Here is a 230,686-nt window from a genome sequence, read left to right as displayed (position 1 = left end):
AGATGTAGTGCAGCGGGATTCGCCACAGTTCGATAATCGGTTGTAGTGGATGAAAAATCAGCTCTGTCCTCATGTGAGGTCTTTCGCAAAGACTTTTTCCACTGCTATACTCGGGCTTCCGAGTGAAGAAGTTAATCGGACGCGCTCTAAATGCGCGCCCCAGATGCCGACTCGCTCACCACGATCGGCCCAGAGTTTTGTAGCGAAGAAATCTTGAAGGCAACTTCCATACCTTTAAAGAGGAATGCCGAGGGAGCAGGAACCAACTCATGGCGCAAGTTTTTGACCGCAGTTCGAACGCGCTGGCTAGATTCAGTCTGGTTTTGACAGGAGTCATTGTCGTCGCGCTCGGAATTACGCTGAACGAGCTGCAGCGCTCACCATGGGTGACGCGGCAGGGACAGAGACCGGACCAGCCGATTCCGTTCAGCCACAAGCACCACGTCGAAGGACTCGGGCTCCAGTGTCAGTACTGTCACACCTCGGTCGAGGACTCAAGCTATGCAGGTATTCCTCCGACGAAGACTTGCATGAACTGCCATGCGCAGATCTGGACGAATGCCCAATTGTTGGAGCCTGTGCGGCAGAGCTGGGCAACGGGTGCTTCGATTCAGTGGATTCGCGTGCATGATCTTCCCGACTACGTCTACTTCAATCACGAGATTCACGTGAATAAGGGCATCGGCTGCGCTAGCTGTCACGGTCGCGTAGACGAGATGCCATTGATGTATGAAGAGAACACGCTGCAGATGGAGTGGTGTCTTAACTGCCATCGCAATCCGGCCAGCAATCTGCGGCCAACCTCTGAGATTTACAACATGGCGTGGGCCGGGCCCTCGACCGATCATCCGGTGTGGTGTACCAGCCTCGACCAAAGTGGGCCGACCTCACAGAACGTAAGCTGCACGACAGCAGATCCGACGGCCGGTGGACCCGAGGTGGCGCAGATGCAGTATCCAGAGCCGAGCGGCCAGGGTAAAACACAGTCGGGCTTCCCGATGTCGCCACATCCCGTGGAGGGTGGCGAAGGACAGTTGATGGCCAGTCCGCTACCGCTGCTCAAGATGCCTGCTAGCTATCAGAAGTTCACCAGCCAGATGGAGCTGGGCAAGTATCTGACTGCGGAATATCACATTCGTACGCCGGAACAACTTTCAAGCTGCGAGACGTGCCACCGATGAAGACCTCCGGCAACACAACGACTGGAACAGACGAGACGATGGCTGAGACAAAGACAGGGACGGGCGCCGAACCCGTCGTGATAACGGAGATTGCGCCGGCTAAACTGACGCTCGCCGAGGTGCGTGCCAAGCTCGACGGCAAGACCGGGCGGCGGTTCTGGAAGAACCTCGACGAGCTGGCCGAGACACCGGCGTTTCACGAGATGATGCGCGAGGAGTTTCCGCGGCAGTCGACCGAGTGGGTCGACGCCGTGAGCCGACGCGGCTTCCTGAAGGTGATGGGCGCTTCGATGGCGCTGGCTGGCCTGGCTGGTTGCACCAAGCAGCCCGACGAGCCGATCTACCCGTATGTGAAGCAGCCCGAGGACTTGGTTCTGGGTAAGCCGATGTACTTTGCTTCGGCGCATCCGTTCCCGACGGGCGCGATTCCGGTGCTGATCAAGTCGGATGCCTTCCGGCCCATCAAGGTGGATGGCAATCCTGAGCACCCGGTTTCGAAGGGCAGGTCGGATGCCTTCACCCAAGGAACGCTGCTTGATCTTTACGATCCGGACCGTTCGCAGCACATCCTCTATCGCGGCGAGGGCGCGATGTGGGGAGATTTCCAGCACGCGTTTGCGTCTGCCGCTCAGAAGTTACCGGGGGGGCAGGGGCTCTACTTCCTAAGCGAAGAAATCACTTCACCGACGTTGGCTGGGCAGTGGAAGCAAGTGCAGGCAGCCTTTCCGCAGGCGAAGCTGGTGCAGTGGGAACCGGTGAACCGCGATGCATCGCGCGCGGCAACTAAGGCAGCTTTCGGTGATTATCTCGATCCTCAGTACAAGCTTGAGGATGCCGATGTAATTCTTTCACTTGATGCCGACTTCCTCGGAGGCATTGCACAGCCAGGCTTCCTGCCGATGGCTGCGGCTTACGCCGAGCGGCACCGTTACGAAGAAGACAAGGAGATGAACCGGCTCTACGTCGTTGAAACAATGCCGACGGTGACTGGTTTCAAGGCGGAACACAGACTGGCGCTCAAACCGAGCGATTTGGCGGCCTTCGCGCAAGCGCTTGCCAGCGGTGCGGCCCCGCAAAACGCGACGCCAGATCAGCAGAAGTTCTTCAATGCAGTGCTTGCTGACCTCAAGAAAGCCGGCGGTCGCTGTGTGGTGATTCCTGGCGAGCAGTCGGTTCCTGAGATTCACGCTGCGGCATTTGCACTGAACGCTTCGCTGGGCGCAGTGGGCAAGACGGTCGTTTACACCGAGACAGTGAATCCATTGCCGAGTGAGCAGGTTGCTGATCTGAAGGCCTTGGTCGCCGACATGAACGCGGGCAAGGTTCAGTGGCTGGTCGTGCTGGGCGTCAATCCGGTTTATTCAGCGCCGTCCGATCTGCACTTTGCCGATGCGTACAAGAACATTCCCGTAACGGTGCATCTGGGCTCTCATGTCGACGAGACCGGCTCGGTTTCCACTTGGCACCTTAACAAGACGCACTATCTGGAAAGCTGGTCGGACGCGCGTGCTTACGATGGCACAATCTCGATCATCCAGCCGATGATTGCCCCACTTTATGGCGGCAAGAGCGCACACGATATCTTCCAGTCTTTGCTGGCCGATCAACAGGCCTCGGCGTTCAACGTCGTACAAGCCAATGCAAAGATCTACATTAAAGGTGACTTCGCAACCGCATGGCGCAAGGCGCTGCACGACGGCTGGGTTGCAGATACGGCCTTTACGCCGAAGACGGTCGGTGCGCCGAAGAGCGTAGCTTCCACACTACCTACCGCAGGCGGTCTCGAGATCTCGTTCCGCCCTGATCCATCGCTCTATGATGGGCGCTATGCCAACGTCGGCTGGCTGCAGGAGCTTCCCAAGCAGGTAACGAATCTGAGCTGGGACAATGCTGCGATCATGAGCATGGGGACGATGGCGCAGTTGGGTGTTGAGGAGTCTGATCCGATTCGCGTCGATTACGACGGCCGGTGGTTTATCGCTCCGGTGCTGATGGCTCCTGGTCATCCCGACGGCGTGATCACGGTGCATCTCGGCTTCGGTCGCGGACCAGAGGCGGGTCGTGTAGGGGCAGGTGTCGGATTCGATTCCTATCAAATTCGTACAGCAGATGGCCCGTATTGGATCTCGGGAGCAGTCGCCAAAAAAGCTCCCGGTACATACGACCTCTGCGTCACGAAGGTGCACAACATCGAGCACCGTGGCGGCTTTGCGCAGTGGGATCTCAACAAAAAAGAGTATGACGTCGACGGGACCTACTCGCTGGCCGGTCATGAGGCGATGGAGCGTGGCATCATTCGCTACGCCACGGTCGCTGAGGCGAAGCAGCAGCCCGACTTTGCGCACGAAGGCAGTGTGAGCGGAACGTCGACCTGGAAGGTTGGTTACGCACCCGAAGGCGAGCGCACCGAGCACGATCTCTCATTCTTTCCTGACAACTGGCGCTATGACAAGAAAGACCCGGCAACGCTTCAGGTGCAGAATGCCTGGGGTTTGGCTGTTGATCTCAATAGCTGCATCGGATGCAACGCTTGCATCGTGAGCTGCTATGCAGAGAACAACATCGCTGTGGTGGGCCGCGAGCAGGTCAAGGTCGGGCGCAACATGCAGTGGCTGCGCATCGACACCTACTTCGAGGGCGACTTGCACGCGCCGAAGGCGCACTTCCAGCCGATGATGTGCCAACACTGCGAGAACGCAGGCTGCGAGCAGGTCTGCCCGGTCGGGGCAACGATCCACACTCCGGAAGGCCTGAACACGATGGTCTACAACCGTTGCGTGGGGACGCGCTACTGCTCGAACAACTGCCCGTACAAGGTGCGCCGGTTCAACTTCCTGCTCTACTCGGACTACGAGACTGAGAGCCTGAAGTTCATGCGCAACCCTGATGTCACGGTGCGCTCGCGCGGCGTGATGGAGAAATGCAGCTACTGCGTGCAGCGCATCGAAGCGGCCAAGATTCAGGCTGATATCGAGAACCGTCCGATCCGCGATGGCGAGATCATTACGGCTTGCCAGCAGGCCTGCCCGACTGACGCTATTGTGTTCGGCAACATCAACGACAAGACAAGCAAGGTGGCGAAGAGGAAGGCCCAGGAGCGCGACTACCAGGTGCTGACCGACCTGAACTACCGTCCCCGCACCACCTATACGGCCGGTGTCATCAACCCGAATCCGGAGCTGGCATAATGTCGACCAAAGGACCCATTCACGACCCCGTCGTCGATCCGATGATCGACCCGCGCACTGGCGAGTACGCGGTCATCGCGCCGGGCCACAACTTCAAGTCGGTGACGCAGAAGATTGCGGGCATCGTGCTGACATCGAATACGCCGCTCGGTTGGTTCTTCGGGCTCATCGTCGGCGGCTTCGTTGCTACCGGCGTCGTCATCGCGCTGACATGGCTGTTCCTCAAAGGCGTCGGCATCTGGGGCGTCACCATTCCGGGCGCCTGGGGCTTTGCCATCATCAACTTCGTCTGGTGGATCGGTATCGGCCATGCCGGTACGTTGATTTCGGCGATTCTTCTGCTTTTCAAGCAACCATGGCGTAACTCGATCAACCGCTTCGCCGAAGCGATGACGATCTTTGCTGTCTGCTGCGCCGGTATCTTTCCGCTGATTCACGTAGGCCGGCCGTGGTTGGCGTACTGGCTGTTTCCTTACCCGAACACGATGAATGTCTGGCCGCAGTTCCGGTCGCCACTGGCGTGGGACGTCTTTGCGGTATCGACCTACGCGACGATCTCGGTGGTCTTCTGGTACGTCGGCATGGTGCCTGACCTGGGTACGCTCCGTGACCGCGCGACGATGCCGCTGGCCAAGTACTTCTATGGCATGATGGCCATGGGCTGGCGCGGTTCGACGCGGCACTGGATCCGCTATGAGTCGGCCTCGCTCCTCCTGGCCGGCCTCTCAACACCCTTGGTGCTCTCGGTCCACACGGTTATCAGCTTCGACTTCGCCGTGGCCGCCTTGGCGGGGTGGCACACGACGATCTTCCCGCCCTACTTTGTTGCGGGCGCCATCTACTCTGGTTTCGCAATGGTCATCACATTGGCCATTCCGATCCGCAAGTTCTATCACCTCGAAGATCTGGTGACACTGCGCCATCTCGACTGCATGGCGAAGGTCATGCTCGGCACGGGCTGCATCGTAGGCTATGGCTACGGCATGGAAATCTTCATGTCGTGGTACTCGGCCAGCCACTGGGAGTTCTTCATGATGTGGAACCGTATGTTCGGGCCGATGGGCTGGGCGTATTGGATTCTTATCCTGACGAACATTGCGATCCCGTTGACGACGCTGTGGTCACGCAAGCTGCGCATCAACGTGCTCTACCTGTTTGTCCTCTCGTTCATTATCAACACAGGCATGTGGTTTGAGCGGTTCGTTATCGTCGTCACGAGTCTTTACCGCGAGTATCTGCCCTCGAGCTGGGGCACCTACCGTGCCACTAAGTGGGACTATCTCACGTATGTGGGCACGCTCGGCCTGTTCACGTTCCTGTTCTTCCTGTTCGTCCGTTTCCTCCCGATGATTCCGATGTCGGAGATCCGGATGATGCTGCCGCAAACGAAGACCTCGCCCGGCGGGCCAATCGCCGAGGTGACCAGTGAGGAGACAGTCTAATGCCGCCGCGTGAAGGAATATACGGCCTGCTGGCCGAGTTTAATACTCCGGGTGAGTTGGTTGAGGCGACCGAGGCGGCCTACCAGGCTGGTTATCGCCGCATGGAGTGCTATACGCCTTATCCGGTCGAAGAGGCAGCCAGCGCACTGCGCTTTCACAAAACCCGGGTGCCGCTTGTGTGCCTGGTTGGCGGCCTTATGGGTTTGACGACGGCCTTTTCGATGGAAACGTGGATCAACGTCTGGGCGTATCCTCTCAACATTGGCGGTCGTCCGCTGTTTTCGTGGCCAGCGTTCATCATTCCTGCTTACGAGTGGACGATTCTCTTTTCAGGCCTCGCTGCAGCGTTTGGCATGTTCGCTCTGTGTGGTCTGCCGCAGCTTTATCACCCGGTCTTCAATGCACAGAACTTCCGGGTTGGTGCCACTACAGATAAGTTCTTCCTTTGCCTGGAAGCTGCTGATCCTCAGTTTTCGCCCACCGGCACGCGGGCATTTCTTGAACAGTTCACCGCGGTCTCTGTGGTGGAGGTGGACCATTAATATGCAAGTGAACAAGACAGTCCGGTCACTCGCGCTTGCCACGGCGACGCTTGCCACGCTCGTCGCTGCCGGCTGCCGCCAGGATATGCACGACGAACCAAAGTTCTTCCCGCAACGGGGTACGACCTTCTACGCTGACGGTCGCTCGGTGCGCCCTCAGGTGGCGAGCACCGTGGCGCGCAATCAGCTTCATGAGGACACCTACTTCTACACGGGCCTGATTGATGGCAAGGAAGGCAACGTGATGCCCTTCCCCGTGACGATGAAGGTGCTTGAGCGTGGTCAGGAGCGTTACAACGTATATTGCACGCCTTGCCACTCGCGTGTGGGCAATGGTGAAGGCATGATCGTGCAGCGCGGCTATGCTCACGCCGGCGACTTCCACACGGCGCGACTTGAAGCTGCCCCGCTCGGCCACTTCTTCTATGTCATTTCGAACGGCTACGGTGCGATGCCTGACTACTCCGCGCAGGTCGCTCCGGTAGATCGCTGGGCTATTGTCGCTTACATCAAGGCGCTCCAGTTGAGCCAGCATGCGACCGAAGCTGATATCCCGACCAACGAGCATACAGCTCCACTGGCGAGCATTGCAGAGAAGGAAGGCCTGCCCGCATCGTTTGCCAAGCCTTGGACGCTACCCGCGACAGCGACTTACGGCACGCCGAACGATCAAAGCTTTGTGCTTCCCGATCCCGGCAGTTCGGCTTCCGGCGCAGCAGCACCGGCAAAGACGCATTCTCCGGCAGCAGCCGGCACAACCGCACCGAAGCAGTAACCTCGGAAGCTTCCGAACGAAGGCTTGAAACGCATGTCTGGACACGAACATAACGGAGCAAACGGCCATCACGGGCCGCGGCCGCTCCCTGCCACGCTGACCGCGCCGGAGAACGTCGTCTCCCGCTGGCGGACGCGCATGTTGATCGTCGCCGCGTTGGGCGTTCTGCTGACGATCCCCTTCGGCTTTTCGCATGAGGGCAAGAACCACATCATCCGCGCTTACCTGATGGGCTGGATGACCTGCTTCGGCTTTGCCGGCGGTGGTCTCTGCATGTTGATGCTTCAGCATGTAACGGGTGGCAAGTGGGGCCTGTTGCTGCGCCGTCCGCTCGAGGCTATGAGCCGAACGCTGTGGGGACTTGTGCTGCTGTTCATCCCGATCGCTATTTGGATGAAGCACCTCTACCAGTGGGCCGCGTATCCGACCGCCGCGACGACCGCTGAGGCGCTGTCGAAGCATTGGATCACGCTCGAACAGGCGCTGACCGCAAATGACAAGCGTCCGATGCTCAGCCCGGTGAGCGCTCTGGTACAGTTCGCGATCGCCTTCGCCATCCTGCTGACCTTCACCTACTTCCTGAACAAGTGGTCGTTGCAGCGCGACGCCGACCCGCTGCGCGGAACGCAGGGCAGCTTCGACCGCTGGCGCATCAAGTTTGAAAATCTCAGCGGCATCGGCATCCTTATCTACGTCATTCTGCTGACCGATCTCTCGATCGTCTGGATCAAGTCGCTCGACGTGACCTGGTACTCGTCAATCTATGGCCTCCAGTTCCTTGTCGGCCAAGGTTATGCGGTGCTGGCGCTTGGCATTCTGATCGTCATTATGCTCTCGCGCTACGAGCCGATGAAGACGCTGTTGCGCGTGACTGAGCAGCATGACTTGGGCAAGCTTGCTCTTGCCTTCGTGATGCTTAATATTTATCTCTGCTTCGCCGAGTTCCTCATCATCTGGTCAGGCAATATTCCGGACGAGATTCCTTGGTATTTGAACCGCATTCACGGCGGCTGGTGGTATATCTGCTCACTGGACTTCATTGCCCACTGGCTGATTCCCTTCTGCTTGCTACTCTCGCGCGATCTCAAGCGCAACAAGAAGAAAATGATTTGGCTGGCAAGCTGGATGATCTTCGCGCGCTTTGTCGACATGTTCTGGCTGATCGAGCCGAACTTCCGGGACGCCGCTGGCAACCTGCACATTCACAACAACGCTGGCATTCTGGCCTACATTACAGTCCCGGTGGCAGTGGTTGGAATCTGGGCTGCCTACTTCCTTACTGAGTTGAAGGCGCGGCCGCTTGTCAACGTCAACGACCCGCACCTTGAAGAGATGCTGGAGCCCGAACATGTCCACTGAGCACAACAAGATCAACCAACCGCTGAACCCCGAGCATGGTGTGCGCGATGCTGATCATCCGGGGTATGAGACGACCGACGTCAACGTCAACGGCATTGCTGTATTTCTGGCCGGACTGTTTGGCTCTGTGTTGATCTTCTTTGTCTTCTGCTTCGTGTTGGGCAAGGTTATCAATGGCGCCATCAAGAAAGAAGACGGGCCGGTCAATAAATGGAGCCAGAACGTCGACTACTCTGGTGCCGCAGAAAATGCTCCGCGCCAAGACATGGCCAGTGCCGCTGAGATGGAGCAAAAGCAGCTCCAGCAGATTACTCAGACCTTTCCTGCGCCTCGTCTCGACATCGATGATGGCGAACAGTCTACGGCCGATCTGCACGCCCGGGAAGATCTGCTCTTGAACTACTACAGCGTTGACAACGGCACCATTCGGATTCCGATCACACATGCCATGGCGCTGATTGCTCAGCAGGGACTGCCCGTTGAGCAGGCGGGCCAGAAGACTGAAACGGCAATGTTTGGCGATGATAACCCAGTAATTCTGGCACCACTGACTACAGGTTTTGCGCGAACCGGATATGAGCTTGACGTCATCGCCGCTCGTGAGCAGAAGCTCGCCTATAACAGGGCAGAGAGTGCTGAAAACACAGATCCTGGCGCGGCAAAATAGCAGCCGCCAAAGCGTTGACTTACGATAGGAAGTAAGGGAAAGCATGACAGGCAGGTGGACAACTCGGGGGATCTGGAGGACCGCGGCAATCGGCTGTGCTCTTCTTGGCAGCTTGCTACCCGTATGTGCCTCGGCTCAGGTTTCCGGTTATGGCGACAAGCAGATGGGCGAGAACCACGGTGACCAGCTGCCCCAGATGCTCCAGAAGGTCACAGTAGAGCAGCATCTCAACCAAAAGTTGCCGCTAGACGCCACTTTTGAGGATGAAACGGGCAAGACGGTTAAGCTCGGGGATTATTTCGGAAAAACGCCCGTAATTCTTTCCCTGGTCTATTACGACTGCCCGATGCTTTGCTCGGAAGAGCTCGATGGCCTTACCAGTGCCCTGATGATGGTTCATCTCACGCCGGGCAAGGACTTCAATGTCGTCGTCATTAGCATTGATCCCAGTGAGACGTCCGAGCTAGCGGCAAAGAAGAAGGCCTTCTACCTCAAGCGTTATGGGCACCCTGAAACAGCCGCAGGTTGGCATTTTCTTACAGGCCAGCGCCCTGCAATTGATGCGGTTACGAACACCGTCGGCTTTGATTATGTGCGTGTTCCTGGGCCTGACGGCCGCATGACGCAGTTTGCACATGCAAGCTCCATTGAGATTGCAACGACTGACGGCAGGCTGGCGCAGTACTACCTTGGGGTTGAATACTCTCCCAAGGACATGTTGCTCGGCCTCGTTGAGGCTTCAGGGAACAAAATAGGATCACCGGTGGCAAATATCCTCACCTACTGTTACGAGTACGACCCAGAGAAGAACACTCATTCCTTGAGAGTGGTCAGGGTCGTCCAGTTGGGGGGAGTCATTACTGTCGCCGGACTGGCAGGCTTCATCTTCTTCAGCTTTGGGCAAGAGTTCAAGCTCGCGCGCGAGAACGACCTGACCAAGAAAGAAACGGATAAAGGGTAACGATGCATATTAGTCAAGTCCTGTGGCAATTTCTCATTAAGTGGCTGACCAATTCAGCGCTGTTCCCGCGCGAAGCGTCCACTATCGCGCCCTATGCAGACGCGCTCTACTTCTTCCTGCTCACGATTACGGTGATCGGACTTGTCCTGGTGGGCACGCTCATTTTCGGCTTCTCGATCCGTTACCGCAAGGAGAAGCACCCGGTTGCCGAGCAGATTGAAGGCTCTACGCTGCTTGAGGCTACCTGGACCATCATTCCGTTGTGTCTGTTTCTGATCACCTTCGTTTGGGGCGCCATTCTCTACTTCCGCATCTATACCCCTCCTGCCAACGCGATGAACATCTACGTCGTTGGCAAGCAGTGGATGTGGAAAGCCGAGCATCCAGGTGGTCAGCACGAGATCAACGCTCTCCACGTTCCCACGGGGCGTCCTATCCAGCTGACGATGATCTCACAGGACGTCTTCCACAGCTTTTCGATTCCGGATTTCCGTGTCAAACGCGAAGTGATTCCCGGTCGCTACTCAACGGTGTGGTTTCAGGCAACAACCCCAGGTACCTACCACATTTTCTGCACCCAATATTGCGGCACCAACCATTCGGCCATGATCGGTGAAGTCACGGTGATGAACCCGGAGGACTACCAGAAGTGGACGCAGGAGTCCACGAGTGGCATGTCACTGGCCCAGAACGGAGAACGTCTCTTCGCAAGCATGGGGTGTAATGCTTGTCATAATGGCAGCGCCACTGCCCGGGGTCCGAACCTTGCAGGCGTTTATGGCTCTAAGCTGACGCTCACCAATGGTTCGCAGGCTTTGGTCGATGACGCTTACCTGCGCGATGCCATTCTTAATCCATCCGAGCACATCACATCGGGCTATGCACCAATCATGCCCACTTATCAGGGACAGATCAGCGAGGACGGTCTGATTGATCTAGTTGAATTCATCAAAACCCTTCAAAGCAATTACCGTGTTCAGGAGACCCTGACTACGGCGGACTCGAACCAACAGGCGCCAACAACGCCAGGGGCGGTAAAGCCATGAGCGCAACCAGTAGTACCATCCTCAATCTTCCAGACCAACGGACGGCAACCCTGCCGAAGCGGCACTACCTCAATAACGAGGATGGTCTGCTCAGCTGGTTGTTCACTGGCGACCATAAGCGTATCGCGATCCTCTACTTGATCTCGATTACGATTTTCTTCTTTATTGGAGGAGCGTTTGCTGGCCTGATCCGCCTGGAGTTGCTGACTCCTCAGCCCGATCTGGTGGCTTCGGATACCTACAACAAGCTGTTTTCAATGCACGGCATTATCATGGTCTTTCTCTTCCTGGTGCCATCGGTACCAGCAACGCTGGGAAATTTCCTGATGCCCATCATGCTGGGAACCAAAGACCTGGCATTCCCAAAGATCAACCTACTGAGCTGGTATCTCTACTGGGTCGGTGGCCTTTTTATCATGGCAGCATTGGTACTTGGTGGCGTTGACACGGGTTGGACCTTCACCACGCCGCTCTCGACGCACTACCTGAACACGCACGTCGTTACGGCGGCGCTGGGTATCTTCATTGCGGGCTTCTCATCGATCTTCACAGGCTTGAACTTCATCGTTACGATCCACCGGATGCGTGCGCCCGGTATGACCTGGTTCCGGATGCCACTCTTTGTCTGGTCGCACTACGCCGCATCCATTTTGATGGTGCTCGGTACGCCTGTGCTGGCGATCACGCTCGTTCTAGTCGCACTCGAGCGCACGATCGGAATCGGAGTCTTTGACCCGACGAAGGGCGGAGACCCGCTCTTGTTCCAACATCTTTTCTGGTTCTACTCACATCCGGCCGTATATATCATGATCTTGCCAGGCATGGGTGTGATCTCCGAGGTAGTCAGCACCTTTGCTCGTAAGCGCGTCTTCGGCTACACGGCCGTAGCGTTCTCCTCGGTGGCCATTGCGCTATTTGGCTTCTTCGTCTGGGCGCACCATATGTTCATCATGGGGGTGTCGAATTATTCGGCGCTGGTCTTCTCGCTGCTGACGATGCTTGTCGCGGTTCCCTCGGCTATTAAGATTTTCAACTGGGCATTTACGCTTCAGAAGGGTTCTATCACTTTCGAGACTCCGATGCTCTATGCATTCGGATTCATGGGGCTGTTCACTATTGGTGGTATGACGGGCGTCTTCCTGGGCGCGCTTGGTATGGACATCCACCTGACCGAGACGTACTTCATCGTGGCTCACTTCCACTTCGTGATGGTGGGCGGTATGCTGATGGCGTTCCTCTCGGGGGTTCACTTCTGGTGGCCGAAGATGACGGGTCGTATGTATCCAGAGTCCCTCTCAAAGCTGGCTGCGGTTACTACATTCATCGGCTTCAACCTGACCTTCTTGCCTCAGTTTGTGCTCGGTTATCTTGGAATGCCGCGCCGCTATCATGCGTATCCGCCAGAGTTCCAGGTGCTCAACGTTCTCTCGACTGCAGGCGCAACCGTACTCGGCGTGGGATATGTGCTGCCTCTCCTCTATCTGGCGTGGTCGTTGAAGTACGGCCCGATCGCCGGTAACAATCCGTGGCAGGCTACCGGACTTGAGTGGCAGATTCAGTCACCACCCCTGACCGAAAACTTTATCGAAATTCCTGTCATGGATCATGAAGCCTATGACTATGAGTGGTTAGCTAAGAAGATGGAACAAGAGGTGACGACCGTTGGATAACACGATCGTAGCGACAAATACGAACACGTCCGAGGTGGCTCACGTGGAAGAGCACGTCCACGAGTATCTGCCGCAGCACCGTCACCATTTTGAGACGGAGGAGCAGCAGCGAGAGGCAGGCACCTTCGGGATGTGGCTATTCCTGCTGACCGAAATCATGTTCTTCGGTGGCATGTTCTTTGCCTATCTGCTCTATCGCAACTGGTACTATGACGCCTTTGTGGTTGGCTCTAACCAATTGAGCATTCCACTTGGAGGCACGAATACAGCAATCTTGATTACCTCAGGATTCTTCATGGCACTGGCTGTGTGGGCGGCTGAGGTGCGCAAAAAAGGCCTACTCCTACTCTTCCTTGTGCTGACGACCGTCTTTGGATTCGTCTTCCTCGGGATTAAGTATGACGAATATCACGAGAAGTGGGAACTTCACCACATTCCGGGCGCACACTTTGACGTTTCGCAATTTGTGAATCCTGAGGCCTATGGTCTCAAGGAAAAGCCTCTAGCGCCTGATATGGCGCAGAAGGTGCAGATCTATTTTTCGCTCTACTTCGCCATGACCGGCATGCACGCGCTGCATATGATTATCGGCGTAGGTATTCTGTTCTGGTTGATGTGGAGGGCCCAAAGGGGTGATTTTACCTCGGGGTATGTAGCCCCTATAGAAAACTTTGCCTTATATTGGCATTTCGTCGATATTGTGTGGCTATTTCTATACCCGCTGCTCTACCTCATTGATCGACATCCTCTCTAACGTGCGGCAACGCAACCCCTTTTACTGGCCTGAAGGAGAAGGCGCATGAGCCAATACCACGATCCGTCCAATGTGACTAACCCTGAACACGGTCAGCACCACATCGTCACACCCAAGATTTATGGAATCGTCTTCGTCACGCTACTGATCTTGACGTGGCTTACGACGAAGGCGGCCTTCGTCGATCTTGGAATCCTCAACCCTGTCGTCGCGCTCGCTATCGCCTGCACCAAGGCTGTGATTGTCATCCTCTTCTTTATGCACGTGAAGTATCAATCCAAGCTCATCAAGATGACGGTTGCTGCGGGTTTCTTCACCTTCCTTGTCCTCATCACGATGACTCTCAGTGATTACATGAGCCGCGCCTGGGGACGCTGGTAGTCCTTTGCGCTAGTCAATATTTATAGAAATGCGGCCTATGCGGTCGCATTTTCTATGTCATAAAGAATCCAACTGACACGAAGCAATCTCTAGGAGTTATTCGCGTGCGCCGCCTGGAATTCGAGGTTTGGCGTGGCTCGTGCTGCTATGCGAGACTGGAGAGGCAACAGCCTTTTTCTGAACCAATCGCAAAGTGCGATTGGTTCAATGGCTGAGATATTTGTGCCAACATGCGGGCCTGTAGCTCAACGGTTAGAGCAGGGGACTCATAATCCCTTGGTTGGGGGTTCAAATCCCTCCGGGCCCACCACCCCTAAACTGTGCATAAACACTGCCGATTCACCCTCGACCGGAGGAGTCCCATTAGTGTCCTGCACCGGGGTCAAGGTGTTCTGGTGGTCGAGGAATCAGGAAGAGCAGCGGCAACATGCAGGCACAGAAGACGGCCAGGTACTGGATAATGTCCAGGTAGGCGAGCATCGCGGCCTGACGGTGAAGCTGATTATAGATAAAGGCTTCCGCAGAATGGGTGGCCTGAAAGCCTTGGCCGAACATATGCTTCAATGCGTTCACTTGGTTTACGAACGCCGGATTTCCCGTACTCAGATTGCGCACCATATTGGTCTCGTGCGCGGCGGTGCGGCGTGTGAGCATGGTGGCCATGAAGGCCGTGCCAGCTGAGCCTCCGATGTTGCGAGCAAGGTTGGTCAGGCCGGAGACGTCGTTGTTCTCCGACTGCTTCACACCGATGTAGGCAATCGTGTTGATGGGGATAAACAGGAAGGCTAGTCCTGAGGCCTGGAAACAGCGCAGGAAGACCAGGTAGTTGTAACTCACGCCAAGATTCATCGTGTGCATGACAACTAGTGCTGAAGTCAGCATGATGAAACCGTAGGCTATGAGTTTACGCGGGTCTACTTTGCTTGAAAGAAAACCGACGACGGGCATCATGGCCATCATCATGAAGCCTGCGGGCGACAACACTAATCCCGCGAGTTCAGCTGTATAGCCCAGTAGTGTTTGGACAAGCTGTGGGATCAGAACCGTTGTTCCGTAGAGCGCGAAGCCAAGCACGAACATCAGAGTGAAGCTGATGGCAAAGTTGCGCTTGTAGAAGAGCGTGAGGTTCAGGATGGGCCGGTGCCCGGTGCGGAGTTGGCGCAGCTCCCACCAGATCATCAGCACAAACGCCGCCACGCATGCGATGGCGAAGAAGACGATAAGGTGCGAGGAGAACCAGTCGTCTTCCTGGCCTTTATCCATGAGGAACTCAAGCGAACCGAAGGTGGTGGCTAACAGGCCGAAGCCGAGGAAGTCGAGCTTGATACCGTGCTTCTGGGTTTCCTTTACCTGCTGGTGGACGTAGGGCGGGTCTTCGACGATGCGCGAGGTGAGGAACAGCGAGAGCAGGCAGATGGGGACGTTGAGGAAGAAGATCCAGCGCCAGTCAAAGTGGTCGGTGATATAGCCGCCCAGCGTTGGGCCGATGGCTGGCGCGACGACAACGGCGAGACCGTACATGGCGAATGCTTGGCCACGTTTCGCGGGCGGGAATGTGTCTGCCAGGATGGCTTGTTCTGAGGGTGCAAGGCCACCGCCGCCGATGCCCTGCAGTACGCGGAAGAAGACAAGCATGGGTAACGTTGGCGCCAGACCGCAGAGCGCGGAACTGACGCCGAACAGTGCAACACAGATCATGTAGAACTTCTTGCGCCCGATGAAGGTGGTCATGTACGCGCCAGCGGGCAGAATGATGGCGTTGGCTACGAGGTACGCGGTCAGGACCCAGGTGGCTTCGTCCTGTGTTGCGCCCAGCCCTCCTGCGATGTGCGGCAGGCTAACGTTGGCGATTGAGGAGTCGAGTACCTCCATGAAGGTGGCCAACGTAACCGTCATGGCGACAATCCATGGATTTACGCGAGGCCGCCACGGGCGCTCGGCGTGTGAGGTCGCGGACGGTCGTTGCGCCTCGGGGAGGTCTAGTACAGTAGTCGCCATTTTTAACTGGATAGTTAGATTGTAGCCAGTTGAAGCTGGATTCAGGATTTTCCCTTGATAAGAGAATTTCTTAATTTAACCGCTCGGTTAACTATTTATCTTTTATTTTGAATAATTTACAAGGGTGAAGGCAATTGGCAACTAGGCGGGATGAGACTTTTGTGTGATTCGCGGTAGGCTTGTTAGCGATGTTTCGAGACGTTCTTCGTAGCTATGTAGTCGTAGCCTTTCTATTGGGCGTTCTCCATGCACCAGTCTTTGGGCAAACCACTCCTTTTACCCCAAAGCATGCCGATATCCTGCGCGGTGGTTACGGCCCATATCGCGAGAACAATGACCTTCTCTACTACCACCTCGACATTCGCGTGGATCCGGAGCGGAAGTTCGTCACCGGAAAGAACACCATTCAGTTTCGGATGCTTGCTGAGGGTCAGCGCATCCAGCTCGAACTGTATCCAACGATGCACATCGACAGAATCGTCAAGGGGCACACGGCGCTCAAGTATACGCGTGACGGCGGCACCGTCTTTGTCGATTTCCCGACGATGCTGCGCAAGGGACGCAAGTACTCAATTGATTTTTATTATTCGGGTGAACCGAAGGAACAGGGGCGGTTTGGGTGCTTCACTTTCAAGAAGGACAAAGAAGGTAAGCCGTGGATTACGACTGCGTGCGAGAGCAATGGCGCGAGCGTCTGGTGGCCGAATAAGGACCAATGGCGCGATGAGGTCAAGAGCATGATGATCAGCGTTGCCGTGCCGAACGGGCTGATCGATGTTTCTAACGGACGCTTCGCCGGGAAGCGCGATCTGGGTGACGGCTACACGCAGTGGAACTGGCACGTGCACTATCCGATCAATAACTACGATGTTGCGCTGAATATAGGGAATTATCAGCACTTTTCCGACAAGTACAAGAAGCTCACGCTTGATTACTATGCGCTGCCCGAAGACCTCGCCAAAGCGAAGAAGCAGTTCACGCAAGTGAAGGGGATGCTGGAGGCCTTCGAGCACTACTTCGGGCAGTATCCGTTTGAGAAAGATGGTTACAAGTTGATTGAAGTTCCCTATGCCGGCATGGAGCACCAGAGTGCTGTGGCTTATGGAAACGGCTTCGAGAATGGTTATCTTGGACGCGACTGGACGGGCGTTGGTGTCAGTCCGCGGTTTGACTTCATCATCATTCACGAGAGCGGGCACGAGTGGTTCGGCAACAGCATCACGGCGGCGGATCGTTCGGACATGTGGATACATGAAGGCTGGACAACATATATGGAAGGCCTCTATGTCGAGTACTGGTGGGGCGAGGCCGATGCTATCAAGTATCTGAATGGGCTGAAGCCGAAGGTGAAAGGCAAACAGCCGATTGTCATGCCACGCGGCGTGAATGCGGAGCCGGATGAGGACCAGTACTTCAAAGGCGCGCTGTTCATCAATACTCTGCGTAGCATCGTGGATGACGACCAGAAGTGGTTCACGCTGATTCATGACTTCTATCAGCACTTTAAGTATCAAAACATCATGACGGAAGATGTGATTGCGTACTTCAATCAGCAGACGGGCATGGACCTGACACCGATCTTCAACCAATACTTGCGCCATACTGCGATACCTACACTCGAGCTCAAGTTCGACGAAAGCGCTGGAACGGTGGCGTATCGCTGGAAAGCGGATGAGACGAACTTCGCCATGCCGGTCCGGGTCGGTGATCTGAACCACTGGCAGGTGATTCGTGCGACTACCGACTGGCAGACAATGAAGACGCCACTCTCGAAGAAGAACTTCGGTGTGGCTACAGACTTGTATTACGTGAATGTGAGCAAGTCGTAGGAGTTTGGCGTAACAATAGTAAGAAGGCTTGTGAGGTTTCCCAGATGCATCCTGATCTTGAAAAGTTGATGGTGCTGCAGCGCCATGATGTTGAGTTGAAGCGGCTAAGCGACGAGATGGCTGCTCTGCCGAAGATGATTGCAGAGTATGAAGCGAAGGCCAAGGCCGCGGAGGCGCAGAAGGCTGGCGTGGTTGAGGCAATCGCAAAAGAAGAGATGGTGCGGCGGCGACAGGAGTCCGACATCAAGGACCAGCAGTCGAAGATTGCGAAGGTGAGGAAGCAGCTCGATATGGCCACGACCACTGCACAGGTAGCAGCGTTCGAGCATGAGATTGCCTTTGCGCAGGCTGAGATCGGAAAGCTGGAAGACGCTGAGCTGGAGAGCATGGAGCGGAGTGAGATGCTTGCGGCCAAAAATATGGCAGCAGATGAGGCCGCGGTCTTGGCTGAGAAGGTGCTGGAGCGTGAGCGTGCTCAGGCAGCGGAGATGATTGCCCGGGCTAAGTCTACGCTCGAACTCGTCCAGCATGAGCGCACCATTGTGCGGGCGGAGATTGGTGAAGATGCGCTCACGCTCTACGACCGGATCGCGAAAGCGAAGGGTACTGCCGTCTCGGAGGGTGTAGACCAAAAGTGCTCGGCCTGTCAGATGCTGCTGCGGCCGCAGCGTTGGAACGATCTTCGCGACCGCGACAATCATGAGACGATGATGACGTGCGAGAGCTGCGGAAGGTTGCTCTACTATGACCCGGCGCGCGATGCTCCGCAGAAGAAGGCGGTGCGTTCGGAGAGCATTGCAGCGTCGATTGTGCGGTCGTTATAAAGGCTAACCCCTGGAACCCAGGAGCATGTACGGCAGTGAAAAGGATCTGTGTAGACATGGATGAGGTGATGGCAGATGCTCTCAGCGAGCATCTGCGACGCTATAACACCCACTATGGCGAGCGCGTTACCCGTGACGATCTTGAGGGAAAGCTGCTATGGGACGTGGTCTCAAGCGATCGTCATCATGTGATCGAAAGCCAGATGCGCTCAGAAGACTTCTTCGAGGTGCTTGAGGTCATGCCGGAATCGCAGCGGGTTATGCAGCGGCTCCAGATGAATTACGAAGTGTACATTGCAACCGCGGCAATGGAGGTGCCAACTTCGTTCGAGCAGAAGTTTCGTTGGCTGGGGAAGTACTTTCCGTTCATTCCGCCTTCACACATCGTCTACTGCGGTGACAAGGGAATACTACGGGCGGACTACCTAATTGACGACAATCCACGCCAGTTACGGCGGTTTCACGGCGAAGGCATCCTCTTCAGCTCACCACATAACCTGCGGATGAAAGGCTTTCGCCGCGTGAAGGACTGGCTTGAGGTAGAAAAGCTCTTTCTCGGTTAGACGTAGAGCGCAGCCTCGAAGCGTTGCATCATTTCCTCGGACCATGTGTGAGTCGATTTCCGCCAGGTGTCGCCTTTTTCTTCTAGGAAGTTGGGGAAGTTCATGCGGCAATAACCAGCGCGGGCCTCGAAGTCGTAGAGGGCCTGCGGGGTGCCATCGAGATAGAGTACGGCTTTCAAGCCGTCGCGCGACCACTCAACGCTCGCGATGCGCTCCGATGTTGGCCTCTTGAGTTCAGCGTCGCTTTTGGCCAGTGCACCGACGTTGTAGATAAGCATCGCGTCCAGAATGGCGTGATCGTGTTTTTCCTGTGAACGATCGCAGGCGTAGAAGTAGCCAGCGACGCCTTCATCTTCGAAGACGACCGTCCACGGAACAGTGGTCGAATCGACCGAAAGAAAGGCGCGACCTGGCGTGAAGGAGAGCGACTGCATATCTCTCACGATACGATAAATAAAGAGAAGAAGCGACGACAACGATGCATGGTATTCAAATCGACGTAGACAGCGCGGGCAGCAGCACGGGTGCGCACCAGAAGAGCCTCTGGAAGATTCAGATTGGCCGTCCGCAGCAGGTGGCGCTGTTGTTGCTGCTGCTGTTTCTGGCCCAATGTATCTGGGTAGTCCATCGGCAGGAGCTTTCACCTGCCGATTATCGGTTCGCTATGTGCGGTCGGCAGATGTGGGAGCGACCCTCCCCGCTGGCTGGATACTTCACCACCTGCGGAAACATGGATGGTGATGGCACATTTGCATATCGTGTTGCGGGGCTCCCGCTTACCACTGAGCGGTTGGTGTTACTGGGTATCGACCAGTTCCGCAGCCCACAGAATAGGCTCTACGCGCATGGCACGCTGAACGGCACAACGTGGGAAGCGCGGCACGAGCTGATCAGCGTGAAGTATCTGCTGCACCTGCCATTTGTGTTTTTTGCCATATGGTTGGGAGCAGGATTGTGGTGGGTGGCTCGGCGACTATTTGGCAACGAGGGCGGAGCATTTGCCCTGGGGCTCTACTGTTTCTGTCCGGCGGTAGTGCGCTTTGCTGTCACGCCTAACAACGATGTGCTGGCGATGTGGGGACTGTATGGGCTTGTTTACACGGCCATCGGCGTGGCCCACGCAATGCAGGGACCTCGTAGGAAGTGGCGGCCGCGGATTGTGCTGCTCACGGTAGCAATGGGCCTGACGGCGACAGCTCATTTGCTCGCGGCGATGATCGGATGGCTGCTGGCGCTGGTGTTCATGCTGTATCTGGCCGAGCGACGACGCAGCTACGTAATGGAGGTGCTGATCTATTCGGGGGTTGGCTCGCTGGTGATTGTCTTTGCCTCATATGCCTTCCGACTTGCTCCGTTTAGCTACGTGTTTACAGGAGGTTCAGCGCGGTTTTTGCTTTCGCTGGATGGAGCGCGGCGTTTTTTTATAGACGCGGCGAATGGCCCAATCACCGTGGCTGCGCTAGTTGCTCTGGTGCTCTTCCTTACGGTGAAGCGCTGCCGCTACTTCGGCAATCTTGCTCCGTTGTTTGCTGTTGCACTCCTTTTTCCAGTAATGACGACCCAGACGGTTGCTCGGCCGTGGCTATGGGCGCTGCCGTTTCTGCTGACGTTTATTGGAGGAGTCTTTGCAGATGTATTGGAAACTCGACAGCGAAGATTGTTTCTCGGCTTGGCAGGAGCCGTGATGGTAACGCAAGTGCTAGTATGCGTGGCAATGTTGCCATCCATTGCACTGTAACTGGCAGAACGCCTAAGTTTGCCCGCAAATACTGACGAATCTCCTGCATAATAAAGCGGCGTGTACGTCGAACTACTGGAGATGGCGTACGTGCCTCAGAGGATCGGTAATCCGTGACGATGAAACCTTCGCTTTGTTCTGCCAGCGCTGTATGCATCCTCGCTGCTTTGTTGTCAGTTGTCGGATGCCGAAACCATCGTGAGACGCAGTACGCCAAGAACCTCCAACAATTGGTAGCGAAGAAGACACTGGCGCCGGAGAAGGTAAATACCAGCCAGGTGCCGAATCTCCGCTGGCCGAACTTCTCTGACTATGCTCCGGCGGTCCAGGCATTCTATGAGAACCGCGGCTACGCTGTGGCATGGACTCAGGATGGTGTACCAACTGCGGCAGCGAAGGGTTTTATCGACGCATTCCAACATGCCGATGCGAAGGGCCTGATTTCTGGGGACTATGATGCTTCGCGCTGGGTGTTACGTGAGAAGCAGCTTACGGGAAAGCCTGCCGATGCAATTTCGCTGTTCGATGTGGCGATGACAGTGAACGTGATGCGCTTCGTCTCGGATCTCCACATCGGCCGGGTGAATCCTTCGCACTTCAGCTTCGCTATTCCGGTCGAGGAGAAAAAATACAACCTGGCGAAGTGGGTCGAGGATAAAGCTGTGAACGCGACCGATGTGCCAGAGCTGATCGCATCGGTCGAGCCGGACTCGGACGAGTACCGCCAGACCGAGGCCGCACTGGTGCGCTACCAGGCGCTTGCAAAGCAGCAGGAGACCGATGACGCGAAGCCGCTGCCGATGGTGAAGGCCGGCGTCTCGAAAGGCGATCCGTATCCTGCGGCTAAGGAGCTGCTGGCGCGCCTGCAGCTTGAGGGTGACGTTGCTGCTGACTCGGATGATCAGCCCAGGCACTTCGACGCGACGCTCTCGGCTGGGGTGAAGCATTACCAGGAGCGGCATGGGATGGTTGCCGATGGGGAGCTTGGCCCGGCGACGATCCGGAGTCTGAATGTTCCGATATCGCGGCGAGTGGCGCAGCTTGAGGATTCGCTGGAGCGCTGGCGGTGGTTGCCGGAACCGTACCTGCATCCGCGCCTGATGGTGAACCTGCCGGAGTTCATGCTGCGCGGGTACGCGGCGGACGGGAAGCTGGACTTCACGATGCGGGTGGTTGATGGGCACGCGAAGACGAAGGACGACGATCACAGCACGCCGGTCTTCGTGCGGATGATGCGGTACCTGATCTTCCGGCCTTACTGGAATGTGCCGGTGGACATCGCCAAGAAGGAGCTGGTGCCGCACATCGAGCAGAACCCTGAGTACCTGGGGACGAAGGACTTCGAGGCGACCAACCACAAGGGGGTGGTGCAGACGGCGTACACGGCAAAGGATGTGGCGCAGGGGCGGGTGTACGTACGGCAGAGGCCGGGGCCGAAGAACTCGCTGGGGCTGGTGAAGTTCATGTTTCCGAACCAGTACGACGTGTACATGCACTCGACTCCGGAGACGTACCTGTTTCAGAGGATGAGGCGGGATTACAGCCACGGGTGCGTCCGGGTGCAGAAGGCGGATGACCTGGCGGCGTGGGTGTTGAATGGGCAGGGCGACTGGGACCTGGACAAGGTGCAGGACGCGATGAACGAGGGGCCGGACAACCACACGGTGGTGCTGAAGACTCCGCTGCCGGTGGTGATCTTCTACCTGACGGCGCGGGTGGATGAGAGTGGGGAGGTGGACTTCTTCGACGATGTCTACAAGTACGACGCGGACCTGGAGGGGGTGTTGGCGAAGGGACCGCCGTACCCGGTGAAGCCGGAGCCGATTGTTTCGAAGACCAAGGAGGGGGATACGTTGTAGGGGTACCCCCTCCCCTGTGTTTTTTGCGCAAAGTCTTCATTTGTTTTGGGTTAGGGGTGGACCTGGCGTGAGGCGAATTTGTAAGTTTTTGATTTGACATGGTTTGTTCGCCTTGGTTTGTGCAAAGTCTTCTTTCTTATGGGTTTAAACTGAAAAGCCCTCGGGTTGGCCGAGGGCTTTTTTGAGCTATTTCCAGTGTAGCTGGTTGGGTAAAACTAAACCGCCAAGTTGTCTTGGAAAATAAATCTTTTGGATGGTTGGGGTTGCGTGGTTTTTGGGTGTTTGTGGGGCTTGACATGAATTTGCGGCGCGGAGATTCTGGGTCGTTTCGCCCTGCGGGGCTTCACTCCGGCCCTTCGACTTTGCTCAGGGCAGAGCGGTGACGCCTTCGGCGTGGCGTTTGATTGGCACGCGTGAACGCGTGCCCTTAAGCAAAGCGGTTCGCGCGGAGTGCGAATGAACCCAGGTCTCAAAGGCGAGACCTGGGGCACCCGGCGATGAGGCGTTTTGAACCCGCGGCTTTTTCGAAAGCTATGAATCGGGCTTTCAGCCCTCCGTGGTTCTGTTTGTTCGCCAACCTGGGGTTTCACCCCAGGCTGGTATGAGTCGGGCCTTTGGCCCTCTCTGTGGCTGCGGCCTTGAAATCGGTTCGCGCGGAGCGCGATGAACCCAGGTTTCAAAAGCGAGACCCTTCGACAGGCTCAGGGCAGGCTCTGGGGCACCCGGCACCCTGCCTCCGCGGCGTGGGTTTGTGGGGGTAAGGCTTTTGGATTTTCGCTGGCGCGAAAATGGACCCACCTTAGGCGCTTCGCGCCGAAGATGGGGCCCCCGGCCTCGATTAGCCTCAATTCGATTGAAGTGAGAGTCCGCGAGCTTTGGCATGGTTCAGGCTAGACTGTTTGGCATGAGTGAGAGCGGGTTTGATCGTCGGGTGGATGACTACATTAAGAAGGCGGCGCCGTTTGCGCAGCCGGTGATGGAGCATCTGCGTGCGCTGGTGCACAAGGCTTGCCCTGAGGTTGAGGAGACGATGAAGTGGAGCATGCCGTTCTTCATCTATCACGGGCAGATTCTGGCGAACGTGGCGGCGTTTAAACAGCATTGCAGCTTTGGCATCTGGGGCAAGGACATTGCTGCCGCGATGCGCAAGGATGGCTTTGATGTGAAGGGCGGGATGGGAGTGCTGGGGAAGGTGGCCAGCGTGAAGGAGCTGCCGAAGGACAGTGCGATGCTGGGGTATCTGCGGCAATCGATGATGCTGGTGGATGGCGGGGGCAAGACGTTTCCGAAGCGCGGCGCGAAGAAGGAGAAGCCCGAGGCGGAGGTTCCGGCGGAGCTGGGTGCGGCTTTGAAGAAGAACAAGGAGGCGGCGAAGGTGTTTCGCGAAGCCAGCCCGGGTTTCAGGCGGGAGTATGCTGCGTGGATTGACGATGCGAAGCGCGAGGAGACGAAGGCCAAGCGGGTGGCGCAGGCGGTGGAGTGGATTGCCGAGGGTAAGGCGCGGAACTGGAAGTATGAGAAGAGTTGATGGTGTTTGTGGCGGTCATGCGGCATGGTGGGCTGGTGCCACGCGGCTCCACGCTTATAAACCAGGAAGGGCGCTCCGGCGTCCGTATCGAAATCATCGCTCTACAGCAAGCGACGTTGCATCGACGGCACGATTCACGAAGCGCCCCTGTGATTTACACGAGTGTTGCGTCGAGCGTGATCGTGGCAGCCTTCAGCACGCGCGAGACCGGGCAGCCGACTTCGGCATTGTGCGCCAGCTCATCAAACTTCGCCTTGTCGATGCCTGGCACCTTTGCCGTGGTGGTCAGATGAATCTTCGTGATGGTGGGCGTGCCGGTCTGATCGAGCGTCAGCACAGCCGTCGTCTCGATGGAGTCCGCTGTGAAGCCTGCCTGGGTGAACTGTGCGCTCAGCGCCATGGTGAAGCAGCCGGCGTGTGCGGCGGCAATCAGTTCCTCGGGGTTTGTGCCGACGCCATCGGCAAACCGCGCCTTGAAGCTGTACTGCGTATCCTTCAGCGTGCCGCTCTGGGTTGAGATCGTTCCATTGCCTTCTTTCAGGCTGCCCTTCCAAACTGCGCTGGCGCTACGGTCCATAGTGATTCTCCTTCTGGATTTCTGTTGCTTAATAACGGTATCTCGTTCGATGCGCCCACGCCACCTTGGGTAGTTGAAATTTCATCCACATGCGCTAATCTCGTTCCATGCAGCCAACACTCGCAGGAGAGAACATAGCCGAGCCCGAAACCCTGGCGTGCCCGCTCGAAGCCGAGCACCACTCGCGCTTCTGTCCCACGTGCTCTTCGCGGCTGGAAGACCATCGCTGCAAGCTGGTCTGTCGCACTTGCGGATACTTCCTGAGTTGCGCGGACTTCTACTAGCGCACTTGAATTCAAACGCTCTCAAGCCCGTTCCACTAAAATATCTGCATGGCGGTTAACCGCTCCGACGGCCCCGAGACTCCGCGTTCACTGCAACAGCACTGGGAAGATGTTTACGCCGCGAGAGACCCTGGCGAAGCGAGTTGGTATCAGACCACGCCGACTGCGTCGCTCTCGCTGATTCGCGCTTCCTCGGTATCTCCTTCAACAAAGATCATCGACATTGGCGGAGGAGCATCCACGCTCGCCGACCATCTGCTCGGCGAAGGCTTCAGCGACATCACCGTCCTCGATATCTCGGCCAACGCCATCGCAGGTGCGCAGCAACGGCTGGGACCTGCGGCCAGTCGTGTGCAATGGATCACCGCCGACATCACCACGTGGCAACCTGAGACACAGTACGGCATCTGGCACGACCGCGCTGTCTTTCACTTTCTTACCAATGCTGGCGATCGCGACGCCTATCGTGCTGCGCTGACACGCGCGCTGCTGCCTGGAGGCTCTGCCATCTTCAGCACCTTTTCGCTCGACGGTCCGGAGCGATGCAGCGGTCTGCCTGTCCAGCGTTACAGTCCGGAATCGTTGGCGGCTGAGCTTGGTTGCGGACTCACGCTGGTTGAGAGTGTCACCGAAGACCACCACACGCCGGCGGGCGCCATCCAGCGCTTTGTGTACTGCCGATTTACGCGCTGAATCCGGCACAATCAACTCACGTGTACACCTCACTTAACTACTGTGCTGTGCGAAGTTATTACGCAATCGAGAGCGCAAAAATTACGCGAATCTGCAGGCTCAACACAGTTGTTGCAGCCATCAAAACATAGCGCGTGGAAAGCTCTTTTGTGCGCCTTTTTGAGGCAATCTCATGGGTGCGAAGGCCATCCTAAAAGTAAATCCGGCAAGGAGGAAACACGATATGAACCGTACACAAAGCAGCGTAGCCAAGTTCACGATTCTGGCTCTTCTCTCTACCGGGGGAGCGATGTTCGCTCAGCAAACAACTACTCCTCCCCAGAACCCCTCGAACCCGTCCAGCGAAGCGCCTTCGCCAAAGCAGGTGCCACCCGCTGACTCAACCCCGCCCACTACGCCGACGACGCCTCCGGGAACAGACCAGTCCAGTCCCAGCGCAACGTCTCCATCCACTTCACCAGACAGCAGCGCGACTTCGCCGAATGACACCAGCAGCACGCATTCGAAGAAGCACCAAAAAGATTCAAACGGCAGCACTCCGGACGCGAGCGGAACATCCGCGCCTCCGATCCTGTAACTCCTCCTTGGCATTGATCACAGCTGAAGCGAAGAATACGGCGCCGCCGGACGCCGTGTTCTTTTTCAGCGAGTAGCGAAGTGTGGAGTGTGTCCTGATCCGAGGTCGATCAAGGCAGAAACACGACTCGTGTGCCTCGTTCAGGTGCAACCCATACCTGCTCCACATCGCGTAGCGGCGCGGTCTTGACGTCGATGGCAAAAGGACTTTTCGCGGCCTCTGCAAAAAACTCCTTCAGTGCGCTGTAGATCTGCTCCATCGATGCGCTGCCAAATCCGCTGCCCATCAACTCCAGTCCTGCGCTGCGCAACGTCGCTCCAGCCAGCGAGACCGTCTTGCCCGCGCTCTCGCCGATCTCGATATACCGTATGCGCGCCGTCTTGTGCTGCAATCCCTTTTGCGAGATGGCCGCCAGCAGGGCTTCTGCGGGCGCGCCCCACAGATAATCGAGCACTACATCCACGCCGCCTGCAAGCGCATCGCGAAACGCTGCCGTCAGAGCCGCGCGCTCCTGCTCAAGCGAGATGACAGCATCAGCCCCAAGTTTTTGAAGACTAGCCAATGCCGCGGGATTGCGGCCCGCGGCAACAATCCTCTTTGCGCCCAGCCGTCGCGCAATCTGTACAGAGAGCTGCCCCGCAACGCCTGTCGCGCCAAGAATCAGCACGCTCTCTCCCGCGACAAAACGCGCACGCGCCGTGAGCGCTACCCACGAAGACATTCCCGGATTCCCCAGCGCTGCGGCTGCTGCATCCTCCAAGCCATCGGGCAAAGCCGCGCACATCTCCGATCGAGCCACTGCCAGCTCCGCAAACGTGCCCGACAAAGGCCGCGCAGAGCCAAAGAAGACGCGCCTTCCGTCCGCCGTGTGACCTACACCGTCCACGCCCGGCACAAAAGGCAACACGCCTGTGCTGCCATAGTGCGTTCCATTTGCAAGCGCTCGAACAATCGGGTGCAATCCCGCCGCAGACACCTTCAGCAACGTTTCGCCTTCACCAGCTACCGGCGTCTCAAAGCTCCCGTAGCGTGGCGGAGCATCATACGCATGAACAACCGCTGCATTCATCGCATACCTCGCAGTAGCTAAATTCTATTCATCCTCTGGCATCCGCAGCGGAGCCACTTCCATCACATCCAGCCGCTGCAGGACCTTCCGCGTCAATCCTGTCAACGGCTGCTGCTGCAGACGATTCGTGCGTATCCAGAAGAGATCGTTCTTCGCCGCCGGAATCGCCCGTCGCAAGGCCTGGTCCTGGGGTCCGCGCGGGGCGAATACCTGCACATAGTAATTCGTATTGGTAATGGAGTGACGCAGCCGCAGCATCGGCTCGCGTCCCTCAACTCCATCCTGCGGCAGCGCGGGTAGCTCGTACATGCCCGGCATCAGACTTGCATCGTTCGCGCGCCGCTCCAGTAGCACCTCGGTCAGCGTGCCGCGCTTGCGCAGGCTCAACAGGTATGCCGCAGGCAGGCTGCGCTGGCTTTTTCGCTTCGGCGTAATGTGCTCGCCACGTGTCTGGCAGAGCGAATACAAGGGGCACTGCAAGCACAGTGGAGTGCGCGGCAGACACAGCGTCGCGCCAAGTTCCATCATCGCCTGATTGTGATCGCCTGCCGCATTGGACGTCTCCGTCATCTTCTTCTTCGGCACCAGCGCGGCGGCCTGCATCTGCACAAACGTCTTACCCGCGGCAGTGCCTTCTTCATCGCGTCCGGTTACACGCAAGAGCACTCGCTCCACATTGCCGTCCACCACTGCGATGCTTTCGCCAAACGCAATGCTCGCAATCGCCGCTGATGTGTAATCGCCCACGCCCGGCAGCGTTCGCAGCTCCGCTGAAGTCATCGGCAGGACGCCACCGCGCTCGCGCAGAATGAACTTTGCGGCTTTGTGCAGCATGCGCGCGCGCCTGTAGTATCCCAGCCCTGACCACGCCGCCAGCACGCTGGACTCCGGGGCCAGCGCAAGCGCCACCAGCGTCGGAAACTTTTTCAGAAACTGCTCGTAGTGATCAATCACCGCCACGACGCGCGTCTGCTGCAGCATCACCTCAGAGACCCACGTCCTGTACGGATCATCGACGCCGCGCCACGGCAGGTCGCGCGCGTGCTCCTTATACCAGCTCATCAGCCTGCGCCGCAGCAGCGTCGCCTCTGGACTGTCAGCTTCAAACGACAGCTCCGCTGCCTTTGCTTCTTTCAATCGCCGTCGTGCACACATAATTGAAGGTCAGTCTACAATCCTGACTCACGAGCTTCATACTCCGGGTCTAAACTAAATTCAGTCATGCATGAAAAGACTTTCTCCCCCATAAAACGCAGAGACTTCCTCAAGCTGGCCACGCTCGCCGCCGGCGCCACTCTGCTGCCTTCTTCTGCCGAAGCCGAAACCTCTGCTGCTTCCATCAAAACGCCAGCCTTCCCCGATAAAAACCCGCGCTGGCAGCGCACATGGGACGCGGCCATCACCGCGCTGGCAGGCAATATCCGCACACTGCCCTTCTACTCGAAGCCTGTCCTCATCGAAGGCGCGGTCTACCCAGGCATCTGGCAGGAGTGCGGTCCGCACGAGGGCCTCGTTTACGCCACGCTCGCCGAGTACATCCCTGAGCAACCCGGTCTGCCCACACCGTTCGAAGCCGCACGCAACAACCACATGGCCTTTTTCGCGCTGCAAAAGCCTGAAGGGGCCGACTCCGCAGGCCAGCTCCCCGATGCGGTCAAAATGTCCAGCGTGGGCTTCAGCCAGCTCCAGATGGTTGTGCCCATCGCCGCAACTGCATGGGAGCTTTCGCAGCTTACCGGCGACGACGAGCTGCTCGTCACCGCTTACCACGCCTGCTCGCGCTGGGATGCATGGCTCCGCCAGTATCGCGACACGCGCAAGACCGGCCTGGTCGAAGGCTTCTGCACGTACGACACCGGGCACGATCACAGCCCGCGCTGGGCTGGCATTCCCAACGCGTGCCCCGGCGGCGATGCGCGCAACTGCCCCGATATTCCGTCGATGCCGCGCCTCTGCCCCGATCTCTCTGCCACTGTCTACGGCGCGCGCGTTGCGCTCGCGCAGATGGCCATCGCGCTCGGCAAGCCCGACGAATCGGCACGCTGGCAGCAAGACGCAGAGACCATCCGCAACCTCATCATCGAGCGTCTGTACGACCCCAAGGACGCGGCCTTCTACGATCTCGACGCGCAGAATAAATTTGTGCGCATCCGCGGCGACGTCATCACGCGTGTGCTCGGCGAGCACGTCCTCAAGCTCGACAACGCGCGCGACAAGTCGATCTTCGAAGCTGTCTGGACGCGGCAGATCCACAATCCGAAGGCCTTCTGGGCTCCGTACCCGCTGCCGTCGATCGCGCTCGATGATCCTACTTTTGTCCGTCCCATTCCGCGCAACAGTTGGGGCGGAGCGACGCAGGCCCTCACTGCGCTGCGTGCTCCACGGTGGATGCCGCACTACGGCAAGCAGGAAGCGCTCGACCACATGATGCATCAGTGGTGCGAAGCCATCAGCCGCCACACCGAGTTTCGCCAGCAGATGGATCCGCTCACCGGCGACTTCACCCAGGCCGACCCGAGCGGCTACTCGCCCGCCGCGCTCGTCTACCTCGACTACACGCGGCGCCTCAGCAAATCCAGCGATGCAACAAAGCCCGCAGCAGCGGCAGACGCATCGAAGCCGACAGCGTAACATCTGTTAAGAGATGAAGGCCCGGGCCACGAACAAGAAGACCACACTCACCGACGAGCAGTTCGCGGCCATCAGCCGCGCGCTCGCCGACCCGCGTCGCTACGCTATCCTCCGCCAGATCGCCGCTGCAGATAGCATGCCCTGTTACTCTCTCGCCGAACACGAAGTTATCAGCCCAGCCACTATCTCGCACCATCTCAAAGAGCTAGCCGAAGCCGGGCTGATAGAAGTAGAGCGCGAAGGCCGCATCGCCAACCTCCACATGTGCCGCCCCACCTTCGACGCTTACCTGGCCCGTCTCGCTGCTCTCTAGTTGCGGAAAAACTTCTGAATCTCGTCTACCCTCTCTGCATCTATTTCGATGACTGTCGAAATGTTCGACATGCATCAAGGAGATAGAAGTCATGAGCAAACTCGCAGGAAAGGTCGCCGTCGTCACTGGAGCCTCCAAAGGCATCGGCGCAGGCATCGCTAAAGAGCTGGCCGCGCAAGGCGCATCGGTTGTCGTTAACTACGCCTCCAGCAAGCAAGACGCAGACAAAGTTGTCGCCGAGATCTCCAAAGCTGGCGGCAAAGCCATCGCGGTAGGCGGCAGCGTATCCAAGGCCGCCGAGATCGACCAGCTTTTCAGCGAGACGAAGAAAGCCTTCGGCAAAGTCGACATCCTCGTCAACAACGCAGGCGTCTACGCTTTCGCGCCGCTCGACCAGATCACCGAAGAAGAGATCGAACGTATCTTCGGTACGAACGTGACCGGCCTTCTGCTCGCCACCAAAGCAGGCACAGCGCTCTTCCCCGACGAAGGCGGCAGCATCATCAACATAGGCTCCGTCGTCGCGGAGAACACGCCTGCAGGTTCCGCGGTCTACACCGGCACCAAAGGCGCGGTCGACGCCATTACACGCGTGTTGGCAAAAGAGCTTGGCCCGAAAAAGATCCGCGTCAACGCCGTCAACCCTGGCCCGGTCGTCACCGAAGGCTTCAAAGCCTCAGGGTTCGAAGGTAGCGACTTCATCAATCAAGCGGTCAAGGACACGCCGCTCGGACGCATCGGGTATCCCGACGACATCGCCTCCGTCGTCGCCTTCCTTGCTTCCGACGACGCCCGCTGGGTCACCGGCTCGCTGCTGCAGGCTGCAGGCGGCCTGCGCTAAGCGAGCGAGCGGAGCGCACTCGAACCCGGCACCCCGAGCGAAAGCGCGCTCCGCTCCGTCTTGTCAAAATCCTCTTCCATCTCCTGAACACCCCTCGGAAATCCAGATCAAGCGCTTAGCTCTCGCAGCATACAAACTGCGTTGCCGCATAACCTCCGTGTGCGGGAGTGCGTCGTACAGGCAGGCAACATGCCTACCACTCCCGCTCGATTAGTGCGCAAAACCTTGCTGCATCGCGAATGCCTGCCGCTTTGAAATCTGCACGATGCAGATGGCCAGCGAAATGCTTTCACTGTTGCCGTCCAGGTTGCATCGACCCCCTCCCAGTCTCATTCGGCCCCATCCCGGCCCCCGTATTTATCTCGGCCCCCTCATTGCAGAAGTGGCTAGCCCACGCTCGAGTAGACCCTCATTCTGGACAGAAAGGATATGCCGTGAAGACTTCTTTACCAGTAGCTATTATTCGCTTCACTACCCTGGGCCTGGCTCTCTTCGGTTTAGCTGGAATATCCTTGGCCGACCCAATTCCCTCCGGCTGGACTTGCAGCGGTTCCTGCGGCAGTCTCGGCGCCAATGGCGTTGTGACGCTTTCGCCCACCGGCAACAGCTCCTACGAATACATCACGACCAACGGTTCTTCCTCAACCGCTGTTGTTCCAGGCGTTACAAAGACGAGTGAGACCAACGGATCGACGCTGGCGACTCCCGTCTTCTCTGCAACCAGCGGAACAGCTCTCAACTTCTATTTCAACTTTGTCACCTCCGATGGAGCCGGCGGCGGAACGACCTACGCCGATTATGGATGGGCCGAGCTCTTTAACTCTTCAAACGACCCGGTCGCTCTTCTCTTCACAGGACGGACCGAGCCAACGGGAAGCATCGTTCCCGGCTCGGGTCTACCGACCCCAGTTGCAACCCTGACACCATCCTCCGTTCCAATCATCGGGGGCGGGCCCGACTGGTCGCCCCTCGGCGGATACTCCGGGTCATGCTTCGGCCCCGGATGCGGCTACACCGGCTGGGTTCTCTCCAGCTACACAATCCCGACGGCAGGCAACTACTACCTGGAGTTCGGCGTCACCAACTGGATCGACCAGCTCTACGACACTGGCATGGCCATCGACGGAGTCACCGTCGGCGGAGTCCCGGTCACGCCGCCATCCACTCCTGAACCATCCACGCTTGCGCTCTTCGGTACCGGCCTCATTGCAATTGCCGGAGCAGCCAGAAAGAAGTTCGGCTCTCGCTGAAACACTGCTGTCTTCACATGCCCATTCGCGTCTCTTGCGTGAATGGGCATCATCGTTTCAGCAGCGCGATCGAGCCGTAGACGAGCTTGCCACGAAACCATGCGACTGTTTATCGGCATCGACCTCCGAAGGCGCGCAATACAACGTGCTCCACGCGTTTCCGTTCTTATGAGCACGATCGAAGGCGACCAGGCCCGGTTATACAATTACCCCGCACCTCTACCGACACGTAATCAGGAATCCAGCAAGAAAGGATCTCCATGAAGCGTCGCAGCTTCCTCAAGTCCGCAGCCACGGCCTTTCCTCTCGCACTTACGCCATCGTTCGCATTCGCCACGACACACTTATCCGACCCTGTCTCGAAAGAAGCCATGATTGTGCCCGCCGGACACGACCGCCTCGACGAAACTCACCCAGGCTTCGGTGGCCTCGAATTCAAAGTCCTGACCCGCGAGACGAACGGCAACCTGTTCGTCATCGAACATGCCAACGCAGTGCACGGAGGACCACCATTGCATCTTCATCTCGAACAGGAGGAATGGTTCTATGTCATCGAGGGCGAATTCCTCTTTCAGATTGGCGACAAGCAAGTAAAACTCGGCCCTGGCGAGTCTGCTCTCGGGCCGCGAAGAGTTCCGCACGCCTTTGCCGTGACCGGGCGCACACCCGGCAGAATGATCATCGCCTTTTCACCCGCAGGCAGTATGGAGGAGTTCTTCCGCGGCGCATCGTCTCCACAGCAAAGCGCAGCCTACTACCGCAAGCATGGCATGGAATTACTGGGGCCACCCCTCAATGGAACATAGGTAGACGCCCGTTTAAGCTTTACGAAGGAGATTGCACCCATCCGAACAAAGATCAAAGTTGTTTGTCTTTGCCTCTTCATCTGCGGCACTGTTGCTGCTCAGGAATCTTCACCACAAAAATCGGCGGGCATCTTGTCCTTCCCGGTAGCAACGATCAAGCCAAGCGCGCCGGACACCGCGACCCTCATGCAAATTCGCGGCAATCGATTCGTAACCGAGGGCACTACATTTCTGGACCTCTTCCAATATGCGTACAACATGCATTCGGATCAGTTGGCAGGAGGGCCAGCGTGGGTGAGGACACGGAAGTTTGACGTGATGGCCGATCCCGAGACGGAGAAGCGTCCGAGCTCTGATCAGATGAAGTCGATGGTGCAGCAGTTGTTAGTGCAACGCTTCGCCGTAAGGATGCACCACGAGCAAAGGGTGCTCCCTGTCTACGTGCTATTGAAGGCAGACAAGACGACCAAGCTCACGACAACAGTGTCGCCAGCCGAGGGCATTCCTGCGGTCGCTTACAACGGACACGGTGGACTGCACGTCGGCAATGCCACGATGACGAATCTTGCAACGTTCTTCCAGCGGTTTGTGTTGGATCGCCCAGTCGTCAATCAGACAAACATCGAAGGGCGGTATGACCTGGTGCTGCGTTGGACACCTGATCTCCCCAACCCAGGCGCAGTCACTACAGCCGATGGCGCTGCTCCCCCGGGCCTGTTTACGGCAATTCAAGAGCAACTAGGCCTGAAGCTGAAGGCGACGAGAGCCGCAGTCGATGTTGTTGTGATCGATCAAATCGCACAGCCAACACCAAACTAGCTTCGCTAAAGCGGCGTCATGTCGCCGGTGTATCTGACGCAAATGCACGCAGGTCCTTCGACTCCGCTCAGGATGACGGCTGTTGGGGGTGTGAGGGCTGACGTGGTGACAGGATGTCTGATGTTGTGGCTGAAAGGGTTGGAGGGTATGGGTGGGATTTGGCTGTGTCGGGGTCCTTCGACTACGCTCCCTGCGGTCGCTTCGCTCAGGATGACAATGATTGAGGGGAGAATGCCGGCAAAATTTTCTGCTAGACGATGTCTGGAGCCGTTCGCCTCCAGATGTAGCCGTGGCATCCGAAGCAAAACGCAGATTCCCTTCGGGAATGACAAACAAAGAGGTCTACACCTGAGAGAGAACGGCCCTAGTGGCTGTGGCTGTGGCCGTGGTGATGATGGTGGTCGTGGGCGCCGACGGCTTCGAGTTCAGGTGGGGAGCTGCAGCCGTGGGTGGTTTCGCAGCCGGTGGTTTCGAACTGGATGGTGGTGTGGGTGATGTGGAAGCGGTCGTGAAGTGTTTTGTTGAGGCCGTTGAGGATGTCGGCGCACTCGCTCATGGGGCGCTCGTCGATGGTGACGTGGCTGGCGAGGGCGTGGGAGTGTGAGCCGAGCGACCAGACGTGCAGGTCGTGGACGTCGATGACTCCACTGACCGATTGCATGGCTTCGCGCACAGCAATAAGCTGCACGCTCCTAGGCGTGCCTTCGAGCAGGATGTTGAGCGTCTCGCGGATGATGGAGATGGAGCTCCAGAGGATCATCAGGGCGATGATGATGGAGAGTACGGGGTCGATCCAGACCATGCCGGTGAAGAGGATGGCTGCGCCGCCGATGATGACGGCGGCGGTCGAGAGCGTGTCGCCGAGCATGTGGAGGAAGACGCTGCGGATGTTGACGTCGCCGGAGAAGCGCCAGAGTAGCAGCGCAATGGTGCCGTTCATCAGAACGCCGGCGGCGGCGACGTACATCATCAGACGCGGCTGCACCTGTACGGGCGCAGCGAGGCGGTGGATGGCTTCGATGGCGATCCAGGCGGAGAGCACGACGAGGGTGACGGCGTTGACGAAGGCGGCGAGTACGCCGGCGCGCTGGTAGCCGAAGGTCTTCTGGTCGGTTGCGGGGCGGGACTGGAAGTAGACCGCGACGAAGGAGAGCAGGATGGCGAAGAGGTCGGAGAGATTGTGGCCCGCTTCGGAGATCAGGGCCAGGGAGTGGGCGCGCAGGCCGAAGACGAACGTCGCGACGACGTAGGCAAACGTAAGCACCATGGAGGCCTGGAGGACGCGCTGCATTTTGCGGTTGGGGGTAGCGACCATGTGCATGGTTTAAGTGTAGTCCGGGGTGGAACGGGCTTCAAACGCAGCTTATGCGGCGGTGTCGGTGCGGTCGTGGGGGTGGTCGGCGGTGAGGCGGAGGCCGCTCCACGTGTCGGCCACGATGATGCTGTTGCCGGGGTTGTGTGGGGCGTAGCGCACTTGTACGGGCAGGTCGGAGCGGATGCCGCGGACCTGGTCGGCCAGGGTGGTGACGTCCTGGGCGCACTCGTAGGTGACGCCGGCGATGCGGTAGTTATAGACGATGATGCGCGGTGCGGGTGTGGTGTCTTCGGCTGATGGCGAGGTGTCTGGGTTGTTCACTTCGCCGACCATGGTGTCCATGATGGTGCCGTCGGTGATGCGGCCGACACGCGCCAGAAGCTCGCGGCGGTCACGCTCAAGCTCCTCTTCGGTGGGGCGTTTGCGGGTGAGGGCGTAGATGGCAAAACCGAGGGCCGCCGCGGCCCCTGCGCCGACGAGGGCAAGGGTCTGGGGCTCGCGTAGGGATGAAGGCAGTCCGGATGGAATCAACGACAACATTGGATTTCTCACCACGAGAATAGTCCAATCCAGGCGGAACGGGTAGGAGAGGTGTTGATGAAGTAACGGACTTTTGTGGGATAGTCACGGGGGCTATGGGTAAGGCGATGGCGAATTTTGCTGTTTCTTGTTGCGGTGGGACGATATAGACTTTCGCCGCAGTTTGAATTAATGCGCGGGATGAAGGGAAGCGGGATGGCCAATCGAGGGAATGTGACAGGGAACCGGCTGCTGGCTTTGCTGGGCGGCGCGGTGTTTGTGGGCATGGCGGGCCTGGGTGCGGCTCCTGTGCTGCTGGCGGCTTCGCCTGTGCAGGTGTCGCCTGCGACGATGCCGCGTGTGGGTACGGTGGATGAGCGGTTCCAGTCGTACAACATCGAGATGGTTGAGGTGACGGGTGGGCGGTTCTGGGCCCCCTATAAGAGTGGAGGCGCGGCTGCGCCTGCGGAGCAGCCAAAGCCGGGCGCTCCGGTGGGAATGGATCCCTCGATGTATCGGTATCGTCCGCCGGTGGATCTTTCGAATGCACGGCTGCGCAAGCTGGCTGCGGCGCTGGGGCCGGCGTATGTGCGGGTGAGCGGAACGTGGGCCAACTCGACTTATTTTGATGATACAGGTGGGCCGGCTCCGAAGACGCCTCCGGAGGGTTTTGGCGACATTCTGACGGGGCAACAGTGGAAGGGCGTTGTTGATTTTTCGAAGGCGGTGGACGCGGAGATTGTGACCTCGTTTGCTATCAGTCCTGGGGTGCGCGATGCGAGCGGCGTGTGGACGCCGGTGGAGGCGAAGAAACTCGTGGCCGCGACGAAGGCCGATGGCGGCAGTATTGCGGCGGCGGAGATGTTCAATGAGCCAAACTTTGCGTCGCTGGGCGGCGCGCCCAAGGGATACGACGCGGAGGCGTACGGGCGCGACTTCAAGGCGTTTCTTGCGTACGTGCGTGAGGCCGCGCCGGAGATGAAGGTTGCGGGGCCGAGCGCGGTAGGCGATATCGGCATGATGGACCACATGCCTGCGAGTATGCACGGGCTTCACGCGGAGGACCTGCTGCGCGCCGAAGAGCCGGGGCTCGATGTGTTCTCGTACCACTTCTATGGAGGCGTCTCGCAGCGTTGCGCGATGATGGCTGGTATTCCGCACTCGACGCCGGAGACGGCGCTTTCGAGTGAGTGGCTCTCGCTTACGGTGCGCGACGAAAAGTATTACGTGGCGCTGCGCGATAAGTATGCTCCGGGCAAGCCGATGTGGCTGACGGAGACGGGTGAGACGGCGTGCGGAGGCAATCCATGGGCATCGGACTTTATCGACAGCTTTCGCTACCTGAACCAGATGGGCGTGCTGGCGAAGCGCGGGGTGCAGGTCATCATGCACAACACGCTCGACGCGAGCGACTATGCGCTGATTGACGAGACTACGCTGGCACCGCGGCCGAATTACTGGGCGGCGTTGCTGTGGCGCAGGACGATGGGGACAACGGTGCTGGATGCGGGTGATTCGGGAGCGGAGAACCTGCATCTTTACGCGCAGTGTCTGCGGAATGTGCCGGGTGGTGTGGCGCTGCTGGCGATCAATGCTGACCGGACTGCCTCGGCTACGCTCGATGTGCCGGCGAAGTCGGAGCGGTATACGCTCTCGGGCGAGTTGATGTCGGACAAGGTGAGCCTGAATGGCAAGGAGCTGAATGTGACGGCGAGTGGCGATCTGCCGGAGATTCGCGGCAAGGCGCAGAAGGCCGGGCGCGTTGAACTGGCTCCGGCGACGATTACTTTTCTGGCGATCAAGGGGGCGAATAACGCGGCCTGCCGGTAGGCGCGCGTGGGCTGAAGCGGCGGGCTTCGAGCGAATATACTGAGAGATACACATGAAAGCGTCTGTCTCTCCTATCTCGAAGCTCGCTCGTTCAAAAAAATCCGCTCCCTCGAAACCGGCTGTGAAGGCGTCTGGCCATCCTTTGGATTTGGGTGAAGGGCGGCGGATTCGCTCGACGACGGTAATCTGCGTGCGACGTGGCGACTCGGTCGTGATGGCTGCCGATGGGCAGGTGTCGCTGGGCGCGACGGTGATGAAGGGTACGGCGAAGAAGATTCGCAAGCTTTATAACGACAAGGTGCTGGCTGGCTTTGCGGGTTCGACGGCTGATGCGTTCAGTTTGTTTGCGCGATTCGAGACGAAGCTGGAGCAGTATGCGGGCAACCTGGGTCGCGCGGCGGTGGAGCTGGCGAAGGATTGGCGCACGGACAAGATGCTGCGGCAGCTTGAGGCTTTGCTGATCGTGACGGATGCGAAGCAGATGTTTCTGCTTTCGGGCACGGGCGATGTGATCGATCCGGACGAGGGAATTGCGACGATTGGCTCCGGCGGCAGCTATGCGCTGGCCGCGGCACGCGCGCTGTTGCAGAACACGGACTTGAGCGCGCGGGAGATTGCGGAGAAGTCGCTGGCGATTGCGGGGCAGATCTGCATTTATACCAACGATCAGATGACGATTGAAGAGTTGAAGACGGTTTAGAAACAGCGGCTCACGACGATGAGCTGACGGGGAATTTTAGATGGCGATTTATTTACCTGGAACGGCGGACGATCAGGCGCTGGCGCTTGATGAGATGACTCCGCGTGAGATTGTGGCGGAGCTGGACAAGTATGTGGTGGGGCAGCATGCAGCCAAGCGTGCTGTGGCCATTGCGCTGCGCAATCGCATGCGGCGGCAGAAGCTTTCGCCGGAGCTGGCGGAAGAGATCATGCCGAAGAACATCATCATGATCGGGCCTACCGGCGTGGGCAAGACGGAGATTGCGCGGCGGCTGGCGAAGCTGACCAACTCGCCGTTCCTGAAGGTGGAGGCGTCGAAGTTTACCGAGGTTGGTTATGTGGGGCGCGATGTGGAGTCGATTGTGCGCGATCTGGTGGAGATCGCCATCGACATGGTGCGCGAAGAGAAGATGGAAGAGGTTGAGGACAAGGCAGAGCTTGCGGCCGAGGACCGACTGCTCGATCTGCTGCTGCCACCGACGCCTTCGACGGCTGCTGCAGGCGCCACGGGATTCAGTGGGAGCAATGTGATTCAATTGCCGGCTGCGACGCCGCACGAGGTCCACGATGGCGATGAGAAGCCCGGCGATCGTGAGCAGCGCACGCGGGAGAAGCTGCGGCAGCAGTTTCGCGAGGGCAAGCTGGATGAGCGCATCGTCGAGCTGGATGTGCGCGACAGGAATATGCCGAGCTTCGAGGTCATCACGAATCAGGGCGCGGAGGAGATGGACATCAACCTGAAGGACATGTTGCCTGGGTTGTTTGGCCAGCGCACGAAGAAGCGCAAGATGAAGGTGAACGAGGCGTTCGACTATCTGGTGCAGGAAGAAGAAGGCCGGCTTGTCGATATGGACCAGGTGACGAAGCTGGCGGTGGAGCGCGTTGAAGACTCGGGCATGGTGTTTCTGGACGAGATCGACAAGATTGCGGGGCGCGAGGGCGGGCATGGGCCGGATGTCTCGCGCGAGGGCGTGCAGAGGGACATTCTGCCGATTGTGGAAGGCACGACGGTGAATACGAAGTATGGAATGGTTTCGACCGACCACATTTTGTTTATTGCTGCGGGCGCGTTTCATGTGTCGAAGCCGAGCGATCTGATTCCGGAGCTGCAGGGGCGGTTTCCGATCCGCGTGGAGTTGCAGTCGCTGACGGTGGATGACTTTGTGCGGATTCTGACGGAGCCGAAGTCGTCACTGGTGAAGCAGTCGATGGCGCTGCTGGAGACGGAGGGGTTGAAGCTGGAGTTCACGAAGGAGGCGATTGCGGAGATGGCGCAGTTTGCTTTCCGGGTGAATGAGACGACGGAGAACATCGGTGCGCGGCGGCTGCATACGATTCTTGAGCGAGTGCTCGATGAGATCAGCTTCCAGGCGCCGGACCTGTTCAAGAGCCCGCGGACGGAGACGACTGAGGAGGGTGTGGTTGCGGCGGTTCACGCCTCGGCGCCACACGCCGGTGGGCAGGTTGCGCCGCCGCTGCCAGTGATTGAGCGGCAGACGGCTTCGGGGACTGAGAAGGTGATTGTGGTCGATCCGGAGTATGTGCGCCAGCAGGTGGCGACGATTGTGAAGGACCAGGACCTGAGCCGGTACATCCTGTAGGCCTCGTCCGAGAGGCTTAACACCGATTTGCACCGATGACACCGATTTAAAGGCAGGACGACCGCGGATTTCACGGATAAACGCGGATAAGACGGAAGATAGAATCCGTGCTTATCCGCGGAATCCGGTGGCTGGAATGTTTCGCGTGGAACATCTCGTGGTTCCTTGTGGGGTGTTGCGTGGATGCAACGCGCGGTAGCTCCGGGGACTCTAACCCGTGCATTACGGGTGTTTGCGAAATATTGCACATTTAGGGGCTGTTTTTTCACCCGAATTATTTCTTTTGACTAAATTTGCCCTCGGTGCTTATGATTTGGCTTCGCTTTATTCGCTAACGTGAACCATGCCCCGGGTTTTTCTTTCGAACTGTATTCGATCTTGAAGCACTTTTTTAGGAGGACTTTATGAATCGACAGGCGCAAGTTACCGGTAGTATCTGCAAATTCCTTCAGACGATATGGATTGGGATTGTTGCGGCGCTTGTCTGCGCTGGAATGTCCTGTCCTGCGCAGACCATCACTGGAAGCATTAATGGCACGGTGACCGATCCTTCGGGAGCGGTGGTGCCGAATGCGACGGTGACGGCAACTAATGTTGCGACTGGCGTCGCGACGACAACGACGACCAACAGTGATGGCATCTATAACATCCGCTTCCTGCAGATCGGCAGTTACAAGGTGACGGTGGAAGGTTCGGGTTTTGCCAAGGCCGAGATTGGGCCGTTTGTGCTGGAGACGGGGCAGAACGCGAAGATCGATTCGAAGCTGGTGCTGGCCAGCCAGGCGCAGAACGTGCAGGTTGAGGCCAACATCGCTCCACTGCTGAACACAGAAAATCCGACGCTGGCGACGACTCTGGATACGCGTGCAATTGAGAATGTGCCGCTGGTGAGCAGGAACATTATTGCGCTGACGATGTTTTTGCCGGGCGCTGTCAGCACCAACCCGAACGGGTTCGTGAATAACGCCTCGGTCTCGGGGCCGATCAGCACGAATCAAACTGTCTCGGTCAACGGCAACCGCCAGCAGACGAATCAGTATCTGCTCGACGGCATGAACATCAATGCGACGCTGGATGATCTTGCGGGCTACAATCCCAGCCTTGATGCGATTGGCCAGGTCCAGGTGATCTCGGCGAACGCGCCGGCTGAGTATGGCAACGTGCTGGGCGGCGACATTCTCTACCAGACCAAGAGCGGCACGAACGCGTTCCACGGCAGCGGCTTCTTCTTCCTGAACAACCAGAACCTCAATGCGAATACCTGGGCCAATAAACATGGCTCGACGATTGTTCCCAGGAACAGCTTCACCCGCGACATCTTCGGCGGCACACTGGGTGGCCCCATCTTCAAGGACAAGCTGTTCTTCTTTGGCGACTATCAGGGAGGACGCTACCACTCGGGGGGGACCGGGACCGCAACCGTCCTTACGTTGAAGGAGCGCACGGGCGACTTCTCCGAGCTTCTCAACCCGTCTTTGATGTGTTCCGGCGACCAGGGACTGACATCGGGCTACGTCACGATCAACGGCTTCAAATGCGCTTCGTACTCGCGGCTGATTCAGCTCTACGATGCGACGACGGCAGGAAACCCCGCATACGTCAACAACCAGATTCCCATTACGAACCCGGCGGCGCAGTACCTGCTGGCGCACCCGAATATCTACCCGCTGCCCAATCGCGCTCCTAACGCGACCAACACCCCGGCGAGCAGCAACTATACGGGGCCCACCAAGAGCCGCAACTACGGTAACCAGTTCGATGTGAAGATCGATTGGAGGGCCACTGACAAGGACAGCCTCTCGGTTCGCTACTCCTTTGCCAATCAGGGGTCAACCACTCAGAACGTGCTTCCTACCAGCTTCGCGGGCGCGCCTACCTACCCGGTACGCGGCGTGGCGATCAACGAAGTCCATACCTTCAACGCGGCCATGGTCAATGAATTTCGTGCAGGCTATACGCGCCTTCAGAGCAATGCAGCTTCGCTGCTCGATCCGACCGGGGTCTTCGGGCTGAACGGTGACAAGATTCTTGGCATCGGAGCCAACAATCCTGTTTCGCAGGCCTTTGCCGGATTCTCTGTACTCGCGTTTGGCAACTCTGCCAGCCCGCAGCAATTCTCGGCCACGAACGGCACGGAATACACGAACCTCGGCAACCAGAACACCGGTACGAACTACACGATCAACACCTTCCTCTATGGTGATAACTTCACCTGGCTGCGGGGTCGCCATACTTTCAAGGCTGGCGTGCAGTTCCTTCGCCAGCAGCAGAACAACTTCTATCCTGGCAATGATGGATCGCTTGGCGGCTTCTTCTACCTCGGTGCAGGCACTGCATCTCCGACGGCCAATCCGCTCGGCTATTCCAACACCGGATACGCCGCGGCGGACTACCTGCTGGACCGTGCAGGCTTCAAGAGCAAGGGCAGCGTCGTCGGACCGGTGGGGATGCGCTCGTGGCGCGATGCGTACTTCGTGCAGGACGACTGGAAGCTGCTCGACACCCTGACCCTCAACCTCGGCGTTCGGTATGAGTACGTCCAGCCGATCTACGAGGTGGGTAACAGGATGTCCACGATTGATCCGAACAATCCGTCGGTCATCATCGTGGACGGCAACAGCACGGCAGCATGCCAGGCGATTGGTCTGCCGTGCGTGACAGGCGCGAACGCAGGGTATGGCCGCGGACTCGTCGATCCTTACTATGGCAGCGTGATGCCGCGCATTGGTTTTGCGTGGTCGGCGACTCCGCGCTGGGTGCTGCGCGGGGGATACGGCCTGCAGAGCTTCATGGAAGGGACCGGCGCGAATCTGCGCATGACGACCAATCTGCCCTTCCAGGCAACCTTCGAGGCCAGCGGTGTTCAGGCCGTCTCGGGCAGCCCCGGAAGCTTCTTCAATGTGGCTGGAGGATTTGGCACATCGGCAGCTGCGTCCAACGTCTATAACGTCTGGAACAAAAACCTGAAGCCGGAAGCTATCGGCATCTATAACCTGACGGTGGAGTATCAGGTCAGCAACACCGCTTCGCTTCAGGTTGGTTATGTTGGCGAGGCCGGGCAGCACCTGGTTACGGCCAACTACCGCAACCAACTACACAACACGTGCATTGTCGGCGGCGTTGTGCAGAACGTCAACACAAAGACTCCGTCAGCGGCCTGTCTGGCACAGGCGCCGGCGCCGTTCTACACCACGCCTGGTGTGGGTTACAACGGCGTCATCCGCTACACGGACTCGAACGCGATGATGAACTATAACGCGATGCAGGCCACGCTTCGGCAGCGTGCGTGGCACGGTCTGCAATACACCGCCAACTACACCTGGAGCCACGCCATGACCAACAGCTCCGGCTTCTATGGTGTACCTAGTATTACGGCGGTCAGCGCCTATGCGGAGAATGTCTACAACCTGCACGCGGAGTATGGTCCAGCGGGTCAGGATGTGCGTCATGCAATCAACTGGAACCTGGTGTATGACCTTCCGGTTGGGCGCGGGCGGATGTATGGCGGCACGATGCCTTTCGTCGTCGATGAGATCGTTGGCGGATGGAGGGTTGGGATGAGCGGCGTTTTCTATACCGGCTTCCCGGTCAATATCAGCGCTACCAATAACTCCTCGGTCAACGGCAACGCGCAGCGCGCCAACCATTATCGGCCGTTGAAGATTGTTCACCGCAGCATCAACAACTGGTTCGGGACGGATCCTTCGGCTATTCCGTGCACAACGGCAGGCGTTGATAACGGCGTCTGTGCGTATGGTCAGCCTGCTATCGGAACCTTTGGCACGGCAAGTCCTACATCGGAACGGACGCCAGGCTTCCAGACCTACGGAGCAGAAGTTACCAAGGACTTCACCATCTGGCATGAACAACAGCTCAACTTCCGGGTTGATGCGGATAACCTCTTCAACAGTGCTTATCTGAGCAACCCCGCAGCCAATGCGAGCGCGAATACCTTCGGGCAGATCACGGCTGTGCGGTCTGGTCAGAGGCAGTTGCAGCTCTCGATGAAGTACCACTTCTAACCGAATGAGAAAGGCCCGGACTCGTTATAGAGTCCGGGCCTTTTTGCTTAGGTGATGAAGGGTGATTTAGCGGGCGACGGCGGGCTCGTTGAGCTCGGCAGCGCGCTTTTCGAGGCTGACTTCGAGATCTTCGAGCGCCTTCGAGAAGCCCTCGATGCCTTCCTTCAACTTGTCGTTCGCCATGCGGTCGGCGGCGTGCATCTTGTCGAAGGTGGCTTTGTCCATGGGGATCTTTTCGATCTTCTCGGCCTTGGCTTTGTCTGCGTCGAGCTTACGAACGAGCGTGCCCTGGGCGGCTTCGAGTTCGCCGAGCAGCTTAGGAGCGATGGTGAGCAGGTCGCAGCCAGCGAGCTCGATGATTTCGCCGGTGTTGCGGAAGCTCGCGCCCATGACGACGGTCTTGTAGCCAAAGTGCTTGTAGTAGTTGTAAATGCGTGTGACGGACTGGACGCCTGGGTCGTCGGCGCCGGTGAAGTCCTTGCCGGTGTCTTTCTTGTACCAATCCAGAATGCGGCCGACGAATGGGGAGATGAGCGTGACTTTGGCTTCGGCTGCGGCGACCGCCTGGTGGATGCCGAAGAGCAGGGTCATGTTGCAGTGGATGCCCTCTTTTTCGAGGACTTCGGCGGCGCGAATGCCTTCCCAGGTGGAGGCGAGCTTGATGAGGATGCGCTCGCGGGAGATGCCGGCCTTTTCGTATTGCGCGATGATGTCGCGGGCCATCTGGATGGAGCCTTGCTCGTCGTAGGAGAGGCGGGCGTCGACTTCGGTGGAGACGCGGCCGGGGATGATCTGGAGAATCTTGATGCCGAAGGCCACGGCGAGCGACTTGAAGGCGAGGTGCGCGACGTCTTTGTCGGTGGCGTTGGAACCGGCTTCCTTGCGGGCCTGCTTGAGGCAGTCGTCGACGATGGACTGGTACTCGGGCTTCTCGGCTGCCGCGGCGATGAGCGAGGGGTTGGTGGTCGAGTCCTGTGGGCGATACTGCTGGATCGAGTTGATGTCGCCGGTGTCGGAGACGACGGTGGTCATGCCACGAAGCTGTTCGAGTAGAGATGCCATGTTTTTTCTCCTTCGGTGTCCATCACCATTTTATCAAGCGGTGCCTTGTTTAGACGCATTTCGCGCGGGCAGCGGACGGCTTAACGCCGATTTTCACCGATGACACGATTTAAATGAGACTGCGGATCCCAAGGATGATCGCGGAAAAAAACAATCCGTGTTTTTTCCGTGATCATCCGTGGTCGTCTTCTTCATGTGAGATCGGGGTCGTCGGTGTAAATCTGTGTTGTGTCGCTACTTAGTCGGCGGCGAAGGTGTTTTCGAGTGTGCCGAGGCCGTCGATTTCGATTTGAACTGTGTCGAGGGGCTGGACTGGGCCTACTCCGGCGGGCGTGCCGGTGGGGATGAGGTCGCCGGGTTCGAGCGTCATGGTTGCCGTGATGTAGCGGAGCAGGTGTGCGATGGGGAAGATGAGGTCGCGGGTTGAGCCTTGCTGCTTGACCGTGCCGTTGAGCCGGGTGGTGACGGTGACGGGGGTTGCGGGCGTGGTTTCTGAGCCGCAGGGGTCGATGTCGCTGGAGACGATGGGGCCGGTGGGGCAGAAGGTGTCGAAGCCTTTGCCGCGCGTCCATTGGCCGTCGGACTTCTGGATGTCGCGGGCGGTGACGTCGTTGACGATGGTGTAGCCGCGAATGTAGGGGCGCGCGTCTTCGGTGGGGCCGAGGTTATGGCAGCGGCGGCCGATGACGATGGCCAGCTCGCCTTCGTAGTCGACGCGGCTGGAGATGAGGGGCATGCGCACGACGCCTCTTGGTGCGAGGAGCGACGAGGGCGGTTTAAGGAAGAGCAGCGGCTCTTTGGGGACTTCGTTGCCGAGCTCGGCGGCGTGGTCGCGGTAGTTGCGGCCGACGCAGATGATCTTTGAGGGATGCACGGGCGCGAGCAGGTGCAGGTCGGCGAGCGGTTTTGGATCGAAGTCTGTGGGTGGCGCGTTGCGGGCGGCGAGGTCTTCTTCTGGTGGGGCCATCAGCTCGGTGGCCCAGAGCGCGTTGTCGCGCTGCTCGACGAAGGCGTAGCGGGGGACGAGTGCTCCGTTTTCAAGCGAGAGGAATTTTGCGTAGCGCATGGTGATGGCTCCTGTGATGATGGCTACTGGCTCGAGGCTTTACTTTGGTGGTCACTGCTGCTGCTCCGGCAGGGTTTCCTGGGCGGTGGCGCTGGGTGAGCTTTCGTTGCCCGTGGTGTCGATGGCGGTAACGCGATAGATATAGCTGCGGCCGGGGGTGGCGGTCTGGTCGCTGAAGGCTGGGCCGACGATGGGCGTTTGGGTGATGCGTGTGAATGGGCCGGACGCGGAGCCGTCTGCTGCTGTCTGCTGGCGGTAGACGATGTAGCCTGCGAGGTCGGTGTCGGAGACGGGCTCCCATGAGAGATCGATGGAGCGATTGCCGGGGATGGCGGCGAGGCCGGTTGGCGTGGCGGGCGGGAAGATGTCGAGCAGCGTGATGGTGATGGGCGCGGAGATGGCGCTGCGGATTTCGAGTGAGTGGCCGCCGAGGATGACTTTGTTTACGCGCTGTGCGGTGTAGCGGTAGGTCTCTCCCTTTTGTGCGCTGCGGTCGAGTGTGCCGCCTCGGTCGGAGGGTTGATTGGCTGCTTGAAGACGGACTTCGACAGCCTGGTTTGCAACGAGATTGAATGAGTGTGTTGGCTTTGACTTAGGTGCGGCTGGTGAGGGCTTTGATTTTTTCTGCGGCGGGTTGAGTTGGGTGCGATCAAGTTCGATGGGGACGGGTGCGGTGCCGGGCTTCCATTCGAGCACGATGCCCGATCGTGATGAGGAAGCATGGAGTTGCTCGACTGGTGAGGGTGCTGCTCCGGCGGCGGTAAATGCGGGTGCTGATGGGCCTGCGGTGCGGTCGTTGGAGTTGAAGAGACGGACACGGTAGAGCAGTAGCGCGGGCTGGCCGGTTGCAAGTGCAGCAGGAAGCGCGTCTACTGCACTGGTGGCTCCGGGATGAACGAGTGTTCGTTTAATCGGGGTGCAATCGGAGTGCTTGCTGGGTTGTGCGGATGCGCTCAACGAGGCGCGGCAGATCTCTGCGGTGACAGCGCCTTTGATATCAAGGCCATCGGTGGTGTGCAGGGGAGTTGTCCAATGCAGCTCAACAGCGTCTCCGATGCGCCTGGCTGAAAGATCATTCACTACTTTGGGCAGGTGAAGCGATGGTGGCATGGGAGGACCGGGGCTGGCGCAGCCGATGGCGATTGTTATTCCCAGCGTGGCCAGTGCGGCAGGCCAGCGGCCTCGAGTGAATGCGTGCTTCATTGTTGACAGGCTAGCATTTTCGGATGCCAGACTACGTTCTGCGCTCAGGTTGCATCCAACGTTGCTAGAGAAACACAGATATCTTACCCACTGAAATTGCAGCATCTTTTTTCTGCGTGGTTGTTGGAAAAATTCTATTCCCCGGTGAAACGCAGATGAATAAAAATGATCCTTCTTCTATATCGGATTTGCCCATGTCTCGCACACCACAGCTAATGCGCGGCCCGTCGACGAGTGAAAGAAGCCCAGGCGTGGATGGCGAAGCGGCTGAGACGTTTATTGCAGAGAAGAAGATTGGCGAGCGTATCAAACAGTTGCGTCTGAAGAAATCGATGGGACTGGTAGAGTTGGGTCGCCATACGGGGCTTTCGGCGAGCTTTTTGTCGCAGCTAGAGACAGGCCGAGTGGTGCCTACGTTGAGGAACCTTGCACGCATTTCGATGGTCTTCTCGAAGGACCTGAGCTACTTTTTTGAACCGGAGCCACAGACGTTGTTCCGCGTTCACAGGCGTGATGAGCGGATGCGGCTGCCGCAGACGGGTGTGGATGATCCTTCGTATTTCTTTGAGAGCCTAGGGTACCTGGTGCCAGACCGTCAGCTTGATCCTTACTTTGCCGAGTTTCTACCGGTGAAGACGGGACGCGCACCAAAGCCGCATCAGCATGGCGGATGCGAGTTTCTGTATCTTCTTTCGGGCGAGTTGGAGGTACGTCATGGCGAGGCGACGCATCGCATTGAAGCAGGCGATGCGATCTACTTCGACGCTGGAACGACGCATAGTTACGTGTGCAGCGGAAACGGACCGGCGTGTGCGCTGATTGTGACGATGCAACTGCCACTGGCCGTGCAGCCTCTCGCACCGCAGAAGCTGGGCAACGGGACAAGCGGGCGGCCTGTGCGCAGCATCTCGACTGGGATGATGCCGCTGGCGGTGAAGAAGAATGTACAGCCGATGCAGTGACGTTCTGACTGCTATTTCTTTCGCGATTTTCGTTCGGGTGGATTGGAGTGCGTGCCGAAGGCTCGCCAGTAGGCATCGACAACGCGCTCGGGTAGATTGGCGGCGAGATCGGTGTCTGTGCGCTGAAAGATACGGCGGTACATCACGGGCCCGAGCAGCATGGCGAGCGAAAAACTTATGTCCTGCTGTGGGATGAGTTCGCCGTGGCGAATGCCCTGCTCGATCAGCCGGGTGAGTTCGCAGCGCGGCGGCTCCATGGCCTGATGACGCCAGGCTTCGCCGAATTTTTGATGCAACGCTGAGTAAGCGACGAGGTGTGGCATGATGCGCTCATGCAAAGCGGCGTGCGTGCGCGGCGGCTGGTGCGAGAGGACAGCGATCATGTCGGCGCGGGTGTCGCCGGTGTTGAAGGCTGGGCGCTCGTGGTGGCCGAGCAGGTGGGCCATGGCGTCGAGGATGAGCGCTTCCTTATCTTGCCAGTGGTTGTAGATGGTGGCCTTGCTGACGCCTGCGCGTTCGGCGATGGCGTCCATGCTGGTGGCGTCGATGCCGCGCTCCGCCATGAGGATGAGCGCGGCTTTTATGACTTCAGCGTGTGCGTGCGTGCTCTTCGGGCGTGCCATCTCAGATCTGAATTCTGGAAAAGAGACGCGCGCCAATGGTAATGAAGAGTACGGAGAGCCCGCAGAGCACGAGCGTGTCAACCGTGAGGCTGAAGTAGCCCATCGATGTAAGCACGCCACGCAGCGCGTCGACGCCATAGGTCAGCGGATCGAAGCGCGTAATCCACTTGAGGACAGTGCCGAGGCCGAACAAGGGAAACAGCGCTCCTGAGAGAAAGAAGATCGGCATGACGAGGAAGTTCATGACGAGCTGGAAGCCCTGCATGTCTTCGAGCACAGAGCCGATGGCCATGCCGAGTGCAGCGAAGACGAAGGCGATCAGGCCCATGAAGAAAAAGGCCAGTGGGATGTGGCTGATGTGATGCACGCGCAAACCTGCGATAAAGCAGATGACGGCGATGAGGATGCCTTGGATAACCGCGACGGTTGCGCCACCGAGCGTGCGGCCGAACATGACCTGGATGCGCGGTACGGGGGCGACGAGGGTCTCTTTGAGGAAGCCGAACTGGCGGTCCCAGAGCAGGCCGATGCCGGAGAAGACTGAGGTGAAGAGCACGGACATGGCGATGACGCCGGGCGCGACGAATTGCAGATAGCTGCCCTGGCCTGCTTTTTCAAAGATGGGCCCGAGGCCAAAGCCGAGCGCGAGCAGATAGAGCAGCGGTTGGCCCAGCGAGGCGACGATCTGTGCCCGGGAACGGGTGTAGCGGCGGAGTTCGCGCAGCCACATGATGTAGATGACGCTCATGATTTATCTCCTCCAGAGTTTTGCCATTTGGCGCATTTGTTCGGCGGAGCCTACGGTTTCGTCGCGGATGGTGGTGCCGGTGAGCGCGAGGAATGCGGCTTCGAGAGAATCGGTACTGGTCTGTTCTTTGAGCTGCTGCGGCGTGCCGAGTGCGACGATGTGGCCGTGGTCGATGACGGCGATGCGGTGCGCGACGCGGTCGGCCTCGTCCATGTAGTGAGTGGTGAGGAAGACGGTGGTGCGCTCGGTCTGGTTGAGATGCTTGACGTGCGTCCAGAGCTGGTTGCGCGTCTGCGGGTCGAGGCCGAGGGTGGGTTCGTCGAGGAAGATGATCTTTGGTGTGTGCAGCAGGCCGCGGGCGATTTCAAGGCGGCGCTTCATGCCTCCGGAGAAGGTTTTGACGCGGTCTTTGCGGCGGTCCCAGAGTTCGAACTGGCGAAGGAGCATCTCGGTGCGCTCGAGCCGTAGCTTCTTGGGCACGTGATAGAAGACACCGTGCAGCTCCATGTTTTCGGCGGCGGTGAGATCGCCGTCGAGGCTGGGGTCCTGGAAGACGACGCCGAAGAGTTTGCGTGCTTCGTTCTGTTTCAAAGTCGGGTCGATGCCGTTTACTTCGAGCTTGCCGCTGGTGGGACGGAGCAGCGTGGTGAGCATTTTGATGGTGGTGGTTTTGCCTGCGCCGTTTGGGCCGAGGAAGGCGAAGATTTCGCCCTCGGCCACGTCGAAGGAGATGCTGTCGACGGCGGTGAAGTCGCCGAACTTTTTGGTGAGGTCGCTGACGTGGATCATTCGTCCTCCGGGTTGAATATAAATACTAAACCGTATAGTTCAGTTATTGAATATGGCAACTTCTATTGATGAGGTTGTTTCTTGAAAGGATTCGGAAATATTCGTGGATTTGGTATGGTTATCGGCATGCCGATAAAACGTTTTCTGGTTGCCGCCATGCTTTTGTCTCTCGCCGCCATCGCTGCTGCACAAAAGAAGGTGCTTGCGCCGACTCCTCCGATGGGATGGAACAGTTGGGACTCGTATGGGCTGACGATTACAGAGCCGCAGTTTCGTGCGAATGTCGAGGTGCTCGACCAAAAGCTGAAGCCGTTTGGCTGGAATTACGCAGTGGTTGACGAAGGATGGTTCATGGAGAACCCGCAGGATCGTCCGCATCCTGAGCAGCTGCGTCTGGATGTCGATCGGTACGGCCGCTATATTCCTGCGCCTGGGCGGTTTCCTTCGTCGGCGAAGGATGAGGGCTTCAAGACGCTGAGTGACTACGTGCATTCGCTTGGGCTGAAGTTTGGGATCCATATTGTGCGCGGCATTCCGCGTCAGTCGGTTGCGCAGAACCTTCCGATTGAAGGCAGCGCGTTCAAGGCTGTCGATGCGGCGGACCAGAGCGATGCGTGTCCGTGGGACCCGACGAACTGGGGCGTGCGCGACAATGCGGCTGGGCAGGCGTGGTACGACTCGCTGATGCGGCAGTACGCGGGCTGGGGCGTGGACTTTCTGAAGGTGGATTGCATTTCTTCGCATCCGTACAAGGCCGATGAGATCAGGATGATTCATCGCGCGATTGAGAAGACGGGGCGGCCAATTGTGCTGAGCTTGTCGCCAGGGCCGACTGCGCTGGAGAACGCGGCTGCGGTGGGCGCGATGGCGCAGATGTGGCGCATCTCGGATGACTTCTGGGACTACTGGGCCAGTCCTTCAGGAAAGGACTTTCCGCAGAGCATGCTTGGACAGTTTGAGAAGACGGCTGCTTGGGCGAAGTATGCCAAACCGGGCAATTGGCCGGATGCGGACATGCTGCCGCTGGGGCATCTGGGGCCTGTACCGGGCTACGGAGAGGTGAGGGCCACGCGGCTGAATCCCGAGGAGCAGCGCACGCTGGTGACGCTGTGGTCGATGGCGCGGTCGCCCCTGATTCTGGGGGCGAACCTGACGGAGCTGGATGACGCTACGCTGAAGCTGCTGACGAACCGCGACGTGATTCGCGTGGACCAGGCTTCGACTGGAAGCCGCATGGTTGGGCGCGACGGCGATGTGATCGCGTGGACTTCGGATCTAGCTGATGGGTCGCATGCGCTTGCGTTGTTCAACGTGGGAGATGCTCCGGTGACAGTGAAGAAGTCGATTGCCTCCTATGGGCTTACGGGTAGAAATTTCAGCGCACGTGATGTGTGGGCGGGCAAGGATATGGGGCGCATCGAGAGCGTGTCGGCTACGCTTGCTCCGCATGGCTGCCTGCTGCTGGAGTTGCGTAGGTAGATTGGGTTTGCTTCGCGGCGATGTTCGCCTTACTATCGCCTGAGTGACCATAAATATGAACAATGCGAAGAGCGCGGATGCGGAGCGGCTGGTCTCGGCTGGACAGGTTGAAGATGATGCGGCGTTTGAGCTGAAGCTCAGGCCGCATCGGCTGGCTGAGTTCATCGGGCAGGAGAAGGCCAAGGAGCAGTTGGCGATTGCGCTGGAGGCAGCGAAGTCGCGTGGCGAGGCGCTGGATCATGTGCTGCTGTTTGGGCCTCCGGGGCTGGGCAAGACGACGCTGGCGACGATCATTTCGAATGAACTCGAGGTGGGATTTCAGCAGACTTCGGGGCCCGCGTTGCAGATTCAGGGTGACCTGACGGCGATTCTGACGAATCTGCGCGAGCGGCAGGTGCTGTTTCTGGATGAGATTCACCGGCTGCAGCCGGTGCTTGAAGAGAAGCTGTACACGGCGCTTGAGGATTACAAGCTCGACATCATCATAGGGCAGGGGCCGGCGGCGCGCACGCACGTGATGGAGATTCGTCCGTTCACGTTTGTGGCGGCGACGACGCGGCCTGGGCTGCTTTCGTCACCGTTGCGGTCGCGGTTTGGGATTCTGCTGCGGCTGGAGTTTTATACCGATGATGAGCTGCGGTTTATTGTGGAGCGCTCGGCTGAGGTGCTGGGTGTGCCGATCGACCGCGATGGCGCGGCGGAGATTGCGATGCGGTCGCGTGGGACTCCGCGTATTGCTAACCGGCTGCTGCGGCGGGTGCGCGACTATGCGCAGGTGCGGGCTAAGGGCGTGATCGACCGCCCGACAGCGGAGGCCGCGCTGGCGCTGCTGGAGGTGGATGCGCATGGGTTCGATGAGCTGGACCGGCGACTGCTACGCACGATTATTGAAAAGTACGATGGCGGCCCTGTCGGTTTGAATACGCTGGCTGCCGCGCTGGCGGAAGAACAGGACGCGCTGGAAGAGGTCTATGAGCCGTTCCTGATTCAGATTGGGTTTCTCGATCGCACTCCGCGCGGGCGTGTGGCTACGCGGCTGGCGTATGAGCATCTGGGGATCGAGATGCCGCGGAAGTTGGGGCTGTTTTAGCGAGCCATGATTTCCGACAAGCCGACATATCGGTACTAACCCGGTCAGTGAGTGCATCTGCGATTATGCAGATGCCGAGACGAAGGATCGGTGATTTCCGAGTTGCCGGCAACCCGCGCCGAACATTCTCTCTGCGATTTGCAATATCATTGCGGTGGAATTCGATAGCCAATGCAACGCATAATCTTTCAGCTAATTCTCATCAGCTTCTTCGGGTTGCCTCTTCAGTGCTTGGCGCAAAAGGATGATCCATGTCCGAACGGACCTACTTGGTCCAATGCATGGGCGTATGAGTGCTATATGAAAGCTCAAATAACCATGAATAAAAGGGCCGATGAGCTGGCTGCACGCACCGTTGCAGAACTGCGCGAAATGAGCCCCAAAGATAAGGCCCTTTATGGACCGGTCATTCTTCAATCGCTCGAAGATGCAGCAAAGAAGATGAGTGAGTCACAGGTCGCGTGGCGTGCCTACCGTGACCAATACTGCAATGCGGTCAGCAGCTACACAACTGGCTCTGGATCGGGTACCGCGATGGAAGAGTGCCTTTACAGGACTGCCTTATCTCGCGTGCGGCAACTTCGGCGCGATTTCCCCGATTCGGCGGGGCCGAAAGGCCATCCGCGTTAATGACGCCAGACCTTTCTCCGACGAAGGCCGATTGATCCTCCGAAACGCCGTTGTGGCCATAAAACTTCGGGCTCCGGAAATTCGGAGGCTAATCTGCGTCCGCTTAACTAAGGGGTTGGGATGTGTCAAGGCTGGCGCAGGCCTGGTGGGAGCAAGGCTGTGCTAAGTGATGCAGGGGATTCCGTCAGGTAGTAGGTGGGGATATTGGGGGACTGCTCTTCGACCAGTTGCAGGATGCGGAAGTCGAAGCTCAGGACTCTGCTGCGGTTTTGCATGTTGTTGCGCTGGATGACCTCGCCGAGTGTCGAGACGAAGGTCTGCGGGTCGTAGGTGTGGTTGGTGGTTGGCTCGGCTTTGAGATTTGGGATGGGCAGTTTGTCGGCCGGTACACCTTCAGGGTCGTTGGGCAGCGGGAGGATTTTGGTCTCGATGTTGAAGCAGACCTTCTCGGCGCTCGTCGCGCGGGCTTCGGCTTCGGGGTGGTTCTTGCCGGGGCCTTTGCGGTAGTAGTCGGCGTAGAAGCTGGTGAAGCGGAAGAGTTGTTCGAGGTGGGTGGGGACGTAGGGGCTGATGAGGCGCTCGTGCTCGGCGAAGGCTAATGATACAGGCGAGAGCGCGAGGTCGTTTGTCTGTTTGGGGAAGTTGACTCGCTGCAGCTTGTCGCAGATGAAGGTGCTCTGCGCCTCGGCGCTGGTGATGTCGCGCAGGTAGACGCGGTTCTTCATCGAGTATCTGGCATTGTCGGCGCGGCGGCAGGATTTGGGGCTGAAGAACTGATCGTGCCAGATGAGCGGTACGCGGTCGGCGCTGATGCCAATGTCGGTTTCCACTGACGTGACGAGATTGTCGAATCCTGCCTCAAAGGCGGGCAGCGTGTTTTCAGGACGAAGGCCGCGCGCGCCGCGGTGTCCGGCTACGTCGAATGCTGCGAAGTAGGCTGCTTCTGATGGGTTTGCTGCGGCTTCCTGCTTCACTATGGTCTGGAGGACGTCTGGGCGGTCGGAGATGATGCCGTCCACACGTCGCGCGATGAGGGCGCGCATGGTTGCGGGATTGTTTGTGGTCCAGGGGATGACGCGAAAGTGCGCTCCTTGTAACTCGGCCACCCTTACAGAAGGGTTCTTGCCAAGGAGGGTGCGGTCATACGGAGCCAGCACCGGAGTCTGTGCGCCGTGTGCCTTCGCATGAGCACGGGCGGCGATCATCAGGGCGAGATAGCGTTGGTCAGGCACGGCGGCTTAATGCGCTTTGCGCAGAAGGGCCGCGAGGCTGCCATTTGCGACGGCCAGCCGGGCTTCGGCGGAGGCGCGGTCGAGAGAGAGCTTCTGCATGGCGATGGCTGTCTTTACGCTGCCCGCCTGGTCGAGTAGATGGGCGGCAGTGGGTTTGTCCACTCCTGTGGCGGCCGCAATGATGCGCTGGGCACGGTCCACCAGTTTGGCATTGGTGGGTTGGACGTTGACCATCAGGTTGCCGTAGACGGCCCCGGTTTTGATCATGACGCCGGTGCTGATCATGTTCAGGACGAGCTTGGTTGCGGTGCCGGCCTTGAGGCGCGTGCTACCAGTCAGGACTTCAGGGCCGGTGACGGCGGCGATGGAGATGTCGGCGATGGCAGCCATCTCGGAGTTGGGTACGCAGGTGAGTGCGATGGTGAGCGCGCCGAGACTTTTCGCGTGGCGCATGGCTCCGATGACGTAGGGAGTGCGGCCACTGGCGGCGATGCCGACCAGAGTGTCGATCTTTTGGAAGCCGTGCGCGGCGAGGTCGGCTGCGCCCTGCTCGGGAGAATCCTCGCTGGATTCGCTCGAATTGCGAAGGGCGGAGTCGCCGCCGGCGATGATGCCCTGCACGAGCGTTGGGGGCACAGAGAATGTGGGCGGGCACTCGGATGCGTCGAGTACGCCGAGCCTTCCGCTGGTTCCTGCGCCGATGTAGAAGAGGCGGCCGCCCTGCTCGAAGCGTTGGGCTACGGCATCCACGGTCTGGGCAATCTGCGGGAGCGTAGTGGCTACGGCTGCAGCTACCTTGGCGTCTTCCTCATTGATAACGCGCAGCATGTCGAGCGTGGGAAGCTCGTCGAGGTGTTCGGTGGCGGGGTTGCGGGCTTCGGTGGGAAGCGTGGCGAGGTTTTGCATGTCCTGTCGATGATGACCCAGGTGGGGGGTGTGGTGCAATCGACGGAAACGGAAATGGCCGAAAGCCTGGTAAGGCTTTCGGCCATCGAAGTTCAATCTAAGAGTTGCTTAGACGTTGAACTTGCGGCGCGCAAGCCCGACGATGCCGAGCAGGCCAGAGCCGAACAGCGCAAGCGACGCTGGCTCGGGAACCGGAGACGTGGTCGCCGAGAAGGTCGTGTTGATACCTGAACCACCTTGGCTCGTCAGGATAAGAGTGCCATTCGTGTCCACGCCGTTAAGGTTGATCGTCGCATCACCATAGATGGTGAAGTTGTTGTCAGTGGCCGACCAGCTGGTAATGCTGTCCAAGGTTACAAAAAGATTATTGGAACCATTGGTGATAGCAAAAAGGCCAGTTGGAGAAGTAAACGCCCCGTAGTTGATCGGATACTTCTGCAATTCAACGCACTCGTTGCAGTAGGTGAATGCGCTGAATATGCCCGTCGATGAATCGAAACCTACATTTCCGAGCGGGTAGCCGATACTGTTGCTCGGCCCAATGAACGTCAGGGTTTGGGCTGTGGTGTCAACGACATCACTCCCGTTGATCGAGATTTGATCGGCCTTAGCCATCGTTGCCGTGGCTACGACCAGTGCAGTAAGAAGTGCAAGAGATTTAAACATGTAGTGTTCTCCTAGAGCAAAGCGCCAGCAAGTAATGAAACTTTCGAGGAGTCGTTCCTCGCACTGGATAAGAGCAGGTCGATTGCCATTTTGAAATGGCGGCAATAATCCAGTTTTTTATGCAAAACCAATAAGTTACGAAAACAGGGTTCTGCGCATTCCTCGCATATATGCAAAAAGTTGCATGCAAATAGAACCGAATTCACTCATTCTTGGGTGCTGTCGCGGCAGGGTGCGCACTAATTTAGGTGCAAACGTGAAATGGGGGAGATGCGTTTACTTAACTGGGTGGATTACCAAGTCGATAACAGCGAGGAAGATACCTGGCTTCATGGCTCAGCCACTATGTTCTGGTGGCAGCGTTCGACGATCCCAGTCTGGATACGAGGAGATGGGCTTACAAAGTCTCGCTAAGAGGGTTTGCGCTCAGCTGTCCTTACGGTAGAGCAGATTGCGGATGGCCGCTTTGCGGGCCGCGTTGGCCTCCCGGTCGGAGCTGAGGGCGTCGGTGTGCTTCCCGGCAGGAGGCTCGTCCGGTTCGACGCTGCATGAAGGGCAGCGATTGGCAAAGCCGGGCTTGTCGGGTCGCAACTCGAACTCCTCACCGCAGACGGCGCAGACTTTAATAGGGAATGGCATAACGATTTTTATTTTAATGGAAACAAATCCTCTGGTTCCACTGGCGCGTTTTCGCAAAGCGGAGTTAGTATTGCGGCCATGGTTGCGCAGCGGAATGTTGTAGCACCGCTCTTGTACGCAACGAAAGATGGCGCTGGACGAGATCCAGCGCCATCTTTCTGTCTGTGAGTAAAGGTTAGACGGGATAATTCCTGAGCCACTCACGGAACGCCGGGCCGAGGTCTTCGCGCTTGAGGGCGAACTCGACAGTGGCTTTCAGGAAGCCGAGTTTATCGCCAGCATCGTGGCGCTTGCCCTCGTAGTTGAAGCCGTAGACCTTTTCGTAGCTGAGTAGGGCTTTGATGGCGTCGGTGAGTTGCAGTTCGCCTCCCGCGCCGGGGGTGAGTCTTTCGAGCATGTCGAAGATACGCGGCGTGAGGATGTAGCGCCCGATGATGGCGTGGTTCGAGGGCGCTTCTTCGAAGCGCGGCTTTTCGACCATGTTGGTTATATCGAAGAGGCGCGGATTGCCGGGCACGGGTTCGCAGTCGAGCACACCGTAGGAGGAGATGGCGGGGCCTTCGATGACCTCGGAGCCGATGATGCTGCATTGCGTCTCTTCGTATGCCTGGACCATCTGCTTGAGGCATGGGACCTGTGCGTCGACGATGTCGTCGGGCAGGATGACCGCGAAGGGCTGGTCGTTGACGAGCTCTTTCGCCATCAGCACGGCGTGGCCGAGGCCGAGCGGCTCGGGCTGGCGTGTGTAGGTGACGCGGGCGAGATTGTTGACCGAATGGACGATCTCGAGGAGCGCTTTTTTGTTCTTGGCTTCGAGGTTGGCTTCGAGCTCGGGGCTCGCGTCGAAGTGGTCTTCCATGGTGGACTTGCCGCGGCCTGTGATGATGATGATCTCGGTGCAGCCGGCGGCGACGGCTTCTTCGACACCGTACTGAATCAGCGGCTTGTCGACGAGGCAGAGCATCTCCTTGGGCATGGCCTTGGTAGCAGGGAGGAAGCGCGTGCCTAGACCAGCAGCGGGAAACACAGCTTTGCGAACTTTTTGGGGGGTCATGAGTTCCTTGGATGCAATCTGACTGTGGGAAATAGTAGCAGGGGCAGGTTATAGCGGGATAGCGTGAGCGAATACCGAGCGGATATGCAAACGCAGCGGCCCTTCAGGTGAAGGGCCGCTTTGGATGAATTTGAGTTTTAGCCGTTGGTTATAGCACTGGGGAGTCGTTGTGGAGCATGGCGTGGCGGATGACTTTGATGGGTGCGAAGCCCTGGCGCATGAAGTCGTCGTGGAACTGTTCGAGGTTGAAGGCCGGGCCTTCTTTCTTCTGGAGGTCGGTGCGCAGCTTCATGATCTCGAGCTTGCCCAGCGTGTAGTAAAGATACGTCGGGTCGGAGGTTCCGCGCTTGGTTTCGACTTCGGCGACGGAGCGCGACTGGTAGCCCTCTTTGACGAAGAAGTCTTCGGCCTGCTGGATCGTCCACTTGCCGCCCGGCTCGCCTTCGCCGGTGTGCAGCTTGATGGAGTTGACGAAGCGAGCGTCACGCAGGAGCGCATCCTGAATCTGGCCGAGGCGGACGAGGCGCGACTCACGGACCTGCTCCGGTGTGGCGTTGGGCGGAGGCGCGTCGTAGCCTTCGTCGAGCATCATCTGCTCGCAGTAGTGCGCCCAGCCTTCGATGTTGGTGTTTGAGCCGAGCACCTTGCGGATTTTGCTGGGGAACTCGGGCATCCAGAGGAACTGGACGTAGTGGCCGGGGTAGGCTTCGTGCACGCTGGTCGAGATGATCGTTCCGACGTTGAAGCTGGCCATGTGCTCGGCGACGTGCTCGGGTGTCCAGTCCTTTTCCGGCAGCGTGACGTTGAAGTATGCCTTGGTGGAGTGGGTCTCGAAGGGGCCGGGAGGGTCCATCGAGGCGAAGGTGGTGGCACGCATGAAGGGAGGCGTCTCTTCGAGCGTCGGCTCGACCTTCGACGGGATGGTGATGATGTGGTGCGTGTCGATGAAGCCGACCAGCGAGTTGAAGGTGTTCTGGAACGAATTCAGAAGCTGATCGGGCGCGGGATGGATGGTGGCCAGTTCGGCGAGCACCTGCTGCGGCGTCTTGGTGGGGTCGACCTCTTTGGCGATGCGTGCGAATTCGGCCTGGTTCCTGTGCAGGTCGGTGAAGGCAATCTGGAGCAGGCGGTCGAGCGGGATATCGACCATCTCGTCGTAGGAGAGTTTTTTGCGGAAGGTGTCGGCTCCGAGGCGGAAGTCGCCGTTTGAGCGCGGCAGGAGGTCGGTCTTCATCCAGGCAGCGTAGGACTGGAGCGCGTCGATGACGGCGGCGTTCGATTTGGCGAAGGCGGCTTTGTCGTCGGGGTCGGTGGCGTCGGCGAAGGCTTCGGGGACGTCATGCTGGAAGAAGCTGATGTCGCCGTCGATCTGCTCGAGGGCGATTTCGGTGAAGATGCGGGGCGGGTTCTGGAGATTTTTGCGCGCCTCGGCGAGGGCCTGCGGGATTTGTTTTTCGCGCTCGATGGCGGCGCGGAAGCGGATGTTTATCGGGGCGTAGGGGCGCTCCATGATGACGAAGATGGAGTTGGTGACGCCTGATGAGTAGGTGTCAGGGTTCTTCTGCCACGGGCGAATGACTTCGAGCGTGAGCAGTTTGGACTTGATGCTGTTGAGCAGGATGTCACGGTCTGCCGCGACGGGCGCGTCGAGTGCACTGGAGTCGATGGCTTCGACCTTCTTCTCGTAGTCGTGCAGCGCGGCGACCTGCTTCTGGATGTTTGCGGCAGAGTAGTCCTCGAGCTGGGTGTCGTATTGGTGCAGTCCGTCGCTGGTGCCGCTGGTGGGCGAGAAGTGGTAGTAGACGTCGGAGAAGTACTGGTCTGTGAGGTAGCTGAAGGTCTGCGCCGCGCCATCGGCGGAGAGGTTCTGGGCTGGGGTGATTGCGGACATCAACAGGGCCGTTCCGAGTGCGAGAGAGACAGAGATTTTCCGGGTCATCGTTGCAAGGAGAGTTTACGGCAACTGGATAGCGAAGTGGAAATGCTGCTTATGCTTTGGCGGGCGTGACGCCGTAGCGGGCCATGACGGCGACGACGGCGGGAATGTCGGGGCGTCCATGTTCGTCAATTGCGGCGGCCAGTTCGCGGAAGTATTCGGGGCCGACCAGGCCGGGCGTGAGGATGCAGAGCATCCGCGCTGTGGTGCGATAGGTGTTGACGTAGGTGTGGACGACACCGCGAGGGATGTGAAGCTGCTTGCCGGGGCCGACCTGATGCTTTTTGCCGTCGAGAGTCCAGGTCGTCGTGCCGTTGATACCGATGATGGTCTCGTCGTAGTCCTTGTGGAGGTGGGGAATGTGGAGGTTGGTGTGTGGCGGGACGGTCATCTCGAAGATGTCGGCCTGACCCTGGGTCTCGTGTCGGCTCTTTAGAAATGTGACGCTCAGGTTGCCGATTTGAATGGGGTGGTGCATGAGAGACCCCCTTCCTGGATGAAAGCATAGTAGAACATTTTGTAGATGCCAACTGGATTCTGCTGGCGAATGGAGGCGATATGGGCCCGCCTAGCGGACTTCGGCGAGGCTGGGGTCGAGCAAGTCGAGCAGAGTGCGTGTTTCGGCGAGGACGTCTTCAGCTTTGGCAGAGGTGAGCGGCCAGCGCAGGGTGCCGTTGGGGCTGAACTGTGCGCCGCGTTTGGCGTTGCGGTTGACCAGCCGCATCAGCGTGCCAGGGGCGACAGTCTTGTTCGACTTATCGGCGAAGTAGGTCGGGTCTGCGTTGACGTCGGTAAATTTGATGTGGAGCATCTCGACGAAGGTTTTGGTCTTCTTCGCGCCGACGCCCTGCTCGACCTGTGTGCGCTTGCGGTCGATCTGCGCGATGCCGATCTCCTCGCAGCGCAGCCGCAACTCGCCGGCGGCGAGAAGATTCATGACGGATTCGGGTGGGGCGCCGTAGCGATCTTTTAGTTCTTCTCGAACCTCTGCGAGTTCGAGAAGCGACTGGGCGGAGGCGATGCGTTTGTACATGCGCAGGCGCTGGTTTTCTTCGGGGATGTAGGTCGAGTCGATACGGACGCTGATGCCGAGGTTGAGTGCGGTGTTCGGATGCGCGGGTTTCTCCTGCTCACCTTTGATCTTGCGGACGGCTTCTTCGAGCATTGTGGTGTACATCTCAAAGCCGATGGCTTCGATGTGGCCTGATTGTTCGCCGCCGAGCATGTTGCCTGCGCCGCGCAGTTCGAGGTCGAGTGCGGCGATCTTGAAGCCCGCGCCGAGGTCGGAGAATTCTTTCAGTGCGGCGAGACGACGGCGGGCGATCTCGGTCAGCTCGGTTTCGGGCGGAATTAATAGATAGGAATATGCGCGGCGGTTGGAGCGGCCTACGCGGCCGCGCAGCTGGTAGAGCTCGCTGAGGCCGTGGCGATCGGCGCGGTTGACGATGATGGTGTTTGCGAGCGGAATGTCGAGGCCGTTTTCGATGATGCTGGTCGCCACCAGCACGTCGTACTCGTGGTTCATGAAGCTGAGCATGACGCGCTCGAGCTCGGTTTCGGGGAGCTGGCCGTGGCCGATGACGATGCGCGCCTGCGGGACCAGCTCGCGGATCTTGCTCGCAAGGTCGTAAATGGTTTCGACGCGATTGTGGACGAAGTAGACCTGGCCGCCGCGCTCCAACTCCATCTCGACTGCCGTGCGGACGAGCTTTTCGTCGAACTTGGCGACGATGGTCTGGATGGCCATGCGGTCTTTGGGCGGCGTCTCGATGACGCTCATGTCGCGCAGGCCGATCAGCGACATGTGCAGCGTGCGCGGAATGGGTGTGGCCGACATGGAGAGTACATCGATGTGCGCGCGCATCTGCTTGAGGCGCTCTTTGTGGCGCACGCCGAAGCGCTGCTCTTCATCGACAACCAGAAGGCCGAGGTCCTGGAACTTCAGGTCCTTCGAGAGCACGCGGTGCGTGCCAATCAGGATGTCGATCTTGCCTGCTTCGGCCTGTTCAAGGATTGCCTTCTGCTCTTTGGGCGAGCGGAAGCGCGAGATCATCTCAATGGTGATGGGGAAGTTGGCGAAGCGGCGTTTGAAGGTCTCGAAGTGCTGGAAGCAGAGCACGGTGGTGGGCGTCAGGACGGCGACCTGCTTGCCATCCTGCACGGCCTTGAATGCGGCGCGCATGGCGACTTCGGTTTTGCCGTAGCCCACGTCGCCGCAGAGCAGGCGGTCCATGGGGCGCGGCGATTCCATGTCGGATTTGATGTCGGCGATGGCGGAGAGCTGGTCGTCGGTCTCGTTGAAGTCGAAGGCGTCTTCGAACTCGCGCTGCATGTTGGTGTCGGGCGAGAAGGCTGTTCCCAGTGCGGCCTGGCGCTGCGCGTAGAGCTTGACCAGCTCGTCCGTCATGTCGGCCATGGCCTTCTTGACGCGGGCCTTGGTCTTCTGCCAGCTCTGCGTGCCGAGCCGGTTCAGCTCTGGCGGCGGTCCGGTTTCGCTGGAGCGGTACTTCTGGATGAGGTCGAGGCGGGTGAGCGGGACGTAGAGTTTGGCCTCGTCGGCGAACTCGAGGATCATCAGCTCGAGCGGCGGCTGGCCGTTCTCTTCGATGACGCGCAGGCCACAGTAGCGGGAGATGCCGTGCTCGACGTGGACGACGTAGTCGCCGACGGCGAGGTCGCGGAAGTCGGAGATGAAGGCTGAGGTCTTCGATTTGCCGCGGCGCACGGGGCGCGGCGCTACGTCGGCGTCGTCGATTAAATCCTGCGCGCCGAAGATGATCATCTGGCGCGCGGTGGTGCGGTCGAGATCAAGAATCTGCACGCCTGAGGCTACAGAGGTTTTCACGATGACCGGCGTGCGGAGGTCGCCGATGAGATGGCTGGATTCGCTGTAGACGTTCTCAGCGTTGTGCTGCTCGGTGCGTGAGCCGAGACGGTAGGGGACGTGGTATTCGTGCAGCAGACCGGCGAGGCGCTCGACTTCGCCCTGATTAGGCGCAGTCAACAGAATGCGCGCATCCTGCGTCATCAGGTTATTGATGGCTTCGATCAGCGCTGGGATTGAGCCGTGGAAGCGCTGCGTGGGGCGTGTGGCGAAATCGATCTCGGAGAGCTCGCTGCGGTCGGCATCGAGGACGTCGACTGCGCCGAGCTGGTCGAGGTCGATGCCTGTGAAGCGGCGCAGACGGTCTTCGAGGTCCCAAGGGGAGATATAGATGTCTTCCGAGCGTACGAGATTACCGATGCCGGAGCGTTCGTGGCGCTGCTCGACCTTGTTCCACCAGCGTTCGCCCTGGTTTTTGACCATCGCTGGTTCGTCGATGAAGACGCGCGTGCTTTGTCCCAGCAGATCGAGCAAAGTGGAGTTGGCTCCGGCGACTGGAGCGAAGAACTCCCAGCCGGGAAAGACGGTGGCCTCGCCGGTGCGTGTGGCGACGTGCGTTTGCAGCTCGGCTGGTTCTTCTCCGCCTTCGAGCGCCGCGCCCGCTGTGCCTGCGCGAGTGAGGCGGGCGTTAATCGCGGTGAGGATTTTTTCAGTGACGGGAGTTTCGGTTAGCGGCAGCAGCAATGCATGTTCGAGGTGCGAGCTGGAGCGCTGCGTCTCGGGGTCGAAGCGGCGGATGGACTCGATCTCGTCGCCGAAGAAGTCGATGCGGACGGGAAGGGCCATCTCGGGTGAGTAGACATCGACGATGCCGCCGCGGACCGTTACCTGGCCGGGCATCTCGACGACATCGACGCGGGTGTAGCCGACCGAGAGCAGGTGCTCCAGCAGCATGTCGGGGATGTGCTCTTCGCCGACGCGCAGGTGCAGGGCGAGCGCGCGGTAGTAGTCGCGCGAGAAGAGCTTCATGCAGGCGGCTTCGATGGGCGCGATGACCAGGCGAGGCGCGGTTTTGTACGCGGTAATCTTCCAGAGTGTGGCTGCGCGCGTCTCCTGAATTTCGGGGTGTGGCGAGAGATTTTCAAACGGCAGCACGTCGTGTGCAGGCAGCCGCAACACGGCGTCTGCGTCCAGCGCACCGTTCAATTCGCAGGCGCTGGTGACGGCGGCGTGGAGCGCTTCGGCGGCCTTGTTGTCGGCAACGATGATGAGGCAGGGATTTGCGGCGGCGCGGACGAAGTAGGGAAGATAGAGCGCACGGGCCGTGAAGGTAAGTCCAGACACACGTCTGCGGGCCGTGCCTGCACTTAGATGGCGCCGTACACGCTCGAAGGATTCAGAGTGCTCAAGGTCCGCCAATAGCTCGCGGACGAAGGGTAAGACCATGCTGAGTAGATTTTAGTTGAACTTAGGTGCCAGAGTTGGCCGGTTAGGAGTACTATCTATCCCCCCACAGGCATCTAAGCCTGTGGCGCTGCCAGGTTTGGCGCGGGAAAGTGCAGGGTATCGAGGCAGCAGAGACAAAATTCCACTGGAGGATCTGGCTTATGGATGTCCCGAGGAAGTGGATTGCGGTCGCACTTGGAGCGGTTTTGCTTCCGCTGATGACTGGATGCATGCGGCATAGCAAAAAGGAACACTACTATTTGATTGCGACGAATACGGATGTGCCGTACTGGAAGACAGCCGCGGCTGGATTTGCGGCGGCTGGCGCAGAATATGGCGTCACGGTGGATACGCGCGGACCGGGAGGGCTTGATCCGCAGGCGGAAGTCAATGAGTTCAAGGCAATGGTGGCGCGCAAGCCTGCTGGCATCTTGGTCTCTGTCGCCAACGAAGATTTGCTGACGCCTGCGATCAACGATGCTATTGATGCGGGCATTCCTGTGATCACAATCGACTCGGATGCGCCTGCGAGCAAGCGGCTTTACTTTATCGGGACGAACAATCTGGAAGCGGGCAGACTGGGCGGCCAACGCATGGCGGCGCAGTTGCACGGCAAGGGTAATGTTGTCTTCTTCTCCAATCCGAATCAGCCGAATCTGATCGAACGACTGAAAGGTTACAAGGACGTCTTCGCAAGTTATCCAGGCATCAAGATTGTGGACGTCTTCGACATCAAATCGGACCCCGGCACGGCGCTGGACCAGGCGATGGTCTATTTGTCTAAGAAGGGAGCAGACAAGGTGGATGGCTTCGTCTGCCTCGACTCGCGTTCGGGCGTGAATGTGGCTGAGGCGTTCAAGCGAACCAATGCTACGGATCGCGTGCTGATTGCGATGGACGTGGACGCCGACACCTTGCAGCTAGTGAAGTCTGGAGTGATTGACTCGACGATCTCGCAGAAACCCTACACGATGGCGTTTTTGGGGTTGAAGGCGATCGATGACGTGCACCACTATCCGGTGAAGCCGCTGGCGCAGGACTATCGTCTCGATCCGTTCTCGCCGTTTCCAGCGTTTATCGACACGGGCGTCGCGCTGGTCGACAAGACGAATGTGGACTCGATCCTGAGCCATCAGAACCAGTCGCCGGTCCCGAATACGGAATAGGCCCGCAGTCAGGAGACGGCTTGCAACTGTGGCCGTCTCCCGGCAGTTTGGGTGTGCAGGATTTACACCGTGACGACGATCTTTCCAATCTGCTGGTTCGACTCCATATAGCTGTGAGCGTCGACGATCTCTGAGAGGTGGAAGCGTCGCTGGTCGATGCGTGGCTTGAAGTCGCCGTTCGCAAGATGGTCGAAGACATACTGCCGCGCCCGCGCAGTCCATTCAGGATTTGCAGCGATTTCAAACAGAGTGTAACCGCGGATTGTGAGTTGTTTGCTCAGTGCGGTGAAGAGCGGGTAGGGCGTTGGATCGCTGGCCAGCGCGCCGTATTCGATGATGAGACCACCCTGTGCCGTGGCGTCGGCAAGTGCTTCCAGGCCTTTGCCTGCGATTGGGTCGAATACGATGCGCGCACCCTTGCCGGTTGTGATTTCTTTAACGCGCGCGGCAAGGTCTTCTTCGTCGGTGACGATCACGTGGTCGGCTCCCAACGCAAGCAACTCGTCTTTTTTGGCGGAGGTGCGTGTTGTTGCAATGCTGATTCCGCCTTCGGCTTTCACCATCTCGATGGCTGCAATGCCTACGCTGCTGCTGGCTGCGGTAATCAGCACATAGTCGCCTTTGGCTACTTGTCCGATGCGGACCAATGCACCCCAGGCTGTGAGGTACTGCATCCAGATAGAGGTGCCTTCTTCGGGAGTGAGATTTGCTGGATATTCTGCGACGGCGTAGATGGGGACGATGGCTACCTCGCCGTAGACGCCGTATTTGTTGATGGGAAACGCGGGAATGGTGCTGGCGGTCTTTCCCAGCCATGCGCGGTCAACGCCTTCACCCACGGCTTCGACCGTTCCCGAGGCTTCATAGCCGTTGCCTGAAGGGAATGTTGGATCGACCAGGTATTGGCCTTTGCGGAACATCACTTCAGCGCGGTTGAGGCCGATGGCTCTTACGCGGAGGCGGACTTCGCCGGGACCCGGTTCGGGTAGAGGAAGCTCTTCAAGCTTGAGGACTTCAGGTCCTCCGGTCTGATGGAAGCGGACGATCTTTGCGGTTTGTTGTGACATAGGGAGACCTTTCAGTGACTGCGATGAAAGCAATTGAATTATGAGATGCTCGAATAGTTCGATAAGTACCGAACTATTTGTGTGCAGATGAGGGCGAGCGGGTTTGTCACTGTGCGCGTTTCGAGGGCAGTAGCGGGATTGCTTCTCCGTTCGCCTTTCGTGTGCGCTTGTTAGAATCAAACTGAATATGTCTACAGCTACAGCGCTTTCGCCGGAGATTTTTGCCAAGTACCAGCCTGTCATCGGGTTGGAGGTTCACGTTCAGCTTCTGACCGCTACCAAGGCCTTCTGTGGCTGCATCAATCAATACGGCGGCGAGCCGAACACGCATGTGTGCCCCGTCTGCCTGGGCCTGCCCGGTGCGCTGCCGGTGCTGAACCGTAAGGCTGTCGAATATGCTGTGCTGGCGGCGAAGGCGATCAACTGCCAGATCCGCGAGACGAGCATCTTCGCGCGTAAGAACTACTTCTATCCGGACTTGCCCAAGGGGTATCAGATCTCTCAGTTCGATAAACCTGTTGCTGAGCATGGTTGGATCGATGTTCCCGATGCCGAGGGCAAGAGAAAGCGCATCGGCGTGACGCGGTTGCACATGGAAGAGGACGCGGGCAAGAGCGTTCACGACGGCTTCGCCGATTCTGTCTCGAAGACCTACATCGACCTGAATCGCTGCGGCACGCCGCTGGTCGAGATCGTCAGCGAGCCGGACCTGCGCACGCCGGACGAGGCGTTCGAGTACCTCACGCGGCTTAAGGAGATTCTGCTCTATACCGGCGTGAGCGACTGCAACATGGAAGAGGGTTCGTTGCGCTGCGACGCTAACGTGAGCGTGATGCTGAAAGGCGCGGAGAGGTTTGGAACCAAGGCTGAGGTGAAGAACGTTAACAGCTTCCGCTATATCCGTTCAGCGCTTGAGTATGAGATTGAGCGACAAATCGGCATTCTCGAAGAGGGCGGCCGCGTTGTGCAGGAGTCGCGTCTGTGGAATAACGCTGAGGGGCGGACTTACTCGATGCGCTCGAAGGAGCAGGCGCACGACTATCGCTACTTTCCGGAGCCGGACCTGCCGCCACTGGTCGTCGGCGTCGAGTGGCAGGCTGAGATTTTGAAGGCGCTGCCTGAGCTGCCAGAGACGCGGCGCGCGCGCATGATTGCTGAGTATGACCTCTCCGCGCAGGATGCGGCTACGCTGACCGCGACACGCGAGTTTGCGGACCGCTTCGAGGTGGCAGCGAAGAAGGCGAAGAGCCCGAAGCGCGTTGCGGCGCTTTTGACGAGTGAGTTGACGATGCGCCTGCGCGCGGCGGAGCTTGAGCCGGAGCAGTCGCCGGTCTCGATGGATGGCGTTGTGATGGCCGCCGATCTCGCCGAGTCCGGCGAGCTTTCGAGCAAGATGCTCAAGCAACTACTCGATGCCTGCTTCGCCGAAGGCAAGGACTTCCCCGAGATCTACGAGCGCGACAAGCCGCAGCAGATATCTGATGCCGGCGCGATTGAGAAGATGATCGACGAGGTCATTGCTGCGAACCCGAAGCAGGTCGAACAGTATCGTGGCGGCAAGAAGACGGTTGCGGCGTTCTTCGTCGGTCAGGTGATGCGGCTATCGAAGGGACAGGCCAACCCCGCGCTGTTGAACGAACTAGTCGCGAAGAAACTGGATAGCTAAACTCAGAGGCTTAACACTGGTCGGCGCCGATACCACCGATTTAAGAACAAGGATCGGCCGCGGATGAGCGCGGATTGGCGCGAATAGAAGACAACTTTCATCTTTTATCCGCGTTCATTCCCGAAATCCGTGGTCGTTTTTTTCGGTGGTATCGGTGTAAATCGGTGTTAGGTTTTTCTGGTCGTGTTTAATGGAGCGATGCTGATGCGTCGTTCGTTGTCCAGGATGATCTGTCGCGGGGTGAGTGTGGGCGTTTTGCTGGGACTGATCGGCTGTCGAGGTGACGCGCCTTATGTTGTGCCTGAGTCGCCCATGCCTCCGAACACGGTGCTGCTGGCGCAGATGATGCGCGAGCTTTCTGCTACACCTGGATTCACCGATGCTTTGCTGAGCCAGTTGAACAACGGCGGCAAGCGCGGACCTACGCTCCTGACGCCTGCTTTGATGAAGCGGCTGCGTGAACTGATCCTTGGCAAAGACTGGCAAGGACTCGACCGTTTTCCCGGCTGGACGATGCGCGAGATCAATCCGACGGTCCGTGTAGTGGGACACGTCGCGGGCAAGAGCATTGCGCTGGAAAGTCTTGCAGCGCGCCATCCCGGTGCACCTGCGAGTGCCATGACACCAGAGCAGATGAAGAGCTACATCGATCTTGGCAGCTACTCGGCTGAGCATGCCGAGGCGATTAGCCTGGATGCGCCGTCGAAGCTTCCAGGGTTTACGACCGATGGCATTGTGACTGATCTTGGTGCTGGTGTCGTGCGTGGCGATGGGCCAAATCCAGAGCTTGCACCTGAGCATTCTGAAAGCCAGCGCTTAGCGTACGTTTTGAATCGTCTGAGTTTGAATGGTATGGAGGGATATGCTCCTGCTACGGTTACGATTTCGGGCAGCAGTGCAGGCTCTCCTGCGGACTTGATCTCTGCGCTGATGAAGACTGGTCACATGGTTACGGTGGTGGACGCGCGGTACTTCGCCAATTTCGGTCACTTCCACTACAAGGGGCAGGAAGTGATGATGCCCTTTTTTGTGAACTCGCAGATTGCCGTTCCGGGGACGAAGCGTCCGCTGCTGGTTCCGGTGAGCCATGCCGAATACGAGTGGAAGATTCGCGGGCCGAAGATCAATGCTGATGTGAGCTGGTATTTCGGTATCGATGGCAAAGCAGAGTTCCGTACGATGGACACGCTCGATCAGGCTTGGGTGCTTGGCCGCCATGCGCACACCTATGCCGGTGCGGATGCAGTTGAGGTGACGCGGCTGGCGGGATTGATGACAGTTGCGTATCTGCATCAGCACGCTGCGCGGCCTGAGCTCCCGTTCGGTGGCTACTATGCGTTGGGCGTTTGCCAGGACAGCGTGGCTGCGATTGAGAAGAAGATGACCGGGCAAGCGACGCTGTTTCCGAACACAGCGGATGATGCGCTCTTCAACGATCCGCGCGATGCCGAGGTCAATGCTTTGATGGCCGCAATACCAAAGGACCGCAATGGTGGCCATCCGGGGCCGGAACGTATCTTCGGGTCGCTGCCCACAACGGACCTTCACGCGATTACGATTCCGGGTCTTTCGGCTGATCTGATTGCCGTGCATAATGCGTGGCAGAACGACTCGCTCGAGCGGACGACTTCGTGGATAGAGAAGATCACCAAGCGCGCTCTGGGGGTGGCCGGGATCGTGCTTCTGGTAGGGCTTGCGCTTAGGAGAAGGCGCTCTCGTCGTTCGACGGAACAGTAATGTCTTGTGCGTGCGATGCAACTCGCTGATGCAGTCCGCCTCTCAAATGTGAGAGGTTATCTTCCATGGCAACCAAGAAGGCAGCTAAGAAATCATCGGCGAAGAAAAGTTCACCGAAGAAAAAATCGACACGGAAGTACAGTCCTGCAGCAGGCAAAAGCGTTGAGCGCGAGATGCATGAGATGAAAGAGGGCAAGCTGAGGAGCGGTCGCAGCGGCAAGAAAGTCACGAGTCGGAAGCAGGCGATCGCGATTGGCTTGTCTGAGGCGCGGAAGAAGGGCGCCAAAGTCCCCAAAAAGAAATCGTGAACATGAGAGTCCGGGCGTGACCTGTGGCATCCAAAGCTGCATGACCAGTGATGAAATTGTTCGACGGCCGCTTTTGAATGCAGTGATGAACGAACGCAGGGTTACGAGCGTCGATGTTCGAGAGATCGTGTTCCATAGAGGAATGCGGACTGGCAGACACTTTCATCCTTGCCCCGTACTCGGATACGTCGCTGAAGGTTCTGTCTTCTTTCAGAGAGAAGGTGGGCCTGTCGAGACCCTTCAAGCCGGAGATGCGTTTTACGAACCGGCTGGTACCGTGATCGAGCGCTTTGACAATGCATCCGATATCGAGCCCATGCGGTTTATTGCATACTATTTGCTCGATGGGAAACAGGATTTGATTCAGATGTTGTCCGAGAAGCAGTAACTACTTCTTGTCCGCGCTGGCAGTTGAGGTCGCTGCGGGAGCGGGCGACGCTGCGGTGGTACTGCTTGAGTCCGAGGCGGGCTTGGAAGATGAGTCTGCGGGCTTGCTTGCGCTCTCACTGGAGGATTTTGGTTTGGCATTGCCGTAGCCGTCGGCATACCAGCCTCCGCCCTTAAAGCTAACGGCGGGGGCGTGGAGCAGCTTTTCCAGCGTGCCGCCGCAGTGTGGGCAGACGGTGAGTGGGGCATCGGAGAACTTCTGGATCTTCTCCGTGCGGCGGTGACAGGCGGTGCATTCGTATTCGTAAAGCGGCATGGTTCTACTCTCTGGAGCGTGGATGAAGCGCGATGGTTTGCGCTTCATCCTTTGGGTTCAGGCTACAGTTTGCCGAGCTCGATCAGGCGGACGCTGGCGATGGCTTCCACCTTGCGCAGCGCTTCGAGAGCGGCGTTTGCCGTTGTCGTGGCTGGAGCGTCGATCTGCACGACGGCGAGCGCCTGTCCTTGCGGCACGCGCTGCTGGCGGTTGGCGACGGCGCGGCCCAGGGCGAAGTTGGCGATGTTCACCTGATGCTCGCCGAGGATCGTGCCGATGCGACCGATCACGCCGGGGACGTCGTGGTTGCGGATAGCGACCAGCGTGCCGTTGAGCGGGGCTTCGATGTCGATACCGTCGTGGGTGAGCAGGCGCGGTGAGGAGCCGTGCAATACCGTGCCCGATGCGCTGGTGTCGCCGTCGGAGGAGTGGAGGACGATCTTCAGCACCGAGCCTGCGCCGCCGGTGGTGAACTCCTTCTTGTCTTCCTGGATGCGGATACCGCGCTCGGCTGCGACTGCTGCAGCGTTGATGCGGTTGGCGTGGGTCGCGCCGTTCTCGTTGCCGTCGGAGCCTGAGAAGATGCCGGCGATGGCGGCGTTGCGGATAAGGTCGGTTTTGCCGGAGGCGATGCGTCCGCTGTAAGTGAGCTGGATGCTCTCGAGGTTGCCAGCCGTGGCGTGCGAGAGGAAGTGGCCGAGGCGCTCGGCCATCTCGATGTAGGGCGCGACCTCGACGTACTCCTCGTGCGTGAGGCTGGGCAGGTTGACGGCGTTCTGGACGACGCCGAGTTTGAGGTAGTCCGAGACCTGGCGGGCGAGCTGGATGCCGATGGCCTCCTGCGCCTCGTCGGTCGAACCGGCGATGTGCGGCGAGAGGATGACGTTGTCGAGCTCGAAGAAGGGCGAGTCCTTGAGCGGCTCCTTGTGGAAGACGTCGAGCGCAGCACCGCCGACGTGGCCGGACTTGATGGCCTCGGCCAGCGCCTCTTCAACGATCAGCTCGCCGCGGGCGCAGTTGATGATGCGGATGCCCTTCTTCATGATCTTGAGCGAGGTGGCGTTGATCATGCCCTCGGTCTGCGCGGTCAGGCCGACGTGGAGGGTGAGGTAGTCGGAGTCCTTGAAGATCTGGTCGATGGGGACGAGGGTGACGTTGTTCTCGCGCGCGACGACTGGGGCGATGAAGGGGTCGTAGCCGATGAGGTTCATGCCGAAGCTGGCGGCGCGGCGGGCGACCTCGAGGCCGATGCGGCCGAGGCCGACGATGCCGAGCGTCTTGCCGCGGAGCTCGCTGCCCTGGAGGGACTTCTTCTCCCACTTGCCGGCGTGCATGGTGGAGTTGGCGCGGGGGACGCTGCGGGCCATGGAGACCATGAGGCCGAGGGTGAGTTCGGCGACGGCGACGGCGTTGGCTCCGGGGGTGTTCATGACGACGATGCCGCGGTGGGTGGCTGCGGGGGTGTCGATGTTATCGACGCCGACGCCGGCGCGGCCGATGATGCGGAGCTTGGGGGCGGACTCGAGGAGCTGGGCGTCGACCTGGACGGCGGAGCGGACGACGAGGGCGTCGGCATCGGCGAGTTCGGTGGCGAGGCCGTTCTTGATCTGGTCGTGGGTGACGACCTGCCAGCCGGGTTCCTGCTGGAAGACGGCGAGAGTGGCGGGAGAGACTTTTTCGGCGAGGACGATCTTCATGGAGAGTTCGTTTTCCTGTTCCTGCTGCGGGTCCAGCATCGGGGCCGCACCGGGGCGGCGTTGGCGTCGGGAAGAACTGGAGATGTGCGAGTCTCCAGTTTAGCCGGTATCGCTGGCAAGGTGTTGGATGAGGTTGGACCCCCTCCCCCTGCTTTTTGCGCAAAGTCTTGATTTGGCGTGGGTTGGTTTTGGACTTCAGCTCCAGTTTCTCTTAAATGCTTTGATTTTTCGAGGCGCATGGCAGTAAAGTCTTCCGTTCATTTGGGTTATGAAATGGAAAAGCCCCGGGCCTGTGGCCTCGGGGCTTTTTATCTGTACTTCTTTATTTTAGCGGATGACGGAAAACTAAACCGCCAGGTTGGGCGGAAAAATCTTTGTGGTGGAAGTGGTTTGATTGGTTTCGGTTGGCGGTTTTGCGAGTGGATTTGTGTGATTTTGGGGGCTTGACAAGAATTTGTGGCGCGGGGGATTTGGGTCGTTTCGCCCTGTGGGCTTCACTCCGGCCCTTCGACTTTGCTCAGGGCAGAGCGGTAACGACTTTCGGCGTGGCGTTTATTGGCACACGTAAACGTGTGCCCTTCCGCTGTGGAGAATTTTTGCGGCGGTTGTAAGAGATGTGCGAACGCGTGCTCTTTCACCGATTGAGTTTTCGGCGCGACTGAAGTCGCGCCCCTTCAAAACAACTATTTTTCAGCACCCTCTGAAGCCCTTTTTTTGTGGCTGGTTTGTTGCCCGGACTGAAGTCCGGGCCTATCTCAGAAGCAACGACAACGACAAAAACAATGTTGGTTTTTCGAGCGGCTAAGGTAGTTCTGGGAACCTTTGTGATGACCGGGCGTAGAGTTCTCTGTGCTGCAATCACTCAATCTCTCTGGTGCGAGGCGAAGATATGCGAGCTGGATACATGCGGGCAAAGGTTCTTGCGGGATGTGTGTTGGTGATCTCTGCGCTTTCGGCGCAGGCGTGGGCTTACCAGGCAAATGATGCGGCGCGGGATTTGACGGGGAGGTGGTTCATTACGGCGGACTGGTATGGCACGCCGCGGTATATGAATCTGGATCTCGCGCAGAATGGCGACAAACTTACCGGCAAGTTCAACGGAAGCGCGCTTGAAGGTACGGTGAGCGGCAGTGCGGTGCACTATGTGGCGAAGGATGGTCAGGGCGCTTCGCAGGAGACACAGGCCGTGCTCGAGAACGGTGCGCTGACGGGCACGATGACGTGGACTGCGCCGGGCGATACGCCTGTTGTGGTGAAGTTCACGGCGATGATTGTTCCGAAGCGGCCTACAGGGCCTGCGCAGGTGCATGAGTTTACCCCGACGGTGTTTTACCGGCAGTTCTCGGCGCTGAACAAGCCAGTGCTGACGGTGGCTCCTGGAGACACGATTCATACGTGGACGGTGGATGCGGGCGGCACCGATGCGCAGGGTGTGAGGCGTGTGATGGGCGGGAATCCGGAGACGGGGCCGTTTTATGTGGAGTCGGCGATGCCGGGGGACACGCTGGTGGTCCACATTAAGCGGCTGCGGCTGAATCGTGACTGGGCGGTGAGCGACGACGATATTGTGGAGAGCGCGACGAACAGCAATCTGGCGGTGAAGGTGAAGGACAACGGGAAGTCCGTGCGCTGGCATCTGGACCGCGAGAAGGGCGTGGCGTATCTGGAGACTCCGGGGGAGCATACGGCGCACTACACGGTGCCGCTGCGGCCGATGCTGGGATGCATTGCGGTGGCTCCGCCGCCTGCGGCTGCACCGCCGCCGACGGGCGACTCGGGTTCTTTTGGCGGCAACATGGACTTCAACGGGATGGTGGAGGGTGCGACGTTGTATCTGCCGGTGATGAATCCGGGCGCGCTCTTGTATTTCGGCGATGGGCACGCGATGCAGGGCGATGGCGAGCTGAATGGCAATGCGCTGGAGACGTCGATGGACGTGGAGATCACGGTGGATGTGATTCCGGGCAAGCGGATTGGCGGCCCGCGGGTGGAGACGGCGGACGAGATTGTGGCGATGGGGCTGGAGGGGTCGGTGGATGAGGCGCTGAAGTCGGCCACGTCGAGCATGGCGGACTGGCTGAGCGAAGATTACAAGCTGACGTCAGCGGAGGTTGCGGAGGTGCTGGGAACTTCGGCGGAGTACCACGTGAGCGAGGTGGCGGACAGGAACTCGGGCGTGGTGCTGAAGATTAAGAAGGAACGGTTGCAGGGGCTGGTGGCTGAGGCGAAGTGAGTCTGGCGATGAGCCTCGGGTGCGAGAAGGTCTGGTCGAGTGAAGGTTGCTCAGATACTAAAGGTCGCGTGGGGTGAGGCCCGTCTTCTTCGCTAGGCGCGCAAGCATCTTGGGGCCTATCTCATCTGAATCGTGAAAGGCCCAGGTGAAATTTTCATAGCCGGGCCGCGTCAGCTGCACGTGCGAGCTGCCCTTGATGAGGTGATGTTCAGACCAGCCGATGCGTAACAGCGCTTTATAAACCCGTTTGGCTTTGGAGCTGGGCCATTGGCTCATGCGGCAGCGAAGCCGATGTGGGTCGTCGTGGCGCTGTCTCGCTCGAGAGCGTCGGCGATGACGCGCAGGGCCAGGGCCTCAACTTTCGATTCGGCCTCACGTTTGGAGGCGCCATAGGCCATGACTCCGGGCAGCGATGGAATTTCGGCGATCCAGCGGCCGTCGTCTTCCTGCTCGAACTCGATCTCGTAGTTCATGGTGTCTCCCATAAGAGGGCTGAGTGGATCTAGTTTATATGACGGGTCTTGGGTGTGCTGTGAACGGTGCGGTGCGGAGAACAAACAGATTCCTTCGCTACGCTGCGGAATGGAAATGCAAGGAAGGATGAGGTGTTTAGGAGAGCCACGCCCTTTGTGTTGAGCATGGCTCTCTGTGTTTGGAGCTACTTGACGCGGTCGGCGAAGACTTTTTGTGCGGCGATGAGGCCTTTGCCGAACTCGAAGTTGGGCAAGGGCAGCTTCGCGGATGCGATGACCTGCTCGAGTGCGCCGATGATGGCGATCGTGTCCAGGTAGTCGAAGAAGCCGATGTGCGCGATGCGGAAGAGATGGCCCTTCATCTCGCCCTGGCCGTCGGTGACGATGGCGGCGAACTTCGTCTTCAGACCTTTGACGAGGATGCCGGAGTCGGTGCCCTCGGGCGGCAGGATGGCCGTGGCTGCTGCGGCTTCGTAGCCTTTGGGCGCGAAGAGCTTCAGGCCCATCGCTTCGACGGCTGCACGAGTCATGGCGGCGCAGGTTTCGGCGTTGTCGACGAGCTTCTTGCGGCCTTCGGCGAGATTGCCCTCGGCCTGGCCGGCGATGTAGTCGAGCGATGCGCCGAGTGCGGCGATCAGCGAGACCGGCGGCGTGTAGGCGGATTCGCCCTTCGCGGCGTTCTTGCGCTCCTTGCGGAGGTCGAAGTAGTAGCGCGGGTTGTAGGTGGACTCCATGCGGTCCCAGGCGCGCTGCGAGATGGCGATGTAGCTGAGGCCGGGAGGCATCATGACGGCTTTCTGTGAGCCGCCGATGAGGACATCGACGCCCCAGGCGTCCATGTCGAGGTGCGTGGTGCCGAGGCCGGTGATGGCGTCGACTACGAGCAGCGCCTCGGATTTTTCGTCCCTGAGCAGCTTTGCAATGGCCTGCACGTCGTGGCGGACGGCGGTCGAGGACTCGGTGGCCTGGACGAAGACGGCGCGGGTTTCGAGCTTGAGCGCGGCTTTGACTTCGGCGAGGTCGAAGGTCTGGCCGTAGGGCTTCTCTATGACATCGACGTGGCAGCCGAAGGCCTTGGTGAGGGCGCTCCAGCGCTCGCCGAACTTGCCGGCGGTGAGGACGAGGACGCGGTCGCCGGGGCTGGTGAGGTTGGAGACGGCGGCCTCCATGGCTCCGGTGCCCGAACTGGAGAGGATGATGACGTCGTTCTTGGTGCCGACGAAGTCCTTGAGCTGGGAGAGAACGCGGGTGAAGAGCGCACGGAACTCCGGCGTGCGGTGGTGAATGTCGGCGGCTGCCATGGCGAACTGGGCGGCAGGGAGCAGTGGCGTCGGGCCAGGAGTAAAGAGGCGTGTTTTCCGGATCATGGTTCTATTGTAGCGATTTTGTCGAGATGGCCTCATCGCGAGACGAACTGCGCCGCCTCGCGATGAGTTGCTGTGACGATGTGCTGCTACCAGATGGCCGCGAATCCGGGCTGTTTGCCTGTGCGCGAGCGGACAGCCTGCCAGAGATCCCAGACAAGCTTGATAGAGGCGATGGCGATCGCAATCTTGAAGCCGAGCGCGATGCCATCGTTGATGACTACAAGGGACTGGATGGTTTCAGTGGAGTTGGTGGGGACGAAGAACGGCTTCATCTGAAGCGCAATCGCAGGGATGCCGATGCCGAGCGCCTGCACGGCAAGCTGTATCCATGATCTCTGCGAGCGCAGACCCGGCGACAGCATCAGCCCTTTCAGGGTAGCCATGGCGATCAGCAGCGCTATGATCTGCCAGTAGAAGACGTGCCACTCCGGCGAGAGGCTGAAGGGCATCTGGTGCGTGTAGCGCGCGCCGGGACCGAGGATCAGGTAGGGATGGTCAGGCACGGCCAGCAGCCAGAGGATGGCTGCGATGCTGACGATCACGTCGGCGATGTCATGAAACAGGGACGGCGCTCTCTCGTCGCGCTTGAGCTTGGGCAGGTCGCGGACGCTCCAGTGCGGCATGCCGAATTTGGTTTTCTGCGTTTGTTGCAGATACTCGAAGACCGCGAAGCCGAGCGTCACGATCGCCCAGAAGATCAGCGCCACGGTCCAGAAGTGAGCGAGCGCGCCGGGAAGCTCCGACAGTGGCTGCCCCTGAAGCACGATTCGCACGGCTTCGATTGCGGCGTAGGCGAGCACCACGAGCGGGAAGCTCTTCTTAAGCGTGTACCAGTAGATGGGGAACATCGCCGGACCGATGAGCGAGTGCTGCGGCTGGTAGCGTGCCGCAACCATGATGGGCATCCCGTGGGCTTCGAGGATCTTTGCTGCCTCGTCTTCGGTGAGGGCGCGACCGAGTTGCTCTTCGCGGGCTTCGATCTCGGCGAGCAGGTTGGCGCGCAGCTCGGCGATGGTGTCCTGTCGTGTCCTGGCGGGAAGATGCTCGGCGATGGCTTGCAGGTAACGCTCAAGGATATCCATACTTATTCTCCTTTTCGGTCTGCGCTGGTGGTCTGGTTTGGGTCCCGGGTGAGGATCTGCTCGATGGCGCGGTTGATGCCTCTCCACTCGCTCAGGAGGTGTTCGAGCACCACCTCGCCTTGAGCGTTGAGCCGGTAGAAGCGCTTGTTGCGCTTGTCCTCTTCGCGCCACTGGCTGGTGAGCAGACCCTGCGATTCGAGGCGGCGGAGGAGCGGGTAGAGCGTGCTCTCTTCGATCTCGAGGCCGGTTTCGACCAGCGACTTGCGCAGAGTGTAGCCGTAGTGCTCGTCGCGTAACTGTGTCAGTACGGCCAGAACCAGGCAGCCGCGACGAAGCTCCAGCCGGAGGGAGTCGAAGAGCTCGCCCTGGGGCTGAGAGGGTGCGGGTTGGGAGGTCGGTGTCATACTGTATTGAACATACTGTATGATAAACAGTGTGTGATGTCAAGTATTGTTTGCCGGGAACTTATAATCATGCGTGGGCAGGTACATACATGGCGATTGGCGAGAAGGTGCAGGCGGATATTGTTGTCGCGATGAAGGCGCGCGAGGAGCACAAGCTGACGACGCTTCGGATGGTGAAGTCGGCGCTTAGAAATAAGGAGATTGATAAGCGGGCGGCGCTGACTGAAGCCGAAGAGGCACAGATACTGACGACGTTGATTAAGCAGCGGAAGGATTCGGCGGAGCAGTTTGCGAAGGGTGGGCGCGCGGAGCTGGCGGAGAAGGAGCTGGCCGAGATCAAGATGATTGAGGAGTATCTGCCGAAGGCTGTTGGAGAAGATGAGATTCGCGGCGTGGTGGCGGGTGTGATTGCGGGGATCGCTGCGGGCGGCTCGAAGCCGGGGCCGAAGGAGATGGGGTCGGTGATGAAGGCTGTGCAGCAGAAGATTGCCGCCGAAGGTTTGCGCGCCGATGGCCGGATGGTGAGTGAGATTGTGAAGGCCGAGCTGGCGAAGTAACCGGATTTTTGTCAAGAGCGCTGTTGGGCAGAAAGTTCGCCAAGATGCTGAATTGGCTCAGGATATTTTTGCCGCGAAGTTGGCGGTTTAGTTTTGGGCCGGTTGGTATTCTGGAAGGGTAAGGATTTTTAGGTGCAAAACGCAGGGAGAGACGCCGATGGCGGTCTCTCCCTTTTCGTTTGTGCGATGGAGGCGGGATGACGGAGTTGGGTTACGGTGCGGCGGGGATGGCTTTGACGAGGAGCTTCGAGGGGCTGAATCTCACGGCCTATGTGGACCAGCGTGGGGTTTGGACGGTTGGGTATGGGCATACCGGGACGGGAGTTCATGGGGGGATGACGATTACTACGGATGAGGCCGAGGCTCTGCTGGCGAGCGATATTGCCGGTGCGGTGGCTGGGGTGAATCGGCTGGTGACGCGGGTGGTGTCTCAGAACCAGTTCGACGCGCTGGTGGACTTTGCGTTCAACCTGGGTTGCGCGAGTCTGGCGCGTTCGACTCTGCTGCGGTGTGTGAATGATGGAGATTTTGCGGCGGCGGCGAAGGAGTTTTTGCTGTGGGACCATGTGCAGGGCCGCGTGGTGCCGGGGCTTCTGCGGCGGAGGCAGGCGGAGATGGAGTTGTTTGAGCGGGTGAACTAAGTACGCAGATGAATTCGATTCGTAGCGGCGGCAGTGTCTTTGTTAAGGAGACGGGTTCGCTGAAAGCAGTTGCTGACGATGTCGTCGCAGAGCGGTGACCACTGACAGCCGACGCAGGCTTTGCGGATTTGTCCTGCGGCGAAGGCTTTGCGCATGGTGTCCAGCATCTGCTGATCCAATTTAATTTGTGTTTTCGGTTGGATGGGCAGATGCAATAGATCGCCGAGCGCATCTGTTGCGTGGCGATCGCGGTCGGCGACGCTGGCATTGTTGCAGTGACAATCCGGCGTGGTGAGCAGTGGGGCGCAGAGGTCGTCCGGGCCTTCGACGATTTCGATGGTTTCGTTCCCGGCTGCGATGCGGCTGATTGCCGACTCGAAGTTCTGGACGAAGGCTGGATTGTAGCCTTCGCCCACGAAGGTCAGCATGCAGAGCAGATGGTGAGGGCGCAGACGGATTGTCATTGAGGCTTGTTCTGAAACCAGCGGCGCTTTTGCAATGGCAGAACGGTGGCTGTGGCGAGACCGGCTTTGGCGACGCCTCCTATCCAGAAAGGAAGGAAGCCTGCAAGGAATGCGTGCCGCCAGCCGAGGGTGATCGCCAGCCACATGACGCCGAGAACGAGGTTGATTGCGTTGCCTCCGAGCATGGACAGCAGCGATGGGACAAGACCGCGGTCGAGCTTGCGATCTGACAGCCATCCGACGAATGCGGCCGCGACGGGGAAGCTGAAGAGGTAGCCAGCGGTAGGGCCGAGGAAGACAGCCGCTCCACCGGCTCCGTGCGCCAGAACAGGCAGGCCCAAGGCTGCTTCGATGAGCCAGGCGATGACCGTTGCCGAGCCGAGACGCGCACCGAAGAGCGCGCCGATCACGATGACCGCGTAGGTCTGCATCGTGATTGGTATTGGTTGGATCGGTACGGATATCCAGGACGATGCGGTTAGAAAGAGCGTTCCGGCTACGACGCGGATGAGCTTTCCGGAGAGAGAGTCGATGCTTAGCGGAGATGCGGAGAGAGCGGCGGTCGCGTTTTGCATGGTTGCCTTTGTGCTGGTGAGGTTACGGCTGTCAGGATGTTTTTATCAAGTGAAGATGATCAAGATGCCACGGCACTTGGTTAGTGTTTTGGTGACCAGGTGAATTCGGCTCCGGCCATGATGGTGCGGCCTTGCATGGGGACGGCGGGGATCTCTTCGTAGCCGGTGTTCGACAGGTTGAGCAGGCGGACGTAGGGGCGGATGCGGCCTTCGTTGTGCGAGAGCGAGAGGTTCCAGAGTGGGTAGGCGGTTTTGGTTGTCTTCTGGATGACTATGAGCTGGTTTGAGATGGTGACGAGGTGGTGGATCTCGCCTGTCCAGAGCGCTTGCGCGGACTGGGCGGCGTAGTTGAAGGCGTAGAGGGAGATGAGTCCGGCGGGCGGCTGGCCTGCGCGGGCGGCGGTGTAGCCGAACTGGAGTTGCTGGTTGTCGGAGAGGCGGATGCGCGCGGTGGCTTCGGCTCCGGTGAAGTTGAAGTTCTGGACGTTGTTGGCTTGCCATTTAGCGTCGAGCGAGTACTTCGAGTAGTCGATGGTGTCTTTTTCCTGGAGGCGGAAGACGGTCGCGGAGAGTTTGAGGCGGCCGTTGTTGGGGGTCCAGTCGGCTCCGGCTTCGTAGCTCCAGGAGGACTCGGGCTTGAGGTTTGGGTTGCCGATGGTGGTGGGGTCGGAGTAGTAGAGGTCGAGGAAGGTGGGGATGCGGAAGCCGTGGCCTGCGCTGGCGCGTAGACGCACGGTGCTGGTGAGCGTGTATGCTGCGGCGACGTTCGGCGAGAAGACGTTGTAGCCGCCGGAGATGATCTCTTCGCGTCCGCCGATGGAGAGGGCGAAGCGGCCGAGGGAGCGGAGGGAGAGATTGGCGTAGCCTGCGCCTGCGTTGCGGGCGTGGATGCCGAGGTTGGTGGAGTGGATGCTGTCTCCGGAGGCTTCGAGGCCGTAGGAGAGCGTGGTGTTGGCGCCGATGGGGTCGGCGCGGCGGATGGCGGATTGCCATGCGGTGGTGACGTGGTTGTTCTCGTAGATCTGCGGCTGGCCGAGGAAGAGGACGAAGAGGTCGGTGTGGCGGCGGTATGCGTAGCTTGCGGCGGTGCGTGGGCCAAGCTGCTGCTGGATGCCGCCGAACCAGCCTTTGGTGCGCTCCCATGAGTCGTAGGGGCCGTAGAACTGGTTGGCGCCGTAGGGACGGTCGCTGGTGCCGAGGAGGATGTCGGTTGTGCCGGGGCGGGTGGTGAGCCAGGTTTCGGAGGCGATGGCGTTCGAGGAGTAGTTGCGGTCGAACATGAAGCCGTCGGAGGTGTCGCGGCTGGCGGTGAGCTGCTCGGCGAAGGACTTTGTTGCGTAGCTGCCGCTCAGGTGCGATTCGACGGAGCCGAAGTTGCCTCCGCCGACGCGGCCGGTGATGGCGATGTTGCTGGGGCGTGCGGTGATGAGGTTGACCGCGCCGCCAATGGCGTCGGAGCCGTAGAAGGTGCTGCCGGAGCCGTGGAGGACGTCGATGCGGCTGACGGCGTCGAGCGGGACCGGGATGTCCAGATTGAGGTGCGCGGTCTCGGGGTCGTTGATGTGGAAGCCGTTGAGCAGGATGAGGGACTGCTCGAAGGTGGTGCCGCGGATGGAGAGGTCGGCCTGGACGCCGTTGCCGGCGCGGGCCTGGAGGTTGAGGGAGGGATCGGTGCGGAGGACGTCGACGACGCTGTTGCTGAGGAAGGGTTGCGATGCGGGCTTGAGGATGTCGACGGAGCGGTTGCTCTCGGAGAAGGGCATGGGCTCGACTGTGGTGGTGACGGTGATGGATTGGGCTGTGGACTGCGCGGCGGGAGTCTGCGGTTGCTGTTGGTTTTGTTGCGCGACTGCGTGGGCGCAGAGGAGTGCGATGGGGAGGGCTGCGAGCGTTTTGATTCTGAGGGTCACAGGAAGATGATCGCGCGGATTTTAGGTTGGGTGGGGGTAGTTTTGTTCTATTGTAAGTAGTTGAATGGTTCAACTAAAGTTTGATGCGGAATGCAGAGGGCAATGATGCGCATTGAGCCGTTTTTGCGGCAGAGTCCGGTGTTTCAGGTGTCGCGTGCGGCGCGGCGGATGGAGGCTGCGCTGAATGCGGTTCTGCGCGAGGAGGAGCTGACGTTTTTTGAGTCGCTGGTGCTGGCGGCGGTGTTTTTTGAGAAGAAGGGTGTGAAGCCTTCGGCGCTGGCGGAGACGTTTCAGACGACGCGCGGGAATGTGAGCCATTGCGTGTCTTCGCTTGAGGCCAAAGGGTTGGTGCGGCGGAGGATTGACGCGGACGATGCGCGGGCGTTGCAGATTGTGCTGCTGCCTGCCGGGCGCAGGCGGGCGGTGCGCGTGGCGGGGATTCTGGACCGGATGCAGCGGCAGTTCGAAGAGACGGTTGGTGCGGCGAAGCTGGAAGGGATGCTGCGGCAACTGGGTGAGGTTGAGGAGCTGTGCTCGCGGCTGGCTTCTCCATCGTAATGATGGACGCGGCCACGGATTCGCACGGAAGAACGCGGATTCGAAGCACAGATAAAGATCCGTAAAATCCGTGTGAATCCGTGGTTGGTTTTACTCGCGGATGATTTTTACGAAGATGCCGTCGGGGAGGGTGGTTCCGCCGAGGATGTGGATGACGCCGTTTTTGGTGAAGCCGCGCAGCATCTGGCCTGATTCGGCGGGTTTGGCGTAAGGGTTGGGTGGGGTCTCGGATTTGGTGGGGTAGGGCGTGGCTTTCTGTGGGGCGGAGGTGCGCTTCATGCCGCGGTCCATGGCTTCGTTGGCGAGGCGGTCGGCGTCTTTGTTTTTGTGGCGGAGGGCGTGTGAGATCTCGAAGGCTTCGAGACGGGCGATGCGGTTGCGGGCCTCCTGCCAGAGGGGTTTGAGGTCGGGTGAGTTGACTTTGTACTTGCCCTGAATCTGCTTGACCATCAGCTCGGAGTCGGAGACGACGCGGAGGCGGGGGTGGTTGTGGTCGAGCGCGTACTGGAGGCAGGCGAGCAGGCCGGAGTACTCGGCGTAGTTGTTGGTGCGGATGCCGAGGAACTCTGATAGCTCGGCGAGGGTGGCGCCGTTGGCGTCCTGAATGAGCGCGCCGAAGCCGGCGGGGCCGGGGTTGCCGCGGGCGCCGCCATCGCAGTGGGCGCTGATCCAGACCGGGTTGTGGGCAGGGTTGCCGGCAGAGTTGTTTTGAGGCTGGGCGTCGGGTGCAACTTTGGTGGAAGATTCGGCGGAAAACAGACACGGAGATGAGGGATAAGGCGGCATTGGCACGAGTTTACCGGAATTTCACGCTTACCTTTTTCCACTGCAGGGGTCTATTCAAGTGCAAGAAGTTTTGCTGACCTCCGGAGTCAGAGTATGAACGTGGATGCTGTTGGGATGGACCTGAACGGGGAGCTGCGGCCGCCGCTCCCTACTGGTGCACGCGGGGCAAGGCCTGGCCCGTTTGCGATGGGACTATTGAACCGGACAGGGGTAGAATCAGTGCCAGCGATGGCAAAGGCGGCTACCCAGTCCCGAACAAGGAACGGAAGGCTCACGCAGGCGCAGTTGGATGCGCGCGCCCAGCAACGCACCGAAGACGACGAGTTGATACGCGCGGCCCAGAAGGGCGAGCGCGCCGCGTTCGATGCGCTGGTGAGACGGTATGACCAGTCGGTGCTGCGGCTGGCGCTGCATATGCTCGGCAACGAGCAGGATGCGCAGGATGTTCACCAGGAGGCGTTTATCAAGGCGTATCGCCACCTGGGCAACTTCCGGTTTGAGTGCTCGTTTTATACGTGGCTCTATCGGATTGTGACGAACCTTTGTCTGGACCAGTTGCGGAGGCGGAAGAGCCGCCGCGAAGATCCGGCGACGGTGTTGGATTCGAGCGGCGAGGAGATGGACCTGATGGCCAATATCTCCGACGAGCGCGCGATGGCGAACCCGGGCCGGGAGCTGGACAGAAAGTTGATGAGCGAGCAGATTGGCGCCGCTCTGAACAAGTTGACGCCACGCGAGCGGACCGTATTTGAGCTGAAGCACTACCAGGGGCTGAAGCTGCGGACGATCGGTGAGATGTTAAGCACGACGGAAGAGACGGCAAAGAACACGTTGTTCCGCGCCACGCGCAAGCTGCGGGCGAGCCTTGCAGAGTTGCATACGTAAAGCAGCGGGACAGCAGGGCTAGGAATGAGCAAGGAAACGGAGCGCAAGACTCCGGCGAAGGCAGTGGGACAAGTTTTGAGGCTGGTTGAGGTTAGGACGATGAAGTGTGACAAGGCGCAAGAGAATCTGGTCCTGATGCACTACGGCGAATTGCCGGATGAGTATGCGGTAGGCCTGGAGCAGCACCTGATAGGCTGCGAAGCTTGCCGCCGCGAGTGGGACGCCTTGCAGGCAATGGAGCAGCAGTTCGCGCTCCTGCCCATGGTGGAACCCTCTCCCAATCTGCTGGCGCAGGCGCGTGTGAGACTCGATGAGACTCTCGATACGATTCCGCCGCGCGGCATGTTTTCCCGAATCGCGACGAATTTTTTTGTGTGGGTAGGCCACGTGCGCAGCGCGCCTGCGCTGGCTACGCTGTTGCTGGGCGTGGGTTTTCTGACGGGTAATTTTACCTATAGATACCAGGTGGCGCATGCGCCGAAGGCCAGGCCCACGATGACGATCAGCCATCCGACGGATGCTGTGATTGCTAACATTACCGGGATTACGCAGACGCCGAACTCTGAGCTGGTGCAGGTGAGCTACAACAAGGTTGTGCCGGAGACGGTGGAAGGCTCGCTGGATAGCCCGGACATTCGTGAGTTGCTGTTGAAGGGGACGCGGTCGGCGGCGACGGATGGGGTCCGCGTGGACTCGGTGGCGCTGCTGGCGGGCGAGTGCAAGGCCGGGCATAACTGCAAGGGCGGCACGGACACGAACGGGATTCGCAATGCGCTGCTGGTCTCGATGCTGTATGACCAGGACCCGGGCGTGCGGCTGAAGGCGCTGGAGGGATTGCAGCCTTATGTGGCGCAGGACCTGCGCGTGAGGGACGCGATTGCTGAGGCGCTGTCGCGCGATCCGAGCGCTCAGGTGCGCGAGGCGGCGATTGAGACACTGGGGCCGGTGAAGGCTGACTCGACCGTGCGCCAGGTGCTCAGGACAGTTTCGACGACGGACGAGAATCCGTATATCCGCACGGCGTCGTACAACGCGCTCGAAGATACGGGCGACCTTCAGTAGGATTTAGCTGGGAGATTGCGAGAGAGATGAGCAGGAAACACCATCTGGCGCTCGGTGTATTGGCCATCGCGGCGGTGGTGTGCCTGCCTGCGTGCGTGTTCGCCGCGGCGGGTGTGGGCAGCGGGCATGGGAGCTCGTCGAGCAAGGTGACGCCGGGGTATCTGGGCATCGATGTTCGCGATGTGACCGATGACCAGGTGAAGCCGCTGAAGCTGAAAGAGGCGCGTGGCGCGGAGATTATTGACGTGGACCACGATGGCCCGGCCAGTAAGGCTGGGATACAACTGCATGATGTGGTCGTCGAAATGAATGGCCAGATGATCGATACGCAGGCGCAGTTGCGGAAGATGCTGCGTGAGATTCCTGCGGGGCGCATGGTCAGCTTCGTCATCAACAGGAATGGGCAGCAGCAGACGATCTCGGTGCAGATGGCTAACCGCGAGGAGGTTGAGCGCGAGGCGTGGCAGCAGCGTTATCGTGTGCCTGCTCCGGATACTGCACTGGCCAGCGGGTTCCTTCGGTCTGACGCGGCGAGCGCAGCCAGCGTGCCCGCCCCTGATGGACCGAAAGGACACAGGGACTTTCTCGGCATGACGATGATTTTGAGCTCGTCGTTTACGGGCGCGAAGCTTGAGGTGATGGGGCCGCAACTGGCAGAGTACTTCGGCGCGCAGGGCGCAGGTTTACTGGTACGCAGCGTCGACGCGGACAGCCCGGCCGACCAGGCGGGGATGAAGGCCGGGGACGTGGTCGTGCGGGTGAACCAGGTACCGGTGGCGAGCGGAACCGACTGGTCGAAGACGATTCGGGAGAATCGAGGAAAGCCGGTGTCGATTGTGGTGCTCAGGGACAAGCGCGAGCACACGTTGTCGCTGACTCCGGACTCGAAGAAACGCTCGAGCCTGCGGATGGGGAGCGGGATTGAGCAGTATCTGAACGGCGTGGAGAACGGCGTTGAAAGTGGTGTGGGGCGGCTGGTGGCGGAGCTGTAATCCACGTTCGAACAAATGCAAAAGCGAAAAAAGCAGGTCCTCCCGCTTGCGCGGAAGGATGACAGCTACTTTCTATTTCAAGAAGGATGACAATTCTTTTCTATTTCAATTTGTGCGTCTGGAAGATGTTGCATCAAGCGCAGTGGGTTGGCGCTACGCTGTCTGGCATGATTGGGCTCTTCACTAAGTTTTGCGGGAACGGTGTGTGTGCCGTAGTCTCGACTTCATGTTAATTCTTGCCTCTGCCTCGCCCCGGCGGCGCGAACTGATGGAGTTGGTGGGTGTTCCGTTCAGTGTCGAGGCCGCCAATTTGAATGAAGAGCTGCTGCCGCATGAGAGCGCCGCGGTCTACGTGCAGCGGCTGGCGGAAGAGAAGGCCCATGCCGTGTGGGCGCTGCGCAAGGACGCTGACGCGGAAGATGATCCGCTGATGGTGCTGGGGGCAGATACCTCGGTTGTGTGCGATGGGACGATTCTGGGCAAGCCTGCGAATGCCGCCGATGCCAGGCGGATGCTGGCGATGCTGAGTGGGCGCACGCATGTAGTGTTGACCGGGCTTGCTGCCGTGACGCGCAAGGGTGTGGCGCGCGCGGTTGAAGTCACGCATGTGACGTTCAACGTGGTGACGGATGCGGAGATTGCGGCGTATGTCGCGGGTGGCGAGCCGTTGGACAAGGCCGGAGCGTATGCGATTCAGGGCGGCGCGGCGCGGTGGATTCCGCGGATTGAGGGTTGCTACTTCAATGTGGTGGGGTTGCCGGTTGCCAGGACTGTTGCGCTGCTGGCGGAAGCGCGGGCTGGGTTAGGGAGCAGGGATTAGGAAAAGCAACAGCAACGGTAACGGCAACGACGACAGCAACGACAACGACACCAGCAGATTCCTCCCCCTTCGACAAGCTCAGGGTGCGGAATGGGAATGCAAAAGGGTGGCACTGCTAATCGATGGTGGCGATCATGGCGGCGAGCAGGGCTGTGCGTGGGACGAGGTGTTCGATGAGGATGCTTTCGTGGGTGGCGTGTGCGCCTTCGCCTACGGCTCCCATGCCGTCGAGTGTGGGGATGCCGAGGGCGGCGGTGAAGTTGCCGTCGGAGCCGCCGCCGGTGGCGGCTTCGTCGAGATGGAAGCCGAGTTCGGCGGCTAGTTTGCGCGCTTGTTTGAAGAGTGCGACGGTGCCGGGTTTGCGTTCCATCGGCGGGCGATTGATGCCGCCGGTGATGGTGAGCTTGCAGTGCGGGTCGGAGGGCTTGAGCTTGCGGAAGAGGCGCTCGATGTGGGCTGCGTCGTCGGCGCGCGCGATGCGGACATCGACTTCGGTGCAGGCCCTGGCTGCGACGACGTTTGAGCGGGTGCCTCCGGCGATGACGCCGCAGTTGACGGTGAGGTTGCGCTTGAGGTCGGTGAAGTTTGAGATGGTTTGAATCTGCTTGGAGAGTTCGAGGATGGCGGAGTGGCCGCGCTCGAAGTCGACGCCGGAGTGGGATGCGACGCCTGTGACCTCGACGTTGTAAAAGCCGACACCTTTGCGCGCTGTCTTGTAGGCGAGGCCCTGCGCGGGTTCGAGCACGAAGACGGCGGCGGATTTTTTTGCGAGGCGTTCGGTGATGAGACGCGAGAATGTGCTGCCGATCTCTTCGTCGCTGTTCAGGAGCAGCGTGACGTTGCGTTCCTGCTTCAGCTTTTTGAGGGCGGTGATGGCGGCGAGCGCCATGGTGACGCCGGCCTTCATGTCGAGCACGCCCGGGCCCCAGTAACGGCCGTTCGCTTCGCGCCAGGGCATCGTTTTGAGCGTGCCGAGTGGCCAGACTGTGTCGAGGTGGCCGAGGAGCAGGATGGGCTTTTGGCGGGATTGGGGTGTGAGGTTCAGCTCCAGCACATCGCCGAAGGCTTTGTGCTGATGGCGCCTGGCCTTGAAGCCGAGTGGGCGGGCGACGTCTTCGACCAGTGTTACGGCAGCGTTAACTGATTGCCGATCTTCGCTTGGTGATTCCTGCTCGACCAGCGCGCGCAGAGTAGTGCGCATCCAGGTACGCTGGGCTTCGACGGCTCCGAGGATGGCCTGCGGATTCACCTTTGCATGTTATAGCAGAGAAACAGGTTATGCATAGAGTTGCAGTGGAGAAAAGTGGTCAGTCCATCGTCGAAGTGTGGCATATTTGCCACATCGACATTTTATGAACGGACAGTAACCTTAAGGGGTTTGCTGTACGGAGCGGGAGTTTGTGGGACAGGAAGCTCATTTAGAGCGGACGATTCGGTCGGAGATTGAGTTTGCGGGTGTGGGCCTGCATAGCGGCGCTCCTGTCTCGATGCGGCTGGTTCCTGCGCCTGCGGGTTCAGGGATTGTCTTCCGGCGGACCGATCTGGACAACTTCGAGATACCTGCCAACGGGCGCAATGTCGCCAAGGTGAGCTATGCGACGAGTCTGATGCGCCAGAGTGTGCTGATCTCGACGACGGAACATCTGCTGTCGGCGCTGATTGGCTATGGCGTCGATAACGTGATTGTCGAGATCGACAATCTGGAGGTGCCGATTCTGGACGGGAGCGCGCTGCCTTATGTGCGGGCGTTTGAGTCGGTGGGGCTGAAGCAGCAGCGGCGCAAGCGCGAGTACCTGAAGATCCTGAGAGAGGTCGAGGTGCGCGAGGGGTCGAAGTTCATCGGGGTGTATCCGGGCGATGGGTATGGGATTGAGTATGCGATCGATTTTCCGGAGCCGATTGGAAGCGAGACTTTTTCGGGCGACCTGGCGACGGGGGACTATGTGAAGTGGATTGCTCCGGCCAGGACGTTTGGCTTCAAGGAAGATGAGCCGATGCTCAGGAACATGGGGCTGATTCGCGGGGTGTCGGACGATTGCGCGATTATTCTTTCGCGCAAAGGCGTGGAGAATGGGCCGCTGCGGTTTGCGGATGAGTTTGTGCGGCACAAGGTGCTGGACCTGATCGGCGACCTGGCGCTGGCGGGGCGGAGGATTCTGGGACGCGTGGTTGCCGAGCGTGCGGGCCATGCGATGCATACGGCGCTGGTGCAGCGGTTGATGCGCGATCGCTCGGCGTGGGAGCTGGCGCATGGGTACGACTATGTGGCCGAGCCTGAGCCGGTGGCTGTCTAAACGCTTTACTCGCACCGGATGAAGCGTAGACACTTGGGAGCAAGGACGAAATACAGGGGTCTCTCCACTGCGCAGCGCGATGAGGCCGCGCTGCTTCGGTCGAGATGACGTATCGCTGCTTTGAGCAGAATTGAAGGTATCTTTGGGGTGGATGTGACGCTGGCGGCGATTGCTCTTGGATCAAATCTGGATTCTGCGCTGGGTGGGCGCGAGGTGAATCTGCGTGAAGCGGTGCGGCGCGTGGGGGCTTTGGGTGAGGTGCGAGCGGTCTCGTCTTTCTACGATACGGAGCCGGTGGGGTATCGGGAGCAGCCGCGGTTTTTGAATGGCGCGCTGTTGCTGGCTACGGAGCTTGCGCCGGAAGCGTTGATGCGTGAGCTGCTCCGCGTGGAGCATGCGATGGGACGCGACAGAACAAGCGCTGTGCCGAAGGGGCCGCGTGTGATCGATCTCGATCTGCTGCTGTATGGAGATGTGGTGATGCGGACGGATGAGCTGACGCTGCCGCATCCTGCAATGCACGAGCGCGAGTTTGTGCTGCGGCCGCTGGCGGAGATTGCGGCTGAGATGCGGCATCCGGTGTTGAGAATGACTGTGCGCGAGATGCTGGAGAAGTTGGAAGCCTAGCGGCTCCAGCAATGCCAATAACTCACGATGGCTTCTTGAAGGGAAGCAGCTGTGTAGAGCTAATCGACTTCGACTTGCTGGAAGCCGAGGCCGTAGAGCAGTGTGGTGATGGTGGCGCGGGCGTTCTTGCGGGCGGCGTCGAGGATGCCGTCGGAGAGCGCGGATTGTTGGAGCTGCTGTTGCGCGCGGGCGCGGGTTTCGGATTCGAGGTTCTGGTCGGCTGCGACTAAGAGGCCGGTTGAGCGGGCGTAGACGCGCGTGTGCTGGTTGTCGATGCTGGTGACGAAGATCTCCGATGCGGGGAGAGCGACGCGGATGGCGCGGATGCCGTTGTTCGCCGTGATGCGGACGTCTTCGGGTTTGAGTTTTGAGAGATCGATGCCTGCGATGGACTGGCCGTGCACGACAAGGAGGATGCGGTCACCGGCGAGCAGGTCGGGGAGCACGGTTGAGGGCCTGGAGCCTTCGACGACGGTGTCGATGGAGTAGACGACAGTTTCGAGGCGGTTGAGGCGCTGGATTTTGTTGACGACCACGGGCACGGACATATTGAACGCGACTGGCCGCGAGGCGATGGCGTTGGCGATGCGCGCGGAGAAGCCGGTGCTGGCGTGGCGCAGGAAGACCGCCATCGTGAATGCGCCGAGAATGAGCGCCAAGAGAAATCCTAAGACGGAGCCTGAGCTGTGTCGGCCGGAGCGGTATTGAATGGTCATCGTCCCTGTTGGTCCCTGTTGAATCTCTGCGTGATCCTAGCCTGATCTCGGCTGGTTCCCTGCCTGGTTTCTGCCGTGTTTGCCGTCCTGATGATGATGCCACGGCGAGGCGCGGAATGCGCTGATTCGAGACCGGATGACAGAGCGCCGGTTCCGAAATGAGAATGCCCTTTGTTTGACGCGGAACAGGGCTTTTGGGCGGTATAGCATAGCTGGTGTGTGAGGAGATATGGCGAGTTCAGCTTTGCCCGAGGGGCGTGCAGCGACCGAGGTGGTGGACAGGGCTGGAACGCGGGCCGGCGTTCCCTGGTATGTGTGGTGGGGCGTGGTGGCGGTGACGTCGTCGTCGATTGGCGGGGCGTGGGACGTGTCGTGGCACCGCTCGATTGGACGCGATACCTTCTGGACTCCGGCGCACATGGCGATCTATGCCTGCGGCGTGATTGCGGCGGTCATCTGCGGATACCTTATCTTTGCGACGACGTTTGGCTCTTCGGAGAAGATGCGTGCGGCGTCGGTGAATGTGTTTGGGCTGCGTGCGCCGCTGGGCGCGTTTATTGCGGCGTGGGGCGGCGTTGCGATGCTGACGTCGGCGCCGTTCGATAACTGGTGGCACGCGGCCTATGGGCTGGATGTGAAGATTGTGAGCCCGCCGCATACGCTGCTGATTCTGGGCATTCGCGCGGTGGCAGTGGGGATTCTGTTCCTGATTCTTGCCGGGATGAATCGCGCGGTGGCGGAGGGTACGGCGGAGGGCGATGAGAGCTTCCGCTCGCTGCGGCGGCTGTTTCTTTATCTCGGCGGGCTGATGGTCGGCGGGCAGATGTTCTTCCTGATGGAGTACACGTGGGACGTGAAGCTCCATACCGTCATTGCGTATATCGCGATGGCGATCGCGGTGCCGATTGTGCTGGCGGTGCTGTCGGAGGCGTCGCGCTACAGGTGGGCGGCGACCGCGGCGGCTGCGGTGTACATGCTGTTTGTGATGGGCGAGATTTTGATTCTGCCGCTGTTTCCTGCGCACCCGAAGCTGGGGCCGGTTTATTTTCCGGTCACGCATTTGGTGCCGGCGAAGTTTCCGATTCTGATGATTGTGCCTGCGCTGGCGCTGGATCTTTTGTGGCAGAGGACGCGGGAGTGGAAGCCGTGGATGATCGCGGTGGTCTCGGGCGTGGTGTTTACGGCTGTGCTGGTGGTGGTGGAGTGGCCGTTCGCTTCGTTTCTGCTGTCGAAGGCTTCGGAGAATCGCTTCTTCGGGACGATCTACTTCGACTACAACTCGCGGCCGAATGGGATTGACCGGCTGCGCGTGTTCTTTGAGCCGACGTATGGGCGGGAGCTGGCGATGGGGCTGCTGCGCGCGATGCTCTACGGCTCGATTGGCACGTGGGTTGGGTTGCGATTTGGCCGGTGGATGAGGAGCGTGCAGCGGTGAGGCGTGCTGGATTTCATGCTGGGTTGAGTTTGGTTGTTGCGGTTGCCATGCTGCTGGCGGCTCCGCGCGCGTGGGCGCATGTGGGCAGCAAGGATGTCTTTGAGCAGGTGGACGCGGGGCCGTACAAGCTGTTTGTGACGATTCGGCCGCCGACGGTGATTCCTGGTGTGGCGGCGATTGAGGTGCGGTCGAGCGGCGCGGCGGTGGACTCGATTGAGATTACGCCGATGCCGATGACGGGCGAGGCAGCGAAGCATCCGCCGACGCCGGATACGATGAAGCGCTCGGCGGATGATCGCGCCTTCTTCACCGGCAACCTTTGGATGATGGCTTCGGGGTCGTGGGAGGTGCGGTTTCGGATAGCGGGTGCGGAGGGTGAGCAGGTCGCTGCCGTGCCCGTGCCTGCGATCGCGCTTCAGACGCTGAAGATGAAGCGCGGGCTAGGGATGGTGTTGGGGCTGCTTGGATTGCTGCTGGTGTTCGGTATGGTGGGGATTGTTGGGGCCGCGGTGCGGGATGCCCGGCTGGAGCCGGGCGCGGGGCCTTCGGCTGACAGGAGATTGCGTGCGGGCTTTGCGATGGTCGCTGCGCTGGTGGTGATGGCGTTTGCGGTATGGGGTGGGGCGAAGTGGTGGAATGTTGAGGCGGCGAGCTACTCGCGCGATATCTATCACCCGCTGGTGATGACGCCGGTGCTGACGGGCAATCAGCTTCAGTTGCAGATTACGGCGTTCAAGCCGAAGGTGAAGGAGGTGTGGCGTGAGTCGCGTGGGCGCAGCAACAACGACTTCCTGCCCGATCATGGCCACCTGATGCACCTCTATGCGATTCGCTGGCCGGAGATGGATGTGGCGTTTCATCTGCATCCGGCGCTTACGGGAAAAGGGCTGTTTGAGGATGCGCTGCCGGCGATGCCTCCGGGTGAGTATCACCTATATGCAGACGTGGTTCATGCGAATGGCTTTCCGGAGACGCTTACGGCCACGCTGGATGTGCCTGCGGGAACGCAGGGCGGGGCGCTTGGGCCGGAAGATGCTGCGGGAAGGCCTGCGCCTGTGAGCAGCGGAATGCTGGGCGCGTCGTACACGCTGCCTGATGGCTATGTGATGGTGTGGGACAAGCCTGCGGTGATTCACGCGACGACGGGCTATGCCTTTCGCTTTCGCCTGATGGGGCCTGACGGCAAGCCTGCTGCGGACATGCAGCCGTATCTGGGGATGGCGGGCCATGCGGCGTTTGTGAAGACCGATGGGACGGTGTTTGCGCATACGCATCCGGAGGGCTCGGCTGCGATGGCTGCCGTGATGCTGGCGGATGCGAGCACGGGCGGTTCGACGAATACGGGTATGTCCGGCGACATGCCGGGCATGGCGATGGATATGCCGATGAATGCTACGCCGATGTCGAACGTGGTTGAGTTTCCTTATGGCTTTCCTACGCCGGGACGCTATCGCGTCTTTGTGCAGATGAAGCATGGCGGCACGGTGGAGACGGGCGTCTTCGATGTGATGGTGAATTGATTTTCTTTTGATTCACACATGCGCGCGGATACGCGACAATGAGCGGATGACTGGTTTCATGCGCCTGACGGGGCACGCTTGCTGCGTGCTGTTTCTCTTCGCATTTGCAGTAACGCATTATGCAGTGGCACAGGACCGCGCGCGCGCGGAGACGGTGCCTGCGCTGATGGTCAGCGATATTCACCTGGACCCGTTCTACGATCCGGCGAAGGCGAAGCAGTTGGTTGCTGCTCCTGCGAACGAGTGGGGCAGGATTTTGAACGGTCCGGATTCGCCTGGGCGCGCGGAGGCTTATGCGGCTTTGCAGAAGACGTGCAGCGCTAAAGGTGCGGACACGTCCAACCTGCTCTTTCAATCGAGCCTGCGGGCGATGCGGGCGCAGGGCGCGAACGCGCGGTTTGTGACGGTGAGCGGCGATCTGATCGCGCACCAGTTTCCTTGCAGGTTTCACGCGACCGTGCCGGACGGAACGCCGGATGAGTATGCGGCCTTCGTCGAGAAGACGATTGACTATGTGTTGACGGGGCTGCGGCGTGCGTTGCCGGGAGTGCCGGTCTATGCGGCGCTCGGCAATAACGACTCGGGCTGCGCCGACTACAGGATGGATACGGAAAGCAGCTTTCTGCGGGCGACGGCCCAGAGCGTGTTGCGTGGTTTGCCTGCGTCGGCGGAGAAACAGCGCGCTCTTGCTGACTTTGCCGAAGGCGGCTACTACAGCGTGACGATGGCCGCGCCGATGCGGCGGACGCGGCTGATTGTGTTGAACGATCTTTTTATGTCGCGCAACTATGCGACGTGCGAGGGTAAGGCTGATCCTGCGGCGGGTGAGGCGCAGCTTGCGTGGCTCGGGAAGCAGCTTGCGGATGCGCGGGCGCGGGGCCAGCGCGTCTGGGTGATGGGACATATTCCTCCTGGCGTGGATATTCACTCGGCCGCGCTGCACCTGCGGAAGGTTTGCAACGGTGCGTCGCCGCAGATGTTTCTTACGTCAGAGAAGCTTGCCGGTGTGCTGGAAGAGAATGCCGATGTGGTGCGGCTTGGCGTCTTTGCGCATACGCATATGGATGAGCTGCGGCTGCTTGCGCCTGAAGATGCGCCGAAGCAGATGGTTGCGATCAAGATGGTACCTTCGATTACCCCTGTGCACGGCAACAATCCGGCGTTTGTTGTTGCGCGTGTGAGTCCGGCATCGGCGGAGCTGAAGGATTACTCGGTGTTTGCAGCCTCGAATACTTCAGGCGTTCGGGCCACGTGGTCGAAGGAGTACACCTACTCTTCGGCGTACCACGAGAGCGCGTTTGCTCCGGCGCAGGTGGCGCACCTGGTGAAAGAGTTCGCTGCCGATCCGGAGGCGAAGTCGCCGGAGAGCAAAGCCTTTATTCAATACTTCTATGCAGGCGATACCTCCGGCCTGATTAAGCCGTTGTGGCCGGAGTATGTCTGCGCGCTTGCGCACACGGATGGGGCATCGTTTGCCAAGTGCGCCTGCACGGCGGAGAAGCGATCGAGCGGTGAATGAAGCGGCTACGCGGTGCGGCCGGCTGTGGCAGAGCCCTGATGAAGCTGCGCGAGCCGGTTCTGGTAGCTGGCTGCGACGAACTCGCGAAAGATCGGGTGCGGCTCGAGCGGCTTCGATTTGAACTCAGGGTGGAACTGGCAGCCGAGGAAGAACGGATGGCCCGGGATCTCGACGATCTCGACGTAGGTGGCGTCGGGTGTGGTGCCGGTGATGCGGAGGCCCGCGCCGGTGAGCACGGCTTCGTACTCGCGGTTGAACTCGTAGCGGTGGCGATGGCGCTCGGAGATCTGCGTGGTGCCGTAGGCGTGCGCGGCGATGGAGTCAGGCTCGAGCACGCAGTCCCACGCGCCGAGGCGCATGGTGCCGCCCATCTCTTCGACGCCGGTCAGCTCGCGTAGCTTGTAGATGATGCGGTAAGGTGTGGCGGGGTCGAACTCGCCTGAGTTTGCGTCTTTGAGGCCGCAGACGTTGCGGGCGTACTCGATGCAGGCCGTCTGCATACCCAGGCAGATGCCGAAGTATGGTGTGCCGGACTCTCGCGCGTAGCGGATGGCGTTCAACATGCCCTCGATGCCGCGCTTGCCGAAGCCGCCGGGAACGAGGATGCCGTCGAAGCCTTCGAGCTGGCGGGCACAGTCTTCGGTTTCGAGGCCCTCGGCTTCGAGCCAGGTCACGCGGAGTTTGAGGTTGTGCGCGAGCGCGCCGTGGACCAGCGCCTCTTTGAGTGATTTGTAACTGTCTTCGTACTCGACGTACTTGCCGACGATGGCGATGGAGACCTCGTCCTGCGGATGGTAGGCGCGATGAACAATGTCCTTCCACTTGGAGAGGTCTGGGGCCTTCGCTTCCATGCGGAGATATTTGAGCGCGAGCGTATCGACGCCCTCGGCGGCGAAGGCCGTCGGGACCTCGTAGATGCTGGCGACGTCGCGGGCGGCGATGACTGCGGGCTCTTCGACGTTGCAGAAGAGGGCGATCTTCTGGCGCATCTCGCGCGGGACGGCGCGGTCGGAGCGGCAGAGCAGGATGTCGGGCTGGATCCCGATAGAGAGCATCTCCTTGACGGAGTGCTGTGTTGGCTTGGTCTTCAGCTCCTGCGCGGCGGCGATCCACGGGATGAGCGTGACGTGAACGAAGCAGGTGTTGTCGCGGCCGAGGTCCTGGCGCATCTGGCGGATGGCTTCGAGGAAGGGGAGCGATTCGATGTCGCCTACGGTGCCGCCGATCTCGATGATGGCGACTTCGCAGTCGGCGGCGACCTTGCGCATGGCGGCCTTGATCTCGTTGGTGACGTGCGGGATGACCTGCACGGTCTTGCCGAGGTAGTCGCCGCGGCGCTCTTTGGTGATGATCTGCTCGTAGATGCGGCCGGTGGTGAGGTTGTTGTCGCGGGTGAGGCGGGCGTGGGTGAAGCGCTCGTAGTGGCCGAGGTCGAGGTCGGTCTCGGCGCCGTCGTCGGTGACGAAGACTTCGCCGTGTTGGAAGGGCGACATGGTGCCGGGGTCGACGTTGAGGTAGGGGTCAAACTTCATGAGGTTGACCTTGATGCCGCGGGCCTCCAGCAGGCAGCCGATGGAGGCTGCGGCAAGGCCCTTGCCCAGACTGGACACAACTCCACCCGTTACAAAGATGTACTTTGCAGACATGTCCGCGACCTCGTGCTAAGTTTTTGGAATTTGTGCGTGGTGGGCACGATTAAGTATGGCAGGGTTCGGGGACGGAATCAATGGGGTTGTTCGCGCCCGCGAATTTATTGAGTTGGTGTCGTGATTTCCGCAGAACTGAACTTCCTGCCGGACATACAGCGGGACAAAGGATAAGCTGGAGCACATGGTCGGGGTAGATATCCGGGTCGATTTAGAGGCATCGATTTTGCGCAGGCTGGATGGGTTGGGACGCGGACGACGCCAGACTGCCGCGCATCTGGCGGCAGGTGCGGCAGGCGAGCGGGAGGCGCTGTTTCATCTGCGCAGGCAGGGGTATACCATCGTGGCCCGGCGCTGGCGCACGCCGAAGCTTCCGGGTGACGTGGACCTGATCGGCTGGGATGGAGACTGGCTCTGCTTTGTCGAAGTGAAGACCCGCACGGTGCGCGATGTGGTCGATCCGGCGGAAGCCGCCGTGGATGACGACAAGCGCAGAGTGGTGCGCAGGATGGCGCGGGCTTATCTGCGCAGGTTTCCGCGAGAACTACGCGACGGTATCCCGGTGCGGTTTGATGTGGTCTCGGTATACTTGCAACCGTCAGGGAACGAGTTTGAGTTGTATCGGGGAGCGTTCGGATGGGAGTGACCTACACGACAGGAACGGATGTAGCGCTGCTCGATCCGGCGGAGTTGGCAGAGCGTCTGGGAGCGGTGCTGCGCGATGCGATGCCGTGGCTTGCGACGATATCGGAGCAACAGGCCAGCGTGCCCGAGGCCGAGGGGAAGTGGTCGGCGAAGCAGGTGATTGGACACCTCACCGATTCTGCGGTGAATAATCTGGCGCGTATCGTGCGGATGGAGATTGCTGCTGACGAGGATTTGGCGGGCTATCGTCAGGAGGAGTGGGTGCGATTGCAGCACTACGCCGAGCGTGGCTGGCCAGAGGTGCTGGGGTTGTGGTTTGCGCTGAACGAGCATGTCGAGTGGGTCATCGCGCATGTTAGTAAGAAGAGTCTGGCGAACACGGCTCGGGTTGCGGGCGCGACCATCACACTGGGCTTTCTGATTGAGGATTATGTTGCGCATATGCAGCATCACCTGCGGGCGATGCGTCGCTGGCTGGAATGAGGCGGCTTCTGTTTCTGCCTCGGCGGTGTCTAATTAATGGGAAGCGATTGAAATGCCTGTGAGTGTCTGCAAGAGACGGATGCTCGGGATACGAGGGAGAGTGAATCGATGACGCTGCTGAATGCACCGGAGTTTAACAGCCGCAGCGAGGCGCGCAAGACGAACCTGCTGATCGGCAGCGGAGTGATCATCGTATTGGCGGCTGTGATTGGTGTCGGCGGCTACATTATGGGCCACGGCTGGTTCTTCTCGTTGTTGCCGGTTGAGCACCACATCAATGTCTTCCTCGATGCGCTTCAGTCTAAGGATTACAACAAGGCCTATGGCATGTGGATGAACGATCCTGACTGGCAGCAGCATCCGCAGAAGTACGACTACACCATCCAGCGCTTTACGGAGGACTGGACGACGGCCAGCGACTGGGGGCCGATTACCTCGCATAAGGTGGATATTTCGAAGCGCACCGGCTCGGGCGTGATTATTGCGGTCAAGGTGAACCATAGCCCGAAGGAGCTGTTCCTCTGGTATGAGAAGTCGAACGGGACGATGACCTATTCGCCGTATGAGCTTGGGCATTGATGGATCGAACCCGTGGGCTGCTCGACCTTCTAACGGTTTCTTTCTCAGTAAAGATGCTCTCACGCTTGCGCAACCCCTGCCGATAGAGCCTATAGCGCGGTGGCACACGTGCTTCTGCGCGTAAGGTAAATACGGTTGGACGAAAGAGATGACCTATGGCGCAGGTGATCGAAGGGGTGCAGAGCGTGTCCGCAATGGTGGCGGATGTGGCTTATCTGGACCAGGCTGTTGAAGAAGTCTTCGGATTGATGCTTGGGGCCGCTGTGACGCACGTCAACGGCAAAGTGAATATTGAGCCGGAGTGCGAGACGCTGACCGCTGTGATCGGTCTGGCTGGCGCTCTCAGTGGAGCGTGCACCATACAGGCAAAGGCGGGGACCGCGATGCAGATGACCTCCCGGATGATCGGGACGGAGGTCCACACGATTGACGACGCTGTGCTCGATGGCCTGGGCGAAATTAGCAACATGCTTGCCGGCGCGTGGAAATCGAAGATGCCTCCACTGAACGCCGACTGTCTTCTTTCGGTGCCTACGATTGTGACCGGGACGCGGTACACCGTGCACAGACAGAAGCCGGACTTCTATGTGGAGCGGCATTACACGCTGGAGGACCACGCCTTTATCGTTCGCGTATACGGCGAGATTCAATAGGCTCTCAGGTTGTAGGCTGGTACCAAGCTGGGAGGAGCAGCCGGTATGCCAGTTCTGCGTACATGCACAAATTGTCAGAGGAAGAACCGCGTTGGCGCTTCGCATCTGGCGGACACTGGCCGCTGTGGAGCGTGCAAGGCGGCGCTGCCTCCCGTGAACGAGCCGCTGCAGGTGGATACGGCGCTCTTTGACGAGATTGTTCAGGGCGCGCGCGTTCCGGTGCTGGTGGATTTCTGGGCCGACTGGTGCGGTCCGTGTCACATGGCTGCTCCTGAAGTCGCGCGTACGGCCGCGGAGATGGCAGGACGGGCCATTGTCATGAAGGTGGATACCGAGCAGTACCCGGAGCTGTCGGCGCGGTATAACGTGCGCGGGATTCCTAACTTTGTTGTCTTCTCTGGCGGCAAGGTTGTGATGCAGCAGGCGGGAGTTGTCGGCCATGAGCAGATGAAGGCGTGGCTTAGCGCCGCCGCATCTTAATTGAATCCCTCTCAATTCACTGCAATCCAATTCAGCGTCATTTCTATTTTGAAATTTCATCGCTGAGTGGAGGAGTGTTCGTATGGCTTCTGTTTATCGGGAGATTGTGGTCGATGTTCCAGCCAGCCGTGCGTGGGCGGCGTTGCAGGATATGGGTCGCGCTGACCGGCTGTTTGCCGGCGTGCTGGTGTCTTGCAGTCTGGCTGAGGGGGTGCGCACGGTGGAGTTTGCCAATGGATTTGTGGCGAAGGAGCGCGTCATCACGGTCGACCATGAGCGCCGCAGGGTTGTGTATTCCGCGCTGAACGAGGCATTTGTGCATCACAGCGCTACGATGCAGATCGTTGCTGAAGGAGACGCGCGGTGTCGCTTCGTCTGGACGAGCGATGTGCTGCCGGAGCAGGCCGCGGATAGGATTACCCCGCTGATTGATGCCGGCTGCGCCGCGGTGAAGAAGAATCTGGAAGGCGGCGCGGCTTAGGACAGCGAGGGGTCTTCTGCGCGAGCCGCCTAGAAGAGAAAGCGGCTCGTGAAGATGAGGGCGTGGTTGTAGGTGTGGAATTTGCTGGTGGCAATCTGCTCGCCTGCGCCGATGCTGAGACCCATGCGGGTGTGCTGCTCTCTGCGGACTGGGATCTTCCCCAGCAGCAGCTCCGGCATCAGGAACTCCTGGCTTTTGCCATCGTTTGGGCCGCCGTGAAAGAAGGTTGCGTTTGATTCCATGGCTGGCCAGAAGTAGCGGCCGAGGTGGTACTGCGCGGAGGTGTTCCAGACGATGGGCCGTCCCAGTTTTACCGTGTTGCCTGTCGGCAGGGTTGCGCCGATCGTGTTCTGGAGGTTGAAGCGGCCGAATCCTTTGCCGGTCTCGAAGGTCGGCGAAAGGCTGGCATTGGTGCTGCCATTCTTGTAGCTGCCGGTGGGGATGCTGATAGGCAGGCACATGCTGATGGCGTAGTTGCCGTGCTCGGCGTTGCCGGTAGCGATGCGATACTTCACGGCGAAGGACATGTCTCCGGCGCCGTCGATGGTGGTGGGCGCGCTGTGCGTCAGGAAAGGCGGCAGGTTGATGTCAATCTCGGTGTTGGCCCACGGGATGAGGTTAACGCCTTTGCTGGTCCCGTAGTTCCAGGTCGTCGTGCGTGTGGGAGTGATCTGGCGGGTGAAGTCGGTGCGCGCTACCTGAATGAGCCCGTTGAAGATGGTGATGAGCGGAGGCGACCAGGCGGGCTGTTTGGCCTGCGTGGCGGAGGTGCGGGCTTCCCACTTCTCGAAGAAGTTGTCCTGTGCGCGGAGCACGGATGCGGATAGAAGGACACAGAGCAACAGAGCGATTCGTCTGGCCAAGGGGTGTGGTCTCCAAAATGGTACGGAACTGGGCTAGCGTCGCAGACACAGCCCGTTCCGCACAACCAACTTTAGGTGGAGATTTTTCTCACCCTTGTCGCAGACAGCCCTTGTTATTGAGCAACCGCTCCGGCCCAGCTCAAGGCTGGTTTGTCGAGTCCGCTGACGGAGCGGCCCGGCTCGCCCTGGAGATCAAACACCGTGATCTGGTTTGCGCCCTTCACGAGCCATGGTCCCGGAGTGTAGAGTGCGCGCTGTGGCCCGATGTTCCAGATGCGGCCGAGCGCGTGTCCGTTCAGCCAGAGGGCGCCTTTGGTGAACTGGCTGGTGTCGAGGAAGGTGTCTGCGGTTGCGTCGAGGTTGAAGCTGGCGCGATAGAAGCATGCGCCTGAGCATGGCTTGTCAGAGAACTTGAGCGTGTTGAGGTCGTTCATGGGCAGCGAGTAGATGTCCCATCCGGTGAGCGTCTTACCGTCGAGCGTTACATGGTTGGTGATGCCGGCGCGCTCGCCGGGCATAGCATGAGCGAAGTTTACGCGGGCTGTGTTTTCGACGAGGATGTCGAGCCGCTGGTGGTGCTTGTCTGCGGGCAGCGTGATCTGGTTTTGCTTCAGACGCCGATCGAGCGCGCCGACCAGCTTGCCGTTCAGGTAGATCTGCGCGTAGCTATGCAGTTGGTCGAGCACGAGCACGCCGCTGTGCTTAATTTTTCTGCGATAGAGGATGTAACCGTAGGACTGGCCGACGTCTTCCATGCTCAGGATCTGTTTTGAGTGAACGGGCTGCGGAAGGTTATCCCACAGCGATGCTGCTTCGGTCATCTGCACCGCAGGCACGGTGATTGCTGGCGCAACCTCTGGCACTGGCGGTGGTGTGATGCCTGTCGCCTCGGCAATTACTTTGCGGAAGGCGTAGTACTTCGGCGTGGTGCGGCCGCTTTCGTCGAGCGGCGAATCGTAGTCGTAGCTGGTCACGTCCGGCTCGTAGCTGCCTTTGCCATCGCTGTTCGCGCCGTTCATGAAGCCGAAGCTGGTGCCACCGTGGAACATATAGAGGCTGACCGAGTAGCCTTTGTCGAGCATCCACTTCAGGTTCGAGGCCTGGATGGCGGTGCTTGTGTGTGCGTGGTGGCCACCCCAGTGATCGAACCATCCGTCCCAGTACTCGCTATTGAAGCGTGGACCTGTGGGGCGGAACTTTTCGAGCACGGCAAAGTTCTTCTCGGCGTCGCCTTCGCGGTCGGCGCCAAAGTTGATGCCGACGGGAAGCTCGGCGAGCGAGCCTGCTGGAACTTCTTCGGGACCGTCGGCGGTGTAGAGCTGCGACTCGGTGAATCCGGCATCGACGAGAGCTTTGTGGACCTGCTCCATGTAGACATGGTCGCTGCCGTAGGAGCCGTACTCGTTCTCAACCTGCGTGAGGATGATGGGGCCGCCGTTGCCGATCTGGAGCGGGGCAACTTCCTGGCCGAGGCGCTTGATCCACGCGGTTGCGGGAACCATAAACTTCGGGTCTGTGGTGCGGACGGCGAGGCCTTGCCGCTGGTCCTTCAGCAGCCACGCGGGGAAGCCGCCCCACTCCCACTCGGCGCAGTCGTAGGGGCCGGGGCGCAGGATGACGTAGAGGCCCTCCTGCTGCGCCTCGCGGATGAACTCGGCCACGTCGTTGTTGCCGGTGAAGTCGAAGACGCCTGGCTCGGGCTCGTGTTTGTTCCAGAAGACGTAGGTGGTGATGGTGTTCAGGCCCATGGCTTTGGCCATTTCGAGGCGCGCGCGCCAGTACTCGCGTGGGATGCGCTGGTAGTGCATCTCGCCGGAGATGACCTGGAACGGCTTGCCGTCCAGAACGAAGTGGTTGCCTTCCACGCCGAAGCTGTGCTTCGCAGAGGGTTGAGCAAAGCCGCTTCCACAGATCACAAAACAGGCCAATAGCAGAACAAGCAGTCTGGAGCGCACGAGTCCCTCACCGTCACAAAAGAATGGGCGCGAGGCCGGCAGCGATGGCAAACCTCAAACCGTTGCCAATTCTACCGTTTTGTTTCGATGTGGTGCAATCGTTTTCATGAATGCGTCGCCGCGACTCCTGACCGGCGGCGGCTTACTCTACACAGGCTTCGGGTTGCGCTCTTCGAATTGCAACTGGTGCCAGTAGGGATAGGCGCGCGGCAGCTCGCTGGCGGCGTCGAGTTTGGCGATCTGCGCTGCGGTGAGCTTCCAGCCTGTCGAGCCGATGTTCTGCCGCAACTGCTCCTCGTTGCGCGCGCCGATGATGACGGTTGAGATGGATGGCCGACTGAGCACCCAGTTCAGCGCGATCTGCGGGACGGTCTTGCCGGTCTCGTTGGCGACTTCGTCGAGCGCATCGACAACCTTATAGAGATATTCCTGGTCGGGCTGGGGCCCCGAGTCTGCGGCGAGCTTCGATTGCAGGCGGCTGTCTTTGGGGAGCGGCTGGCCGCGGCGGATCTTTCCGGTGAGGCGTCCCCAGCCGAGCGGAGACCAGACGAGCGCGCCGACACCCTGATCGAGCGCAAGCGGCATCAACTCCCATTCGTAGTCGCGACCGACGAGCGAGTAGTAGACCTGATGGCCGACGTAGCGCGACCAGCCGTACCGTTCGCTCACGCTGAGCGACTTCATCAGGTGCCAGCCGGAGAAGTTGGAGCAGGCAATGTAGCGCAGCTTGCCCGCGGTGATGAGGTCGTCGAGCGCGCGCAGCGTCTCTTCGACCGGCGTGGTCGCGTCGAATGCGTGCAGGTGGTAGACGTCGATATAGTCGGTGCCGAGGCGCTTCAGGCTGCGTTCGGCGGATTGAATGAGGTGGTAGCGCGAAGAGCCGACGTCGTTCGCGCCCTTGCCGAAGCGGAAGGTCGCTTTGGTGGAGATCAGCAGGTCTTCACGGTTGAGGTGCACGATGGCCTTGCCCAGCACGGTTTCACTGCTGCCGTTTGAGTAGATGTCTGCTGTGTCGAAGAAATTGATACCAGCGTCCATGCAGATATCGACGATGCGCTTCGCCTCGGCCACGTCTGACGCGCCCCACGCTTTGAAGAACTCGTCGTTATGTCCGCCGAATGTTCCGCAGCCGAAGCAAAGCTCCGGCACCTTCAAACCTGACCTGCCAAGCTGTCTGTAGTTCATGCCCTTAGGATGCCACTAAATGCTGCCGAGGTTCTGCATGGATGTGTTAATTAGGGAGGATTACTCGACTGGCTTGTCTACCTGCGATTGATAGATCTCTTCGACGCGCTCGACTGTGTCGATTTCGCTGACTGGCTTGTCGTCCCGGATGCGCAGGATGCGCGGGAAGCGCAGGGCGAAGCCGCTGGCGTGTCGGTCGCTGCGCATGATGTTGTTGAAGGCGACTTCGAGGATGCGGAGCGGTTCGACGGTGCGGAAGAATCCTTCGTCCACGAGCGTATGGGCCATCATCCATGCGCTCATCTCGGCTATCTCGGCATCAGTCAGGCCAGAGTAGGCTTTGCCGACGTTCAGCAGCTCGCCGTTGGCGGCGCGCACGGCGAAGGTGTAGTCGCTGAGGATACCTGCGCGCTTGCCGTGACCGAACTCTGCTCCTGTGACGACTACATCTAACGTTGCCAGTTCGCGCTTCAGCTTCAGCCAGGCCAGTCCGCGGCGCCCGGGCTGATAGATGGAGTCGGCTGCTTTCAGCATGACGCCTTCGTTGGCGCGTGCGCGCGCATCGGTGTAGGCGCGCTCGATTTCGTCTGCGCTTTGGACGAGCCGTGAGGGTGCGAGGAGCAGGCGCGAGAGTGCGGCGCTTTCTTCTCCGGCGAAGAGCACGGCCTGAGCATTGCGGGCGCGTTCGTCCACGATGATGGACGCGGTTGCATGCCCGGTCAGCTTCTCGACTACTGATTCAAGACGGTTGCGACGTTCCTTGAGTGGGCGCTCCAGTAGCAATGCGCTCTCGGCAAACATCAGATCGAAGGCCATGAAGACGACGGGGACCTGTGCGCGCAGCTCATTCGAGACGCGCTTGCGTCTGAGCCGCGTTGCCAGCACAGCAAACGGCAGGGCGCGCGCTGTGTCGAAGTCCCAGCCGAGGATTTCGCCGTCGAAGATCAGCGCGCCCGCATGTTCGCTTACGCGCGAGAAGGCTTCCTGCAATTCGGGAAAGCTCTCGGTCACATCTTCGCGGTTGCGCGAGTAGATGGCGACGCGCCCGGGCTGGCTGGCGTCGCTACAGTGTATCTGCGCTCTCATGCCGTCGTACTTGTCTTCGAGAAATGCTGCGACGTGCTCTGGCTCGTCGCCCTCGTGCGGCTTCGCCGCGAAGCGCTCTACTGCTTCTTCCGGCGAATCCACCGGCGAGGCAAGCATGAAGCCGAGTGGATGGAAGAGGCGCATCCGTGCTTCGGCGAGCGTGCCTGCGAACGCTCGCTCTGTTGCTGCGCTCAGGTCGGCTTCGAGCATCACGGCGTTTCTGACGGCGGCGACGGCAACTTGCGCGGCAGCGGCGATTGCTTCTTCGATGAGGCTTTGCTTCACGCCAATGCGCATGTCGCCCACCATCAGCTTCAGCAGGTACTTTGCTTCGAGCGGGGAGGCGCGTTGCAACAGGCCTTCAACCAGACTCGCGCGTGCTGCTGTGGTTCGTGCTGCTGCCATGGCTGTAAAGGCTTCGGCTATATTTTGGAGGGTCGGTGGACGGGTTCGCTCTGTGGCTCGCGTAGACAATAGATCGAACCCAGCGGCTCCGAGATCGCCGTGCCGTTTGTACTCTCGCGACAACTCGGCTTGCGATGCGCCCGAGACAGCCAACAGCGCTTTCGAGAGCAACGATCCGCCTGCGTTTAGCTTGCGTGGGTCGGCTTCGGCAAACGGCATTCCTGCCAGGTAGAGCGCGAACAGGCCAGCATCTTCGCTTTCGGGCGCGGCTATATGCACGGCGGCAATGGCTTCTGCGATGGCCGCGCGCTTCTTCAGTCGGCTCGGCTCGTGAGCCAACTCATCCGCCAGCTTCGCCAAATCTGCGAACAGTGCCATCCGTTCCTCTCCGGTAAAGATGCGCGCAGAACCCTCCTCGATAGGAGTAACATCTAAATAGAGCCATGTGTGCCAATGCAAATCCGGTGAATACCTCCCGCGTGACCCCCTCGCGTCACGACTTTGCCTAGCTGCGCTCGCCTCTTAATCGCTTTCCAGAACAACTGCGTGACAAAAGATTTGCTATAAGGATTTTTCTGTATGTTCGACCGTCTCGATCAACTCGAAGCCCGTTATGAAGACCTTGGCCGTCAGCTTGCCGATCCTACGCTGGTTGCTGACCAGAAGAAGTTTGCCGCCACGGCGAAGGCCCACCGCGACCTTGAGCCTACGGTGGAGAAGTTCCGCGAGTACCGCGAGGTGAAGCAGGGGGTTGCCGACGCGAAGGCGATGCTGGCTGAGTCTGATCCGGATATTCGCGCCATGGCGCAGGAGGAGTTGCTCGCGCTTGAGCCGCGGCTGGTTGAGATCGAGGAGCAGCTCAAGGTGATGCTACTGCCCAAGGATCCCAACGACGACAAGAACATCATCATCGAGCTGCGCGCGGGCACGGGCGGCGACGAGGCGGCGATCTTTGTGTCGGAGATGTTCCGCATGTATCTGCGGTTTGCCGAGCAGCATAAGTGGCGCGTCGAAGTGCTCTCGACATCGGAGACCGGCATCGGCGGCGGCATGAAGGAAGTGACGGCCATCTTCGAAGGAGACAAGGTCTACTCGCAGATGAAGTATGAGTCCGGCACGCACCGGGTGCAGCGGGTGCCCGCGACGGAGACGCAGGGCCGCGTACACACCTCGGCCATTACGGTGGCTGTGCTGCCTGAGGCCGAAGAGGTCGATATCAAGATTGAGGCCAAGGACCTGCGCATTGACACGTTCTGCTCGTCGGGACCGGGCGGTCAGTCGGTGAATACGACGTATTCCGCTGTTCGCATTACGCACATTCCGACGAATACGGTGGTGAGCTGCCAGGACGAGAAGTCGCAGATCAAAAACCGCGAGAAGGCCATGCGTGTGCTGCGCGCTCGCTTGTACGAAGTGGAAGAAGAGCGGATTCACCAGCAGCAGGCGAAGGACCGCAAGCAGCAGGTAGGCACCGGCGACCGGTCGGAGAAGATTCGTACATACAACTTCCCGCAGAACCGCTTGACCGACCATCGCATCGGACTGACGAACCATCAGCTCAACATGGTGATGGAAGGGATGCTGCAGCCCACGATCGACGCGCTGATCGCGCACAACGTGGCGGAGAAGCTGAAGTCGGAGTCCGCGGCGGTCTGACGGCCTGCGCGCGCGATGGATTTGGCATCGTGCTCTCCCATGGGTGACAATCGGTACGACCACTTCAGGGAGTCACGCATGACCAGGCAGCATCTTCGCACTTCGGCCCGCATCGCAGCGCTTGCACTTGTTTCGCTGATTTTGACCAGCTTTGCTTCGGCTATTGGAGACCAGAGCGATCCACCGCCTCTGGCCGGCATCGCGCATGTTGCCATTCGCGTGCATGATCTGGATGCGTCGGCGAAGTTTTACCAGGAGCTTGGCTTTGATCAGCCATTCAACCTGTCGCGCAATGGCCAGCTCTACGAAGCGTTCGTCAAGATCAATGACACGCAGTTCATCGAGTTGTATCCCACGACGGCCAAGGCCCCTGCGCCCAGCTTTCTGCATCTGTGCTTCGAAGCTGTCGATCTGAATGCGGTTTATCAGGACTACACCACGCGCGGTCTCACTCCGCGGACGGCTGTGCGCAAGGCCGGAGCGGGCAATCTGCTGTTCACGATGGACGGGCCGGAGCAGCCTTTTGGACCGCAGAACATCGAGTACACGCAGTATCAGCCCGGTTCGAAGCACTATGAAGACCGCGGCAAGGACCTCGGCGCCGACCGCGTTGCCGATAAACTGATGCGCGTGACGCTGGCAGTTGAAGACACTGCGGCGGCGCGCGACTTTTACGTGAACCAGCTTGAGTTCAAGCCGATTGCGGGTTCGCTGACGCTCTACCATCTGCCAGGCGACTCGGGCGAGCAGGTTGAGATTGTGCCTGCGGCTACGCTTGGCAACCACGCTCGCATCACGCTCCAGACCAAGAGCCTCTCGCGCAGCGAACATCTGCTGCGCAAACAGCACATCGCCTTCACGAAGATCGACGGTGCGATCAATATGCTTGACCCGGATGGCAATGTTATCCGCATCGAGCAGAGATAACATCAGACTATGACGCTTCGCGAAGCCATTGCCGAAGCTGCAGAGCGCCTGGCTGGCGACGCGCATCTCTCTGCCTCTGCGCGCCGCGATGCCGAGTTTCTGATGATGCACACGCTTGGCATTAGCCGCGCTCAGTTGCTTGCTCATCCTGACCGTTTGCTTGTTGAGGCTGAACGAATCACCTATAAAGATGCTATTCAGCACCGCTTGCGGCACGAGCCAGTGCAATACATCATCGGGGAGCAGGAATTTTACGGGCTTGTCTTCCGCGTTACGTCGGACGTTTTGATTCCCCGGCCTGAGACTGAGCATCTGGTGGAGGCTGTGCTGGCGCACTTCCGAGGGCGTGCCATCGAACCATTGCGCATCGCTGATATTGGCACAGGCTCTGGAGCAATTGCGATTGCACTGGCTATGCATTTGCCCGGGGCGGAGATCGCGGCGACGGACGCCTCACGCGAGGCGCTTGCGATTGCCCAGATGAACGCTCGCGACCATGGTGTTGCAGATCGCATCTATTTCAGCGAAGCTGATTTGCTGGACATACCAATTAATGAGCCGGGTGGTCAACGTTCGGGCCATTTGTTCGATGCCATCGTCAGCAATCCGCCATATATTGCTCTGACTGAGGCTGGTGAGTTGCATCCGCAGGTTCGCGAGCATGAGCCTCATCTGGCTCTGTTTGCAGGGACCTCGGGGCTCGATGTCTACCGTAGGATGATTCCTCAAGCGGCTGACAACCTTAAGCCTGGCGGCTTGCTTGCGCTTGAGATTGGCCACGGCCAGCGCGGGGATATCGCAGATTTGCTCGAAACGTGGCAAGGCGTGAGGTTCATCGAAGACCTGCAAGCGATCCCACGCGTGGCCCTTGCACAGAAACCCGCCTAAATACTCAACAAGCCGTTAGGAAGCGTGAAAACGGGACGGCGTTTTCAATGTGGTTCAGATCGTGAACCATTTCTGTTGACATGCCTCAAAGTTGCGGCCTATAGTTTTGCGCACAAGCGGTACGACCAATTTGTGGCAGAGAAACGAAATCGAGATCGACCCTGAACCAACCCTGTTTGATTCAAGAGGAAAATACTATGCCAGCACGCTACCTTCGAGGCCTATTCCTGACGGGAGCATCCTGACGGCGCTGTTCGCCGTGGCTCTCTTCTGCTCGTCTCCATCTAATGCGAACGCCCAGGCGGCTGGTACGGCCAGCATCGCAGGCGCCGTAGCTGACCCGACCGGCGCGGTCATTCCCGGCGCGGCCGTCACACTGACTGCAACAGCTACGGGCGTCAAACGGGCCGCAGTGAGCGACTCAAACGGCCTGTACACCTTTCCGAATATCCCGGTCGGCACTTATTCGCTTTCGGTAAGCATGAGCGGCTTCCAGACCTACACCCAGACGCACATCGTTCTCGAGGTCGGCAGCAGCATCTCGGTCAACGTGAAGATGACGGTTGGCAGCGCAACACAACAGGTCGAGGTCCAAGCAAGCGGTCTCGCGCTGCAGACCGAGGACACAACCTTCAAACAGACCATCGACCACCAGGCCGTCACGGAGATGCCGCTCAATGGGCGTCAGATGACTGCCTTGATTACGCTCTCTGGCGGCTCGACTGCTGCTCCAGGTGGTGACTTTACGGGCAGCAAGTATTCCTACCAGACTGTTTCGGTCTCAGTCGCCGGAGGTATGGGCAATACAACGATGTGGAGGCTCGACGGCGGTGACAACAACGACTATATGGGCAATGGCAATCTTCCATTTCCCTTTCCGGATGCGGTGCGCGAGTTCAGCGTTGAGGCTGCGGGCCTTAGCGCACAGGACAGCATGCACACCGGCGGCATGGTCAACGTCATCACCCAGTCTGGAACCAATACCTTCCACGGTTCGGCGTTTGAGTTCATCCGCAATAACTACTTCGACGCAACCAACTTCTACTCGACTTGTACGCCAGTTGCTCCTAAAACAACTTGCTCGGCGAAAGATACGCTTCACCAGAACCAGTACGGCGGCACATTCGGCGGTCCTATCCGCAGGGACAAGCTCTTCGCCTTCGCGGCATATCAGCGCACGAAAGCCGACCAGTCTCAGGCAGCAACACAGGCCCACGTTCCCACTGCCGCAAATCTCGCTGGTGATTTCTCCGTTACGGATGGCTCCAACTGCGTAGCAAAGCCGGTGCAGCTGGTCGATCCGCTTACTGGAGTCGCGCTTGCAGGTAACAAGTATGCAAGCCAGCCAACATACAACGCGCAGGCCTTGAACCTGATGAAGTATCTCCCCCAACCCATTCCGTCCGTCGATACACAAGGTTGCGGGCTCGTGTCGTATGCAATTCCGTCGCAGACTGCGGACAATCAGTTTGTTACTCGAGTCGACTGGACTATCAACGCAAACAACAACTTCTATGCCCGCTACTTCATCGACGGTTATCAGGCGCCTGCCTTCTTCTCGCCAACCAACATCCTCATTACTACGCAATCGGGCAATTCGGAGCGCGTGCAGAGCTTTACCATGTCCGAGGCCTACACGATCAGCAGCCGCACCATCAACACAGCGCACGCAACTCTACTGCGGCGGCGAGACAACCGCGGATATGCGGCTAACGATATCAACGCTGCCACGCTTGGCGTCAATATCTATCAGTACGTACCGAACGGTCTGCAACTGACGACGACGAACAAATTCACCATTGGCGGTGGAACGAACTCGGTCTCTCACTTCAACGACAACACACTTGCGCTCGCGGACGATGTCACAATGCTGCGCGGCAAACATCAGTTCGTTATTGGCGGACAGTGGGTGCAGAATCAGCTCAATATCGGCAACGTCTATGAGGGCAATGGTCAATTCACCTTCCAGGGTGTTTATAGCTCGAACGGGCCTAATGGAGGCTCGTCGGTTGGCGATCCCAATCTGGACTTCCTGATGGGTGCTATGTACGCCTTCCAGCAGAGCAAGGAGCAGCAGAACGCTCTGCGTGGGCCCATTCCCAGCTTGTACGTTCAAGACACCTATCATGCTACGAGTCGGCTCACCATCAACGGTGGTCTGCGCTGGAGTCCCAACTTCATGCCGGTTGATGTATTCAATCGCGGAGTCGTCTTCAGTATGGCAAACTTCCTTTCAAATACGACCAGCTCGGTCTATTCCAACGCTCCTGCTGGTGTGCTTTTCTATGGCGACCACGGTGTTTCCCGTCAATTCACGAAGAACTCGCCATGGCAGTTCTCGCCTAATATCGGTGTCTCCTTTGATCCCACCGGCAGCGGCCAGACTGTACTGCGCGCAGGTTTCGTGATGGGCTACGACCAGGTCAACTTCTTTACCGCTCAGCGCAATCAGCAGAACCCTCCATTCGCCACGGCCATCGCCCAAACACAGACCAGCACCTCAGGTCCGATGAGCTTTACGAGTCCGTGGTCGGTTGGCCAGGTAACAACGAGCCCATTCCCCCAACCGGTCATTCCAACTCCTGCGAATGCTCAGTTCTTTGCTCAATCGCAGTACATCTTCATGCCTGCGCAGTTCAAGTCGTCTTACACCGAGCAGTGGACGGCGAGCATTCAGCATGATTTCAGCCGCGGATGGCAAGGTCAGGTCCAATACATTGGAAGCCACACGGTCCATGCACCTATGGGCACTCCTATGAGTGCAGCTACTTTCGTGCCCGGTGTCTGGGGTGCGAACGGCACTGGATGCACGGGCGTTGTTGTTACCGGGCCGGCTGGCAAGCCTGGCGCAGGTAAGTCCGGAACGCCCTGTTCTACGACTGCAAACGAGGCTCAGCGCTTCTATCTCACGCAGCAGAATACGAGTCAGGGAAACCAATACCTTGGTGGCGGCGGTGGCACAGTGCTCATCAATGACACTGGCATGGCCAACTACAATGGCCTCATCGTCTCTGCTCAGCATCGTCTCTCCTCTACATTCAGCCTGTTGGCGAACTATACCTGGTCCAAATGCCTGAATATCGAAGATGCTCAGGGCGACCTTGCTAGCACGACCGTTGAGAACCCCGCCAATCCCGGTATGGATTATGGTCCTTGCGGCTCTGACTATCGCAATGTTGAGAACGTCTCTCTTGTGACGAGGAGCGCGTTTCATCTGGCCAACCGCTTCGCCTCACTTGCGGCTAACGGTTGGGAATTTGCTCCGCTCATCCATATCGTCAGTGGGGCGCCATTCACTGTTACCTCAGGAGTCGATAATTCCTTCACTGACGTAGGCAACGATCGCCCCAATCTGGTTCCCGGGGTTCCTGTCTACCTTCATCAGAAGCTTCGCTCTGCCAGCGGAGCGGCCAATCGTGGCTATCTGAATCCGGCGGCATTCTCTCAGGTCTGCCCGTCTGGCTCGACACCATTGACCTGCTCGGGATATGGCACCTACGGCAACATTGGCAAAAACTCCTTCAGAGGACCGACGTCATTGCAGTTCGACGCTCAGGTCTCCCGCGTATTTCCTATCCACGAGCGGTTTAATGCAACGCTCCGGCTTGAAGCCTTCAATGTCCTTAACCATCCGATCTTTGGCAACCCAACCGCTGGCTTGAGCTCATCCACCTTCGGTCAGGTATCCGGACTAGCGTCTGGAACTAACGCAAGGCTTTTCCAAGGATCGATCAAACTCAGCTTCTAGTGCGATGTACCCACGCCCCTCGCCTGGTTAATTCCCGGCGAGGGGCTTTTTATGCAACGCGTCGCCAAAATGGATCGGTGTGGGACAACATTTCCTGTTACCAGCTCGGTGCCGGTTCGCATCGGCGTGTGAGATTCATGTCTCGTCCAGCAAGCGATGTGCGGAGATTGGGCTTTTATTTAGTTGTTATGGATGTGGACTGCGATGACCTTGGGCTGGGTGCTGCTGTTGCCGACCAGGCTTGTCTCCAGCAGTACCTCAAATCGCTTCAGCGATCCGTTAGGGTTGGTAGCGCGCGCAAGAATCTGCTCCATCGGGCCCGGATTCAGCAGCAGGTCCGATGCCGCACCCGTAGGCATGGTGGTCGTCGATTCGACGAGAAGCACCTTGCCGGTCCCATTCAAGTTGTTGGTCAAAGCGATGAGAGCGTAAGCGTGCTCGGGGTCATTCCATATCCATTTGTACGAAGACTTTTCGCCCGCGGCTGGATGATGATCAATGACAGTGATGCTGTTTTCGACACCGTCGTAGGACATGGTGAAGTCCTGGTCTTTGTCGAAGAGCTGCACCCATGGGTTGAACGCGGGCGACCCGATCAGGACGGCGTTTGCATCCATCAGGTCTTCCGGCCTGATCTCTCGCGCGTAGTGGATGAAGACGCGCTGGTCATTCCGCACCTCGGGCAGGCGCACGAGCGCTGTGGCCAGCTTCAGGTCCTGCACGCTGACGTAAGCACGCGTCGCCAGCGGCGCCCAGTGATAATCATCAGGAGTCTGCGCGAAAGGGCTGCTGAGATAGGCGCGCTCGGAGTATTCGTTGATATTCACCTGCTGCCGAGCCAGGTTGTCGAACATATCCACGCCCGCGTCGCCCGCAATGATGAGCGTTCTCTTGTCGCCTGGGAAGACCGTGCGCCACAGCACAGCGGCGGGGCTGGACGGATGATTGCGACTTCGCGTGAAGTGCTGGTAGGCGAGCAGCGCAGCGGCCCCGAGGGCGAACGCAGCCAGGAGTGAGACCGCTGTCCACAGGCGGCTAAACGTGTGCCGGGCCAGGGGAGCCTCACGCGGAGCATCTTCAAGGAGGGGGCTTCTCTCCGCGTCGGGTTGCTCCTGAACTTCCGTGGCCCTTTCGAAGAGTGGGACATACGTCCCGCGAGGCACCGTAATGCGCAGCTCGTCTGCGGCGCCTTCTTCCTGGTAATAGAGCTCGAGCCGCTGCCGCAGCAGGCGGGCCGTGCCGCGAACGATGTTGTCGTCGCCGGGATTGTAGTGCGCAGGGCGCCCGAAGACCCGCACGCCAATCTGCTGCTCGGTGATCTCGTCCGTATGTCCTTCAATGGCCCGCTCGCAGATGTAGAGCAGAAAAGCAGAGAGCCGCGACGCTCGGGAAAAGCTTTTGCTGTGGACCACGCGTTGGACTGCCTGCCACCGCGGATCAGATTTCAAGGAGATAGCTTCAGGCGGGCCGCTGTCAGGATCGGAATTGGAACCGTTTACATGTTGGTGGCGAAAATCGTCCGGCGCAAGTGAGGAATCCACGATGACATCTGTGGAGGAAGCTTCGTAATGTGCCATTTCGCGCTTCATGTCGTAGCCGGTTGAAAGCCGCACATCAATCTATCACAACGAATATATCCTTGTATCTTATTGAAACTAATTGATATTTCACGGTGTATTCACGGTGAAGTCCCCGTAAAAACACGTTTCGCACTTTCTGATCGCGGCGCATGATCGTCCGCATGATCAACAATCTTCAATTTGCGGAGCCTTGCTCTCCGCTGCGCCGTTCGTTGATGCGCCGGACCGTATGGATGTTTTTAGGATTGGCTGCGGCAGCATTTCTTCTTGCGGCCTTGCCGGCCATGGGCCAGGTTGCTTCACGACCTCCGATGGGCTGGAACAGTTGGAACCACTTCGGCCGCAATGTAAACGATGCCGATGTGCGTGCGGCTGCCGATGCGCTCGTCTCCAGCGGCATGCGCGATGCCGGTTACATCTATGTCAACATCGACGACACGTGGGAGGGGACCCGCGACGCCGAGGGCAACATTCAAAGCAACGAGAAGTTTCCCGACATGAAGGCGCTGGCCGACTATGTCCACTCCAAGGGGCTGAAGCTCGGCATCTACTCCTCACCTGGGCCGAAGACGTGTGCTGGCTTTGAAGGCAGCTATGGCCACGAGGAGCAGGATGCCCGCACCTATGCCGCATGGGGCATCGACTATCTGAAGTACGACCTTTGCAGTTACAGACTCATCCTGGCGCAGCAGGCCGACAATCTTTCTGCAGCGCAGAAGGATGTCTTGAAACAGGCGGTTGCCGATCCTCGCCAGCAGAGGATGGTCATGATGCGTATGTCTGACGCATATTCGCCAAAGCAGATCGAAACAATGAAGGCCGCGTACGAGAAGATGCATCAGGCGCTCGCGAAGACGGGACGCCCAATCGTCTTCAGCCTGTGCCAGTACGGACTGGGAGATGTGTGGAAGTGGGGAGCGTCAGTAGGCGGGAATGCATGGCGTACCACTGGCGATATTCGCGACAACTATGGTTCGATGTCTGCGATTGGATTCGGTCAGCTCGATATCGCGCAGTACGCGGGGCCCGGGCACTGGAATGATCCTGACATGCTGGAGGTCGGAAACGGCGGCATGACTGCCGACGAGTATCGCACGCACATGTCGTTGTGGGCGCTGCTGGCCGCGCCTCTGTTGGCGGGCAATGACTTGAGCAAGATGACTCCGGAGACGCTCAGCATCCTGACGAACCACGACATCATTGCTGTCGATCAGGACGCGCTGGGCAAGCAGGCAGACCGTGTGTGGGCCTCGGGCGCGAAAGAGATCTGGTCCAGGCCGCTCACCGGAGGCGCCGTTGCTGTGGGCCTGTTCAACCGAGGCGACGAGGCAACATCGGTTACGTTGAATTTTTCCAACGCAGGTGTACGCGGCCCGGCAAAGGTGCGCGACTTGTGGGCAGGCAAAGATCTCGGCCGCATGCGCGACACCTACACAGCGACAGTTCCGCGGCATGGCGTGGTCATGTTGCGGCTGGAACCGTAAGCGATTCGAGAGTTTCCCAGGCAGAGAACGAGAAGCCGGTCTTCAGGGCTCAAGACAAACAGCAACACAACATTTTTGAGGTGTGGTGATGCAGATGACAAAGCAGTTTACAAAGAGAAATCTCAGAATGCTGGTGGCGGTGCTTCTCTGGCCGCTGCTGGCGGTGTCTTTTGTGCATGCGCAGCAGGACCAGGGCACGATCACAGGAACAGTAACGGATCCTACGGGAGCTGTAGTGGAAGGAGCTTCGGTTACTGTTGCCGATATCAACACTGGGTTTACGCAGAAGAGGAGTAGCGACAGGAGCGGCGTCTTCACCATCTCGCCTCTCAAAATCGGCACCTACAGTCTGACGGTCTCTGCCACTGGGTTTCAGACGATGCAGCGTAAGGGGCTCCAGCTTCATGCTCAGGAGAGACTCAGCGTCAACGTGCAGCTTCCGGTCGGCAGTGAATCCCAGACCGTCGAGGTGACGAGCGACGCTCCGCAGATGCAGACGCAGGAGTCGTCCGTTGGGCAAACGATCTCAGCCGGCGCAATCAACAATACTGCGCTCAACGGCCGAAACTACGTTTACATCGCGCAGCTCACGATGGGCGTTGCACCGGGAACTCAGGGTTCGCGTGGCGAACAGAAGGGTGATTTCTCGGCCAACGGTCAGCGCGCCGAGCAAAATAACTTCATCCTCGATGGCGTCGACAACAACGTGAACCTCGCCGACTTTCTCAACGGAGCCAGTTTCGTCATCAAGCCACCACCTGACGCGCTGCAGGAGTTCAGCGTTCAGACCTCCGATTACAGCGCCGAGCTGGGTCATGCGGCCGGCGGCGTGGTGAACGCCTCCATCAAGTCCGGCACCAACACCGTTCACGGGTCTTTATGGGAGTACTTCCGCAACGATAAGCTGAACGCGATCGACTGGTTCTCGCTCGGCAAACCAATGTATAGGCAGAACCAGTTTGGTGGCACCTTGGGCGGGCCCATCATCAAGAACCACCTATTCCTCTTCGCTGATGCCGAAGCGAATCGCATCGTTTATCAGGAGACAAGCAATTTCTATAGTGTTCCAACAGCGCTCATGCGCTCCAGTGGTTTCACTAACTACACCGAGCTTCTCAGTGCCGACACCACGCTAAACACGACAGCAAAGAAGCTCTATACGCCCGGCGGGGGATCGCCGCTGGCTTGCAATGGAGTACAAAATACGCTCTGTGCGAGCCAGGTGAATCAGAACGCGGCCAAGCTGCTGAATGAGTATCCTCTGCCGAACTACGGGGCCGCCGGCAAAACCTATAACAACTATCTCTTTGCTGGAAAAGTCACCGACAACACCACGCAGTACGATGTGCGCTCCGACTGGAACATCAATCAAAAGGACCAGACATTTGCGCGCTACAGCTACTCGCAGAACCCGCAGTACTATCCAAGTCCGCTCGGTCCTGTGCTCGACGGCGGATCGTTTAGCGCGGATGGCAATATCCGCGTGGAAGGCCGCAATTTCACCTGGAGTGAGACGCACATCTTCTCACCGAAGGTCGTCAACGAAATTCGCTTTGGCTACAACTGGATCCACGCGTCTTTTCAGCAGCAGAATAGCAATACCAGCCTTGCAGCACAGTACGGGATGAATAACATTCCCTTCAGTCCCGGCAATGGCGGTCTTCCCGGTCTCACTATCTCAGGACTTACCACTGCGGGAACGCCGGCCTTCTATCCTTCGCAGGAGTATGAGAATGTTGCGCAACTGTTGGACAATGTGACCTTCTCTCTCGGCAATAATTCGTTGAAGGTTGGTGTGAATTTCCAGCGCATCCGCAACTCAACGCTTCAGCCGTCTCGTGGTCGCGGCAACTTCAACTTCACTGGCATGTATTCGGATATTCCAAGCGCCTCTTCCACAACCGGCTCTGGCATCGCCGACTTCGTCCAGGACTATGTCGCTTCTGCGTCGATCGGCAACCTTTACACCACCGAGGATGAGCGCTGGTACGATGCCGCCTACCTGCAAGACGACTGGCGCGTCATGCCGAAACTCACCCTCAATCTAGGCCTACGCTGGGAATATGTGCAGCCCTTCGTCGAACTGCACGATCATCAGGCCAACTTCGTCCCCGGAACCTTTACCGCTGCGGGTACGTCCACCGCGCCGAACTATGTGAAGGCCTCCGGCACATATCTTCTTCCCAAGAGCACGCAGAACGTCTCTCTACCGCCGATCTTCGCCAACAGTCTTGCGGCAAATAACATCAACGTGCAATACACAAACAACCGCTCGTTGACCCTGTCGCACTTCATGAACTTCTCCCCGCGCGTGGGATTCGCTTACACGGCAAATAACAAGTTCGTCGTGCGTGCGGGCTTCGGCATCTTCTACGGCGGTCTGGAAAATGTAGGTTATGGCCCGAACATCGGTCAGAGCCTGCCGTTCGCCATCTCCGACAGCATCTCGGCGCAGACCTGCTCTTCCGCCGCGAACTGTACCTTCTCCAACACGACGCTGGAGTCTGGCTTCGCCGGTTTGCTGAACTCCGATGGAACGCTGAGCGCCACCGCGCTCGTCAATCCGGGTGTGAAGAGCCTCAGCTATCAGAACCGTTCGCCGTATACGGAGAGCTGGAATCTCAGCCTTCAGTACGCCTTTACTCCTGCGCTCTCGGCCACGCTTGCTTATGTGGGCAATGTAGACCGTCATCTGCAGGCACAGAGCAGCACAAACACCTACGATGGCTTATTGCCTCCAGGCACCTCCTACAGTTCCTATCTTCCGCTGGGCGGCGGCATCGCCGGCAGCGGCAGCAACTACGGTAAGTACGGCCTGAGCGGCGGAGGCATCGTGGTCGACAGCGGCATGGGCAACTACAACGCCCTCCAGTCCAAGCTCGAAGGACGCGCCACCCGCAGTCTTACGTTCCTCGCTACCTACACCTGGTCACACGCGCTTGATGACGCGCGTCCTCCGCTGAATGGCTACGCTGGTCAGGCATCCTATCGGTTGCCGCAATGGCTTGGCCTTTCCTACGACTACGGCTCGGACCTGCAAGATGTTCGGCAGCGCGCTACTTTGAATGGCCACTACATTCTGCCCTTCGGATATGGACGTGCTCACCTGAACCGTGCAGGTTGGGAGAACGAAGTCGTCGGTGGATGGGAGACCTCGCTAACATTCCGGGTACAAACCGGTAACCCGGCAGAGTTGGTTGCCAACAATACCCTGGGTAATGGCACGTCCTATCCGCTGAAGGTCGCTGATCCGTTCAAGGCTGGAGGATCTCTGCCTTTGAACACACCTTCAACCAAGGCGTGCGCTACAAGCGTGAGGACCGTTCAGCATTGGTTCAATCCATGTGCCTTCCAGAATCCGATAAACGTTTCGGCGTCCAACTATGCTTCGTTACCGCTCTCCGCATTCTATGGAGCGCCTGGCTCGACGACTGTTGTTGGGCCCGGCTATAACCGCATCGATGCGACGCTGTTCAAGGACTTCGCGCTGCCGCGTGAATCCAGACTTCAGTTCCGCGCCGATGTCTTCAACCTCTTGAACACTCCTGCTCATGGTCAGCCGGCAACAAATGTTGGCGGTGGCGGCGGCGCAGAGACGAATCAGGTGCAAAATGGCGCATTCGGCCAGATCACCAGCGAGCGCTTTCATGGTGAGCAGCCGGACTCACGTGTCATTCAGCTCGCACTGAAGCTTCAGTTTTAGAAGTTTTTACTGATGGCCCCTTATTTATCCCGGACAGTTGGAGTTGCTGTCCGGGATTTTTTTTGTCGCAATCAAGATCACGCAAGGTCGAAGCGATCAAGGTTCATCACCTTGTTCCAAACCGCAACGAAGTCATGGACAAACTTCTCTTTGGCGTCGGAGCTGCCGTAGACCTCTGCGAGCGCTCGGAGCTGAGAGTTCGAACCGAAGACAAGATCGACACGCGTGCCGGTCCACTTCACCTCTCCCGTCTTGCGATCGCGCAGTTCAAATACGTCCTGCGCACCCGAAGCCGGCTTCCACTCCATACCCATATCGAGCAGGTTGATGAAGAAGTCGTTGGTCAACGTCCCCGGCTTTTTGGTGAAGACGCCATGCTTGCTTTGTCCGACGTTCGTGTCGAGCACGCGCAGGCCGCCGATCAGCACCGTCATCTCGGGCACGGTCAGCGTCAGCAGCTGCGCCTTATCGACCAGCAATGCCTCGGCCGGGACGCTGGACTTGTCCTTGAGAAAGTTGCGGAATCCATCCGCAACCGGCTCAAGCACTGCGAACGAGTCCACGTCAGTCTGCTCCTGCGAAGCGTCCGTGCGCCCAGGGGCGAAGGGAACAGTCACAGTGACGCCAGCATTTTTCGCGGCTTGTTCGACACCCGCGCAACCGGCTAGAACAATCAAGTCAGCGAGCGAAACCTTCTTGCCAGATTGCTTGTTGAACTCGCTCTGAATACCTTCGAGCGTCTTCAACACCTTCGCCAGCTGTTCCGGATGGTTCGCCGCCCAATCCTTCTGCGGAGAAAGACGAATGCGCGCGCCGTTTGCGCCACCGCGCTTGTCGGAGCCGCGGAAGGTCGAAGCCGATGCCCAGGCCGTCGAGATCAACTGCGAGGTGGTCAGGCCCGAGGCGAGAATCTTGCTCCTCAGCGCGGCGACATCCTGCGCATCAATCAGCTTGTGATCGACCGCGGGAACGGGGTCCTGCCAGATAAGCTCTTCAGTCGGAACCTCCGAACCCAGGTAGCGCGAGCGGGGACCCATGTCGCGGTGCGTCAGCTTGAACCACGCACGCGCGAACGCATCGGCGAACTCGTCGGGGTGTTCGTAGAAACGGCGCGAAATCTTTTCGTATGCCGGGTCGAAGCGCAGCGAAAGATCTGTGGTCAACATCGACGGCGCGAGACGCTTCGATGGATCGTGCGCATCAGGCACTGTGCCTGCGCCTGCGTCCCCCTTTGGCTTCCACTGGTGCGCACCTGCAGGACTCTTCGTCAACTCCCACTCATAGCCGAACAGGTTTTCGAAGAAGTAGTTGCTCCACTTCGTCGGCGTATTGCTCCAGACAACCTCAAGGCCACTGCCAATCGCGTCTGCACCTTTGCCTGTGTTGAAGGCGCATTTCCAGCCGAGGCCCTGATCTTCGATGCCGGCTCCTTCAGGCGGCGCACCCACATGCGATGCGGGCCCAGCGCCGTGCGTCTTGCCGAAGGTATGGCCGCCCGCAATCAGCGCCACAGTCTCTTCGTCATTCATCGCCATACGGGCAAACGTCTCGCGAATATCCTTGGCTGCTGCAATTGGATCCGGGTTGCCGTTCGGACCCTCAGGGTTTACGTAGATCAGGCCCATCTGCACAGCGGCCAGTGGCTTCTCGAGATCGCGATCGCCGGTGTAGCGCTTGTCCCCCAACCATGTCGTCTCAGAACCCCAGTAGACAGCCTCATCCGGCTCCCAGACGTCTTTACGTCCTCCGCCAAAGCCAAACGTCTTGAAGCCCATTGACTCAAGCGCGACGTTACCGGCGAGGACGATCAGGTCCGCCCAGGAAAGCTTCTTCCCATACTTCTGCTTCACAGGCCAGAGCAGCCGCCGTGCCTTATCGAGACCGACGTTGTCGGGCCAGCTGTTGAGTGGGGCAAAACGTTGCTGGCCTGCTCCTGCGCCGCCACGGCCATCGCCGATGCGGTACGTTCCCGCGCTGTGCCATGCCATCCGGATGAAAAGAGGGCCGTAGTTGCCGAAGTCAGCAGGCCACCAGTCCTGCGAGGTGGTCATCAGCGACTCAATGTCTTTCTTCACAGCAGCGAGATCGAGGCTCTTGAACTCTTTCGCATAGTCGAAATCCTTGTCCATGGGATCGGACAGGGACGAGTTCAGACGAAGGATGTCCAGGTTCAGCTGCTCCGGCCACCAGTCACGGTTCGACGGGCCGCTGCCTGCGGCGGCTTGATGGAACGGGCATTTTGCTTCGGTTGCCATAATACTTCTCCTCTTTTTGACGGTTTAAATCGGATTGGTGAGCCTCGGTTCGAAAGCGAGGCATTCATCGGTATATGTCCTGTTTATGGCGCGTGGTGAGCCGTCTGCGCTTCACCTGGCTGAAAATCTCAAGTGCCCCCCCATGCTTTCCAGCCACGTCGCCAATACATGCAATGTAGTTCTCATTTGTCTCAATTGGATGAATGTAGCACCATGCAAATAGATAGTTCCAATATATAATTCCCATGCTTAGTATAGTTATTGCCTATGGAGCTCCATCAGCTACGCTACATCTCTGCTATCGCCGAAACGGGCAGCTTCAGCCGTGCCGCTGAACGCTGCCAGGTCGCCCAACCCTCGCTCTCGCAACAGGTACTCAAGCTTGAAGAAGACCTTGGCGCGAAGCTCTTCGATCGCTTGGGTCGCAGCGTTCGTCTCACTGAGGCTGGCCGTGTCTTCTTGCCGCACGCGCGCTCCATTCTGAACCAGGTTGAAGCGGCGCGGTCCATCGTGGCTGATAAGTGGGCGGATGTTCGCGGCAGCGTGGCCGTTGGCGTTATCCCAACCATTGCGCCTTATCTGATGCCACGCTACACGGCAGCTTTTGCAAAGAAGTATCCGGAGGCAAAGCTGCGGATTGTCGAAGAGACGACGCCGGTGCTGGTTGAAAGCCTGCGAGACCTGTCGGTTGACCTCGCAATTCTTGCACTACCGTTGCGTCACAAAGACCTCGAGTTTTTCCCTCTCCGCACCGAACCGCTCTTCGCCGTGCTGCCCAAGGAGCATCCACGCGCCGAAGCAAAATCGCTCGCGCTCAAGGACCTTCGTGGCGAGTCTTTCGTCATGCTGCGTGACGGACATTGCTTCCGTGACCACAGCATCGCGGCCTGTGTTCACGCACGGGTTAAGCCTCGCATCGCGTTTGAGAGCGACCAATTCAGCAGCCTCTTTGGAATGGTCGCGGCTGGCGTAGGCGTCTCGCTTGCTCCTGAAATGGCCATTGACCGCAACGCTGACTGTCGTTACGTGCGCTTGAGCGATGCGCGCGCCACCCGCACGATCGTTGCCGCGGTGCTGCGCGGACGCAGCTTCAGCCGAGTCCAGCAGGCGCTTCTATCGGGGATCAGGCATAAGTAGCCAGATGCACGGGCTGCTTATTCAGCTTTGTAGTACGGACTTTGACCACTTCCAACGTACAATCGCGATGACGCAGAATCATGATGGATTCGGGATCTCTTAGCACCGAAGGCCGGAGTTTTACGAACGTCTCCGCGGCTGTCGCATCTGTGCTGCGGCGGCGCTGGTGGTATCTGCTGCCCGCAGTCTTCATCACGTACAGTCTCGCGTATGTAGACCGTGCGAACTATGGGTTGGGCGCGGCTGCTGGTCTTGCAGCGACGCTGCACATCACTGGTAAACAGAACTCGCTGCTAGGCGCGCTGTTCTTCCTCGGCTATTTCGCTTTTCAGCTTCCGGGCACGATCCTGGTGGGGAAGCGTAGTCCCGTGCGCCTCATCTTTGTATTGTTGGGCGTGTGGGGAGTGCTCGCCGCGCTGACCGGCGTCATCCGCATCTTCTGGGCGCTCGCGCTGGACAGGTTTTTCTTGGGTGTAGCCGAAAGCTGCATCTTCCCGGCCATGCTGCTGCTGCTGACCCGTTGGTTTACCCGCTCGGAGCGCTCTCGCGCCAACACCCTGCTGATCATCGCCAACCCGGTGACGGTGCTCTGGATGTCGGTGATGACCGGCTACCTGATCGAAGCCGTTGGCTGGCAGCGGGCATTTATCTATGAGGGCCTGCCTGCAGTGCTATGGGCTGTGGCGTGGATTGTGACAGTGCGCGACAGACCGGAGCAGGCGAAGTGGATGACTCCGGAGGCCATAGAATTTCTTGAAGGCCGCCTTGACGAAGAGCAGCTTGCGGTCGCGCCAGTAAAAGCAATCAGAACAGCATTGCTGCGTGGCGACGTCATTTTGTTGTCCATTGTTTATTTCTGCTGGAGCCTCGGTATCTACGGATTCGTACTTTGGCTGCCGACCATCGTGCGGCGCGGTGCAGATCTATCGATGGGCACCACAGGGTTGTTGTCTGCAATTCCCTACCTGGCGGGCATTCTGCTGATGCTGTTTGCAGCGCATCGGTCTGACAAGACGCTCCGTCGCAAAACGATGGTGTGGCCGTTTCTGCTGATCGCCGGCCTTGCGCTTTATGGATCATTTCTATCGGCGAGTTCTAGCTTTCCCATCGCGTTTGCAGGGCTCATCATCGCGGGTGCTTGCATGTATGCGCCGTATGGCCCGTTTTTTGCAATTATCCCTGAGCGTGTTCCTCGCTCTGCAACTGCAGAGGTGCTTGCCTTCGTCAACAGCGCAGGGGCGCTCGGCGCATTTGTCGGCAGCTACTTCGTGGGATGGCTCCAGGCGGCAACGGGCAATGCACGCGCGGGCTATCTGCTGATGGCCGGAGCGCTGGTCTGTTCTGCCATACTCATGCTTCTGTTGAACGAGAAGGGCCATCAGAGAAACGGTGCAGTGCGCGAGAATGAGTCATGACCAACGGAGGCAGTCGCATCGGCCAAATTGCAGCGGCGCAAGTGCTCGAAAGCGACGCCGCAATTTTTCGCGAGGTAAAGACTCACGCACCAGGCCCGAGTGGCGCGCTGCCACTGACGCCGGCAATGCTGCTGAACCAGCCTTCGGGCAACCTGTTCGGACTGAGCCAGGACGCCGGAATGGGTTGGGAACCTGCGCGCCTGCTTGATCCTGAATTTCTCATTCTGAGTACGCATGGAGGTGTACGTGCGCAGGACGGCACACCGATAGCGCTCGGGTTTCACACCGGGCACTGGGAGGTTGGGCTGCTTGTCGCGGAGGCCGCGCGAGAGTTGCGCGACCGCCATGCGATCCCATTCGCAGGAGCATGCACGGATCCATGCGATGGACGCACGCAAGGCACGGAGGGAATGCTTGATTCGCTTCCTTACCGCAACGATGCCGCGATGGTTCTCAGGCGGCTGATGCGTTCGCTGCCGACGCGCAAAGGAGTCATCGGCATTGCGACCTGCGACAAAGGCCTGCCCGCAATGATGATGGCGCTCGCTTCGTCAGGAGCGTATCCGAGCATCCTGGTGCCCGGCGGAGTGACTTTGCTGCCGGACGACGGTGAAGACGCAGGCAAAGTCCAGACAATCGGAGCACGCTTCGCGCAGGACCAGATCACGCTGGAGTATGCGGCAGAGGTGGGCTGCAAGGCCTGCGCGTCGCCCGGCGGTGGATGCCAGTTTCTGGGAACAGCCGCATCGTCGCAGGTCGTAGCCGAGGCGCTTGGCCTCTCGCTCCCGCATGCTGCGCTTGCACCTTCAGGCCAGCCGGTGTGGCTCGATGCGGCAGCACGCTCCGCGCGTGCGATGCTGAGGATGGTGCAACTAGGCATCGGCACACGCGACATCATCACGGACTCTGCAATCCGCAATGCGATGGTGGTTCATGCGGCGTTTGGCGGATCGACCAACCTGCTGCTGCATCTCCCGGCCATCGCTCACGCAGCAGGATTGAAGCGGCCAACGGCGAACGATTGGGCCGAGGTGAATCGTCTTGTCCCGCGGCTGGTGGACGCCTTGCCGAATGGGCCGAAGGGTTTTGCAACCGTGCAGGTCTTTCTCGCCGGAGGCGTTCCCGAGGTGATGCTGCATCTGCGCGATGCCGGGTTGCTCGACACCACCGCGCGCACCGTGACAGGCGAGTCGCTCGACGAGAACCTCAACTGGTGGCTGCAGAGCGAACGTCGCACTCGCATGAGAGAGCGACTGCTGGAGCTGGACCATGTAGACGCCGACGAAGTGATTCTTTCGCCCGATCGTGCAAAGGCGCGCGGCCTTACTTCGACCGTGTGCTTTCCATCGGGAAACCTTGCGCCGGAAGGCTCGGTAATCAAGAGCACGGCGATTGATCCCTCATTGATCGACGAGAAGAATGTCTATCGGCATATAGGACCAGCGCGGGTGTTTACAACCGAAACTGCGGCCATCGACGCAATCAAGCGCGGAAAAATTTTAGAGAACGATGTTATCGTCCTGATCTGCGGCGGCCCGAAAGGCGCTGGAATGCAGGAGGTTTATCAGATCACCTCTGCCTTGAAGAGCCTCCCCTTCTGCAAACACGTCGCTGTATTAACGGACGCGCGCTTCAGCGGAGTCTCAACCGGAGCATGTATCGGACATATATCGCCCGAGGCGCTGGCAGATGGGCCAATCGGGCGAGTGCTTGATGGAGACATGATTCAGATCGTCGTGGACCGCGCCACACTGCACGGCACAGTAGACCTGATTGGCGAAGAGGGCGAACGATTTTCCGTGGATGAAGGCAGGCGCCGACTCGCATCGAGAAAGCCGCGCGGCGATCTTGCGCCGCATCCTTCTCTGCCCGACGACACAAGATTGTGGGCTGCGCTGGTTCAGGCTAGCGGAGGCGTGTGGGGAGGCTGCGTCTACGATGTGGACGCAATTGTTGTGAAATTGCAGAACAGGAGGCGTGAACAGTGAGGCTCTACCGTGGCGCTGAAGGTATTTTTGTTGAACGGGACGGCAGGTTTTATCAAATCGCAAACACGAGCTGGGACGACTTAATTTGCAGCGATGAATTGCTTGATACAGTTCGCGCAGCGGTAAAGGGAAAGGACGTCGTTTTCGATACGAACAAGGCTCTTGCGCCAATCGTCGGGCAGGAAGTGTGGGCAGCGGGAGTGACCTACTATCGGAGCCGCAGTGCGCGCATGGAAGAGAGCAAAGACGCTGGCGGAGGAACATTCTACGATCGCGTCTACGCAGCGCAACGTCCAGAGCTGTTCTTCAAATGCGCGGGCTGGCGAGCAGTTGGGCCAGGCGGAACGGTTCGCATCAGGCATGATGCGAAGTGGTCAGTGCCCGAACCGGAACTGGCGCTGGTGATGAATGCTCGCGGACAGCTTGTCGGCTACACCATCGGCAACGACATGAGCTCGCGCGACATCGAAGGTGAGAATCCGCTCTATCTGCCGCAGGCAAAGGTCTACAACGGAAGCTGCGCTCTCGGCCCCGCGGTGCTACTTGCCGAAAGCCCACTCGCAAAAACCACCGCAATTCGATTGGAGATTTTACGTGGCAAAGAGATCGCATTCAGCGGCAGCACTACACTGGCCGAGCTGAAGCGCGAGCCTGAGGAGCTGATCTCCTATCTCTTCCGTGAACTGGATTTTCCGCACGGCGCTTATCTTATGACCGGCACCGGCATCGTGCCCCAGGACGACTTTACGCTGAGCAGCGGCGACATCATCCGCATCAGCATCGATGGGTTGGGTACGCTCGAAAACCACGTTGGCTGAGTGCAATCAGCGTGGGTCGTGCGGCGAATTGTCTGAAGTCTCTCGTCAATAGATGAGTTTGAGCGAGAACTGAATCTGCCGTGACGTGCCTGCAGTCTTGCTGATGAAGCCGAAGCCGGATCCAGTAAGGACGTTTGCAGGCAAGCCCATGTTCACGATGTTGAAGAGGTTGAAGAACTCGGCGCGGAACTGCAAATCCGTCAGCTCCGTATTGTTCTTGCGCCTGCCAAACGGAGTGTCTTTGATAAACGAAAAGTCGAAGTCGTAGTAAGCTGGCCCGCGAAACGTATTGCGTCCCAGCGTGCCAAAGCGCCCCTCGTTTGGCCCCGACCCTCCGGCAATGTGAATCGGAATCGAGAAGTAATCGGCGGCATTGTTCGCGCCCTGTCCGAAGTAATCTTCGCGCACCTTGCGCGCAGTGGAGAGCTGCGGCTTGGCAATCTGGTCCGGGCGGTCCACGCCATTGGATCCGTACCCAGTCTGCTGCACCCCGGAGTACACGGTGAACGGCGCACCAGAGCTAATGCTCGAGATACTCAGCATCTCCCATCCATCAGTGACTGTCTTGCTCGCTCCACGAAGAAACGGAGCCTGTGCGAGGTGTAGGTCTTGCGCCAGGCTCAGGCTGAAGCCCTGCGTCACGTCAAACAGCGACGGCCCCTTCTCGGGATGTGTATCGAAGGGATTCTGCGAGAAGCCCGACGCCGTTGCGCCGGTCGAACCCGTCCCCCCCAGCACCAGGCTCGTCGTGTCGAGCGACTTGCTCCATGTATAGCTGGCCTGCATTCCAGGGCCGCCGTGCGGCACCGTGCCTGAAAGCGATGTCTGCAGCGCATGGTAGCTCGAGTGCGCGTCACTGGTGATCACGTTCTCCACGCCAAAGCCGCCGGTTACATTGCCATCGTTGTCGAATTGCGTGTGCGGTGCGAAGCCTGGACTTGCACCCGGATACGCGTTGGGAAAACTGTAACGCGGCAACTTCTCCGCCGCTGTACCGACGTAGTTTGCGTCGGCTGTCAGGTTGCCGAATTTGCGCTCCACGCCGAGCGTCCATGTGTAGAGCGTCGCGTCACCAAACTTTGCGTCGATGCCGGAGAGATTCAGCGCGCTCACCGTTGTGCTGTCCGTCAGCGCCGCCAGGTCTTTTTCATAGCGGTCCACATCCATGATTGTGTTCGCGGGTACGCTCGTCGTCTTGTCGGCGGCAAAGATATCCGTGCCGCTTGGCGTGTATACATGCGGCAGCTGCTGCGGGTTGATCTGGAAACCGTACGGTATGGGCACGGTGGACGAAGCTACCTGGCGCGGATAGATCACGTAAGGCGTCGAACCGGTCAGAAAGTTGTCCTGCCAAATGTTTGGCGGAATCACAGTCATGGCTCCGCCCACATGCGCCGTCAGGTTGCTGCTTGCCTGCCACGTCGCCTGCACGCGTGGCCCCCAGCCATTCAGTGTGGTGCTATAGCCAGGTTGCGGATTGACGATGTACTGCTGCGTTCCATCGATGGTGCGGAAGGCAGCGGTGCGGTGTGCGCGTTCTTTAATCGGCGTGTAGTACTCCCAGCGCAGGCCGTAGTCGAGTGTAAACGTGGGAGTCACCTTCCATGTGTCCTGTATCCAGGCGTTGTAGTTTTCGCGACTGATGGCGGCCGGACCGATGTGCTGCCCACCCGAAGAGTACGGCGGCGCAAGCGCAACGGTATAGCTGAAGGCACTTCCAGAAAGAAACGCCGACAGTGTATCTGGCAGAGGTTGCCCCACGGCCACGTCATGTTTGCCGCTGGCCGAAGTGATCGCCTCCGTGGCATAAGCCGTGCCGCCGCCGAAGTCATACTCGCCATTCGGACTGGTGCCAAAGTAGGTCGTGTCGCGGTTCAGCCGAGCTTCAAATCCAGCCTTAAACACGTGCCCCGCGCGGGTGTAGGTAATGTCCTGGTGACCCTCGAAGAGGTTTCCGTAGGCCTGCATCACAGAGCCACCTGCTCCGTTGAAAGGCTCAAAGAGTCCATCATCAAATTTCACTGCCGGATCTGCGTAATCTGTGGTGGGAAATCCCGGCGTCGTCCGCGTAATGCTGACCAGCGACTGCAACACAAGACGCGGCGAGACCGTGCGCGTGTACGAACCCATCACGTTGCGTTGACGGTCGAAGTACTCGACGCCAAATGCTGGATCGACTGCGGTCTGATCGGGATTGGTTGTCGGGCCCGTCAGGTTGTCATAGTTGAAGCGCGCAAAGAACTGGTCCTTCGGAGTGAAGGCGTGGTCGATCCGTACCGAAAACTGGTTTGCATTCGTCGTCACCTTGGAAGCGGTTGCATAGGTGCGCGCACCATACGCGCCAGTCGGCAGGTTCGGCATCGGATACCGCGCCAGAATCGCGGCGATGTTCGAATTCACCGGCACATTCAGCGTGTCGGTCGAGCCATCGGGATATGTAACGACGTCGATGCCGGAGCGCTCCGGCGCGGTCGGCACAGGCATCACCTGGGTCGTGCCCAGCACCTGACGGAAACCCTGATACTGCGCGAAGTAGAAGGTGCGCTTCCGCCCGTCGTACACATGCGGCAGATAGACCGGACCTCCATTGGTAAATCCAAACTCGTTGCGGCGGAACGGTGGAATGCGGCCCGGATAAGCAAGCGTCGGATGGTCAAAGTAGTTGCGCGCGTCGAAGGCTGAGTTGCGCACAAATTCAAAGAACGAGCCATGAAAGCCGCTCGCACCCGAGCGCGTGATGATGTTGGTGTAGCCCGCTGCGCCGCGCCCGATCTCCGCGGGCATCCAGCCCGAGCTCGATTGAATCTCCTGTACCGCATCCACGTTGAAGTTGGTGAACGTAGCGCCGCCCATCTCCGGATCGCTGATGTCAGCGCCGTCCATGGCAAATGTCGCCTCCACGCCGCGCTGACCGTTGATGGCAAACTGGGCGGTGAAGTTCGTCGCGCCGTTGGCATCGGTCATCGTGCCCGCTGCCAGCAGCAGCAGCGAGCTGAAGTCGCGCTTATTCAACGGCAGCGAGCTCACCGCCTGCCCGGTCAGTTGCTCTCCACCGGTCGCCGCCTCGGATGCAGCCTGCATCGCGGCCACCGTAATCTCGCCACGTCCCGAGACTGTAATCATTGCTGCCTGTGTCGACGCAGCCAGATCGAGCGCCTGCGCGCTCTCCATCGTCTTCCCGTTCGCCTCGACAAACAGCCGATACTGCCCCACAGGCATGGGATGAAACTGGAAGCTGCCATCCTTCCGGGTCGTCTCGCGCGCCGATTGTTTACTGCCCTTCAGCTCGATCCGCGCCGACACGATCGGCGCACCGCTCGCATCATGGAGCACGCCACGCCACACCACCTGGCTGCCGTTCTCCTGCGCCTGAAGCGGCGCCGCGATTGCCAACCCGAACAGACACATCACCGCCAGGCGAAGGACCATCCGAACCGTCCCTACCGCTACACCCCTTCCGCCGCTCAACCCAATGCCATGCTGCCTGGTCCCCACGTAAGCTCCCCAAGTCCCAATAGGATGTTTCAAAACACTCTACTAAATCGTTTGCCTAAAGGCCATCGGCATCGCAGGTTATTTTTTCTTCCCGGCAGGTTACAGGCTCTTTGTATTGACAGGTTCACCCGGCCGCTTCGTCGCTCCCATCCTCTGATACCCCGGATGAACGCCACGAACCAGTCCCTGGTGGTCGGCAACCTTCAGCAGAAGCGTCGCAAGCGTATCGCGTTCTTCCCGGCTGAGCGCCGATAACAACGCCTCCTGATGCTCCTGTGCCACCTTGCCTATGCGCTCCAGGGTCTCCTCGCCGCGCTTCGTCAGGAAAAGTGAATACAGCCGCCGGTCCTCCTGGTTCGCCCTCCGCTCCACCAGCCCACGTTTCCCAAGGTTGTCCAGAATTGCCACCAGGCGGCTGGGATGAATCCTGAGCCTGCCGGCAAGCTCCTGCTGGCTCAATCCGGCTGCAACGCGCAGCAGCCGCAAAACGCCCGCATCCTGTGGCGCGAGGTCCAGAACTTTGAGTCTTTCAGCAAATTGCGAGGCGGCATGCGCCCCAAGCTGGGAGAGCAGAAACGCCGGTCGTGGTTCATCTATCCTGTCGCGGTCCATCGTGAAAATAATGATTGCACAAATAATTCATTTATAGTATAAATGATTTTGTTATGAAATCAACTCCTCGTTTCCGTGGTCCTTCGCTCATCCTGCTCGCCGTGGCACATATTGTGGTCTTCGCGGCAGGCATCGTAGCGTCAGTGGCGCTCCGGCATGGAGCGTCGTTCGTCACCCCGTTCTCACCCGTCGAGAAGATACTCGACTTCCTCACGCAAAACTCGCAGGCTGTGCGCGTCGGCAACTTCTTCCTCTTCGGCTCCGCGGTTCCCCTCGGACTCTTCGCCGTCACGATGGTCAGCCGCTTACGCTACATGGGAGTCCGCGCAGCCGGAACAAACATCGCGCTCTTCGGTGGCATCGCCGCCGCCATCGCATTATTTCTCTCCGGCATCGCGGGCTGGATACTCTCCGTGCCTGACGTTATCGGTTCCGCGGCTGTCGTAAAGGCCATCGACTACTTCAACTTCCTCTGTGGCGGCGTCTTCTATGCCGTCGGCTTCGGTCTGTTGGCCGCAGGTGTCTCCATTACAAGTCACTTCATGAAACTCGTTCCGCGCTGGCTCGTCGTCCTTGGAATGATCGTTGCCATCGCCGGTGAGCTCTCCTGGTTCAGCCTCATTGCGTATCCGGCAAACTTCTTCATCCCCATCAACCGTTACCTCGGCTTTATCTGGATGATTCTGGCCGCCGTGTTTCTGACGAAGGGTCGAAGAATGGCGCAAGCTCCACCAACCGTAGACGCCTTATAGTCATGCGTTTCATCAGCCACAATCGCTCGGGTGTCCCATCCATCGCGGCTTCATCGCGATGGGTGGGAGGTACAAAGCCTGCCCAGTCGGCCTTTCACCTTTACTAGCCCTTTGAAACCAAAGGGTGGACGAATGGTAAAGGATATACTCAAGAAGACATGTCCTTTACCGTTCCCTCAACCGGCCGGCGCGTTATGACGCCCCGCCGCCGCTGGAAGGCCGCGACGCGCAAGCTGCGTGAACTCGGCTCCATCGGCTCGGCGCTGGCCTCTACCGGTCACCCCTACATGGCGCACATCGTGCCCATGCGGCGCTGCAACCTGGCCTGCGCCTACTGCAACGAGTACGACGACGTCTCCGAGCCCGTCCCCATCGACGAGATGCTCCGCCGCATCGACCACCTCGGCCGCCTCGGCACCAGCGTCATCACGATCTCGGGCGGCGAGCCGCTCCTGCACCCTGAGCTCGACCAGATCATCGCCCGCATCCGCCGCACCGGAGCCATCGCTGGCATGATCACCAACGGCTATCTGCTGATGCCCGAACGGATCGAGCGCCTCAACAAGGCCGGCCTCGATCACATGCAGATCTCCATCGACAACGTCATGCCCGACGACGTTTCGAAGAAGTCCCTCAAAGTCCTCGACAAGAAGCTCCAAATGCTCGCCGAACACGCCGACTTCCATGTCAACATCAACTCCGTCGTCGGCGGAGGCATCGCCAACCCGCAGGACGCGCTCACCATCAGCCAGCGCGCCCTGGGCCTTGGCTTCAGCTCCACAATCGGCATCATTCACGATGGCAGCGGCCAGCTAAAACCGCTCGGCCCAGCCGAACGCTCCGTCTGGAACAAGGTGCGCCAGCTCACCCGCCGCAGCTACTCCCGCTTCAACCACTTCCAGGAAGCCATCGCCAACGGCAAGACCAACGACTGGCGCTGCCGCGCCGGAGGCCGCTACCTCTACATCTGCGAAAACGGCCTGGTGCACTACTGCAGCCAGCAGCGCGGCTACCCCGCCACTCCGCTGGCCGATTACACCACCGCCGACGTGAAGCGCGAGTTCCTCACCGAGAAGACCTGTGCCCCAAGCTGCACGATCTCCTGCGTCCACCAGGTCAGCTACATCGACCACTGGCGCGCCCCGCAGACCTCGCACGTCACCCCGGGCGCATCGCACGGCTCCGGCGCGCAGGAGTTGGTCCAGATTCGCTAAGCGGTAAGAATCGTCGCAAAATACAAAGCCCCGGACATGTCCGGGGCTTATTCATGTGGGAAACACCTTCAAGCCAGAAGAACAATTACCGGTGTGTTCTCCGTGCCACCGTCTTCGTGGCCGCCGGAGCTTCCGCCAACGCAGTATCGATGGTCTGGTAGAGCAGGCTTACGTCCGTCACCTGTGTCCAATGGTGCGCCGTGACGACGAAGATCGAAGGCGTGTGGCTCAAGCCGACGCGCTCACCCAGCGACCGGTCTGTAATCACCTCGCGCTTGAACTGGCCCGTCGGGTCCATCACAAACGGCATCTGCCAGCCATGCTTTTGAAAATAACTCCGCGTAAAGTTCTCAAGGTCTTCCTTCGAGGCAATTGCCGTCTGGTTGGCAAAGACCGCGCCGCGGAAATCCTCCGCCGACTTCGGATTGATCTTGTCCTGAATGTAACGCGCCGTCACCGCCGCGTCGAAGCTCCAGATGTGCTGCGGCAGAGGGAAGTCATGGCGAATGTACGGAATGTTGTAGTGCGCGATGGCCTGCTGAACGATGGGGAATGCATGGGCGCAGGCCGGGCATTCGAGGTCTTCATATTCGATCACGGCAACCCTCGCGCCAGCCGGAGCATGAAGCGTCGAAGTGTCTTTGAAGGAGTCGCCGGAGTTTGGCGGCGCGGCGCTCTGGGCAAAGGCCGGAACGCCGGGAATGGCAAGCAGCAGGAGAGCAGCGAGGACAATGCGGGTCATTTTCGTAAGACGCATAGGCTTGTAATTTGTATTCTAGCCGACGCGGACCACGAGGGTGAAGATGAGGCGAAACCATCCAGCCTCCATTCAAAACGAATTTCGCAACCTTGAGGGGTGCATGGCACTCTAATTTATAGCAATGTCAGAGAGACGATCAGGATTTTCAACCGTGGGAGCGCTCGCGCTCGCCTGCCTTGCGGCGACGACTGCCCTTTGCCAGAGTCCCGCGCAGAGTGCAGCGCAGAGTCCTGCTCCAAGCACATCCAGCCTGCCCTCGGCTCCCACGCCCCATGTTGCCCCCCTCAAGCTTGCAGGCGATGTCGTAGTCGAGCAGGGCACAGGCCAGCCCATGCCGCTCAGTCTCGACGATGCCGTCGAGCTCGGCCTCAAGCACAACCTCCAGCTCAACCTCGCGCGCCAGAACCAGCACCTCGTGCACGGCGAAGTCCTCACCGTCGCCAACAATCTGCTGCCCAGCCTCACGGCAAAAGCAAGTACCGGCACGCAGGAGATCAACCTCGCCGCAATGGGCTTCAAGCCAACGTCGCTTGAGAGCTTCGGCATCTCGCCAAGCCAGTTCAAGACCATCGTTAAGGTCTCGACGACCTCGGCCGAGCTGGACATGAACCAGCAGTTGTTCAACGTGCCTGCCTACTATCTCTACCGCGCCGCCCAGAAGGCCGATCGCGTCGCCAGCATGACAGAGCTGAACCAGGAAGGCGCCGTAACCATCGATGTCGCCTCACAATATCTGCTCGCGCTGGCCGATGCTTCCGAGATCGAGAACGCGCAGGCGCTCGTCAAAGCCGACGAGGTTGCTTTCCAGCAGGCGGACGACTCCCACAACCACGGGGTCGGCACCAACCTCGACGTGCTCCGCGCCCGTGTGCAGTTGCAGACCGAGCAGCAAGTCCTTATCAGTGCTCAGGACACCTTCAGCAAAGACAAGATCGCGCTCAACCGCATGATGGGCATCCCCGCCGATCAGGAGCTGACCCTTACCGACAAGGCGCCTTATAACGAGTTCTCCGAGCTTCCACTGGATGAGGCAAAGCGCATCGCCTACTCGCGCCGCAAAGACCTGCTCAGCCTCGAAGCGCAGTTAGAAGTAGCCGAGCGCGCTGGCAAAGCCGTCAAATTCGAGCGTCTTCCATCGCTCTCGTTTAACGGCCATTACGGTGTCATCGGCGAAACCACCGGTATGTACCACGGCGATTTCTCCGCCCAGGGCAAGCTCAGCGTCCCCATCTTCGAAGAGGGCCAGTTACGCGGTGAGAATGAAGTTGCCGGTGCGCAAACCGATGCCCTGCGCGAACAGATCGCTTCGCTGCGAATCACCATCGAAGAGCAGATCCGCACGGCAATGCTCGACGTGGACTCCTCCGCGCAGCTCGTCAAAGTCGCACGCAGCAACGTCGATCTCGCCAGCGAAGAGCTCGACCAGGCCTCGCAGCGCTTCACCGCAGGCGTAGACGATAACCTCGCCGTCGTGCGCGCCCAGGCCGCGCTCGCCCAGGCCCAGACGCAACTGATCTCGACCCTCTACCAGTACAACGTCTCCAAGCTGATGCTGGCCCGCAACACCGGCGTCGTCGAATCACAATACAAAACCTACCTCGGCCTGTAGACAGTGTCACCCGCACTGCTATAGCGCGCACGTTGCGCCTGAATCAATTGGTAAACGTCACGGACGTTGTCCACGTCATAGAAGACGAGGCGACCCAGGTCGATATCCATCTGGATATTATTGCGTCTGCCCCTTCCAAACCAGCTCATTGAATCAGTCTCGGGCGCAAACTCAACTGTTCCCGCTCCATCCGAGCGAGTGGCAAGAGAGACTGAAGTAAGCGCGGGAAAAAAGGCATCGACAAGTTTGCGGTTGGGCGCAGTATTGAGAACGAGAACTCGTTTGTTCGTGACAGCGTAGAAAGTGCGACCTTTTTTCCATGCCGTATAAAAGAATCGCCCAAAAATTATATATAGTCCCGCAAGAACAAAAGGAATTCCAAACAAGAGCATGAAGTTGTCGAAATGAAAATGCGTATGGCTGGGAGTCAGTACGCTTTGATCGCCTTGCTGAGGGTCGGTTGCGACACCATATTCCCAGAAGATTGCAAAGCCTCCCCACAACAGGCTGAACGGAATTGCATACCAATCTGATTTGTGAAAGACAATCCGTGTAAGTGGGCGGCCAGTCCAGAGAATGGATTCATCGGGAAGCAGATACTGCTGAAATCGCTCAGTCCCTTCCGCGAAATGAGACGAATTGGTAAACATTGCCGTCTATAGTAGTCGAGAACTCTAGGGGCACGCCTCTCGAATTCGTTTCCACCCCGAAATGTGAAACCATAGCATATGGATGACGGTCCGAAACGGGGCCTCCTGACCGCAGGAGACGCCTTCAAGTCCCGTGACTTTACCCTGTACCAGGTCGCCCGCCTGATGGTCATCATCGGCGCGGAGGCGCAGGCCGTTGCCGTCGCCTGGCAGGTCTACGCCATCACCCACTCTGCGCTCGACCTCGGCTACACCGGCCTCGCCCTCTTTTTGCCTGGCCTCTTCCTCATGCTCGCCGCCGGTCACACCGCCGACCGCTTCGACCGCCGCAAGATCATCCTTGCCTGCTACGGGCTTCAGTTCCTCTGTACCATCGCGCTACTCGCTCTCTCGCTCAGCGGAGAGACCGCACTACGCGGAGGCCGCGTCTGGCCCATCTATCTCGTCCTGCTCGGCATTGGCACCGGCCGCGCCTTCAGCGGCCCAGCGTCCAGCGCCATGCTGCCAAGCCTCGTGCCCGAAGAACACTTCGTCAACGCCGTCACCTGGAGCGCGACCGTCTACCGCACCGCCAACATGACCGGCCCAGCCGTCGGCGGACTGCTCTTCACCCTTCCGCTCACAGGCGTGCTGATGCACTTCAACGGCGCAGCCATCGTCTACGCCTTCACGCTCGTCATGCTGCTCGGCTTCCTCATACTGGTCGCCATCATCCGCGCTCCCATGGTGCGGGCAGAGAAGCAAGCCTTCTCCGTGAAGACCGTCCTCGCCGGCCTCGACTACGTCTGGCGTACCAAACTCCTGCTCGGCTCCATCTCGCTCGATCTCTTCGCCGTCATGCTCGGCGGCGCAACCGCCCTGCTCCCCATCTTCGCCACCGACATCCTCCACTCCGGTCCGCAGGGCCTTGGCTTCTTGCGTGCGATGCCATCCGTAGGCGCGCTCGCCGTCTCGCTCTTCATGGTCATCAAGCCCATCAAGCGCCGCGCCGGCTGGCTGATGCTTGTCTGTGTAGGCGTCTTCGGCGCAGCTACCATCGTCTTCGGCCTCTCGCGCAGCCTGCTCATCAGCGCCATCGCGCTCATCATCGTCGGCGGCAGCGACATGGTCAGCGTGGTCATCCGCGGCAGCATGTTGCAGCTCGCCACGCCGCCCGAGATGCGCGGCCGCGTCAGCGCCGTCAACTGGCTCTTCATCGGCGCATCCAACGAATTCGGCGAATTCGAAAGCGGCGTCACCGCCAGCTGGTGGGGAGCAGTCCCCGCCGTCGTCATCGGAGGCATCGGCTCCATCGCCGTTACCCTCGGCGCGGCGGCCTTCTTCCCCACCCTCCGCAGCGTCGACACCCTCACCGCTGAAGAGCTCCTCGAAGCCGACCGCGAGTTGAGCATAGCCGAGCCCGTAGATTAGAGTGGCCCTGAAGATTAGATTGATTCGGCGGAGGTTTCTCGCGTGAATAGCGTTGTGAAGGCGGCCATCGGGGCCACGGCTGTGCTCATCCTCGCAGTAGGCGGCGAACTGGCGTATCTCCATCACGAGCGCAACGAGCCCATGAAGACCCCGGTACCGCAGCAGGAACAAAAGATCGACGATGACGACCTCGTCTTCCTCAAGAAGATGCGCCCCGACACACCGAAAGACGTCAAAGAACTCGACGGCAAGACCATCTGGGTCTCCGCCGGCGGCCAGATGGACTACTACCCCTACGTCGGCCATCGTGTCGAGTACGCGAAGACCTCAGGCACGCTGCTCGGCGCGCAGCCGCTCGTCGTCAAAGATGTAGCCGAGCAAGCCGCACCCAAGGCCGCAACATACCGCATCCCCGGCGGCGACCAGCAGGTGCTCCTCGTCTTCACGCTGCCCAATGACACGCACGAGTACGCCGTGCCCGTCGGCTACCGCGAGGGCAAAGACTACACCTTCTATACCGACGAGATCTTCTTCTACGACGACCCGCACATCCTCTACAAACACTGGGGCCCCGAAATCTGGAAGGCCGTCGATGCGCATCAGGTCATCCTCGGCATGAACGAGCGCCAGGTCGAGCTTTCACTCGGTCAGGTGTCGAAGAGCACCAGCCAGGACTACGGCAACCGCATGGTCGTCTTCGCCAACCTCGGCAAGCCGATGGCCGTGACCTTCGTGAACAACAAGGTCACCGCCTTCCGCTCCGACCAGGGGTTCTGAGAACCTGGCTGCCTCGCTCTGCGTATCAGGAGTGAGCGGAGGTGTGCAATGGATACCGCAACGCAGTCCTCAGGCCGGCTGAAGTGGGTAGCGCTGTACGGACTCTGTTTCATCGGAGCAGCGGCAGCTGTCCGGAGAATTGCAGTCTTGCTGTTCCCTCCAACTGCGCCGGCCACGGTGGAATTGGGCAATCTCGACGCTCAGTTTGCTTCGCACGCCGCGCTGACCATGGCCCATATCGTCCCGGCGCTGATCTTCGTGATCCTGCTGCCGTTCTGGTTTTCGCGAAGAGTGCGGGCGACCGCGACCGCATACCGCAGGGTTTCAATCGCGCTGCTGGTCCTCGGCGCAGTGGTAGGGCTGACGGCGCTGCCGATGGCTGCGCTGCCGGTCGGCGGAGTTACAGAGCAGGCGGCGGTGCTCGTCTTCGACGCTATCTTTCTCTTCTCGCTGACGAAGGCGTGGGTGCTGTTTGCGCGGGGAGAGATGGCTCGCTACCGCGAGTGGATGATGCGCGCCGTCTCGGTCCTGCTTGGCATTGCGACCACGCGGCCGGTCATGGGCGTCTTCTTCGCCACCTCACGCCTGACGCACCTGACGCCGCACCAGTTCTTCGGCATCGCCTTCTGGATAGGCTTCGGCGTCACGTACCTTGCGGGTGAGGCTTATCTGCACAGGCATCCCGTTACGACATAGATCTCGTCGCAGATACGCTCGCACTGAACGGCATCAACCCGTATTGCGCAGCCCGGCGCTGATGCCATTGATCGTCGCCGAAATAGCGCGGTTCAGCTCAGGCGACTCAGGCTCGCCCTTGACCGCAGCCTGACGCTTCCGCCGAATCAGCTCTACCTGAATCAGCGACATCGGATCGACGTAAGGATTCCGCAGTCGAATCGATCGCTCGAGCACCGCGTTCTTCTCTAGAAGCCTGCTCTGCTCGGTGATCTCGAGCAGCAACCGATGCGTCAGGTTGAACTCCTCTTCAAGCGTCGTAAAGACGCGATTCCGCAGCGCCTCATCTTCGACCAGCGAAGCATACAGCCGTGCGATGCCGAAGTCCGCCTTAGCCAGCGCCATCTCCACGTTGCGGATAATGTCGAGAAAGAGCGGAAAATCGCGCGCCATCGTCTGCAGCAGCGCCAGATTGCCCGGCGCCTTCTTCACAAACTTATCAAGCGCATAGCCCACACCAAAGTACGCAGGAACAAGCTGCCGCGACTGCATCCACCCGAAGACCCACGGAATCGCGCGCAGGTCAGCCATCGACTTCCTGCCGCTCCGCTTGGCCGGACGCGAACCAAGTCGCGCATGTTCCAGCTCAGCCACCGGCGTGGACTGTTCAAAGTACGTAAACGTGTCCGGGTTGTCGATGATGTGCTTGCGATAGAAGTCGTAGGAGGTAGCCGCAAGCTCGTCGAGCGCAGCCTCCCACTCCGGCAGAATCTCGCCCGTCAGATGCGGCACCGCAACCTTCTCCGCGTGCTCAATCTTCGCATCGGGTCGCGCAATCGCATCCAGCGACGCCGCGATCATCAGCTCCAGGTTCCGCTCCGCCAGCACTACATCGGAGTACTTCCAGTTCAGCACCTCGCCCTGCTCGGTAATACGCAGCTCGCCCGTAAAGCTGTCGATGGGCTGCGCGAAGATGGCGCGATGCGTCGGTCCGCCGCCACGTCCCACCGTGCCGCCACGTCCATGGAAGAGCCTGAGCGCAACGCCACACTCGCGCGCAACGTCGTGCAGCGCACGGTGTGCCTTGTAGATCTCCCACGTGCTCGAAATCATGCCGCCATCTTTGTTCGAGTCCGAGTAGCCGAGCATGACCTCCTGCCGGTAGCCCCAGCTTTCGAGCAGCGGCTTATAAGCCTCGCTCGTCCAAAGCTCGCGCATCACGCCCGCCGCATTCTGCAGGTCCTCGATGGACTCGAACAGCGGCACAATTTGCAGCCCGGGATCGTCGCCCTTGGCCTCGACGCTCACACCGCCAAGCCGCGCCAGGCGCAGCACATTCAAAATATCCTCGACGCCGGTGGCGCCGCTGATGACGTATTGCTGAATCGCCTCCGCCGCATACGTCTTCTTCAACTCAGCAATCGCGCGGAAGGTATCGAGCACCTCTTCCGTCTGCGGACTGAGCGCCGCGGCAACACCCGAACCAGTAACAGCGGTCAGCTCCGCAAGCGCAGCCGTATTGATGCGCGCATGCTGCCGTATGTCGAGCGTCTGCAAATGCAGCCCGTAGGTGCGCACCTCCATCAACAGCGGATCAATCAACATCTGCGCCAGGCGAGGCCCGTGATTTTCGATCAGGCTGGTGCGAATGGCGTTGATGTCACTGATCAGATCAGCAGCGCGCGTATACGGCGGCAGCGCAGGCTTCGCCGGCAAAGGAATACTCGACTGCGGCGTCGCACCCAGCCGCATCATGATGCAGGCAATCAGCAGCCGTAGATACTCAAAGTGGAACCGCTCCTCCAGCGCTGTCTGGCCAGCCGTGCGAAGCTGCGCCAGATAGCGATCGAGAAGGTCGCCAACCTCAGCCGAGACCGGAACCTGTTGCGTCGAGCTGCCAAGCTGCTCAAACACATTCTGTAATCTGCGACGATAGTGGTTCATCAGCAGATTGTTTGCCATTGCCAGCGCATCACGCGTAACCGCAGGCGTGACGAAAGGATTGCCATCGCGGTCGCCGCCAATCCACGAGCCAAAGCTGATCACCTTCGGCAGCGTGCAGATCGATTGCGTACCGTTCTGCGCGCTACTCGGCGGAAACTCCTCTGCCAACGCAGTCGCGATTTCGTTGTAAAGCACAGGCAGCGTATCGAAAAGCGACGACTCGTAGTAGTCCAAAGCCATGCGGATTTCGTCGCGCACAGAAGGCCGCGCGCTGCGCACATCATCTGTCTGCCACAGCGCGGTAATCTCGGCAATCAGGTCGCGCTCCAGCGACTCAAGCTGCGCCTCCGGCACCGGAACGCGGTCAAGCTGCTCCAGCAGGTCCGAGATGCGACGGCGCTTGAACATCACGCTGCGCCGCGCAATCTCCGTTGGGTGCGCGGTGAAGACCGGTGTAATGCAAATACGGCTAAGCAGCTCGTAAGCCTCGGCAGCAGTCGCGCCAGACTGGCGCAGCCTCCGCAGAGTGCCGCGCAGATCACCACGCTGAGGAGCCGCACCAGGATTCAACTGGCTTGAAAGACGCCGCCGCTTGCGGTGATTGGTCTCTGCCAAATTGATCAGCTCAAAATAAAACCCAAATGCACGCGCCAACCGGTACGCCGCCGGTAGATCGAGCTCGTGAACACAGGTGCGGGCCTGTTCCAGCAGCTTCGCAGCGTTTTCCGGATCATGACCATCAGCCTCGCGTCGCGCAATGGCGGTACGGCGCAGCGTCTCAACTGAGTCATAAAGCGCATCGCCCGACTGCTCGCGCAACACGCCGCCCAGCAGCGTACCGAGAGAACGAACATCACGGCGCAGGGGCGCTTCCTTAAGCTCGCCGGTCGGCGCCAGAAGCTCGGCCAGGCGCTGAGGCCAGTTGGAGGGGGTCCACAATGACGGCATGTATTAATTATGCACTGCCATGATGGCGCAGCGCAGGCAGGCTAAGGCACTTCACATGATGTGCGCGAGTTTTTCCAGCTCTGCCTGAAGGCATTTGAGCGAGCAGCCAATCGACTCCATGTGCGAGACGGCGACGCGTGCCTCTTCGGTGGAAACCCCATATCCATGCGCTGCCAGAAAGCCGCTGATCAACTCTGCGGCCTGCCACGAGTCCAGTCCGGCCTTCAGCAACTCTTCGCGCAATCCAGCAAGATCTGCTTCAGGGAACTGCTCGACCTGGGGTTTCTTTGGCTGCATCATCTGTCCTCTCCGGTCAGCGATTAGGGGCCGACTTCGGCACACTACCATCCATTAGACGAGTGGCCGCGCTCGTGGATTGTCTTTGTTCCGTCAAGCCCCGTCAACTATTTTTTGTTTTACGCAAAAGGAAGGAGGGAAGTTCAGATGCCAGTGGCGCGACTGGCGATTAGGACCGGGATGCCGTCAACCGACGGATAGACGCGGCCACAACCCATGCACCGGATACCACCATCCGCGAGCCCAAGCTGTTGGTGGCAGACCGGGCAAACCAGCCGTTCGAGGCCCTTCGCCTTGAGCACGTTTGCTTCCATCCCTTATCTTAGCCGGGCGCAGGCACGATACCATGAAAGTGATGACAACCACAGCACGCGTATTGGATGGCGTCGCAATCGCCGGCCAGATCAAGGCCGAGGTCGCGGCAGAGGTGAAGCAGCTTGCGGCCCACGGAACGACCCCCGGCCTGGCAGTTGTTCTCGTAGGCCACGTTCCTGCCTCCGAGATCTACGTCCGCAGCAAGGTCAAAACCTGCGGCGAACTCGGCATCTACAGCGAGATGCTCACCCCGCCCGAGTCCGTCACCACCGAAGAGATGCTCAGGATCGTCGCCGACCTCAACGCGCGCGAAGACATTGACGGCATCCTTATCCAGCTCCCGCTGCCCAAGCACGTCGACACCAAACGCCTGCTCGAAGCCGTCTCGCCAGACAAAGACGTCGACGGTTTTCATCCCGTGAACGTGGGCCGTCTGCAGAGCGGCCAGCCCGGCCTCGCCCCCTGCACCCCCGCCGGCATCATGGAGATCCTCCGCCGCAGCAACCTCCCCGTCGCAGGCCAGAACGCCGTCGTCGTCGGACGCTCCGACATCGTAGGCAAGCCCGCCGCGATGATGCTCCTGAACGCCTCAGCCACCGTCACCGTCTGCCACAGCAAAACGCGCGACCTCCCCGCCGTCACACGCGGAGCCGACCTGTTGGTCGCAGCCATCGGACGCCCCGGCTTCATCACCCGCGACATGGTTAAGCCCGGAGCCACGCTGATCGACGTCGGCATCAACCGCATCACCGACGCGCACGAAGTCGCAGGCTTCTTCCCCAACGACACAGCCCGCGCCGCCACGTTCGCCAAACGCGGCTCAGTCGTCGTCGGCGACATCCACCCCGAAGCATTCCCCATCTCCGGCGCATACACGCCAGTACCCGGCGGAGTCGGCGCACTCACCATCGCCATGCTCATGCAGAACACCGTAACGGCAGCCAAACTCCGCCGCGGACTCAAAGCAGGGAAGAGCTAGCCGCGATGCTGCGCGTAGGCCTCACGGGCGGACTAGGCAGCGGCAAATCCACCGTCGCACGCATATTCGCAGCCCACGGCGCGCACGTGTTCTCGTCGGACGCCATGGGTCGCGAGCTGATGGAGCCGGGCCAGCAAGTCTACGCCGCAATCGTCGCGCACTTCGGCCCAGGCATAGTTCTGCCCGACGGACACCTCGACCGCCCCGCGCTAGGCAAAATCGCCTTCGCTGAAGGCCGCGTCGAAGAGCTGAACGCAATCATTCATCCTGCGGTCATCGAGCGCCAGGCAGAACTTGCCGAAGAGATATTTGCCAGCGAACCGAACGCCGTCGTGGTCGTCGAGTCTGCGCTCATTCTCGAAACGAAGCATGGCGGAACAAAACACGGTGGCGAAGACCGCTGGCGCAACCGCTTCGACAAGCTCGTTCTCGTCACCGCTCCCGAAGAGATCAAGATCGCCCGCTTCGTAGCCCGCTCAGCCGGGCCAGACACAACTCCGGAAAAGCAAACCGCACTCGAAGACGAAGCGCGCCGCCGCCTGGCACAGCAGATTCCCGACGACCAGAAAGCCGCACTCTGCGACTACGTCCTCACCAACGACGGCTCACTGCAGGAACTGGAGTGGCAGGTAGACCAACTCTGGCCCATCCTGCAAACGCTCGCAACCTGAACAGCACTCATCCCGATACAATCAAACCAGCGGCAGGCCCACCTGTTGCTAGTGAGGAAATCAGGTCTACTGCGATGAAACTTCGTCCGGTCTTGCTTGTGCTTGTTCTTCTGTGCGGCTTCTACTTTCTGACGACGCATTTCATACCAGCCGGTTCGGTCGCATCGTGGGTGCACCACACCGTCAAGCTCGGCCCGCAGCCCAACGCAACCGAAACCGCGTTCAAAGGCCCGCTCGGCACCTTCAACCTCACCGAAGCCGACGCCGCACCCGCCTTCGACACCGAAGAGCAGCAGAACATCGCGGTCTACAAAAAAGCGCTGCCCTCAGTGGTTAACATCACCTCCACCGCCGTCGCCTTCGACTTCTTCTACGGCCCCGTCCCGCAGCAGGGCCAGGGCTCAGGCTTCATCCTCGACAAGCAGGGCCACATCCTCACCAACAACCACGTCATCATGAACGCGCAGCGCGTCCAGGTCACGCTCTGGAACAAGCACCAGTACAAAGCGCAGGTCCTGCAGGTGGACAAGAACCACGACCTCGCTCTCCTGCAAATCGACGCGCCCGACCTGCAACCGGCCACGCTATCCACCTCGCAGAACCTCGTCGTCGGCCAGCGCGTCTACGCTATCGGCAACCCCTTCGGCCTCTCCGGCACCATGACGCGCGGCATCATCTCCGCCATCCGCTCCATTCGCGGCCCGCAAAATAATCCCATCGAAGACGCCATCCAGACCGACGCCGCCGTCAACCCCGGCAACTCCGGCGGCCCGCTGTTGAACTCGCGCGGCGAGGTCATCGGCATCACCACGCTCATCGCAAACAACGGCGCCGACCAGTCCTCCGGCATCGGCTTCGCCATCCCCATCAACACGGCCAAAGCCTTCCTCAACGACATCGCCAAGTACGGCTACGTCCGCCGTCCCTCGCTCGACATCCAAACCCTGGCCATCGGCCCCGATATCGCCGCGCAGATCGGCCTCGCCGCCGACTACGGCCTGCTCATCGAGCGCGTCCTCCCCGGCGGAGCAGCCGACAAAGCCGGCCTGCATGGAGGCACGGAGCGCGCCTACCAGGGCAACATTCCCGTCATGCTAGGCGGCGACCTCATCGTTGGTTTCGACGGACAGGAGATCGCCACCCCGCAGGACCTGCAAGCCGCATTGAACGCCCACCGCACAGGCGACGTCGTCACTCTGACCATCTTCCGCGGCCAGCGCCGCATGGAAGTCAAAGTCACACTCGGCGACGCCAAAGACCAGCAAGGGCAACTCGGCCAGCAACAGACCTAGCCGCTACCGCGCAGTCACCCGCAAAGCCTTGTTCTCGTGCGACACAAATCGCCGGTCCTCAATCGTGTACTCTCCGCTCAACACGCGGGCAATCGCCTCCGGATAAGCAATATGCTCCTGCTCAAGGATGCGCGCCGAGAGGCTCTCGACCGTATCGTCGTCCTTCACATGGACCGTCTTCTGCAAAATAATTACGCCGTGGTCCACCGCCTCATCGACGAAGTGCACGGTGCAGCCTGAGATCTTCACCCCATACTCCAGCGCCTGCCGTTGCGCATCGAGCCCCGGAAAAGCAGGCAGCAGCGAAGGATGAATGTTGACGATGCGATCAGGAAACGCGCGAATAAAGTCCGGCGTAATCACGCGCATGTATCCGGCCAGGCAAACAAGATCGACCTTGTGCTGATGCAACCGCGCCAGCATCTCCGCATCGTGGTCAACGCGGCTGCGCCCCGCCGAGGGCACACAGAATGCAGGCAGGCCAAGCTTATGCGCAGCTGCCAGTCCAGGCGCGTCCTCGCGGTTTGAGAGCACAACAGCGATCTCCGCCCCAGGCAGACGCTGTTCGCGAATAGCCCTAGCGATGGCAAGAAAGTTCGAGCCACGGCCCGAAAGAAGTACGCCCAGACGCTTCATGTCGAAAAGTTTCTCCGTAGCTGATTCTATTCGGTCGCCGCAAGAGACCTGACACCGATTTACACCGATACCACCGATAGAGCAATGCGACCACGGATTCCACGGAGAGACACGTTTTTTTTTTGCAGTTTTACCCGTGTTCATCCGCGAAATCCGTGGTCGCTCCATGTTTTTAAAATCGGTGTCATCGGTGTAAATCGGCGTTAGGTCTCTCGCAATAATCTAACGAGGGCTAAGGATGCGTCTGCCCATGGCTGTGCGTCGTGAACTTCTTCAGCAGAAACTCCTCAAACAGGTTCGAAGCCGCGCCGCCTGCAATGCCGAGCGCCGTATTCTCCAACGTAAGGCCCACGCCATTGCGATCGGCCGCCGGATAGTACAGGTTCGAAATCCCTCCCGCTGCAAGACTTCCGAGAATACCCGAGTAACAAAGTTGCCAGCGTCCATTGTCGCCTTTGCACACAACAGAGTTGGCAATCGCATAAGCCGCCCGCGACCGCACACTGCCCGTCCCCTTGTAGAAGTAGCGCGGGTCTTGCTTGAACAGGGCAGGGAAGACGGCGTTGCTCAGCAGATTTGCCGAGAAGCCATCGGCATAAGCTGCGCCAAATCGCTTCGCATAACCCGCCGCTCCTTGCCCATACGCAGGAAAGGTATTCGCACCCTGCTCAATCCCTGCAATCACACCAGCTCCTAGAAAGCTCGTCGGGTCTATCGCTGTACGCCACGCGAGCCGATACTTCTGCTTCGTATCCAGCGGAGCCGTGCTCCCGTCATAGACGATGTAGTAGTTCGGAATGATGCCCAGCACGCGCTGCTTCTCTTCATGGCGCACTTCAATCTCGGCCATCTGCTCTGTGTTCGAGGAGACGTTAACTCCAATGTTCACTGAAGCGCGCAATCGAATCGTGCCCAGCGCATCCTGCTGCCCCTGCGCAATCGTGCCCGAAAGGCTCTGCACGCTGAACCCAACCGCAGTAATCGAGACCTGAAACGCGCCCGGAGCCACATCATTCAGCGCAAACCCGCCATCAGCGCCCGACACCGTCTTCTGCGCCGCCATCGCAGGCCGGTCCGGATGCATCAACGCGATGCTCGCGCCCGCGACCGCAGCTCCGTCCTCATCTGTAACGACGCCGGTAATGCTCGTCGCCTGAGCGGCAGTCTGCGCCGAAGGGCTGTCCGGCAACTCCGCAGCCTGCTGCGCCGCAAGAGGAAGCGCAAAGCCCGAGACCAGCAGAGCCGAGACCAGCAGCACAACGAGCAGCGGCAGCAACCGCTTGCTGGCCGCGCCTGGAGTTGGGGAGTGGGGTCGGGGCATCAGTGTCTTGTATATGGACGCGACAAACAGGCGCTGCGTTTCTAGTTGTACGTCACTTTGCGTTCACCGCGCACAATGCGCCCGATGATGTGGTGCCGCTCGTTGGCCCGATTCAGTACCGCCTTCGCCTTCTTCAGCTTCTCCGCCGGCACCACCACAATCAGTCCAATACCCATGTTGAACGTGCGCATCATCTCGTCCTGCTCGACATTGCCCAGCTTCTGCAGATGCTCAAACAGCGGCGGAACCTGCCAGCTCGCCAGGTCCACCACCGCGCCCAGTCCCTTCGGAATAATGCGCGGCAGATTGTCCGTAATCCCGCCGCCGGTAATGTGCGCCATCCCTGCAACCACCTCTGCCCCCGTCAGCTTCTTGATGATCGAGAGATAGCTGCGGTGCGTCCGCATCAGCGCCGCGCCCGTCTTGTCCTTCAGCTCGTTCACATACTGGTCCGCGCCATACTTCGCCACCTCAAACAGCAGCTTGCGCGCCAGCGAGTAGCCATTCGTGTGCAGCCCATTCGAAGGCAGCCCAATCAGCACGTCGCCATTGGCGATAGTGCTGCCCGTAATGATCTTGTCGCGGTTCACCGCACCGATGATCGTTCCCGCCAGGTCATACTCGCCATCAGCATAGAAGCCCGGCATCTGCGCCGTCTCGCCGCCAATCAGAGCGCAACCGTTGGCGCGGCACGCCTCGCTCAGCCCCTGCACCACCGTCTCAATCGTCTCGTTATCCAGCCTGCCCGTCGCCAGATAATCCAGAAAGAACAGCGGCGTCGCGCCCTGCACGGCAATATCGTTCACGCAGTGGTTCACCAGGTCCTGGCCCACCGTATGGTGAATCCCAAGCTCAAACGCAACCTTCAGCTTCGTGCCCACGCCATCGGCCGACGACACCAGCACCGGGTTCGGAAACTTCTCCAGGTCCAGCGAAAACAGCCCGCCAAATCCGCCAATCTCCGAGAGCACGTGCTTGTTGAACGTCTTGCGCGCCAGCATCTTGATGCGCTGCTTGCTCCGCTCGCCCGAGCTGATATCAACGCCCGCGTCAGCGTAGCTGACAGACTTCTTCGCCGCTGTCTTCTTTGCGGACTTCGCACGCGCCGCGTCCTGTTCCAGCCCCACGGTCGTGCGCAGCGAAGAGTTACGTGGTGCCTGTGTCTGGGTCGATTCGGTCGTCGGGGAGGTCTCGTCCGGCAAGGTCATGCTCCAAGAAATTTACGAATGAAAGAGGAAAATCATCTTAAGTCTAGCAGGAGCCACCTCCGCACTCTGTTAAAGACCTCGCGCCGCAGCAGGGACAAGGAGCAGACAGCGACCGTGGATGTAGGTGGATCGCCCAGATTCCACCGAGAGATAGAAAATCCGTGCCATCCGCGTACATCCGTGGTCGCGCAGTGCCGCAGCCAGCTTCGCGCCTCCCGAGACTTCTATACTGAAAGCAATGCCCCTCAACCTCACCGAATCCCGCAAGTTACAGCACCGCGCCGAACAGCTCCTCCCCGGCGGCGTCGACTCGCCCGTCCGCGCCTTCCGCGCCGTCGGCGGCGACCCTCCCTTCATCACCCACGCCGAGGGCGCCTACCTCTACGACGCCGACGGCAACCGCTACCTCGACTACTTCGGCTCCTGGGGCCCCATGATCCTCGGCCACGCCTTCCCGCCCGTCGTCCAGGCCATCCAGCAAGCCGCCACGCGCAGCGCCAGCTTCGGAGCCTCCACCGCAGCCGAATCCGACCTCGCCGAGCTGGTTCGCCGCTGCGTCCCATCGATAGGAAAACTCCGCTTCGTCAGCTCCGGCACCGAAGCCTGTATGACCGCCATCCGCCTCGCCCGCGGCTTCACCGGGCGCAAGTTCGTCATCAAATTCGAAGGCTGCTACCACGGCCACTCCGACGCCATGCTCGTCAAAGCAGGCAGCGGCGTAGCAACGCTCGGCATCCCCGGCTCCGCAGGCGTGCCCGAAGAGACCGCGATGCACACCATCGCGCTCCCGTTCAACGACCTCGAAGCCATCCGCGCCGCATTCGTCGCTCGCCCCCAAGAGATAGCCTGCGTCATCGTCGAACCAGTCGTCGGCAACGCCGGCACCATCCCGCCGAACCCCGGCTATCTCGAAGGCCTGCGCGCACTCACGCGAGAGCACGGCGCGCTGCTCATCCTCGATGAGGTGATGACCGGCTTCCGCGTCTCGCTCGGCGGCGCGCAGCAGCTCTACAACATCCAGCCCGACCTGACCACGCTCGGCAAGATCATCGGCGGTGGCCTGCCCTGCGCCGCATTCGGCGGACGCGCCGACATCATGGACCACCTCGCCCCGGTCGGCCCCGTCTATCAGGCCGGAACGCTCAGCGGAAATCCGCTCGCCATGGCCGCGGGCATCGCCACACTCAACGAGCTGATCGCCCGCGAGCACGAAATCTACCCCGCACTCGAACGCACCACAGCCTCCATCGCCGAAGGCGTATCAAAAATCGCCCGCGAAAGCGGCGTAGACCTCACAACCAACCGCGTAGGCTCCATGTTCACCTGGTTCTTCACCGCGCAGACGGTCACAAATTACACCGACGCGGCAAAGTCGAACACATCCGCCTTCGGCCACTTCCACCGCGCCATGCTCGAAGCCGGAGTCTGGCTACCGCCCAGCCAGTACGAAGCCGCCTTCGTCTCCACCGCCCACGGCCAACGCGAGATCGACATAACGCTCGAAGCCGCCCGCAAGGCCCTTGCGACCGTCACCACGAATCGTTAGTGTCTGTCTCTTGCCCGTGTTGTTGCCCTTGTTGTTGTCGTTGCCCTTGTTGTTGCTGTTGCTCTTGTTGTTGTTTCTGAGATAGGCCCGGACTTCAGTCCGGGCAATACCGGCCACAAATAAAAAAGGGGGCTTCAGCCCCCGGGACAATTTCGCTGCCCCGCTTCCTTCGACTGCCGTTGCCCTTGCTGTTGCCTTTGAGATAGGCCCGGACTTCAGTCCGGGCAACACCAGCCACAAAAAAGGGCTGAAAGCCCGCCTTATAGCTGTCCACCACCGGCTTCATCACGCAGCAAAAAAAGCGCACCACCACCCGCGATTAACTCACGGGAAAGCGGTGCGCTTCTAAGTAATGAACAAATTTACGCCGTAGCTTCAGCAGCCGGTGCTTCGGCAACCTCTTCGCGGTCGCCCTTCACCGTCACCTTCACGTGGCTGGTCACCTCGCGGTGCAGCTTCACGGGAACGTGGTACTCGCCGATGGTCTTCAGCGGATCGTCCAGCGCAATCTTGCGCCGGTCGATCGTGAAGCCCTTCGCGGCAAGCTCGTGCGCAATGTCGCTCGACGTCACCGAGCCGAACAGGTGATCGTTCTCGCCCGACTTGCGCTCAAACACCAGCTCGACCGCGTTGAGCTGCTCCGCCAGCGCCGAGGCTTCCACCTTCTCCTTCGCCGACTTGCGCACGGCCGAGGCCTTCATCTGCTCGATCACGGCCTTGTTCGCTGCCGTCGCCTCAATGGCGAGCTTTCCGGGCAGCAGGTAGTTGCGGCCATAGCCGTCAGCCACTTTCACCACGTCGCCGCGGTGGCCCAGCTTATTCACATCTTCTTTCAGAATGACTTCCATGCGATTTCTCCAATTCCTGTCTGGCGTTCAGTCAGCCAGTCGTGGTCTCAAAAAGTTAGAAGCGCGCGGCAAAGGCAAGCAGGGCGATGTTGCGCGACTGCTTGATTGCCAGGCTCAGGCGGCGCTGGTGCCGTGTGCAAACGCCCGTCAGGCGGCGCGGAACAATCTTGCCGCGCTCGGCCACAAAGCCCTGCAGCAGGCGCACGTCGCGGTACGAGATCTGGTCGATCTTCTCCGTGCAGAACTTGCAGACCTTCTTGCGGCGGAAAAACTTCCGTCCGCCGGGGCCGCCGCCAGGACCGCCCGCGGGGCGCGGCGGGCGCGGGCCCGAGTGGGCAGGGCGTGGTGCAGATGTTTGTTCAGTCGATGGTGTGCTGGTCGTCTCGTCAGCCATGGTTCGTATCCTCTCCGTCTCGGTTATGCCTCGCCCGCTCCAGACCCGCTGAGGGGCCTCTGAGCTTCGGAATCTGGAATCCGGAATCCGGAATCCGATGTTCGGAATCCAAACCGTTCCATTCCGATGGAAGCGGGGTAAGGCGTCTATCGTGTTTGGCGAAAGCGGCTCAAAGCCGTCATCGCAGATCTCGTTTCAAAAAATCCACAGAAACTAAGCGCTCGCGCTCTCGGCAGCAGCCTCGGCAGCGGCCGGGGCCTCAGCCGCGACAGCCGCGACAGTCTCGACCTCAGCGGGCAGCGAGCTGCGCTTCACCTTCGTGCCGCGAATGGCCTTGATCTTCGCCAGGCGCTTCTCCTCTTCGTCGATGCGCACGGTGATGAACTTGATCACCTGCTCGGAGACGCGCAGCCTGCGCTCGATCTCGCCAACCAGCGAGCCCGCGGCCGCAATCGTCATCAGCACATAAAACCCGTCGTTGAACTTGCGTACCGTGTAGGCCAGCCTGCGCCGACCCATCTTCTCGGTCGACTTCACCTCGCCGCCGCCGTCGGTCACGTTCTTCTCGAAGCCTTCGATCAGCTTGTCGATGTCCGCTTCCTCAACATCAGGGCGAACGATGTACATCACTTCATACGTGCGATTCATCTCACTCACTTCTTTCTGCGAAGTTCCGCTTCGCACCGCAACCGCGTCTGGTCTGCCGCTGCGGTATGGAATCTACTGCGTGATACTGCTTACTTCCCCTTCGCCTCGCCGTTGCCTTCCGGCTCGCCGGGCTTCCGGTTGAACTCATTCATCGCGGCGCCAACGCCCTTCGTCAGCACCACCTCGACCGCGTCCTTCACCCGGTCGAGCACCTCATCCAGCACCGCAAGCTCCTGCCTGCGCATCGGCGTCAGCAGATAATCCCTGCCGCCCGCCTTAATCTCCCGCCCATCCGCCAGCGCAGGCTTGCCCACGCCAATCCGGATGCGGATCCACTCTTCCGTGCCCAGCACCCCGGAGATCGACTTCACTCCGTTGTGCCCGTTCGCCGAACCCCGCTGAGCCAGCCGAAACTGTCCCAGCGGAAACGCCAGCTCGTCGTAGATCACAATCACGTCCGCCGACGGGTCCAGCTCCAACTCATCCACCAGAGCGGCCACCGAAAGCCCGCTCAGGTTCATAAACGTCTCCGGCTTCGCCAGCAGAACATCCTGTCCCGCAAACCTCGCCTTCGCTGTCAACGCTCGGCCCCTGCGGTTCACCACCGAAACGCCCAAAACCTCTGCGATCCGGTCCACCGCCAGAAACCCTGCATTATGCGGCGTGAACTGATACTCGATACCGGGATTCCCAAGACCGACAATCAGCTTCACGCCACGTTCCCTTCCTGAAGCTCAGGCAGCCCGCAAAATCAAGCAGGCTGCCTTTCCAGCTACTTCTTCTTCGCGTCGGCGGCAGGAGCAGCGGCAGCTTCGTCCGTCTTGCCCTTCTTCGCCACTTCCGGCTCCGTCGGAGCTGCAGCGCCTTCCTCTGCAACCGGCGCAGCCTCTTCCTTGATGACCGTCACATGGGCCACAGTCGTATCCTCGTCTTCGAGGAACTTGATGCTGCCCGAGTGCGGCAGGTCCTTCACGCGAATCAGTCCATGCAGTTCCAGGCCCGAGATGTCCACATCCAGGTGGCTCGGAATGTCCGCCGGAAGGCACTCGATCTCGACCTCGCGAAGCACATGCTCCAGAATGCCGCCCTGGGCCTTCACGCCCACCGCCACGCCCACAAGCTGAATCGGCACCGACACGCGCATCACCTTGTCCATCGCAATCCGCTTCAGGTCGATATGCAGCAGCTTGCCTTTGATCGGCTCATGCTGCCAGTCCACGATCATCGCCTTCACCACAGCCGAGCCTTCGACGTTCAGGTCGAAGATCGAGTTATGGCCAGACTCCGAGTGCAGAATCTTCGTGATCACCTTCGGGTCAACCGCAACGGCAACCGCATCCTGACCCGCGCCATACACCACAGCCGGAATCTTGCCTGCAACGCGCACACGCCGCGCCGCATTCTTGTTGAACTTCCCTGTGCGGGGAGTCGCCACTACTGCTTCTGTCGTTCCTGCCATCGTTCACTCATCCTTTCGGGCACGAGGTTGAGCCTCGCTCCCTTTTGGTTTTCTAATCCCTAGTTGAACAGCGAGCTAACGCTGGTCTCCATATGAATGCTCTCAATCGCGCGTCCCAACAGGCCCGCAATCGAAAGCACCTTAATCTTCTCCAACGCCTTCGCGTCATCGCGCAAAGGAATCGTATTCGTCACGACGACCTGTTCCAGTCGTGAGTTCGCGATGCGTTCCACAGCCGGCCCCGACAGCACCGGATGCGTCGCGCACGCATAAACCTTCTCCGCGCCCTGTTCCAGCAGCGCCTCCGCCGTCTTCACCAGCGTACCGGCGGTGTCAATAATGTCGTCGAGGATCAAGCACGTCCGGCCCTTCACATCGCCGATCACGTGCATCACCTCGGTCACATTAATGTCCGTGCGCCGCTTGTCCACAATGGCCAGCGGCACTTCCAGCTTCTGGGCAAAAAACCTCGCCCGCTCCACGCCTCCCGCATCCGGCGAAACCACCGTCAGGTTCGGCAAATTCAACTCCCGGAAGTAGCTCACCAGCACCGGGCTGGCAAACAGATGATCCACCGGGATATCAAAGAACCCCTGAATCTGCGCCGCATGCAAATCCACCAGCAGCGCGCGATTCGCTCCAGCCGTCGTCAGCAGGTCTGCAACCAGCTTCGACGTAATCGCCACACGGGGCCGGTCCTTGCGGTCCTGCCGCGCATAGCCGTAGTACGGAATCACCACCGTGATGCGCCCGGCCGACGCGCGCTTCAGCGCGTCCATCATGATCAGCAACTCAAGCAGGTGCTGATCGACCGGCCAACACGTAGGCTGCACCAGAAACACATCCGCGCCGCGAACGTTCTCGAGCAGCTGAAAATGCACTTCGCCGTCAGAGAATCTCTGCAACCGGGTCTCGCCCAGCGGCACTCCGACGAACTTGCAGATCTCCTCGCACAGCGCGGGGTTCGACGATCCGCAGAAAATCTTGATGCGCTTGCTCTCGCCCAGCCTGCCCGTGCGCTTCCGCTCGGCGGCCGTCTTCGCTTGCGCGTTGTTGTTTTGAGCAGGCTGAGAGTTTGTCTCTTCAGCCTGCTCAGAAATAGGGGAAAGGACCGCAGTGCTCGTGCTTTTTTCCTTCACGTCGAAACCTCCAGGGCTGGTTGACCTTTGGTTGTTCCTGCTGCGTTTGTCTCAAGCGAAGCCTCGTTGCGGCTCCGCGCCTGTTCTTCGAAATCCTTGTTGCGAACTCCAAAAACTAAGACTGCTCTTTCAAACTTCGTACTTCCATCCGCCTTCGTTCCGGCGAATCAAAATCCATCCAACTCCGCGGCCTGTTTCAGCCGCCAAAGAACCCTAAATTCATCGCGCGCGGGCGTCGTCTTTTGGCTGGGCGACTAGGATTCGAACCTAGACAAAGTGCTCCAAAGGCACTTGACCTACCATTAGTCGATCGCCCAGTAAGCCGTCAGTTCATAGGCCCTGACGGGGTCACTCCGCGAACATCTCGCGCCAGTAATCCGTGCGGGGCAGCGTAGTCGTTAGTAACGCCTTGCACCCAGACTCCTGAACGCGCCGTTGAGCCGCCACTGCATCCGCCTCGGACCGGTAAAGTCCAAACAGCGCCGACCCGGAACCCGAAAGCGCAGCATAAACAGCCGTGCCGCCGGAGCCAGCCGAACCATCACCCATCAATTGACGCTTGATCTGCCGCAAGGAGGGATGCTTAGGAAATACCACATCTTCAAAGTCATTCTGAAGACCACGGTTTCCAATCCCGGTGCGGACAAGCGCGAGAAGGGCATCCTCGGCCAGATCATTCATCGCCGTTGTCTGACCTCTGTCAGACTCAACCTGCTTCAAATCAGGCACTTCAACGCGAACGATACCGGATGTTCCAGCTTTACCATCGCCAGTCCTCGCTCCAACAGGGGCAGACAGGGACGCATAAGCAAGACTCAACATCTCAAGTCTATCGACCGCAGGAACGGAAGTCAACCCACGATTCTCCCGTAAAGCAGCTCTCGGAAGAGTAGAACTGGCCAAGCTTTCAGGGCCGAAGGCCCGTTTTATACCAGCCTGGGGCGAAGCCCCAGGTTCAGGGTGACCAGAGATTTCAGAGGGCTGAAAGCCCGACTCATCGCCGGGTGCCGTTAAGGGCACGGCTTCAGCGGTGCCGTAAACTCCACTGTGTGAAGAAGGGGCTTTAGCCCCTGAGGCCAAAGCATCCCAATCCCGAAAAGCCTGCGGCGTCGAAACCCCCACCTCCGGAACCGCCACCACACACCACGTCCGCGGAAAATCCGGCATAGCAAACACCATCTCCCCACGCCCCAGCCCCAGCACCGCTCCACCCAGCAAAAACAGAGGCACATCCGACCCCACCTCGCCCGCCAGCCGCAGTCGCTCAGCCCCCGGCAAAGCAAACCCAAGCTCCCGTTCCAACCCAAGCAAAGCCGCCGCTGCATTCGCCGACCCAGCCCCCATCCCACCCTGCACTGGCAGCCGCTTCTCTATATGGATAGCAACCTCAGCCGCCAACCCCAGCCGCCCAAGCGCCCGCTCCACCATCTTCCAGCAGGTATTCCGCGCATCCACCGGCACGCGCTTATCGTTCGTCGTCAAAGAAATCCGCGAAGCCGCGCCCGCACCCAGCATTCGAGCCGACACCGTCACCAGGTCATGCAGCCCCAGCGTCTGATACATCGTCGCCAGCCCATGAAACCCATCCCCGCGCACCGGCCCAATCGCCAGCCCAAGATTGATCTTCGAATACGAACGAACCGTCGTCGTCATAGCTCTTCATTCTAAATTCGCAACAGGACAAAGAGTCCTCAGGTGGAAGGGCACGGCTGGTAGCCCAGTGCTTTAGCCATGGGTCTCCGTGCCAAAACAAGCCCCGCGAAGCGCATCTCGCTCTGCCCTGAGCGAAGTCGAAGGGTCGGAGTGAAGCCCGTAGGGCGAAACGACCCGAATCCTCCGCGCCATCAATTCCTGTCAAGCCCCCAAAGCCCACATATCCCACCCGCAAAACCCGCCAACCCCAACCGATCAAACCACTTCCGCTACAAAAATTTTCTCCCGCAAGTTGGCGGTTTAGTTTTGTCCCACCCCGTAAAATAGAAACAGAATCAAGAAAGCCCCGGCACAAGCCGGGGCTTTTCTCATTGGGAGCGAAAGCCACTGAAAATGAAAACCTTGAAGTCCAGACTTAACCCAAATACTTTGAAGACTTTGCGCAAAAAGTAGGGGGGAGGGGGGGACAACCCGCTATCATGGTTCACCTGAGCCCACAGGAGAACCCGAAGTGACCGAATCACCCCGGAGCAGAGTCCTCGCCCTGCTCCTCGCCGTCGCCGTCCCCGCGCTTGCCCAGCCCCACTCCGAGCAGCCCGTCCGCGCCCGCCACGCGATGGTCGTCACCATCCAGCACAACGCCACCGACTCCGGCGTAGCCATCCTCAAGGAAGGCGGCAACGCCATCGACGCCGCCGTCGCGGTGGCCTTCTCCCTCGCCGTCGTCTACCCGCAGGCCGGAAACATCGGCGGCGGCGGCTTCATGCTCATCCGCATGCACGACGGCACCACCCACTTCCTCGACTACCGCGAAGAGGCTCCCGCCGCCGCCAGCACCAACATGTACCTCGACGCCCAGGGCAACGTCGTCCCCGGCATGTCCACCCTCGGCTACAAGGCCAGCGGAGTTCCCGGCACCGTCGCCGGCCTCGTCTACGCCCAGAGCCACTTCGGCAAGCTCACCCTCGCCCAGGACATGGCCCCCGCCATCGCCCTCGCCACCAACGGCTTCGTCCTCACCGAGCAGGAAGCCGACAACCTCCACGCCAAGAACGTCACCAGGTTCCCCGTCTCCGCCCACATCTTCCAGCGCGACGGCAACTTCTACCAGCCCGGCGACACCTTCCGCCAACCCGAGCTCGCCGAGACCCTCCGCCGCATCGCCGCCGACCCCGACACCTTCTACAAAGGCGCGATGGCACAGGAGATCGCCACCTTCGAGAAGGCCAACGGCGGCCTCATCACCGCCGCCGACCTCGCCGCCTACCAGGTCAAGGACCGCGCGCCGATCCTCGGCAACTACCGCGGCTACCAGGTCATCACCGCCCCGCCACCGTCCTCCGGCGGCCTCGTCCTTGTCGAGATCCTCAACATCCTCTCCGGCTACCACCTCCGGAAGCTCGGCCCCGACCGCAGCGTCGGCCAGGTCCACATCATCACCGAAGCCTTCCGTCGCGCCTACATGGACCGCGCCGACTATCTCGGTGACCCCGACTTCACCCCGCAACCCGTCGCCCAGATGACCAACCCGCGCTACGCCGCCGCCTGGCGCAAGACCATCAGCCGCACCAAACCCACGCCCAGCGCAGACCTCGTCCGCCCCGCAGGCTTCATGCCGCCCCCGCCGAAGATGCCGCCGCCCGCGCACGAATCCATGCAGACGACGCACTTCTCCATCGTCGACTCCGAAGGCAACGCCGTCGCCAACACCTTCACCCTCAACAACACCTTCGGCTCCGGCGTCACCGTCGCGGGCCTCGGCTTCCTGCTCAACGACGAGATGGACGACTTCGCCTCCAAGCAAGGCGTCCCGAACATGTACGGCCTCATTCAAGGCCCGGCGAACGCCATCGCCCCCTTCAAGCGCCCGCTCTCCGCGATGACCCCGACCATCATCACGCGCAAGGGCCAGCTCCGCTACGTCCTCGGCTCACCCGGCGGCTCGACCATCATCACCACCGTCGCCAACGACATCATCAGCACCATCGACAACCACCTGAACATCCAGCAGGCCGCCGACGCCCCACGCTTCCATCACCAATACCTGCCCGACCGCATCGACGTCGAGAAGAAGTTTCCCATCAAAGTCGTCGCACAACTCCGCGCGATGGGCTACGCCGTTCACCGCGACGCCGTCGCCGACGAGCACAACCCCGGAGTCTGGGGCGACAGCGAGCTGATCGCCATCGACCCCAAAACCCACGAGCTGCTAGGCGGCCACGACAACCGCCACGACTACGGCAAAGCCGAAGGCTATTGAAGGCCGTTAGGCACGGCTCTGTGAGGTATATTTGCACGATGAAAAACCTGGCCCTTGCAGGCATTCTCCTGCTTATTGCATCTCCATCTGCCTACACTCAGATCAAGCGAACTAGCATACCGATGGGGGATGAGGTAACCAAAGCACTGAACAAGACTCTGCTTACCGGGTCAGATGCGCGTCCCTTCCACATGCGGATTGTGGTCTCCGAACCTGATAACCCGCAATCTCCATATCAGGGGACCATTGAAGAGTGGTGGATGTCACCTGACCAGTGGCGGCGCGAAGTCACCGACAAAGAAGGCCTCAAGCAAACCATCGTCGTTGCTGAAGGCAAAAAGACAGAGAAGGACGAAGGAGATTATTTCCCGCTGTGGCTTCGTGAATTCGTCATTGCGGCTTTCGAACCTATCCCTGATGCTGCAGGATGGACAGCAAGCGGCATCCAGCTTGAACAAATTACGTTGCCCAATGGAAATAAATCCGATGCTTGTGCGCGAGCGCAATCAAAGATCGGAACGGGCGACAGGGCAACGGATGCCTTTTCGAATATCTGCTTCGATGGCAAAGGAATGCTGAAATTTTATGGCAGCCCGCGTTATGCAATGGAGTTCCATGATTACCGTGGCTTCGGCAAAAAGCAGTTTCCAATGCAATTCGTCAACGATCCAGAGCCGGGAACTAGACTCGTTGGCGCTGTGACTACTCTCGAAGACGAATCAAAAATAAAAAATGTAGCTGACCTTTTCACACCTCTCGGAGCAGACGACAATCGCTTTGAATCTGTGGCTGTGAGTTCGGCAGCGATGGAGCAGCTCAGTGCAGGTAACCCGGAAATCACTTGGCCCCCAGTGCAGTCGGGCAATGTCCATGGTCGGCTTGCAATGTATGTCTCGGTAGATAGAGATGGAGTAGTTCGAGAGGCATGGCCTTTGAATTCTGACAACGCTGGCCTGGATGATCCTGCGCGCGATCAGGTACGTCACTGGAAGTTCAAGTCCGCTGTTGATAAAAGCGGAAACCGCGTTCAGGTGGATGGCGGTCTAGGCTTTTCATTCGAAACAAAGATCGGTAACCCTTTGCCCGAGCTGAGCGATGCCGAGGTAAGAAGTCTTGCTATCAATCTTGTTGAGCCGAAATGGCCATCGAGTGGCCTTCAGTCTGGCGAAGTTATCGAAGTCCGAGTGAGTGTAGACGAGCAGGGCAAGCTTGCAGGTATTGGATTTACAAAGGTTCCAATCGCTGCTCAAGGCGCCGTGTTGAATGTATGGCACGAGTGGAAATTCCGGCCACTGATTCAGGACGGCAAGCCTCAATATTTCCACGGCGTGCTTCGCTTTGTCATCCCGTAATCAGAACACGGAGCGCTACTTCAGCGCCTTCGCAATCGCGGCCTCGGCCAGCGGAGCCATAATCGCGTACCCAGCCGTATTCGGATGCACGCCATCCTTGCTAATGCCCGGCTTCATGCCGCCATCGTCCGCAGCCATCGACGAGTAGTAGTCCAGATACGTCAGCGAGTGCGTCACGCAGTAGCCCTGCAACCAGTTGTTCAGCGTGCGAATCTTCGGTGCCGGATCGAGCCCCTTGTGCCAAGGAAAGTCCCGCGACGGCAGCACCGAAGCAAAGATCACGCGAATCCCATTGGCGCGCGCCAGATCAGCCATCGACTTCCAGTTCTCCTCCGTCATCTCCGGAGTCATCGGCCCTGTGTTTCCGGCCACGTCGTTCGTTCCCGCCAGAATCACAACGGCAGAAGGATGCAGGTCAATCACGTCCTGCCGGAACCGCACCACCATCTGCTCAGTCGTCTGCCCGCTGATGCCGCGGTTCACGTAAGGCTTGCCGGGAAAGAACTCGCCTGTGTCCGGCACTCTTCCCCAGGCATCGGTGATCGAGTCGCCAAAGAAGACCACGCGTTGTTCGCCCGCAGCCACTGGCCCCAACGCAGCGTTGTCTGCGCGATACCGCCCAAGCTGCGGCCAATCATCCAGCTTCGTCTTCATTGCGGCGATCTCCTTCGCCATCTGGGCCGAAGACGGCTCAGCAGCCGGAGAAGGTGAAGCTGCCGCTGCCTGACCATAGCTGGCAGGCACGCACGACGCACAAGCAAGAACAACTGCACAGGCAAAGATCTTCATTCGGTCACTCCATCCCATTGCAAATGTTGGTTATTATTCCTTTTTACCAAGAGCTTCATCAATCCCCGCCTGCACCAGCGGAGCCATCACCGCATAACCCTTCGGCGTCGCATGAACGCCATCCACTGTAAGGTCTGCCTTCATCCCGCCCTCCGAATTGACGAGCACGGAGTAGAAATCCACATAGACCAGCGAGTGGTTCGCGCAGTATGCCTTCAGCCACGCATTCGTCGTGCGAATGATTCCCGCCGGATGCATTCCGCGGTGCCAGGGAAAGTCCGACACCGGCGTGATCGACGTGAGGACCACGCGAATTCCATTCGCTTTGGCAAGGTCCACCATCGACTCCCAGTTATTCTCCGTCATCTCCGGCGTCAGCTTGCTGTTCGAGATATCGTTCGTCCCTTCCAGAATCACTACCGCCGCGGGATGCAGATCAATCACGTCCTGCCGAAACCGCAGCAGCAGTTGCGACGAAATCTGTCCGCCGATTCCTCGGTTGATATATGGCTTTCCCGGAAAAAACACGCTGCCATTCTTTCCCCAGTACTCCGCCACCGAAGCGCCATAAAACACCACGCGCTGCTCACCCGCAGCCACAGGAGCAAGCGCAGCATTGGCCGCGCGGTAATGATCCAGTTGAGGCCAGTCCGCCAACCTCTGCTGGATAGCCTCCCGCCGCGCCGCCTGGTCAGAAGACGGTGCAGCAGCCGGAGCAGCCTGTGCCTGTCCCATCGCAACTCCCAGCACCCCGCACAGACACGCGCACAACAGACGCCTCATCCAACGCTCCTTTCAGCAGCCCTCCGATTCTAACCGCGCCCCACGCGAACCTTGCAAGACACACACCACCCGTGCGCCTGCTGCTATACCCTAAGGGTGATGCAACCCGGCCTATCGACCCACGTCTTCCTGGAGCAGCGCCTGCACCCCGGCCTGCTCGATGCACTTCATCAAGGCGGCGCGAAGACCATCGAACTCTTCGCCGCGCGACACCACTTCGACTACACAGACCGCTCCAACCTGCGCGAGATCGCCTCCTGGTTCCGTTCGAATGAAGTAGCCGCCACGCTGCACCAGCCCATCTTCACCGAAGCGCACTGGTCGCGCCACGTAGCTCCATCGCTCAACCTCATTGACGCCGAAAAGTCGCGCCGCATCGATGCCATGGACGAGGTCAAGCGCGCGCTCGAGTCCGCCGAGCACATCCCCATCACCGCCGCAGTCCTTCACCTCGGCCTCAAAGACGAACCGTGGGACACACGCGCCCTCGAAAATTCGCTCACCGCCATCGAGCACCTGAAAGCATTCGCGCACCCACTCGGCATCCGCATCCTGCTTGAAAATCTCCAGAACGACGTCACTACGCCTGCGCACCTGCTCGAAATCCTCAAAGTCGGCCACTTCGACCGCGTCGGCATCTGCCTCGACGTAGGCCACGCGCACCTTGCTGCGCCGGAGAACAAAGGCATCGACGACGCCTTTGAGCATCTCGGCCCACGCATCGCCCAGCTTCACCTGCACGACAATCAAGGCCAGCGCGACGACCATCTCTGGCCCGGCTCCGGCACCATCGACTGGAAGAACCTGACGAAACACATCGCCGCGCTTCCCGCAGCCACACCCGGCATCTTCGAGATCTCCTACGATCTCGAAGAGACGCCAGACTCCATCGCCGCCAGGACCATTCAGTCCACCGACCTGATGAAGCGCGCCAGCGAGTAGTCCCAACCCTCCTGATTGCTCGAACATGCTTCGGTGTATAGTGGTGAACGCCTTCCCCTTCAACTCGGCCTGCCCTATCTGACCAGGAGGGTAGTCGCGATGAACGAGCCGCATCCCGATCATATTCTGCAGGTAGGCCTCGGCTTCTGGGCCTCGAAGACACTACTGAGCGCAGTCGAACTGGAACTCTTTACCGAGCTTGCCAATCGCCCCGCAACACTGGTCGAACTCAGCGCACGTCTCGGCCTGCATCCACGCTCCGCGCGAGACTTCCTCGACACTCTGGTCGCTCTCGAATTCCTTGAGCGCAAAGACGGCGTCTACAGCAACACTCCATCGACCGACCTCTTCCTTGACAAGCGCAAGCCGTCTTATCTCGGAGGCATGCTCGAGATGGCAAATCAGCGCCTCTATCCCTTCTGGGGAAATCTGACTACCGCACTGCGCAGCGGCGAACCGCAGAACGAGGCCAGCCGCGGCGGCGAGGACCTCTTTGCCGCGCTCTACGCCGACCCCGCCCGCCTGCGCGACTTCCTCAAGGCAATGACTGGTCTCAGCCACGGCGCCAACATGGCCATCGCGTGCAAGTTTCCTTTTGCGAACTACAAGTCCGCCGTCGACGTCGGCACCGCGCAGGGCGACCTCATCGCGCAGATTGCTCTAACCAACCCGCACATCACCGGCATTGGCTTCGACCTGCCCGGAGTTGCGCCTATCTTTGAGGACTATATCGCCGAGAACGGTCTCGACGGCCGCGTGCGCTTTCAACCCGGAAGCTTCTTCGACGGCCCTATCCCCAGGGCAGAGGTGGTCACGATGGGCCACATCCTCCACGACTGGGACCTCGACACCAAGAAGATGCTCATTTGCAAAGCGTACGATGCACTCCCCACCGGCGGCTCCCTGGTGGTCTACGAGTCCATCATCGACGACGACCGCCGCAAGAACGCCTTCGGCCTCCTCATGAGCCTCAACATGCTCATCGAAACCCGTGGCGGCTTCGACTACACCGGCGCCGACTGTATGGGCTGGATGAAAGAAGCCAGCTTCCGCGAGACCCGCGTCGAGCACCTCGTCGGCCCCGAGTCCATGGTCGTCGGCATCAAATAGCCCGCCCTGACAGCGCGCCCGCAGCCCGAACCGCGTTCTGCTTGCGATGGAGAACGCTGGGCTTCCTCTCGCTGCCCCGTGCGCTGCAAAGCGGGTACACTGTGGCAGTCCCATGACGACCACACATCCTCCCCTCGCTACGATTGCTTCCATCGGCCAGCACGAAGGTCAGACCATCACCCTGCGCGGCTGGCTCTACAACATGCGCGAGTCCGGCAAGCTGCTCTTCCCCATCTTCCGCGACGGTACCGGCACCATCCAGGGCATCGTGCCGAAGGCCGCCGTCACGCCCGAGGTCTTCGACCGCATCAAGTCGCTCACGCAGGAGTCCAGCGTCATCGTCACCGGCAAGGTCCGCGCCGACAAGCGCGCGCCCTCCGGCTACGAGCTCGATGTCGAGAATGTCGAGATCGTCCAGCTCGTCAGCGAAGCCGACCCGTTCCCCATCACGCCCAAAGAGCACGGCATCGACTTCCTCATGGAGCACCGCCACCTCTGGATGCGCACCCCACGCCAGTCGGCCATCCTGCGCATCCGCGCCACCATCATGCGCGCCGCGCAGGAGTACTTCGACACCAACGGCTTCGTCCGCACCGACCCGCCCATCCTCACACCAGCCGCCTGCGAAGGCACCAGCACGCTCTTCGAGCTTGACTACTTCGGCGACCCCGCCTACCTCACCCAGTCCGGCCAGCTCTACATCGAAAGCACCGCGCTCGCCCTGGGCAAGGTCTACAGCTTCGGCCCCACCTTCCGCGCCGAGAAGTCAAAGACCCGCCGCCATCTCACCGAGTTCTGGATGATCGAACCCGAAGTCGCCTGGCTCGAACTCGACGGCCTCATGGACCTGGCCGAAGCCTTCATCACCCACATCGTCGGGCGTGTACTCGAACTGCACCAGGCGGACCTGAAGGTCCTCGGACGCGACCCCGCGAAGCTCGAAGCCATCAAGGCCCCGTTTCCACGCATCTCGTATGACGAAGCCCATGCGATGCTCGACGAGGCATACAAGGCCGGCAAGCTCGAAAATCCGCACCAGTACGGCGACGACTTCGGCTCACCCGACGAGACCTACATCTCCAATCAATTCGACCGCCCCGTCATGGTGCACCGCTATCCGGCAGCCTTCAAGGCCTTCTACATGCAGCCCGACCCTGCGGACCCCACCAAAGCGCTCTGCGTCGACGTGCTCGCTCCCGAAGGCTACGGTGAGATCATCGGCGGCTCGCAGCGCATCGACAGCTACGACCTCCTCAAGTCGCGCATCGAAGAACACAACCTCCCACTCGAAGCCTTCGCCTGGTACCTCGACCTGCGCAAATACGGCAGCGTCCCGCACGCAGGCTTCGGCATGGGCATCGAACGGGTCGTCGGCTGGCTCTGCAACCTCGACCACGTCCGCGAAACCATCCCCTTCGCCAGAACGCTCAACCGCATCTACCCGTAACCAGTCACGAGAACGGCAGAATTTTCCGGTGAGGCATGGCAACCCATCCACCCGGCCTGAATTCTTAAAGCCCATGGCCAAGCCAGACATCGACCTTCTCGTGAAGCAGCTTCGCGCCAAAGGGCACGAGGTCAAGTACGTCCACGCTGTTCCCGACAACGCAGGTGAGTACGAGTTCACCATCGATGGCGCCTACCTGAACCTCGAAGAGGCACGGCAGGTACTCGAGCGCGACGACCGGAAGTAGCCGGGTCTCCCGCGCGTCTCGTCGTATCGGCCACAATGCCCACGCACGGTGGTCTCGAACACCTTTGCGTCCCGCTACCCGTCCAAGAGATTATTAAAGCTGGAATTTGTTGTGGCAGTGCGGCTTGGCGCGGCGGAATCTTCCCGGTGAACTCGCTATCGACGCCCTCGCTCCCATATAATCAAGACTTCGCTAAGTTTGCTGGCGGAGCGTCATTTTTCGAGCAGTGAGGGTGTGCGTATCTTTACCGTGAATCGAGAGAGCGGAAGCTCCCTGAAATGCAAGACCAAGCCTGTGTGCACGCGCTCCAGCCGCTCCCGTATCGTCTGCGCTGTCGCGTTTGTTGCGTTGGCGGCTCTATCTGCCGCCGTGTTGCCTGCCCAGACGCTGCCGGGCATTTCGACCCCTTCGGCATCGTCTCTGACACCCCAGACTCTCTGCACCCCGGAGGTCATCGGCAACCGCCGCATCCCCAAGGAGTCCGTGCTGGCTCGCCTGTTCAGCCACGAGGGCGACACCTACGATCCCGCCGTCGTCGAGCGCGACTTCAACTCCCTCTGGAACACCAGCTACTTCGACGACGTACGCATCGAGAAGGTGGACACCCCCAAGTGCGTCCAGCTCGTCATCTATGTCCGCGAAAAACCCACCATTCGCGAGATCGACTACAAGGGCCTCAGCTCCGTCACGCAGTCTGACGTGCTCGATCGCTTCAAAAAGGCAAAGGTCGATATCTCGGTCGAGAGCCAGTACGACCCCACCGTCGTCAAGCGCGCTGAAGTCGTCCTGCGCGATCTACTCGCCGAGCACGGCCATCAGTTCGCCACCATCGTCACGCAGGTCAAGACGATCCCGCCCGCCTACGTCAACATCACCTTCAACATAAAAGAAGGCCCCACGGTCAAAGTGGGCAAGATCGAGTTCCAGGGCAACCAGCAGGTCTCGAGCCGCGTTCTGCGTCGCGCCATGGTCAACTCGAGGCCGATTGGCATCCCCCATTCGATCATCCTTGAGAACCTCTTCGCCCGCACCTTTGACGAGAGCAAGCTCGACGAAGACACCGAGCGCGTCCGCCAGGCCTATCGCGACCGCGGCTACTTCAAGGCGCTCACCAGCACGCCCATCACGCACGTGCGCGACGCCGGCGGCCTGAACCCCTTCACTCTTCGTCCCTCCAAAGGCAAGCGCATCGACATCCTGATGCCCGTTGAAGAGGGCGCTCGTTACCGGCTGGGCACCATCACCTTCAAGGGCAACAAGGCCGTCACTAACACCAAGGTGCTCCGCGCGCAGTTCGCCATGAAGGACGGCGACTGGTTCGATGCCGGGAAGTTTGGCAAAGGCCTCGAACAGCTCCGCAAGGCCTACGGCGAGCTCGGCTACATCAACTTCACCGGCACGCCGATTCCGACCATCGACGACGTCCACAAGGTCATCAACCTCGAGATCGACATCGACGAAGGCAAGCCCTTCTACGTCTCCCGCATCGAGTTCACCGGCAACACCATCACCCGCGACAAGGTCATCCGCCGCGAGCTTCTCCTCGAAGAAGGCCAGCTCTACAACAGCCATCTCTGGGAACTCTCCATCATGCGGCTGAACCAGTTGAACTACTTCGACACCCTCAAGGTCGACCAGGACTCCGAGACCCGCCTGAACCAGGACGACGGCACCGTCGACCTGCTCCTCAAGCTCAAGGAGAAGGGCAAGAACTCCATCGGCCTGAACGGCGGCATCAGCGGTCTCTCCGGCACCTTCATCGGCCTCAACTACGAGACGAACAACTTCCTTGGCCTCGGTGAAACCCTCTCCGTGCAGGCAAACGTCGGCGACCTCCAGCGCAACCTCAGCTTCGGCTTTACGGAGCCTTACCTGCGCAACAAGCCGATCTCGCTCGGCGTGCAGCTCTTCACCAGCAAGTTCGACTACAACCCGGCCAAGAGCTACTCCATCTCGAACAACACGTCTGCAAACCTGAGCACGGCCGAGCAGTCGCTGTTGACCAACTACAATCAGTCCACTACAGGCATGACGGTCACGGTCAGCGAGCCGCTGCGGCACCTCTTCTCTCGCACCGGCGTCACCCGTGTCGGCTTGGCATACTCGCTCTCTCGTGCCTCGGTTACGACGTTCAACGACAATACGCGCAACGTCTTCCAGTCGCTCGCCTTCCGCTCCGGCGTCCAGGGGCCGGACCAGTTGTCCGGCATCATCACTTCGGTGCTTACGCCCAGCTTCAGCTTCTCCAGCCTCGACCGCGCCGTCGGCCCGCATAATGGCAGGGACTTCAACATCGACTTCCAGGTCGCTGGTGTCGGTGGCAACGTCAAGTACTTCGAGCCGGCGATGAGCTATCGCCAGTTCTTCCCCATGAAGGGCATACGCATTAACCGCGAGGGCCACAATGTCCTCGCCTTCCGCGCACAGCTCGCCCACGTTGAGGGCTTCGGAGGTGAAGTCGCCCCGCCCACCAACCGCATCTACAGCGGCGGCGACAGCGACGTCCGCGGCTTCGATATCCGCTCTGCCGGACCGTACGCCTTTATTCCAGTCCGCACACTGTTCAACCTGACGAACCCCGACGGCACCACCGTGCCGCGCGACCCCACCAACCCAGCCCTCGGCAACGTCCAGATTCCTCTGCCCATTTATCGCATGGTGCAGATTGGCGGCGACACCAGCATCACGTCCAACCTTGAGTACCGCATCCCAATCATGGACCGGGTCGTCTTCTCGTTCTTTACCGACTTCAACATGACCTTCGATGCGTTACCGGGTCAGTTGCGTCAAAGCGTCGCCGGAAACAACATCCTCAGCGGTGCCGCTTACGGCTGCCCGTCGTATATCAACGGCGCCTGCTATGGCACACAGTCGGTCGCCTTCCCCTACCAGTTGAAGGTGGTTCCGGGCACAAACTATGTGCCACGCATGTCCAACGGCGCGCAGCTTGAGGTCACACTTCCCATCGTCAACGCGCCCTTCCGGCTCTACTACGCGTTCAACCCGCTGCGCCTCTACAAGACTGTTCCGCAGGAGCTGGCCGTGCCCAACACCGGTGCGGGCAACACCTTTCAGAGCTACTTCCCGACTACAGGCGCAGGCTTATACAGTTATCAGCAAGCAGTACAGTTTTACGGTGCAGACTACGTGCTCCGCGAGCCGCGTAAGACGTTCCGCCTCACCGTCAGCACCAGTTTCTAACCAATCGAATCAACGCAGCAAAAAAGGACGGGCGCTTAGCCCGTCCTTTTCGCTGTCCTAGCAGATAGTCGTTTCAAATAGTCATTGTCATCCTTCCGCGTAGCGGGAGGACCTGCTTTTCTTCACCGGGCCAGCGATAAGAGCCGTCCTACAGCGCAGCCCCAGCCGGCAGAATCTCCGACACATCCACCCACTGCGTCGGATACTCCCCCGTATAGCACGCCGTGCAGAACGAAGCAGGCGACAGCCCATCCACCGGCTCGCCCGTCGTGCACGAGTGCGTCAGCCCAGGCAGCGACAGGTATGCCAGCGAATCCGCCTCGATGAACTTGCAGATATCTTCAATCGAATGGTTCGCCGCGATCAGGTCCTTCTTGCTCGGCGTGTCCACGCCATAGAAGCATGGCGATATCGTCGGCGGACATGAGATGCGCATATGCACCTCCTTCGCTCCCGCCGCCCGCACCATGCGGACAATCTTGCGCGACGTAGTCCCGCGAATGATCGAGTCATCGATCAGGATGACGCGTTTGCCATCGAGCAAGCTGCGCACCGGGTTCAGCTTCATCCGCACGCCGAAGTCCCTCACGCGCTGCTCCGGCTGAATAAACGTGCGCCCCACATAGTGATTCCGGATCAGTCCGAAATTGAACGGAATCCCCGACTCTGCCGCATAGCCAAGCGCAGCCGTCACGCCTGAGTCAGGCACAGGCACAACCAGATCGGCAGGAACACCGGACTCACGCGCAAGCTGACGGCCCATCTCCTCACGCGACTTCTGCACCCAGCGGCCGAAGACCCGCGAGTCGGGCCGTGAGAAGTAGACGTGCTCGAAGACGCACGAAGCAGTCGGAACAGTCTCACGCGCAAAACGCCTGCTGGTCACGCCATCTTCCGAGACCATCACCAGCTCGCCCGGCTCCACATCGCGCTCGTACTTCGCATGAAGCAAGTCGAAGGCGCAGGTCTCAGATGCAAACACAAACGTATCCGGCGCGCCATCTACGCCAGGAATGCGCCCCATCGAAAGCGGCCGGAAGCCATGCGGATCGCGCGCCGCAAAGACTCGGTTGCGCGTCATCATCACAATGGAAAACGCTCCGTCCACCTGCGCGAGCGAGTCGGCAATACAGTCCACCAGCGTGGAGCACTTCGAGTGCGCAATAAGCTGAACGATGATCTCCGTATCCGAAGTCGTCTGAAAGACCGCCCCATCGCGCTCCAGCCGCTCACGCGAGTTGCCCAGGTTCACCAGGTTGCCGTTGTGCGCAATCGCAATCAACCCTCGCGTGCTCTCGACCGAGATGGGCTGCGCATTCAGCAGCGCCGAGTCACCCGTCGTAGAGTAGCGCGTATGCCCGATGGCCATGTGGCCGGGCAGCCGCGCCAGCACGTCGTCGGTGAAGATCTCCGAGACCAGCCCCATACCCTTGATGTCGTTCACCTGCTGGCCATCAGCCGAAGCGATACCGGCCGACTCCTGCCCGCGATGCTGCAGCGAATACAGGCCCCAGTAAGTAAGCCGCGCCGCATCAGGATGGTTATAAACAGCCATCACACCGCACTCTTCGCGCAGCTTGTCAAAAGGAGTCGCGTCGTCTTGCATATCGTCGATCATCACGTCCTTCTCAAGAGCGGTGAGTTGATTCTTCATGCCGTCATCACCTCACCCGCAAGCTGCGACTCAAGAGCACCCATCCACGCGGACCTGAGCCCCGTGACCGAATCAGCAATTGCCGACCCCTTCGGTGTAAAGACATCCAGCATCTTTCCCCCGGTCGTGCCGACATCGCGGACCGTCAGGCTACCAAACCGACCGCAAACCTCAACGAGCTTCAGAAACGCCTCATCAGTGCATGTCGCAACCACCATGCTGGCTTCCTCAGCAAAAAGCTCCGCTGCGTACGCATCACCACTCAGGTGATCGAGGCTAACCGCCGCGCCCACGCCCTTCGCAATGCAAGCCTTGGCAAGCGCCACTGCAATGCCTCCATCAGAAACATCGCCAGCGGAGGTAATCAAACGCTCATGAGCCAAAGCCGTGAGGCACTTGTTCAACTCCGCCTCTTCTCCTAAGTCCAATTTCGGTGGCGCGCCCCAGAAAGCTCCCAGAACGCTGTTCGCGTAGTCAGAAGAACCGAATTGCCGAAGCCGCGCGCCGTTATCACCAGACGCTTTGGCCGACAGCAGAATCACCCGCTCGCCGCCCTTCTGAAACCCGCTCGGCACACTCTTCGTTACATCATCAATAATCCCAACAATCCCCAGCACCGGCGTCGGATAAATCCCTTCGCCCTTCGTCTCGTTGTAGAGCGAGACGTTGCCGCCCGTCACCGGCGTTCCCAGCGCCGTACAAGCCTCAGCAATACCGTCGATGGCCGCCGAAAGCTGCGCCATAATCTCCGGCTTCTCCGGATTGCCGAAGTTCAGGCAGTTCGTGGCCGCAACCGGAGTCGCGCCCGTACACGCAACCTTGCGCGCGGCCTCAGCCACCGCGTGCATCGCACCCAGCTTCGGATCCAGATAGCACCAGCGCCCATTGCCCGCCAGCGCCATCGCCAACCCGCGCGGCGTGCCCTTGATGCGCATCACCCCGGCTTCGCCGCCAGGTCCCTGCACCGTGTTCGTCTGCACCATCGAGTCGTACTGCTCATACACCCAGCGCTTGTCGCAGATGTTCGCGCTCGCCAGCAGCTTCTTCAGGTCGGCGGTATAGTCGCGCGGCTTCTTCAACTCTTCAAGCACATGCGCCGGAGGATCAATCGGCACCGGAGCCTTCCACTCACCCACCGGGCGCCGATACACCGGAGCATCATCCGTCAAAAACTTATTCGGAATATCAGCCACCAGTTCGCCATGCTGCGTAATCCGCATGTTCGGCTCCGCAGTCACTTCGCCGACAATCGAAGCATCCAGTCCCCACTTGGTGAAGACATCGAGCACCTCCTGCGCGCGCGTCTTGTCCGCGACCAGCAGCATCCGCTCCTGCGACTCCGAAAGCATGATCTCGTAGCTCGACATGCCGGTCTCACGCTGCGGCACACGGTCGAGCTCGACGGTCAGGCCAAGCTCGCCGCGCGCGCCCATCTCGCAGGTCGAGCACGTCAGCCCCGCCGCGCCCATATCCTGAATGCCGAGCACCGCGCCGGTAGCCATCGCCTCCAGGCAAGCCTCCAGCAGCAGCTTCTCCATAAACGGATCGCCCATCTGCACGTTAGGCCGCTTCTGCTCACTGCCTTCGGTGAATTCTTCGCTGGCCATCGTCGCTCCGTGAATCCCATCACGGCCCGTCTTCGCGCCCACATAGATCACCGGATTGCCCACACCAACGGCCTTCGCATAGAAGATCTCGTCAATCTTGACGAGGCCCAGCGCAAACGCATTCAGCAGTGGATTGCCGCTGTAGCACGCTTCAAACCGTGTCTCGCCGCCCAGATTCGGCACGCCGAAGCAGTTGCCGTAGCTCGCAACGCCATGCACGACGCCGGTAGCAATCTGGTGGTTCTTGCTCCGCAGCGCCTCGTCCGGTTCCGCCTCATCGAGCGGGCCAAACCGCAGCGAATCCATCACCGCCAGCGGCCTTGCATTCATCGTGAAGATATCGCGCAAAATGCCGCCAACCCCAGTCGCCGCGCCCTGATGCGGCTCAATGTAGCTGGGGTGGTTGTGCGACTCGATCTTGAACGCGCAGGCCCATCCATCGCCCACGTCGATGATGCCCGCATTCTCGCCCGGCCCCTGCACCACGCGCTCAGACTTCGTCGGCAGCCGCTTCAGGTGCACGCGCGACGACTTATAGGAGCAATGCTCCGACCACATCACCGAGAAGATCCCCAGCTCGGTCAACGACGGCGTACGGCCCAGCGAGGCCTCAATCCGGGCATACTCGTCCGGCGTAATGCTGTGTTGCTTCAGCAGCGCCGGAGTAATGGCCGTGGGGGCAGGAATCTGCGTCTGGGACGTCTGTGTAGGGGGCTGAACTTGCGTATTGGGCATGGCTCGCTCCCTTAATTGTCGCATGGCCACGGCAGCATGGCGACCTGCCGACGCTACTGCCGCTCAAGCGTGGAGCGGTCCCACTTTGCCAGGTCTGCCGCAGCCTCGTAAGTGCTTGTAAGGAACTCCATCAGCGCCACATCCGGCGAAGTTTCAGCGAGCAAGGCATCGTATTTGAAGATGAACTCGCCCAGCGTAGCGTCCCATCCCGCAGCCCTCGGACGGATAGCCACTTGGCCAAGCCCCTCGGGAACAGGAGCTGCATAGGCGTAGAACGCCGCCGCCCCATAGCCGCCGTTCCCGGGCCAGAAGCCCGCGCTGATGACCTCATGCGAGTACGCCTCACGCTGAATCCCGTCCGCGCCCTCTCGCGGCGGCGCCGGACGCCCGGAAAAGCGTGTCACCGCGAGATCGAAGCTGCCCCAGAAGAAGTGCACCGGGCTGATCTTTCCGAGAAAGCCCGTGCCGAAACGCTTGAAGATCCTTTCGGCATCAACAAGCACCCGCCAGAACCGCTGAGCATAGACAGGGTCGTAAGCATCATGCACCGTGTCGAGATCGAACCGGATAGGGTTCGGCACCTCGACCGGCATCGGATTGATCCTGACATCGACGCCGAGCGAGTCGAGACAGACCAGATACTTTTTGTAAAAGCTGGCAACACTCTGCGCGCGAAGCGGCAGCGACGCCTCAGGGCCAGAGCCATGACGAAGATGCAGATGGTGTGTCAGGAAGTCAAATTCAATATCGAGAACATCTCCCCCGCAAGGCATGGCGGAGGTCCCCAGCCCATGCGCGGTGACGTACAACGGCACATTCCACCAGTGGTTCTGAAGCGGCGTGAGCGCCAGTCGGGTCTTGCCGACAATCTGCGTCCACATATGCAGCGTATCGGCGGTCGCGGCCCATTCATTCCACGGCAAGGCTGGCCATTGTGAGGACTGTGTGCTCATCTCATCGCCTCCAAAACAGACAGGAGATGAGCATACGCCCGTTGCGCGCTCGTTTCAGAAACCGGTGCTGCCAAACCCACCCGCGCCGCGCGGAGTTTCGGCCAGCGTTGCGACCTCTTCAAACTGCGCTTCGATTCGCTGAACAATGCGAAGCTGCGCAATCCGGTCGCCTGCCTTGATCTCCGCCGCGGCGTGGCCCAGGTTGGTGATCACAATGCGAATCTCGCCGCGATAGCCCGGATCGATCACTCCCGCCAGCGTCGTCACTCCGCGCATCGCCAGGCCCGAGCGGTCTTCGACCAACGCACCATGCGTCGAGGGGAACTCCATCGCCAGCCCGGTCGGCACAGCGAGCGTAGCTCCCGGAGTCAGCGTAGCGCCCTCCGATGCGTAGAGGTCAGCGGCCAGGTCGCCATACGGACCGTTGTGGGCATAGCGGGGAAGTTGAGCTGCGGGGTGCAGTTTCTGGACCTTAATGTGAGGCATAAACAAGTTTTATCAGACCCACTCAACAAAGCTGCACGCAGAGTTTTTTCACCGTCATCGCGCGGCAGAAGGGAATACAACTTTCGGGGAAGACTCAAGTAGGGTCGGTTCCGAGATTTCCTCCGGCAGGTGCGTTTATATAAGTAGAAACAACAGGCCAGACGGCTACAAGCAAGTGAAGCTGCCGGACCCGAAGGGGGCTGCAACATGGCAATCAGTGCGGAGTATCTGAAGCTGAGCCAGCCAGACCGGATCACGCCGATGCAGGACAGCCTTTCCGGGCGCACCGCCGACGCGGACGCCCAATACGTTCCACATTCCATGAGCGTCGCGCAGTTCACCACGCTCTACGCCGTGGTCAAGCGGATGATCTCCCGTCTGCACGAGGCCATCGCCGCGCCAAGCCACGTCGCCACAGGGCTCGATGCCAGCCTCGCCCGAGAGGGAAACTCTTCGGCCCCTGCGAACGCCGAGACATATCCGCTCGGCCTCGATGCGCTCGATGAGCTGGCGCGTACCCGAACAGGTTTTTCCTTCGCCGAGCTATCACCCGAGCTGCAGGACGTCGTGCTCGACATGATCGCATCCGGCGATCTCACTGCCGGCGGACTGGATCTGGCCGAGTGGCTCAAGGGCCTCAATAGCCACGCAGCGCCCGATACAGTTCGCAAACCGGACGCGGCCTGACAACACGCTAAAATCGTGGTTGCATGGTCAACCGTCTTGTCCGAAGGATATGTGGCTGGATGCGTGGCGCCGAAGGCGACGCCCAACTCCCGTGGCGCATCTTCTGGATCGCGTTCCTCGTCCGCGTCCTCTACATCACGCTGGCCCACACCTTCCGCTTCCGCCCCACCGACGAGCACTTCCAGTTCGGCTGGGAAGCAGGCCGCATCGCGCGCGCCCTCGCCACCGGCCACGGCTACTCCGACCCTTTCGGCAACTCATTCATCGGCCACACCGGCGCCACGGCCTGGCTGCCTCCGCTCTACCCGCTGCTGGTAGCAGGAGCTTTCAAGCTCTTCGGCGTCTACTCGCCGCTTTCTGCATGGGTGCTCTTGGTCATCAACTCCGCGCTCTCCGCCGCAACCGTCCTTGCCGTCTGGGAGATTGCCATGCGCTGCTTCTCCTGGCGCACCGCAATATGGTCGGCCTGGCTCTGGACGCTCTATCCCGCGGCAATGCAGTACGCCGTCCGCTGGATCTGGGAGATGACCCTCACCGCCGCTCTCTTCACCTGGATCATCGTGCTTGCGCTCCGCATGCGCAACGTCGACCGCAACCACTGCTTCCGCGACGATACCTCATCCTCGCGCCAGACCCTTCGCTGGGTCATCTTTAGCATCTTCTGGGCCGCAATCGCTCTGTCGAACTCGACCCTCCTCCTGTTCCTCCCCGTCTGCGGCCTCTGGACAATGCTCGGCCCAAGGCCACACGGGCTCCGCGACGCAGTTATCAGCGGACTGGTCTTCCTCGCCTGCCTCGCGCCATGGGAGGCAAGAAACTTCCACGCCTTCCACACCTTCATTCCTCTGCGCGGCAATCTCGGCGCAGAGCTCTACATGGGCAACGGCCCCGGCTCGACCGGCTTCCTCATCACCTACGACCACCCTAACGAAGCCCCAAACCAGTTCCATCTCTACGCGAAGCTCGGCGAAGTCCGTTACGTGCGCATGCGCGGCGACCTCGCAAAAGCCTACATCCACGCGCACCCCGCTCACTTCATCAAAAACTGCATCAAGCGCATCTACTTCTTCTGGTTCGGAGTGCCATCCGTCTCTCCGTGGTCCGTGGAGATTCCGCGCCGCATAAACTTCGGCTTCATCACCCTTGCCGGCCTGATGGGTCTCGGCCTCGCACTCTGGCGCAAAGTCCCCGCCGCAGGCATGATGGCGTGGGCCTTTTTACTGCTCCCCGTCTCGTACTATCTCGTCACCGCCGGAGCCCGCTTCCGCCATCCTCTCGAACCGATGATGACGATCTTCGCCGTCTACCTCTTTCAGTCCGCAACCCCGCGTAACGCGAAAACCTGACGTATTTCTGTTTTAGCCACACCCAAAAGAGGTCTCCATGTCCCACTCCCAAGTGCGCTTTGCAATCCTCGGCTTCGGCCATCACGCCATCCGCCGTCTGCTTCCAGCCTTCCGCCGCGCAGAGCACTCCACGCTCACCGGCCTCTGGCGTCGCGACCAGGCCGCAGCCGCGAAAAACGCCGCCGAGCACAACATCCCGCACAACTTCTCGACGCGCGAAGAACTCTGCGCCTCCCCCGACGTCGACGTCGTCTTCATCACCTCGCCCGATGCGATGCACAAAGACGACCTCCTGCTCGCCGCCGCGCACGGCAAAGCCGTCCTCTGCGAAAAGCCCCTCGCCATGAACGCAGCCGAAGCCGCAGCCATGGCCGCAGCCGCGAAGAAGGCAGGCATCCTCTACGGCTCGGGACAAAACTTCCGCTACAACCACACCCTCGACTGGATGCGCGAGCAGATCGCCGCCGGCCGCATCGGCCACCCGCAGCTTGCGCACGCGCAGTACTGCTATCCCGCGCAACAAGCCCCGCGCCGCTGGATCGCCGACCCCACACTCGCCTGCGGCGGCCCCATCGCCGACGTCGGTGTCCACTGCATCGACGCCCTCCGCTACGTGCTCGGCGAAGAAGTCACCTCCATCACCACGCTCGCGTACAAAGACCAGCCCACCGATCTCGTCGAAGCCACAGCCACGCTCCAGATGGAGATGACCAACAACATCCTCGCCAACGTCACTGCCAGCGCCCGCGCACCCTACCGCACCTTGGTCGAAGTCGTCGGCAGCGAAGGCGCGCTCACCGCCGAAAGCGGCCTCACCGTAGACCGTCCCGTCGACGTCGTGCTGCGCCGCGCAGGCGAAGTCATCGAAACCAAAACCCTCAACAACGACGACGGCTACGTCCGTATGCTCGACAGCTTCAGCCGCGCCTTCCGCGCCCAGGAGACCTACCGCGCCTCCGGCGAAGACGGCGTCCTCAACATGCGCGCCCTCGACGCGGCATACAAAAGCTGGCACAGCGGCGCACGCGAAAAAGTGTCTTAGGAAAAGTGTTCTAGAAGGGCAGGGCATGGGTGCCCCATTCGTGGCGCGGCTTCATCGCGACACGGGTGGGGTTTCTATCATGCTGCGGCTGGTCATCACAGCATCGCACTCGAATCCCGATCCAGATAAACCGCACAACGCGGATGCCTCCTCAGCGCAGTCGCCGGACAAGCCCCACTGATCTCCTCATGCACCATCCGCCGAACCGCCACCTGTTTCCGCGCTCCCGGCACACAGCAGAAAAGCCTGTTCGCACCCAGCAGCGTCGGCACCGTCAGCGTGATCGCACGCTGCGGAACATCATCGAGCGAAGCGAAACACCCATCATCCACCTGCTGCTGACGACACGCCTCATCAAGCCCAACCACCTTCACCTCCTCAGCGTCTTCGAGATCAGCCGGAGGATCGTTGAATGCAAGGTGTCCATTCACGCCCACGCCAAGTAGCACCATATCAATCGGCGCCTCGGCCAACAGCTTTGCATAGCCACGGCAAGCAGCCTCCGCATCACCAGACGCCTCGATAAGATGCACCCGCTTGAAAGCCACCCGATCGAAGATGGCCGCGCGAAGCCACAAGCCGAAGCGCTGCGCAGCACCAGCAGGCAACCCAATGTACTCATCCATGTGAAAAGCCGTAATACGCGCCCAGTCGATACCCGGCTCACGAATCAGCGCATCCAGCATCTCCTGCTGGCTCGGCGCCGCCGCGAAGATCACGCGCACATCGCTCTGCCGCACTAAACGCTCGCGCAACTCCGCAGCGATATCGGCAGCAGCCTGCCTGCCCATCTCCTGCCGCGTCGATGCAATCCGAATATCCATCCATTTCTCTCGCGGCAGAACCTGATGCAGATGCTCCTTCACGCCGCAGTTTATCGCGACATGAACAGAGGCATCCACAAGATGGAAAGAAGTTTAGTGCAGAGCTGTGGCCAGAGCAGCCTCGCTGCCACTCGTCGCCGCAATGCTGCGCCGCGGAGTGCTGTCCGACGGCACATAGGTCTTATACACGCTGATGTGGAAGCACGACTGCTTGAACTCTTCCTCCACATCAATCTTGCCCTCCTGCGCCAGCGGCAACAGGTAGCCGCGCATCCACGCAATCTCCGTGCGCGAAAGCCCATGCTTCGCCAGATCGACCGCCTGCCCTGTCAGGTGCGGCGAAGCCGTATCGCCTTCCGCGGGAGCGGCATTGCCGTTGATGTGAATCAGGTGCTCCTGAAAGTCCACCGTCCGCACCGCTGAGTTCACCTGCAGTGGCGTATGGAACCGCGCATAGTGCGCCCGCGCCAGGTTCACCAGAAACCGCGCCACCCACGGACGGCAATAGCGCCGGTTGTCCGGCAGGCGCGAATCGACTTCAAGAGCAGCGCTCGTCGGCACTGCCACCAACAGGCCTTTATCGCGCATCTCCATCAGGTCTTCATCATTCTGAATGCGCGTCAGTCCATCCTGGTCTGCCACCTCATTCTGGTGCACAAGAATCTCGTGCGAGCCACGCAGCGGCGGAGGAATAATCAGCCGGCCGCGCTTGTTGTACAGCACAACCGGCGTTGGAGCCGGAGCCGCATAAGCAGTCTCGGTCTCATGCGTTCGCGGAGTCTCACGATCAGGCGTCGACACCGGAACAGCCTTCGCATGTCGGCTGCGGCGCGAGCGTCGCACAGGCTGGGGAGCATCTGCATGCTCTTCCGCGTGCGCAGCCGTCTCAGGCTGCGCCGTTGCGGCTTTTATGAAGTCGCTCGACGTTGCCTTCTCCGGTGTCCGTGTCGAAGCTTCTTCCGTACGAACACGCCGCGCAGGAGATTTACCGGGGCGGTGCAGATGACGGCCGCGAACTTCCCGTGTGCTCACGCGCTCAACCGCAGCCCGACGCGCACGACGGCCGCTCGTAGCGCGCACCTTCTCTGCAGTCTTGGTTCGCTTGTGTGCACTGGTGGTGACCGCAGTCTTGCGGGCACGGCGATGCGTCGTCTTGGCAAGAAGCGTGGCGGGAAGTAGAAGCAAAGCGGCAAGCGCCAGCAGGGCCGGAATGGAAGCGTTCAGACGCATCGTAATTTCAAGGCGCGGAACGCCAGAGCAATTCCTATTATAAAGCCCCGCGGCGTTCATGAAAGTAATCAGCCGGGTTCCGTATACTCATTCATAAACACGCGTGTTACCCGGAGGTTGGATTGCATCGTACGTTTGCGGTTTGCTGTGTGGCGGCACTTGCGCTCGCCGGTTGGGGTCTTCGCGCAGGAACAGTTAAAGCCGCTCAGGATCCAGCCGCAACCCCCGAGTTCTACACCACGCAGGTGCAACCCATCTTCAAAGCAAACTGCTACCGCTGCCACGGAGGCTTCAACCATCGCGGCGGCCTCAACATCCAGACGCGCGCAGGAATGCTCAAAGGCGGCCACGACGGCTCCGTCCTCATCCCCGGCGACCCCGCCAACAGCCTGATCGTGCGCCTCATTCGCCACGAAGGCCCGGCCAAAGACCCCATGCCCATGCCGCCCAAATCCCCCAAGCTCTCCGACAACGACATCGCCATCGTCGCTCGCTGGGTGCAGGCCGGCGCAATCATGCCCCCCGATCCAACCCACTAAGCCTTTCGCAAGTAATTTCTCGCAAGGCAGTGCTTCCTTTTTAGTTGTCATCCTTCCGCCGAAGGCGGGAGGACCTGCTTTTGCTTCTCCGGCGCCGCCATCCGCAGTCAAACTCAAAAATCACACATCCTGAATCCACCCAACCCAAATTCGCATCAGGTATATAGTTTAACTAACCGGTTAATCAAAATGCGCGAACCCAAAAACAAACCGCACCACCAGGACCGCTCCGACCAGTCCCGCCGCCGCATCCTCGACGCCGCCATCAAGGAGTTCAGCACCCACGGCCTCGCCGGCGCCCGCACCGACGCCATCGCCCGCGCCGCCCACGTCAACAAGGCGCTCCTCTACTACTACTTCAAAGACAAAGACGCGCTCTACATCGCAACCATCGAAGACGTGATGGCCACCGTCGTCCGCTCCACCGCCATCATCCTCGAACAGAAATCCACTCCCGGCGAGCAGCTCCTCCGCCTCGCACTCAACCACTTCGACCGCATCCTCAGCCAAAGCCACTTCCAGAGCCTCATGCAGCAGGAGATGGTTCGCTACCAGGCGGGCGAAAGCACCGCGCTCCCCATCATCGTCCGCGAAGCCTTCGCGCCTCTGCTCAAACAGATGCGCGACCTCGTGCGGCGCGGCGTCCATTCCCGCGAGCTCGTCACGGTCGACCCCCTGCAGGTCATCTACTCTGCCTTCGGCGCGAACGTCTTCTACTTCCTCTCCGCGCCCACCATGCGCATGGCGCTCGCCGACGAGTCCTTCGAGCCCTTCGACCTCGAATCACTCTGCGCCCGCCGCCGTTCCGCCATCCAGTTCCTCGCCAACGCCCTCTTCACCGACCGCGCTCACGGACACAAACTCGCCCGCCGCGTCCTTGCCGACGTGCCCATGCCCGAACCCGGCCCCCGTCCACCACTTTGGAGAAAGCACCTATGAACGCTCGCAACCGCATTCTCATTCTGATGGGCATCCTGCTCGTCATAGCGCTTGTGCTCTATTTCACAACGACGCCGCGCAACGAAGACCTGCAACTCATCGGCACCGTCGACGCCAACGAAGTCGTGCTCAGCTCGCGCATCCCCGGCCGCATCCAGACCCTCACCATCAACGAGGGCGACGACGTCAAAGCAGGCGAGCTGGTCGCCACCATCCAGAGCGACGATCTTGCCGCCGCCCGCAACGCCGCCGAAGCCGCCGCTGCCAGCCAGAAGTACAAGTTGCAAGGCACACAGGACACCGAGCGCCAGACCTCAGGCAGCACCACCAGCCAGGTAGCCAACGCACGCGCGCAGCTCCAGGTCGCCGAGGCCGCGCTCTTGCAGGCGCAAGCCAACTACGAGCACCAGCAGGCCGACAGCAACCGCACCATCGCCCTCGCGCAGCAAGGCGTCATGAGCCAGCAGTCGAGCGACGAGGCCAGGACCTCGCTCGCCGCATCCAAAGCCGCAGTCGACTCCGCGCAGCAAAGCGTCACCGCCGCCGAAGCCTCACTCAAGCTCGCCATCGCCAACACGCTCCAGACACAAGCCGCCGCCAAAACCGTCGCCTCCACGCGCAGCGACATGCAGAACGCGCAAGCGCTGCTCGACCAGGCCCAGGTTGAGCTCGACTACTCGAAGGTCATCGCACCGATCGACGGTAAGATCAACGTGCTCGCCGGCCGCGTCGGCGAAGTTGTCGCGGCAGGCACGCCCATCGCCACCATCACCGACCTCACGCAGACCTGGGTCTACGCTCCGCTCCCCGAAACCGAAGCCGACTCCGTGCAACTCGGCGACTCGCTCCGCGTCGTCATGCCCAGCGGTGAAACCACCTACGGCAAAGTCATCGCCAAATCCGCCGAAGGAGACTTCGCCACGCAGCGCGACGTCAGCCGCCGCAAGCGCGACATCGAAACCATCCGCCTCAAGCTGCTCATCGCAAACCCTGGCATGAAGTACGTCCCCGGCATGCTCGCCGACGTCTACATCCCGAAATCCAAGCTGGTGCATCCATGAGTGCAGTCCCAGCCATCGCGGTCCAGAACATCATCAAGCGCTACGGCGACTTCGAAGCCGTCAAAGGCATCACCTTCGACGTAGCCGAAGGCGAGATCTTCGGTCTGCTCGGCCCCAACGGCGCAGGCAAATCCACGCTCATCCGCATGATGACGACGCTCATCCCCGTCACGGCCGGCAAAGCCCTCATCGCCGGTCACGACGTCATGAAAGACTCCGACGCCGTGCGCCGCCTCATCGGCGTCATTCCGCAGGCGCTCACCAGCGACATCGACCTCACCGTCGAAGAAAACCTCACCATCTACGCCAAGCTCTACGAGGTCCCCAAAGCCACGCGCAACCGCAACATCGACGAGCTGCTCGAAGCCGTCGACCTCACCAAGTGGCGCGACGCCCAAACCAAAACCCTCTCCGGAGGCATGCGCCGCCGCCTCGAAATCGCCCGCGGCCTCGTCCACAACCCACGCATCTTCTTCCTCGACGAACCCACCACCGGCCTTGATCCCGTCTCCCGCGTCGCCGTCTGGGAGATGCTCAACAACCTCAAAGAGCAGCGGCACCTCACCATGCTCATTACCACCCACTACATGGACGAGGCCGACCGCCTCTGCGACCGCATCGCCATCGTCGATCACGGCAAGCTCGTCGCGCTCGACACGCCCATGGCGCTCAAAGCCAGCGTCCCCGGTAACAACGTTGTCGAAGTCCAGTTCACAAAAGATTCGCCTGCGTGGCCCGAGCGCCTCGAACGCCTCGCCGGCGTCACCTCGGTCGAATCGCAGTCGGCAGGCATGTACCGCGTCCTCACCTCCAACGGCTCACTCACCACCACGCAACTCGTCGAGATGGCCACCGCGCAGAACGAAACCCTGAAGTCCCTCAACGTGCAGAACACCACACTCGACGACGTCTTCGTCCACTACACCGGCCGCCAGTTGCGCGACGAACAAGTCAAAGCAGCCGGCTTCATCATGCCCCCGCGCCCCGGAATGCAACCGTAGGAGTCCGCCATGCAACGAATGTTTGCAATCGTCGAACGCGAGATGCGCAAGTTCTTCCGTTCCCCTGCGCTGATGATGGTCTCGATGACGCTGCCTCTCGTACAGCTCGTCATCCTCGGCAACGCCTTCGGCGGCAAGATCCGCAACGCCCGCATGGGCGTCGTCGACTACGACCACGGCTCCCAGGCGCTCAAGATCAAGGAAGACTTCAACGCCATCGCCGTCAACATCCGCACCTTCACCACCGTTCCGTATGACAACGAGCAGCAGGCGCGCGAAGACGTCCGCACCGGCAAAATCGACGGCGCCGTCATCATCCCCGCACAGTACTCGCGCCGCGTCCTCGCCGGAGACTCACCCTCCATCGGCCTCGTCGTCGACAACACCGACCAGGTCATGAGCTCCGCGCTCGAAGCCGAGATGCAGTCGCTCGTCGACGCCCTCAACGCGCCCGTCATCCAGCCCTATGTCGTCCAGCAGATCACGCTCAAGATCGTCGAGCTCTACCCCTACGTCGAGTACATGAAGTACCTGCTCTCCGGCTCCATCGCGCTCGCCATGTACGTCGCCGTCATGATCGGCGGCGGCATGTTGTACATCGACGACAAAGCCCGCGGCGTGCACGAAGGCTACCTCGTCACGCCCATCACGCGGCTCGAACTCGTCCTCGGCCTCAACATCGCGGGTGCGCTCAAGGCCATCCTCTCCGGCATCAGCCTCACCCTTATCGGCACGCTGCTCTCCGGCATAGGAGTCATCTTTCATCCCATGGCGCTTATACAGCTCTCGCTGTTGATCGTCGCCATCTCCATCGCCTTCAACGGCATGATGTTCCTGATGATGGTGCGTGTCGAAGACCCACTCGTCCCGCGCGCCATGTTCGGCGTGCTCAACACGCTGCTCTTCTTCCCCAGCGGAGCCATCTCACCCATCACAGGCTTCCCCAAGTGGCTCCGCGCCATTGCAGTCGTAGACCCATTCACCTACGCAGTCCACGGCTTCAAATCCATCCTCCTTAAAGATGGAGGCTTCACCGCCATCTGGCCCGACATCACCTTCCTGATGCTCTTCGGCGTCGGCTCACTCCTCATCGCCACCCCACTCTTCAAGCGCACCCTGTAGCATCTGCCCTTGCCTTTGCAGTTGCCTCTGCAGTTGTTTTTGCGGTTGCTTTTGTAGTTGTCTTTGTAGTTGCCTCTGCAGTTGCTTTTCGCATTTCCATTCCGCAGCGCAGCGGAGGAATCTGCTTTCCCCTCACGTGCCACCAAAGCCCGGGTGCCCATCCATGCGCGGCTTCATGCGCATGGGTGGGATCGTATCCACTCCCCAGCCGCTTTTTAGTTGTCATCCTTCCGCGAGAGCGGGAGGACCTGCTGTTGTTGGCGGCGGTTGCCAATCTGCCCCTGGAGGTCGATCGACCTGGTGGAAAGCGAACAAAGAAGGCCGCCCGGAGCGGCCTTCTCTGAAATAGTCGCGTCGATTTCTCAGTTGAAGATCGCCCCCACAGTATCGTTCGTCGTCAACGTAACCGTGCATGTATTCGGCCCAGCCTGAGTAATCGTCCCTGTGTTGCCACAGTTATAAGACCATCCTCCGAATTTGGCTCCGGTGTTGGGCGCAGTCAGAGTCACGGTCGCGCCAACTGGATACGTCGCCGTGCAAACCGATCCTCCCAGGTTGGCGCCAACCGAGCCGGGCCCGCAATGAAGCACGTTCGGCGTTCCTGTAGCCGAGGGTGCAGTCACCAGCCAATTCGTCGTATTCAGCCCTTCGTTATAAACAGTGATCGTCGCCAGCAGCGACGGTGCCTGCGATCCCGGATAGCAAGAGCCAGGAGTCTGTGGCGGATTCGGCAGAACCAGAGGGCAGTTGAACGTCGCCGTCGCCGTCTGAATGGTTCCATCGCTGTTCGTCGCCTTGGCAATAATCGTCGCGTTGCCGCTTCCATACGCAGTAACAACCCCGGCGGTCGCTCCCGGATTTCCTCCCGTATTGTTCGGGTCATTGTTACTGATTGGGAAGACACTGGGCGCAGAAGAGATCCAGGTCAGCATCGTCGAGTTTGTCAGGTCACGAACCGTTGGCGCTGTCGAGAAGGTCCCAATCGCCAGAAACTGTCCCGTGTCCTGAAGATTGCCCACCGTGACCGCGCTGGGAATCAGCGTGAGCGACAATAGGTTTCCACCCGCATTGGTTCCGCCTCCGTTGACGCCCCCCGAAACGGTGATGATCGCACTGGCGCTCACCGGCCCGTTAAATGCATCCGCATTGGCCGTAATCGTCGTCGAGCCGCCACCCACAGCCGTCACCAGCCCGGAAGAGCTCACGGTTGCAACAGCCGGCGTGCTCGAAGTCCAGCTCACTCCGCTCGACAGGTTCTGCGTCGACGGATGGCTCGCATTGCCATACGTCCCGACCGCAGCAATCTGCACCGTCTGGCCCACCGCCAGCGCCTGTGCCGTCGGCGAAACGCTAATGGTGTCCAACCCCCTGGGGTTAGAGCACCCTACAAGAAAAGCAGCAACTGAGAGAAGCAAGAGTCCCGAAACACCTGGGCGATGGAACATATAGCTCTCCTGACGGGCGAGAGTCTTCGCCTCCAGCGCGTTCCAGCGGCAGACACCTGCCAGCGGCGCACAGCGGCTCTCGATACCCGGCTCTTTGCTTTCAAGCAAACAGCGAGCCATTTCCCGCTGCCCCGTAGGTCATTTTGAAATCAGTAAGTTGTGCTTCCCGCCACCCGCTCCGGTGTCATCGCCTGTATACAGGCTGCGCCCGAAAAGGCAAGCCTCGTATACAGTTACAGTCACCCATCCGCCAGCGGGCCTCACCCAAACAAATGCCGGTCCTGTGCCGGAAGCATCTTCAGATAATCCTCAATCCGCTGCCCGCGCTTCGGCACAAACGTCCGCTCCAGCACCGCAACCTCCTGCATCCGGTCCATGCGAAACGTGCGGAAATCTTCGCGCAGCTCGCACCACGCCGCCAGCGTCCACGCGCCGCTCCAGAAAGCCAGCAGCAGCGGACGCACATCGCGCTCGCTCGCCGTGCCGTCTTCCTTCACATATCCAAACCGCACCACCCGCTGCGTCTTGCACGCTGCATGCAGCATATCCAGCCGATCGCGCAGCAGCTTCGTCATGCGAAACCCCGGCGCATACAGCAGAATCGAGTCGAAGTCATTCCGCAGCTCCGCCGGCAGCACCGCCTCAATCCGCTGCAAAGCCTGGTTCGCTGCGGCAACATTCTCCGCACCGCCCCACGCCCGCACCAGCCTCGCACCCAGCACCAGCGCCGTCAGTTCTTCGCGTGTAAACATCAGTGGTGGAAGGTCCTCATCGCGCCTCAGCGTGTAGCCAACACCGGCTTCGCCTTCAATCGGCATACCCGAAGCCTGCAGGTCCTGCACGTCGCGATAGATCGTGCGCTGCGAAACTTCCAGCTTCTCCGCCAGCTTCTGCGCCGTCAGCAACCGGCCCGAGCGCAGAAACTGGACGATCCTGAATAGTCGATCGGCTCGTCGCATGAGTCGATCTTAGTAGGAATGCAGACCAATGTGGTTGCCTTCCGAATCGCGCAGACACGCAAAGTGTCCATGCCCGCCCGGCACCGCCGTCTTCGGCTGCAACACCAGTCCACCGGCCTCGCGCACACGCCCCAGCACCTCATCCAGCCTGCCATTGCAGTTCAGATAAACCATCGCTCCCTGCGTGCCGGGTTTCAAAAACGTTCTCTTCACCAGCGTCCCGCCAATGCCATGTTCATCCGTGTGGTCGAAGATCGCGCCGCCTTCCATCGCATCGCGCGCCAGCTTCGTATCCAGCAGCGTCTCATAAAAACTCGTTGCGCGGTCCAGGTCAGCGCAGGGAATCTCGAACCAGTTGATCGCGCTCTGCCGCTTTGCGGTCTTATTGCTCTTGTGGGTCATGGCCAGTTCCTCCATTCTGTCGTCGTATACAAAACGAGAATAGCCAACCCCTGCTGACAGCATCCTGTCAGTAGCCTTCATCAATTTTTGGCGAAGCGGAGGCGAACCAAAACCCTCAACACGAGCTCTCGCACATTGCGATTGGACAGACCAGATTCCCGTCCTCTCCAGGCAATCTCACCCGCTAAATCCGCGCGGCCGATCGCCGCTCAGTACCCGCCCGAATCCCCACCCGGCTGCAGGTTCTCAAACCGCGTATAGTCCGCCAGATACGCCATCGGAACGCTCCCCGTCGGCCCATTTCTCTGCTTGGCGATAATGATCTCCGCCTTGCCCTTCAGATCTTCATTCTCGCGATCGTAATACTCCTCACGGTGAATGAAGCACACCACGTCGGCATCCTGCTCAATCGAGCCCGACTCGCGCAGATCGCTCAGCATTGGCTTCTTGTCGCCGCCCCGCTGCTCGCTCGCACGCGAAAGCTGCGAGAGCGCAACCACCGGCACCTTCATCTCCTTCGCCAGCGCCTTCAGCCCACGCGAAATAGCCGACACCTCCTGCGTCCTGTTCTCAAACGTCCGCTGGTTCGCCGCCATCGAGCCCGTCATCAGTTGCAGATAGTCAATCACAATCAAATCCAGCCGCCCCTGCTGCTGTTTCAAGCGCCGAGCCTTCGCACGCATCTCGGCGAGAGTTATCCCAGGCGTGTCATCGATAAAGATCTTCGCCTCCATCAGCTTCTCAAGCCCACGAATCAGTTTCTGCCTGTCATCCTTCATCAACATGCCCGTCTGAATCGCCTTCGAGTTCACCTCCGCCTGTGAAGCCAGCATTCTCCTCAGCAAACTTGCCTTCGACATCTCCAGCGAAAACACCGCCACCGTACTGCCGCCCTTCACCGCAGCATTTTCAGCAATGTTGATCGCCCAGGCCGTCTTGCCCATCGAAGGCCGCGCGGCAATAATAATCAGCTCCGACTCCTGCAACCCGCTCGTCATTCTGTCAAAGTCGATATAGTGCGTCGCCAGCCCCGTCACCTCGCGCCCCTGCTCATACAGCGCATCAATCGACCCAAACGAGTCCTTCACAATCGCGCCAATGTCAGAGAACCCGCCCGTCACCGCGTGCTCCGAAATCTCCACCAGCCGCTGGCTCACATTGTTCAGCACGTCAAGCGCCTGCTGGCTCTGGTCCGCGGCGTCCACCATGCCCATGTCGCACACCGTCATCAACTGCCGCATCAGGCTCTTGTCGCGCACAATGCGCACGTAGCTCTCAATGCTCAGTTTCCGCGGCAACCCTTCGCTCAGCGAAGCCAGATAAGGCAATCCGCCAATCGAATCCAATTCCTTGCGCCGCCGCAACTCCTCGCCGACCGTAACAATATCGACCGCGTGCCCAGCCTCGGCCAGATGCACCATCGCCGCATAAATTCTGCGGTGCGAATCCAGCGAAAAGTCATCAGCCACCAGCAGCATCGTCGCATCGACAATCGCCACCGGCTCAACCAGCATCGCGCCCAGAATCGTCGTCTCCGCATGGACCGACGCAGGCCGCTCATCTTCTTTGCCAACCAGATGTGGAAAGGTAGCCATCGCTTATTTAGCGTAGTCCCAAACCGCCCTGCGGATAAGGTTAACGTTGTGGATTACCGGACCAAAGCTTTACAAGTCAAAAGGATACGAGCAGCACGCGAAGCAAAATGGACACAGATGCGGGTGCCCCATGGCGCAGTTTTATCGCGTCATGATTGGGACATTCGAGCGAAGCTCGAACCGCTTTTCCTCCCGCATCTCCAAACCAGTTGTCATCCTTCCGCGCAACAGGAGGACCTGCTGTTCGCCTATGTCACCGCAAAAGAACGCGCGAGCGTGTCCATTTATGCCTGAGGTAGTCTCGTCTGATCAAAGCCGCAACCCAAAGACGGTGACACGTACAAAGAGGAGCACCAGGAGTGAGATTGCGCTTACCCAGATGGTTGTTTTCCGAGCCTTACTCAGGTCAGTATCGGCCGTCTTGATGCGCCCATACTTAATCCACCAGCGTATGGCCATAATGGGAACCGCATATTTGATGAAGACAAAGCCTATAAGACCAGCAAGCCCCAGGAAGGGGAAAAAGATCAGGACTCCAAAAGGTATCAGGATACCCAGCATGATCCTGAGATAGCTGGCGTCGCTGCATGCCCGGCTGATTTTACTGGTTTCGGCAGCGGAGGCTTCTGCAGCGGCATGGTCGATTGGAACGGAACAGAACGGACATTGTTGCATCGACGTGTTTATTGTCTCGTTGCAGTTCGGGCACGGAAGAACTTCAACTGCATTGGAAAGACTAAAACCCGATGGCATATCGCTGACCTCTTTCAGTGACTAGAAAGAGTAGCATGAGGTGCTTCGGCTCAGCGAGGTTATCGCGACTTCTAAGATAGTTCACTCACGCACGATGACACCGCGCATGAACAGGGCACTCAACCCACCGGAACCTCCGCCTACTTCCTCCCCGTGTAATCCTTGAACAACTCCGGAAACTGCTCCTTCAGCGCCTTCACCTTCGGCACATCGCAGATCTGAATATAAGGATTCTCCGGGTTCTTCTCCGCATAGTCCTGGTGATACTCCTCGGCATCATAGAACGCCTTCAGCGGCACCACCTCCGTCACAATCGGCCGCGGAAACACCTTCGCCGCATCCAGCTGCGCAATGTAAGCCTTCGCAATCTTCTCCTGCTCCGGAGACGTGTAAAAGATCACCGACCGATACGAAGTCCCCACATCCGGCCCCTGCCGATTCAACTGCGTCGGGTCATGCACCACCGAGAAGAACACCCGCAGCATCGTCCCATAGCTGATCTTCGCTGGATCAAACACCACCTTCACCGACTCTGCATGCCCCGTCGTCTCCGACGACACCTGCCCATACGTCGCCGTCTCCGCCGACCCGCCCGAGTACCCAGCCGTCGCGTCCACCACGCCCTTCATATGCTCAAACGTAGTCTGCACGCCCCAGAAGCACCCACCCGCAAACACCGCCGTCTCCTGCTTCGCCCCATGCGGCTCATCCACTACCGGAGCCGGAATCGGCTCCTTCCGCGCAGCATCCACACCCATCACCATCCTCCTTCCACCCACAACCGCAACCCACGCAGCCACCACCAACGCCGCCGCAACCAAACCCGCCTTCATCCAATCCGCCATAACCGCTCCACCCATACGACGCGCACACCCGAATCGAGGTTACATATCCCGCTCGCCTCAGCGGCCGAGGAGGAATCTACTTTCCTCCTCCAGTTACACATGTTGGTGAAATAAGGAAACTTACAACCCACGCCCTCAATTTTCCAGCCAAACTCGCATGTCAAGCCCCCAAACCTCATAAACCACTGATAAGCCGAAGCTTACACGTGGCGGTTTAGTTTCTATCAATCCGCTACACTTAAATCAGCCTCAGAAAAACCCAAACGCCCCGGCACATCAACCGGGGTGTTACTCATTTGAAATGAAGACTTTACTGAAACCGGCCCAGGAAAATCAATATCTTATGCGCAAATCAACCCGCAAGTCCAACTCTAAACCAAATAAAATGAAGACTTTGCACAAAAACACGGGGGAGGGGGTCACTCCGTCGTCAGCCGCGCCTGGATCTCGATGTAGACGTGGATCAGGCTCACCGCCGCCGGAGTCACCCCGGCAATCCGGCTCGCCTGCCCCAGCGTCCGTGGACGCACCCGCCCCAGCACCTGCTTCATCTCATTCGAGAGCCCGCTCACCGCGCCGTAGTCGAACCACTCCGGAATCACCCGCTCCTCAGCCCGCCGCATCTTCTCAATCGACCGCCGCTGCTGGTCGAGGTAGCCCGCGTACTTGATCTCCGTCTCCACCGTCTTCATCTCATTCCGCACCCACGCCGGCAGCCGTGCACTGGAAGATGAATCCATCGCCGCCACCCACGGCCCCAGCGCCGCCTCCGCCGCCATCCGCTCCCGCAGCACCGGCGCCAGCTCCTCCACCCCCAGCTCCGGCCGCTTCATCAACTGCGCGAAGCTCTGCCCATTCACTCCCGCAGTATCCCCGAGCAGCTTCCCGACCAACTCGGCAGGCAACTCCTCCACCCGCACCCGAGCCGTCCCGAGCAGCTTCTCGAACGCCACCGCCCGCCCCTGCTTTGCCTCGTAATCCGCCCACGCCCCGTCATCGATCAGCCCCAGCCGCCGCCCATGCGGAGTCAGCCGCCGGTCTGCGTTGTCAATCCGCAGATGCAGCCGAAACTCCGCCCGCGACGTGAACATCCGGTACGGCTCGTTGGTCCCCTTGCTGATGAGATCATCGATCAGGATCCCCGTGTACGCCTCCGTCCGGTCGAGCGTAAACGCCGCCTCCCCCTTCACCGCCAGCGCCGCGTTGATCCCCGCCATCAACCCCTGGCAAGCCGCCTCCTCATACCCGCTGGTCCCGTTGATCTGCCCCGCCAGGAATAACCCCCGAATCGACTTCACCCGAAGCGACCGGTCCAACTCCGTCGGGTCGATGGCGTCGTACTCGATCGCGTACCCCGGACGCAGCATCTCCGCATTCTCCAGACCCGGAATCGACCGCACCATCGCCGCCTGCACCTCCATCGGCAGACTGGTGCTCATCCCATTGATGTACACCTCGTGCGTATTCAGCCCCTCCGGCTCCAGAAAGAACTGGTGCCGCGTCTTATCCGGAAACCGGACGATCTTGTCCTCAATCGAAGGGCAGTACCGCGGCCCAACCGCCGCAATCTGCCCCGTATACATCGGCGAGCGGTGCACATTCTCCCGAATCAGCCGCAACGTCTCGTCCGTCGTGAACGCGATGTGGCACTTGATCTGCCGCAGCGGAATCTGTTTCGTGCGGAAGCTGAACGGCGTCGGGTCCTCGTCACCTGGCTGCTCGTCGAACCGGCTCCAGTCGATCGTGCGCCCATCCAGCCGCGGTGGAGTCCCCGTCTTCAGCCGACATTCGCGCAGTCCCAGCTTCTTCAGACTCTCTCCCAGCAGCACGCTCGCCGGCTCGCCACTGCGCCCAGCCGTGTACTGCTGCTCGCCACAGTGAATCAATCCATTCAGAAAAGTTCCTGTCGTGATCACGGTAGCCCGCGTGTAAACAACGCGCCCATCGCGCAGCTTCAACCCAGTCACTCGCCGCTTAGGCAACTCGCCGCCGCACTGACTCCCCGACTCGCTCTCTTCCACAATCAGGTCCACCACCTCAGCCTGCTTGATGAAGAGGTTCGGCTGGCTCTCCAGCACCTCGCGCATCTTCACGCGATACAGCGCCTTGTCGCACTGCGCCCGCGGAGACCACACCGCCGGTCCGCGCGACGTATTCAGCAGCCGAAACTGAATTCCGCAGGCGTCCGCCACCTCGCCCATCACGCCGCCCAGCGCGTCCACCTCGCGCACCAGGTGCCCCTTGGCGATGCCGCCGATTGCCGGGTTGCAGCTCATCTGCGCAATCAGGTCCAGATTCAGCGTAAACAGTGCCGTGCGCAGACCCATGCGCGCGGCAGCCATCGCCGCCTCGCACCCAGCATGGCCCGCGCCCACCACCGCGACATCGTACTGTTCGGTAAAGCTCACACTTCTATTTTAATCGCAGTGCGCGTACAGTACACTTGCGCGCAGGAGACAAGCATGATCGCCACAAGCCCGCTGATCGCCTTCATCCCCACCCGGGACATCGCCCAGGCCCGCAGCTTCTATGAAGAAATCCTCGGCCTGCGCTTTGTCGGCGAAGACGGATTTGCCGCCATCATGGAAGCCAACGGGACGATGGTGCGCATCGCCTGCGTCGAAGAGTTCGTGCCCGCTGCCTATACCATCTTTGGCTGGAATGTTGCCAACATCCGAAGCGAGATCGCAGAGCTATGCGGCCGGGGCGTGAGCTTCATGCGCTATCCCGACATGCAGCAGAGCGATGAAGGTATCTGGACAGCACCGAGTGGCGCGCAGATCGCATGGTTCCGCGATCCAGACGGCAACGTTCTTTCGCTAACTCAGTTCTAGCCCCCGAGCTGCGCCGCATTCAAAACGCAAGCCGCAGACCAAGCTGCACTCTGCGCTCCCGCGTCCCCGCCGAGTCCGCGCTGGTGATCGCTCCAAAAGGCTGCACGTTCAAGCCCTCGGCTGCGACTTCGGCGGGAGTTTGAAACACCAGCGGAGTCACTCCATTCACCGGCGTGCCCACCAGAAATGCGCGCTGCATCACCGAAGACGCATTCACATGATTCGTCAGGTTGAACGCCTCAGCGAACGCCATCATCCGCACACGTTCCGACACGCGAACCGCTCGGCCTACGCGAAGATCGACCACGTAGGTAAAAGGCAGCCGCAGCGTATCGCGCCCCACCGTCGGCAGATACACCGCGCCACCCGCGCCATTGATACTCTCGTGCCCACCCGTCAACCGCGTGCCGCCGAAGATGTTGAAGCTGTACGGTCGCCCGCTCGTTGCACTCAGCAGCGGAGCAACCATCCATCCATTCGCAGCATGCTGCACCCATTCGCTGCCGCGCGTCGTCTTTGGCCGCCACACCGCGCTCGCTACCAGCTTCTGCGGATGGTTCAGCACAGACAATCCCTTGTCATACCTCACATCGAACGGGTCGAACTGCGCGTTCTGACGCGGAACCGCACCGCTTTGCCCGAAGTCGAGAGCCTTGGACCACGTCCAACTTGCGCGAAACTCCAGGCCGTTGCGACTGCGCCTCCGCGCTTCGACGACCAGCGCGTTGTAGCTCGCATTCGTATTCGAAAGGATGTCGGTGACTGGACCGAAGTTCGCATCAAGGCGCTCCGAATACGCAGGCACGGAGAACGTCTCGCCGTCGCGCACACCTGAAACTCCCGTGCCTCCCTGCAACTGAAATGTCTTCGCATTGGTCGAAGGAACGATATTGATATCGGTCGTGTTCATCAGTTGCCGGTCGAGATTCATCAGGTAGGTCGCGCTTGCGATGATGCCTGCACCCACCGGCTGCTCAATCGTGAGGCTGCCCTGTTGCACCGCCGGAAGCTGAAACCTGCGGTCAAATACCATCGCCGAAGTCGTCGCTGCCACTGCTGCAGGAGGCGCAGCAGCATAAGAACACACATACCCAAACCCCTGATTGGGAACCTGCGGACACACCGTAATTGTCGTCGGAGTGATACGGATATGTGTAGCAGACGCAGGCATCGCCGTGTCCACCAGCGCGCGCTGAATCGTTGCTCCCGGAAGCCTCCCATAGAACAACCCGTAGCCCACACGCACAACGCCGCGTCCTGCGCCGAACGGCTCCCATGCAATACCCACGCGCGGGCCGAAGTTGTTACGGTCTTCAGGAAACACACTCGTCGCACCCACCTGGCCAAATACAGCATCCAGCTCGGCGTTGGGCTGCGCAGGAAACGGAAGCAGCTCATACTCGTACCGTACACCGGCGTTGATGGTAAGGTTCTGCTGCACGCGCCAATGGTCTTCAACGAACGCGGCCCACTCCTGCGTGTCGAACGCAATGACCTGTTCGCCAAAGCTCTGTGCATACGACCTGAAGCAGAAGTCATGCACGGGCGAGACGATAGATGGGCACCCGCCGTTCGGGTACGCGTTCACGTTGAAGGTGTAGTCGGTAATCCAGTCCACGATGCCGCCTGCATGTCCGCTCGTGGTGCCGCTGTCGTAGCGAAATGCGCCTTCGATATTGCTGAGCGAGTCAATATGGTCATCGACGAAGCTCACGTCGCCTCCTGCCTGAATCTGGTGATGTCCGCGCACCCATGTCGCCAGGTCGGAGACTTCTACCCTGCGCTCATCCGGATAGGCCTTGCGTCCGAGCGATGATGAAGTGCCGAACGTCAGCCCCTGCGGCCCAATCGCCACCTCAGGCGCATATCCACCAGGCCCAATCGCGGACTCCTGCGGCAAGGGCTTTCCTGCGGTCTCGTACTGGAAGTCACGCCCATATTGCACGCGCACTTCGTTGCTCAACGAAGACGATAGAGTCCACAGCCATCTCCCGAGCAGAGAATCCACCTGCACATAGCTGCTGCCCAGGCTGCCCGTGCCGAAGCCGACGACAGGCTCCTGGCGCACACCATTCAACGCATTCGAATGTGCGCGGTTGTACTCGACGCTCAGTCGGTGGTTCGCCGAGGTCACCCAATCCAGCTTGCCGAAATTAACGATCTGGCTGGAGCTGCGAGGCACCGTGCCCGTCAGGCTGTTGAGATAGTTCAACGCTGCATTTGCTTTTGCCGAAGTCACGCCGCGCGTTCCGAGCAGAGCATTCTGCGTCGCTGTCAATGCGTAAAAGCTGGGATCGATTGGCGACGATATAGCTGGAAAGCCTCGCTGCTGCCGGTCAAACGTATAGAAGTAGAAAAGATGATCGCGCACAGCAGGGCCGCCCACGCTGCCGCCAAACTGCTGCCGCAGATCATGCGGCTTCACCACACCACCCGTCACTGCGCCGTTCACATAGTGCGTCGCAATCGCGAAGGGGTTCGCTGCATTGAGCGCGCTCGTGCGCACAAGATAAAACCCTGAGCCGTGCAGCACGTTGCTTCCACTCTTTGAGATGGTCGTCACAACGCCGCCAGCCGCGTGGCCATAGAGCGCGGAGTAGTTCTGCCCGCTCACGCGAAACTCGCGCACGGCCTCCTGCGAAAAGGTGTAGGAGGCGCCTGCGTGACGGCCATATCCTTCTCCACCTGTCGTCACACGCGCTGCAGCCGCATCCCCACCCTCTTTGTCGGGATCATCTTCACCGCCCGCACCGCGCGGAACGCTGCCGAAGCTCTGGTTGTCGTCCGAGCCATCGATGAGGCTGCTGTTCTGTGTCGGGTCAAGCCCACGGAAGCTCAGCAAGCCATCGACATCGGGGTCACGGTTTGCGGTTGGCGTCAAAAGCGCGAACGTCTGCCAGCGGCGGCCATTTACGGGCAACTGCTCAATCTCGTCCGCAGTAATTGTGCTCGCAACAGCGGTTGAGGAGGGTATTTGTGCAGTGCTTGTTCCATCAGGGGCCGCCGTGACCGTCACCGACGAGCTCACGCTCCCCACCTTCATCCGTGTCTGCACAGCCGTTGTGCTGCCCAGCTCGACCGTGACTCCGTTCAAAACCATCCGCTCAAAGCGTGGGCATTCGACATCCACTTCATACACACCCGCAGGCAGACGGGCGATTAGAAACCCGCCATCGTGGCCCGAAGCCGCACTCACCTCAGTTCCAGTCGCGGCATTGCGCGCATGCACACGCGCACCAGCCAGCGCAGCGCCGCCTGCATCCACGACATATCCGCCAATTGCTCCATCAACCGAAGTCTGCGCCGACCCACTCGAAAGCAGCGTCACCCATACTGCGAACGCAATCGCGCAGACCCTCGCGCGGCCCATACCCAACATGCACACTCCCGCAACGCTTCAGTACCCTCAGCCGCGACTACGGGAAGAGCTTGCTGCCAATGACTCCCGCGCGCACGCGAAACATCATTAGCACTGGATACCCCGGCCCAACGCCCGAACAATAAGGGATCAGCCGCAGATTAGCGAAGTTCCGCGAGGAAAGGAAGTAAAAAGGCGGCAGCCGAAGCCATCGCCTTCTGTTTATTGAGTAGCTGTTCTTTCTGCCTGGAGGCACGACCATTGTCGGCAGCCTACTAGGAGGTTGGCTCAGTGTTGAACTCGCCGAACGCATCAACGGCATCTGCAAGTCCTTTGCGTACACGCTCCATCGTTGCCAGGTAGAAATGCAGGTTGTGCACCGAGTTCAGCGTCAGCGCCAGCGGCTCGCCCGCCACAAACAAGTGCCGTAGGTAAGCCCGCGAGTACCTCGCACAAACCATGCATCCGCATGCGGCATCAATCGGGCCCTGATCCTCCGCATACTCCTTCCGCTTGATGTTCATCCGCACCACCGCTCCATCGCCGTCCCGCGCAAACAACAGTCCATGGCGCCCGGCGCGTGTCGGCAGCACGCAGTCCATCATGTCCACGCCCATCTTGGCGTACTCCTCAATCTCATCCGGGTATCCGACGCCCATCACATAACGCGGCTTGTCCTTCGGCAGCCACTCGAGCGTCCGCGCAATCATCTCCCGCGTCACCTCGCGCGGCTCACCCACCGCAAGCCCTCCGATGGCGTATCCCGGCAGGTCCAGCTCCATCAGCCGCTCAGCTGACTCCTTGCGCAGGTTCGCATACATCCCTCCCTGCACAATCCCGAACAAGCTCTGCGTCTTGCCGCCCCTCTCTGCGAACCACGGTACCCGCTCTTTGTTTGCTTCGAAGTGGCCGCGCGACCGCCGCGCCCACGCGTGAGTCAGCGCCATCGAGTCCCGCGTCCGCTCATATGTTGCCGGATGCTCCACGCACTCATCAAACACCATCATCACGTCCGCGCCCAAAGCAATCTGCACATCCATCGAGTGCTCCGGCGAAAAGAAGTGCTTCGACCCATCCAGGTGCGAGCGAAACTCCACGCCATCCGGAGTCACCTTGCGCAGACTGCTCAGACTGAAGACCTGAAACCCGCCAGAGTCGGTCAGCATCGGCCGCTCCCAACTCATGAACTTGTGTACGCCACCCATCCGCGCAACTAGTTCATGCCCGGGCCGCAGATAAAGGTGATAAGTATTCGCCAGAATAATCTGTGCGCCGCTCGTACCAAGTCTCTCGATCACGCCCTGCTCGACGGCTTTTACGCTGGCCGCCGTTCCCACCGGCATAAATACCGGAGTCTCCACCACACCGTGCGGCAGCACGAGCGCGCCACGCCGCCCGCCCCCATCCGCCACCTTGCCTATCTCAAATGAAAGCGACATCAAGACTGATTGTAGAAGCAACATATACACGAATCGCGTAGACTATCGCTCAACCATCCATCATCCGGCCCCAGATTGCGCTCGTATGTCCGACCTGTCGCACAACCCGCCGGACCACTCGCCAGACCGCATCTCTGACCTTGCGCCCGATCCGCTCCTGACCGAGCCGGAGTTTGTCCCGCCTGAAGAGATAGCAGCAACGTTGCCGAATGCACCCGACGCGCCCAGAGTTAAGCACCACCGCCGTCGCGCCGCGGCGGCCTTCATCTTCCTTACCGTCACGCTCGACATGCTTGCCCTCGGCATGATCGCGCCGGTGCTTCCGCGCCTGATCGAGAGCTTCCTCGGCGGCAGCGCCTCCAGCGCCGCACAGATGCTCGGCCTCTTCGGCACGGTCTTTGCTGCGATGCAGTTCATCTTCTCGCCCGTGCTCGGCTCGCTCTCTGACCGCCACGGCCGCCGCCCCATCGTACTGCTCTCGAACTTCGGCCTAGGGTTCGACTATTTACTGATGGCCTGGGCTCCCGCACTCAATTGGCTCTTCCTTGGCCGCGTCATCTCGGGACTCACTTCGTCCAGCATCCCCACTGCGATGGCCTATATGGCCGACGTCACGCCACGCGAGCGCCGCGCTGCTGCCTTTGGCATGTTGAGCGCGGCCTTCGGCCTCGGTTTCGTGCTCGGCCCTGCCGTCGGAGGTATCCTCGGCAACATCAGCACGCGCCTTCCCTTCTGGACAGCAGGTTGCCTCAGCCTGCTCAACGGACTCTACGGTATCTTTGTCCTGCCCGAATCGCTCGCATCAGAAAACCGCATGGCATTCTCCTGGAGGCGCGCCAACCCCGTCGGCTCGCTCTCCATGCTGCGCCGAGGGCCAATGTTGATCATGGCCGGAGTCCTTCTATTCGGCTACGTCGCGCAGCAATCGCTGATGAACGTCTACGTCATCTACGCCGATTACCGCTACGGTTGGTCGAACCGCACCGTCGGTCTCTCGCTCGCGGTCATCGGTGTCTGCAGCGCGCTCTACGGCGGCCTGCTCGTCAAACCTACCGTCGCGCGACTAGGTGAGTTTCGCACCATCGCCATTGGCCTCATCGGGGGAGCCATTGGCTACTCCATGTTCGGGTTCTCGAAGACTGGCCTCATCTTCTGGTTCGGCATTCCCATGCTCAACATGATGTCGCTCACCTGGCCCTCGGCCCAAGGCGTCCTCTCACACATGACGAGCGCATCTGAACAGGGTCAGCTTCAAGGCGCCATTAATAGCCTCCGCGGCATTGCTGGACTCGTCGGCCCCAGCCTCTTCACCTACATCTTCAGCAAATCCATCGGGACACATGCCATCATTCATCTGCCCGGCTCGCCCTTCTTTACAGCAGCGGGTATGCTTATGTTCAGCCTTTTACTAGTGCAGTTTGGTAGGAGTGCAAAATCCTCGCCTGCACCATCCTGATAATCCACTCGACAAAGAAAATGCCAGCCACTGTAGAGTGGCTGGCAGTGAAGATTAATGAACAGTCGCAAATGCGGATCAGTAGCTAATCTTCAAACCGAACTGAATAATGCGCGGCTCAAATGTGCTCGAGATAACGCCTCCGCTCGTCGGAATGCCCGCGTTGGCCACCGTGCCATTCGAGTTGAACGACTGCAGCGTCCCACCCAAACCACTTGATGGCAGATACAGGTTCGTGTGGTTGAAGAGGTTGTAGAACTCAGAGCGAAACTCAACCTTCAGTCGCTCGATCGGTGTATTGAACTTTTTGTTCAGGCTCAGGTCAGTCTCGTAGAACGCCGGCGTGCGGCCCGGGTTGCGCGTTGCATTACCGAACGGACTCAGCAGATTGCCATTGGCATCCTTCGTTGCGGGTAACGAAAATCCGCTCAGGTTTACATATTGAACATAGCCCGTGTTCGCCGCGCGGACCGTGCGCCCCTGCGTCACCTTCTGACCCGAAACAACATTTGGCCTATACTCGTTCGCTCCACGATAGGTAGCCGAGATCTGAGGCGAAACCGCTGTTGCTGAGTTCGGTGTATACGTCAGATTGAACGGCGTGCCAGCTTGCGCTGTGTTGATAGCGCTCAACTGCCAACCGCCCAGCACGCCGTCAACCAGCGGATTCGATCCGCTCAGGAAACGACGCCCGTGGCCAAACGGAAGCTCGTAGACAAGGCTGGTCACATTGGCGATCGGCAGATTGTAGTCCGACTGCGCATAGTCAGCGGCGATGTGGTTGCCATCCTGCGGCGAAGGCGTATTGCCTTCAAGAGATGCGCTTGCATTATCCAGTGAGTGCTCCCAGCTGAACGAGTTCAGTAGCGTTAGCCCGCCGACCATACGCTGTTCATAGCGCACCTGCAACGCGTTGTAGTTGGAGTAGAACTCATTCAACGCCTGGGTAATGTCACTCGGCCACTGCGTATAGGGGCGCGCAAACCCAAGCGCGGGGTTCTTCTGATTTGCGTTCAAAAACCCTTCCAATTTCAACCCGTGATTGCCGACGTACGCTATGTCCAGCAGCGTGTTCTTCGATATCTGCTGCTGCACGCTCAGGAAGTAGCTCTCAACATAGCTGTCCCGTTTGTTTTTCGGCACCCATGTGATGTTGTCCGTTGCCGGGTTGAACGTCGTGACAAGCGTCGAAGGATAACCCTGGTCCGAGGTTACATAGCAGGTCGTCGCCGGTGCACCGCTCGCGCACTTGTTGCTCGTCGTCGGCTTCGGCTGCGTTACAGACACAAACAGCGCCTGCGGAGCATTGATCCCAAGAATGTCTCCCGAACCTGCACGCGTGTAGTGCACATAGCTCATGCCAAATCCACCACGTATTGCAGTATTCGGCTGCGGAGCATATGCAAAACCTATGCGGGGGCCAAAGTCGTTCAGGTCAGGATTGACCAGCGTCTTTCCATAAACGCCGCCACCCTGATATGGCGTAATGCCATTGCCTGCAACTGCGCCGGGAGTGAGCGTCAACACTGTCTGCGAGACAGGATCGAAGTTCGAAATATAGTTGTGTTGCTCCGAATATGGTGAGCCATACTCCCAACGTAGTCCCAGATTCAGCGTCAGTTTCGGGCTCACTTTCCAATCGTCCTGCGCATACGCATTGTGCATCGTCTGCCGCAGGTGCACTACAAAGTAGTTGGCCAGCGAGTACTGATTTGTCGTTCCAAACAGAAAGTCTGCCCAGTAGCTGTCCGAGACGGCCGTCCCAACTGCGCTATAGCCGCCGCCATAAGTAAACGAGCCATACAGTGGATTGTTGTCGTTAACCGCCATCCAGATGTGCTCATACTCATAGCCAAACTTCAACGAATGATTTCCGCGAACCCAGGTGAAGTTCACCTTCGGGTCGATCAGCGCTGGGTCCTGCCACTGCGGGTTCGTGCTCTGACGTCCAAATCCTGTGAATCCGGTGATGCCCACTGACGGCAACCCACCAGCAACAATTGGGTTATTCGGCAATCCAGGAATGGTGAAGGCATCATCTCCGATTGAAAGCGTAAACTTGCCCGCCTTCGTCCGTGACAGTCCAAGACGCGCATCCAGCACTTTGTTCGAACCGAACAAGTGGGTATTCCCCAACGCAATCTGCTGGTCCAGAATTCGAATCGTCCCGTTTGTCTGTCCATCCAGTGGCAATGGAATCGCGGGGAAATTCACACCTGTTTCTTTGCGGTCGCTGATACGCAGAAACCATGAACTGTTCGCGTTCTGTTGAAAATCGAGCCGAAGATCACCTTTGTCCGACTTGTCCGTAAACGGCACCTGGACTGAATAATCGTTGGTAGCCAGTCCGGTCGAAGCCAAACCCGACACAGGCAACTGGTTATAAAGCTGCGGCTGTTTGAAAAACCCAACAATCTGCTGTGAAAGTGGATTGATTGCGCTGGCCGGAATTGGCGTTCCGGCAGCGTAGACCGTGCCTGTTGTTGCGTTCTGAACCGGCACCACCAGAATGCCGTTCAACTCATTCTGCGTCGGCAGCGTCAGCACGCTCAGCGGCTTGAGTGTCTGCCGAAAACCCTCGTAGTCAAGAAAGAAGAACAGCTTGTCCTTGAGAATCGGCCCGCCCACGTTGAACCCGAATTGGTTGCGATTGAACGTCGACTTCTTGAACTGCGTCACCTGGCCCGTGTTGCTCACCGTATTCGGCTTGAAGAAGCCAGCGGCGTTCAAGTCTGTGTTGCGAATGAACTCATACACAGTCCCATGGAAGATGTTCGTACCGCCAGCCGAAGCCGTGTTAATCGTCGCGCCCGAAGACCGTCCGTACTCCGCGCTCTCATTATTCGTTACGACACTAAACTGAGCCACAGAGTCCGGAGGAATGGCGATGATCTGGTTGTCGAATCCCTGGTTACTCTCGCCGTAGGCATTGTTGTCCATGCCGTCCAGCAGATAGTTGTTGAACATGCTGCGCTGGCCGTTGACGTTATACGCGCCAGCGCGAGTCAGGCTATTAATAGAGCTCGTCGTCGCCGCCGTTGGTGCCTGGCGCACACCGGTCACCAGCCCAAGCAGATCAGAATAGTTACGTGTCACCAGCGGCAGCGCAGCCGACTGGTACTGCGTCACGATCTGACCACGCTGGCTCGTGTCCGTCTCTACCTGCAGCGATACACCCGATACCTCCACCGTTGTCGCCGTCTGCCCTACCTGCAGAGTCAAGTCGATGCGTTCGCGACTGGCTACCGAAACCGTGATGTCCGTTGCTTTCGCATCCGCAAAACCTGGATGCGTCACCACCACGTTGTACTGCCCAACGCGCAGAGCCGGAACTTCATAGTCGCCGCTCTCGTTCGTAGTCCGGGTGCTCACCGCGCCTGTAGCAATACTGGTCACCGTTACCGTCGCACCGGGAACAACCGCACCGGTCGCGTCATGCACCGTGCCCACAATGCTGCCATTTTCGAACTGTGCAAAGGCTGATAGCGGCAGCAAAATACACAGTGTCGCCAGGAAAAATCCAAAAAGTATACGCATGTCTCCGAACGTATCGGCACAGCGTGTCTGTCTTGTAAACGAAGTGTAAACAGATAATTGCATAGCCTCACCTCAAGAGAATTTGAGTGACCTAATTTCGAGTCACCTAGATGAAGACAGCATCCTACCTGAAAATGGCGTAAGCGGTAACTAGAAAGCGCGTTGGTGCTTATTGGGATGCTTTATTTTGAGCTAACTATTTGCCCTCGAGTCCTTTTCAACCATCCCACCAGCTCTTTCCAATCCGCTTCTGTCTGATCGGCATATGTTTCGGCAAATGCCACCACAGCCTCATCGAATCTGCTCGACCGTCCCAGATATCCTGCCAGCACACACGCATCACCCGAACGTGCATGCCCTCGTGCCAGCAGTTCCCCGCAAACACCGGCATATTCCATCAACCCTGTTGCCGTAATGCCCTCCAACTGAATCGACGCTTTGTGGTCATTCAACTGCCGAACCAAATAGTCGCGTCCATCCATTGTCGTCCAGCCCAAAAATGGATCGGACTGCAGCTGCATCGCACGTTCGCCATCTACCACGCGGTGCCCCTGATGCTGCTTCCGTTTCGCTCCGCTCTCCAGATATGGTGCATATCCCGACTCCACCTCTTCCTTAACCTGTAGAAACAGCGGATCGTTTTCACCATTGCCTTGCATATATACGCAATAGTCTCGTAAGCCGACACTTCCCGTACCCACCACCTTGAATGCCACATCTAGCGGTCGGTACTGGGCCAGAAAGTGCCTCCGCTCTGGCTGTAATGTCGACGCATATGGCCCAAGCGCTGTGATCACTTTCTCAGCTATCTCACCCGTCACGCGCTTCAGACTCGGCTTAATCGTCTTGAAGATACGCTCTCCTTTGAGCTGATTCTCAGGAGCTTTTTTCTTGTTCTGTTTCGAACTCTTGCCCATCACTCCTTTCGGTTCTGTCAGGGCGAGCAGTGTATGCATCGGCGTTGCTCGTTCAGCCGCTCGCAAAATGCCCTCTACGGTCTCCACCATCTTCAACCGATGCACCTGATACCGCACAACATCCAACACGGTCATTTGTGCAAACTGAGTCATCATCGATCGATACTGCTCGGCAAAAACGGCAGCCGCGTCGCGACAATCTGCGCCCTTCACATTGGCTGTGCGCCCAGCCAGCACAAGGCTCGCAGCCATTCGCTTCACGTCCCATTCAAACGGTCCACGAATTGTCTCATCGAAATCATTGATGTCGAAGACCAGCCTTCCATCCGGCGCAGCGAATGCTCCCAGGTTGCGCACATGTGCGTCGCCACAAAGCTGGCTCACTATCCCCGTATGTCCCATACGCGACAGGTCGTACGCCATTACCGGCACTGCACCACGAAAGTATCCGAACGGTGACGCAGCCATAAGCCCATACTTCATCTTGATCAGATGCGGCACGCGTCCCTGCATTGAGCGGGCCATCAGCTTCAGGGGATCTTCCTTACGCAGTTTCACATCCCACGCCGAATGTTCCAGTCGCCGGATCTGTTTCCGTCGATCACGTCCTAACCGAAACCGCTCCTTCACGCTCAGCGCGCCATCTGTCACTGCATCCGCTCCTTTGCCCATGAAAGCACTCAGTTTACGATGTCCTAAACCATCTGCAAGCAAAAGAAGAGGCGCCCGTAGGCGCCTTGGAAGCAGTTATGAGATTTGTTGCTAGCTTATGGTTTATGAGCAGGGATGTCATGGCTACAAAGTCTGATTCTTCTCTCCACCTTTGTATGGAGAATGCTATCTTCCGCTATTTGTTCGCCTGAGGCAGCGATGCCAGACCCCCGAATATTGTGCTTGGCTACCCGCAAACGAATTGATATCAATCCATTAGGAGAAACAGGAATGATCTTTCTGTTGCGGAAAATTCGGTGAAACTCTTGCGGCCTGTTATGCCGTCTTACAATGCGATATGCAAGCGGCTCAGATTCAAGACCATCTTTACACGCTGGAAGAGCGCCTCTTTCACCCAGACCGTGAAGCGAACCGTGCGGACCTGATTCCTCTGCTTGCCGACGAGTTTCAGGAGTTTTGCAGCTCCGGCCGCATCATGAACCGGCAGCAGGCAATTGATGCGATGCTGAACAGTTCTGCTCGCACCGCTACGCTGAGCTATTTTTACGTCTCGCTGCTAGCCCCTAATGTCGCGCTAGCTACCTATCACGCTACAACTCTGCTGCATGTCTCACACCGCAGCTCTATCTGGATTGAGCGCGATGGACGATGGCAGATGCTCTTCCATCAGGGGACGATCGCTTCGTAACAAGCAGAGGACCTGAACTCATTCGTCGCGGCCGGGACGTGACATCAGGTCGCGGATAGCGATCTTGGGGTCTTTGTTGCGATGCAAAATGGCGTCCATCTGCTCGGTGATAGGCATCTCGATTGCGTAACGCGCAGCGAGGCCAAGCGCAGCAGTGGTGGAGCGAACACCTTCGGCCACCTTTCCATGCAGACCGGCGAGAATATCGGGCAGCTGGCGTCCGCGGCCTAACTCGACGCCAACAGCGCGATTGCGGGAGAGCGGGCCAGTACAGGTCAGCACCAGATCGCCAATGCCGGAGAGCCCGGCCAGCGTCTGACGATGCGCTCCACAGGCCACGGCAAGACGCGTCATCTCTGCGATACCGCGCGTAATCAGTGCAGCAGCGGAGTTGTGGCCGAGATTGAGCCCATGCACAACGCCAGCCGCCAGCGCGATGACATTCTTGAGCGCGCCGCCAAGCTCTACGCCAATGACGTCCTCATTGGTATAAATACGCAGGGTCGGCGAAGTGAACTCACGTTGAATGTACTGTGACAGATGTGGATCACTCGCCGCAGCAACGATGGCTGTAGGACTACCCGAAGCAACCTCCTGCGCAAAAGACGGGCCGCTGAGCACTGCAATAGGATTTCCCGTAGCCGAAGCGATGATCTGCGACATGCGGAGAAAGGTGCGCTCTTCAATGCCCTTGCTCGCGCTGAGCAAAACCTGGTTGCGCGTTAACAGCGGCGTAATCTCGGTAATGACGCCGCGCAGGTGTTGTGAGGGTGTCACGCAGAGGATAATGTCCATCTCGAAGATGGCGCGGGGCAAGTCGGAGGTGACGAAGATATCGGCTGGCAGAGTGAAGCCAGGAAGATAGGGCAGGTTTTCGCCATAGTCGTTGAGTTGCTCGGCGAGTGGAACGGAGTGCGACCAGAGGTTGATCTCGTGTCCGCCGCGGCGCGCAAGTGACAAGGCAAGCGCAGTGCCCCAAGCGCCTGCCCCAAGAACAGCGATGCGGCTCATGCGGATGCCTTCTTCGCGCCAAAGCGGTTCTCCGTTCCGGAGAGAAGGCGGCGAATGTTGGCGTGGTGTTTCACGATAATCAGCAGAGGAATAAAGATGAGGCCTGCGATGACAATGGGTGTGCGCTGATGGATGAAGCAGAGCGCAACAGGCGGCAGCAATGCGGAACCTATGATGGATGCCAACGAGACATACCGCGTAAGCAGGAAAATGACAATGAAGATGCCAAAGACGATGAGCCCTGAGGGCCAGTTGAGTGCAAGGAAAACTCCGAGCGCGCTGGCGACGCCTTTGCCTCCGCGAAAGCCGAGCCAGACGGGGAAGACGTGTCCGAGGATAGCGGCGACGGCAGCGAGAACGGCGAGGTCATAGTTGCCGGGCGCGAGGTGCTGCGCAATTTTAACAGCAGCAAAAGCTTTGCCGCAGTCGAGCAACAGCGTGGCGATACCAAGACCTTTTGCGCCGGAGCGCACGACGTTCGTCGCGCCGATGTTGCCGCTGCCAGTGGCGCGAATGTCCTGCTTGCGGAATATCTTCACGAGAAGATAGCCAAACGGGATGGAGCCAAGCAGATATGCCAGCAGGATGGAAATAGGCCAAGCGTTCATGGTCATCTCGAAAGAGTTTAGCAAGTGCAGGCGTGAGTTGTTGCGCTTGCCGCTGATTCAAGAGGCACTTTTTATGCCACAACCTCGAAGCATCTGCCGTAAAGCTGATTTGTACGCGAAATTTTTCTTTTCGATTTCTTAACGAAACTTTAAGGGAGAGCGCGGGTTCGGAAGAGCATCACAAGCGCGTTGCTCTCCTGGTAAGAGAGCGACGCCAAATACTGAAGATAGGCGCTGTCTCCGGTGTATCGACTCACCCCGGAAGCCTCTGCATTTTTCCGAGAACTACGAATTTTAACCAACAGCATCTGGCCACGTTGGCCTGCACATCTGACGTGTGCGCGTGTCACTTTGTTCCTGCAGAGGAGTTGGTGCGGCCTGTGCCGCAATGGATGATTTGTGCCCGGAAGCGCCGGAAAAGGATGTGTCTCATGATGATTCGACTGAAGCAAAACAAGACAACCTTACTCTCGATGATCTCGTTGCCGCTGGCTGCATTGCTGATGGCCGGCTGCTCTGGAGTCACGAACTCGCCAGCTAACACAGGATCGTCTTCGGCAACTGGAGCTGCATTCGTTGTGGGCACAGATGCGCCGATGGCCGCAGTTACGTCGTTCGCCGTGCAGGTGGACAGCGTGGTTGCTGTGGATTCGAATGGCAACCAGGTCTCGCTTCTGAGCGGCTCACCCACCGTGGACTTCGCACGGTTCAACGGCTTGCAGACTCTGCTCGACTTCAATGACGTTCCGATAGGGACCTACAACACGATCAACATCACACTGGGGAATGCGACGATTGGCTACTTGAACCAGCAAGCAGGTTCTGCGCCAACTGTTCAAAGTGAAAATGCAACTCTGACTTCCTCGAACGTCTCGATCACGCTGGCGAAGCCGCTGGTTATCAGCCAGACGGAGCCGGTTGGACTGCGCGTGGATTTTGATCTGCACAAGTCGATCCAGGTGGACTCGAACGGACAGATTACGGGGCAGGTGACTCCAACCTTCAACATCGCATCGGTCGCGATTGGAGATGCGGGCGGCTATATCGATGAGTTCACCGCAGGCGTGGTGAGTGTGAACACGACGGCGCAGTCGTTCGTGATTCAAGGGCCTCATGGACGCAACTTCACTGTCAACGTGAACGGGCAGACGGAGTGGGACAACAACGAGAGCCTGAGCAGCCTGACGACGAGCAGCATCATACAGATCTCAGGGACCATCGATCGCGCCGATGCGACGATTGACGCCGACGAGGTTGCGATTCTCTCGCAGAGCGGCTTCTACGCGCATGGGCAGATCACTTATGTTCAGCCTGCATCGGGCGTGGCGAACAGCTTTGATCTCTATGTCCGCGCGATCGAGCCGACAAGCACTGGACTGACGCTTGGACAGATCGCGCAGGTCGATCTTTCGGGCAACGAGAACTACTTCATCTACTGGATGCACAATCCGCTGACGCAGTTCCTGTTCAACCAGCAGAGCTTGTTGCCTGGTCAGGCGGTCACGATAGGCGGGCCGGCGACGGGTGCGGCCAATGCGCAGGACGTGACGGTGAAGCGTGTGGTTCTGCGGTGCTGGGGATTCGACGGTACTGTGGTTCCTGGAAGTGTCAGCGCGAATACCAACACGTTCAAGATGAACGTGAATGGCTTTGCCGGAATCCTGGTCCCTGGAACCGTGACCGTCTACGTGACGAACGGGACGCATTATCGGCTTGGGCCGAACACACTGGCGGATGTTTCGTCACTGACGAATGTCCGTGTGGTCGGATTGCTGATCAAAGATCCATTGAGTGGACAACCGGTGCTGCTGGCCCACTACGTGGATTCGCTGGATTGAAGTTGCAGCTCTGACAACCGGCCCGCTGCTCCCTTGGGGCGGCGGGCTTCTTTTTTGAAGTACCCCCTACCCCTACTTAAGTACCAAAGTATTCATTCTGAATGGTTTATTTTGACAAAAGTACGCCCCGGGGGATGTCTCTCCGGGGCGTTTGTGTCTCTGATTTAAGTGTAGCAGGTTCGGAAAACTAAACCGCCACTGCCAAGTGCTTTGGTTTGATGGAGTTATGCGCTTTGGGGGCTTGACAGGTCAATCTCAGCCGCGGCCACGGGCGGATGGCGCCGGCGGCGGGTAGCGTGGCTTCATCTTTGCCGATTCTGTGGGTTCAGGCTTGATGTGGATGGGACGATGCTCGGCGACCATTTCGGCGATCGCGTATTTCAGCTTTTCGACACCTTCGCCAGTAACCGCGGAGATTGCATAGAAGGGTAGCTTGCGCCGTTTAGCCATCGCGGTGAGCTTTTTGAGCTTGTCGGGATTGGCTACGTCGATCTTTGCTGCGACGAGGATGGTTGGCTTTTTCACGAGCGCAGGGTCGAAGCTCTTGAGTTCGTCGGTGATGATCTTGAAGTCCTCGACCGGGTCGGGGCGGTCGCTTGAGTCGGAGACGTCGACGAGGTGAACGATAACGCTGGTGCGCTCGATGTGCTTCAGGAACTGGATGCCGAGGCCCGCGCCGAGGTGCGCGCCTTCGATGAGGCCGGGCAGGTCGGCTATGGTGAAGGATTCTGTGTGGGGGTAGTCGCCTACCTGAACGACGCCGAGGTTGGGCTGGAGGGTGGTGAAGGCGTAGTTGGCGATTTTGGGCCGAGCGGCGGAGAGGCGCGAGATGAGCGTGGATTTGCCGACGTTGGGATAGCCGACGAGGCCCGCGTCTGCGAGCAGGCGGAGTTCGAGCCGATAGGCGCGCTCTTCGCCAGAACGGCCAAGCTCGTGCTCGCGTGGAGCCTGGTGCGTGGGGGTGGCAAAGTGCTGATTGCCGCGTCCGCCGCGTCCGCCCTTGGCGATGACGATGGTCTCGTTGGGGTGAGCGAAGTCGTGGATGAGTTCACCGGTCTCGGCGTCGTAGACGAGCGTGCCAACAGGGACTTCGAGGTTGGTGTGTTCGCCGGAGGAGCCGGAGCAGTTGGAACCGAGGCCGTGCCCGCCGCGCTCGGCCTTGTGCTCGGGATTGAAACGGAAGTGGACGAGAGTATTGTGGCTCAGCGATGAAGACATAAGCACGTCGCCGCCGTGGCCTCCGTCGCCACCGGATGGACCACCCCTGGGAACAAACTTTTCGCGCCGGAAGGCCATGCAGCCGTTGCCGCCGTCCCCGGCTTTGACGCGGATTCGCGCTTCATCAATAAACATTTGTGCTCTGTATTCAGTGTACTAGGATGCGCGGTACACTGTCGGCACGCACGATGGCCATGGCGCGCGGACCACGCTTTGTTTCAAGGGGCGGCGACGCGATGGCTTTGAGAAGGAAGTGGGCTTTCTCCCGGGAAACGTAACCATGCATTCATGATGGTGCGTCATCTTTAAATACACATCGAAGACTTGCAAGATGGGCTGGCAGGCGTCTGCGCGCAAGGCAGAGGCGCTTGTCACGAGTTGATTTCTTTTTTAAGGAGACCTGACATGCGGAAGGCAATGGTAGGGGTGTTGTGGGTGCTTGCGGTCGTTTGTCTGTCTGTGGTGCCCACTCTGGCACAGACGACAACGCAGGGCGCAATTGACGGTACTGTCTATGACGCAACGGGAGCGGTGGTTCCGGGCGCGGCCGTAGTGATTCAGAACAATGCAACGAACGCCACCATCAAGGTGACGAGCGATGCTGGCGGACAGTATCGCGCGCCACAGGTGCCTCCGGGAACCTACAGCGTGACCGTGAGCGCGGCGGGATTTTCTGCGCAGCGCACTGCGGGTGTGATCGTTGAGGTGAACATCGCAACGACTTTGGATGCGCATCTGGAGACTGGGCAGGCTGCTCAGACAGTTGAAGTGACGGCTACAGCTCCGGTGTTGAACTTTGAAGACGCCACTTACGGAGGGCATCTCTCGAACACGGAGATTGAGAGCATTCCGATCAATAATCGCCGCTGGTCAACGCTGGCGTTGCTGACGCCAGGCGCGACCGTGGACGTTAATGGCTATGGTCTTATCCAGTTCCGTGCGATCAGCCCACTGTTGAACAACGTCGAGATTGACGGCGCCGACGACAACCAGGCTTTCTACTCCGAAGAGCGCGGACGCACGCGCGAGGGTTATTCGACTTCACAGGCTGCGATTCGCGAGTTCACGGTGAATTCGGGTGTGTACTCGGCTGAGTTTGGCCGCGCAGTGGGCGGAGTGATTAACTCAGTGACCAAGAGCGGCGGCAACCAGCTTCATGGCGAGCTTTACTTTTATAACCGCGACAGCTCGCGGTCGGCGTATCAGTATGGCTCAACGATTCTGCAATACAACTCGACCACGGGGGCGTATTCACAGGTGCCGTACAAGCCTACGGACAAGCGGAACCAGTATGGGTTCGGCGTGGGCGGTCCGCTTATCCAGAACAAGCTGTTCTGGTTTTATGCATTCGACATCTTCCATCGGAACTTCCCCGCTGTTTCACGTGTGAATAATCCTGGCTCATTTTTTACGGCTCCTGATGCAAACCTGCCTGGTGGGCAGACGTGCAATACGACTACGGGCACGGTGACGGGAAGCGGTGCAAGCACACTCGACCAGCAGGCATGCCTGCTGGCCGCACGGCTTGGAGTGGGTTATAGCGTTGCGTCGGCGGACTACAACCAGCAGCTTCAGAACATTCTTCCGAACATCGGCAATGTGCCGCGCTTCGGCAACCAGGAGATCAACACACCGAAGCTGGACTGGCAGATCAACGGCAAAAATCACCTGAGCGTGCTCTTCCACCGGCTGCGGTGGGACTCGCCCGGCGGTGTGCAGACCAGCTCGTCGGCTGCGTACGCCATCGACTCTTTCGGTACCGACTTTGTGAAGCTGGACTATGGTCTGACGGAACTGGAAAGCCTGATTGGACGATACAGCAATGAGCTGCGCTATCAGTACGGTCGCGAGCTGAACGATGAAGGACGGCAGACACCTAGCGCATACACGAAGCAGTATCTGACGCCGAATAACTCTGGCGGCGTTCCGGTTGCTGTGAGTCTCTATACGACAACAGGCTTGACGGAGGGCACGCCTTATTACAGCTTCCGCTATGCTTATCCCGACGAACGCAAGTGGCAGATCGGCGATACGGCGGCAGCGATCTTCGGCCAGCACAACATTAAGTTCGGTGTCGACCTCGTCCACAACTACGACCTGCAAAACAATCTTTATCAGGGCAATGGCTCTTACAGCTACACCAGCAACATCGTGAACTACTTCAGTGACCTGATTGCGGGTCATGGAACCTGTAACTCGGCACTGAGCGGCGTGGGCAATCTACCCTGCTACAACAGCTATAGCCAGGGCTTCGGGCCCGCGACGTTCGACCTGAGCACGATGGATTATGGCTTCTTCGTGCAGGACGACTGGAAACCTTTCCCACGTCTGACCGTGAACCTCGGGCTGCGCTACGACTATGAGCGCCTGCCTGGACCATACACGTCGATTGCAAATACGACGGCGTTTCCGCAGTCTGCCGGCACGCCGAGCGACAAAAACAACTTTGGGCCGCGCGTCGGCTTTGCGTGGGACCCTTACGGGCTCGGCAAGACAGTCGTGCGTGGCGGCGTCGGTATGTACTACGGCCGCATCTGGAACGCGATGATCCTGAATGCGCGAATTGCAACGGGAGCGGCTAACAGTCAGCTTTCAGCCAGCTATAACAACAGCACGTCTGCAAATGGGACGCTGATTTCGCCGACATTCCCGAACATTGCGACCGTTGCTCCTCCCACCTCTGCTGGAGCATTGAGTGTGCAGTATCTTGATCCGCATCTGCAGAACCCGATGACATATCAGTTCGACCTGGCTGTGCAGCAGGACCTCGGCTCGGGACTTGTACTTTCGGTCAGCTACATTGGCGCACTTGGCCGCGAACTGCCGAACTACATGAACCTGAACTATGACCCGACCAAAACGTACACCAACAGCTATGTCGTAACACCGGCAGCAAACACTACCAATTGCGGACCGGTGGCGTGCGGCACGGTGTTTACCAGCAAGGTGTACTCGACGCGTACGCAGACGGCCAGTTGCGCTGCAGGCTCGGGCTGCGCGGGTACTTACACGCCGAACACGCTCAACCCTGCGTTCGCCGGTTTGACGGATGTGATCAGCAACATCAACTCCAGCTACAACGGCCTGACGGCGGAGATTGAGAAGCGCGCCAACAAGATGCTGGCGTTCGATGTGAACTACACCTGGTCGCATGCGCTGGACTTTAACCAGGGCAACGTGACCCAGGCCAGCACGAACAATTGGTACGATCCCTATGCCAATGCGAGAGCCAACTACGGCAACTCGATGTTCAACATTCCGCAGAGGCTGGTGGCATGGGCACTGTTTAACTTCCCGGAAGTGCATGGGAACGGAGCGTTGAAGTGGCTGGCAAATGGATGGTCGCTGAAGCCGCTGCTGCAGACACAGACGGGGCTTCCGTTCAGTCTGACCGTTGGCGGCTCCATCCCGAACCAGTGCTACTACACGGCAGGATGCTTTGAGGCGGCGGGCTCTGGTTTGAGCGGAACAGGTGTCAGCTATATTCCTCAGATCGGCCGCAACACCTTCCGCCAGCCGGCCACGGTACAAGCTGACCTGCGTGCGGAGAAGGACTTCACCTTCGCGGAACGCTATCACCTGCAACTGATCGGCGAATCGTTCAACCTGCCGAATCATCTGAATGTGACTGGAGAGACGACGCAGGGATATACGGATTCGATCTCGCAAGGATCGCCGACGCAGGCTCCGACGGCAAAGCTGACCTACCAGCCGACGTTCAAAGCCATCACCAACGCCAACTCGAACTATGCCTATAGCCCGCGGCAGATTCAGCTTGCGCTGCGGCTGTTGTTCTAAGCAGTTGTTGCCTGTCCGGCTGGCTTCAGGAGCTTGTTCGAGGACGTCGCTGATGCGATTGCAGACGAGTGCTCAGATGGCTGCTGCGGCGATGATGATCCGGTGCTGATCATCGTCGCAGCAGCCGGACCTTGCGCGGTTAGAGCGTGGATGGTGGACTGGTTTCTGCTGCTGGTGAGAGCTGCAATGGCTTGAGAGTGACAAGCCAATAGAGGATGGCGACGAGGTAGATGGCGGCTAGTAAGTAGGACCAGATTGCGTAGGCGACGAAGTTTTCGTGAAGCGCGGCGTAGGTGCGGCCGAAGCTGGCTGTTAGATTGACGACTCCGTAGAGCGCGAAGCCTGCGGCGATGTTGCGGGTTAGTGTTGCTGGCGTGGTCTGCGCCCAGACGAAGAGAAGGATCATCAGGAATGAGAAGAAGAGTTGGGCGCGGTCGGCCGGGATAGGTGCTTGGGGGGGCAGCATCGTGGTGGCGAGCGCGGTGCAGCTGACGGCGAGGGCGAGCAGGGCTAGTGGAGTGAGTCCGCGGCGAAGGGTGAGGTTGGGCTGGCTGTTGCTGAGGTGGATAGCGATTTCGATGGCTACGCCGGCTTGCAGCAGGAGGTCGACGATCTGGAGGTTGTCGTAGAGCGCGCGGTAGGTGGTGAGATCAATGTGGCCAAAGATGAGGTAGAGCAGGATCGAGCGCGCAAGGTAGAAACCGATTAGTGCGGTGAAGACAGGCACGCGGCGCGCAAGGCCTCGGGTGAAGAGGACGCTGAAGAGCGCTAGTTGTAGCGCGGCGCTGAAGAGCCAGACAAAGGTGTTGAGAGCGGTTTGCGCAGAGGGCGCGATGAGGGCGGCGAGTGAGTGCATGCGTTAGTCGTCGTCGGGTGGCCCGCTGGGTTTTTCGCGGATGAGGTACTCAGCGGTGTGGTGGGTGGGAACGGCGGTGTAGGGTTGGGGCGGCTGGGTGTAGTCGAAGCAGTCGGTGAAGCCTTTGGCGACGGCGTCGCGCGCGCCGAGGTTGGGCAGGCCGAAGTTGTGTTCGATGTAGGTGAGGAAGCCGCTGGCTTCGTGCGTCTGATGGGAGACGTATCCGTGGAGGGCATAGGGCGAGACGACGATGACAGGGACGCGGAAGCCGAGACCCATCTGGTCGATCATGGGTGGGCTGACGTGATCGTACCAGCCGCCCCAGTCGTCCCAGGAGATGAAGATGGCGGTGGAGTTCCAGAACTTGCTCTGACCGATGGCATTGACGATGGAGAGGACCCAGTCGGGGCCTTCGTCGCCGGAGCCGGGGTGGTCGGAGTGGGCCCAGGAGGGGACGATCCAGGTGACCTGGGCGAGCTCTCCTTTCTGAATGTCCTTGAGGGCTTCGGTCTCGGGTGAGATGACCTTGCCGACCCAGTCCTTGCCGTAGCGGATGTGGCGGATGGCCTGGAAGGCGGAGATGATGAAGAAGCCGTCGGTCGAGCCGGGGGCGTAGTAGCGCCAGGAGATGTGGTGGGCGTCGAGCAGGTCGGCCATGGTGGGGTAGTCGAAGCAGGGGTAGACGCCGGGGAGGTCGGTGCCGTTGGGGCCGATGAGTGCGACGCGGGAGTCGGAGGCGGCGTCGCAGCCCCAGGTGCTGCCGGAGGGGTTCTCGTCGGCGTTGCCGGACTGGCCGGCGATCATGTATTGATGCGCGACGAAGCTGGGGCCGGTGTTGGATTGGAACATCCGGTCGCCGATGGTGTACTGGGCGGCGAGGCGCCAGTAGGCGTCGACGTCGGACTCGGGGACGTAGGAGTAGGCCTTGGAGTTGAATCCGTCGAGGAGTCCGTTGTCCCAGTCGCGCCACCAGGCGTGGTGGGAATGGTCGAGGTCGAGGGAGTCGCCGAGGGCGCGGGGTTGGAGCTGGACGGTCTTGCCGTTGAGCAGGCCGGTCTGGGCGGTGTCGGCTCCGGGGTAGCCGTTGAAGAGGTTATCGAAGGAGCGGTTCTCCTGCATGATGATGACGACGTGGGTGATGGGGGAGCCGGCGACGGACTGCTGGATGGGAAGCAGGGGAGCCTTGACGGGCGGGACACCTCCGCTGCCGCAGCCGATAAGGGTGGCTGCGAGTAAGAGGGTCGATACCCCAACCGATACGCGGTACATGGCCCGTGCTCCTGGGAGACAGATGGTGCAGTACTACAGCGGGGAGACTTGTATGAGAGCACATTCCGGGTTGGGTTGTCTTCAGGAATTTGGTGCTGGGGCGGGTTACGTTGGTACTGAGATCCTCCCCCGTACTTTTTACGTAAAGTCTTCATGGCAGGTGGTTTGCGGGTTGGGTGTTTTGGTAAAGTCTTGATTTCGCGGGATTTATGCGCAAAGTCTTGCATTATCGTGGTTTAGGTTGGGTTTTCTGGTGCGTTGGGATTTTGTTTTCCCCCTACTTTTAAGGATAACGGATTGGGAAAACTAAACCGCCAAACGGATGTTGCTCATTCGGAATGGGTTGGATGGTTTTTGGGCTTGACATGCGATTTTTGGGCGGAAGTTTGTGGTGTTGTTTTGTAAATCATTTATTATCAATGTGATGCAAAGACAGGTCCCCCCGCTGCCTGCCCCAGCCAGCAAGCTGGCCGGGGACCCCGTTCGCGGAAGGATGACAGTTGTAAAGGGGACGCTTCTACTTGCAGCAACAGAACGACAACGACAACTGCAACGACAGATTCCTTCCCCTTCGACTTCGCTCAGGGTATGGGATGGAAATACAGGAACAAGGGAATGGCAGAAACAAGGGGCGATGGGACACCCGGTTCTTTGGCTGGGTTTGCTCAAGTGTTTTCTTTGTTCATACAATGGCGGACGTTCCGCATGTTGGCGAGGAGGTATCTATTGATGCATAACTGGAAGAGGACTGTTTGCGGGGTGGTGATGATGGCGGTTTCGGCGGCGGCTTTGGGGCAGGGTGCAGCGAAGGCTGCGGGTGATCCGCTTCATGCGTGGATTGCGGGCAATGATCCGGTGGCGTTCGATGCGTGGGTTTCGGCGCGGCTGGCGGAGGCGCAGGCGAGCGTCGACAAGCTGACGAGTGTGACGGGCGCGCACACGGTAGAAAATACGCTGCGGCCTTATGACGATGCGGTGAACCAGTTGGCGCTGGCGGGCAATGAGGCTTATCTGATGTTTGCCGTGGGCGATACGGCTGAGCTGCGGAATGCAGGGCAGGCGATGACGGCGAAGATCAGCTCCGCCGCGACGGACCTGAGTCTGAACCAGAAGGTGTATCAGGCGCTGGCCGCGGTGCCTGCACCAGCGGATGCGGGGACGAAGCACTATCTGGACCACACGCTGCTGGAGTACAAGCTGGCGGGTGTGGACAAGGATGAGGCGACGCGGGCGAAGGTGCGGCAGTTGCAGGACAAGATTACGGCGCTGTCGTTAACGTTTGGGCGCAACGTCGCCGATGACGTGCGCAAGGTGACGGTGACGAAGGCAGAGATGGATGGTCTGCCTGCGGACTATATTGCGCGGCACAAGCCTGCGGCGGATGGGACCTACACGCTGACGACGGACGCTCCGGACAGCCGGCCTGTGTTTAGCTTCGCGAAGAGCGCAGACCTGAGGATGAAGATGTTTCTCGCTTACACCGAGCGGGCTTATCCGAAGAACAATCAGGTGCTGCTGGACCTGCTGGCGGCGAGGCAGGAGCTGGCGACGACGTTGGGCTATCCGCGTTATGCAGACCTGGCGATGGCCGACCAGATGATTGGTTCGTCGAGCAATCTGAAGGCGTTTTTGCAGCAGGTGGATGATGCTTCGCGTGGACCGGCGGCGAAGGAATACCAGGAGCTGCTTGCGTTTGCGAAGTCGAAGCAGCCGGGGCTTGAGAATATCTCGCTGGCCGATGCGGGCTACTGGAGCGAACAGTATCGGCGGGCGAAGTATGACTTCAATGCGGAGAGTGTGCGGCCTTACTTTCCGTATACGGAGGTTGAGGCGGGGATTTTGAAGACGGCGGCGCGGCTGTTTCATGTGGAGTTCCGCGCGGTGCCGGATGCGAAGGTGTGGGATGCGTCGGTTTCGACGTATGACGTGTATGACGAGGCCGCGGGTGACAAGGGGCGGAAGCTGGGACGGATTTATCTGGACATGCATCCGCGCGAAGGGAAGGACAAGTGGTTTTCGAGCGCGCCGGTGGTGCCGGGGATTCGCGGGCGGCAGTTGCCGGAGGGTGCGCTGATCTGCAACTTTTCGGGCGGCACGGCGGGCGATCCGGGGCTGATGCAGTACAGCGAGGTGGTGACGTTCTTCCATGAGTTTGGCCACCTGATGCACCACATACTGGGTGGGCAGGGCGAGTGGTCTGGGGCGGGCGGCTTCAATGTGGAAGGTGATTTTGTGGAGGCGCCGTCGCAGATGCTGGAGGAGATGTTCCACGACCGGACGATTCTGCAGTCGTTTGGGAAGAACTATAAGACGGGCGAGGTGATTCCGGCGGATCTGATTGACCGGATGAATGCGGCGGATGCGTATGGGCGCGGCAGCTGGGTGCAGTCGCAGTTGCTGTACTCGACGATCTCGCTGGACCTGCATGATGAGGCCCCGGCGAGCGTTGATCTGGATGCGGAGCTCAAGAAGGACTATGCGAAGTTTTCGCCGTATACGTTTGTCGATGGCGACAGGATGTATGCGGCGTTTACGCACCTGACCGGGTATGCGTCGAACTATTACACGTATGTGCTGGATAAGGTGATTGCGATTGACTTCTTCTCGCAGTTCGACAAGAACAACCTGCTGGATGGGCCTACGGCGATGCGGTATCGGAGGACGGTGCTGGAGCCGGGCGCGACTGAGCCTGCGGCGGAGCTGGTGAAGAATTTTCTGGGGCGTCCGCAGAATATGGAGGCCATGAAGAAGTGGATGGATGTGCAGTTTGAGGGGACGGCCGGGACGAAGGTGAATGGGCGGGTTGGTGAGTGAAGGCGGTTCGAGCTTTGCGAATGTCCCATGTCCCAAAATCGGGACATGGGGCACCCGGCTTTGTGCTGCTCTTAGCGTTCGTTTCAATGATTTTCGCTGTATCGGCGTTCGCGGCTAAGAGACCTCGCTACATTTTTGAATTGCCTGATGATTACATTGGTTGGGTTCAAATTGTTTTCAACGATCCGAACGCAGCGCCACTGCAAGTCGTGGATGGAGGAGTCCTGCTGGGAGTTCCAGAGTCAGGTATCGTCCGAACTTCAACTCTGCGAATGTACTCAACGCAAGCGCCGGACGAGTTCTACTATAGGGTTACTGACAGGGTTACTGACGGAACCAAACGTAAACCCGTCCCTGCTGATTATGTTCTTCCTGGAATCAGCCACGGTGGCTTTGGCGTGATGGATACTGGTGGACATGGGAAAGGCTACTCGTGGTTCTTCTTTGTAGGACCTCCAGAACAGAGAAAAGAATTCCCGCTGGCGAACTGGGATGAGGTCGTCGCAGCTCAGAGAAAGCTTCATGGCAATGCCAAAGTCCCAGTTCCGAAATCGTATCCAATGCCAGGGCGAGTTCAGCTTAGAACTCCTGGCTTGCCTACACGTCCAAGAAAAAAATAACCGAGCGATGCGGTTTGTACTGCTTGCAGGCTCTCAAACTCCTGAGGATGCCATGAAGAAGAAGGCGGGAGTGACGGTGGCGGGGTATCGGCGGCTGGCTTTGAGTATGCCGGGCGCGGTGGAGAGTTCGCATATGGGCAATCCTGACTTTCGCGTGGATGGGCGGATCTTTTGCACGCTGTCGCTGGCGAAGGAGGGGTATGGCGTGCTGCAGCTGACTCCCGAGGAGCAGGCTGGGATGGTGGCGGATGCTCCGGAGGTGTTTTCGCCGGTGCCGGGTGGGTGGGGTCGGATGGGCATGACGCGGGTGCGGCTGGATGCGGTGAGTGAGGATGTGCTGGAGGCGGCGTTGAGGACGGCCTGGAGGCTGCGCGTGAAGAAGGCGGGTTCGTCGCGGCGATCTGGTTAGTGGCTTTCGTCGAACGCTATGAGTCGGGCCTACAGCCCTTTGGATTTCTTATTACCGCTAACCTGGGGCTGCGCCCCAGGCTGGTATGGAGCGCGCCTTTGGCGCTTGGATTTGTGCCGGTGCGAGAGGTTTTGAGTACGGCGGGTAATTGGTTGCGGAAGTTCGGGTGAAGAAGGGCAAAGCGGGTAGAGTGGAGGAATCTCGTTAGAGAAGCGGGTTTCTCCGCTGCGCGATGGACGAAGAAGCTGTCCATCGCTCCGGTCGAAATGACAGTCTGGATGAGAAGGAAGAGAATCCGCTGTTGCGCTACTGAATGAAAATACAAAGAGAAAGGCGTAAATAGGGCGGGTTGAGGGACTGCGGCGTCTTGACAGTGCTGGTGCGGTTACGCGATGCTTAGGGGCTAGGCACCCTTTCTGACCTGCTCCGAGCATGCTGCGCCGTTATGTGCGTCGACGGGCGTTGGCGCGTGGTTGATTGCGGTTTCAAATCAAAGTGCAGGACGGAGTTTTCTTTAAGATGCTGCTGGCAATGTGGGTTGAAGCTGCGGGAGGGTTTGGCCTGGGGGGCCTCGCGCTGCCGATTCTGTTTTTCGTGGCGCTTTTTGTTTTGATGATCGTGCCCAATCAGAGGAAACAGAAAAAATGGCAGGAGATGCTGGGTCAGTTGAAGGCTGGCGATAAGGTGACGACCAATGGCGGGATTCGGGGCACGGTGCTGACCGTGAAGGATGACTCGGTGATTGTGCGGGTGCAGCCGGATGGGCTGAAGCTGGAGTTTGTGAAGAGCGCCATTGCTGCCGTGACGACGGATGAGCAGGCGGCGAGTTCGAGTTAGGGATTTGGAAGTGGCCGCGAGCGTTCGCGGTTTGTTTTTTGGCTGGGCAGTTTTGGCTGTTCTATATAGATGAGGAATTGGCGGCGGCAAGCGGGATGATTTCGCGGGTCGCAGCCTCTCAGGAAGAATCGAGATCATCGGGATCATGGGTAACAAGAACATCGCCGGGAAAACGGCATTCATCATAGGCGTATTGCTGGTCTTCTGCTTCGGCATCTTCGGCATCCCGCGCGGCGGGCTGGTGGAGTCGATCAAGCGCAACATCAACCTGGGTCTGGACCTGAAGGGCGGCTCGCACCTGGTATTGCAGGTGCATGTGGCCGAGGCGGTGGGTTCGGAGACGGACCGCGCCGTGGCTGAGCTGGAGCAGGACTTCCAGAAGGCGAACATCAGCGGCGTGACGGTGGGCAAGAGGGACCTCGCGCATCCTGAGGTGATCTCGGTGACGGGCGTGCCGCAGAACCATCTGGCGGACGCGCGGCAGGTACTGGAAGGCAATGACTACCAGAACTACGATCTGACGTCGGCGCCGGATGGCAGCTACACGCTGACGATGAAGCCGGCGGCGATCAAGGACCTGGAGACGCGGACCTTGAATACGTCGATTGAGACGATTCGCGCGCGTATCGACAAGCTGGGCGTGACGGAGCCGGAGATTCAGCAGTATGGCCTGGGCGCGAACGAGATTCTGGTCGAGCTGCCGGGCGTGACTTCGCTGGACCGCATCGAGGACGTGATTCAGTCGACGGCGAAGCTGTCGATTCACGAGGTTGCAGGCGGGCCGTTCAACTCCGAGCAGGACGCGATGACGGCGAATCCGGGCGGCATTCCGATGGACGACATGCTGGTGCATGGCGTTGGCGAAGAGGGCGCTCCGGACCAGTTCTGGCTGCTGAAGCGGGCCAGCGTGGTTGAGGGAACGGACTTCCGCGATGCGCGGCCTTCGCAGGACGAGAATGGCAGACCGGACATTAATTTCACCTTGACGACGGATGCGGGCGACCGCTTCTGGAAGTACACGTCGGCGCACAGCAAGAACAGCTCGAGCCCGGGTTCGATGGCGATCCTGCTGGACAACCAGGTGAAAGAGGTTGCGGCGATTGATTCGGCGATCCGCGACTCGGGCATTATTCAGGGCGGATTTACGCAGCAGCAGGCCAATGACCTGTCGCTGATGTTGCGGACGGGCGCGCTACCGGCGTCGATCTCGTATTTGGATACGCGCACGGTGGGGCCGAGCCTGGGCGCAGCGTCGATTCACTCCGGCGTGGTTGCGGCTATAGGCGGAATGCTGGCCGTGATGATCTTCATGCTGATCTATTACAAGGGCGCGGGCATCAACGCGGACCTGGCATTGATTTTGAACCTGGTAATTTTGCTCGGGTTCATGGGGTTCTCGAACGCGACATTGACGTTGCCGGGAATTGCGGGCGTCATCCTGACGATTGGTATGGGCGTGGACTCGAATGTGCTGATCTTTGAGCGCATCCGCGAAGAGTTGCGCGCGGGCAAGTCTGCGGCGATTGCTGTGCAGCAGGGCTTTGCATTTGCCTGGACAACGATCTTCGATACGCACGTAACGACGATTGTCTCGGCCGCGATCCTGTTCCTGTTTGGGTCGGGGCCGGTGAAGGGGTTTGCAACGACGCTGGTGTTTGGTCTGTTGGCGAACCTGTTTACCGCGGTGTATGTGTCGCGCGTAATCTTCGATGCGCATCTGGCTGGCAAGGAACGTGGCGCGACGCTGTCGATTTAGATTTCTGGGAGATTGAGCGGGGCCTTCAAACACTCCGCAGAGGATTTAGAACGTGGAATTTTTTCGTGAAACAAATATCGACTGGCTGGGCAAGAAATGGTACTTCCTCGGCTTCTCGCTGATCTTCTCCGTAGCCGGATTGCTGAGCATCCTGTTCTGGCACCATATTCCGCTGGGCGTGGACTTCAAGGGCGGCACGCAGATTCGCGTGGCGTTCACGCAGCAGCCGAATGAAGACCACATCCGCCATGCGATGGACGCCGCGGGGATTCATCAGGCGACGATCCAGCGCATCAGCGATCCAAGTGGTCAAGCGGCCAATAAGGTCATCATTGGGTTGCCCGAGGCGGCGGATACGGCTCACGACACCGGGCGGCAGCGGGTGGAGTCGGCGTTGGCGGAGAATTATCATGACTCCGGGTTCACCATCGAGCAGGTGGAGATTGTAGGGCCAACTGCCGGTAAGCAGTTGCAGCGTCAGGCCGAGTGGGCGACGCTGTACTCGCTGATTGGGATGCTGGTCTATCTGTGGTTCCGCTTTGAATTGATCTATGGCGTGGCGGCGGTGGTGGCGGTGTTCCACGACACGCTGATTACGGTAGGCGCCTTCAGCTTGACGAACCAGGACATCACTCTTACAGTGATTGCTGCCATCCTTACGCTGATTGGTTACTCGATGAACGACACGATCGTCGTCTTCGACCGTATCCGTGAGAACCTTGGGGTCTCGCGGAGAGAGCCGCTGCACGATCTGGTCAATCGGAGCATCAATCAGACGCTGAGCCGGACGGTGATCTCGTCGGGTCTGACGTTTTTGACGGTGCTGTCGCTGTACCTGTTTGGCGGCGAGGTTTTGCACGGGTTTTCGTTCGCGCTGGTCATTGGAATTTTGATCGGAACGTACTCATCGATTGCTGTGGCCGCGCCGATGTTGGTTGCATACCAGGAGTGGCGGGCGAAGCGTGGTAAGACCGTTGCTTTGCCTGCGGCTAAGAAGCGGGCGCAGACCTAGGTATAACGTTTTCAATGCGGATTTGGGAGAATTTGCCCGGGAACAATCTGAAGTTGTGTGGTGTCTAAACAAAAATAGCTCTTCTTCACAGTAAAGAGGCTGCATATGTTTGAAGATTCGTTGATGGAATCCGGCGGAAAGATCAAGACCAAATCGAAGTACTGGATGATTGCGACCTTTGCTTTCAATGGGGTCATTCTGGCCCTGATGGTTCTGATTCCGCTGCTGTACCCGGAAGCGTTGCCCAAGACGGCGATGACCGCCATGTTGTCGGCCCCCCCTCCTCCTCCGCCACCTCCACCTCCTCCGCCACCGGCGCAGGTGTTGAAGCCGATCAAGATGGTTTCGGAGATTGATCAGGGTCTCCACGCTCCGACGAAGATCCCCAAGGACATCAAGATGCTGAAGGACTCGGCGCCTCCCCCCTCGATGGCTGGCGTGGCCGGCATGGGCGGCATGGGTAGCGGCAACGGCGTTCCTGGCGGCGTGATGGGCGGTATTGGTACTGCGCCGACTCCGGTGGTGAAGGTTGCTCCGCCAAAGGGGCCAACTCGCGTGTCGAGCGGTGTGGTTGCCGGTCTGAAGATTGGCGGCATGATGCCACAGTATCCGCCGATCGCCAGAGCTGCTCACGTGTCGGGTGCGGTTGTGTTGCACGCACTCATCTCGAAGCAGGGAACGATTCAGGATCTGACGGTCATCAGCGGGCCTGAGATGTTGCGCAGCGCGGCGACCGAGGCAGTGAGAACCTGGCGCTACAAACCATACATTTTGAATGGAGAGCCGACTGAAGTGGACACGACAATTACGGTCAACTTCAACTTCGGAGGATAAACCGAAGCGTCGCGAAAACGTCATAGCTGTGGGTGCCCCGACAGCGAACTTTCGGGGGATACACGGTCAATCTTTAGCAGGATACAGTTTTACCCAGGAGGAAATATCCAAGTGATTCTCGCTCATCTCTCTAACTTCGCTCACGTACACTCATCGCTGGCCATGTTCTTCGATGAGGCACAAGTCAGCTTCAGCGTCATGGGACTCTGGGGCAACATGGGCAATCTGGCGCGCGCCGTCGTGATTCTGCTCTTCATCATGTCGATCTGGTCGCTCGCCGTCATCATTGACCGTGCACTTTATTTTTCGGCTGCCCGCAAGCAGTCGCGTGAGTTTGCTCCGAAGGTTGCCGGCGCGTTGAAGGACGGCCGTCTGGACGAGGCGATCAAGGTCGCTGACCGTTCCAAGAAGTCGCACCTCGCCGAGGTTGTGACGGCTGGCCTGCAGGAGTTCCGCAGCTTCGGTTCGGGCGGCAACATCAGCGAGGAGCAGATCGAGAGCTCCAAGCGGGCACTTGAGCGTTCTGAAGCGATCGTTCACGCGAAGCTGAAGAGGGGCCTCGGTGGTCTGGCTACGATTGGTTCGACGGCACCGTTTATCGGACTGTTCGGAACCGTCGTCGGTATCTTGAACGCCTTCCAACAGATTGCAACGCAGAAGACCTCCGGTATCGGCGCAGTCGCAGGCGGTATCTCGGAAGCTCTGGTAACGACAGCGTTCGGTCTGCTGGTCGCCATCCCCGCCGTGATGACCTTCAACTACTTCACCGGCAAGGTTGAGGCGTTTGACGTGGAGATGGACAACAGCTCGAGCGAGCTGGTGGACTACTTCATCAAGCAGAGCCACAAGTAAACCCGCGCTTCGGCGCTATAACCAACACCTGCGAGAATCGTCACTCTATTGTTTCCCGGATGCCGGCCAAGCGAACGGCATCCGGGGAACAGAGCGAGAGAGGGCAGGCGAGAGATACAAGAACGAACCCGGGTGAACCCGGACGGAGCCGATCGGTATGAGTCTTGTAAAGCGGGATGAAGGCAGGAAGGTAAACTCGAACATCAACGTCACTCCAATGGTGGACGTGATGCTGGTGCTGCTGATCATCTTCATGGTCATCACCCCCATGTTGAACAATAAGGTGAACGTGAACCTGCCGACGGCCGATGCCGCAACGGTGATGGAAAACGCAAACAAGGAAGACGCCATTGTGGTCGCGGTGACCCGCGATGGGCGGACGTTCCTTGGAGCGAACCAGGTGACGATCGACGATATGGGATCGAAGATTTCGGCGCTGCTCGAAAATAAGACCGACAAAGAGGTCTACATGCGAGCGGACGAGCGCGCGAATTACGGCAAGGTGATGGATGCAATCGATGGCATCCGCTCGGCGGGTGTGAGCCAGCTTGGCCTGCTGACCGAGAAGCGCGATACAGACGATTCGACTCCCGCGAAGAAGTAGAGCGGAGTCTGGACCAAGATTGAGTTACCGCGGCCTGATGGCCGCCAGCGAATTACGGAAGGAGATCTGTTATGGGAATGGCAATGGGAGGCGGTGGTGGAGCGGTTTCTGAGATCAATGTGACCCCGTTGATTGACGTGCTGCTGGTGCTGCTGATTATCTTCATGGTGATCGTGCCCGTCACTCCGAAGGGTCTTGAGACGCTGGTTCCCCAGCCGCCCAAGAACAAGACCCAGGATCAGAACAACGACCGCACGATTGTGGTGCAGGTGCTGTCGAATGGCGCGGGAGCTCCGCCCTCTTACAAGATCAACGAAGATGCCTTCAACAAGTCAGACATCGAGCCAAAACTGGCTGAGATTTACGCCACGCGCGTTGAGAAGGTGATGTTTGTGAAGGGCGATAAGGACCTCGACTTCGACAAGGTTGCCGAAGTGATCGACTTTGGACATGAGGCTGGTGTGGACAACATCGGTATCATCACGCCGCGTGTTGAGGCTGGTCAGTAAGATTCTGTAGAAGCTATCGCTAAGGGGCAGTGGCCAGCGGCTGCTGCCCCGAAGCTTTTGCGGATTAAAGAACGCCGCGCTGATTGATGGCGACTCTTGCTGTAAGACATAGTTGGTGGAGTGCTCGCACACCCAATTCCAATTGGGAGATGATGCAATGGCATTCTCAACAGGCGATAGTAGCAATGGCCTCTCGGCTGAGATCAACGTAACCCCTCTCATCGATGTTCTGCTGGTCCTCCTCATCATCTTTATGGTGATTGCGCCTGCATTGCCGCACGGGCTCGACACTGCATTGCCTTCGAAAAATGCAAGTGATGCGGCTGGGGTGCGCCCGGTGCTGGTTCAGGTGAAACAGGCTCAGGATGGCATGAGTTATCTTGTCGACGGAAAACCATTCGATAGAGATGAGCTGCGGCCGCGTCTGGAGCAGTTGCTGGAGGGGAGGGCGTCGCGGGTGGTCCTGCTCGCAGGCGATGGATCATTAGACTTCGACGCAATCTCCGAAGCCATCGACGCTGGTAGTGCGACTGGGGCGAGAGTAGAACTGATTACTCCAGATATTGCGAAGCCATAGAGGCGTGGTCTTCAGGCTTGCGCGCGACTTCCACGAGGGCATCTGTAACCGGCCAGCATTAAAATGCTATGCTTTCACCACTTGATGAGGATTCGGCATAGTTGCTGGTTCGGAGAGGATGCTTGTTATGGTGCCGCTGCCGTCGATTGCGTGTCTTGAGGCGTTTGAATGTGTGGCGAGGCACAGCAGTGTTTCGCGTGCGGCCGCTGAACTGAACCTGACGCAGAGCGCGGTGAGCCGGCAGATCCATCAACTGGAGGACCTGCTGGATGTTGCCTTGTTCGAGCGGGTGAAGCAGCGCGTGATTATTACCGATGCGGGAAAGCTCTACCTGAAAGATGTCAATCGCGTCATTATCGATCTGAAGGATTCGACGAGCCGCATCATGGCGTGTGGAGGTAGCGCGAGCCTGCTGAACCTGGCGGTGCTACCGACGTTTGGCACGCGATGGCTGGTGCCTCGGCTGCCGGATTTTTTGAGTAAACATGCGGGCGCGACGGTGAATTTCTCTGCTCGGTCGTCGCCGTTCGATTTCAGCATAGAGCCATTTGACGCCGCTATTCACTATGGTTCGCCGATATGGCCAGGTGCGGCGACGCATCACCTGATGGACGAGGACACGGTGCCGGTGTGCAGTCCAGGATATGAGAAGTCGGAGCGGATCAAAAAGCCGTCCGACCTGGGACGAGTGGTGCTGCTGCACCAGTCGACGCGCACAGATGCGTGGGCCGAGTGGTTCGCGGCGATGGATACGGGTCACTCGCATCCGTTGCGTGGCCCACGCTTCGAGCAGTTTGGCATGATTGCGCAGGCTGCGGTTTCGGGCCTGGGCGTGGCGCTGTTACCGAAGATTCTGATCGAAGAGGAGCTGGCTTCGGGCAAGCTGTCGGTACTGTTCAACCAGTCGATTCGCAGTGCGAGTTCATACTATGTTGTGCTGCCGGAGACGAAGGTAGCTTCTCCCCTGACGCATGCGTTTGCGCGCTGGATCATTCGCGAAGCGAAGGTCGGCGCGTCAGCAAGTTATTCCTAAAATTCATCAACTCTTCAGTATTCGTCGATATGCTTCCTTGCAGCCGGAATGCTATTGTGTCTGTTCAAAGGCCAGAACAAATAAAAAGACAGATCATCTGGCTGGTTGGGGATGGGACCGTTACCGGCTCGGCACATGATGCGCCAGCAGGCTGAAAAGCGACAGGGGCTTTCATATTTGTGTGGAAAGGGCGGGCCGTCATGCGTTCAAAACGGACTCTTTGGATATCTGTGTGTTTTTTAGCTTTGTGCTTAACCCCGTATGCGTGGTCGCAGGCGACCACGTCGTTGTCTGGTGTTGTAACTGATCCAAGCGGCGCGGCGATTCCTGGTGCGACGGTCAACCTGCTGGCACCTCTGACTGGTGCGGCTCGCACGGAGACTACGAATCGCGCGGGCGAGTATTCGTTCCCTCAACTCGCTCCCGGAAAATATGAACTGACGATCGCGGCCCAGGGATTTACGACGGTGAAGAAGCCGCCGTTCGACCTGCTGGTGAGCCAGCCTGCGACGCTCAACTTTACTTTGCAAGTTGCGACGAGCGTATCGGAAGTGACGGTAACGGCGGGCGGACAGCCGGTGCTGAATACGACCGATGCCACGTTGGGCAATACGTTTGAGGGGCAGCGGATTCAGGACCTGCCCATCGAGGCGCGCAATGTGCCTGACCTGTTGAGTCTGCAGCCGGGCGTGACGTTCATGGGACGAACGGATAACAACATCGGTACGCAGTCGGTGGGAAACAACGGCAGCGACTCAAGGAGCGGAACGACGAACGGAGGGCGCTCGGACCAGTCGAACATTACGCTGGACGGGGTGGACGTGAACGACGTCAACAACGGCTATGCGTTTACCAGCGTTCTGCGTGCGACCCAGGATTCGGTGGGCGAGTTTCGCGTGACGACGAGCAATCCGAATGCCGAGGAAGGACGCTCTTCGGGCGCTCAGGTGGCGCTGGTGACGAAGAGTGGCACGAATAATATTCACGGTGCAGTGTATGCGTACAACCGCAATAACGTCTTCCACGCGAACGACTTTTTCAATAAGCAGACGCAGGCTGCGGAAGGTTTGCCGAATACTCCTCTGAAGCTTATTCGTAATGTGTACGGAGCGGATGTGGGAGGGCCGATCAAGAAGGATCGCGCGTTCTACTTTCTGAATTACGAGGGACGACGTGATACACAAGGCTTCGTTTCGAATGGCAACTCGGTGCCGACGCAGCAGTTTCGCAACGGATACATCGAATATCAGTGCGCAGTAGCGCCCGATTGTCCCAGCGGAAGCTATACGCTGACTCCGCAGCAATTGCAGAGTATGGACCCGCAGGCAGTTGGAGCGAATGCAGCGGTGCTGGCGCTGTTTCAGAAGTATCCACTGCCGAACAACCCGACCGTGGGCGATGGCTATAACACCGAGGGTTACAGCTTCTCCTACGATGCCAAGCGCAGCTACAACACGTACATTGCACGGCTGGATTGGACGATAGATGCCAATGGGAAACACACCGTCTACTGGCGCGGCAATTTGCAGAATGACTCGGAGCCGGGCGGGCCGCAGTTTCCGGGGCAGCCGGCGAGCACGACGACGCTGACCAACAATAAAGGTTTCGGAGCGGGGTATACGTATCTGATCAGCCCCAGCCTGGTGAATTCGCTGGTGTTCGGGTTGACGCGGCAAGGCTACAGCGACTCGGGGCTTGTTTCGAGCCCGTATGTCACTCTGCAGGGCGTGACATCGTTACAGTCGTACTCGTCGTCGGACTATACGATTGTGCCGGTGTACAACCTGGCGGACAACCTTACGTGGGCGAAGCACAGTCATAACTTTGCTTTTGGCACGAATCTGCGCTTCATCTCGGACAAGTCTTCGAGCGATGCGCTGTCGTACTCGAATGCGACCGGAACATATCAGTACCTGAATCCCGGATCGATTGCAGGCAGCAACGGACCATTTGATCCAGCGGCGTATGGTTTCCCCGCAGTGACTAACCACTTCTCGTCGAACTACAACTCGGCGCTGATGGGTTTGGTGGGCATCATCAACGTCGGCAACATTACGTACAACAATGACAAGAATGGAAACGTGCTTCCAGTGGGTGCTCCGGTCACGCGCAACTATCGCTGGAATGAGTATGAGTTCTATGGACAGGACTCGTGGAAGGTGAACAAGGACGTGACCCTGACGTACGGGTTGCGGTACTCGTACCTGGAGGTTCCGGCGGAAACCTCGGGCAACCAGGTGGGCATCTGCGTGTTGCAAGGGACCGCATGTGCGCCGGGCGATTACTCGCTCTCGCAGTTTGTAAACCAGAGCGGAGGGTTGGCTGCGCAGGGCAAGGCGGTGAGCGGAGTCGGTGAGCTGGCCTTCCCGCTGAGCGGAAGGTACAATGGCAAGCCAGATTACTGGACGCCGGATAAATTCGACTTCGCGCCGAGGTTTGCCGTGGCGTACTCGCCGTCGGTGACGACGGGCTTCTGGGTCAAGGTGCTGGGTAACAATCTGACCAGCATCCGCGCGGGCTATTCGCTGGTGTTCGACCACTTCGGTGCGGGCATTACAAATGGCTTCGACACAAACGGTTCGTTCGGTTTGTCATCGTCCCTGCAGACCAGCGCGGGCATTTTGAAGATCGCCAACGCGCCGCGCTTCACGAGCACGACCGCGGTCCCGCAAAGCTTGCTGCCGTCGGCGCCTGCGGTGGGCTTCCCGAGCGTCCCGCCGTCGATTGGAGCGATCTCGTGGGCTGAGGACTCGGCGGTCAAGACTCCTTATGCTCACCTGATTGACTTGTCGATTACGCGGCAGATCGGCAATGGATCGTCGCTGGAGGTGTCGTATGTTGGCCATCTAGCTCACCGTTTGCTCGAGCAGG

195 protein-coding genes and 2 tRNA genes (1 of these 197 cut by a window edge) are annotated in these 230,686 nt (G+C 59.5%); 113 read left to right on the top strand and 84 right to left on the bottom strand.

The genetic code is table 11. The features are described 5' to 3' along the window. The first annotated feature begins 269 nt into the window (after positions 1–269). The 13 genes from IEX36_RS11445 to IEX36_RS11385 all read left to right on the top strand — a co-directional run bounded on the left by IEX36_RS11445 (position 270) and on the right by IEX36_RS11385 (position 14,276). A complete protein-coding gene (locus IEX36_RS11445; protein WP_188759418.1) occupies positions 270–1,181 on the top strand; it encodes a cytochrome c3 family protein in 912 nt (303 codons plus the stop codon). Then, positions 1,178–4,369, top strand: coding sequence for a TAT-variant-translocated molybdopterin oxidoreductase (locus tag IEX36_RS11440; protein ID WP_188759979.1), 3,192 nt, complete (start codon positions 1,178–1,180; stop codon positions 4,367–4,369). The genes IEX36_RS11445 and IEX36_RS11440 overlap by 4 nt, the downstream gene beginning before the upstream one ends. Continuing rightward, entirely contained in the window at positions 4,369–5,811 is a 1,443-nt protein-coding gene (nrfD, locus tag IEX36_RS11435; RefSeq protein ID WP_188759417.1) for an NrfD/PsrC family molybdoenzyme membrane anchor subunit, read from the top strand. Before IEX36_RS11440 ends, nrfD begins: the two co-directional genes overlap by 1 nt. Then, positions 5,811–6,353: a DUF3341 domain-containing protein gene (locus IEX36_RS11430; protein ID WP_188759416.1), complete on the top strand. Its 543-nt coding sequence runs from the start codon at positions 5,811–5,813 to the stop codon at positions 6,351–6,353. Before nrfD ends, IEX36_RS11430 begins: the two co-directional genes overlap by 1 nt. 1 nt (position 6,354) lies before the next feature. Further along, positions 6,355–7,128 (top strand): c-type cytochrome, encoded by a 774-nt coding sequence (locus tag IEX36_RS11425; RefSeq protein WP_188759415.1) that lies wholly within the window; start codon positions 6,355–6,357, stop codon positions 7,126–7,128. A gap of 33 nt (positions 7,129–7,161) precedes the next feature. After that, complete coding sequence (locus IEX36_RS11420; RefSeq protein ID WP_188759414.1) at positions 7,162–8,487, top strand: hypothetical protein; 1,326 nt, start codon at positions 7,162–7,164, stop codon at positions 8,485–8,487. Beyond that, the gene (locus tag IEX36_RS11415; protein WP_188759413.1) at positions 8,477–9,154 is read left to right on the top strand and encodes a hypothetical protein; all 678 of its coding nucleotides are present in this window, start codon (positions 8,477–8,479) and stop codon (positions 9,152–9,154) included. Before IEX36_RS11420 ends, IEX36_RS11415 begins: the two co-directional genes overlap by 11 nt. Before the next feature lie 163 nt (positions 9,155–9,317). Continuing rightward, on the top strand, positions 9,318–10,115 hold the full coding sequence (locus tag IEX36_RS11410; RefSeq protein WP_229668905.1) for an SCO family protein: 798 nt from the start codon (positions 9,318–9,320) through the stop codon (positions 10,113–10,115). 2 nt (positions 10,116–10,117) lie between these two features. After that, complete coding sequence (gene coxB, locus IEX36_RS11405) at positions 10,118–11,161, top strand: cytochrome c oxidase subunit II (protein ID WP_188759411.1); 1,044 nt, start codon at positions 10,118–10,120, stop codon at positions 11,159–11,161. Then, entirely contained in the window at positions 11,158–12,831 is a 1,674-nt protein-coding gene (locus IEX36_RS11400; RefSeq protein WP_188759410.1) for a cytochrome c oxidase subunit I, read from the top strand. The genes coxB and IEX36_RS11400 overlap by 4 nt, the downstream gene beginning before the upstream one ends. A gap of 43 nt (positions 12,832–12,874) precedes the next feature. After that, positions 12,875–13,585, top strand: a complete 711-nt coding sequence (locus IEX36_RS11395; protein WP_229668904.1) for a cytochrome c oxidase subunit 3 family protein — start codon at positions 12,875–12,877, stop codon at positions 13,583–13,585. A 45-nt stretch (positions 13,586–13,630) separates the two neighbouring features. Next, complete coding sequence (locus IEX36_RS11390) at positions 13,631–13,966, top strand: cytochrome C oxidase subunit IV family protein (RefSeq protein WP_188759408.1); 336 nt, start codon at positions 13,631–13,633, stop codon at positions 13,964–13,966. Between the two features lie 234 nt (positions 13,967–14,200). Next, positions 14,201–14,276: transfer RNA gene (locus IEX36_RS11385), tRNA-Ile, on the top strand. A gap of 53 nt (positions 14,277–14,329) precedes the next feature. Here the strand turns inward: IEX36_RS11385 and IEX36_RS11380 are convergent. Further along, positions 14,330–15,862, bottom strand: a complete 1,533-nt coding sequence (locus IEX36_RS11380; RefSeq protein ID WP_229668903.1) for a DHA2 family efflux MFS transporter permease subunit — start codon at positions 15,860–15,862, stop codon at positions 14,330–14,332. A 290-nt stretch (positions 15,863–16,152) separates the two neighbouring features. Here IEX36_RS11380 and IEX36_RS11375 point away from each other — a divergent pair, with 290 nt between their 5' ends. The 3 genes from IEX36_RS11375 to IEX36_RS11365 are packed head-to-tail and all read left to right on the top strand — an operon-like array spanning position 16,153 to position 19,180. After that, positions 16,153–17,793, top strand: a complete 1,641-nt coding sequence (locus IEX36_RS11375) for a M1 family metallopeptidase (protein WP_188759406.1) — start codon at positions 16,153–16,155, stop codon at positions 17,791–17,793. A gap of 44 nt (positions 17,794–17,837) precedes the next feature. Beyond that, entirely contained in the window at positions 17,838–18,617 is a 780-nt protein-coding gene (locus tag IEX36_RS11370) for a zinc ribbon domain-containing protein (RefSeq protein WP_188759405.1), read from the top strand. Between the two features lie 35 nt (positions 18,618–18,652). Further along, positions 18,653–19,180 (top strand): 5' nucleotidase, NT5C type, encoded by a 528-nt coding sequence (locus tag IEX36_RS11365; RefSeq protein WP_229668902.1) that lies wholly within the window; start codon positions 18,653–18,655, stop codon positions 19,178–19,180. Here IEX36_RS11365 and IEX36_RS11360 read toward each other — a convergent pair. Further along, positions 19,177–19,614 (bottom strand): DUF2251 domain-containing protein, encoded by a 438-nt coding sequence (locus tag IEX36_RS11360; RefSeq protein WP_188759404.1) that lies wholly within the window; start codon positions 19,612–19,614, stop codon positions 19,177–19,179. The genes IEX36_RS11365 and IEX36_RS11360 overlap by 4 nt on opposite strands. 44 nt (positions 19,615–19,658) lie before the next feature. On the opposite strand from IEX36_RS11360, the gene IEX36_RS11355 reads away from it, so the two are divergent. From IEX36_RS11355 to IEX36_RS11345, 3 genes are all read left to right on the top strand, one after another. Further along, positions 19,659–20,918: a glycosyltransferase family protein gene (locus IEX36_RS11355; protein WP_229668901.1), complete on the top strand. Its 1,260-nt coding sequence runs from the start codon at positions 19,659–19,661 to the stop codon at positions 20,916–20,918. Positions 20,919–21,037: 119 nt separating this feature from the next. Beyond that, the gene (locus IEX36_RS11350; protein WP_229668985.1) at positions 21,038–22,777 is read left to right on the top strand and encodes a L,D-transpeptidase family protein; all 1,740 of its coding nucleotides are present in this window, start codon (positions 21,038–21,040) and stop codon (positions 22,775–22,777) included. An 880-nt stretch (positions 22,778–23,657) separates the two neighbouring features. After that, positions 23,658–24,305, top strand: a complete 648-nt coding sequence (locus IEX36_RS11345; protein WP_229668900.1) for a YdeI/OmpD-associated family protein — start codon at positions 23,658–23,660, stop codon at positions 24,303–24,305. Between the two features lie 154 nt (positions 24,306–24,459). Here IEX36_RS11345 and IEX36_RS11340 read toward each other — a convergent pair whose 3' ends face one another. Further along, positions 24,460–24,882, bottom strand: a complete 423-nt coding sequence (locus tag IEX36_RS11340; protein WP_308422299.1) for an OsmC family protein — start codon at positions 24,880–24,882, stop codon at positions 24,460–24,462. A gap of 332 nt (positions 24,883–25,214) precedes the next feature. Here IEX36_RS11340 and IEX36_RS11335 point away from each other — a divergent pair, with 332 nt between their 5' ends. Next, positions 25,215–25,859, top strand: coding sequence for a class I SAM-dependent methyltransferase (locus tag IEX36_RS11335; protein ID WP_188759402.1), 645 nt, complete (start codon positions 25,215–25,217; stop codon positions 25,857–25,859). 223 nt (positions 25,860–26,082) lie between these two features. Then, complete coding sequence (locus tag IEX36_RS11330; RefSeq protein WP_188759401.1) at positions 26,083–26,436, top strand: hypothetical protein; 354 nt, start codon at positions 26,083–26,085, stop codon at positions 26,434–26,436. A 109-nt stretch (positions 26,437–26,545) separates the two neighbouring features. On the opposite strand, the gene IEX36_RS11325 is transcribed toward IEX36_RS11330, so the two are convergent. Together IEX36_RS11325 and IEX36_RS11320 are read right to left on the bottom strand one after the other, a co-directional pair. Continuing rightward, the gene (locus IEX36_RS11325; RefSeq protein WP_188759400.1) at positions 26,546–27,505 is read right to left on the bottom strand and encodes a quinone oxidoreductase family protein; all 960 of its coding nucleotides are present in this window, start codon (positions 27,503–27,505) and stop codon (positions 26,546–26,548) included. A gap of 24 nt (positions 27,506–27,529) precedes the next feature. Continuing rightward, positions 27,530–28,642 (bottom strand): A/G-specific adenine glycosylase, encoded by a 1,113-nt coding sequence (locus IEX36_RS11320; protein ID WP_229668899.1) that lies wholly within the window; start codon positions 28,640–28,642, stop codon positions 27,530–27,532. An 84-nt stretch (positions 28,643–28,726) separates the two neighbouring features. Here IEX36_RS11320 and IEX36_RS11315 point away from each other — a divergent pair, with 84 nt between their 5' ends. The 6 genes from IEX36_RS11315 to IEX36_RS11290 all read left to right on the top strand — a co-directional run bounded on the left by IEX36_RS11315 (position 28,727) and on the right by IEX36_RS11290 (position 34,165). Then, complete coding sequence (locus tag IEX36_RS11315; protein ID WP_188759398.1) at positions 28,727–30,136, top strand: MGH1-like glycoside hydrolase domain-containing protein; 1,410 nt, start codon at positions 28,727–28,729, stop codon at positions 30,134–30,136. Between the two features lie 13 nt (positions 30,137–30,149). Beyond that, positions 30,150–30,449 (top strand): ArsR/SmtB family transcription factor, encoded by a 300-nt coding sequence (locus IEX36_RS11310; RefSeq protein ID WP_188759397.1) that lies wholly within the window; start codon positions 30,150–30,152, stop codon positions 30,447–30,449. A gap of 91 nt (positions 30,450–30,540) precedes the next feature. Then, a complete protein-coding gene (locus IEX36_RS11305) occupies positions 30,541–31,290 on the top strand; it encodes a glucose 1-dehydrogenase (protein ID WP_188759396.1) in 750 nt (249 codons plus the stop codon). A 434-nt stretch (positions 31,291–31,724) separates the two neighbouring features. Next, positions 31,725–32,540 carry an NF038132 family protein gene (locus IEX36_RS11300; protein WP_229668898.1) on the top strand — a complete coding sequence of 272 codons (816 nt, stop codon included), beginning with the start codon at positions 31,725–31,727 and terminating at the stop codon, positions 32,538–32,540. A gap of 260 nt (positions 32,541–32,800) precedes the next feature. Then, the gene (locus IEX36_RS11295) at positions 32,801–33,346 is read left to right on the top strand and encodes a cupin domain-containing protein (protein ID WP_188759394.1); all 546 of its coding nucleotides are present in this window, start codon (positions 32,801–32,803) and stop codon (positions 33,344–33,346) included. Between the two features lie 132 nt (positions 33,347–33,478). After that, positions 33,479–34,165, top strand: coding sequence for a TIGR03435 family protein (locus IEX36_RS11290; RefSeq protein ID WP_188759393.1), 687 nt, complete (start codon positions 33,479–33,481; stop codon positions 34,163–34,165). A 364-nt stretch (positions 34,166–34,529) separates the two neighbouring features. On the opposite strand, the gene IEX36_RS11285 is transcribed toward IEX36_RS11290, so the two are convergent. Together IEX36_RS11285 and IEX36_RS11280 are read right to left on the bottom strand one after the other, a co-directional pair. After that, a complete protein-coding gene (locus tag IEX36_RS11285; protein WP_188759392.1) occupies positions 34,530–35,486 on the bottom strand; it encodes a cation diffusion facilitator family transporter in 957 nt (318 codons plus the stop codon). 42 nt (positions 35,487–35,528) lie between these two features. Then, on the bottom strand, positions 35,529–36,020 hold the full coding sequence (locus tag IEX36_RS11280; protein WP_188759391.1) for a DUF3592 domain-containing protein: 492 nt from the start codon (positions 36,018–36,020) through the stop codon (positions 35,529–35,531). A gap of 195 nt (positions 36,021–36,215) precedes the next feature. Between IEX36_RS11280 and IEX36_RS11275 the strand changes: the two genes are divergently transcribed. The 4 genes from IEX36_RS11275 to IEX36_RS11260 all read left to right on the top strand — a co-directional run bounded on the left by IEX36_RS11275 (position 36,216) and on the right by IEX36_RS11260 (position 44,172). Continuing rightward, positions 36,216–37,829: a hypothetical protein gene (locus IEX36_RS11275; protein ID WP_229668897.1), complete on the top strand. Its 1,614-nt coding sequence runs from the start codon at positions 36,216–36,218 to the stop codon at positions 37,827–37,829. Between the two features lie 52 nt (positions 37,830–37,881). Continuing rightward, the gene (gene hslV, locus IEX36_RS11270) at positions 37,882–38,529 is read left to right on the top strand and encodes an ATP-dependent protease subunit HslV (protein ID WP_308422298.1); all 648 of its coding nucleotides are present in this window, start codon (positions 37,882–37,884) and stop codon (positions 38,527–38,529) included. Between the two features lie 40 nt (positions 38,530–38,569). Beyond that, positions 38,570–40,150 carry an ATP-dependent protease ATPase subunit HslU gene (gene hslU, locus IEX36_RS11265; protein ID WP_188759390.1) on the top strand — a complete coding sequence of 527 codons (1,581 nt, stop codon included), beginning with the start codon at positions 38,570–38,572 and terminating at the stop codon, positions 40,148–40,150. 404 nt (positions 40,151–40,554) lie between these two features. Beyond that, positions 40,555–44,172: a TonB-dependent receptor gene (locus IEX36_RS11260; protein WP_188759389.1), complete on the top strand. Its 3,618-nt coding sequence runs from the start codon at positions 40,555–40,557 to the stop codon at positions 44,170–44,172. Between the two features lie 66 nt (positions 44,173–44,238). Here the strand turns inward: IEX36_RS11260 and IEX36_RS11255 are convergent, their stop codons facing one another. The 3 genes from IEX36_RS11255 to IEX36_RS11245 form a co-directional block, all read right to left on the bottom strand. Beyond that, positions 44,239–45,234 carry a transaldolase gene (locus tag IEX36_RS11255; protein WP_188759388.1) on the bottom strand — a complete coding sequence of 332 codons (996 nt, stop codon included), beginning with the start codon at positions 45,232–45,234 and terminating at the stop codon, positions 44,239–44,241. Between the two features lie 238 nt (positions 45,235–45,472). Beyond that, on the bottom strand, positions 45,473–46,300 hold the full coding sequence (locus IEX36_RS11250; protein WP_188759387.1) for a fumarylacetoacetate hydrolase family protein: 828 nt from the start codon (positions 46,298–46,300) through the stop codon (positions 45,473–45,475). Between the two features lie 51 nt (positions 46,301–46,351). Continuing rightward, complete coding sequence (locus IEX36_RS11245; RefSeq protein ID WP_188759386.1) at positions 46,352–47,503, bottom strand: fibronectin type III domain-containing protein; 1,152 nt, start codon at positions 47,501–47,503, stop codon at positions 46,352–46,354. Between the two features lie 194 nt (positions 47,504–47,697). Here IEX36_RS11245 and IEX36_RS11240 point away from each other — a divergent pair, with 194 nt between their 5' ends. Continuing rightward, positions 47,698–48,465 carry a helix-turn-helix domain-containing protein gene (locus IEX36_RS11240; protein ID WP_229668896.1) on the top strand — a complete coding sequence of 256 codons (768 nt, stop codon included), beginning with the start codon at positions 47,698–47,700 and terminating at the stop codon, positions 48,463–48,465. A gap of 11 nt (positions 48,466–48,476) precedes the next feature. On the opposite strand, the gene IEX36_RS11235 is transcribed toward IEX36_RS11240, so the two are convergent. The 3 genes from IEX36_RS11235 to IEX36_RS11225 are packed head-to-tail and all read right to left on the bottom strand — an operon-like array spanning position 48,477 to position 50,625. Continuing rightward, positions 48,477–49,088 (bottom strand): TetR/AcrR family transcriptional regulator, encoded by a 612-nt coding sequence (locus IEX36_RS11235; protein ID WP_188759385.1) that lies wholly within the window; start codon positions 49,086–49,088, stop codon positions 48,477–48,479. Position 49,089: 1 nt separating this feature from the next. Further along, complete coding sequence (locus tag IEX36_RS11230; RefSeq protein WP_188759384.1) at positions 49,090–49,836, bottom strand: ABC transporter permease; 747 nt, start codon at positions 49,834–49,836, stop codon at positions 49,090–49,092. A 3-nt stretch (positions 49,837–49,839) separates the two neighbouring features. Then, complete coding sequence (locus IEX36_RS11225; protein ID WP_188759383.1) at positions 49,840–50,625, bottom strand: ABC transporter ATP-binding protein; 786 nt, start codon at positions 50,623–50,625, stop codon at positions 49,840–49,842. A 126-nt stretch (positions 50,626–50,751) separates the two neighbouring features. Between IEX36_RS11225 and IEX36_RS11220 the strand changes: the two genes are divergently transcribed. From IEX36_RS11220 to IEX36_RS11210, 3 genes are all read left to right on the top strand, one after another. Continuing rightward, positions 50,752–52,104 (top strand): glycoside hydrolase family 27 protein, encoded by a 1,353-nt coding sequence (locus IEX36_RS11220; RefSeq protein ID WP_229668895.1) that lies wholly within the window; start codon positions 50,752–50,754, stop codon positions 52,102–52,104. Between the two features lie 55 nt (positions 52,105–52,159). Beyond that, complete coding sequence (ruvB, locus tag IEX36_RS11215) at positions 52,160–53,194, top strand: Holliday junction branch migration DNA helicase RuvB (RefSeq protein WP_188759381.1); 1,035 nt, start codon at positions 52,160–52,162, stop codon at positions 53,192–53,194. Positions 53,195–53,494: 300 nt separating this feature from the next. Next, positions 53,495–53,824 carry a lysozyme inhibitor LprI family protein gene (locus IEX36_RS11210; protein WP_188759380.1) on the top strand — a complete coding sequence of 110 codons (330 nt, stop codon included), beginning with the start codon at positions 53,495–53,497 and terminating at the stop codon, positions 53,822–53,824. Positions 53,825–53,949: 125 nt separating this feature from the next. On the opposite strand, the gene IEX36_RS11205 is transcribed toward IEX36_RS11210, so the two are convergent. The 8 genes from IEX36_RS11205 to mfd form a co-directional block, all read right to left on the bottom strand. Next, positions 53,950–55,056, bottom strand: coding sequence for a glycerophosphodiester phosphodiesterase family protein (locus IEX36_RS11205; RefSeq protein WP_229668894.1), 1,107 nt, complete (start codon positions 55,054–55,056; stop codon positions 53,950–53,952). A gap of 6 nt (positions 55,057–55,062) precedes the next feature. Beyond that, entirely contained in the window at positions 55,063–55,962 is a 900-nt protein-coding gene (murQ, locus tag IEX36_RS11200; RefSeq protein WP_188759379.1) for an N-acetylmuramic acid 6-phosphate etherase, read from the bottom strand. Positions 55,963–56,070: 108 nt separating this feature from the next. Beyond that, a complete protein-coding gene (locus IEX36_RS11195; RefSeq protein ID WP_188759378.1) occupies positions 56,071–56,628 on the bottom strand; it encodes a PEP-CTERM sorting domain-containing protein in 558 nt (185 codons plus the stop codon). Between the two features lie 426 nt (positions 56,629–57,054). Then, a complete protein-coding gene (locus IEX36_RS11190) occupies positions 57,055–57,267 on the bottom strand; it encodes a hypothetical protein (protein ID WP_188759377.1) in 213 nt (70 codons plus the stop codon). A 175-nt stretch (positions 57,268–57,442) separates the two neighbouring features. Further along, the gene (gene galU, locus IEX36_RS11185) at positions 57,443–58,321 is read right to left on the bottom strand and encodes a UTP--glucose-1-phosphate uridylyltransferase GalU (RefSeq protein WP_188759376.1); all 879 of its coding nucleotides are present in this window, start codon (positions 58,319–58,321) and stop codon (positions 57,443–57,445) included. 148 nt (positions 58,322–58,469) lie between these two features. After that, positions 58,470–60,212: a DUF885 domain-containing protein gene (locus tag IEX36_RS11180; RefSeq protein WP_229668893.1), complete on the bottom strand. Its 1,743-nt coding sequence runs from the start codon at positions 60,210–60,212 to the stop codon at positions 58,470–58,472. A gap of 97 nt (positions 60,213–60,309) precedes the next feature. After that, positions 60,310–60,735 (bottom strand): cupin domain-containing protein, encoded by a 426-nt coding sequence (locus tag IEX36_RS11175; RefSeq protein WP_188759374.1) that lies wholly within the window; start codon positions 60,733–60,735, stop codon positions 60,310–60,312. A 90-nt stretch (positions 60,736–60,825) separates the two neighbouring features. Beyond that, positions 60,826–64,527, bottom strand: a complete 3,702-nt coding sequence (gene mfd / locus IEX36_RS11170) for a transcription-repair coupling factor (RefSeq protein WP_188759373.1) — start codon at positions 64,525–64,527, stop codon at positions 60,826–60,828. A gap of 161 nt (positions 64,528–64,688) precedes the next feature. Here mfd and IEX36_RS11165 point away from each other — a divergent pair, with 161 nt between their 5' ends. Then, a complete protein-coding gene (locus IEX36_RS11165) occupies positions 64,689–65,693 on the top strand; it encodes a substrate-binding domain-containing protein (protein ID WP_188759372.1) in 1,005 nt (334 codons plus the stop codon). Between the two features lie 62 nt (positions 65,694–65,755). On the opposite strand, the gene IEX36_RS11160 is transcribed toward IEX36_RS11165, so the two are convergent. After that, a complete protein-coding gene (locus tag IEX36_RS11160; RefSeq protein ID WP_188759371.1) occupies positions 65,756–66,760 on the bottom strand; it encodes a zinc-dependent alcohol dehydrogenase family protein in 1,005 nt (334 codons plus the stop codon). A 187-nt stretch (positions 66,761–66,947) separates the two neighbouring features. On the opposite strand from IEX36_RS11160, the gene gatB reads away from it, so the two are divergent. From gatB to IEX36_RS11140, 4 genes are all read left to right on the top strand, one after another. Beyond that, on the top strand, positions 66,948–68,426 hold the full coding sequence (gene gatB, locus IEX36_RS11155; protein ID WP_188759370.1) for an Asp-tRNA(Asn)/Glu-tRNA(Gln) amidotransferase subunit GatB: 1,479 nt from the start codon (positions 66,948–66,950) through the stop codon (positions 68,424–68,426). A 204-nt stretch (positions 68,427–68,630) separates the two neighbouring features. Beyond that, positions 68,631–70,163, top strand: a complete 1,533-nt coding sequence (locus IEX36_RS11150) for a hypothetical protein (RefSeq protein ID WP_229668892.1) — start codon at positions 68,631–68,633, stop codon at positions 70,161–70,163. Positions 70,164–70,228: 65 nt separating this feature from the next. Further along, the gene (locus IEX36_RS11145) at positions 70,229–70,471 is read left to right on the top strand and encodes a DUF6496 domain-containing protein (RefSeq protein WP_188760016.1); all 243 of its coding nucleotides are present in this window, start codon (positions 70,229–70,231) and stop codon (positions 70,469–70,471) included. Positions 70,472–70,487: 16 nt separating this feature from the next. Further along, complete coding sequence (locus tag IEX36_RS11140; protein ID WP_229668891.1) at positions 70,488–70,859, top strand: cupin domain-containing protein; 372 nt, start codon at positions 70,488–70,490, stop codon at positions 70,857–70,859. On the opposite strand, the gene IEX36_RS11135 is transcribed toward IEX36_RS11140, so the two are convergent. Both IEX36_RS11135 and serA read right to left on the bottom strand, forming a co-directional pair. Further along, positions 70,860–71,174, bottom strand: coding sequence for an FmdB family zinc ribbon protein (locus tag IEX36_RS11135; protein ID WP_188759369.1), 315 nt, complete (start codon positions 71,172–71,174; stop codon positions 70,860–70,862). A 62-nt stretch (positions 71,175–71,236) separates the two neighbouring features. Next, the gene (gene serA, locus IEX36_RS11130) at positions 71,237–72,871 is read right to left on the bottom strand and encodes a phosphoglycerate dehydrogenase (RefSeq protein WP_188759368.1); all 1,635 of its coding nucleotides are present in this window, start codon (positions 72,869–72,871) and stop codon (positions 71,237–71,239) included. A gap of 237 nt (positions 72,872–73,108) precedes the next feature. On the opposite strand from serA, the gene IEX36_RS11125 reads away from it, so the two are divergent. Continuing rightward, positions 73,109–73,318 (top strand): hypothetical protein, encoded by a 210-nt coding sequence (locus IEX36_RS11125; RefSeq protein ID WP_188759367.1) that lies wholly within the window; start codon positions 73,109–73,111, stop codon positions 73,316–73,318. Between the two features lie 457 nt (positions 73,319–73,775). Beyond that, a complete protein-coding gene (locus IEX36_RS11120) occupies positions 73,776–75,104 on the top strand; it encodes an acetamidase/formamidase family protein (RefSeq protein ID WP_188759366.1) in 1,329 nt (442 codons plus the stop codon). A gap of 57 nt (positions 75,105–75,161) precedes the next feature. Here the strand turns inward: IEX36_RS11120 and IEX36_RS11115 are convergent, their stop codons facing one another. From IEX36_RS11115 to IEX36_RS11095, 5 genes are all read right to left on the bottom strand, one after another. Then, entirely contained in the window at positions 75,162–75,380 is a 219-nt protein-coding gene (locus IEX36_RS11115) for a type II toxin-antitoxin system HicA family toxin (RefSeq protein WP_188759365.1), read from the bottom strand. Then, a complete protein-coding gene (locus IEX36_RS11110; protein ID WP_188759364.1) occupies positions 75,377–75,577 on the bottom strand; it encodes a type II toxin-antitoxin system HicB family antitoxin in 201 nt (66 codons plus the stop codon). Before IEX36_RS11110 ends, IEX36_RS11115 begins: the two co-directional genes overlap by 4 nt. A gap of 185 nt (positions 75,578–75,762) precedes the next feature. After that, positions 75,763–76,944 (bottom strand): pyridoxal-phosphate-dependent aminotransferase family protein, encoded by a 1,182-nt coding sequence (locus IEX36_RS11105; protein ID WP_188759363.1) that lies wholly within the window; start codon positions 76,942–76,944, stop codon positions 75,763–75,765. Positions 76,945–77,030: 86 nt separating this feature from the next. Further along, a complete protein-coding gene (locus IEX36_RS11100) occupies positions 77,031–78,026 on the bottom strand; it encodes a hypothetical protein (protein WP_188759362.1) in 996 nt (331 codons plus the stop codon). Positions 78,027–78,028: 2 nt separating this feature from the next. After that, positions 78,029–78,430: a PadR family transcriptional regulator gene (locus IEX36_RS11095; RefSeq protein WP_188759361.1), complete on the bottom strand. Its 402-nt coding sequence runs from the start codon at positions 78,428–78,430 to the stop codon at positions 78,029–78,031. A gap of 89 nt (positions 78,431–78,519) precedes the next feature. Here IEX36_RS11095 and IEX36_RS11090 point away from each other — a divergent pair, with 89 nt between their 5' ends. Both IEX36_RS11090 and IEX36_RS11085 read left to right on the top strand, forming a co-directional pair. Next, a complete protein-coding gene (locus IEX36_RS11090) occupies positions 78,520–78,987 on the top strand; it encodes a GatB/YqeY domain-containing protein (protein WP_188759360.1) in 468 nt (155 codons plus the stop codon). A gap of 197 nt (positions 78,988–79,184) precedes the next feature. Then, entirely contained in the window at positions 79,185–79,628 is a 444-nt protein-coding gene (locus IEX36_RS11085; protein ID WP_188759359.1) for a lysozyme, read from the top strand. Here the strand turns inward: IEX36_RS11085 and IEX36_RS11080 are convergent. From IEX36_RS11080 to IEX36_RS11070, 3 genes are all read right to left on the bottom strand, one after another. Next, complete coding sequence (locus IEX36_RS11080; protein WP_188759358.1) at positions 79,625–80,092, bottom strand: DUF1284 domain-containing protein; 468 nt, start codon at positions 80,090–80,092, stop codon at positions 79,625–79,627. The genes IEX36_RS11085 and IEX36_RS11080 overlap by 4 nt on opposite strands. Next, on the bottom strand, positions 80,089–80,667 hold the full coding sequence (locus tag IEX36_RS11075; protein ID WP_188759357.1) for a biotin transporter BioY: 579 nt from the start codon (positions 80,665–80,667) through the stop codon (positions 80,089–80,091). The genes IEX36_RS11080 and IEX36_RS11075 overlap by 4 nt, the downstream gene beginning before the upstream one ends. An 80-nt stretch (positions 80,668–80,747) precedes the next feature. Continuing rightward, entirely contained in the window at positions 80,748–82,577 is a 1,830-nt protein-coding gene (locus tag IEX36_RS11070; RefSeq protein WP_229668890.1) for a TonB-dependent receptor plug domain-containing protein, read from the bottom strand. A gap of 102 nt (positions 82,578–82,679) precedes the next feature. Between IEX36_RS11070 and IEX36_RS11065 the strand changes: the two genes are divergently transcribed. After that, positions 82,680–83,135, top strand: coding sequence for a MarR family winged helix-turn-helix transcriptional regulator (locus tag IEX36_RS11065; RefSeq protein WP_229668889.1), 456 nt, complete (start codon positions 82,680–82,682; stop codon positions 83,133–83,135). 90 nt (positions 83,136–83,225) lie between these two features. Here the strand turns inward: IEX36_RS11065 and IEX36_RS11060 are convergent, their stop codons facing one another. After that, entirely contained in the window at positions 83,226–83,921 is a 696-nt protein-coding gene (locus IEX36_RS11060; RefSeq protein ID WP_188759356.1) for a ribonuclease HI family protein, read from the bottom strand. Between the two features lie 228 nt (positions 83,922–84,149). Between IEX36_RS11060 and IEX36_RS11055 the strand changes: the two genes are divergently transcribed. The 4 genes from IEX36_RS11055 to IEX36_RS11040 all read left to right on the top strand — a co-directional run bounded on the left by IEX36_RS11055 (position 84,150) and on the right by IEX36_RS11040 (position 87,680). Beyond that, positions 84,150–84,806 (top strand): RNA polymerase sigma factor, encoded by a 657-nt coding sequence (locus tag IEX36_RS11055; protein WP_308422297.1) that lies wholly within the window; start codon positions 84,150–84,152, stop codon positions 84,804–84,806. A 24-nt stretch (positions 84,807–84,830) separates the two neighbouring features. Continuing rightward, the gene (locus IEX36_RS11050; protein WP_229668888.1) at positions 84,831–85,868 is read left to right on the top strand and encodes a HEAT repeat domain-containing protein; all 1,038 of its coding nucleotides are present in this window, start codon (positions 84,831–84,833) and stop codon (positions 85,866–85,868) included. 26 nt (positions 85,869–85,894) lie between these two features. Then, the gene (locus IEX36_RS11045) at positions 85,895–86,860 is read left to right on the top strand and encodes a S1C family serine protease (RefSeq protein ID WP_188759355.1); all 966 of its coding nucleotides are present in this window, start codon (positions 85,895–85,897) and stop codon (positions 86,858–86,860) included. Between the two features lie 226 nt (positions 86,861–87,086). Then, a complete protein-coding gene (locus IEX36_RS11040) occupies positions 87,087–87,680 on the top strand; it encodes a Maf family protein (RefSeq protein ID WP_188759354.1) in 594 nt (197 codons plus the stop codon). Positions 87,681–87,795: 115 nt separating this feature from the next. Here IEX36_RS11040 and IEX36_RS11035 read toward each other — a convergent pair whose 3' ends face one another. Continuing rightward, the gene (locus tag IEX36_RS11035; protein ID WP_229668887.1) at positions 87,796–88,929 is read right to left on the bottom strand and encodes a M20 family metallopeptidase; all 1,134 of its coding nucleotides are present in this window, start codon (positions 88,927–88,929) and stop codon (positions 87,796–87,798) included. A gap of 151 nt (positions 88,930–89,080) precedes the next feature. On the opposite strand from IEX36_RS11035, the gene lpxC reads away from it, so the two are divergent. Both lpxC and folK read left to right on the top strand, forming a co-directional pair. Continuing rightward, on the top strand, positions 89,081–89,974 hold the full coding sequence (gene lpxC, locus IEX36_RS11030; RefSeq protein WP_188759353.1) for a UDP-3-O-acyl-N-acetylglucosamine deacetylase: 894 nt from the start codon (positions 89,081–89,083) through the stop codon (positions 89,972–89,974). Between the two features lie 120 nt (positions 89,975–90,094). Next, positions 90,095–90,601 (top strand): 2-amino-4-hydroxy-6-hydroxymethyldihydropteridine diphosphokinase, encoded by a 507-nt coding sequence (gene folK, locus IEX36_RS11025; protein ID WP_229668886.1) that lies wholly within the window; start codon positions 90,095–90,097, stop codon positions 90,599–90,601. A gap of 59 nt (positions 90,602–90,660) precedes the next feature. On the opposite strand, the gene IEX36_RS11020 is transcribed toward folK, so the two are convergent. Beyond that, complete coding sequence (locus IEX36_RS11020; RefSeq protein WP_229668885.1) at positions 90,661–91,260, bottom strand: DUF4230 domain-containing protein; 600 nt, start codon at positions 91,258–91,260, stop codon at positions 90,661–90,663. A gap of 286 nt (positions 91,261–91,546) precedes the next feature. Between IEX36_RS11020 and IEX36_RS11015 the strand changes: the two genes are divergently transcribed. The 3 genes from IEX36_RS11015 to IEX36_RS11005 are packed head-to-tail and all read left to right on the top strand — an operon-like array spanning position 91,547 to position 95,791. After that, positions 91,547–92,752, top strand: a complete 1,206-nt coding sequence (locus IEX36_RS11015) for a hypothetical protein (RefSeq protein ID WP_188759351.1) — start codon at positions 91,547–91,549, stop codon at positions 92,750–92,752. Then, entirely contained in the window at positions 92,749–94,272 is a 1,524-nt protein-coding gene (locus IEX36_RS11010) for a DUF8832 domain-containing protein (RefSeq protein WP_229668884.1), read from the top strand. Before IEX36_RS11015 ends, IEX36_RS11010 begins: the two co-directional genes overlap by 4 nt. 46 nt (positions 94,273–94,318) lie before the next feature. Then, positions 94,319–95,791 carry a metallophosphoesterase gene (locus IEX36_RS11005; protein WP_188759350.1) on the top strand — a complete coding sequence of 491 codons (1,473 nt, stop codon included), beginning with the start codon at positions 94,319–94,321 and terminating at the stop codon, positions 95,789–95,791. 5 nt (positions 95,792–95,796) lie between these two features. Here IEX36_RS11005 and pyrG read toward each other — a convergent pair whose 3' ends face one another. Beyond that, a complete protein-coding gene (pyrG, locus tag IEX36_RS11000) occupies positions 95,797–97,437 on the bottom strand; it encodes a CTP synthase (RefSeq protein WP_188759349.1) in 1,641 nt (546 codons plus the stop codon). Positions 97,438–97,621: 184 nt separating this feature from the next. Here pyrG and IEX36_RS10995 point away from each other — a divergent pair, with 184 nt between their 5' ends. The 6 genes from IEX36_RS10995 (at position 97,622) to IEX36_RS10970 (ending at position 100,758) form a co-directional block, all read left to right on the top strand. Beyond that, a complete protein-coding gene (locus IEX36_RS10995; RefSeq protein WP_188759348.1) occupies positions 97,622–98,083 on the top strand; it encodes a YraN family protein in 462 nt (153 codons plus the stop codon). Beyond that, positions 98,074–98,565, top strand: coding sequence for a DinB family protein (locus IEX36_RS10990; RefSeq protein WP_188759347.1), 492 nt, complete (start codon positions 98,074–98,076; stop codon positions 98,563–98,565). Before IEX36_RS10995 ends, IEX36_RS10990 begins: the two co-directional genes overlap by 10 nt. Positions 98,566–98,673: 108 nt before the next feature. After that, positions 98,674–99,144 (top strand): hypothetical protein, encoded by a 471-nt coding sequence (locus IEX36_RS10985; protein ID WP_188759346.1) that lies wholly within the window; start codon positions 98,674–98,676, stop codon positions 99,142–99,144. A gap of 155 nt (positions 99,145–99,299) precedes the next feature. Further along, positions 99,300–99,797, top strand: coding sequence for a chemotaxis protein CheX (locus tag IEX36_RS10980; RefSeq protein ID WP_188759345.1), 498 nt, complete (start codon positions 99,300–99,302; stop codon positions 99,795–99,797). Between the two features lie 45 nt (positions 99,798–99,842). Continuing rightward, on the top strand, positions 99,843–100,277 hold the full coding sequence (locus IEX36_RS10975; protein ID WP_188759344.1) for a thioredoxin family protein: 435 nt from the start codon (positions 99,843–99,845) through the stop codon (positions 100,275–100,277). 82 nt (positions 100,278–100,359) lie between these two features. After that, positions 100,360–100,758 (top strand): SRPBCC family protein, encoded by a 399-nt coding sequence (locus tag IEX36_RS10970; protein WP_188759343.1) that lies wholly within the window; start codon positions 100,360–100,362, stop codon positions 100,756–100,758. A 29-nt stretch (positions 100,759–100,787) separates the two neighbouring features. Here IEX36_RS10970 and IEX36_RS10965 read toward each other — a convergent pair whose 3' ends face one another. The 4 genes from IEX36_RS10965 to IEX36_RS10950 form a co-directional block, all read right to left on the bottom strand. Next, positions 100,788–101,621 carry a transporter family protein gene (locus IEX36_RS10965; protein WP_188759342.1) on the bottom strand — a complete coding sequence of 278 codons (834 nt, stop codon included), beginning with the start codon at positions 101,619–101,621 and terminating at the stop codon, positions 100,788–100,790. 113 nt (positions 101,622–101,734) lie between these two features. Further along, positions 101,735–103,576 carry a glycoside hydrolase family 35 protein gene (locus IEX36_RS10960; RefSeq protein ID WP_229668883.1) on the bottom strand — a complete coding sequence of 614 codons (1,842 nt, stop codon included), beginning with the start codon at positions 103,574–103,576 and terminating at the stop codon, positions 101,735–101,737. Between the two features lie 147 nt (positions 103,577–103,723). Continuing rightward, on the bottom strand, positions 103,724–104,761 hold the full coding sequence (locus IEX36_RS10955; RefSeq protein ID WP_188759341.1) for an aldo/keto reductase: 1,038 nt from the start codon (positions 104,759–104,761) through the stop codon (positions 103,724–103,726). 60 nt (positions 104,762–104,821) lie between these two features. Continuing rightward, the gene (locus IEX36_RS10950; protein ID WP_188759340.1) at positions 104,822–106,630 is read right to left on the bottom strand and encodes an ATP-dependent DNA ligase; all 1,809 of its coding nucleotides are present in this window, start codon (positions 106,628–106,630) and stop codon (positions 104,822–104,824) included. A gap of 201 nt (positions 106,631–106,831) precedes the next feature. Between IEX36_RS10950 and prfA the strand changes: the two genes are divergently transcribed. The 4 genes from prfA to IEX36_RS10930 all read left to right on the top strand — a co-directional run bounded on the left by prfA (position 106,832) and on the right by IEX36_RS10930 (position 113,471). After that, on the top strand, positions 106,832–107,908 hold the full coding sequence (prfA, locus tag IEX36_RS10945) for a peptide chain release factor 1 (RefSeq protein WP_188759339.1): 1,077 nt from the start codon (positions 106,832–106,834) through the stop codon (positions 107,906–107,908). 78 nt (positions 107,909–107,986) lie between these two features. Further along, positions 107,987–108,835: a VOC family protein gene (locus IEX36_RS10940; protein ID WP_188759338.1), complete on the top strand. Its 849-nt coding sequence runs from the start codon at positions 107,987–107,989 to the stop codon at positions 108,833–108,835. A gap of 9 nt (positions 108,836–108,844) precedes the next feature. Beyond that, positions 108,845–109,723 carry a peptide chain release factor N(5)-glutamine methyltransferase gene (gene prmC / locus IEX36_RS10935; protein WP_188759337.1) on the top strand — a complete coding sequence of 293 codons (879 nt, stop codon included), beginning with the start codon at positions 108,845–108,847 and terminating at the stop codon, positions 109,721–109,723. Between the two features lie 130 nt (positions 109,724–109,853). Then, entirely contained in the window at positions 109,854–113,471 is a 3,618-nt protein-coding gene (locus IEX36_RS10930; RefSeq protein ID WP_229668882.1) for an outer membrane beta-barrel protein, read from the top strand. 179 nt (positions 113,472–113,650) lie between these two features. On the opposite strand, the gene IEX36_RS10925 is transcribed toward IEX36_RS10930, so the two are convergent. Further along, on the bottom strand, positions 113,651–114,919 hold the full coding sequence (locus IEX36_RS10925; RefSeq protein ID WP_188759336.1) for a hypothetical protein: 1,269 nt from the start codon (positions 114,917–114,919) through the stop codon (positions 113,651–113,653). Positions 114,920–115,284: 365 nt separating this feature from the next. Between IEX36_RS10925 and IEX36_RS10920 the strand changes: the two genes are divergently transcribed. Further along, positions 115,285–116,535 carry a glycoside hydrolase family 27 protein gene (locus IEX36_RS10920; RefSeq protein ID WP_229668881.1) on the top strand — a complete coding sequence of 417 codons (1,251 nt, stop codon included), beginning with the start codon at positions 115,285–115,287 and terminating at the stop codon, positions 116,533–116,535. Positions 116,536–116,623: 88 nt separating this feature from the next. Continuing rightward, on the top strand, positions 116,624–120,238 hold the full coding sequence (locus tag IEX36_RS10915) for a TonB-dependent receptor (RefSeq protein WP_188759334.1): 3,615 nt from the start codon (positions 116,624–116,626) through the stop codon (positions 120,236–120,238). 77 nt (positions 120,239–120,315) lie between these two features. On the opposite strand, the gene katG is transcribed toward IEX36_RS10915, so the two are convergent. Beyond that, positions 120,316–122,493 (bottom strand): catalase/peroxidase HPI, encoded by a 2,178-nt coding sequence (katG, locus tag IEX36_RS10910; RefSeq protein ID WP_188759333.1) that lies wholly within the window; start codon positions 122,491–122,493, stop codon positions 120,316–120,318. Between the two features lie 267 nt (positions 122,494–122,760). On the opposite strand from katG, the gene IEX36_RS10905 reads away from it, so the two are divergent. From IEX36_RS10905 to IEX36_RS10890, 4 genes are all read left to right on the top strand, one after another. After that, entirely contained in the window at positions 122,761–123,630 is an 870-nt protein-coding gene (locus tag IEX36_RS10905) for a LysR family transcriptional regulator (protein ID WP_188759332.1), read from the top strand. An 83-nt stretch (positions 123,631–123,713) separates the two neighbouring features. After that, positions 123,714–125,045 (top strand): MFS transporter, encoded by a 1,332-nt coding sequence (locus tag IEX36_RS10900; protein WP_188759959.1) that lies wholly within the window; start codon positions 123,714–123,716, stop codon positions 125,043–125,045. Next, the gene (locus IEX36_RS10895; protein WP_188759331.1) at positions 125,042–127,033 is read left to right on the top strand and encodes a YjhG/YagF family D-xylonate dehydratase; all 1,992 of its coding nucleotides are present in this window, start codon (positions 125,042–125,044) and stop codon (positions 127,031–127,033) included. Before IEX36_RS10900 ends, IEX36_RS10895 begins: the two co-directional genes overlap by 4 nt. Positions 127,034–127,131: 98 nt before the next feature. Beyond that, positions 127,132–127,851, top strand: coding sequence for a fumarylacetoacetate hydrolase family protein (locus IEX36_RS10890; RefSeq protein WP_229668880.1), 720 nt, complete (start codon positions 127,132–127,134; stop codon positions 127,849–127,851). A gap of 45 nt (positions 127,852–127,896) precedes the next feature. Here the strand turns inward: IEX36_RS10890 and IEX36_RS10885 are convergent, their stop codons facing one another. Further along, positions 127,897–131,346, bottom strand: a complete 3,450-nt coding sequence (locus IEX36_RS10885) for a TonB-dependent receptor (RefSeq protein ID WP_229668879.1) — start codon at positions 131,344–131,346, stop codon at positions 127,897–127,899. 99 nt (positions 131,347–131,445) lie between these two features. Further along, the gene (locus IEX36_RS10880) at positions 131,446–131,958 is read right to left on the bottom strand and encodes a MarR family winged helix-turn-helix transcriptional regulator (RefSeq protein WP_188759329.1); all 513 of its coding nucleotides are present in this window, start codon (positions 131,956–131,958) and stop codon (positions 131,446–131,448) included. A 53-nt stretch (positions 131,959–132,011) separates the two neighbouring features. Between IEX36_RS10880 and IEX36_RS10875 the strand changes: the two genes are divergently transcribed. Both IEX36_RS10875 and IEX36_RS10870 read left to right on the top strand, forming a co-directional pair. Continuing rightward, positions 132,012–132,710, top strand: a complete 699-nt coding sequence (locus tag IEX36_RS10875; RefSeq protein WP_188759328.1) for a hypothetical protein — start codon at positions 132,012–132,014, stop codon at positions 132,708–132,710. A 158-nt stretch (positions 132,711–132,868) separates the two neighbouring features. Further along, positions 132,869–133,924, top strand: coding sequence for a radical SAM protein (locus IEX36_RS10870; RefSeq protein WP_188759327.1), 1,056 nt, complete (start codon positions 132,869–132,871; stop codon positions 133,922–133,924). Positions 133,925–134,009: 85 nt separating this feature from the next. Here IEX36_RS10870 and IEX36_RS10865 read toward each other — a convergent pair whose 3' ends face one another. After that, the gene (locus tag IEX36_RS10865) at positions 134,010–134,681 is read right to left on the bottom strand and encodes a DsbA family protein (RefSeq protein WP_229668878.1); all 672 of its coding nucleotides are present in this window, start codon (positions 134,679–134,681) and stop codon (positions 134,010–134,012) included. 154 nt (positions 134,682–134,835) lie between these two features. Between IEX36_RS10865 and IEX36_RS10860 the strand changes: the two genes are divergently transcribed. Beyond that, positions 134,836–136,293, top strand: coding sequence for a TolC family protein (locus IEX36_RS10860; protein WP_229668877.1), 1,458 nt, complete (start codon positions 134,836–134,838; stop codon positions 136,291–136,293). Here the strand turns inward: IEX36_RS10860 and IEX36_RS10855 are convergent. Continuing rightward, a complete protein-coding gene (locus IEX36_RS10855; RefSeq protein ID WP_188759325.1) occupies positions 136,278–136,943 on the bottom strand; it encodes a hypothetical protein in 666 nt (221 codons plus the stop codon). The genes IEX36_RS10860 and IEX36_RS10855 overlap by 16 nt on opposite strands. A gap of 78 nt (positions 136,944–137,021) precedes the next feature. On the opposite strand from IEX36_RS10855, the gene IEX36_RS10850 reads away from it, so the two are divergent. The 3 genes from IEX36_RS10850 to IEX36_RS10840 are packed head-to-tail and all read left to right on the top strand — an operon-like array spanning position 137,022 to position 139,826. Continuing rightward, positions 137,022–138,353 (top strand): MFS transporter, encoded by a 1,332-nt coding sequence (locus IEX36_RS10850; RefSeq protein ID WP_188759324.1) that lies wholly within the window; start codon positions 137,022–137,024, stop codon positions 138,351–138,353. A gap of 42 nt (positions 138,354–138,395) precedes the next feature. Continuing rightward, positions 138,396–139,130 carry a hypothetical protein gene (locus IEX36_RS10845; protein ID WP_188759323.1) on the top strand — a complete coding sequence of 245 codons (735 nt, stop codon included), beginning with the start codon at positions 138,396–138,398 and terminating at the stop codon, positions 139,128–139,130. Positions 139,131–139,178: 48 nt separating this feature from the next. Continuing rightward, complete coding sequence (locus IEX36_RS10840) at positions 139,179–139,826, top strand: DUF2306 domain-containing protein (RefSeq protein WP_188759322.1); 648 nt, start codon at positions 139,179–139,181, stop codon at positions 139,824–139,826. Positions 139,827–139,859: 33 nt separating this feature from the next. On the opposite strand, the gene IEX36_RS10835 is transcribed toward IEX36_RS10840, so the two are convergent. From IEX36_RS10835 to IEX36_RS10825, 3 genes are all read right to left on the bottom strand, one after another. Further along, positions 139,860–142,697, bottom strand: a complete 2,838-nt coding sequence (locus IEX36_RS10835; RefSeq protein ID WP_188759321.1) for a phosphoenolpyruvate carboxylase — start codon at positions 142,695–142,697, stop codon at positions 139,860–139,862. A gap of 51 nt (positions 142,698–142,748) precedes the next feature. Then, on the bottom strand, positions 142,749–142,997 hold the full coding sequence (locus IEX36_RS10830; protein WP_229668876.1) for a hypothetical protein: 249 nt from the start codon (positions 142,995–142,997) through the stop codon (positions 142,749–142,751). Between the two features lie 140 nt (positions 142,998–143,137). After that, positions 143,138–143,308 carry a Trm112 family protein gene (locus IEX36_RS10825; RefSeq protein WP_188759320.1) on the bottom strand — a complete coding sequence of 57 codons (171 nt, stop codon included), beginning with the start codon at positions 143,306–143,308 and terminating at the stop codon, positions 143,138–143,140. A 32-nt stretch (positions 143,309–143,340) separates the two neighbouring features. On the opposite strand from IEX36_RS10825, the gene IEX36_RS10820 reads away from it, so the two are divergent. From IEX36_RS10820 to IEX36_RS10810, 3 genes are all read left to right on the top strand, one after another. Further along, on the top strand, positions 143,341–144,288 hold the full coding sequence (locus IEX36_RS10820) for a bifunctional 5,10-methylenetetrahydrofolate dehydrogenase/5,10-methenyltetrahydrofolate cyclohydrolase (RefSeq protein WP_188759319.1): 948 nt from the start codon (positions 143,341–143,343) through the stop codon (positions 144,286–144,288). Between the two features lie 5 nt (positions 144,289–144,293). Next, positions 144,294–144,959: a dephospho-CoA kinase gene (coaE, locus tag IEX36_RS10815; protein WP_188759318.1), complete on the top strand. Its 666-nt coding sequence runs from the start codon at positions 144,294–144,296 to the stop codon at positions 144,957–144,959. A gap of 74 nt (positions 144,960–145,033) precedes the next feature. Next, complete coding sequence (locus IEX36_RS10810; protein WP_188759317.1) at positions 145,034–146,251, top strand: S1C family serine protease; 1,218 nt, start codon at positions 145,034–145,036, stop codon at positions 146,249–146,251. A gap of 3 nt (positions 146,252–146,254) precedes the next feature. On the opposite strand, the gene purN is transcribed toward IEX36_RS10810, so the two are convergent. From purN to purM, 3 genes are all read right to left on the bottom strand, one after another. Then, complete coding sequence (gene purN / locus IEX36_RS10805) at positions 146,255–146,887, bottom strand: phosphoribosylglycinamide formyltransferase (protein ID WP_188759316.1); 633 nt, start codon at positions 146,885–146,887, stop codon at positions 146,255–146,257. Positions 146,888–147,119: 232 nt separating this feature from the next. Next, positions 147,120–148,208: a carboxypeptidase-like regulatory domain-containing protein gene (locus IEX36_RS10800; RefSeq protein ID WP_188759315.1), complete on the bottom strand. Its 1,089-nt coding sequence runs from the start codon at positions 148,206–148,208 to the stop codon at positions 147,120–147,122. 41 nt (positions 148,209–148,249) lie between these two features. Beyond that, positions 148,250–149,329 carry a phosphoribosylformylglycinamidine cyclo-ligase gene (purM, locus tag IEX36_RS10795; protein ID WP_373283045.1) on the bottom strand — a complete coding sequence of 360 codons (1,080 nt, stop codon included), beginning with the start codon at positions 149,327–149,329 and terminating at the stop codon, positions 148,250–148,252. A 325-nt stretch (positions 149,330–149,654) separates the two neighbouring features. Here purM and hemL point away from each other — a divergent pair, with 325 nt between their 5' ends. Then, positions 149,655–150,962 carry a glutamate-1-semialdehyde 2,1-aminomutase gene (gene hemL, locus IEX36_RS10790; protein ID WP_188759313.1) on the top strand — a complete coding sequence of 436 codons (1,308 nt, stop codon included), beginning with the start codon at positions 149,655–149,657 and terminating at the stop codon, positions 150,960–150,962. Between the two features lie 362 nt (positions 150,963–151,324). On the opposite strand, the gene rplI is transcribed toward hemL, so the two are convergent. The 8 genes from rplI to IEX36_RS17485 form a co-directional block, all read right to left on the bottom strand. After that, the gene (rplI, locus tag IEX36_RS10785) at positions 151,325–151,810 is read right to left on the bottom strand and encodes a 50S ribosomal protein L9 (protein WP_188759312.1); all 486 of its coding nucleotides are present in this window, start codon (positions 151,808–151,810) and stop codon (positions 151,325–151,327) included. A gap of 55 nt (positions 151,811–151,865) precedes the next feature. Then, entirely contained in the window at positions 151,866–152,204 is a 339-nt protein-coding gene (gene rpsR, locus IEX36_RS17630; protein ID WP_188759311.1) for a 30S ribosomal protein S18, read from the bottom strand. Positions 152,205–152,417: 213 nt separating this feature from the next. Further along, positions 152,418–152,852, bottom strand: a complete 435-nt coding sequence (rpsF, locus tag IEX36_RS10775) for a 30S ribosomal protein S6 (protein ID WP_188759310.1) — start codon at positions 152,850–152,852, stop codon at positions 152,418–152,420. Between the two features lie 89 nt (positions 152,853–152,941). Next, positions 152,942–153,565, bottom strand: a complete 624-nt coding sequence (pth, locus tag IEX36_RS10770) for an aminoacyl-tRNA hydrolase (protein ID WP_188759309.1) — start codon at positions 153,563–153,565, stop codon at positions 152,942–152,944. 59 nt (positions 153,566–153,624) lie between these two features. After that, complete coding sequence (locus IEX36_RS10765; RefSeq protein ID WP_188759308.1) at positions 153,625–154,311, bottom strand: 50S ribosomal protein L25; 687 nt, start codon at positions 154,309–154,311, stop codon at positions 153,625–153,627. A gap of 59 nt (positions 154,312–154,370) precedes the next feature. Beyond that, positions 154,371–155,450, bottom strand: coding sequence for a ribose-phosphate diphosphokinase (locus IEX36_RS10760; RefSeq protein WP_373283035.1), 1,080 nt, complete (start codon positions 155,448–155,450; stop codon positions 154,371–154,373). A gap of 243 nt (positions 155,451–155,693) precedes the next feature. Further along, positions 155,694–155,767: transfer RNA gene (locus IEX36_RS10755), tRNA-Gln, on the bottom strand. 31 nt (positions 155,768–155,798) lie between these two features. Continuing rightward, positions 155,799–157,103, bottom strand: coding sequence for a 4-(cytidine 5'-diphospho)-2-C-methyl-D-erythritol kinase (locus tag IEX36_RS17485; RefSeq protein WP_229668875.1), 1,305 nt, complete (start codon positions 157,101–157,103; stop codon positions 155,799–155,801). A 511-nt stretch (positions 157,104–157,614) separates the two neighbouring features. Here IEX36_RS17485 and ggt point away from each other — a divergent pair. Both ggt and IEX36_RS10735 read left to right on the top strand, forming a co-directional pair. Continuing rightward, positions 157,615–159,363 (top strand): gamma-glutamyltransferase, encoded by a 1,749-nt coding sequence (gene ggt, locus IEX36_RS10740; protein WP_229668874.1) that lies wholly within the window; start codon positions 157,615–157,617, stop codon positions 159,361–159,363. Between the two features lie 38 nt (positions 159,364–159,401). Further along, positions 159,402–160,715, top strand: coding sequence for an energy transducer TonB (locus tag IEX36_RS10735; protein WP_188759307.1), 1,314 nt, complete (start codon positions 159,402–159,404; stop codon positions 160,713–160,715). A gap of 15 nt (positions 160,716–160,730) precedes the next feature. Here the strand turns inward: IEX36_RS10735 and IEX36_RS10730 are convergent, their stop codons facing one another. Beyond that, positions 160,731–161,504 (bottom strand): SGNH/GDSL hydrolase family protein, encoded by a 774-nt coding sequence (locus IEX36_RS10730; RefSeq protein ID WP_229668873.1) that lies wholly within the window; start codon positions 161,502–161,504, stop codon positions 160,731–160,733. A 33-nt stretch (positions 161,505–161,537) separates the two neighbouring features. Next, on the bottom strand, positions 161,538–162,287 hold the full coding sequence (locus tag IEX36_RS10725) for a GDSL-type esterase/lipase family protein (RefSeq protein WP_188759305.1): 750 nt from the start codon (positions 162,285–162,287) through the stop codon (positions 161,538–161,540). Between the two features lie 99 nt (positions 162,288–162,386). On the opposite strand from IEX36_RS10725, the gene IEX36_RS10720 reads away from it, so the two are divergent. From IEX36_RS10720 to bamA, 5 genes are all read left to right on the top strand, one after another. After that, on the top strand, positions 162,387–163,229 hold the full coding sequence (locus IEX36_RS10720) for a sugar phosphate isomerase/epimerase family protein (protein ID WP_188759304.1): 843 nt from the start codon (positions 162,387–162,389) through the stop codon (positions 163,227–163,229). 99 nt (positions 163,230–163,328) lie between these two features. Continuing rightward, positions 163,329–164,339 (top strand): methyltransferase, encoded by a 1,011-nt coding sequence (locus IEX36_RS10715; protein ID WP_188759303.1) that lies wholly within the window; start codon positions 163,329–163,331, stop codon positions 164,337–164,339. Positions 164,340–164,451: 112 nt separating this feature from the next. Continuing rightward, a complete protein-coding gene (gene asnS / locus IEX36_RS10710) occupies positions 164,452–165,786 on the top strand; it encodes an asparagine--tRNA ligase (protein ID WP_188759302.1) in 1,335 nt (444 codons plus the stop codon). Between the two features lie 73 nt (positions 165,787–165,859). After that, the gene (locus IEX36_RS10705; protein ID WP_188759301.1) at positions 165,860–166,033 is read left to right on the top strand and encodes a hypothetical protein; all 174 of its coding nucleotides are present in this window, start codon (positions 165,860–165,862) and stop codon (positions 166,031–166,033) included. 234 nt (positions 166,034–166,267) lie between these two features. Continuing rightward, on the top strand, positions 166,268–169,234 hold the full coding sequence (gene bamA / locus IEX36_RS10700; protein WP_188759300.1) for an outer membrane protein assembly factor BamA: 2,967 nt from the start codon (positions 166,268–166,270) through the stop codon (positions 169,232–169,234). Between the two features lie 148 nt (positions 169,235–169,382). Here the strand turns inward: bamA and purF are convergent, their stop codons facing one another. From purF to dut, 4 genes are read right to left on the bottom strand one after another with little or no spacing between them, the layout of a single operon-like run. Then, complete coding sequence (gene purF, locus IEX36_RS10695) at positions 169,383–170,852, bottom strand: amidophosphoribosyltransferase (RefSeq protein WP_188759952.1); 1,470 nt, start codon at positions 170,850–170,852, stop codon at positions 169,383–169,385. A 32-nt stretch (positions 170,853–170,884) separates the two neighbouring features. Then, positions 170,885–173,230, bottom strand: a complete 2,346-nt coding sequence (purL, locus tag IEX36_RS10690; RefSeq protein WP_188759299.1) for a phosphoribosylformylglycinamidine synthase subunit PurL — start codon at positions 173,228–173,230, stop codon at positions 170,885–170,887. Between the two features lie 53 nt (positions 173,231–173,283). Continuing rightward, on the bottom strand, positions 173,284–174,183 hold the full coding sequence (locus IEX36_RS10685; RefSeq protein ID WP_188759298.1) for a DUF5996 family protein: 900 nt from the start codon (positions 174,181–174,183) through the stop codon (positions 173,284–173,286). A gap of 54 nt (positions 174,184–174,237) precedes the next feature. Continuing rightward, positions 174,238–174,669, bottom strand: coding sequence for a dUTP diphosphatase (gene dut / locus IEX36_RS10680; protein WP_188759297.1), 432 nt, complete (start codon positions 174,667–174,669; stop codon positions 174,238–174,240). A 207-nt stretch (positions 174,670–174,876) separates the two neighbouring features. On the opposite strand from dut, the gene IEX36_RS10675 reads away from it, so the two are divergent. The 3 genes from IEX36_RS10675 to IEX36_RS10665 are packed head-to-tail and all read left to right on the top strand — an operon-like array spanning position 174,877 to position 177,744. After that, complete coding sequence (locus IEX36_RS10675; protein WP_188759296.1) at positions 174,877–175,356, top strand: gluconate 2-dehydrogenase subunit 3 family protein; 480 nt, start codon at positions 174,877–174,879, stop codon at positions 175,354–175,356. 59 nt (positions 175,357–175,415) lie between these two features. Next, positions 175,416–176,702 (top strand): ArnT family glycosyltransferase, encoded by a 1,287-nt coding sequence (locus IEX36_RS10670; protein ID WP_188759295.1) that lies wholly within the window; start codon positions 175,416–175,418, stop codon positions 176,700–176,702. A 37-nt stretch (positions 176,703–176,739) separates the two neighbouring features. Next, positions 176,740–177,744, top strand: coding sequence for a Gfo/Idh/MocA family protein (locus IEX36_RS10665; protein ID WP_188759294.1), 1,005 nt, complete (start codon positions 176,740–176,742; stop codon positions 177,742–177,744). A 95-nt stretch (positions 177,745–177,839) separates the two neighbouring features. Here the strand turns inward: IEX36_RS10665 and IEX36_RS10660 are convergent, their stop codons facing one another. Then, on the bottom strand, positions 177,840–178,568 hold the full coding sequence (locus IEX36_RS10660) for a glucosamine-6-phosphate deaminase (RefSeq protein ID WP_229668872.1): 729 nt from the start codon (positions 178,566–178,568) through the stop codon (positions 177,840–177,842). Positions 178,569–178,661: 93 nt separating this feature from the next. Then, positions 178,662–179,798 carry a DUF5715 family protein gene (locus tag IEX36_RS10655; protein WP_188759293.1) on the bottom strand — a complete coding sequence of 379 codons (1,137 nt, stop codon included), beginning with the start codon at positions 179,796–179,798 and terminating at the stop codon, positions 178,662–178,664. Between the two features lie 122 nt (positions 179,799–179,920). Between IEX36_RS10655 and IEX36_RS10650 the strand changes: the two genes are divergently transcribed. From IEX36_RS10650 to IEX36_RS10630, 5 genes are all read left to right on the top strand, one after another. Then, on the top strand, positions 179,921–180,337 hold the full coding sequence (locus tag IEX36_RS10650; protein WP_188759292.1) for a c-type cytochrome domain-containing protein: 417 nt from the start codon (positions 179,921–179,923) through the stop codon (positions 180,335–180,337). Positions 180,338–180,526: 189 nt separating this feature from the next. Next, a complete protein-coding gene (locus tag IEX36_RS10645; RefSeq protein WP_188759291.1) occupies positions 180,527–181,276 on the top strand; it encodes a TetR/AcrR family transcriptional regulator in 750 nt (249 codons plus the stop codon). After that, entirely contained in the window at positions 181,273–182,337 is a 1,065-nt protein-coding gene (locus IEX36_RS10640; RefSeq protein ID WP_188759290.1) for an HlyD family secretion protein, read from the top strand. The genes IEX36_RS10645 and IEX36_RS10640 overlap by 4 nt, the downstream gene beginning before the upstream one ends. Next, the gene (locus IEX36_RS10635) at positions 182,334–183,338 is read left to right on the top strand and encodes an ABC transporter ATP-binding protein (protein ID WP_188759289.1); all 1,005 of its coding nucleotides are present in this window, start codon (positions 182,334–182,336) and stop codon (positions 183,336–183,338) included. The genes IEX36_RS10640 and IEX36_RS10635 overlap by 4 nt, the downstream gene beginning before the upstream one ends. A gap of 9 nt (positions 183,339–183,347) precedes the next feature. Continuing rightward, on the top strand, positions 183,348–184,460 hold the full coding sequence (locus IEX36_RS10630) for an ABC transporter permease (protein WP_188759288.1): 1,113 nt from the start codon (positions 183,348–183,350) through the stop codon (positions 184,458–184,460). Positions 184,461–184,822: 362 nt separating this feature from the next. Here the strand turns inward: IEX36_RS10630 and IEX36_RS10625 are convergent, their stop codons facing one another. From IEX36_RS10625 to mnmG, 7 genes are all read right to left on the bottom strand, one after another. Next, entirely contained in the window at positions 184,823–186,025 is a 1,203-nt protein-coding gene (locus IEX36_RS10625; RefSeq protein WP_188759287.1) for an Ig-like domain-containing protein, read from the bottom strand. A gap of 140 nt (positions 186,026–186,165) precedes the next feature. Further along, positions 186,166–186,864: a helix-turn-helix transcriptional regulator gene (locus tag IEX36_RS10620; RefSeq protein ID WP_188759286.1), complete on the bottom strand. Its 699-nt coding sequence runs from the start codon at positions 186,862–186,864 to the stop codon at positions 186,166–186,168. A gap of 9 nt (positions 186,865–186,873) precedes the next feature. After that, a complete protein-coding gene (locus IEX36_RS10615; RefSeq protein WP_188759285.1) occupies positions 186,874–187,266 on the bottom strand; it encodes a VOC family protein in 393 nt (130 codons plus the stop codon). 209 nt (positions 187,267–187,475) lie between these two features. Continuing rightward, a complete protein-coding gene (dnaB, locus tag IEX36_RS10610; RefSeq protein ID WP_188759284.1) occupies positions 187,476–188,861 on the bottom strand; it encodes a replicative DNA helicase in 1,386 nt (461 codons plus the stop codon). A 309-nt stretch (positions 188,862–189,170) separates the two neighbouring features. Beyond that, entirely contained in the window at positions 189,171–189,614 is a 444-nt protein-coding gene (locus tag IEX36_RS10605) for a hypothetical protein (protein WP_188759283.1), read from the bottom strand. A gap of 140 nt (positions 189,615–189,754) precedes the next feature. Beyond that, entirely contained in the window at positions 189,755–190,378 is a 624-nt protein-coding gene (gene msrA, locus IEX36_RS10600; RefSeq protein WP_373283044.1) for a peptide-methionine (S)-S-oxide reductase MsrA, read from the bottom strand. A gap of 500 nt (positions 190,379–190,878) precedes the next feature. Continuing rightward, a complete protein-coding gene (gene mnmG / locus IEX36_RS10595; RefSeq protein ID WP_188759282.1) occupies positions 190,879–192,867 on the bottom strand; it encodes a tRNA uridine-5-carboxymethylaminomethyl(34) synthesis enzyme MnmG in 1,989 nt (662 codons plus the stop codon). Positions 192,868–192,921: 54 nt separating this feature from the next. Between mnmG and IEX36_RS10590 the strand changes: the two genes are divergently transcribed. After that, the gene (locus tag IEX36_RS10590; RefSeq protein ID WP_188759281.1) at positions 192,922–193,293 is read left to right on the top strand and encodes a VOC family protein; all 372 of its coding nucleotides are present in this window, start codon (positions 192,922–192,924) and stop codon (positions 193,291–193,293) included. Between the two features lie 19 nt (positions 193,294–193,312). On the opposite strand, the gene IEX36_RS10585 is transcribed toward IEX36_RS10590, so the two are convergent. Next, positions 193,313–196,663, bottom strand: a complete 3,351-nt coding sequence (locus tag IEX36_RS10585) for a TonB-dependent receptor (RefSeq protein WP_229668871.1) — start codon at positions 196,661–196,663, stop codon at positions 193,313–193,315. A gap of 263 nt (positions 196,664–196,926) precedes the next feature. Further along, on the bottom strand, positions 196,927–198,090 hold the full coding sequence (gene tgt / locus IEX36_RS10580; protein WP_188759279.1) for a tRNA guanosine(34) transglycosylase Tgt: 1,164 nt from the start codon (positions 198,088–198,090) through the stop codon (positions 196,927–196,929). Positions 198,091–198,175: 85 nt separating this feature from the next. On the opposite strand from tgt, the gene IEX36_RS10575 reads away from it, so the two are divergent. Continuing rightward, the gene (locus IEX36_RS10575; RefSeq protein WP_188759278.1) at positions 198,176–199,546 is read left to right on the top strand and encodes a TCR/Tet family MFS transporter; all 1,371 of its coding nucleotides are present in this window, start codon (positions 198,176–198,178) and stop codon (positions 199,544–199,546) included. 78 nt (positions 199,547–199,624) lie between these two features. On the opposite strand, the gene IEX36_RS10570 is transcribed toward IEX36_RS10575, so the two are convergent. Both IEX36_RS10570 and IEX36_RS10565 read right to left on the bottom strand, forming a co-directional pair. Then, positions 199,625–203,083 (bottom strand): outer membrane beta-barrel protein, encoded by a 3,459-nt coding sequence (locus IEX36_RS10570; protein ID WP_188759277.1) that lies wholly within the window; start codon positions 203,081–203,083, stop codon positions 199,625–199,627. Positions 203,084–203,265: 182 nt separating this feature from the next. Then, complete coding sequence (locus IEX36_RS10565; RefSeq protein WP_188759276.1) at positions 203,266–204,672, bottom strand: DUF2252 domain-containing protein; 1,407 nt, start codon at positions 204,670–204,672, stop codon at positions 203,266–203,268. 337 nt (positions 204,673–205,009) lie between these two features. On the opposite strand from IEX36_RS10565, the gene IEX36_RS10560 reads away from it, so the two are divergent. Then, on the top strand, positions 205,010–205,360 hold the full coding sequence (locus IEX36_RS10560; protein WP_188759275.1) for a nuclear transport factor 2 family protein: 351 nt from the start codon (positions 205,010–205,012) through the stop codon (positions 205,358–205,360). Between the two features lie 18 nt (positions 205,361–205,378). Here the strand turns inward: IEX36_RS10560 and IEX36_RS10555 are convergent, their stop codons facing one another. Together IEX36_RS10555 and plsY are read right to left on the bottom strand one after the other, a co-directional pair. Beyond that, positions 205,379–206,371 carry an NAD(P)H-dependent glycerol-3-phosphate dehydrogenase gene (locus IEX36_RS10555; RefSeq protein WP_188759274.1) on the bottom strand — a complete coding sequence of 331 codons (993 nt, stop codon included), beginning with the start codon at positions 206,369–206,371 and terminating at the stop codon, positions 205,379–205,381. Next, complete coding sequence (gene plsY / locus IEX36_RS10550; protein WP_188759273.1) at positions 206,368–206,979, bottom strand: glycerol-3-phosphate 1-O-acyltransferase PlsY; 612 nt, start codon at positions 206,977–206,979, stop codon at positions 206,368–206,370. The genes IEX36_RS10555 and plsY overlap by 4 nt, the downstream gene beginning before the upstream one ends. A gap of 431 nt (positions 206,980–207,410) precedes the next feature. On the opposite strand from plsY, the gene IEX36_RS10545 reads away from it, so the two are divergent. Next, positions 207,411–208,817 carry a DUF4382 domain-containing protein gene (locus tag IEX36_RS10545; protein WP_188759272.1) on the top strand — a complete coding sequence of 469 codons (1,407 nt, stop codon included), beginning with the start codon at positions 207,411–207,413 and terminating at the stop codon, positions 208,815–208,817. A 255-nt stretch (positions 208,818–209,072) separates the two neighbouring features. On the opposite strand, the gene obgE is transcribed toward IEX36_RS10545, so the two are convergent. Next, positions 209,073–210,170, bottom strand: coding sequence for a GTPase ObgE (obgE, locus tag IEX36_RS10540; protein WP_188759271.1), 1,098 nt, complete (start codon positions 210,168–210,170; stop codon positions 209,073–209,075). 270 nt (positions 210,171–210,440) lie between these two features. On the opposite strand from obgE, the gene IEX36_RS10535 reads away from it, so the two are divergent. Continuing rightward, complete coding sequence (locus IEX36_RS10535) at positions 210,441–213,833, top strand: TonB-dependent receptor domain-containing protein (RefSeq protein ID WP_229668870.1); 3,393 nt, start codon at positions 210,441–210,443, stop codon at positions 213,831–213,833. A 139-nt stretch (positions 213,834–213,972) separates the two neighbouring features. Here IEX36_RS10535 and IEX36_RS10530 read toward each other — a convergent pair whose 3' ends face one another. Further along, positions 213,973–214,689, bottom strand: a complete 717-nt coding sequence (locus IEX36_RS10530) for a hypothetical protein (protein WP_188759270.1) — start codon at positions 214,687–214,689, stop codon at positions 213,973–213,975. A 3-nt stretch (positions 214,690–214,692) separates the two neighbouring features. Then, the gene (locus tag IEX36_RS10525) at positions 214,693–215,958 is read right to left on the bottom strand and encodes a phospholipase C (protein WP_188759269.1); all 1,266 of its coding nucleotides are present in this window, start codon (positions 215,956–215,958) and stop codon (positions 214,693–214,695) included. Positions 215,959–216,687: 729 nt separating this feature from the next. Here IEX36_RS10525 and IEX36_RS10520 point away from each other — a divergent pair. From IEX36_RS10520 to IEX36_RS10460, 13 genes are all read left to right on the top strand, one after another. After that, positions 216,688–218,772, top strand: coding sequence for a M3 family metallopeptidase (locus IEX36_RS10520; RefSeq protein ID WP_229668869.1), 2,085 nt, complete (start codon positions 216,688–216,690; stop codon positions 218,770–218,772). Positions 218,773–218,792: 20 nt separating this feature from the next. Then, the gene (locus IEX36_RS10515; RefSeq protein WP_229668868.1) at positions 218,793–219,392 is read left to right on the top strand and encodes a DUF6843 domain-containing protein; all 600 of its coding nucleotides are present in this window, start codon (positions 218,793–218,795) and stop codon (positions 219,390–219,392) included. 7 nt (positions 219,393–219,399) lie between these two features. Continuing rightward, entirely contained in the window at positions 219,400–219,801 is a 402-nt protein-coding gene (locus IEX36_RS10510; RefSeq protein WP_229668867.1) for an MmcQ/YjbR family DNA-binding protein, read from the top strand. Positions 219,802–220,320: 519 nt separating this feature from the next. Next, a complete protein-coding gene (gene yajC, locus IEX36_RS10505; RefSeq protein WP_308422296.1) occupies positions 220,321–220,638 on the top strand; it encodes a preprotein translocase subunit YajC in 318 nt (105 codons plus the stop codon). A 145-nt stretch (positions 220,639–220,783) separates the two neighbouring features. After that, positions 220,784–222,394: a protein translocase subunit SecD gene (gene secD, locus IEX36_RS10500; RefSeq protein WP_188759267.1), complete on the top strand. Its 1,611-nt coding sequence runs from the start codon at positions 220,784–220,786 to the stop codon at positions 222,392–222,394. 52 nt (positions 222,395–222,446) lie between these two features. Continuing rightward, positions 222,447–223,406 carry a protein translocase subunit SecF gene (gene secF, locus IEX36_RS10495; protein ID WP_188759266.1) on the top strand — a complete coding sequence of 320 codons (960 nt, stop codon included), beginning with the start codon at positions 222,447–222,449 and terminating at the stop codon, positions 223,404–223,406. A gap of 105 nt (positions 223,407–223,511) precedes the next feature. Beyond that, positions 223,512–224,240 carry an energy transducer TonB gene (locus tag IEX36_RS10490; protein WP_188759265.1) on the top strand — a complete coding sequence of 243 codons (729 nt, stop codon included), beginning with the start codon at positions 223,512–223,514 and terminating at the stop codon, positions 224,238–224,240. 111 nt (positions 224,241–224,351) lie between these two features. Next, positions 224,352–225,092: a MotA/TolQ/ExbB proton channel family protein gene (locus IEX36_RS10485; protein ID WP_188759264.1), complete on the top strand. Its 741-nt coding sequence runs from the start codon at positions 224,352–224,354 to the stop codon at positions 225,090–225,092. 157 nt (positions 225,093–225,249) lie between these two features. After that, the gene (locus IEX36_RS10480) at positions 225,250–225,696 is read left to right on the top strand and encodes an ExbD/TolR family protein (RefSeq protein WP_188759263.1); all 447 of its coding nucleotides are present in this window, start codon (positions 225,250–225,252) and stop codon (positions 225,694–225,696) included. 71 nt (positions 225,697–225,767) lie between these two features. Continuing rightward, positions 225,768–226,205, top strand: a complete 438-nt coding sequence (locus IEX36_RS10475) for an ExbD/TolR family protein (RefSeq protein WP_188759262.1) — start codon at positions 225,768–225,770, stop codon at positions 226,203–226,205. Positions 226,206–226,362: 157 nt separating this feature from the next. Beyond that, on the top strand, positions 226,363–226,782 hold the full coding sequence (locus IEX36_RS10470) for an ExbD/TolR family protein (RefSeq protein WP_188759261.1): 420 nt from the start codon (positions 226,363–226,365) through the stop codon (positions 226,780–226,782). 118 nt (positions 226,783–226,900) lie between these two features. Then, complete coding sequence (locus tag IEX36_RS10465; RefSeq protein ID WP_229668866.1) at positions 226,901–227,815, top strand: LysR family transcriptional regulator; 915 nt, start codon at positions 226,901–226,903, stop codon at positions 227,813–227,815. Positions 227,816–228,102: 287 nt separating this feature from the next. Continuing rightward, a protein-coding gene (locus tag IEX36_RS10460; RefSeq protein WP_188759260.1) for a TonB-dependent receptor crosses the window boundary here: on the top strand, positions 228,103–230,686 show its 5' portion. It continues 1,130 nt past the right edge of the window; 2,584 of the gene's 3,714 nt are visible here — the first part of the coding sequence; the start codon lies at positions 228,103–228,105; its stop codon lies beyond the right edge, outside the window.

It is taken from the genome of Edaphobacter acidisoli (assembly GCF_014642855.1).
Taxonomy (GTDB): domain Bacteria; phylum Acidobacteriota; class Terriglobia; order Terriglobales; family Acidobacteriaceae; genus Edaphobacter; species Edaphobacter acidisoli.
The sequence above is the reverse complement of the archived record's forward strand: the minus strand, read 5'-3'. Positions and strand labels throughout refer to the sequence as shown.

Excerpts from the sequence above, each read along its gene's own strand:
- IEX36_RS11445 (WP_188759418.1), top strand. The coding sequence starts at position 270 with ATGGCGCAAGTTTTTGACCGCAGTTCGAACGCGCTGGCTAGATTCAGT.
- IEX36_RS11440 (WP_188759979.1), top strand. The coding sequence starts at position 1,178 with ATGAAGACCTCCGGCAACACAACGACTGGAACAGACGAGACGATGGCT.
- nrfD (WP_188759417.1), top strand. The coding sequence starts at position 4,369 with ATGTCGACCAAAGGACCCATTCACGACCCCGTCGTCGATCCGATGATC.
- IEX36_RS11430 (WP_188759416.1), top strand. The coding sequence starts at position 5,811 with ATGCCGCCGCGTGAAGGAATATACGGCCTGCTGGCCGAGTTTAATACT.
- IEX36_RS11425 (WP_188759415.1), top strand. The coding sequence starts at position 6,355 with ATGCAAGTGAACAAGACAGTCCGGTCACTCGCGCTTGCCACGGCGACG.
- IEX36_RS11420 (WP_188759414.1), top strand. The coding sequence starts at position 7,162 with ATGTCTGGACACGAACATAACGGAGCAAACGGCCATCACGGGCCGCGG.
- IEX36_RS11415 (WP_188759413.1), top strand. The coding sequence starts at position 8,477 with ATGTCCACTGAGCACAACAAGATCAACCAACCGCTGAACCCCGAGCAT.
- IEX36_RS11410 (WP_229668905.1), top strand. The coding sequence starts at position 9,318 with ATGGGCGAGAACCACGGTGACCAGCTGCCCCAGATGCTCCAGAAGGTC.
- coxB (WP_188759411.1), top strand. The coding sequence starts at position 10,118 with ATGCATATTAGTCAAGTCCTGTGGCAATTTCTCATTAAGTGGCTGACC.
- IEX36_RS11400 (WP_188759410.1), top strand. The coding sequence starts at position 11,158 with ATGAGCGCAACCAGTAGTACCATCCTCAATCTTCCAGACCAACGGACG.
- IEX36_RS11390 (WP_188759408.1), top strand. The coding sequence starts at position 13,631 with ATGAGCCAATACCACGATCCGTCCAATGTGACTAACCCTGAACACGGT.
- IEX36_RS11380 (WP_229668903.1), bottom strand. The coding sequence starts at position 15,862 with ATGACGGTTACGTTGGCCACCTTCATGGAGGTACTCGACTCCTCAATC.
- IEX36_RS11375 (WP_188759406.1), top strand. The coding sequence starts at position 16,153 with ATGTTTCGAGACGTTCTTCGTAGCTATGTAGTCGTAGCCTTTCTATTG.
- IEX36_RS11370 (WP_188759405.1), top strand. The coding sequence starts at position 17,838 with ATGCATCCTGATCTTGAAAAGTTGATGGTGCTGCAGCGCCATGATGTT.
- IEX36_RS11360 (WP_188759404.1), bottom strand. The coding sequence starts at position 19,614 with ATGCAGTCGCTCTCCTTCACGCCAGGTCGCGCCTTTCTTTCGGTCGAT.
- IEX36_RS11355 (WP_229668901.1), top strand. The coding sequence starts at position 19,659 with ATGCATGGTATTCAAATCGACGTAGACAGCGCGGGCAGCAGCACGGGT.
- IEX36_RS11350 (WP_229668985.1), top strand. The coding sequence starts at position 21,038 with ATGAAACCTTCGCTTTGTTCTGCCAGCGCTGTATGCATCCTCGCTGCT.
- IEX36_RS11345 (WP_229668900.1), top strand. The coding sequence starts at position 23,658 with ATGGTTCAGGCTAGACTGTTTGGCATGAGTGAGAGCGGGTTTGATCGT.
- IEX36_RS11340 (WP_308422299.1), bottom strand. The coding sequence starts at position 24,882 with ATGGACCGTAGCGCCAGCGCAGTTTGGAAGGGCAGCCTGAAAGAAGGC.
- IEX36_RS11335 (WP_188759402.1), top strand. The coding sequence starts at position 25,215 with ATGGCGGTTAACCGCTCCGACGGCCCCGAGACTCCGCGTTCACTGCAA.
- IEX36_RS11330 (WP_188759401.1), top strand. The coding sequence starts at position 26,083 with ATGAACCGTACACAAAGCAGCGTAGCCAAGTTCACGATTCTGGCTCTT.
- IEX36_RS11325 (WP_188759400.1), bottom strand. The coding sequence starts at position 27,505 with ATGAATGCAGCGGTTGTTCATGCGTATGATGCTCCGCCACGCTACGGG.
- IEX36_RS11315 (WP_188759398.1), top strand. The coding sequence starts at position 28,727 with ATGCATGAAAAGACTTTCTCCCCCATAAAACGCAGAGACTTCCTCAAG.
- IEX36_RS11310 (WP_188759397.1), top strand. The coding sequence starts at position 30,150 with ATGAAGGCCCGGGCCACGAACAAGAAGACCACACTCACCGACGAGCAG.
- IEX36_RS11305 (WP_188759396.1), top strand. The coding sequence starts at position 30,541 with ATGAGCAAACTCGCAGGAAAGGTCGCCGTCGTCACTGGAGCCTCCAAA.
- IEX36_RS11295 (WP_188759394.1), top strand. The coding sequence starts at position 32,801 with ATGAAGCGTCGCAGCTTCCTCAAGTCCGCAGCCACGGCCTTTCCTCTC.
- IEX36_RS11285 (WP_188759392.1), bottom strand. The coding sequence starts at position 35,486 with ATGCACATGGTCGCTACCCCCAACCGCAAAATGCAGCGCGTCCTCCAG.
- IEX36_RS11280 (WP_188759391.1), bottom strand. The coding sequence starts at position 36,020 with ATGTTGTCGTTGATTCCATCCGGACTGCCTTCATCCCTACGCGAGCCC.
- IEX36_RS11275 (WP_229668897.1), top strand. The coding sequence starts at position 36,216 with ATGGCCAATCGAGGGAATGTGACAGGGAACCGGCTGCTGGCTTTGCTG.
- hslV (WP_308422298.1), top strand. The coding sequence starts at position 37,882 with ATGAAAGCGTCTGTCTCTCCTATCTCGAAGCTCGCTCGTTCAAAAAAA.
- hslU (WP_188759390.1), top strand. The coding sequence starts at position 38,570 with ATGGCGATTTATTTACCTGGAACGGCGGACGATCAGGCGCTGGCGCTT.
- IEX36_RS11260 (WP_188759389.1), top strand. The coding sequence starts at position 40,555 with ATGAATCGACAGGCGCAAGTTACCGGTAGTATCTGCAAATTCCTTCAG.
- IEX36_RS11255 (WP_188759388.1), bottom strand. The coding sequence starts at position 45,234 with ATGGCATCTCTACTCGAACAGCTTCGTGGCATGACCACCGTCGTCTCC.
- IEX36_RS11250 (WP_188759387.1), bottom strand. The coding sequence starts at position 46,300 with ATGCGCTACGCAAAATTCCTCTCGCTTGAAAACGGAGCACTCGTCCCC.
- IEX36_RS11245 (WP_188759386.1), bottom strand. The coding sequence starts at position 47,503 with ATGAAGCACGCATTCACTCGAGGCCGCTGGCCTGCCGCACTGGCCACG.
- IEX36_RS11240 (WP_229668896.1), top strand. The coding sequence starts at position 47,698 with ATGTCTCGCACACCACAGCTAATGCGCGGCCCGTCGACGAGTGAAAGA.
- IEX36_RS11235 (WP_188759385.1), bottom strand. The coding sequence starts at position 49,088 with ATGGCACGCCCGAAGAGCACGCACGCACACGCTGAAGTCATAAAAGCC.
- IEX36_RS11230 (WP_188759384.1), bottom strand. The coding sequence starts at position 49,836 with ATGAGCGTCATCTACATCATGTGGCTGCGCGAACTCCGCCGCTACACC.
- IEX36_RS11225 (WP_188759383.1), bottom strand. The coding sequence starts at position 50,625 with ATGATCCACGTCAGCGACCTCACCAAAAAGTTCGGCGACTTCACCGCC.
- IEX36_RS11220 (WP_229668895.1), top strand. The coding sequence starts at position 50,752 with ATGCCGATAAAACGTTTTCTGGTTGCCGCCATGCTTTTGTCTCTCGCC.
- ruvB (WP_188759381.1), top strand. The coding sequence starts at position 52,160 with ATGAACAATGCGAAGAGCGCGGATGCGGAGCGGCTGGTCTCGGCTGGA.
- IEX36_RS11210 (WP_188759380.1), top strand. The coding sequence starts at position 53,495 with ATGAAAGCTCAAATAACCATGAATAAAAGGGCCGATGAGCTGGCTGCA.
- murQ (WP_188759379.1), bottom strand. The coding sequence starts at position 55,962 with ATGCAAAACCTCGCCACGCTTCCCACCGAAGCCCGCAACCCCGCCACC.
- IEX36_RS11195 (WP_188759378.1), bottom strand. The coding sequence starts at position 56,628 with ATGTTTAAATCTCTTGCACTTCTTACTGCACTGGTCGTAGCCACGGCA.
- IEX36_RS11190 (WP_188759377.1), bottom strand. The coding sequence starts at position 57,267 with ATGCCATTCCCTATTAAAGTCTGCGCCGTCTGCGGTGAGGAGTTCGAG.
- galU (WP_188759376.1), bottom strand. The coding sequence starts at position 58,321 with ATGACCCCCCAAAAAGTTCGCAAAGCTGTGTTTCCCGCTGCTGGTCTA.
- IEX36_RS11180 (WP_229668893.1), bottom strand. The coding sequence starts at position 60,212 with ATGTCCGCAATCACCCCAGCCCAGAACCTCTCCGCCGATGGCGCGGCG.
- IEX36_RS11175 (WP_188759374.1), bottom strand. The coding sequence starts at position 60,735 with ATGCACCACCCCATTCAAATCGGCAACCTGAGCGTCACATTTCTAAAG.
- mfd (WP_188759373.1), bottom strand. The coding sequence starts at position 64,527 with ATGGTCTTACCCTTCGTCCGCGAGCTATTGGCGGACCTTGAGCACTCT.
- IEX36_RS11165 (WP_188759372.1), top strand. The coding sequence starts at position 64,689 with ATGGATGTCCCGAGGAAGTGGATTGCGGTCGCACTTGGAGCGGTTTTG.
- IEX36_RS11160 (WP_188759371.1), bottom strand. The coding sequence starts at position 66,760 with ATGTCACAACAAACCGCAAAGATCGTCCGCTTCCATCAGACCGGAGGA.
- gatB (WP_188759370.1), top strand. The coding sequence starts at position 66,948 with ATGTCTACAGCTACAGCGCTTTCGCCGGAGATTTTTGCCAAGTACCAG.
- IEX36_RS11150 (WP_229668892.1), top strand. The coding sequence starts at position 68,631 with ATGCGTCGTTCGTTGTCCAGGATGATCTGTCGCGGGGTGAGTGTGGGC.
- IEX36_RS11145 (WP_188760016.1), top strand. The coding sequence starts at position 70,229 with ATGGCAACCAAGAAGGCAGCTAAGAAATCATCGGCGAAGAAAAGTTCA.
- IEX36_RS11135 (WP_188759369.1), bottom strand. The coding sequence starts at position 71,174 with ATGCCGCTTTACGAATACGAATGCACCGCCTGTCACCGCCGCACGGAG.
- serA (WP_188759368.1), bottom strand. The coding sequence starts at position 72,871 with ATGAAGATCGTCCTCGCCGAAAAAGTCTCTCCCGCCACTCTCGCCGTC.
- IEX36_RS11125 (WP_188759367.1), top strand. The coding sequence starts at position 73,109 with ATGGCAGTAAAGTCTTCCGTTCATTTGGGTTATGAAATGGAAAAGCCC.
- IEX36_RS11120 (WP_188759366.1), top strand. The coding sequence starts at position 73,776 with ATGCGGGCAAAGGTTCTTGCGGGATGTGTGTTGGTGATCTCTGCGCTT.
- IEX36_RS11115 (WP_188759365.1), bottom strand. The coding sequence starts at position 75,380 with ATGAGCCAATGGCCCAGCTCCAAAGCCAAACGGGTTTATAAAGCGCTG.
- IEX36_RS11110 (WP_188759364.1), bottom strand. The coding sequence starts at position 75,577 with ATGAACTACGAGATCGAGTTCGAGCAGGAAGACGACGGCCGCTGGATC.
- IEX36_RS11105 (WP_188759363.1), bottom strand. The coding sequence starts at position 76,944 with ATGATCCGGAAAACACGCCTCTTTACTCCTGGCCCGACGCCACTGCTC.
- IEX36_RS11100 (WP_188759362.1), bottom strand. The coding sequence starts at position 78,026 with ATGGATATCCTTGAGCGTTACCTGCAAGCCATCGCCGAGCATCTTCCC.
- IEX36_RS11095 (WP_188759361.1), bottom strand. The coding sequence starts at position 78,430 with ATGACACCGACCTCCCAACCCGCACCCTCTCAGCCCCAGGGCGAGCTC.
- IEX36_RS11090 (WP_188759360.1), top strand. The coding sequence starts at position 78,520 with ATGGCGATTGGCGAGAAGGTGCAGGCGGATATTGTTGTCGCGATGAAG.
- IEX36_RS11085 (WP_188759359.1), top strand. The coding sequence starts at position 79,185 with ATGACGGAGTTGGGTTACGGTGCGGCGGGGATGGCTTTGACGAGGAGC.
- IEX36_RS11080 (WP_188759358.1), bottom strand. The coding sequence starts at position 80,092 with ATGACAATCCGTCTGCGCCCTCACCATCTGCTCTGCATGCTGACCTTC.
- IEX36_RS11075 (WP_188759357.1), bottom strand. The coding sequence starts at position 80,667 with ATGCAAAACGCGACCGCCGCTCTCTCCGCATCTCCGCTAAGCATCGAC.
- IEX36_RS11065 (WP_229668889.1), top strand. The coding sequence starts at position 82,680 with ATGATGCGCATTGAGCCGTTTTTGCGGCAGAGTCCGGTGTTTCAGGTG.
- IEX36_RS11060 (WP_188759356.1), bottom strand. The coding sequence starts at position 83,921 with ATGCCGCCTTATCCCTCATCTCCGTGTCTGTTTTCCGCCGAATCTTCC.
- IEX36_RS11055 (WP_308422297.1), top strand. The coding sequence starts at position 84,150 with ATGGCAAAGGCGGCTACCCAGTCCCGAACAAGGAACGGAAGGCTCACG.
- IEX36_RS11050 (WP_229668888.1), top strand. The coding sequence starts at position 84,831 with ATGAGCAAGGAAACGGAGCGCAAGACTCCGGCGAAGGCAGTGGGACAA.
- IEX36_RS11045 (WP_188759355.1), top strand. The coding sequence starts at position 85,895 with ATGAGCAGGAAACACCATCTGGCGCTCGGTGTATTGGCCATCGCGGCG.
- IEX36_RS11040 (WP_188759354.1), top strand. The coding sequence starts at position 87,087 with ATGTTAATTCTTGCCTCTGCCTCGCCCCGGCGGCGCGAACTGATGGAG.
- IEX36_RS11015 (WP_188759351.1), top strand. The coding sequence starts at position 91,547 with ATGGCGAGTTCAGCTTTGCCCGAGGGGCGTGCAGCGACCGAGGTGGTG.
- IEX36_RS11005 (WP_188759350.1), top strand. The coding sequence starts at position 94,319 with ATGACTGGTTTCATGCGCCTGACGGGGCACGCTTGCTGCGTGCTGTTT.
- pyrG (WP_188759349.1), bottom strand. The coding sequence starts at position 97,437 with ATGTCTGCAAAGTACATCTTTGTAACGGGTGGAGTTGTGTCCAGTCTG.
- IEX36_RS10995 (WP_188759348.1), top strand. The coding sequence starts at position 97,622 with ATGGTCGGGGTAGATATCCGGGTCGATTTAGAGGCATCGATTTTGCGC.
- IEX36_RS10990 (WP_188759347.1), top strand. The coding sequence starts at position 98,074 with ATGGGAGTGACCTACACGACAGGAACGGATGTAGCGCTGCTCGATCCG.
- IEX36_RS10985 (WP_188759346.1), top strand. The coding sequence starts at position 98,674 with ATGACGCTGCTGAATGCACCGGAGTTTAACAGCCGCAGCGAGGCGCGC.
- IEX36_RS10980 (WP_188759345.1), top strand. The coding sequence starts at position 99,300 with ATGGCGCAGGTGATCGAAGGGGTGCAGAGCGTGTCCGCAATGGTGGCG.
- IEX36_RS10975 (WP_188759344.1), top strand. The coding sequence starts at position 99,843 with ATGCCAGTTCTGCGTACATGCACAAATTGTCAGAGGAAGAACCGCGTT.
- IEX36_RS10970 (WP_188759343.1), top strand. The coding sequence starts at position 100,360 with ATGGCTTCTGTTTATCGGGAGATTGTGGTCGATGTTCCAGCCAGCCGT.
- IEX36_RS10955 (WP_188759341.1), bottom strand. The coding sequence starts at position 104,761 with ATGAACTACAGACAGCTTGGCAGGTCAGGTTTGAAGGTGCCGGAGCTT.
- IEX36_RS10950 (WP_188759340.1), bottom strand. The coding sequence starts at position 106,630 with ATGGCACTGTTCGCAGATTTGGCGAAGCTGGCGGATGAGTTGGCTCAC.
- prfA (WP_188759339.1), top strand. The coding sequence starts at position 106,832 with ATGTTCGACCGTCTCGATCAACTCGAAGCCCGTTATGAAGACCTTGGC.
- IEX36_RS10940 (WP_188759338.1), top strand. The coding sequence starts at position 107,987 with ATGACCAGGCAGCATCTTCGCACTTCGGCCCGCATCGCAGCGCTTGCA.
- prmC (WP_188759337.1), top strand. The coding sequence starts at position 108,845 with ATGACGCTTCGCGAAGCCATTGCCGAAGCTGCAGAGCGCCTGGCTGGC.
- IEX36_RS10920 (WP_229668881.1), top strand. The coding sequence starts at position 115,285 with ATGTTTTTAGGATTGGCTGCGGCAGCATTTCTTCTTGCGGCCTTGCCG.
- IEX36_RS10915 (WP_188759334.1), top strand. The coding sequence starts at position 116,624 with ATGCAGATGACAAAGCAGTTTACAAAGAGAAATCTCAGAATGCTGGTG.
- katG (WP_188759333.1), bottom strand. The coding sequence starts at position 122,493 with ATGGCAACCGAAGCAAAATGCCCGTTCCATCAAGCCGCCGCAGGCAGC.
- IEX36_RS10905 (WP_188759332.1), top strand. The coding sequence starts at position 122,761 with ATGGAGCTCCATCAGCTACGCTACATCTCTGCTATCGCCGAAACGGGC.
- IEX36_RS10900 (WP_188759959.1), top strand. The coding sequence starts at position 123,714 with ATGGATTCGGGATCTCTTAGCACCGAAGGCCGGAGTTTTACGAACGTC.
- IEX36_RS10895 (WP_188759331.1), top strand. The coding sequence starts at position 125,042 with ATGACCAACGGAGGCAGTCGCATCGGCCAAATTGCAGCGGCGCAAGTG.
- IEX36_RS10880 (WP_188759329.1), bottom strand. The coding sequence starts at position 131,958 with ATGGACCGCGACAGGATAGATGAACCACGACCGGCGTTTCTGCTCTCC.
- IEX36_RS10875 (WP_188759328.1), top strand. The coding sequence starts at position 132,012 with ATGAAATCAACTCCTCGTTTCCGTGGTCCTTCGCTCATCCTGCTCGCC.
- IEX36_RS10870 (WP_188759327.1), top strand. The coding sequence starts at position 132,869 with ATGTCCTTTACCGTTCCCTCAACCGGCCGGCGCGTTATGACGCCCCGC.
- IEX36_RS10865 (WP_229668878.1), bottom strand. The coding sequence starts at position 134,681 with ATGCGTCTTACGAAAATGACCCGCATTGTCCTCGCTGCTCTCCTGCTG.
- IEX36_RS10855 (WP_188759325.1), bottom strand. The coding sequence starts at position 136,943 with ATGTTTACCAATTCGTCTCATTTCGCGGAAGGGACTGAGCGATTTCAG.
- IEX36_RS10850 (WP_188759324.1), top strand. The coding sequence starts at position 137,022 with ATGGATGACGGTCCGAAACGGGGCCTCCTGACCGCAGGAGACGCCTTC.
- IEX36_RS10840 (WP_188759322.1), top strand. The coding sequence starts at position 139,179 with ATGGATACCGCAACGCAGTCCTCAGGCCGGCTGAAGTGGGTAGCGCTG.
- IEX36_RS10835 (WP_188759321.1), bottom strand. The coding sequence starts at position 142,697 with ATGCCGTCATTGTGGACCCCCTCCAACTGGCCTCAGCGCCTGGCCGAG.
- IEX36_RS10830 (WP_229668876.1), bottom strand. The coding sequence starts at position 142,997 with ATGATGCAGCCAAAGAAACCCCAGGTCGAGCAGTTCCCTGAAGCAGAT.
- IEX36_RS10825 (WP_188759320.1), bottom strand. The coding sequence starts at position 143,308 with ATGGAAGCAAACGTGCTCAAGGCGAAGGGCCTCGAACGGCTGGTTTGC.
- IEX36_RS10820 (WP_188759319.1), top strand. The coding sequence starts at position 143,341 with ATGAAAGTGATGACAACCACAGCACGCGTATTGGATGGCGTCGCAATC.
- coaE (WP_188759318.1), top strand. The coding sequence starts at position 144,294 with ATGCTGCGCGTAGGCCTCACGGGCGGACTAGGCAGCGGCAAATCCACC.
- IEX36_RS10810 (WP_188759317.1), top strand. The coding sequence starts at position 145,034 with ATGAAACTTCGTCCGGTCTTGCTTGTGCTTGTTCTTCTGTGCGGCTTC.
- purN (WP_188759316.1), bottom strand. The coding sequence starts at position 146,887 with ATGAAGCGTCTGGGCGTACTTCTTTCGGGCCGTGGCTCGAACTTTCTT.
- IEX36_RS10800 (WP_188759315.1), bottom strand. The coding sequence starts at position 148,208 with ATGCCCCGACCCCACTCCCCAACTCCAGGCGCGGCCAGCAAGCGGTTG.
- hemL (WP_188759313.1), top strand. The coding sequence starts at position 149,655 with ATGCCCCTCAACCTCACCGAATCCCGCAAGTTACAGCACCGCGCCGAA.
- rplI (WP_188759312.1), bottom strand. The coding sequence starts at position 151,810 with ATGGAAGTCATTCTGAAAGAAGATGTGAATAAGCTGGGCCACCGCGGC.
- rpsR (WP_188759311.1), bottom strand. The coding sequence starts at position 152,204 with ATGGCTGACGAGACGACCAGCACACCATCGACTGAACAAACATCTGCA.
- rpsF (WP_188759310.1), bottom strand. The coding sequence starts at position 152,852 with ATGAATCGCACGTATGAAGTGATGTACATCGTTCGCCCTGATGTTGAG.
- IEX36_RS10765 (WP_188759308.1), bottom strand. The coding sequence starts at position 154,311 with ATGGCAGGAACGACAGAAGCAGTAGTGGCGACTCCCCGCACAGGGAAG.
- IEX36_RS17485 (WP_229668875.1), bottom strand. The coding sequence starts at position 157,103 with ATGACGACGACGGTTCGTTCGTATTCGAAGATCAATCTTGGGCTGGCG.
- IEX36_RS10735 (WP_188759307.1), top strand. The coding sequence starts at position 159,402 with ATGAAAAACCTGGCCCTTGCAGGCATTCTCCTGCTTATTGCATCTCCA.
- IEX36_RS10730 (WP_229668873.1), bottom strand. The coding sequence starts at position 161,504 with ATGAAGATCTTTGCCTGTGCAGTTGTTCTTGCTTGTGCGTCGTGCGTG.
- IEX36_RS10725 (WP_188759305.1), bottom strand. The coding sequence starts at position 162,287 with ATGAGGCGTCTGTTGTGCGCGTGTCTGTGCGGGGTGCTGGGAGTTGCG.
- IEX36_RS10720 (WP_188759304.1), top strand. The coding sequence starts at position 162,387 with ATGCAACCCGGCCTATCGACCCACGTCTTCCTGGAGCAGCGCCTGCAC.
- IEX36_RS10715 (WP_188759303.1), top strand. The coding sequence starts at position 163,329 with ATGAACGAGCCGCATCCCGATCATATTCTGCAGGTAGGCCTCGGCTTC.
- asnS (WP_188759302.1), top strand. The coding sequence starts at position 164,452 with ATGACGACCACACATCCTCCCCTCGCTACGATTGCTTCCATCGGCCAG.
- IEX36_RS10705 (WP_188759301.1), top strand. The coding sequence starts at position 165,860 with ATGGCCAAGCCAGACATCGACCTTCTCGTGAAGCAGCTTCGCGCCAAA.
- purF (WP_188759952.1), bottom strand. The coding sequence starts at position 170,852 with ATGATCGACGATATGCAAGACGACGCGACTCCTTTTGACAAGCTGCGC.
- purL (WP_188759299.1), bottom strand. The coding sequence starts at position 173,230 with ATGCCCAATACGCAAGTTCAGCCCCCTACACAGACGTCCCAGACGCAG.
- IEX36_RS10685 (WP_188759298.1), bottom strand. The coding sequence starts at position 174,183 with ATGAGCACACAGTCCTCACAATGGCCAGCCTTGCCGTGGAATGAATGG.
- dut (WP_188759297.1), bottom strand. The coding sequence starts at position 174,669 with ATGCCTCACATTAAGGTCCAGAAACTGCACCCCGCAGCTCAACTTCCC.
- IEX36_RS10675 (WP_188759296.1), top strand. The coding sequence starts at position 174,877 with ATGGCAATCAGTGCGGAGTATCTGAAGCTGAGCCAGCCAGACCGGATC.
- IEX36_RS10670 (WP_188759295.1), top strand. The coding sequence starts at position 175,416 with ATGCGTGGCGCCGAAGGCGACGCCCAACTCCCGTGGCGCATCTTCTGG.
- IEX36_RS10665 (WP_188759294.1), top strand. The coding sequence starts at position 176,740 with ATGTCCCACTCCCAAGTGCGCTTTGCAATCCTCGGCTTCGGCCATCAC.
- IEX36_RS10660 (WP_229668872.1), bottom strand. The coding sequence starts at position 178,568 with ATGGATATTCGGATTGCATCGACGCGGCAGGAGATGGGCAGGCAGGCT.
- IEX36_RS10655 (WP_188759293.1), bottom strand. The coding sequence starts at position 179,798 with ATGCGTCTGAACGCTTCCATTCCGGCCCTGCTGGCGCTTGCCGCTTTG.
- IEX36_RS10645 (WP_188759291.1), top strand. The coding sequence starts at position 180,527 with ATGCGCGAACCCAAAAACAAACCGCACCACCAGGACCGCTCCGACCAG.
- IEX36_RS10640 (WP_188759290.1), top strand. The coding sequence starts at position 181,273 with ATGAACGCTCGCAACCGCATTCTCATTCTGATGGGCATCCTGCTCGTC.
- IEX36_RS10635 (WP_188759289.1), top strand. The coding sequence starts at position 182,334 with ATGAGTGCAGTCCCAGCCATCGCGGTCCAGAACATCATCAAGCGCTAC.
- IEX36_RS10630 (WP_188759288.1), top strand. The coding sequence starts at position 183,348 with ATGCAACGAATGTTTGCAATCGTCGAACGCGAGATGCGCAAGTTCTTC.
- IEX36_RS10625 (WP_188759287.1), bottom strand. The coding sequence starts at position 186,025 with ATGGCTCGCTGTTTGCTTGAAAGCAAAGAGCCGGGTATCGAGAGCCGC.
- IEX36_RS10620 (WP_188759286.1), bottom strand. The coding sequence starts at position 186,864 with ATGCGACGAGCCGATCGACTATTCAGGATCGTCCAGTTTCTGCGCTCG.
- IEX36_RS10615 (WP_188759285.1), bottom strand. The coding sequence starts at position 187,266 with ATGACCCACAAGAGCAATAAGACCGCAAAGCGGCAGAGCGCGATCAAC.
- dnaB (WP_188759284.1), bottom strand. The coding sequence starts at position 188,861 with ATGGCTACCTTTCCACATCTGGTTGGCAAAGAAGATGAGCGGCCTGCG.
- IEX36_RS10605 (WP_188759283.1), bottom strand. The coding sequence starts at position 189,614 with ATGCCATCGGGTTTTAGTCTTTCCAATGCAGTTGAAGTTCTTCCGTGC.
- msrA (WP_373283044.1), bottom strand. The coding sequence starts at position 190,378 with ATGGTGATGGGTGTGGATGCTGCGCGGAAGGAGCCGATTCCGGCTCCG.
- IEX36_RS10590 (WP_188759281.1), top strand. The coding sequence starts at position 192,922 with ATGATCGCCACAAGCCCGCTGATCGCCTTCATCCCCACCCGGGACATC.
- IEX36_RS10585 (WP_229668871.1), bottom strand. The coding sequence starts at position 196,663 with ATGGGCCGCGCGAGGGTCTGCGCGATTGCGTTCGCAGTATGGGTGACG.
- tgt (WP_188759279.1), bottom strand. The coding sequence starts at position 198,090 with ATGTCGCTTTCATTTGAGATAGGCAAGGTGGCGGATGGGGGCGGGCGG.
- IEX36_RS10575 (WP_188759278.1), top strand. The coding sequence starts at position 198,176 with ATGTCCGACCTGTCGCACAACCCGCCGGACCACTCGCCAGACCGCATC.
- IEX36_RS10570 (WP_188759277.1), bottom strand. The coding sequence starts at position 203,083 with ATGCGTATACTTTTTGGATTTTTCCTGGCGACACTGTGTATTTTGCTG.
- IEX36_RS10565 (WP_188759276.1), bottom strand. The coding sequence starts at position 204,672 with ATGGGCAAAGGAGCGGATGCAGTGACAGATGGCGCGCTGAGCGTGAAG.
- IEX36_RS10560 (WP_188759275.1), top strand. The coding sequence starts at position 205,010 with ATGCAAGCGGCTCAGATTCAAGACCATCTTTACACGCTGGAAGAGCGC.
- IEX36_RS10555 (WP_188759274.1), bottom strand. The coding sequence starts at position 206,371 with ATGAGCCGCATCGCTGTTCTTGGGGCAGGCGCTTGGGGCACTGCGCTT.
- plsY (WP_188759273.1), bottom strand. The coding sequence starts at position 206,979 with ATGAACGCTTGGCCTATTTCCATCCTGCTGGCATATCTGCTTGGCTCC.
- IEX36_RS10545 (WP_188759272.1), top strand. The coding sequence starts at position 207,411 with ATGATGATTCGACTGAAGCAAAACAAGACAACCTTACTCTCGATGATC.
- obgE (WP_188759271.1), bottom strand. The coding sequence starts at position 210,170 with ATGTTTATTGATGAAGCGCGAATCCGCGTCAAAGCCGGGGACGGCGGC.
- IEX36_RS10535 (WP_229668870.1), top strand. The coding sequence starts at position 210,441 with ATGCGGAAGGCAATGGTAGGGGTGTTGTGGGTGCTTGCGGTCGTTTGT.
- IEX36_RS10530 (WP_188759270.1), bottom strand. The coding sequence starts at position 214,689 with ATGCACTCACTCGCCGCCCTCATCGCGCCCTCTGCGCAAACCGCTCTC.
- IEX36_RS10525 (WP_188759269.1), bottom strand. The coding sequence starts at position 215,958 with ATGTACCGCGTATCGGTTGGGGTATCGACCCTCTTACTCGCAGCCACC.
- IEX36_RS10520 (WP_229668869.1), top strand. The coding sequence starts at position 216,688 with ATGCATAACTGGAAGAGGACTGTTTGCGGGGTGGTGATGATGGCGGTT.
- IEX36_RS10515 (WP_229668868.1), top strand. The coding sequence starts at position 218,793 with ATGTCCCATGTCCCAAAATCGGGACATGGGGCACCCGGCTTTGTGCTG.
- IEX36_RS10510 (WP_229668867.1), top strand. The coding sequence starts at position 219,400 with ATGCGGTTTGTACTGCTTGCAGGCTCTCAAACTCCTGAGGATGCCATG.
- yajC (WP_308422296.1), top strand. The coding sequence starts at position 220,321 with ATGCTGCTGGCAATGTGGGTTGAAGCTGCGGGAGGGTTTGGCCTGGGG.
- secD (WP_188759267.1), top strand. The coding sequence starts at position 220,784 with ATGGGTAACAAGAACATCGCCGGGAAAACGGCATTCATCATAGGCGTA.
- IEX36_RS10490 (WP_188759265.1), top strand. The coding sequence starts at position 223,512 with ATGTTTGAAGATTCGTTGATGGAATCCGGCGGAAAGATCAAGACCAAA.
- IEX36_RS10480 (WP_188759263.1), top strand. The coding sequence starts at position 225,250 with ATGAGTCTTGTAAAGCGGGATGAAGGCAGGAAGGTAAACTCGAACATC.
- IEX36_RS10475 (WP_188759262.1), top strand. The coding sequence starts at position 225,768 with ATGGGAATGGCAATGGGAGGCGGTGGTGGAGCGGTTTCTGAGATCAAT.
- IEX36_RS10470 (WP_188759261.1), top strand. The coding sequence starts at position 226,363 with ATGGCATTCTCAACAGGCGATAGTAGCAATGGCCTCTCGGCTGAGATC.
- IEX36_RS10465 (WP_229668866.1), top strand. The coding sequence starts at position 226,901 with ATGCTTGTTATGGTGCCGCTGCCGTCGATTGCGTGTCTTGAGGCGTTT.